We start from the raw sequence: 175,284 nt of genomic DNA, 5'->3' as shown, positions 1-175,284 counted from the left end.
CGAGGAGGGACGGGGGCCTTTGGAGCGGCAAAGAGGGATTTGTCCGGAGGGGGACGGGCCCGCACCGGTACCGGTGCGGGCCCGTCACCGTTCCACCGCTTCCCGTACAACCATTCGACATCTCCGGCTGTCCCACCCCATGATCAACAAGATGAGGGGGACTGCTTCATGGGCGTACACGCCCGCACACGCGGCCGACTGGCCGCGGCCATCACCACCGCTCTGATCGTCTCGGGGGGCCTCGCCGTCCCCCTGCTCACCGCGGGAACCGCCGCCGCGGCCACGCTGCCGCCGTGGAACTTTTCCACGCGGGTCAGCGGCGACGAGGAACTCATCGACGCCCAGGACATGGTGATCGCCTCCGACGGCTCGGCGGTCATCCTGTGGAACGGGTTCGGCCCCGGCTCGCGCCGGCTCTACGCGGCGGTCCGTCCCGCGCACAGCAACACCTTCGGGCCCGCCCGTACGCTCGCGACGACGCCGACCCCACGGGGCGACTTCAAGCTCGCCGCCGGGGCCGGCGGTCAGGTCACCGCGCTGTGGGTCGAACTGCCCCAGGACGGCGGCCCCGACGCGCCCGCTTCGGCGGCCCGGCTGGTCTCCGCCACGGTGACCGCGGGGGTCTGGTCCGAGCCGAAGGAGATCCTCGGCACGGACGCCGGCATGTCCGTGGCGAACCTCCGCCTGGCCGCCGGGCCCCAGGGCACCGTCACGGCGGCCTGGTCCGCGCACCCGACGGGCTCCGGCACCGCCTCCGTCGCCGCGGCGAGCCGCTCCGCCGACGGCACCTGGACCGCACCCGCTCCGGTGGCCACCCCCGCCGCCGCCGGAAAGGAGTCGGTCGACGGCCCCGACGTCGCCGTCGACACCCAGGGCACGGCCGTGATCGCCTACCGGCACACCACCCCCGACGGCCTGGCGGTCATCGAGACGGTCACCCGCCCGGGCGTCGCCGGCGCATGGGGCGCCCCGGTGCCGATGTCCGTACCCGACGCCGGGACCAACGAGCCCAACATCGGCGCGGGGCCTGACGGTTCGCTGGCCCTCACCTGGTCGCTGCAGGACGTGCGCGAGGGCGAGGAAGGCACCCAGAGCCTGCGCGCGTCCGTCCGCAGGAGCGCGGCGGCCGGCTGGGACGCGCCCAAGGCCGTGCCGATCTACGCGAACGAGACCACCGTCCCGTCACCGGAGCCGCTGATCGCGCCCGACGGTGACGTGACGCTCGTCTGGTGGGACTGGCGGGACGGCGGCGACAGCGCCCCGACCACCATCCGCAGCTCGACCCTGACCGCGGGCGCCGCTGCGTGGGGGCCCATGCAGGCCGTCTCGCAGAGTGGCGAGGCCTACGCCCGGTACGAGGTGTCGATCGGCCCCGACGGCACCGCCCGGGTGGTGTGGACGGATCGGGTCTTCTCCAACGGGTCCTATCACCAGACCCTGAGGCAGGCCGCGCGGACCTCCTCCGACGACACATGGACCAAGGCCGCCGGACTGCCCGACACCGAAGGCTACGGAATGGATCCCGTGGCGGACATCGCCGCGGGACCCGCCGGACAGGCCGCCATCGTGTGGCACGACAACCAGCCCGACCGGACGGTGAGTCTGCACTCCGCCCGGACCTTCGGCGGGACCCCGGTCGCCGTGACGGGGTCCACGGTCCCCTCGACCGTCGCCCTCGCCGGGACCACCACCGCCAGCCGGGCGTGGACCCCGTCCTGGACGCTGGACCAGACGGCAGACTGGACCCTGACCCTCAACGACCGGTCGGGCCGGCCCTTCAAGACCTTCAGCGGCATGGGGACCAAGGTCGCGCCGAAGTGGAACGGCCGGGGCGACAAGGACACCGCCGCCACCGCCCCCAACGGCCGGATGACATGGACCCTGAAGGGGCAGCAGCCCTACGTGCCGACCAGCACCGTCCTCGCCTCGGGCAGCATCACCGTGACCGGTGGCACCGCCGTGCCGCGGGACTTCGGCGGCAGTGCCAGGACGCCGGACGGGATCGGTGACCTCTTCTCGGTCACCTCCAGCGGCGGCCTGCGGATCTCCTACGGCGATCCCGCCACCGGAAAGCCCGCCGGCACCGTCACCGGCGCCGGCTGGCCGGCCGGCGTCCGGCCCGTCCCCATGGGGGACATGAACGGCGACCGCTGCAACGACGTCCTCGTACGCATGCCCAACGGCGAGATGCGGCGCTACACCCCGGCCTGCGGGGCCACCGTCACGCCGGCCACCGCGCACAAGGTCCTCGGCACGGGCTGGAACGCCTTCGACGTCCTCACCTCGCCCGGCGACGTCAACCGCGACGGCCGGCCCGACCTGATCACCCGCAACCCCTCGACCGGCGCGCTGTACCTCTACGCGACCAACAGCACCGGGTACCTCGCCCCCGCCGTGAAGCTGAGCACCGCCTTCAAGGGCTACAAGAAGATCGTCGGCGTGGGCGACATCAACGGGGACGGCAACGGCGACCTGCTCCTGCACGACAACTCGAATGAGCTGTGGGGCGTGTACGGCACCGGCACCGGCACGTTCGGCGCACGCGTCCTGCGCGCCACCGACTGGGGGAGCTCGTACAACGCCCTCGTCGGTACGGGCGACATCACCGGAGACGGCCGCAGCGACCTCCTCGCCCGGGACACCTCGGGCGCCCTGTGGCGTCACAACGGCACGGGCACGGGCACCTTCGGCCCGGGTACGAAGGTCTCCACCGGCTGGCAGGGCTACACCCTCCACTGACCCGGGTCGGGCCGGTCCGCTCCCACACGCGGAAGGGGCCCGGGATCCACTTCGGATCCCGGGCCCCTTCGGCTGTACTCCTGGTGTTACCGGGCGGCGTCCGGGTGGACGGCCTCGGTGACCGGGCGGCTGTCGGCCGGCTTCTTCTCGACCGGCTTGCGCAGCTGGAGGTTGAGCTCCCGCAGACGGCTCTCGTCGAGCTCCGTCGGGGCGCCCATCAGCAGGTCCTGGGCGTTGCCGTTGAGCGGGAAGGCGATCGTCTCGCGGATGTTCGGCTCGTCGGCGAGCAGCATCACGATGCGGTCGACACCCGGCGCGATGCCACCGTGCGGCGGGGCGCCGTACTCGAAGGCACGGAGCATTCCGGCGAACTCGTGCTCGACGGTCTCGCGGGAGTAGCCCGCGATCTCGAAGGCCTTGAACATGATCTCGGGCTCGTGGTTCCGGATCGCGCCGGAGGACAGCTCGATGCCGTTGCAGACGATGTCGTACTGCCAGCCGAGGATGTCCAGCGGGTCCTGGGTCTCCAGGGCCTCCAGGCCGCCCTGCGGCATGGAGAACGGGTTGTGCGAGAAGTCGATCTTGCCGGTGTCCTCGTCCTTCTCGTACATCGGGAAGTCGACGATCCAGCAGAAGCGGAAGACGCCCTCCTCGAAGTGGCCGGCGCGCTTGGCGGCCTCGACGCGGACCGCGCCCATGATCTTCGAGACCTCGTCGAACTCGCCCGCGCCGAAGAAGACGGCGTGGCCTGCATCCAGGCCGAGGCGCTCGGTGAGGACCTTGACGTTCTCCTCGGTGAGGAACTTGGCGATCGGGCCGGTGAGCGAGCCGTCCTCGGCCACGCGCACCCAGGCCAGGCCCTTCGCGCCCTGCTCGACGGCGTAGTCGCCGAGGCCGTCGAAGAACTTCCGCGTCTGGTCGGCGGTGTTCGGCACGGCGAGCGCGCGGACGTGCTTGCCGGCGAACGCCTTGAACTCCGAGCCCTCGAAGACGTCGGTGATGTCGACGAGCTCCAGCTGGGCGCGCAGGTCCGGCTTGTCGGAGCCGTACTTCAGCATCGCCTCGCGGAACGGGATCCGCGGGAACGGCGAGGTGACGTGACGGCCGCCGCCGAACTCCTCGAAGAGCTCGGTCATCAGCTTCTCGACGGGCTGGAAGACGTCCTCCTGCTCGACGAAGCTCATCTCGATGTCGAGCTGGTAGAACTCGCCCGGCGAACGGTCGGCACGGGCGTCCTCGTCGCGGAAGCAGGGCGCGATCTGGAAGTAGCGGTCGAAGCCGGAGATCATCAGCAGCTGCTTGAACTGCTGCGGGGCCTGCGGCAGCGCGTAGAACTTGCCGGGGTTCAGCCGGGACGGGACCACGAAGTCACGGGCGCCCTCGGGGGAGGTCGCGGCGAGGATCGGGGTCGCCATCTCGTTGAAGCCGAGCGCCGTCATCTTCTGCCGCATGGCGGAGATGACCGCGGTGCGCAGCATGATGTTGCGGTGCATGCGCTCGCGGCGCAGGTCGAGGAAGCGGTACTCCAGGCGCCGCTCCTCGTTGACGCCGTCGTCGGCGTTGATGGTGAACGGGATCTGCTTGGCCGCGCCCAGGACCTCGACGTCGGCGGCCTCGATCTCGATCTCGCCGGTGGGGAGCTCCGGGTTGACGTTCTCGGCGCCGCGGGAGACGACCTTGCCGTCGACCCGGACGACCGTCTCCTTGGTCAGCTTGTCGAGGACCTCGGCGGCCTTGGTGCCGGGCCGGGCGACGAGCTGCGTGATGCCGTAGTGGTCGCGCAGATCGATGAAGAGGATGCCGCCCAGGTCACGCCGATTGTGCAGCCAGCCGCTCAGCCGGACGTCCGTGCCGACGTCTGAGGCGCGGAGCTCGCCGCAGGTGTGGGACCTGTACCGATGCATCGTCGTTCATCCAGTCTTCAGGATTGGGATAGGGCTCGACTGGTCAAGGTTACCGTCCACCCCAAGATCCCTTTTCGAATACTCTCAGTGGCGATTTCCCCCACGATCTTCTTATGGTGGGGCAATGCGTACCGAGGACGTCCTGGCCGCGATCGCGACCGGTCTGTGGCGCTGGGACAACGCCTCCGGGATCGTCACCCTCGACGCGGAGGCCGCCCGGCTGCTCGGGCTGCCCGCCCGGCCCGCCGAGCTCACCGAGGCGGCGGTGCGTTCGCGTTTTCATCCGGTCGACTGGAACGAGATCGACGGAGTCGTCCATCTCGCCGTCGCCGAGGGAACGCTCGCCGAGGCCCGTTTGCGGATCATGGACGAGAGCGGCCGGGTCATCCGTACCGTACGCAGCCGCTCGAAGCCGATGATCGAGGGGAACGACTACCAGCTCGTCGGCACGCTCCAGGAAGTGGCCGAGCCGCAGCCCGGCACCGCCGCGGCCACACCCGTGACCGGCGACTGGCGGCGCTCGCGCGAGGCGTTCCTGCTGGACGCGGGTCGGGCGCTGGCCGAGGCGCGGTCGACGGCGGAGGTGCTGCGGGTCGCCGCCTCGCTCTCGATGCCGGGGTTCTCACCGGACGGGCTGGCCGTGTTCGGGGTGCGCGGCGACCGGCTGACGATCATCGGGCACCACGGGCACAGCTCCGGCGACGAGGGCCCGTTCACGGACATGGCGCTGGACACGGACTACCCGGCGGCGGAGGTCGTACGGACGGGGCGGGCGATCTATCTGCCGACTCCGGAGGAGTACCGGCGCCGCTTTCCCGCGACCTGGCCCCTGGCGAAACGATTCGGCCGGGAGTCGTGGAGCTTTCTGCCGCTGATCGTCGCGGGCAGCACGATAGGCGCCTGGATGGCCGCCTTCAAACACCCCGTCGCCTTCACCCCCGACGAGCGTTCCGTGCTGACGACGGTGGCCCGGATGCTCGCCCAGGCCCTCGCCCGGGCCGGGGTCGCCGAGTCGGAGCGCGAGCTGTCGCTGGGGCTGCAGCGCTCGATGATGCCGGTCCTCGGCCCCGGCATCCCCGGGCTCTCCGTCGCCGCTCGGTACGTACCGACCGGCGGCGGCCTCCAGGTCGGCGGGGACTGGTACGACATGATCCAGCTCCCCGGCGGGCGCATCGCCCTGGTCATCGGTGACGTCCAGGGCCATGACGTACGGGCCGCCGGGCTGATGGGCCAGCTGCGGATCGCGCTGCGCGCCTACGCCTCCGAGGGCCACCGGCCGGACGCGGTGCTCTCCCGCGCCTCCCGCTTCCTCTACGGCATCACCGACGGGGCCGAGGAGGACCATTCGCCCCGCTTCGCGACCTGCCTCTACCTGGAGGTCGACCCGGCCACCGGCACCCTCGACATCGCCCGGGCCGGGCATCCCGACCCGGCCGTCCGGATGACCGACGGAACGGTCCTGCTGCGGCCCACGGCCGGCGGGCTGCCGCTGGGCATCGTGCCGGACACGGACTATCCGACGACCCGGCTGACGCTGGAACCGGGCGAGACCCTGATGATCTGCACCGACGGTCTCCTGGAGACCGGCGGGCACGACCTCGACTCCGGCTGGGCCCGGATCCGCAAGCTGCTGGAGGCCCACGACGGCGCTTCGCTCGAGGAGCTCGCCGACACCCTGGTGGAGGCCGTCCACGGGCCCGGCTCCCACTACACGACCGGCCCCCTCGCCGACCGCCGCGAGGACGACATCGCGATCCTGCTGCTGTCGCGCCTCGGCAGCGCCGCCCCCGAGGCCCCCCGGCGCACCGCCATGACCATCGCCCAGGCCGAGCCGGAGCGGATCGCGGCGGCCCGGCAGCAGATCCGCCAGCTCCTGCACGACTGGACCGACGAGGAACAGCTCGACTCGGCGGTTCTGATGGTCTCCGAGATGATCACCAACGTCCTCGTCCACACGGACGGCGACGCGCTGCTCGTCGCGGAGGCGACGGGCGCCCACGGGATGCGCCGGCTGCGGGTGGAGGTCGCGGACGCCAGCGACGAACTGCCGCACCGGCGGCGGCCGGGCGAGATGGCGTCCTCGGGGCGGGGTCTCGTGCTGATGGAGATGCTGGCGCACGCGTGGGGCGTGGACCCGAGGGGCGAGGGCAAGTCCATCTGGTTCGAGCTGTACGAGGACATGGCCGCGCCCGAGTAGCCCTGCCCTCGCCGACCGGCGGCCGACGGGCGTCCGGTACCCCCCAGGAGGAGACTGGATCCTGTACGGCCGCAAGGGGGGGACCACCGGAGCCCGCCATGAGTACTCAGAAGGTCGGAAGTGACACCACGGTCCTGCGGGACTTCCTGGAAGTACCCGGAATCGGCTTCCTCCCGGTCAACGCGTTCGTCCTGTTCTCCGAGCAGCCCGTCGTCATCGACACCGGACTCTCCCTGCCCGACCGGGACTTCGTGGCCACGCTCGGCTCGGTCATGGATCCCGCCGACGTCCGCTGGATCTGGCTGACCCACCCCGACCGGGACCACACCGGTGGTCTGTTCGCTCTGCTCGACGTGGCACCCGAGGCGCGGATCGTGACGACGTTCCTCGGCGCCGGGATCATGTCCACCGAGCGCCCGCTGCCGATGGACCGCGTCTATCTGCTCAATCCCGGACAGTCGCTCGACGTCGGCGACCGCACGCTGCACGCCTTCCGGCCGCCGCTCTACGACAGCCCCGCCACGGTCGGCTTCTACGACGACCGCTCCAGCACCTGCTTCAGCTCCGACTGCTTCGGCGGCCCCATGCCCAGCGCCGAGATCGCCGACCAGGGGCAGGCCGCCGACGTCCCCACCGACGATCTGCGCGACGCGCAGTTGCTGTGGGCGACCATCGACAGTCCGTGGATCCACGTCGTCAATCCGGACCAGTACCTCGCGACCGTGGAACCGCTGCGGACCATGGACCCGGAGACGGTCCTCTGCACGCATCTGCCGCCCGCGGTCGGCCTCGCCCCGCGGATGATCGCCACGATCGCCGCCGCGACCTCGGCGGATCCCTTCATCGGGCCCGACCAGAAGGCGCTGGAGCAGATGCTGGCCGGATTCGAGCCGGGCAGCGCCGCGGCCTGAGCCCGCGTCGGCCCGCTCCGCCGCACGTCACTCGGCCTGTTCGGGCGTCACCGCGTCCGGGGGCGGTCCACCGTGTGATCCGTAGTGCGTGCGCAGCACCCCGATCACGCCGAAGGCGGCGGCGGTCGCCGGGACGGCGAGCAGCATGCCGAGGATCCCGGCGACGGACGCTCCGGCGGTGATCGCCAGCATGACCAGGGCGGGGTGCATCTGCACCGTCCGGCTCTGGATCATCGGCTGCAGCACATGGCCCTCGAGGACCTGCACCGCGAGCACCACGCCGAGCGCCCAGAGCGCGATGACGAATCCGCGGTCGGCGAGGGCGACGAGGACGGCGACCGCGCCGGAGATGACGGCGCCGAGATAGGGGATGTACGCGCCGACGAAGACCAGCGCGCCGAGCCCCACCGCGCCGGGCACCCGGAGGATCAGCAGGCCGACGGTGATGCAGAGGGCGTCGATGAGGGCGATGAACGTCGTCCCGCGCATGAACCCCTCGACGGCCTCGAAGGCGCGGCGGCCCATCGCCTCGAGGGTGTCGCCGGTGGAGCGGGGCGCGAGGGACTTGAGCGTGTCGGCGGCCTTGTCCGAGTCGCGCAGGAAGAAGAAGACCAGCAGCAGTGCGAGGACCGCGATGGCGACCATCTCGCCGACCACGCTGAGGCCGCTGATGACCCCCGAGGCCGCCGTGCCGCCGAACTTGGAGAGCAGTTCCCTGGCGTTCTTGGCGAGGTCGTCGAGGGAGGTGCCGGCCGCCCCGAAGTGTGCGGTCAGGTCCTTGGCCGCCTGCCGCAGCGAGTCGAGGATCTGGTCGCCCGTCTCGATCAGGGCGCTGACGACGATGTACGTGGCTCCGCCGACGACGGCGACGACGGCGACGCAGGTGAGCCCGGCGGCGAGCGAGCGGTTCATCCGGAGTCCGACGAGCCGCCGGTGCAGCGGGCCGAGGAGCGCGGTGCCGAGGATGGCGAGCAGGACCGGGGTGACGGCGGTCTGCAGGATGACGCAGAGCCGGATGGCGACGGCGGCGACCCCGGCGACCAGCAGCGCGACCACACACCAGGCGGCGAGACGGCGCACGGGCCGGGGGAGCAGCGGTGGGGGCGGCGGTGTCCTGGAGCGCGGCGTCTGCACGGCACCACCCGATCACGGCCGCGGGGCGCGGGCCCGCCGGACGGGTCCGCCCGGGTGACGGTGCGTCACCCGGGCCGAACGTACGGCGTACTTGGCGGTCTGCCGAGCCGGTTCTACTGGCCCGGGCCCTCCTGGTCCTGCATACCGTGCACGGCCGGGATCCTGCCGAGGCGGCCCTTCTGGAAGTCCTCGAAGGCCTGCTGGAGCTCCTCGCGGGTGTTCATCACGAACGGTCCGTAGTGCGCCATCGGCTCGCGGATCGGGCGGCCGCCGAGCAGCACGACGTCCAGGTCGGGGGCGTGCCCGTCCTGCTTCTCGTCGGCCCGGACGGTCAGCGAGCCGCCGTTGCCGAAGACCGCGGTCTGCCCCATGTGGACGGGCCGGCGCTCCGTGCCGACGGCGCCGCGTCCGGCCAGGACGTACGCCAGGCCGTTGAAGTCCTCGCGCCACGGCAGCGTGATCTGCGCGCCCGGCCGCAGCGTGGCGTGGATCATCGTGATGGGGGTGTGCGTGATGCCGGGCCCCTCGTTCCCGTCGAGCTCACCCGCGATGACCCGCAGCAGCGCACCGCCGTCGGGGGAGGTGAGGAGCTGGACCTGGCCGCCGCGGATGTCCTGGTAGCGCGGGTCCATCATCTTGTCGGCGGCGGGGAGGTTCACCCAGAGCTGGAGGCCGTGGAAGAGCCCGCCCGACATGACCAGACGCTCCGGCGGGGCCTCGATGTGCAGCAGGCCCGAACCGGCGGTCATCCACTGGGTGTCCCCGTTCTGGATGGTCCCTCCGCCGCCGTTGCTGTCCTGGTGGACGAAGGTTCCGTCGATCAGGTAGGTGACGGTCTCGAAGCCGCGGTGCGGGTGCCAGGGAGTACCCCTCGCCTCTCCGGGCCCGTACTCCACCTCGCCCATCTGATCCATCATGATGAACGGGTCGAGGTACTGGTAGTTGATCCCGGCGAACGCGCGGCGCACCGGGAAGCCCTCCCCCTCCAACCCCGTGGGCGCCGTGGTCACGGCGAGGACCGGACGCGCGACGGCGTCGGCGGGGGCGCTGACGCGCGGCAGGGTGAGCGGGTTCTCCACAGTCACAGCAGGCATGGCGGGACCTCCTTCTTGTCGACCAGTTTAGTTGAAGGATGAACTTCCTGCCACCGGGAACGCGGAACGCCCGGGAGGCATTCCCCCCGGGCGTTCCGGCTGACGGCGACGGCGGACTAGCCGTACATGCGGCGCATGGCGAAGTCGACCATCTGCTCCACGGCCTTGGCGTCGAAGACCATCCGGTGGTCGCCCTCCATGTCGAGGACGAACCCGTACCCGGTGGGCAGCAGGTCGATCACCTCGGCGCCGGTGATCACGAAGTACTTGGACTCCTTGCCCGCGTACCGGCGCAGCTCCTTGAGGGAGGTGAACATCGGGATGACGGGCTGCTGGGTGTTGTGCAGCGCGAGGAATCCGGGGTTGTCGCCGCGCGGGCAGTAGACCTTGGAGGTCGCGAAGATCTGCTGGAAGTCCTCGGCGGCCATCGACCCGGTGGTGAAGGCCCGCACGGCGTCGGCGAGCGACGGCGGGGACGGCTCCGGGTACAGCGGCGGCTGCTGCCCGTATCCACCCTGCATCTGCTGCTGCGGCGGCGGGGCGTACTGCTGCTGGGCACCCTGATTCTGCTCGTAGCCGTACATGGTCCAGAGCCTACTGCGTCACAGATATGGGGATAGGGGTTGCTCTTATTACCGACGGGTAGCATCATCGTAGCTACTTGTTGGTATGTGTACGAGAACCCTCTCCCGATCCTTACGGAGCCGTCGCCATGGGGCACTACAAGTCGAATCTCCGCGACATCGAGTTCAACCTCTTCGAGGTGCTCGGGCGTGACAAGGTGTACGGCACCGGTCCGTTCGCGGAGATGGACGTCGAGACCGCCAAGAGCGTGCTCGAGGAGATCGCCCGCCTCGCGGAGAACGACCTCGCCGAGTCCTTCGCCGACGCGGACCGCAACCCGCCGGTCTTCGACCCCGAGACCAACACCGCCCCCGTCCCGGCCTCCTTCAAGAAGAGCTACCAGGCCTTCATGGACTCCGAGTACTGGCGCCTGGGCCTGCCCGAGGAGATCGGCGGCACCACCTCCCCGCGCTCCCTGATCTGGAGCTACGCGGAGCTGCTGCTCGGCTCGAACCCGGCCGTGTGGATGTACTCCTCCGGCCCCGCCTTCGCGGGCGTCCTCTTCGAGGAGGGCAACGAGGCGCAGAAGAAGATCGCCGAGATCGCCGTCGAGAAGCAGTGGGGCTCGACGATGGTCCTCACCGAGCCGGACGCCGGCTCCGACGTCGGCGCCGGCCGCACCAAGGCGATCCAGCAGGAGGACGGCTCCTGGCACATCGAGGGCGTGAAGCGCTTCATCACGTCCGGTGAGCACGACATGTCGGAGAACATCCTCCACTACGTGCTCGCGCGCCCCGAGGGTGCCGGTCCGGGCACCAAGGGCCTCTCGCTCTTCCTCGTGCCCAAGTACCACTTCGACTGGGAGACCGGCGAGCTGGGCGAGCGCAACGGCGTCTACGCGACGAACGTCGAGCACAAGATGGGCCTCAAGGCCTCCAACACCTGCGAGATGACCTTCGGCGACCAGCACCCCGCCAAGGGCTGGCTGATCGGCGACAAGCACGACGGCATCCGCCAGATGTTCATGATCATCGAGTTCGCCCGGATGATGGTCGGCACGAAGGCGATCGCCACCCTGTCGACGGGCTACCTGAACGCGCTCGAGTACGCCAAGGAGCGCGTCCAGGGCTCCGACCTGGCGAACTTCATGGACAAGACCGCCCCCAAGGTCACCATCACGCACCACCCCGACGTCCGCCGCTCGCTGATGACGCAGAAGGCGTACGCGGAGGGCATGCGCGCCCTCGTCCTCTACACCGCCACGATCCAGGACGAGATCCAGGCCAAGGAGGCCGCCGGTGAGGACTCCAAGGCGCTCAACGGCCTGAACGACCTGCTCCTGCCGATCGTCAAGGGCTACGGCTCCGAGCGGTCCTACGAGCAGCTGGCCCAGTCCCTGCAGACCTTCGGCGGCTCCGGCTACCTGCAGGAGTACCCGATCGAGCAGTACATCCGGGACGCCAAGATCGACACCCTCTACGAGGGCACCACGGCCATCCAGGGCCAGGACTTCTTCTTCCGGAAGATCGTCCGTGACCAGGGCCAGTCGCTGAACGCCCTCGCCGAGGAGATCAAGAAGTTCCTCGCGGTCGGCACCGGCGGCGAGGAGCTGGCCGGCGCCCGCGACGCGCTCGCCAAGGCCGCCGTGGACCTCGAGGCCATCGTCGGCACGATGCTCACCGACCTCACCGCCACCGGCGAGGACGTGAAGAACATCTACAAGGTCGGTCTCAACACCACCCGTCTGCTGATGGCCTCCGGCGATGTCGTCGTCGGCTACCTGCTGCTGCGCGGCGCCGCGGTGGCCGCCGAGAAGCTCGGAAGCGCTTCCGCCAAGGACCGCGCCTTCTACCAGGGCAAGATCGCGGCCGCGAAGTTCTTCGCCGCCAACATCCTGCCCGGCGTCTCGGCCGAGCGCGCGCTCGCCGAGGCGGTCGACGGCTCGCTGATGGACCTGGACGAGGCCGCGTTCTAGTACGCCCGCCCACGCACGGCCCGCACGGCCCGCTCCCGGTCACCGGGGGCGGGCCGTCGTCGTGTCATCGCCCCGGACAGACCGAGAAGTGGCTGACCCGGCAGGTGTCCGACGGCGCCGCCCCGCGCAGACGCACCGCCGTGCCGTCCCCCGCGATCTGCCACCGCTCACCGCGCGGCACACCCGCCGCCGGCCGCTCGCCCGGCTCCATCGCCACCCAGCCACCCGCGACCGTGCGGTGCCGCACCGCCCGCCGCCCGCAGGACCGGCAGACCACCGACGGCCCGTCACCCGGCCCGCCCGTCCGCGGCGCGGGCACACGGACCCGCAGCGCCGCCGCGGTCACCGGCAGGATGTCGCCGAGCAGCACCGGATCCCGCTCACCGGTGCCCGTCGCGGCAGCCGTGCAGGAAGCGCAGAGCGCCAGCCCGATCCGGCCGTTCCACTCGGCGCGGGGAGCGTCGCACGCGGCGCAGGCGGGAGCGGTCACTGTGGTCACAAGGCACCTCCGGGCACGATCACCGTCACGATCGGTGGACAGGACCGATACTGGCAGGCACCACTGACAACACCCCCTGCTCCGCCGGGCGATCGCCGCTGCCGCCCGCCCGTATGGTGAACCCATGAGCAGCGCAACCTCCCGCCCTTCACCCGCCGCCACCACGCCGGAGAGCGCCGCACGCGCACCTCTTCCGTTCGACCGCGGACACACTGACGACCTGATGGCCTTCCTCGCCGCCTGCCCCTCGCCGTACCACGCCGTGGCCAACACCGGCGAGCGGCTGGAGAAGGCCGGCTTCCGTCAACTCGCCGAGACCGACGCCTGGGACGGCTCCAGCGGCGGCAAGTTCGTCATCCGCGGCGGCGCGATCATCGCCTGGTACGTGCCGGAGGGCGCCACCGCCCACACCCCGTACCGGATCGTCGGCGCCCACACCGACTCCCCCAACCTCCGGGTCAAGCCGTTCCCCGACATGGGTGCCCATGGCTGGCGGCAAGTGGCCGTGGAGACGTACGGCGGGACGCTGCTCAACACCTGGCTCGACCGCGACCTCGGACTCGCCGGCCGGCTGACCCTGCGCGACGGCACCCACCGGCTGGTCAACATCGACCGGGCCGTGCTCCGCGTCCCCCAACTCGCCATCCACCTCGACCGTCAGGTCAACGACGGCCTCAAGCTGGACCGCCAGCGCCACATGCAGCCCATCTGGGGCCTCGGCGAGGTCCACGAGGGCGACCTGATCCGGTTCGTCGCCGACGAGGCGGGCGTGGACGACGAGGACGTGGCCGGCTGGGACCTCATGGTCCACTCCATCGAGGCGCCCGCCTACCTCGGCCGCGACCGCGAGCTCGTGGCCGGCCCCCGCATGGACAACCTGATCTCGGTGCACGCCGGCGTCGCCGCGCTCACCGCCGTGGCGGCGCGGCCCGACCTGGAGTACATCCCCGTCCTCGCCGCCTTCGACCACGAGGAGAACGGCTCCGAGTCGGACACCGGCGCCCAGGGCCCGCTGCTCGGTTCGATCCTGGAACGGTCGGTCTTCGCCCGCGGCGGCGCGTACGAGGACAAGGCGCGCGCCTTCGCCGGCACGGTCTGCCTCTCGTCCGACACCGGCCACGCCGTGCACCCCAACTACGCGGAGCGGCACGACCCGACGCACCACCCGCGCGCCAACGGCGGCCCGATCCTCAAGGTGAACGTCAACCAGCGGTACGCCACCGACGGCAGCGGCCGAGCCGTCTTCGCCGCGGCCTGCGAGAAGGCCGGCGTGCCGTGGCAGGCGTTCGTCTCCAACAACGACATGCCCTGCGGCACGACCATCGGCCCGATCACCGCCGCCCGCCACGGCATCACGACCGTGGACATCGGCGTCGCGATCCTGTCGATGCACAGCGCCCGCGAACTGTGCGGCGCCGACGACCCGTTCCTGCTGGCCAACGCGCTCGTGGCGTTCCTCGAAGGCTGACCCCGGTCCGCCCGCGCCGGGCGGCCCCGCCCAACGGTCCCCGGAGCGGGGCGTGTAGGTGCGGGCTGCCCGGGTACCCGAGAGGTCTACCCGAGAAGGAGGCGGGATCCATGGGCCTGGGCGGCTGCATCATCCTCATAGCGGTGGGGGCGATCCTCACCTTCGCCACCGACTGGGAGCTCGACGGCATCAACCTCGATCTGGTGGGGCTGATCCTGATGGCTGTCGGACTGATCGGCGTCGCGACGTTCACCAGCATCGCCAGGCGTCGGCGGGCCGTTGTGCCACCCGTCGCCCCGACGGTGGTCGACACCCCCGACGAGCGGCGCTACTGACACCCCGGTAGCGCTCGCCCGTCGGGCGAAACATCCGGGAAACCCCTGCGGCGGCACGCTGTTGACCATGGTTCTGTTGGGACAGCAGACAGCCCTGATCCATCACAGCGGGCCGTCACGGAAGAAGTTCTTCCTCTCGACCGCCGCCGCCGTCGCGCTCTGCACGGCCGTCGGCGGGATCGTGACCTGGAAGTACAACGAACGGCCCCCGTGGGGCACCGACATCGCCTACGAAGCCGGCTTCATCCACAGCACGCGCATCCGGCAGGCGGACGTCAGGGGCGACCGCGTCCGGGACATGCTCGACGGCGGCTGCGCGCGGATGGAGAGCGAAGGGGCGGGCGGCCAGAAGGCCACCCACAGCCCGTCGGCGTGGGTGGCCGGCTGTCTGGACGGGGCGGCCGCGCGGCCGCCCCGTCGTCAGGGCCTCGCGTACTGAACACCCCCGTGTGCCCCCTCCCGCGTCCCTGGTGCGTGCCGGCGCCTCAGGCGTCGAGGCCCGCCAGGATCAGCGGGAGTCGGGAGACCCCCTCGCCGGTGACCTTCACCGGCACCCCCCAGTCCTGCTGGTGCACATGGCAGGCCGGGTACTCGTTCGCCGGATCGTCGTCGCAGGACGCGGCCATCGCCGAGACGTGCAGCACGCCCTCGGTGACCTCCGGGTTCAGGACCAGGTCACGGAAGAGGTCCGTGCCCGTCCCCTCCCCCTCCGCCAGCAGCTCCGGCGGCGTGGAGGAGACGAGCAGCCGCGTGGAGGGTCCGTACCGCTCGTCCAGCTTCTGCCCGGTCGGCGCCTGGAAGACCACGTCGAGACGGAGCCGGCCCGGAGCCACCTGAGTCGCCTCGCGCTGCGTCCGGTGGGCGACCGCGTCCACCTGCACGGCCTCCTCGGGCAGCCGCAGGCGGGTCAGCCGGTGCCGGGCCGACTCGACGACCACGATGTCGTCGCCGACGAGCACCGCGTCGCTCGGCTCGCGCAGATCGGTGGCCAGCGTGGTCACCTCGCCCGTCGCCGGGTCGAACCGGCGCAGCGCGTGGTTGTACGTGTCCGAGACGGCGACCGACCCGTCCGGCAGCGCGGTGACGCCCAGCGGGTGCTGGAGGAGCGCCTGGCCCGCTTCGCCGTCCCGGTGCCCGAAGTCGAAGAGGCCGGTGCCCACTGCGGTGTGGACGGATCCGTCGGGCTCGATCCAGCGCAGCGCGCTCGTCTCGGAGTCGGCGACCCACAGCCGGTCGCCGGCGGCCGCGAGCCCGGACGGCTGCGCGAACCACGCCTCGCCGGCGGGCCCGTCGACCAGTCCCTCGTTGGTCGTGCCCGCTGCGACCTCGACCGTGCCGGTGCCGGGGTCGTACGTCCACAGCTGGTGGACACCGGCCATCGCGATCCACACCTTGCCCTGCCACCAGGCGACGTCCCACGGCGAGGACAGGTCGACCTCCAGGGCCGGCCCGGAGGTGGGGGATCCCTGCCACCACTGGCGGCCCGTGCCGGCGACGAGTTCGACGGCGCCGGTGGCCGGATCGAACATCCGCAGGGCGTGATGGACGGTGTCGGCGACCACCACCTTGCCGTCGGGCAGCAGCGCGAGCCCCTGCGGCTCCCGGAACTCCCCGTCGCCGATCCGCCGCACCACCGTCTCGCCGTCCGCCTCGAGCTCGACCAGCTGGTGACGGGTGGTGTCCGAGACGAGGAAGGTGCCCCCGGGCAGGAGGACGGCCTTCCCGGGGAAGCGCAGATCGGTCGCGACGGGCTCGGGCGCCACATACGGCCCGTCCCCCCGCCGCAGCGTCCCCTTGGCCTCGTGCGCGGCCTCCAGCTCCTCGACGAGTGTCGCGAGCGCGTTCGCGTGGCCCTCACCGGCGTGCTGGGCGACGACATACCCCTCGGGGTCGATGACGACGAGCGTCGGCCACGCCCGCACGGCGTACTGCTTCCAGGTGGCGAGCTCGGGGTCGTCGAGCACCGGGTGGTGCACCTCGTACCGCTCGACGGCATCGACGACGGCCCGATGCTCGGCCTCGTGCACGAACTTCGGCGAGTGGACCCCGATGATCACGAGGGTGTCGCGGTGCTTCTCCTCCAGCTCGCGGAGCTCATCGAGGACATGAAGGCAGTTAATGCAGCAAAATGTCCAGAAATCGAGCAGAACGATCTTCCCCCGGAGGGCCGAGAGCGTGAGCTCCTCCCCACCGGTGTTCAGCCAGCCGCCCTTGCCGATCAGCTCGGGGGCACGGACACGGGCACGTCGGGGTGCGGGCGCGGGGGTGGGCGCCGATGCGGAATCGTTCATGGTTCAAGGGTGCCATCCCTCTCGTACACACTCACGGGTGACACTGAGCCGGGGCGGCGACGGGGCGTGGGCCCGCGTGGGACCGTTGACGCACGTGCTGAGGGAAGGAGCGTCGCTGATGACCACCGCGCCCGAGTACAGCGAGGGCATCGAGCAGGAGCGTGCCCTGAAGTTCGCCGTTCAGAGGATCCGCGGCGACCACGCCGAGGTCATCGAAGGGGTCATCGACATCGTGCCGCCGACCTGGGACCACCAAAGCGCTGCAGAAGTGGTCCGCGACCAGATCAAACCGCGGGTCAAGGAGCTGGGATGCGTCACCGGCTCCGGAAACCTCGACCTGCCCAGCTCGCCCAACTGGTACGTCCCTGACATCGCCGTGGTTCCCAAGGATCTCGCCAAGGGCGCCCACGCCTTGGTGCCCAGCCAGACGCTCCTGGTCGTCGAGGTCACCTCGGAGTCGAACGCCGAGACGGACCGGGTCGTCAAGCGCAAGCGCTACGCCGAATACGGCGCGCCCCTCTACCTCCTGATCGACCGGTCCGAACAGAGCGTTTCCCTGTTCTCCGAACCCGGCCGCCTCGGCTACACCCGTGTCGACGGCCCCCATCCCTTCGGCACCCCGCTGCACCTCCCGACCCCCTTCGACCTCGATCTCGACACCAGCGATCTCTGACCCATGAAATACCTCGTACGGGACAAGATCTTCGCCGTCGGTGACGACTACTGGATCGAGGACGAGCAGGGGCACCAGGCGTTCCTCGTCGACGGGAAGGCGCTGCGGCTGCGCGACACCCTGGAGTTGAAGGACTCCTCCGGGCAGGTGCTGATCACCCTGCGGGAGAAGATGTTCAGCCTGCGCGACGCCATGACGGTCGAGCGCGAGGAGCGGACGCTTGCGACGATCCGCCGGAAGCGGCTCTCGCTGCTGCGCAATCACTACCGCGTCGACCTCGTCGACGGCACTGAGCTCGATGTCAGCGGGCGGATCCTGGACCGGGAGTTCACGGTCGAGTACGACGGGGAGCTGCTGGCGCACATCTCCCGGCAGTGGTTCCGGGTGCGGGAGACGTACGCCGTGAACGTCGTGCGGGAGGACGCCGACGCGGCGCTGATGATCGCCGTCGCCGTGTGCGTCATCCGCATGGCGGAGAAGGAGCGGGAGGACTGACCCGCCCGGGCGGGGCTCGGCGGCGCGGCTGAGCGGCGCGGCTCGGGGCGGGGTTCGGCGGCTGGGCTCAGTGGCGCGGGGGCTCCATGCCGAGGATCCGGTCCTTCAGGGCCGGGAACTGGTCCCTGGTCACGTCCACCTTGGCCCGGTCGAGTTCCACCCGCAGGATCTCCTCGCTCGATCCCGCCTCGGCCAGGACCTCGCCCCACGGGTCCACCACGATGCTGTGGCCCGCCTGCTCGACGTCCGCGTGCGTACCGGCCGTGCCGCAGGCCAGCATGTACGCCTGGTTCTCCACCGCGCGGGCGCGCGCCAGCAGTGTCCAGTGGTCGCGGCGGCGCTCGGGCCAGCCCGCCGGGAGGACGAAGGCCTGGGCGCCCGCGTCCACGAGGCCCCGGAAGAGTTCGGGGAAGCGCAGGTCGTAGCAGGTGCCGAGGCCGATGGTCAGTTCCGGGAGGGCCACCGTGACCAGCTCCGCACCGGCGGCCATCATCACGGCCTCGCCCTTGTCGAAGCCGAAGCGGTGGATCTTCCGGTAGGCGCGCACCAGTTCTCCCGCCGGGGAGAGGACCAGGGAGGTGTTGTAGAGACGGCCGTCGGTGGCGCGCTCGACGATCGAGCCGGCGTGCAGCCAGACACCGGCCTCGCTCGCCGCCTTCGCCATCACCTCGTACGTGGGGCCCTGGAGCGGCTCGGCCTCGGCCTCGAAGGACTGGTACGCGAACGCGCCGACGGGCCAGAGTTCGGGCAGCACGACGAGGTCGGAGCCGCGCTCCTCACGTACCAGCGCGGCGGCCCGCTGCCGACGCGCATGGACCGGTTCGTCCAGGTCTACAGCGATCTGGATCAACGAGGCGCGCACACTACCACCGTCCTGGCATTCGAGTCGTCAACACGGGCCTACGATCGTCACACGAAAGCACTGCCGGGGTGCCTTCGGGCAGCGTAACTTAGCGTCCGAGCCTCCCATGCAGTCAGTTTTCAGCCCGCGCACCGCAGAACCGCCGAGGGGTCCCGTGACCGTCCATCCCAGCCTTCAGACCTACGCCGATGCCTGGACCCACTCCATCGAAGCCATAGCCGAGTTGGTGCAGCCGCTCGTGGAGGGAGAGTGGAACCGTGCCACGCCGTGCCCGGGCTGGTCGGTGCGGGACATCGTGTCGCACGTCATCGGCATGGAGTGCGAGATGCTCGGCGACCCGCGGCCGATCCACACACTGCCCCGCGATCTTTACCATGTCCGCAGCGAGTTCGCCCGCTACATGGAGATGCAGGTCGATGTGCGGCGGCACCACACCGCGCCGGAGATGACGTCCGAGCTGGAATACGTGCTGATCCGGCGCGCCCGTCAGCTGCGCAACGAGAACCGCGCGCCCGACCATCTGATCCGGGCCCCGCTGGGCGCCGAGCAGACCCTCGAAGTCGCTTACCGGATGCGGGCCTTCGACGTCTGGGTGCACGAGCAGGATCTGCGCACCACGCTCGGGCAGCCGGGCAATCTCGACTCCCCCGGCGCCCATGTCGCCCGTGACAACTTCCTGGCCGTCCTGCCGAGGGTGGTCGCCAAGGACGCGGGCGCGCCGCCGAACTCCGCCGTCGTGTTCGACGTGCACGGGCCGGTCGAGTTCCTGCGGACGGTCCGGGTGGACGCGGACGGCCGGGGTTCGGTCGACGGCGCCCCTTCGCTGGGCCCGGCGGCGACGCTGACCCTGGACTGGGAGACGTACGTCCGGCTGGCGTGCGGGCGGGTCCGTCCGGGGGCGGTCGCGGACAAGATCAAGACCGAGGGCGACACCGCCCTGGCCGAGGCGATCCTGGACAACTTCGCCGTCACCCCCTGAGAGCCTCAGACGGGGACGTGGACCGCCTCCACCCGGCTGGCCACCAGGGTCTCCTGCTCCCGGCGTGCCGCGCGGGCCCGCAGGCGCAGGATCTGGGTGAGCCCCAGCGCCTCCAGGACGAACACCGACGCGAACGCGATCCGGTAGTTGTCGCCGGTCGCGTCGAGGAGCACACCCACCGCCAGCAGGGTGGTCATCGAGGCGACGAACCCGCCCATGTTCGTGATGCCGGAGGCGGTGCCCTGCCGTTCCGGGGGGTTGGCGGGCCGGGAGAAGTCGAACCCGATCATGGACGCGGGGCCGCACGCCCCGAGCACCGCGCAGAGGGTGACCAGCAGCCACATGGGGGCGTGGTCGCCGGGGTGGGCGAGAGTGGCCCCCCACAGCAGGGCCGTGGCGCCGATCGTGCCGAGCGTCAGCGGGAGCCGGGCACCGTGGTGGCGGGCGATGATCTGGCCGTACGCGAGCCCCACGACCATGTTGGACACGACCACAAGGGTCAGCAGCGCGCCGGCGGTCTCCCGGGAGAGCCCCTGGTCCTCGACGAGGAACGGCATCCCCCAAAGCAGCAGGAACACCATGGCGGGGAACTGGGTGGTGAAGTGCACCCACATACCGAGCCGGGTTCCCGGCTCGCGCCAGGACTCGGCGATCTGCCGGCGCACATAGGCGGTGCCTGCGTGTGTGGCCGGCGCGGGTTCGTGCCCCTCGGGATGGTCCTTGAGGAACAGCAGCAGGAGCACGAGGACGAGGACGCCGGCCAGGGAGCTGCCCACGAATGTCGCCGTCCAGCCCATGCCGTGCAGCATCCGGGCGATGACCAGCGTCGAGACCAGGTTTCCCGCCATGCCGAAGAGCGCGGCGACCTGGCCTATCAGCGGGCCGCGCCGGGCCGGGAACCAGCGGGCGCCGAGCCGCAGCACGCTGATGAAGGTCATCGCGTCGCCGCAGCCGAGCATCGCCCTGGAGGCGAGGGCGAGGCCGTACGAGGGGGAGAGCGCGAAGGCCAGCTGTCCGGCGGTGAACAGGACCACGCCGAGCGTCAGGACCTTCTTGGTGCCGAGCCGGTCGACCATCAGGCCGACGGGTATCTGCATGCCCGCGTAGACGAGCAGCTGGAGGATCGAGAAGGTCGAGAGCGCGGAGGCGTTGACGTCGAAGCGGTCGGCGGCGTCGAGCCCGGCGACGCCCAGGGACGTACGGAAGATGACGGCGACGAAGTAGACGGCGACGCCGACGCCCCAGACCAGGGCGGCGCGGCGGCCGCCGGGAGGGTCGCCCGGCAGGGAGACGGCGGATCCGCTCATCGGGCCTCCCCCCGGACCACGACCTTGACCCAGCTCAGGTGCTGCCGGACGCAGGCGGCGGCGCCTTCCGCGTCGCCCGCGCGGATCCGGTCCAGGATCTCGGCGTGCTCGGTGATGTTCTTGGCGATCCGGTCCGGCTGGGACTGCATCACGGCCACGCCCATCCGCAGCTGCCGGTCGCGGAGCTGGTCGTAGAGCCTGGCCAGGATCTGGTTGCCGGCGTGCTTGACGATCTCGGCGTGGAAGCAGCGGTCGGTCACGGCGACCTCGGCCAGATCCCCGGCCCCGGCCCGGCGCTTCTGCTCCTCCAGGAGCTCTTCGAGCCGCTCGATCAGCGCCGCGGGAGCGGGCACCGCCCGGCGGACGGCGAACTCCTCGACCAGCAGCCGGGTTTCGACGACGTCGGCGATCTCCTGCGCGGAGACGGCGAGGACCAGCGCGCCCTTCTTGGGGTAGAGCTTGAGCAGTCCTTCCATCTCCAGCTTGAGCAGCGCCTCGCGTACCGGCGTACGGGACACCCCGACGGCCTGGGCCAGCTCGCCCTCGGTGAGGAGGGTCCCGCCCTCGTACCGGCGATCGAGGACCGCCTGCTTGACGTGCATGTAGACGCGGTCGGCGGCGGGTGCCTGCTTCACCGGCGCGGGAACGACCGGGGAGGCAGCCGCGGGAACGACCGCGGAGCCGGGCGCCGAGGCGGGGGCGGGAACGGGAGCGACGGGCATGCGCACAGCTTAGATACAACAAAGCTACAAGTCGTGTCGGTATCACGATGCGGACACCGTCGCCCGCTCCTCACCCGGCCCGTACATCCATCCCGCCTCCACGAGTGTCTAGTTGTCGGGGGCCGCACCACAGGCGGTCCCTCCTCACGATCGAACTCGGGGACGAACTTGATATTCAGCCTTCCGCGCCTGCGCCGAGCAGCCGCCGTCGTCGTGGCCACCGGAGCCCTGGTGACGGCCTCCCCGGTGGCATCGCCGGCGGCCGCGGCCGCCGCGCCACCGGTGAGCGCCAGCGGCGCGTTCATGCTCAACAACGCCACCGGGGCCGCTCTCTACAGCAAGGGCGCCGACACCAAGCGGCAGATGGCGAGCACGACCAAGATCATGACGGCGCTCGTGGTGCTGACCACACCCAACGTCGACCTGAACCGCCGGATCACCGTCAAGCAGGCGTACCCGGACTACGTGAACTCCGTGGGCGCCAGCAGCGCGTACCTCTACGTCGGTGACAGGCTGACCGTCACGGGCATGCTCAACGCCATGCTGGCCCCGTCGGGCTGCGACGCGGCCTACGCGCTCGCCGACACCTTCGGCACCGGGACGACGACGGCGGCCCGCAAGGCCAGCTTCATCGCCAAGATGAACGCCAAGGCCGCCGCACTCGGCCTGACGAACACGAAGTTCGACTCCTTCGACGGCAACTCCCCGACGGGGAACAACTACACGACCCCGCGCGACCTGGCGAAGCTCGCCGCGTACACGCTGAAGAACTACACCTTCTCCACGATCGTCAAGTCGCCCTCGGGCAAGGCCTCGGCCATCGCCTCGAACGGCCGCACCCGCTCGTACACCTGGGACCAGTCGAACCTGCTGGTGCGCCCCAAGCCCGCGGGCTACGCCTACCCGGGCGCGATCGGCGTCAAGACGGGCACCAACACCCCCGCCGGCAAGTGCCTGGTCTTCGCCGCGACCCGTAACGGCAAGACCGTGGTCGGGGTCGTCCTCAACGACGAGAACCGCTACGTCGACTCGATGAAGATGCTCGACTACGCCTTCGGCACCACGGCCGCGCGGATGGCCGCCACCCAGCCGATCCCCGACGTGCTCGACTGACGGACCGCACCTCATGAAACGCCGATGGCCGGCCCGGGAAGGGCCGGCCATCGGTGTGTTCGGGCCACTCGGGGCCCTGTACTCAGGCCCAGGTGAGCAGACGCTTGGGCTGCTCCAGGATCGCGGCGACGTCCGCCAGGAACTTGGAGCCGAGTTCGCCGTCGACCAGCCTGTGGTCGAAGGAGAGCGCCAGCGTGGTGACCTGACGGGGCTTCACCTTGCCCTTGTGGACCCACGGCTGGAGCTTGATCGCGCCGATCGCGAGGATCGCGGACTCGCCCGGGTTCAGGATCGGCGTGCCGGTGTCGACGCCGAAGACGCCGACGTTGGTGAGCGTGATCGTGCCGCCCTGCATGGCCGCCGGGGTCGTCTTCCCCTCGCGGGCCGTGGCCACCAGCTCGGCCAGCGACTGGGCCAGCTCGGGCAGCGTCTTGGCGTGCGCGTCCTTGATGTTCGGCACGATCAGACCGCGCGGCGTGGCCGCCGCGATGCCCAGGTTGACGTAGTGCTTGAGCACGATCTCCTGGGCGGCCTCGTCCCAGGCGGCGTTGATCTCCGGGTTGCGCCGGATGGCGACCAGGACCGCCTTGGCGATGAGGAGCAGCGGGTTGACCCGCAGGCCCGCCATGTCCGTACCGGCCTTGAGCTCGTCGACCAGCTTCATCGTGCGGGTGATGTCGAAGGTGATGAACTCGGTGACGTGCGGCGCGGTGAACGCCGAGCCGACCATCGCCGAGGCCGTCGCCTTCCGGACGCCCTTGATGGGAACCCGGGTTTCCCGCGCCTCGCCCACGGCGGCCGGGGCGGGCGCCGGAGCGGCCGGCGTCTCGCTCACGGGCTCCGGTGCCTGGGCCGGCGCCTGGGTCCGCGCGGGCGCCGGGGCGGCCGCCGCGTGGACGTCCTCGCGGGTGATGATCCCGTCCGGGCCGGTCGGGGTGACCGACGCCAGGTCGACCCCCAGGTCCTTGGCGAGCTTGCGCACCGGCGGCTTGGCCAGCGGGCGGGCGCCCACCGGGGCACCGGAGTGCCCGTTGAGCTCGCCATGGACCGCGGCGGCGGCCGCGGCCTGCTCGGGCACCGGGGCACCCTTGCGCGCCCGCCGCTTGGTGGAGGAGGCGGCGACGCCGTAGCCCACCAGGACCGGCGTGCGGCCCTGCGGCTCGGCCTCCTCGGCCTCGGGCGCCGGGGCGGCCGGTGCCGCCGGGGCGGGCTCGGGCTCGGCGACCGTGGCCTGCGCGGCGGGCTCGCCCGGGCCCACGTTGACCGAGATGATCACCTCGCCGACGTCCACCGTCGTGCCCTCGGGGAAGCGCAGCTCGTGCACCACACCGTCGTACGGGATCGGCAGCTCCACCGCCGCCTTCGCCGTCTCGACCTCGCACACCACCTGGCCGTCGGTGACGGTGTCACCCGGCTGGACGTACCACTTGAGGATCTCGGCCTCGGTGAGCCCCTCGCCCACATCGGGCATCTTGAACTCACGAACGGACGCAGTCGTCGCAGTCGTCATTGTCGTCACGACCCTCTCTCAGTACGCCAGCGAGCGGTCGACGGCGTCGAGTACCCGGTCCAGGCCCGGCAGGTACTCCTCCTCCAGGCGCGCCGGCGGGTACGGGGCGTGGTAGCCGCCGACCCGCAGCACGGGCGCCTCCAGGTGGTAGAAGCACCGCTCGGTGATGCGCGCCGCGATCTCCGCGCCGGAGCCGTAGAAGACCGGCGCCTCGTGCACGACGACCAGCCGGCGGGTCTTCTCCACCGACTTCTGGATGGCGTCGAAGTCGATCGGGGACATCGAGCGCAGGTCGAGGACCTCCACCGACTTGCCCTCCTCCTGCGCGGCGGCCGCGGCCTCCAGGCAGACCTTCACCATCGGGCCGTAGGCGGCGAGCGTCAGGTCCGCGCCCTCCCGGGCGACCCGGGCCTTGTGCAGCTCACCGGGGATGGCCTCGGTGTCGACCTCGCTCTTGTCCCAGTAACGCCGCTTCGGCTCGAAGAAGATCACCGGGTCGTCGCTCTGGATGGCCTGCTGGAGCATCCAGTACGCGTCGGACGAGTTGGAGGGCGAGACCACCTTGAGGCCCGCGACGTGCGCGAACAGCGCCTCGGGGGACTCACTGTGGTGCTCGACCGCGCCGATGCCGCCGCCGTAGGGGATACGGATGACGACCGGCATCTTGATCTTGCCGAGCGCGCGTGCGTGCATCTTGGCGAGCTGCGTGACGATCTGGTCGTACGCGGGGAAGACGAAGCCGTCGAACTGGATCTCCACGACCGGGCGGTAGCCGCGCAGGGCCAGGCCGATCGCGGTGCCGACGATGCCCGACTCGGCGAGCGGGGTGTCGATCACCCTGTCCTCGCCGAAGTCCTTCTGCAGTCCGTCGGTGACCCGGAAGACACCGCCGAGCTTGCCGACGTCCTCGCCCATGATCAGGACCTTGGGGTCCGTCTCCAGGGCCGTGCGGAGCGACTCGTTGAGCGCCTTCGCGAGGGGAAGCTTCTGTACGCCCATGGTTACTTGACCTCGCCCTCGGCAGCGGAGTCCGCGAACGACGCCTGGTAGGCGGCGAACTGCGCGCGCTCCTCGTCGACGAGCGCGTGCCCGTCGGCGTAGACATTCTCGAAGATCGCCATGTGGTCCGGGTCGGGCATGGCACGGACGGCCTCGCGGACCCGCTTGCCGAGGGTCTCGCTCTCCGTCTCCAGCTCCTCGAAGAAGGCGGCGTCGGCGTGGCCGGCCTTCTCCAGGTACGCCTTGAGCCGCAGGATCGGGTCCTTGGCCTCCCAGGCCTCGCGCTCCTCGTCGGCCCGGTACTTCGTCGGGTCGTCGGAAGTGGTGTGCGCGCCCATGCGGTAGGTGAACGCCTCCACCAGGGTGGGGCCCTCGCCGCGACGGGCCCGCTCCAGCGCCGACCGGGTCACGGCCAGGCAGGCGAGCACGTCGTTGCCGTCGACGCGGACGCCGGGGAAGCCGTAGCCCTGCGCCCGCTGGTAGAGCGGGACGCGGGTCTGGCGCTCGGTGGGCTCGGAGATGGCCCACTGGTTGTTCTGGCAGAAGAAGACGACCGGGGCGTTGTAGACCGCGGAGAAGGTGAACGACTCGGCGACGTCACCCTGGCTGGACGCGCCGTCGCCGAAGTAGGCGATGACCGCGCTGTCCGCGCCGTCCTTGGCCACGCCCATGGCGTAGCCGGTGGCGTGCAGGGTCTGCGAGCCGATGACGATCGTGTAGAGGTGGAAATTGTTGCTGTTGGGGTCCCAGCCGCCGTGGTTCACACCACGGAACATCCCGAGCAGATTGGTCGGGTCGACCCCGCGGCACCAGGCGACACCGTGCTCACGGTAGGTCGGGAAGACGTAGTCGTCGTCCCGCAGCGCACGACCGGAGCCGATCTGCGCGGCCTCCTGGCCGAGCAGCGACGCCCACAGGCCGAGCTCGCCCTGCCGCTGGAGCGCGGTGGCCTCGGCGTCGAAGCGCCGGGTGAGGACCATGTCGCGGTAGAGCCCGCGCAGCTCCTCCGGCGTGAGGTCGATGTCGTACTCCGGGTGCGCGACGCGCTCGCCCTCGGGCGTCAGCAGCTGCACCAGCTGGGGCTCGGAACTCTGTGGCTTCCTCGCGCTAGTGGTGCGCTTGGTGCCGCTGCTGCGTCGCGGCTTGCGCGCGGCAGTGCTCTCCACGGTCACGTGCGTGCTCCTCCGTCGGTCCGGCCCCCGGGATCCGCCGGGAAGGCCTGGGGTCCCCCCTACCGCAGGTAAGGGGAGGCTCGCCTGTATCCGTACCCGTGCACGGGGTGGGTGCGACTCGGCCGGGACAGGCGTGACAGGTGCCCCGGCGAGCGCCCTGTCATAGGCACGTTACCCAGTGCTTCGCATTACTGCGAAACCCCATTTGACCTGCGATTTTGCTTGGATTTCCAAGTAAATCGAGAAACGCGGGAACAATCACTGGTCACAGCCTTGCAGGCCGCCGGAACACGGGCACGTTATCCCGGTGACCCCGGGCACGGGAAGAGTGAATATGTGAAACTGACCGCGTGCGCGAATCAGGCAAAATCACTGTTTTCCTCCTGGACGACCACGAAGTCGTCCGCCGGGGCGTCCACGATCTTCTCTCCGGAGAGGACGACATCGAGGTCGTCGGAGAGGCCGGTACCGCCGCGGACGCGCTGGTCAGGATCCCCGCGACCCGTCCCGACGTCGCCGTTCTGGACGTACGGCTGCCGGACGGAAGCGGCGTCGAGGTCTGCCGCGAAATCCGTTCGCGCGACGAGGGCATCACATGCCTGATGCTCACCTCCTACGCCGACGACGAGGCACTCTTCGACGCGATCATGGCCGGGGCCTCGGGTTATGTCCTCAAGGCCATCCGGGGCAGTGAGCTCCTGACGGCCGTACGGGACGTGGCGGCCGGCAAGTCGCTGCTCGACCCGGTCGCCACCGCGCGCGTACTGGAGCGGCTGCGCGACGGGAACAACGCGAAGAGCGACGACAAGCTCGCCGGACTCACCGAGCAGGAACGCAAGATCCTCGATCTGATCGGCGAGGGCCTGACCAACCGCGTCATCGGTGAGCGGCTCCACCTGGCCGAGAAGACGATCAAGAACTATGTCTCCAGCCTGCTCTCCAAGCTGGGCATGGAGCGCCGCTCCCAGGCCGCCGCGTATGTGGCGCGCCTCCAGGCCGAGCGCCGCTGACCGCCGGTGCGCGCCGGGACACGGACCCGGCGGCCGCCGCGCCCGCCGTGTCGCTTTCGGGACCTGGGTCCCGCCCAAACAGGGCAGGGGACCCGTTTTCGCAGGTCCGCCCGGGGACCCGGAGTGGAAGCCATGTCCCCCGAGCAGATCCGCGCGATGGAGCTACTCCGCCGTGTGTCGTACGGGCACGTGGCGACGAGTATGCGAGCGATGCCGTGCGTCGTACCGGCACGGCACATCGTGACCGACCGCTGCGTGATCGTCAGGCTGCACCGCGGCTTCGGCCACCACCGGGCGTGCGACGGCGGCGTGGTGGCGTACGGCTCGGACAATCTCCGCTCCCGCACCGAGAGCCGCACCGAGGGCCGTGAGCTGTGGTCCGTGCAGGTCACGGGCACCGCGCGGATCGTCGAGCCGACCGAGGACCAGCTGGAGCTCCTCGGGCCGGGGCCCGCGCTCGTCGACGGTCGGCCGTTCGATCCCGTTCATATGCGTATCGAGCCGCAGTTCGTCACCGTGCATACGCTCGACTACTCCGGGGAGCGACAACTTCACCACGTTGCGTGATCTACCATTTGGTGAGTGCCGCGCTCATATGCAACTACTGCCCCCTCCATCGGCCCACCCGTCGGTGCGCTGCTGCGCCGCTACGAGGGTGCCGGGGACCCGCTCTCCTGCGAGCCGGTCACCCTCGGCCTGCTGAACCGCGGTTACCGCCTCTCCACCACCCACGGCGCCTACTTCCTCAAGCACCACCTCGACGGCGACCCCGACGCCATCGCCCGCCAGCACCGCGCGACCCAGCGCCTCCAGTCCCTCGGCGTGCCCGTCGCGCCGCCCGTGGAGGACACCCACGGCGACACCGTCGCCGTGATCGGCGGCCGCTGCTACGCCCTGCACCCCTGGATCGAAGGACGGCACCGCGACGGCGCCCAGCTGACGACCGCGGAATCGCGGCGTCTCGGGGCGCTCCTCGGGCTCGTCCACACGTGTCTGGAGCAGGTGATGGAGCCCGGCCCGCGCCGGCGCTACGAGAGCGCCGACCCGGCTGACACCTTCGAGGTGATCGACGAACTGCTGCGCCACGCCCGCGCCCGCCGGCCCCGCACAGGCTTCGACGAGCTGGCCGAACACCGCCTCGCCGAACGGCGGTTGCTGATCGAGGAACACACTCATCGCCGCCCGCCGCCCGCGGACGCCGGCGGCTGGGTGCACGGCGACTTCCATCCCCTCAACCTGCTCTACCGGGTCGACCACCGGGGCGCGGAACCGGCCGCCATCGTCGACTGGGACCGGCTCGGCGTGCAGCCGCGGGCGGAGGAGGCCGTCAGGGCCGCCGCCATCTTCTTCGTACAGCCCGCGGGCGAACTGGAGTTGGCGAAGGTACGCGCCTACGCCCGCGCGTACCGGCGGGCCGCCCAGGCCGACGCGGCCGAACTGGCCGCCGCCGTCCACCGGGTGTGGTGGGAGCGGCTCAACGACTTCTGGATACTGCGCTGGCGCTACCAGCTGCACGACCACAGGGCCGACCCGCAGTTTCCCGCGGCGTCGGCCCTGGCGGTGTGGTGGACAAGGGAGTACGAGGCGGTGCGCGAGGCCTTCACGGGGTGAGGGCGACGGCGGGCGACCGGTGTTGGTGAAAGTCACCGACACCGGTCACCGCTGGACGTCAGTTTCCCCCGGTGTTTCCGCCCGGGGTGCCGTTCGCACCCACCGTGGCGCCCTCGGTCGTGCCCTGCGTCGTTCCCTGCGTGGTCCCCTGGGTCGTGCCCTGGGTGGTGCCCTCGGTCGTGCCCTCCGTGGACCCCTCGGTGGTGCCCTCCGTGGACCCGTCCGTCGAACCTTCCGTCGACCCCTCGGTCGTGCCCTCCGTGGTGCCGTCGGTGGTCGTACCACCCTCCGTCGTACCGGGCGAGGAGGAGGAACTGCCCGACGGGGACGGGTCGTCGCTCTTGGTGTGCGAGGGCTTCTCCGGCGGCGGGTTGTTCGGCCATTGGTCGCCGCCCGTGGAGGTGTCCGGTTCGTCGGTCTCCTCGGACTGCTCGTCCGACGGCGTCGGCGTGGTACCGGACTTCGACGGCGTGTTGGAGACCGACGGCTTGTCGGTCTTCCCGTTGTCGGTGTCGGCCGGCCGGTCCAGCGCGTACACGACTCCGGCGGTGATCGCGATCAGCGCGAGCGCCAGGAACAGCCAGAGCTTGCCGCGGCCACTGCCGCCGCCCTGCCCGCCGCCGTTGTATCCGCCGTCGTACCCGCCGTCATGCGGGTTCACCGGCGGCAGGATCGCGCCCTTGGACGTGTCACCGTGCCCCGGGTGCCCCATCACCGCGGTCGCGGCGGTGCCGTGGCCCGGAGTCTGGTGGGCGAGCTCGTGCGCCTGCACCGGGCCCGTGTTCCACCCGCCCGAGTGACCGCCCTGCTGCTGGAGCATCTGCAGCCCGTACTGCACCAGCCCGCGCATCTCCTCGGCGCTCTGGAACCGGTCGTCCGGGTCCTTCGCGAGCGACCGCATGACCAGCCCGTCGAGCTCGGGCGGACACACGTCCGCCACCTCCGACGGCGGCACCGGCGCGTCCTGGACGTGCTGGTACACCACCGAGAGCGGGGTCTCACCCGTGAACGGAGGCCGCAGCGCCAGCAGTTCGTACAGCAGGCAACCCGTGGCGTAGAGGTCGGAGCGGTGGTCGACGGCCTTGCCCAGCGCCTGCTCCGGCGAGAGGTACTGCGGGGTGCCCATGACCATGCCGGTCTGGGTCATCGTCGACTGCGCGCCGTGCAGGGCGCGCGCGATGCCGAAGTCCATCACCTTCACCGCGCCGCCGTGCGTGATGATGACGTTCGCCGGCTTGATGTCGCGGTGCACGATGCCGTGCTGGTGCGAGTACGCCAGCGCTTCCAGCACGCCCGAGACGATGATGAGCGCCTGCTCCGGCGGCGGAGCCTCCGCGCTGATCAGCAGATCGCGGATCGTGCGTCCCTCGACGAGCTCCATCACGATGTACGGGACGGAGTGTCCGGCGACGACGTCCTCACCGGAGTCGTAGACCGCCACGATCGCATGGTGGTTGAGGCCGGCGACCGACTGAGCCTCACGCGTGAAGCGGGCCTTGGAGACGGGGTCCTCGGCGAGATCCGAGCGGAGCAGCTTGACGGCGACCGTACGGCCGAGCCGTACGTCCTCCGCCGCGAACACCTCGGCCATGCCGCCGCGTCCGAGACGGTGCGTCAGCCGGTAACGCCCGTCGCCGACCAGGCCACCGACGCCCCATGACTCCGCATCCGACACTCCGCCGCCGCCTGCTTCGGGTTCGGGTGCCATCAGTCCTCGCCGTCGTTTCTGTCCGCGTGCTGGGTGCGCGGTCTTCCGCCGTGTCTTTGGGGGTCCTACGCCATGTCACGCTACAGGCTTCCTGCGACACCCCGGTCCGAGACGGACGGGCCATCCAACCGGTTCCCCGTACGCCCATGCAAATTCGGTCCTGTTCCGGTAACGCTTGCGAGACGCTTCTTGTGCGTACGGTCACGGAACGGGCACCCGGCTTGACGTGTCACTGCCCTGGGGCAGACTTGGCCAGTAAATTCCGGATCATCGCTCGCCACGCGCGCGTAGGGGGAAGCACGAAATGAGCCAGGACGGCGCACAGGGCCGCTATGCCGGCGGTTCCGTAGCGGGCGGCCGGTACCAGCTTCGCGACCTGCTCGGCGAAGGCGGCATGGCGTCCGTGTATCTGGCGTACGACAGCGCGCTGGACCGTCAGGTCGCCATCAAGACGCTGCACACCGAGCTCGGGCGCGAGCAGTCGTTCCGGGAGCGGTTCCGGCGCGAGGCGCAGGCGGTGGCGAAGCTGTCGCACACCAACATCGTGTCGGTCTTCGACACCGGCGAGGACGAGCTGGACGGCTCGCTCATGCCGTACATCGTCATGGAGTACGTGGAGGGCCGGCCCCTCGGATCGGTGCTCGCCGCCGACATCCAGCAGTACGGCGCAATGCCCGCCGACAAGGCCCTGAAGGTCACCGGCGATGTGCTGGCGGCGCTGGAGACCAGCCACGAGATGGGCCTGGTCCACCGCGACATCAAGCCCGGCAACGTGATGATGACCAAGCGCGGCGTCGTCAAGGTGATGGACTTCGGCATCGCCCGTGCGATGCAGTCGGGCGTCACCTCGATGACGCAGACCGGCATGGTCGTCGGAACGCCGCAGTACCTGTCGCCCGAACAGGCCCTCGGCCGGGGCGTGGACGCCCGTTCCGACCTGTACTCGGTCGGCATCATGCTCTTCCAGCTCCTGACGGGCCGTCTGCCGTTCGACGCGGACTCGCCGCTGGCGATCGCGTACGCACACGTGCAGGAGGAACCGGTCGCTCCGTCGTCCATCAACCGGTCCGTGACCCCGGCCATGGACGCGCTCGTCGCCCGCGCTCTGAAGAAGAACCCGAACGAGCGCTTCCCGAGCGCCGCGGCCATGCGCGACGAGTGCCTGCGCGTCCTGTCGGCGGGCCAGTCGGGCGCGCCGGTCATCGTCGCGGGCGGTCCCGTCAGCAGCGGCTCGGGCGTGGGCTCGGCGGTCTTCCCGCCGGTCGGCCAGGGCACTCCGGCGCCCGGCCCGCAGAGCGTGCACACGCCGTACCAGCCGCACACCCCGCAGCCGGGTCCGTACGGCCCTCCGACCCCGGCTCCGACGCCGGCGGCCGGCTATGGCTACCCGCAGCACACGCCGGCGCCCGCTGCCGCGTACCAGACCCCGACGCCGGGCCCCGCGCCGTACACCATGGCGCCCCAGCACTCCGGCCCGGTGGCCGCCGGCGTCGGCGGCTCCGGAAAGCGGAACATGCCGGTGATCGTGGGCGCGATCGTCGTCGCACTGATCGCCATCGGCGGTGTGATCACGGCCATCTCCCTGCAGGACGACGACCCGGGCACCGAAGCCGGGGGCGGCGGTGCGAGCGAGTCGGCGGCGGCCGGGCACAAGGGCCCCGACCTCAGCAAGACCATCGACAAGAAGGAATGCCTCGAGCCGACCGAGTCCAGCGAGGACCCGGAGAAGTTCGAGCTGCCGGACTTCCGCTACAAGAACATCCAGTCGGTGAAGGCCTGCGTGCAGGCCGCCGGCTGGAAGATCATGAAGCAGACGCCGGTGGACGAGGCCACCTACGGCGAGGGCACGATCCTCAACCAGTTCCCGCCCGCGGACGCGGACGTGAAGAAGGAAGAGGTCGAGCTGACCCTGGAGATCTCCACGGGCAACCCGCCGGAGTAGTCGACCCAGGACTGGTCGCCCCCACGCGATCCCGGAGTGGCCGGTCCCGAACTGGTCGCCTCTGAGCAGTCGCCTCCGAGTGGTCGCCCCAGGAGTGGGCGCGGCCGGTTCTCGCCCGGGGAGCGCCCGGCTTTCGTCGCGGGAGCGCCCGGCTTGTGGCCGCGGGAGCGCCCGGGCGGCCGGCGACTGCGGATCAGTCGGTCACCGCCCGGCCGCCCGGTCGGCGGACGGCCACCTCTCGGCATGGGAACGGCCCGGCGCACCGGAAGGTGCGTGCCGGGCCGTTCGGCATGTCGGAGACGGGACGCGCCTCGACGCGCGTCCGAGATGCTGGATATGTGGCGTCATGTGACGCTGAGTTCGACACCTCGGCGGCTCGGCACGGGAGGGGGTCACCCGGTGACTCCAGAACTCCGCAGGCGGTGGGCGCTCGCCCCGGCGCTCGCGTCACTGCTGTTGGCCACGCCCGGCGTCGCGTACGGGGAGCCGGGTGTCCGGGCCGACGGTCCGGTGGCCGGAGCGCCCGGCTTCCCCTCTTCCGCACGTCCGGCCGATGGCCCGGCTCCGACGCGGCCCACGACCACCCCTTCGCGTCCTGCGGCGGCGCCCGGGAGCGCCGCCGGGGCCGGCGCGGCTCCCGCGGTCACACCAGCCGGGGGCCCCGATGGCCAGTCCGGTGCCGACGAGCCGTCCGGTACGGAGCAGCTCTCCGGTCCGCAGGAGCTCTCCGGTACGGACGAGGCGTACGAGCCCGAGGAGGCGTCCGGGCCGGAGGACGAGTCCGGCCCCGACGGGCCCGCCGGTCCGGCGAAGCCTTCCCCCTCGGCGACGCTCGCCGGGCGCCAGGCCGGCGAGGGACGTGTACGGCCGGGGCGCCGGCCCGCGTCCCTCCAGAGCGCCGTTCCGGTCCGTCCGGACACCCCGGCCGGCCTCTCACGTACCAAAACCGCAACACCCCTGCCCCCGGAGGAGGAGGCGGAGGGGGATGCGGAGATGGTCCCCGAGACGGAGGAGCCGTTGGCCGCGACTCCGCCCCCGAGCGCGTCCGCCGCTTCCCGGGCGAACGCCACGCAGTCCGCCGGGAACGCCGTTGACCGGCAGATTCCCGTCCTGACGATGGGCGCCGGGCTCGCCATGATGGGCCTCGGTATCGGCTTCCTCGGGGTCCGGCTGCGGCGGCGCTGAGCGGCCCGCCGATCCTGCCGTCCCCCTTCAGACGGACCCTTCAGGTCCCTCTCAGGGCGCTTGTCTCCGTCGGCATACTCGGTATACATACTGAGTATGTCGATCCGCCACGGGCTTCTCGCCCTCCTCGAACGCGGCCCTCGCTACGGCTCACAACTCCGTACGGAGTTCGAGTCCCGCACCGGCTCCACCTGGCCTCTGAACGTCGGCCAGGTCTACACGACCCTCAGTCGGCTGGAGCGCGACGGCATGGTCGCGCAGAGCGGCGAGGACGACGCGGGCCACGCGCTGTACACGATCACGGACGGCGGCCGCACCGAGCTCAGGACGTGGTTCGAGCGGCCCGTGGACCGCACCAGCCCGGCGCGCGACGAACTGGCCATCAAGCTCGCGATGGCCGTCGGAGCCCCCGGGGTCGACATCCGCGCCGTCATCCAGTCCCAGCGCCACCACACCGTGAAGGCGATGCAGGACTACACCCGGCTCAAGGCCCAGGCGATCACCGCCATCGAGAGCGGCGCCCAACAGGGGCGTGACGACGTGGCCTGGCTGCTCGTACTGGAGCAGTTGATCTTCCAGACGGAGGCCGAGGCCCGTTGGCTCGACCACTGTGAGGCCCGGCTCATCCGGCTCTCCGCGACGGCCGCCGGGCAGAGCCCGCCGACGGCACCCGGACACGTGACCGTGCCGGCGGCCGAGGCGAGCCAGGCACCGCCGCGCTGACACCGCGCCCCGCTCTCCGGGCTTCGGCCCTCCCGACCTTCCCGATCTTCCCGCCCTTCCCGCAGTTCATCCGCTCCGTACGTGCGCGTACGCCCAAGGGGGACCCCTCTCCATGACCGACCGACCGCAGCCCGTGCTGCAGCTCCAGCAGTTGACCCGCGTCCATGGCTCCGGCGCCACCGAGGTGCACGCCCTGCGCGGGATCGACCTCGACGTCTTTCCCGGTGAACTCGTCGCCGTCATGGGCCCCTCCGGCTCCGGCAAGTCCACCCTCCTCACCATCGCGGGTGGTCTCGACACCCCCACCTCGGGCCGCGTGATCGTCGAGAACACCGACATCACCACCGGCGACCGCAAGACCCTCGCCGCCCTGCGCCGCCGCAGCATCGGTTACGTCTTCCAGGACTACAACCTCATCCCGGCCCTCACGGCCGCCGAGAACGTGGCCCTTCCCCGGGAGCTCGACGGCATCTCCGCCCGCAAGGCGCGCGGCGAAGCGCTCGCCGCGCTGGAGGAGATGGAACTCGGCCACCTCGCCGACCGGTTCCCCGACGAGATGTCCGGCGGCCAGCAGCAGCGCGTCGCCATCGCCCGCGCCCTGGTCGGTGACCGTCGCCTGGTCCTCGCGGACGAGCCGACCGGCGCGCTCGACTCCGAGACCGGCGAGTCCGTCCTTGCCCTGCTGCGCTCCCGCTGCGACGCGGGCGCGGCCGGCGTGCTGGTCACCCACGAGCCGCGGTTCGCCGCCTGGGCCGATCGCGTGGTCTTCCTGCGCGACGGAGCCGTCGTCGACCAGACCATCCGCAGCGAGGCCGACTCGCTCCTCACGGGCCAGGCGGCCGAGCGGTGACGAACTGGTTCCACTCCTGGCGCGCCGCGGTGCGTATCGCCCGCCGTGACGCCTGGCGCTTCAAGGGACGCAGCTTCCTCGTTCTCGCGATGATCGCCCTTCCCATTCTTGGCGTCAGCGCCTTCGACCTGACCATGCGCAGCTCCGAACTCTCCGTCGAGGAGAAGGCGGAGCGCGCCCTCGGCGCCGCCGACGCGCGGCTCAGCGACCCCGGCTTCGCCGGTGTGGCGATCTACCAGTCGCCGGACGCCGAGAACCACACCCCGGCCCAGGACTTCGAGGGCAAGCCGTGGCCGAACGGCCCCGCCGATGTCTCCAAGGTCCTCCCCGCCGGTGCCACGGCCCTCATCGACTCCACCGGCAACGGCAAGCTGCGGACCACCCACGGCCTGCTCCAGACCGAGATCCGTGAGCTCAAGGCCTCAGACCCGATGGCCAAGGGCATCATGTCCCTCCAGGAGGGCCGGTTCCCCGAGAAGCCCGACGAGGTCTCCGCGACCACGCACTTCCTGGAGAACAGCGGGCTGAAGGTGGGCTCGACACTCACGGCCCGCGGCTTCGACCGCGAGTACAAGATCGTCGGCTCCTACGAGCTCCCGAACGATCTCAAGACCGACCAGGTCAACGCACTGCCGGGCGCCTTCCTCGCCCCGTACGGCAAGGCACTGGAGGCATCGGGGCTGCGTGCCCAGGACATCAGCAGCACCTATCTGCTGAAGGTCTCCGGTGGTTTCACGTGGAACATGGTCAAGGAGACCAACACCAAGGGCATCGTTGTCATGTCTCGCGCGGTGCTCCTCGACCCGCCGGCCGACTCCGACGTACCGCTCTACCAGCACAAGGACTGGAACTCGTTCGGGCGGAGCGGGGCCGCCGACGCCGCGGCCCTCGCCGCCCTGGGCACGATCGTCGGTCTCGCCATGCTGGAGATCTGCCTGCTGGCCGGCCCCGCGTTCGCCGTGGGCGCGCGCCGCTCGCGCCGCCAGCTCGGCCTCGTCGGCGCCAACGGCGGCGACCGCCGTCACATCCGCGCCATCGTCCTTGCCGGCGGGCTGGTGATCGGATTCGCGGCGGCGGTGATCGGCACGGTCCTCGGACTCATTCTCACCTTCGCGCTCCAGCCTCTCCTCGAGACGTACATGGGCCAGCGGTTCGGCGCCTTCGACGTCCGTCCGCTGGAGCTGCTGGGGATTGCCCTGCTGGCGGTGGTGACCGGCCTGCTGGCCGCGATCGTCCCTGCGATCACCGCCTCCCGCCAGTCGGTCCTCGCCTCGCTCACCGGCCGCCGGGGCGTGCGCCGCAGCAATCGGGTGCTCCCCGTCGTCGGACTCGTCGCGGTGCTCCTCGGCGGGGCCATCGCGCTGTACGGGTCGCTGTTCTCCGCCGGGTTCCTGATCGTCGCGGGCGGCAGCGCCCTCGCCGAACTCGGCGTCGTCGCCCTGACCCCCGCCCTGGTCGGCCTCTTCGGCCGTACGGGCCGCTGGCTGCCCCTGTCGCCCCGGCTGGCCCTGCGCGACGCCGTACGCAACCGGGGCCGCACGGCGCCCGCCGTGGCCGCCGTGCTGGCCGCCGTCGCGGGCACGGTCGCCGTCGCCACCTACGCGGCGAGCAGCGATGCCCAGGCCCGCGCCGCCTATGAGCCGCGGCTGCCCTACGGCGCCGTGTCGGTCATGCTCGACGAGGACGGCGGCCGGGACGTGCCCGGGGTGCGCGAGGCGGTGCAGAAGTACCTGCCCACCGACGTGCGGGCCGATGTGGACCGGATCTCGGTCGGCAAGCCCGGCTGCTCGACCTACGGCGGCGGCAAGGAATGCGGCCGTCTCGAGGTCGTCATACCGAAGGCGAACGAGTGCCCGCTGTGGGGCCCTGCCGTGGACGGCAAGGACCCGGCGGAGAGGTTCTCTCAGGAGGAGCGCCGCAAGCTCGCCAAGGACTGGCGCTGCACTTCGGTGGGCGGCGGTGGCTTCGGCGACGGCGTGCTCGTCGGCGACGAGAAGGTTCTCCAGGTGCTCGGGATCACCGACGCCGGAGCCAGGAAGGCACTGGCCGAGGGCAAGCTCGTCACCTTCTCGAAGACCCCGGTCGACAAGACCGGGAAGGTGGGCCTGCGGCTGATCACCGACACCGAGAAGGCCGATCTGGCCGCGCAGAACGGCAAGGACCCGGAGGGCGAGATCAAGACCTTCCCCGCCTACCAGGTGCCGAGCGGCCAGGAGTCGTACGGAATCGGTTCGCTCCTCTCTCCGGCCGTGGCCAAGGCCGCCGGCCTCACCACGGTGCCGCTGGGCGCGTTCTACTCCACCGACCACATGCCCAGCTCCGAGCAGCGGCAGAAGCTCGACGGAGAGCTCGCCAAGACCGGCGGCAGCATCGACCTCCACCTGGAGGAAGGTTTCGTCAGCGAGAACAGCATCGTGCTGCTCTCCCTGACCGTCTTCGCCGGACTCATCACCATCGGCGCCGCCGGTATCGCCACCGGCCTCGCCCAGGCCGACGCCGAGGCCGACCTGAAGACGCTGGCCGCGGTCGGGGCGCCGCCGCGGGTCCGCAGGACGCTCAGCGGATTCCAGTGCGGGGTGGTGGCCGCGATGGGTGTGGTGCTCGGCTCGGCGGCCGGGGTGCTCCCGGCGGTCGGACTGCGCCTCACCGAGGAACGCGAGCAGCTCGCCTGGTACGAGGAGGCCCTCAACCAGGGCTACGGACCCGACGCCCCGCCCCAGGTACCGATCGTCGTCCCGTGGGAGACCCTGGGGGCCCTGCTGGTCCTCGTCCCGCTGGGGGCCGCCGTGCTGGCCGCGCTGGTCACCCGCTCCCGCGGGGCGCTGGCCCGCCGCGCCGCGACCTGACGGGCCCGGGCCGACGGACGACCGTCGTGCCGCGAATGTGCCCCCGTACGAGGGTGGATCACCCTCGTACGGGGGCACACCGTGTCTGGAGGCGCGTGTGCGAGAGAATGACGGCATGGAGATGCCGAGGAGTGAACGGTCGCAGGAGAGCCCCCATGTCCTGGTGGTGGGGCAGGACGGGACGGCTGTCGGCGGCGCCGACGACGAGTCGCGCGAGGTGCCCGTGACGGACATGGTCGAACAGCCCGCGAAGGTCATGCGCATCGGCAGCATGATCAAGCAACTCCTCGAGGAAGTCCGCGCGGCTCCTCTGGACGAAGCGAGCCGGGTCAGGCTCAAGGACATCCACGCGAGTTCGGTCAAGGAGCTCGAGGACGGGCTGGCGCCCGAGCTGGTCGAGGAACTGGAGCGCCTGTCCTTGCCTTTCACCGACGAGGCCATCCCCTCCGAGGCGGAACTGCGCATCGCGCAGGCCCAGTTGGTGGGCTGGCTGGAGGGGCTCTTCCACGGTATCCAGACGGCGCTGTTCGCCCAGCAGATGGCGGCCCGCGCCCAACTGGAGCAGATGCGCCGCGCGCTGCCGCCGGGCTCCTCGCACGAGGACGACGACGACAGCGGGCACGGGGCGGTTCGTTCGGGCCCGTATCTGTAGCGGTGACGACGGTACGGGTGAGGGGCCGGCGCGCATGGTGCGCACCGGCCCCTCACCCGTGAGTCGGACCTGTGTGGTCAGGCCTGGTGGTGCGGACCAGGCCTTGTCGGGGGTCAGGCCTTGTCGGGGGTCACCAGCAGTACCTTGCCCACATGGGAGCTGGACTCCAGCGCCCGGTGGCCGTCCGCCGCGTGGGACATCAGCAGGGTGCGGTCGACCACGGGGCGGACCGTCCCGGCGCCGATGAGCGGCCAGACATGCTCCCGCACCGCCGCGATGATCGCCGCCTTCTCCTGTACCGGACGACTCCTCAACGTGGTCGCCGTGACGGCCGCGCGCTTGCCCATCAGGGCGCCCAGGTTCAATTCGCCCTTCACACCGCCCTGCAGACCGATGATGGCCAGGCGTCCGTTGACCGCGAGCGCCTTCACGTTCCGGTCCAGGTATTTCGCTCCGACGATGTCGAGGATGACGTCCGCGCCGGCCCCGTCGGTCTCCTTTCGCAGCTCCTCGACGAAGTCCTGTTCGCGGTAGTCGATGAGGATGTCCGCGCCGAGTTCGGCGCACCGCGCCAGCTTGTCCGGGCCACCCGCGGTGACCGCGACCCGCGCGCCGACGGCCTTGGCGAGCTGGATCGCCATCGTGCCGATCCCGCTCGCGCCGCCGTGCACCAGCAGCGTCTCGCCCGGCCGCAGATGCGCGATCATGAAGACGTTGGACCAGACCGTGGCGGTCACCTCCGGCAGCGCGGCCGCCGTGACCAGATCGATCCCCTCGGGTACGGGCAGCAGCTGGCCCGCCGGTACGGCGACCTTCTCCGCGTAGCCGCCGCCGGTGAGCAGGGCGCACACTTCGTCGCCGACCGACCAGCCGGAGACCCCCGGACCGAGGGCCGCGATCCGGCCGGAGCATTCGAGGCCGGGGTACGGACTGGTGCCGGGCGGCGGGTCGTAACGGCCCTGACGCTGGAGGAGGTCCGCGCGGTTGACGGCGCTCGCCACCACCTCGACGAGGACCTCGCCCTCGCCGGGCACGGGATCGGGCACCTCGGCCCAGACGAGCGCCTCGGGACCACCGGGTTCCGGAATCGTGATCGCATGCATGGCGGCGAGGCTACTCCGGCGGGGTGGACAGGGACGGAACGGACCGGGCGCGCACGATCGTGATCAGGCGGTCCGTCAACTGGAGCGGACTGGCCGCCGGATCGTCGTATCCGAGCAGCCGGTGGCCGCGCAGCACGCTGACCACCAGATCGTCGGTCTCCCGCACGCTCTTGCCCACCTCGGCCTTTATGACGGGCCGTTCGACGAGATCGAGGCCGCTGCCCTGCTGGATCAGGTCCTCCATCACCGTGCCGGCGCTGGGGCTGAGGACGGAGAGGCCCAGCAGCCGGCCGGCCGCGCTGGCGCTGGTGATGACAGCGTCCGCGCCGGACTGTCGCAGCAGCGGCGCGTTCTCCTCCTCCCGCACAGCGGCGAGGATCTTCGCGCCCCGGTTGAGCTGACGGGCGGTCAGGGTGACCAGCACGGCGGTGTCGTCGCGCTGGGTGGCGACGACGATCTGACGCGCCCTCTGCAGTTCGGCACGGAGCAGGACGTCGCTACGGGTCGCGTCGCCGACCACACCGACGAATCCGTCCGCGTTCGCCGCCTCGATCACCTTGGTGCTGGGATCGACGATGACGATCTGGTCCTTCCGCAGCCCGGTGGCGCAGAGGGTCTGGATGGCGGAACGGCCCTTGGTGCCGAATCCGACGATGACGGTGTGGTCGCGCAAGGTGGACCTCCAGCGGTTCAGCCGCCACTCCTCCCGGGTCCGTTCGGTGAGGACCTCAAGAGTGGTGCCGACCAGAATGATCAGGAAAAGCACGCGCAGCGGAGTCACCAGCAGCACATTGACGAGCCGCGCGCTGTCGCTGTGGGGGACGATGTCGCCGTACCCCGTCGTGGAGAGGGTCACCGTCGCGTAGTACACCGAGTCCAGCAGGTCCACGGAGCCGTCGGCATTGTCGTGGTAGCCGCTGCGGTCCAGGTAGACGATCAGCACGGTCAGTACCAGCACGAGCAGCGCCATCAGCAGACGCTTGGTCACCTGCCGCATCGGGCGTTCCACGATGCGGCGCGGGAGCCTGATCCGCGCGGTCTCGAGATGTTCGTCGGCGTTGCGGGCGATGGCGTCGTGGCCGGGAAGTTTCACGTGAAACACACCCCTTCGGCCGGTCCCGCCGTCCCCGCCGGCGCTGGCGACCAGGGAAGTTCGAGAATCGCCAACTCGTCGCCGGGCAGCGCGCCGCCGGGCGGCACCACGGCCAGTGCGTCGGCCGCGGCAATCCCGCGGAGCATGGCCGGGCCGTTGTAGTGCAGCGGTACGACGGTGTCCTGGCGGTGCACGACCGGCACGAGCCGCGTGTCGTGGGGATGGCCGTGGACCTTGTCCCGTACGGGCATCCGGTACGGCTCCGAGGCCGGGCGCCCGGCAAGGGCTCGCAGCAGCGGCTCGGCGAGCGTGAGCAGGCCGGAGACGGCCGCGAGGGGATTGCCCGGCAGCCCGACGAGGTGCTTGACCTGCTGCTGGTCACCGGTGAGGCGGGCGAGCAGCATCGGGTGCCCGGGGCGCACCTTCACGCCGTCGACCAGGAGCCGGGCCCCGGCCTTGTGCAGCACCGGGTGGACGTGGTCCACGGGCCCCGACGCCGTACCGCCCGTGGTGATCACGAGATCCGCCGCGGACCCGGTGACGGCCTCGTGCAGGGCGTCGGCGGTGTCGCCGATCCGGCGGGTACCGAGGACCTCGGCGCCCATCGCGCGCAGCCAGGGCGCGAGCATCGGGCCGAGGGCGTCGCGGATGAGTCCGTTGTGGGGGAGTCCGGTGGTGAGCAGCTCGTCGCCGAGCACCAGGATCTCGACCCGGGGGCGGGCGACGGTGACCAGTTCGTCGTACCCGGCGGCGGCCGCCAGACCGAGCACGGCCGGGGTGACCAGGGTGGCCGCGGGAAGCAGCTGGTCACCCACATGGCATTCCTGGCCGCGCGGGCGGATGTCCTGCCCGGGGGAGACGGCGCGCTGGGCGTGGAGCCGGCCTGCGGCGTCCCTGCGGGAGTGCTCGCTGCGGATGACGGCGGTGGCGTCCTGGGGGATCCGGGCGCCGGTCGCGATCCGTACCGCCGTACCGTCCGCCAGTGGCTCCGTGGAGGCGTGACCGGCGAGGACCGAATCGCCTTCGCGCACCTCCCAGGGGCCGGGGCCCGCGACCGCCCAGCCGTCCATCGCCGAGGTGTCGAAGGACGGGAGGTCGGTGAGGGCGGCGAGCGGCTCGGCGAGGACCCGGCCCAGAGCCTGGTCCAGCGGAACGCGCACTGAGGCCCGGGCGGGGCCACGGGCCGCACCGGCCGCGACGGCCCGGGCGTCGGGCCAGGGGGTGGCCCGGTGGGCGGGGTGCTCGGAGTGCGGACCGCCGGGGGTGGGGGCGGTGGTGGCTGTGGGCGGTGGGGTGGCCGCGCCCGGTGTGGTGGGGGCTTCCGGCGTCCGGCGCGGGGCCGCGCCGGGGTCCGGGAAAGCCGGGTCCGGGAAAGCCGGGTCCGGGATCGCGGCCGGCACGGGTGCCGGCGGCGGGTTGGGCCGCGCGGGGTCCTCGCCGGTTCCGCCCGTACGGGTCTGGGGCGGGGCGGGCGCCGGGGCACGGGGGTCGACGCGGCCGGGCAGGTCGCCCTCGGCGGGGACAGCGGCCAGGGCGGAACCGCCGGGGGCGGGGCGCGCTGCCGCCCTCTCCTGCGCCTGGCGGCCCACCAGGGCCAGGGCGTCGTCCACGCCGTCGGCGTCGCGCTCCTCGGGGATCATCCGGCGTCGGCGCCCTTGCCGTCGCCCTGGGCGGCCTTGCCCGGGTCCTGTTCCGCCTCGGCGGCCCAGCGGTTGGCGAGCGCGGCGGCCTTGCGCGCCGCTTCGGCGACGGCCTGCGGGCCACCTGCCGCACCCGCCTGCGCCGCCGCGTAGCCGACCAGGAAGGTCGTCAGCGGCGCCGCCGGCCGGGCGACCCCGTGCGCGGCGTCGCGGGCCAGGTCGAGCAGGACGCCGGTGTCGACGTCGATCTCGATGCCCAGCTCGTCCTTGACTGCGGTGATCCATTCGTCCAGCACGTTCCCATGCTCCCTGATCCGCGCCCGGGCCGAGGCAATGTCCTCCCAGGTGTCGCAGTCGAAGGAGGCGAGGGGCTCCGCGGCGACCCGGGCGAAGCGGAGTTCCTGGGTGAGAAGACGCAACGGCAGCCCTGAAAGGCTGCCGTGTTCGGTCGCGATGAGAGCCAGCTCACGGCGGAGCGGCTCGGTGCGGTACGCGGCGACGAGTGGCTGGTCCCGGCCGTCCGGGTCCACCGTCAGCGCGGCCTCCGCGTCGCCCTGCCGCGCGGCGGCCAGCAGTTCCCGCACGGTCTCCTCCCCCAAGAAGGGCAGGTCGGCCGAGAGGACGAGGACGGTCTCCGCCTCGGCCTGCCGGAGCCCGGCGCCGAGCGCGGCGAGGGGCCCGCCGCCGGGCGGCTCCTCGCGCGCCCAGAGGACGGGTCGCGCGGTGGGCCGCCGTCCGCCGACGACGACGGTGCGCCCGGCCTCCCGGCACACCCCCAGGACCCGGTCGAGCAGGGCGCGGCCGCCCACGCTCAGGCCGGGCTTGTCCACCCCGCCGAGCCGCTTGGCAGCGCCCCCGGCGAGCACGATGGCGTCATACGCGGTCACCCCAGCAGTATGATCCGCCGCCCGCCGAAGGGGACCGCCCGGGTGGCACCGGATCCCTCCGGCACCAACAACCACCGGTCGCCCCAGTCGCCGCCCGGTGGGCACCGGGTCCCGCAGGCCCGGGTGGCTCCGGGTCCCACAGGCACTGACTTCCCCGGGGGGGGCGCCCGCCCCACCGGCACCGGAAAGTGCCGTCCTACAGCGTGCGCAGGAGCACCGCCGGCTGTTCCACGCAGTCGGCGACATGGCGAAGGAAGCCGCCCGCCGTGCCGCCGTCACAGACCCGGTGGTCGAAGGTGAGCGACAGCTGCACCACCTTGCGGACCGCCAGCTCGCCGTTGTGCACCCACGGCTTCGGAATGATCCGCCCCACTCCGAGCATCGCCGCCTCGGGGTGGTTGATGATCGGCGTGGACCCGTCGACCCCGAACACCCCGTAGTTGTTCAGGGTGAAGGTGCCTCCGGTGAGATCCGCAGGGGTCAGCGTCCCCTGGCGAGCCGACTCGGTCAGCCGGGCGAACTCCTCCGTGAGCGACTCGGCCGACCGCGTGTGCGCGTCCCGGACGACCGGAACGACCAGGCCGCGCGGCGTCTGGGCCGCGAACCCGAGGTGCACACCCGGCAGCCGGACGATCTCCCGGGCGGCCATGTCCACCGTGGAGTTCAGCTCCGGGTAGCGGGCCAGGGCCGCCGTGCAGATGCGGGCCAGCAGGGCGAGGAGCGAGACCTTCGGGCCGCCGACGGCGTTCATCGCGGCGCGGGCCGCCATGAGTTCGGTCGCGTCGGCGTCCACCCAGCAGGTCGCGTCCGGGATTTCGGTGCGGCTGCGGGAGAGCTTGTCGGCGACCGCGCCGCGTACGCCCTTCAGCGGGATCCGCTCGCCGGCGGCGCTGGGCACGGCGGCCGGGGCCGCCTGCACCCGCGCCGGCGCCGGGGCCGCCGTCTCGGAGGCCCGCGCCTCAAGGATCGCCCGCTCCACGTCCGCCCGCAGGATCAGCCCGTCGGGACCGGATCCCTGGATCTCCCGCAGTTCGAGGCCCTTCTCCCGGGCCAGTCGGCGTACGAGGGGGGAGATGACCGGGACCGGCCCGGACTCGTCGCGTACCACTGCGGCCCTGGCCGTGACCGGAGCAGGAGCGGCGGGGACAGGCGCGGGGGCGGAGGCCGGGACGGCCGGGTTCGCCGGGCGGACCCGGCGGCGTCGCGCGGCCGGCGCGCCCGTCCCGTAGCCGACGAGGACATTGCCGGAGCCCTCACCGTCCGAGGTCGCCGCACGTCCCGCACTCGCCGTGCCGGAGGCCTCCCCGGCGCTCGGCGCACCGGAGGAACCCGACCCGTTCGACCCGACGGCGACCGTCAACAGCGGTGCACCGACGGGCAGTTCAGTGCCCTCCTCGCCGAAGCGGGCGGTCACCACACCCCCGTACGGGCACGGGACCTCCACCATCGCCTTGGCCGTCTCGACCTCCACGACGGGCTGGTCGATCGCGACGACATCTCCGACGGCGACCAGCCAGCGGACGATCTCCGCCTCGGTCAGCCCCTCACCGAGGTCGGGCAGCTTGAATTCGAGCACCTGGGCCATCAGCTCCCCGCCTCCCACTGAAGCCGCGCCACCGCGTCGAGGACCCGGTCCACGCCGGGCAGATGGTGCCGCTCCAGCATCGGCGGCGGGTAGGGGATGTCGAATCCGGCCACCCGCAGCACGGGCGCCTCCAGGTGGTGGAAGCAGCGCTCGGTGATTCTCGCGGCGATCTCCCCGCCGGGGCCGCCGAAACCGGTCGACTCGTGCACGACGACCGCCCGGCCGGTGCGGCGCACCGAGGCGCAGACCGTCTCGTCGTCGAAGGGCACCAGGGAGCGCAGGTCGACGACTTCGAGGTCCCAGCCCTCCGCCTGGGCCGCCTCCGCCGCTTCCATGCACACCTGCACGGAGGGGCCGTAGGTGACGAGCGTGGCGCTGCGGCCCGTGCGCCGCACGACCGCGCGCCCAATGGGTTCGACGGCCGGCGGCGCGTCCGGCGACCACGTCGCCTTGGACCAGTACAGCCGCTTCGGTTCCAGGAAGACCACCGGGTCGTCGGAGGCGATCGCCGCCCGCAGCAGCCCGTAGGCGTCCTCGACCGTGGCCGGCGTGACGACATGGAGCCCCGGAGTCGCCATGTAGTACGCCTCGGAGGAGTCGCTGTGGTGCTCGACACCGCCGATGCCGCCGCCGTACGGAACCCGGATCACCATCGGCATCGGCATCGCGCCGCGCGTGCGGTTGCGCATCCGGGCCACATGGCTGATCAGCTGCTCGAAGGCGGGGTAGGCGAAGGCGTCGAACTGCATCTCGACGACCGGCCGCAGCCCGTACATGGCCATGCCGACGGCGGTTCCCAGGATGCCCGCCTCGGCGAGCGGGGTGTCCGTACACCGGTCCTCACCGAACTCCTTGGCGAGCCCGTCCGTGACGCGGAAGACCCCGCCCAGTGTGCCGACGTCCTCTCCCATCACATGGACGGTCGGGTCCTCGGCCATGGCGTCCCGCATGGCCCGCTGCAAGGCCTGCGCCATGGTGGCGGGCTTGACCGCCGGCTTCACTGCCGCGGTGGTCATGACCCCTCACCTTCGACGCCTTCGGCGTCCAGTTCCGCGCGCAGCTGCGCCGCCTGCTCCCGCAGCTGCGCCGTCTGCTCGGCGTAGACGTGCGCGAACAGGTCCATCGGGTCCAGCACAGGGTCGGCGTTCATCCGCTCGCGCAGCGCCGCCGCCATCGTCTCGGCGGCCTCGGCGGCCTGCCGTATCCCGTCCTCGTCGAGCACTCCGCGCTCCGTCAGCTCCCGCTCCAGCAGCTTGACCGGGTCGTGCGCCCGCCAGGCCTCGACCTCGGCGTCGCCGCGGTAGCGGGTGGCGTCGTCGGCGTTGGTGTGGGCGTCGATCCGGTACGTCACGGCCTCGACCAGCGTCGGCCCGCCGCCGCGCCGCGCGCGGGCGACCGCCTCGGACAGCACCTGGTGCACCGCGACCGCGTCGTTTCCGTCGACGAGCCGGCCCGGCATTCCGTAGCCGACGGCCTTGTGGGCCAGTGAGGGGGCCGCGGTCTGCTTGGCGAGCGGTACGGAGATCGCGAAGCCGTTGTTCTGCACGAAGAAGACGACGGGGGCCTTCCAGACGGCCGCGAAGTTCAGCGCCTCGTGGAAGTCGCCCTCGCTGGTGCCGCCGTCCCCGACCATGGCCAGCGCGACGACGTCGTCGCCCTTCAGCCGGGCCGCGTGCGCGAGGCCCACGGCGTGCGGCAGCTGAGTGGCCAGGGGCGTGCAGAGCGGCGCGATGCGGTGTTCGCGCGGGTCGTACCCGGTGTGCCAGTCGCCGCGCAGCAGCGTCAGCGCCTGGACGGGGTCCAGGCCGCGCACGACCGCCGCGAGGGTGTCGCGGTAGGACGGGAAGAGCCAGTCGCGGTCCTCGAGGGCCAGCGCTGCGGCGACCTCGCACGCCTCCTGGCCGGTCGTCGACGGATAGACGGCGAGCCTGCCCTGCTTGGTGAGGGCGGTGGCCTGCGCGTTGTACCGGCGGCCGCGCACCAGCTCGGCGTAGAGCCGCTTCAGCAGCTCGGGGTCTGCCGCGGACGCGGCTTCGGTGCCGAGGACCCGGAAGGGCTCGGCGTCCGGAAGCAGGGGCGCGGGGTCGGTGCGCGGCTTCCACGCCGGGGGCGGGGTCGGCCGGTAGGCGCTTGCGGCACCGGGCAGCTCTTGGACTGTCGAACTGCTCTGTTTCAACGAGTCCACCTCCTCATGGGAGCGGGCATAAGACCCGAAGGCGGTGGGCGCGAGTGTGGCGCGCCTCACCTACCGATTGTTCGGTCGTGGAGGCATTTTGGCTACAGGCACCTTCAGCCTGTGGACAAACGGTTCTCCACAGCCTGGGATAGAGGCAGGTCGTCCATCGAAGAGAGGCGGGGGGACATGGCGGATGAACAAATGGCCGACAGCTGGGCGCAGGGGTCGTCCGCGCGGCCGCTGGACCCCATCGACAAGGACATCCTGCGCATCCTCCAGACCGACGGGCGCGCGTCGATACGCTCGGTGGCCGAACGGGTCCATGTCTCCCGAGCCAATGCCTACGCCCGGATCAACCGGCTGATCGACGACGGTGTGATCCGCGGTTTCAGTGCCCGGCTGAATCACGAGCGCGCGGGGCAGGGCGCCTCCGCCTACATCACCCTCAAGATCGTCCAGAACTCCTGGCGCACGGTTCGCGAGCAGCTCCAGGCGCTTCCGGGAGCCGCCCACATCGCTCTGGTCAGCGGCGATTTCGATGTCCTGCTGCTGGTGCACACGCCGGACAACCGCACCCTGCGGGAGCTGGTACTCACCAAGATCCAGTCGATTCCCGAGGTGCTGTCCACGCGGACGCTGCTGGTCTTCGAAGAGACCGACCTGGACCCCGACCAGAGCTGACCGGTCGCTTCTCCGCGCTCTGCGCCGTACGGGTGCCCTTCAGCCCCCCAGGGCGCTCCGAGGACGCCCTGGACGCCCTGGAAGGGCCCGGAATGGCCCCGTGAGCCTCGGCGGTCAGCGGGCGGTCCGCAGCCCGTCGAAGGCGAGGTGCGCCACGGTGTCCGCGAGCTGTTCGCGGTCCGCGTCGCCGCCCGGGTGCGGCCGGTACCACTCCACCAGCGAATTGATCATGCCGAAGAGCAGCCTGGTGGCGAGCCTGATGTCCACGTCGGCCCGCAGGTCACCGTCGGCGACGGCCGCCTTCAGCAGATCGGCGACGCGCTGGTCGAACTCGCGCCTGCGCTCCATGGCCCACCGCTCCGTCGTCGTGTTGCCGCGCACCCGCAGCAGCAGGGTGACGTACGGCAGCTCCGCGGTCAGCACCTCGACGGTGCGCCGGGTCACGTACTCGACCCGTTCGATGGCCCGGCCGCGCTGCGCCGCCGGCTCGTCGAGGATCCCGAAGAGGCCGTCGAGCGCCCGGCTGACGGCGCGGCGCAGCAGCTCCTCCTTGCCCGACACATGGTGGTAGATCGAGGACTTGGAGATTCCGGCGGCCTTGGAGAGGTGCTCCATGGACGTGCCGTCGTAGCCGCGCTCGTTGAAGACCCGGACGGCGACGGACAGCAGCGTCTCCGGGGTGTACGTGTCGCGCTTGGGAGTGGTCATGAGGTGGCCTCGCAGGCTTCGGCGTAGGCCCGGCGGACGAGCCCGAGGGAGGGGGCGTAACGGCCGCCGGGACAGCGGTCGTTCAGCTCCTCCAGTACGTCGCGCACCCATCCGAAGCCGACCTTGGCTCCCCATTCGAGGGGTCCGACGGGGTAGTTGACGCCGAGCCGCATCGCCGTGTCGATGTCCTCGGGCGAGGCGACGCCCCGCGCGGCGGCGTCGGCCGCGAGGTCGACCAGCATCGCGACCGTCCGGGCGACGATCATCCCCGGTACGTCCTCGATGAGGGTGACCTCCTTGCCGAGCGCCTGGAAGAGGCCGGCCGCACCCGCGAGGAAGTCCGGCGGGGTCTTGGGCCCGGCGCACAGCGCGATCCTGGTGGCGGTGGCGTAGTCGAGGGCGAGGTCGAAGTAGATCATCGAGTCGTCGTCGAACTCGCAGGCCGTCCCGCCGTACGCCAGCCCCAGCTGACCGCCGCTCGGGAGGTTGATGAAGCCGCCATGCCGGTTGCGCCTGCGGCGGACCTTGATGCCCGCCTGCTCGATCAGGCCGACCAGCGGCTCCGCGGGGCCCATATTGCCGTCGACCGTCACCGACCGGGGCGCGGGCGCCGGCGCGTGCGCACGCGCGCGTGGCCGCTCGGCTCCCTCCTCGTACGAGAACCAGCCCTGGCCCGACTTGCGGCCCAGGCGCCCCGACTCGACGAGCCTGCGCTGCGCCAGGGACGGGGTGAACTTGGGGTCCTGGTAGTAGGCCTCCCAGACCGAGCGGGTGACCGCCTCGTTGACGTCCTGGCCGATCAGGTCGGTCAGCTCGAAGGGGCCCATCCGGAACCCGCCGGAGTCCCGCAGGACCGCGTCGATCGTCGCCGGGTCGGCCCCCCGCTCCTCGTACACCCGCAGCGCCTCGGCGTAGAAGGGGCGGGCGATGCGGTTGACGATGAAACCGGGTGTGTCCGCGCAGCGCACCGGCGTCTTGCCCCACGCCTTCGCGGTCTCGTACGCGCGCGTGGCGGCGGTCTCGTCGGTGGCGAAACCGCTGACGACCTCGACCAGGGGCAGCAGCGGCGCCGGGTTGAAGAAGTGCAGGCCGACGAAGCGGCCCGGGACGCGCAGGGTGCCACCGATGGCGGTGACCGACAGGGAGGAGGTGTTGGTGGCGAGCAGACAGTCGTCCGCGACGGTCCGCTCCAGCGCGCCGAACAGTTCCTGCTTCACGTCCAGCCGCTCGACGATGGCCTCGACGACCAGCGCGCTGTCCGCGAGCTCGGCGAGGTCCGCGGCGGGGAGCAGGCGCCCGACGGCGGCGGACCGTTCCTCCGCGTCCAGCCTGCCCTTCTCGACCAGCCGGTCCAGACGCGCGGCGATGGCCTCGGCGGCCTGCTTCGCACGATCGGGGACGGTGTCGTAGAGACGCACGGGGTGACCGGCGACCAGCGCGACCTGGGCGATCCCCTGGCCCATGGTGCCGGTGCCGACGACGGCGACGGTGCGGCTCTGCTCGATGGCGGTCATATCGGTGATCCTCCCCTACGAGTTATCCACAGCTTCTGCGGACCCCCTTGTCCCGACCGATCGTTCGGTTACTCTAGCTCTGTCCGCCCCTCCCTGCCCAGCTCAACGAGGAGTTGGTCCTCAATGGCCGCCGCTCAGCTGACCACCGACCGCCTGGCCGAGACGCACCGTCCCACGCTCGATCAGGCGCTCGACACGATCCGTACGCGCGCGTACTGGTCGCCCCACCCGGAGCACCCCAAGGCGTACGGCGAGAACGGCTCCCTGAGCGCCGCCGACGGCCTCGCCGCCTACGAATCCCTGCTCAACAGCCGCTTCGAGCTGGACCAGCCCGGCACGGACGGCTGGACGGGCGGCGAGATCTCGCCCTACGGCCCGGGCCTGGGGATCGAGTACCCGCATGCCGACATCGACGTGCTGCTGCCCGCCATGCGGGCCGGAATGGGCGCCTGGCGCGACGCGGGCCCCGAAACCAGGGCCCTGGTCTGCCTGGAGATCCTGGCGCGCATCAGCGCCCGCACCCACGAGTTCGCGCACGCGGTGATGCACACCAGCGGGCAGGCGTTCATGATGGCGTTCCAGGCGGGCGGCCCCCACGCCCAGGACCGCGGCCTGGAGGCCGTGGCGTACGCGTACGCGGAGCAGACCCGCACCCCGCAGGACGCGGGCTGGTCCAAGCCGCAGGGCAAGCGCGACCCGCTGGAGCTGTCCAAGGCCTTCACCCCCGTCGCGCGCGGTATCGCCCTGATGGTCGGCTGCAACACCTTCCCGACGTGGAACGGCTACCCGGGCCTGTTCGCCTCCCTCGCCACCGGCAACCCGGTCCTGGTCAAGCCCCACCCGCGCGCCGTTCTCCCCCTGGCGCTCACCGTCCGCGTCGCCCGGGAGGTCCTCGCCGAGGCCGGCTTCGACCCGAACCTGGTGGCGCTGGCCGCCGAGCGGCCCGGCGAGGGCATCGCGAAGACCCTGGCCGTGCGCCCCGAGATCCGGATCATCGACTACACCGGGTCGACCGCCTTCGGCGACTGGCTGGAGGCCAACGCCCGCCAGGCTCAGGTCTACACGGAGAAGGCCGGCGTCAACACGGTCGTCGTCGACTCCACCGACGACTACAAGGGCATGCTGTCCAACCTGGCCTTCTCGCTCTCGCTGTACAGCGGCCAGATGTGCACCACCCCGCAGAACCTGCTCATCCCGAGGGACGGCATCTCCACCGACGCGGGCCCCAAGACGTACGACGAGGTCGTGGCGGATCTCTCCGCCTCCGTCGCCGGGCTCCTCGGCGACGACGCCCGGGCGAACGCCCTGCTGGGCGCGCTGGTCAATCCGGATGTGAAGGCCCGCCTGGAGGCGGCCGCGGAGCTCGGCGAGGTGGCTCTGGAGTCGCGGGAGGTGGCCAACCCGGAATTCCCGGACGCCGTCGTCCGTACGCCGGTCATCGTCAAGCTCGACGGCGCCCGTAAGTACTGGGAGGGCGGGGACACGGAAGCGGCGTTCATGTCCGAGTGCTTCGGGCCGGTCGCCTTCGCCGTCTCCGTCGACTCGACGGCCGACGCTCTGGAGCTGCTGCGGCGCACGGTCCGCGAGAAGGGCGCGATGACGGTCGGCGCGTACACGACGTCGCCCGACACGGAGCGCGCGGTCGAGGAGGTCTGTCTGGAGGAGTCGGCCCAGCTCTCCTTGAACCTGACGGGCGGGGTGTATGTGAACCAGACGGCGGCGTTCTCCGACTTCCACGGCTCCGGCGGCAACCCCGCGGCCAACGCGGCGCTGTGCGACGGCGCGTTCGTCGCGAACCGCTTCCGGGTGGTGGAGGTCCGCCGCCAGGCCTGACGGCCTGCCTCACGACCGCCCGGCCCGGCCCCACGGGGCGGCCGGGCCGGGCGGATCGGTGCAGGGGAGGGCGCGGGGCCCCTACGAGGGCTCCGCGATCTCCGCGTATCGCTGCACCCACGCGTGCATGGCGATCGCCGCCGCCGCGCCCGCGTTGATGGAGCGGGTCGATCCGAACTGGGCGATCGAGCAGACCATCGTGGCGTGCTCGCGGGCCTCCTCCGTGAGGCCCGGTCCTTCCTGACCGAAGAGCAGCACGCACCGCCGCGGCAGCTCTGTCCGCTCCAGCGGCACGGCTCCGGGAAGATTGTCGATCCCGATGATCGGCAGGCCCTCGGCCGCCGCCCAGGCCGTCAGCGAGTCGGTGTCCGGGTGGTGGCGGACGTGCTGGTAGCGGTCGGTGACCATCGCGCCCCGGCGGTTCCAGCGCCGCCGGCCGACGATGTGGATCTCCTTCGCCAGAAAGGCGTTCGCGGTCCGCACGACCGACCCGATGTTGAAGTCATGACCCCAGTTCTCCACGGCCACATGGAAGTCGTGGCGCCGGGTGTCGAGATCGGCGACGATCGCCTCACGCGACCAGTACCGGTACTGGTCGATCACATTGCGCCGGTCGCCGGCGGCGAGCAGCTCGGGGTCGTACCGCTCGCCGGACGGCCACGGCCCGGGATGCGGGCCGACGCCGATCTCGGTGCCGAAGCCGTCGTCGTACTGAAGCGGCTCTTCGGAGCCGGCACGGCTCGGCGCGTCCGAAAGGCCCCCCGCGGGGATCGCGGGGTCGAGGGGGGCGCCGGCGGGGATCGCGGGGTCGAGGGGGGTCTCGCTGCTCACCCCACGAGAGTACGGGTGGCCTGCCCCTCGGGCGTACGCCGCTGATCGGGCGCCTTCCCGCCGCGCACGCGCGCCAGCAGCCGGTCCTTGCCACCGCCCACCCGTACGCCCAGCCAGACCAGGAAGACCGTCGGGAGGAAGACCGCGTCCGCGGCGATCATCGCGAGCGAGAAGAAGGGCAGTCCGAGCAGCACGGCGATCCCGGCGTGCTCCATCATCATCAGCACCAGCAGCACGTTCTTCACCCGCCTGTTGAAGAGGGTGAAGGGGAACGCGACCTGGACGATGACCGTGCCGTAGGTCAGCGCCATCACCAGCACACCACTGGACGCCAGCAGGTCCGACAGCGCGGGCCACGGCGTGAAGTAGTCGAGCTTGAGCGGGTAGAAGAGCGCGGTGCCGTCCTGCCAGCGAGAGCCCTGGATCTTGTACCAGCCGGCCGTCGCGTAGATCAGGCACACCTCGGCCATGATCACGGCGAGGGTCGCGTTGTGCGCGAGGTTGGCGAAGACGTCCAGCAGGGTCCGCGGCTCGCCGGGCGCGTACCGGCACGCCACCCACCACAGGGCCTGCGCCACCCACAGCCCCCACAGCAGCACCAGCAGCCACACCTCGCCGGTCAGGTCCAGGGAGAGCGTGGTCCGGACGAGGAAGACGCCCAGGACCGCCCACAGCAGGGGCCCCACCCAGTCGCGGGAGGGCGACGCCGGGTCCTCACGGCGCGAGGCGCGGCGGGCGTCCAGCGACCAGACCTGCGCGCAGCGCGTGAGGACGAGATACACGGCCACCAGGTGGATGACGTTGTCGCCGCCGTCCCCCATGAAGATGGACCGGTTCTGCAGCGACAGCACGCCCACCATGAAGACCACCGACATGGCGCGTGTCCGCCAGCCGAGCATCAGCAGCACGCTGGAGAGCACGGCGAACGCGTAGACACACTCGAACCAGACGGTGGAGTCCGACCACATGAGGATGGTGAACGCGTCGTTGTCGGCGATCAGCTCACGGGCCATGTCCCAGCCCCAGGGGCCGTCGGGGCCGTAGAGCTCCCGGCGGTGGGGCAGCTCCCGCAGAAGGAAGAACAGCCACGCCGCGGAGAAGCCGATGCGGACGATGGCGCTCTGGTACGGGCCCATGGCCGTGCCGGTGACACGCTGCGCGGCGCGGGCGAGCCGGCGGTCGAGGGGCTCGCGCGGCTCGGGGGCCGAGGCGGGGGTGGTGGTCGCGATGTGGCTCACTTGCCCGCCTCCGTGGCCGTACGGTCGTTGCGGACACCGCCGGGCAGGTCCGCGGCGGTCACCGACCACCAGGGCGCGACCCGGTAGAAGGGGCGGTTGTCGCTCTTGTCCTGGCTCCACGGGGGCGCCTCGACCGAGCGGGTCGCGGAGCGCAGCTGGATCCGCTCCACCTTGCCGCCCAGGGCGCGCTCGTCGAGCCGCAGCATCACGATGCGGCGGACGTAGCGCTCGGAGAGCCGGCCACGCAGGCCGTTGGGCTGGTTCTTGTCGTTGTGCGTGTTGACGTAGAAGTCCCATCCCCTGCGCAGCTCGTTCTGCTCCACATGGCTGGGCAGAAGGCTCCCGCGGATGGCCTCGGCGTCCTCGGCCGACAGATCGATCCACCCTGTCGTCCGGCGGCCGCCGTCGGACCCGGCGATCTCGGCGCGGGCCTCGACGGAGATGTTCTGCTGGAGGGGGTTGGGAGCGAAGAGCTTCCAGTTCTGCTCGAACTCGGGGTAGACCCAGCTGTCGATCGCGGCGCCGTTCTGCTTGGTCAGCGTGTTCGACGGCGCGACATGCAGAAAGATCATCGCCACATGCGCGCAGGCCAGAACGCCGATGACGGCGAGGGCGACGGCGGCGACCACCTGGTACGGAAGCGAGAGCGCGGCTATGCCCGCGCCCGGGTTTCTCGCGCCGGCCGGGCCTTCACCCGTGTCCTCGCCGGTGCTTTCGCCCGCGCGGGCTACTCCGGGCTGACCGCCGAAGGCGCCCGGCGAGCCGGCCACTCGGGGTGATCCGGTTGATTCCTCGGAGCCTGCGGGCTGATCACCCGCCGTATAAGCCGTGGTCAGGGGCCCTGGGCCGCGCTCACCGCGCCCGACGCGCCCGCTCTCGTCGTCGTACGAGTCCATCCCGCCCCGATCCCCGTCGGTCCACAGCAGTTATCCACAGGGTTGACACCTTACGGGCCGCCGACTCACCATTGAAGTCGTTCAACCGAACGATCGGTCGGTAGGGGGTTCGATGACGGCAGTGACGGCGGTGACAGCAGTGACTACGGACACGCGAGACGCGGCCGAGGCGCAGGCGACCTATGAAGCGGACTTCGACGCCGCCGTAGCAGCCGACGAGCGCATCGAGCCGCGCGACTGGATGCCCGACGCGTACCGCGCGTCACTCGTCCGGCAGATAGCCCAGCACGCCCACTCCGAAATCATCGGCATGCAGCCCGAGGCGAACTGGATCACCCGGGCGCCCTCCCTGCGCCGCAAGGCGATCCTCATGGCCAAGGTGCAGGACGAGGCCGGACACGGCCTCTACCTGTACAGCGCCGCGGAGACCCTCGGCACCGGCCGCGACGAGCTGCTCGACAAGCTCCACTCCGGCCGCCAGAAGTACTCCTCGATCTTCAACTACCCCACGCTGACCTGGGCCGACGTCGGCGCCATCGGCTGGCTCGTGGACGGCGCCGCGATCACCAACCAGGTGCCGCTGTGCCGCTGCTCCTACGGCCCGTACGCACGCGCCATGGTGCGGATCTGCAAGGAGGAGTCCTTCCACCAGCGCCAGGGATACGAATCGCTCCTCGCCCTCTCCCAGGGCACCGAGGCCCAGCACGCCATGGCTCAGGACGCGGTGAACCGGTGGTGGTGGCCCTCACTGATGATGTTCGGCCCGCCGGACGACGAGTCCGCGCACTCGGCCCAGTCGATGGCCTGGAAGATCAAGCGGCACTCCAACGACGAACTGCGCCAGCGTTTCGTCGACATAGCCGTCCCCCAGGCCGAGGCACTGGGACTGACGCTCCCCGACCCCGACCTGCGGTGGAACGAGGAGCGCGGGCACTACGACTTCGGACCCATCGACTGGACCGAATTCTGGGACGTCCTCAAGGGCAACGGCCCCTGCAACGAACAGCGGATCAGCAGGCGACGCCAGGCACACGAAGACGGAGCCTGGGTCAGAGAAGCAGCGGCGGCATACGCCGCGAAGCACGGGGAGGCACGGGCATGACGACCGACGGCTGGCCACTGTGGGAGGTCTTCGTGCGCTCACGCCGCGGCCTGTCCCACACTCACGCGGGCAGTCTCCACGCACCCGACGCGGAGATGGCCCTGCGCAACGCGCGCGACCTCTACACCCGCAGGAACGAAGGCGTCTCCCTCTGGGTGGTGCCCTCCGTGGCGATCACCGCCTCCTCCCCCGACGAGAAGGACCCCTTCTTCGAACCGTCGGCCGACAAGCCCTACCGGCACCCGACGTTCTACGAGATCCCCGAGGGGGTGAAGCACCTGTGACCCCGACCGACGGCGCGCCCGCGCCCACGGCGCTCCAGGCGGCCACGCCGGCGACGGACCACCCGCTGAACGCTGCGGCCCTCGCCCTCGGTGACGACGCCCTCGTGCTCTCCCACCGGCTCGGGGAATGGGCGGGCAACGCCCCCGTACTGGAAGAGGAAGTCGCCCTCGCCAACATCGCGCTCGACCTCCTCGGCCAGGCGCGCATCCTGCTCGGCCTCGTCGGCGACGAGGACGAACTGGCGTATCTGCGCGAGGAGCGGGCCTTCCGCAACGTCCAGCTCGTCGAGCAGCCCAACGGCGACTTCGCCCACACCATCGCCCGCCAGCTCTACTTCTCCACCTACCAGCGGCTCCTGTACGGGCGGCTGGCCGCCGGCGACAGCCCCCTCGCCGGACTCGCGGCGAAGGCCGTCAAGGAAGTCACCTACCACCAGGACCACGCCGAACACTGGACCCTGCGGCTCGGCGACGGCACAGCCGACAGCCACGAGCGCATGCGGCAGGCGTGCGAAGCACTGTGGCGCTTCACCGGCGAGATGTTCCAGCCACTGGACGGCCTCGACGTGAACTGGCAGGAGTTGGAAGCCCAGTGGCTCGCCTCGATCACCAAGGTGCTCGAACAGGCCACCCTGACCGTCCCCGAAGGACCCCGGACCGGGGCCTGGACGGCCGGAGCCGGACGACAGGGACTGCACACCGAGCCGTTCGGACGGATGCTCGCCGAAATGCAGCACCTGCACCGCAGCCACCCGGGGGCGACATGGTGACCATGACGCCGCTCGAGGAGGAGCTGAGCCGACTCGCCGGCTCCGTTCCCGACCCCGAGCTGCCCGTACTGACCCTGGAAGAGCTCGGGGTGCTGCGCGGCGTCCAGGTCCTCGGGCCCGGCAAGGTGGAGGTCGAGCTGACCCCGACCTACACCGGCTGCCCGGCGATCGAGGCGATGTCCTCCGACATCGAGCGGGTCCTGCACGAACACGGCATCCCCGAGGTGTCGGTGGTCACCGTCCTCTCCCCGGCCTGGTCCACGGACGACATCAGCGAGGAGGGGCGGCGCAAGCTCTCCGAGTTCGGAATAGCCCCGCCCCGCCACCAGGGGAACGCCGGTCCCGTGGCACTGACCCTCGCCATCAGATGCCCGCACTGCGGGTCGACCGAGACCGAGCTGCTGAGCAGGTTCTCCTCCACCGCCTGCAAGGCCCTGCGCCGCTGCAAGGCCTGCCTCGAACCGTTCGACCACTTCAAGGAGTTGTAGATGTTCCATTCGCTCCGTGTGAGCGAGGTCGAGCGGCTGACGGACGACTCGGTCGCCGTGACCTTCGCCGTGCCGCCCGAGCTGCGCGAGACCTTCCGCCACACCCCCGGCCAGCATCTCGCCCTGCGCCGGACCACCGGTGACGAGGAGATCCGGCGCACGTACTCGATCTGCACCGCCGCGGCTCCCGCCGGCGAGAACCCGGTGCTGCGCGTGGGCATCCGGCTGGTCGAGGGAGGAGAGTTCTCGACCTTCGCGCTCAAGGAACTCGCCGTGGGGCACACGGTCGAGGTCATGGAACCCATGGGCCGCTTCGTACTGGAACCGCGGCCCGGCCACTTCGCTGCCATCGTCGGCGGCAGCGGCATCACCCCCGTACTGTCCATCGCCTCCACGCTGCTGATGCGCGAGCCCGAAGCTCGGTTCTGCCTGATCCGCAGCGACCGCACCGTGGCCTCGACGATGTTCCTGGACGAGGTCGCCGACCTGAAGGACCGCTTCCCCGACCGCTTCCAGCTGGTCACCGTGCTGTCCCGGGAGGAGCAGCAGTCCGGGCTGCCGTCCGGACGGCTGGACCAGGAGCGGCTGACCGGGCTCCTGCCCGCGCTGCTGCCGGTCGCCGAGGTGGACGGCTGGTTCCTGTGCGGGCCCTTCGGCCTCGTCCAGGGGGCCGAGCGGACCCTGCGCGGACTCGGTGTGGAGCGGAGCCGTATCCACCAGGAGATCTTCCATGTCGACGGCAGCCCGGCGCCCACGCCGGCCGCCTCGTCCGGCACACCCGCGCACGCGCAGCTGACCGCGACCCTGCACGGCCGCTCGGGCAACTGGCCCGTGAAGGAAGGCGATTCACTGCTGGAGACGGTGCTGCGGGCCCGCCCGGACGCCCCGTACGCCTGCAAGGGCGGCGTGTGCGGCACCTGCCGGGCCTTCCTGGTCCGCGGCGAGGTGCGCATGGACCGCAACTTCGCCCTGGAGGCGGAGGAGACGGACGCGGGCTATGTGCTGGCCTGCCAGTCCCACCCGGTCACCCCCGAGGTCGAGCTGGACTTCGACCGCTGACCCGAAGGCGCCCCGACGGTCGCCGCCCCATTCCTTTCCGCTAGAACCTGTTCTATCTTGACGGTCCGTCAGATAACGGTGCACCGCGGGAGGACAGGCTGTGGACTTCACCTTCACCGAAGAACAGCAGGCGGCCGTCGAGGCGGCGAAAGCAGTCTTCTCAAGCGTCACACCCGACGCGGTACCAAGCCCCGCACTCACCCCGGGCGCCGTCTCCGACACCTATGACCGGCCACTCTGGGCCCGGCTCGCCACAGCCGACCTGCTCAGCCTGGTCCTCACGCCCGAGCACGGCGGCGCGGGCCTCGATCCCATCGCCCTCTGCCTGGTCCTGCGCGAATCGGCCAAAGCCCTCGCGCGCATCCCCCTGCTCGAAACCAGCGCCGTCGCCATGACCCTCCAGCGATACGCCGACCCCGCGCTGAAGAGCGAAATCCTCCCCCACGTCGGCCGAGGCGAACTCGTCCTCACCGTCGCCGCCAACGGCCGCACCGGACACGATCCCGCCGAACTCGCCGTCACCGCACACCACCACGACGGCACCTGGACCCTCGACGGCACCCAGACCAGCGTGCCCTGGGCCCACTCCGCCGACCACCTCGCCATCCCCGCACACACCACGGACGGCAGGGCCGTCATCGCCCTCGTCCCCCGCGACCACGACGGAATCACCCTCGCCGAGCAGTACTCCACCAACGGCGAACTATTCGCCGAGGTCCACCTCGACTCCGTACGCATCGACAGCCGACAGCTCATCGACACCGACGGCGCCTGGGAATGGCTCCGCGCACTGCTCGCCACCGGAACCTGCGCACTCGCACTCGGCCTGGGCGAAGGCGCCCTCGCCCTGACCAGCGCCTACACCGGAAAACGCGAGCAGTTCGGCCACCCCGTCGCCACCTTCCAAGCCGTCGCCGTCCAAGCCGCCGACCGCTACATCGACCTCCGCGCCATGGAAGTCACCCTCTGGCAGGCCGCCTGGCGCATCAGCACCGGCACCGGCACCGGCACCGGCACCGGCGGGCCCCTGCCCGCCACCGGCGACATCGCCGTCGCCAAAATCTGGGCCTCGGAAGGCGTACGCCGCGTCGTCCAGACCGCCCAACACCTGCACGGCGGCTTCGGCGCGGACACCGACTACCCCCTGCACCGCTACCACGCCTGGGCCAAACACCTGGAGCTCTCACTCGGCCCGGCAGCCGCCCACGAAGAGGAGCTCGGCGATCTCCTCGCCGAACACCCCCTCGGCTGACCCCCAAGGCCGGCGCAGGACCAGAAGCCGAAGCTGCCGAGAAGCCGAAGCTGAGGAAACCAGAGCTACAGAACGAAAGCCGGGCTGCCGTTGTCGGTCACCATCGGACGCCCCGCACCCTCCCACGCGAGCATCCCGCCATCGATGTTCACCGCGTCGATGCCCTGCTGCACCAGGTACTGGGTGACCTGCGCGGACCGACCCCCCACCCGGCACATCACATGGGCACGACGCCCCTCGGCAACCGCCTCGGTCACCTCACCGAAGCGCGCCACGAAGTCACTCATCGGAACGTGCAGCGCACCCTCGACATGACCGGCCGCCCACTCGTCATCCTCACGGACATCCAGCACCAGCCCATCGGCCGGCACCGACGCTGCATCCACCGAGGGCAAGGACGCGAAGTTCATGGGTCAGGCCTTCTCTCGTCTGTACGGCGTGTACGTCTCCCAGTCTGCGCGCACCCGCACAAACCCAGGAAAACCTACTGCACCAGCGCGGACAGCTCCGCCTCACGCTCGGAGACCTGCGCCAGCAACTGCTCGGCGATCTCCTCCAGCAAGCGGTCCGGATCATCAGGCGCCATCCGCAGCATCGCGCCGATCGCACTCTCCTCCAGCCCACGAGCGACCAGCGTCAGCAGCTCCTTGCGCTGCGCCAGCCACTCCAGCCGGGCGTAGAGCTCCTCACTCTCACTGAGCCGGTCAGGCACCGGAACCGGCCCCGCCGCCCACTCGTCGGACAGCTCCCGCAGCAGCCCGGCATCCCCACGCCCGTACGCGGCGTTCACCCGCGTGATGAACTCCTCACGCCGGCCACGCTCCTCGTCGTCCCGCGCCAGATCCGGATGCGCCTTACGAACCAGTTCCCGGTAGAGCTTGCGCGCCTCATCACTGGGCCGTACCCGCTTCGGCGGCTGTACCGGCTGATCGGTCAGCATCGCGGCGGCCTCCGGCGACAGCCCCTCCGAGTCCATCCACTCGTGGAAGAGCTCGTCGACCCCCGGCATCGGCATGACCATCGCCCGGGCCTCCTGCGCCTTGCGCAGATCCTCGGGATCGCCGGTCCGCGCCGCACGGGCCTCGGCGATCAGCGCGTCCAACTCGTCCAGCCTCGAATACATCGGGCCGAGGCGCTGGTGATGCAGCCGGGAAAAGTTCTCCACCTCGACCCGGAAGGTCTCCACGGCGATCTCGAACTCGATCAACGCCTGCTCCGCCACCCGCACAGCCCGCTCGAGCCGCGCCTCGGGCCGCTCGTCATCCCCTGAGCCGCCACCGGCTTCAGGCGCGGTCCCACCATCGACCTGCGGACCGCCGGCCTCGGAGGCCGCAGGGGTCTCGGGGGCCACAGGGGCGTGGGCCTGGCCGTCGTTGTTCAGGGCGTCGTTCATGTCGTCGCTCCGGGTCGTCACTGAACCAGCCTACGGGCCTCGGAGGGGGGCCACCCCCGCCCCCTCCCTCCCCCGCCCCCTACCGCTTGTCCCCGTCCCCGTCGTCCGTCGTCGCGCTCACGACCGGGTCATACGCCCAGCTCCGCAGGCACGCGACCGCTTCTCACCGCTTCGAGCAGGTCGGCGTGGTCTGCTTCGGTGCGGTCCGCGTAGGCGACGGCGAAGCCGGCGATCGCCTCGTCGAGCTCTTCGTTCTTGCCGCAGTACCCGGCTATGAGCCGGGGGTCGGCGCTGTGGGCATGGGCTCTGGCCAGGAGCGCGCCCGTCATGCGTCCGTAGTCGTCGACCTGGTCCGCCGCGAGTGCCGCGGGGTCCACGCTCCCCTTTCGGTTCCGGAACTGCCGGACCTGGAAGGGTCTGCCGTCGACCGTGGTCCAGCCGAGCAGGCAAACGGCTACACGACATAGGTGGGTCTGAGCTAGGATCATGCCCATGCGGACAGACACGTTGGCGACAGCGACCGAAGTTGCTGCCGGAAGGAAACCCATGCGACGAGCCGTGATCTACGCACGGCAGTCGGAAGCCCGAGAAGACAAGAGTCAAGGAAGCACGATCACTCAGGTTCGTGAGACGACGGACCTGATCAACCGAACCGAAGACCTCAAGCTTACTGAGGTATACGAGGATATCGACTTTTCGGCGTTCAACGGCGAAGAGCGACCCGCGTTTGAGCGCATGTTGAAAGACGCGCGTGCCGGTCTCATTGACGTGATCGTAGTCAACTACCTCAGCAGGCTTTCGCGCGAAGAACCAAAAGACGCACTGCCCGTAATCCTTGAGTTGCAGCGCCTAGGGGTGCAATTCATCAGCGTTTACGAAGGTGCGGTGACAGACGACCTTATCGGTCTCGTCACCCTTCTCATGCGGCTGAACTCGTCATGGGAGGAAAGCCGGAACAAGAGCCTTGCGGTAAGCGGCACGAAGAAAACTCTCAAGGCAGCCGGCGGGTTTGTCGGGGGCGTTCCGCCGTTCGGCTTCCGCACCGAAGTGAAGCAACTCGAAAACCTCACGATTCGGGTGCTCGTCCCTGAGCCGGACGAAGTCAAAGTGATTCAGGACGTGGTGGACCGCATCCTTAAGTACAAGGACGTTCCATACGTTCCCGGAAAGCCTCACCCCGGATCGCTCACGGGCGTGTGCGCGTGGCTCAACGAAACCGGTGTGCCTACGCGGGGAATCGCGTCACACGCGAAGCGCGGGATTGCCGCCCCTTCGTGGAAGGTGACCACTCTCCGCCGCGTGCTCACTGATCCGCGTCTCATGGGACACCAAACGGAACCCATGTACGAGACCGTTCCCAAGAAGGACGGTAAGGGGACGTGGAAAAAGCGGATCGGGTACCGCAGCGTTCGGGACGAGAAGGGTCGTCCCGTGATCTCTCACAAGCCGATCGTTGACCCGATCCGGTACCACGAGCTACAGAAGTGCCTTGCCATTGCCAAGGAGACGAGCGCGCCAAAGGGAACGTCCCTGACGCGCGGTGACTCGCTTCTGTCCGCGCTGGGGGTGCTCTTCTGCGAAGGCGCGCACACCATGTGCAAACAGGCCGGCAAGACCGCTGCCATGACGACCTATACGTGTCAGCGCAAGAAGGGGGTCACGAGCACGCACGAAGGCACCGTTGCCGTACTCCGTGACCGGCTGGACAAGTACGTTGCCGAACGGGTCTTGAAGCGGCTCAACGCGCTGGACTACGAAGACCCTGACGACATTGCCCTTCTCGTGGAAGCCACGCAACGCTTCACCGCGAAGCACGCTGCCCCCGACGTGGCTGCCGACAAGCAATCCGTCACGATCGAACGGGCCGACTACAAGGCCGCGCTTGCTGAGCTGTGGGACGACTTTGACGCGGGTGTCTACAAGGGCACCATGGGGCGTGACCGGTTCATCAAGAAGCGCGACGACCTTGAGGCAGCCATACAGCGCTGTGACGAGCGTCTGACGGAGCTTGAGGGCAAGGTTCCGACGCTCGTGAGCCCGAAGGTCTGGACGGAGACGAAGGAACCCGGCGGGGACATGACCGGGGAAGGCTCGTGGTGGTACAGCGCGTCCATGACCGAACGGCGCGACTTCGTAACGCTCTTCGTGGACAAGATCGTTGTTGCGAAGGCTCCGAACTTCGGCACCGGGTACGAGCCCGTTCCGATTGAAGACCGCGTCAAGATCACATGGGCGAAGCCGAAGGAAGGCAGCGCGAAGTAACGAGCACAGCGGGAAGGGGGCCGATCCTTCGGGGTCGGTCCTCTTTTTGTGCCTTCAACTCGTTAGTTAGCCTAACTAGTATACCGTTCCGTGACACACCCTACACGAGCCCCCTTGAGGAATCCCCTGCCTGACCTGGGCTTGTGCACTAGTGCAGCTTTGTACTTGATCTTGATAACACCTTAGAAAAGCTATAGAGAAACCGGAGGAGCTTGCAAACCTGCAAACCTGCACCCTGCCCGCTGTCAGCCGGCGGACCACAGCAACCCCCCGCGCGGGAATCCCCTCCGCTCTAGGGAATCCCTTTAGCTCTAGTAAGGGTGAGCCGGAAGAGGTAACGCGCACCCTTCCACACCGAACACGGCGGTCAGAACCCACCGGCTCAACGGTGCCTTGAGTGCTCCCCGGTCTCTCTCCGGGTTGCAGCCCAGGGCTCCGGGTCGGTAGCTCAATTGGCAGAGCAACGGGCTCTTAACCCGTGCGTTGTAGGTTCAAGTCCTACCCGACCCACTCACGTTCAGCCCACTCTCAAGAGTAGGCAGGGGGGTGCTTCCCATAGGGGGGTGCCCACGAAGAGGGGGGAGGGTAGCCCATGCGTACACGGTGTCTTGAGTGTCGAGAGTGGGCTACCCATAGCGGCAGGTGTGCACTGCACCACAGCCACTACACAGCGCGTAGGTCAGTGCAGTCACACGTGAAGCGGCGTGAGGCTATAGCCCGTGGCAACAATGCTGCGGCTCGTCTCCGTAAGGCTGTGCGTAAGGCCGTGGCTGGACAGTGCGCCATGTGCCTTCGCGTGTACCTGCCTTCTCAGGTGGACATTGACCACGTGCTTCCCCTTGCTCGTGGTGGTGAGGACATAGACAGCAATGTTCAAGTGCTGTGCAAGTCATGCCACAAGACGAAGACGGCAATGGACTTCGGCAAGCGCCCCTTCTAGGTAGGGGGAGAGTGGTCCGAAAGTTCGCCGCATTACCTCTCAGCGATCCCGGCCCCAGCTCGGAAAACGCGCGCTAGGTGTACGGCCGTTTTTGGACGGAGCGTCACCGCGCTCACCTGGGGTCACGTTGAGAATGACCCACTTTGTACCCGCCACGAAGGCACCCGCTAAGGGGGATGAACGCTCCGTTAGGGGGTGCCATGAGCCACGCTAAGAGCCCTGAGCTACGCACCGGGAACGCCAACTACGCCGCTGAGGCTGAGGCACCGATTGTGTACGAAGGTCGTGCTCCCCGTGCTCCGGGTCACCTGGGTTCCACGGGCAAGGAGATTTGGCGCGCTGTCTGGCAAGCCGGCTCCGGTGCCTACTCCCCCGACACTGACCGCAACCTGATTCTCCGGTACGCGGAACTGTACGACCGACGCTCCCAGCTCCTTGACGCTGTGGACGCTGACGGTCTCATGACGATTGGCAGCACGGGTCAGCCTGTTGTGCACCCGGCAATGCGGTACGTCGAGAGCACGGAGAAGGAACTTCGCGCTATCGAGACCGTCATTGGATTCACGCCCGAAGCTCGTATGCGTCTAGGGATCGTGGCTGCCGAAGCCCGCAAGGTTCAAGCGGGACCCGAAGACTTCTGAGGCGGTGACCGGTGAGCAAGATTGACCCGGTCATCTCTCGGCACATTCCCGCTGACGCTCCCTTCCCTTCGGAGGGGTACCGCGTGGCGAAGTGGATTGAGGAGTTCTGTTACCTGACCGGCTCGTTCGCCGGCCAACGGTTCAAGCTCCTGCCGTGGCAGAAGGAACTACTCGTTGACGCGTACCGCCTTGAGCAAGACGCGTTTGGTCAGTGGAAGCGCAAGCACAGAATGGCAGTCGTGTGCATTGCCCGTAAGAACGGCAAGAGCACCATTGCGGCAGCCATCATGCTTTACCACTTGATCGCTGATCGCGCCGACGCACAACGGCAGGTGATCGCTGCGGCGAATGACCGCAATCAGGCGCGCATGGTTTTCGACGCGGCGAAGCAAATGGTCAACGCGTCCCCGAAGCTCAGCGCCGTGTGCGACGTGCAGCGCGACATTATCCGGTACAAGGACAACACGTACCGGGTCGTGAGCGCGGACGCTGGACGGCAACAGGGCTTGAACCCGTGCGCGGTCTCGTTGGATGAGTACGCGTTCAGCAAGAACGCCGACTTGTTCGACGCGCTGACGCTGGGTTCCGCCGCTCGTAACCAACCCATGACGTGGGTTGTCTCGACAGCCGGCCCGGACCCTGACGGACCGTTCGCCGCGCTGTGCGAGACCGGTGAGCGCGTGAACTCCGGTGAGGTCAACGACCCCACCTTGTTCTATCGCTCGTGGGGTCCGCGTATCGGTGACACGGTTGACCACCTTGACCCCGAAGTGTGGAAGGCGTGTAACCCCTCTTACGAGATCCTGAACGAAGACGACTTCAAGGCAGCCGCTCAGCGGTCAACAGAAGCGTCGTTCCGGATCTACCGCTTGAGTCAGTTCGTCCGTGGCGCGTCCACGTGGCTGCCTCACGGGCTGTGGGACAGCCTTGCGGGTGAGGACAACCTTCTACCTGGGCAAGCCGTTGTGTTGGGCTTTGACGGCTCATGGAAGGGTGACAGCACAGCGCTCGTTGCCTGCCGCGTGGAAGACCTTCGGGTGTTCGTCGTAGGCCACTGGGAAGCCCCCCAGGGTGACGCACATTGGCGCGTGCCCATGCCCGACGTGCGTGAGGCACTGCGGGAAGCGTTGGCAACGTACCGGGTCGTGAACCTTGTCGCTGACCCGTACCGCTGGGAAGAGACCCTTGAGAATCTTGAGGCTGAGGGTTACCCGGTAGAAGCCTTCCCGACGAACTCACTTGCCCGCATGGTGCCTGCCACTCAGGCCGTGTACGACGCGGCTCGTGACGGTCGGATGAGCCACGACGGTAACCCGTCCCTTGCCCGGCACATCGGAAACGCAGTGATCCGTGAAGACGCACGTGGTGCGCGAATCACGAAAGAGCACGCGTCCAGCCGGCGAAAGATTGACCTTGCCGTTGCCATGATCCTTGCCGTTCACGGCGCTGTGATGTGGCGCGAAGACAACGGAGCTTTCGTCAACACGGCGATTCTCGCCACGTACGAAGACGACGAAGGCGTTCACATCATCGGTGGTGAAGCCGGGATGTTTGACGACTAGCCCACTCTCAAGAGTAGGCAGTAAGGGGGACCCGGTGGGTTTCTGGTCTGACCTACTCCGCCGGGGGGAGTCTCCAGCGCTAGCCACTGCCACGGAGTCCCGCGAATGGGTGCCGTACGACCCAAGCTTGTACGGCACCCTTACCGCTGCTTCCGGTGAGCGTGTGACCGCTTCTGACGCGCTTCAAGTGAGCGCGGTCTTCGGTTGCGTCCGTCTTCTCTCGGAGACGATTGCCACGCTGCCCGTTGCCACGTACACGAAGCGTGGTGGGGCTCAGCGTGCGATCACGTCCCCCGATTGGCTGGACTACCCGAACGCGGAGCCGGGGGGCATGGGGCGGATTGACATTCTGTCTCAGACCGTTCTCAGTCTTCTGCTTGACGGGAACGCGTACCTTGCCGTTCGTTGGCAGGGGCCGAACATCGTTGGGCTTGACGTGCTTGACCCCACGTCGATTATCCCGCACATGGTCATGGTGGACGGTCAGCGTCGCAAGGTCTTTGAGGCGTTCGACGTTGACGACGACGGTAACGAAGTCGCTCTTGGATGGTTCACCCCTAGGGACATTCTTCATATCCCAGGGATGATGCTTCCCGGTGAGTTCGCCGGCTGTTCCCCGATCACGTACGCGCGTGAGTCCATCGGTCTTGCTCTCGCTGCACAGAAGTACGGGAGCAAGTTCTTTGCGAACGGGGCTGTCCCCGGTGCCGTAGTTGAAGTGCCGGGCACCATGTCCGAAGACGGGTTGAAGCGTGCGCGCGAAGCGTGGCGCACAGCGAACACGGGCGTTGACAACGCACACCGGGTTGCGCTTCTCACCGAAGGTGCGAAGTTCAGCAAGGTTGCCATGAGCCCGGACGAAGCTCAGTTCTTGCAGACGCGACAGTTTCAGGTTCCTGAGATTGCGCGGATCTTCGGCGTTCCCCCTCACCTGATCAGCGACGCTACGAACTCCACTTCGTGGGGCTCCGGTCTCGCTGAACAGAACATCGCATTCAGCATGTTCTCTCTGCGCCCGTGGCTTGAGCGCATTGAGGCAGGGTTCACGCGCCTTCTGTACGCGGAGACTGCCGACCGCTTCCGGTTCGTCAAGTTCGACCTTGACGAGATCAAGCGCGGGGCTCCGAAGGAACGCATGGAGCTGTACTCACTCGGCTTGCAGAACGGCATTTACAGCATTGACGAAGTGCGTGCAGCCGAAGACCTTCCCCCGCTGCCTGACGGGTTGGGCGAGAGCTACCGCGTTCCCATGAACCTTGCCGAAGTTGGCGCGGAGCCGGAGCCGGAGCCTGAGCCCGTTGTTGAGCCCCCTGCCATCGAACCACCGGCCGGAGACGAGCCGGACGAAGAGAAGCCGGACGAAGAGCCGGCTGACGAAGGGGGCACGGATGACTGACCTTGAACGTAGGTTCGCGGTTAGCCCACCGGAAGAGCGCAAGGCGGACAACGGCGAGATCGTCATGCGCGGGTACGCCTACCGCTTCAACGAGCTGAGTCACGACCTGGGCGGGTTCCGAGAGCGGATCGTTCCCGGTGCCGGGGCTCCGTCGCTGCGACAGAACGACGTTCTTGCCACGTTCAACCACAACGTCAATGCCCTGCTTGGGCGGACGGGTGCGGGGACGCTCCGGGTTGGCGAAGACCGCGAAGGCGGTTGGTACGAGATTGATCTTCCCGACACCACGACCGGCCGTGACGTTGCCACTCTCCTCAAGCGCGGTGACCTTCGCGGTAGCTCCTTCACCTTCCGTGTGCTGGACGGTGGGCAGCGTCGGGCAGACGACGACGACCCTGAGACCGGTCTTCCGGTTCGGGAGATTACGGCCATGGACGTTGCCGAAGTCGGACCGGTGGTGAACCCGGCTTACCCGACCACTCAGGCAGCGCTTCGGTCTGTCGAACAGGCGCTAGGCATTGGGGACTTCGCTCCCCCTCCGCCCGAACCCGAAGAGCGAAACGACCCACCGGCTTCCGACACGGAGCCGGTTTCTTATTTCAACGAGCGTGCACTTCTCCGCGCGCTCAGTAAGGACGGTGTCTGAACATGGACGCTAAGACCCTGAGCGCCAACTTTGAGGCGCGTGAGCGTGCGACCCACGAGCTTCGGGCGCTGACCGACGAGTTCGCCGGCAAGGACATGACCGCTGAGGCGCGCGAGAAGGAGACGAACCTTCTCACTGCCATTGCGGACTTTGACGGTCGGATCAAGCGCGGCGTTGACGCTCTCGCTGCGACTGAGAACGTCACCTCTCTCATGCAGGGACTCAAGGGCACCGGTAGCAAGAAGGGCACTCAGGACAAGCTTGCTGACGCTTCGGCTCAGCTTCGGTCCCTGGGTGGCGCTGACGGGTTCGGCAAGTCCCTTGAGTTCCGTGCTGAGGCGGGGGACGTTGAGGCTCGTACCGTTGACCGTCCGTCCAACCCGAACGTTCTGACCCGTACCCTGTACGGTCAGCTTCTCGCTCAGGCCGTTGAGCGCAGCACGATCATGCGCAACGGTGCGAGCATCGTGACCACGTCCAGCGGTGAGCCGATTGACTTCACCGTTGTCACCGGTCGCGCGTCCGCTTCCATCGTGGGCGAGAACGGGAACATTCCCGAGTCTGAGCCGACCACGATTCAGGTTTCCGTGGGCGCTTACAAGTACGCATACGCGTCCACCGTGTCCAGTGAGTTCATTGCCGATCAGGCGCTTGACCTTGTCGGCTTCCTTGTCGGTGACGCGGGTCCGGCCATTGGTGACGGTATGGGTCGTCACTTCCTGACCGGCACCGGTACGGGTCAGCCGAAGGGCATTTTCACTTCTGCCCCCGCTGCCACTGCCGGGTTCACCCTCACGTCCCCGGACGGTGAGGTTGCCGACGCGCTCATTGACCTGAGCTACGAGCTGACTCAGTCCTACCGTCGTGACGCGAAGTACGTTGTGGCCGACAAGACTGCCGCGCTCATGCGCAAGCTCAAGGACGCGAACGGTCAGTACCTGTGGGCTTCCGGTCTCGTGGCCGGCGCTCCCGACACCTTCAACGGCAAGCCGGTCCTGACCGATGACGGTGTTCCGGCGACGAAGGTTCTGTTCGGTGACCTGAGCAAGTACCGTGTCCGCCTTGCCGGTCCCCTCCGCGTTGAGCGGTCGGTTGATTACAAGTTCCTGAACGATCAGGTCGTGTACCGGTTCATTCAGCGTGCGGACGGTCTCCTTGTGGACGAGCGTTCCGCGAAGGTTCTGACCATCGGTGCGGGTGCCTGATCCCGCTTGACGGGAAGGGGGTCAGCCCACTCTCAAGAGTAGGTTGCCCCCTTCCCCGCTGAGGGGTGCACATGGCATACGCCGACATTGCAGAGCTTCGCGCGCTGGACGGGTTGGAAGACTCCGCCCTGTTCAGTGACGCGCTTCTGTCCGAAGCAATTGACTTCGCGGTTGAAACCGTTGAGGTCTACTGCGGGCAGAAGTGGGACACCGTGGACAACCCGACTCCGGAAATTATTCGGTGGTGCGTGCGCACGATCGCGCGTCAGTACGTCCTTGACACGGTGTCCCGCATTCCTGATCGCGCGCTTCAACTTCAATCCGAATTCGGCAGCATTCAGCTTGCTCAAGCCGGGGGCTCGTTCCGTCCGACTTCACTGCCGGAAGTGAACGCGAAGCTGAATCTGTACCGCGCGCGATTGCCGTTCATTTTCATGTAGGGGGACAGCGTGGCGTTCATGTTTGACACGAAGTCCGCGCTGTTCGACCGGCTCAAGGCTTCGGTTCCGGCCGGAGTCCAGTGCACCTATGCCGAGACCGGTGACAACTCCCGGCGGCAACAGGTGTGGCTAGGCGCGACCACTGACGACGACCTTGCGTCAGCCGGCATGAGAGAAGGCCGGAAGCCTACGAACGTCACGGGTTACGTGGAAGTTCACGCGGTAGTGATCTCCCCCGGCAATCCCATTGACGCTGAGCGCGGCGTGTACGTGCTGCGGGACAGCATCACGGATGCGTGCGCCACGGTGGACAGAACGACCGTCACGGGGCTCGTAGACCTTCGGCCGGAGTCAGCCTCAGTCGAGACTTCCGAGACGACTGACGGAGCGTTCAGCGCTCTCACAGTCCGCGTCCGCGTTCGTGGTCGCGTCTATCAGTAGAAGGGGGCGCAAGCATGGCGCTTGACGCAAGCATTGGCATTGGGCAGGAAGCCACGTACGGCACGCTGTCCACCACCGTTGAGGGTTACGAAGGCCACGCGGACTCGTGGAAGACGACCCGTGAGTTCGTTGAGTCGGTGGGCTTCCGCGCCGGTATGCAGACTGCACGAGCCGACCGCCGGAACATCGTGAACATGGGTGGCGAAGGCGAGATTGAGATTGACGTTCTGGACGCTGGGGCGGGTTCTCTCTTCGCTGCCGCGTTCGACAAGGCCACCGTGACGAGCAACGGTGACGGTACGCGCACGTGGGTCTTTGAGACTTCGTCCGACATGCTGTCCCCTTCGTTCTCGGCTCAGATGGTCCGTCCCACCGTGGACGGTACGAAGGTTGCGTATAAGCACCTGGGCTGTGTCGCCACTGAGTGGGAACTGACCGCTGAGACCGAAGAGGCGTGCGTTCTCACGGTCGGCTTTGACTTCCGGGACGTGACTCACTCCAAGCTTCCGGGTGACATTGTCGCGCCCGTGTATCCCGCTGAGGCGTACGCGTACGACTGGACGCGCACGAGCATTGCCCTGAGCCGGAACGGCAGCGCGGTACCACTCAACGCGACGAAGCTTGAGCTGTCCGGGGACCGTGGCCTGAACGTGGACCGTCGCTTTCTGCGGGGGAACGCGCTCAAGGAGAAGCCCGTTCGCAACGCCATGCCGACTTACGAAGGCAGCCTTGAGGGTGAGTTCTCGGTTGACTCGCTGGGGCTGTACGAAGCCTTCGTTGCGGGTGAGCTGTGCGGGCTCACGGTCAACATGACCGGTCTGATTCCGAGCACTTCACTCAAGGTGGAAGCGCCGGCCGTTCAGTTCACCGGGGAGTCCCCCGAAGCGTCCGTTGACGAGCTGACCGTTCACAACCTGCCGTTCCGAATCCTTGACCCCGGTAACGGCACTGCCGCAATCAAGGTCACGTACACGGAGCCGGAGCCGGCCACGCCGTAAGGGAGTCCGCTCGTGTCCCGTAGCAAGTTCACCGTTCAGGTTGACGGTCTCCGTGAGTTTCAGCGGAACGTGCGACAGCTACGGGACAAGGAGCTGAACAAGACGATCCGGGGAGCGAACAAGAAGGCCGGTGACCTTGTCCTTCCCGCTGCTGTGCGTGAGTCCCCGGACGGGCACCGGGACGCTAAGTCGTCCAAGAAGTACCGTCCGGGGAAACTCGACAAGTCCATTAAGGTCGTGGCTTCTCAGAAGTCGGTGGCCATTAAAGCGGGCTCAGCGTCCCGTGTTCCCTACGCTGCCGCAATTCACTTCGGTTACCGGAAGCGACACATTCGCCCGAACCGATTCCTTTACCGCGCTATGGCTCGTAAGTCTCAGGCCGTAAGCGCGACGTACGAGCGGCTGATATCGCAGATCGTTCGTGACTACTTGGAGAGTGACTGACCATGCCCGCTCAGAAGCCGAAGCCTGCCGCTGACGACGTTCTGTCTCTCAAGATGGACAGCCTTACCGTTGGCGAGATTTGCGAGATTGAAGAGATCATTGACGGTCCGCTTGACGGTATGGCGAAGGCCGGAGCCCGCAAGGGCAAGCTGATTCTTGCCATGGCGTACGTCGTCAAGAAGCGCACGAACCCTGACTTCACCCTTGAGGACGCGAAGAACCTTCGCATTGAGTTCAAGGGCAAGGCGAAGGCGGACCCTACCGCGCCCAACGCGTAGTTGTTTGCGCGCGTCTCGTTGGCCACTTCAAGGGGCTTACGTGGCGTGACGTGCAGTCCCTTGAGCTGAGGGACTTCCGCGCGTTGGTGGATCAGATGAACGAAGACCTTGAGGCACAAGAGCGTGAGCACAACAGGGCTCAGCGCGGGGGACGTGGCCGGCCTTCCGGCAGCAATGGGGAGCGCCGTACTCCCGTCATGACGTAGGGGGTGCGCTGTGGCTGATCCCATTCGGATCACACTCATTGGCGACGCGGAAGAGCTGTCTCAGACGCTTGACGAAGCCGGGCAGGAAGTCAGCAAGTTCGGTGAGATAGCGTCCGGTCTCGCTCTCGCTGCCGGTGGTGCCATTGCCGCCGGTATCGGCATGGGCATTATGGACGCGCTAGAACAGGGGGCCGGCGCTGACCTGCTTGCCGCTCAGTTGGGCGCGTCCCCCGACGAAGCTAAGCGGTTGGGTGAGGCTGCCGGAGCCGTGTACGCGGACGGGTACGGGGAGTCCGTAGCTGACGCGAACGAAGCGCTCAAGTCCCTTTGGCAGCAAGGTCTAGTACCTGCCGGGGCTACTGCTGATGAGATGAGCCAAATCAGCAAGCAAGCCATGAACGTTGCAACGGTCCTGGGTGACGAAGTCGGTCCCACGTCCAATGCGGTCGGGCAGATGCTCAAGACCGGGTTGGCGAAGAACGCAACGGAAGCGTTCGACATTCTGACGAAGGGTGCTCAGGAAGGCGCGAACAAGTCGGAAGACTTGCTTGACACCTTCAACGAGTACGGCGTTCAGTTCAAGGGTTTGGGGCTTGACGGCAAGACGGCAATGGGGCTTCTGTCTCAGGGGCTCAAGGGTGGCGCGCGTGACGCTGACCTTGTCGCTGACAGCCTCAAGGAGTTCGGTCTTATCGTCCGGGCCGGTGGTGACACGGTCGATCAGGCGTACGCGAAAATGGGTCTCTCCGGCAAGGAGATGACGAAGGCCATTGCCGAAGGCGGACCGGCCGCTAAGAAGGCGCTTGACCAGACTCTTGACGGGCTCCGAAACGTCAAAGACCCTGCCGAACGTTCGGCTCTTGCCGTTCAACTTTTTGGTACTCAGGCTGAGGATATGCAAGACGCGCTTCTCAGTCTTGACCCTTCTAAGGCCGTTGACGACCTGGGCAAAGTTGACGGTGCTGCCAAGAAGGCCGGCGACACCATGCACGACAACGCGGCAACGAAGCTCAAGGCATTCAGCCGTGGGCTACAGCAAGACCTTGTTGACTTCCTGGGCGGAACGGTCATCCCGGCGGTATCGGCGTTTGCCGACAAGCTCAGTTGGGTTGGCACAGCCATTCAGACAACCGCGTCTTTCATCTCGCAGCACAGCACGACCTTCGGGATTATCGCCGGATTGATCACAACCCTGATCCTTCCCGCGCTGATCTCGTGGCTTGTGCAGCAAGGCATTACCGCTGCGGGTGTGGTCACGGGTTGGGTCACAACGGCAGCCGCGTCGGTCACGAGCGCAGCAACTCAGGTGGCAGCGTCATGGTCAACGATCGGGGGATGGATAGCAGCGGCAGCACGAGCCGTTGTCTCCGGTGCCGTGATCGTCGGTCAGTGGGTTCTCATGGGCGTTCAGGCCATGCTTCAAGCGGCTCGTATGGCAGCGGCATGGGTAATCGCCATGGGTCCGATTGCATGGGTCATTGCCGGGATCGTTGCCCTTGCCGCGCTGATTTGGGCCAACTGGGACACGATCAAGGAGTACACCCTTGAGGCTTTCGAATGGGTGTGGGAGAAGATCAAGGGTGTCTTCAACTTCATCAAGAACCTGTTCCTGAACTTCACCGGTCCCGGCCTGATCATCAAGCATTGGGACACGATCGTCACCGCTACAACGAACGCTTTCAAGTGGGTCAGGGATAAGGCGAAGGCTGGACTTGACGCCGTTGTTGGCTTCGTGAAGGGGCTACCGGGACGGCTCTTGTCGTCGCTGTCTTCGCTCGTGAGCGCGGGCAAGTCGATCGGTGGCAGCGTGATCGACGGAATCAAGAACGGGCTCAGCCGGCTAGGTGGCTTCGCGTCGTCGCTTGCGTCCGCTGTGGCTCGTGCCGCTAAGGGTGCGATCAACGGCGTGATTGATCTTCTCAACTACGCGATCCCGAACAAGCTGGGTTGGGGCAAGCTCAGCATTGATCTGCCTGCCAACCCGATTCCGAAGATTCGCGCCATGGGTGGACCGGCTTCCGGCGTGGTCCGGGTCGGTGAGCGTGGACCGGAAGAGGTTTACCTTCCCAACGGTTCGCGCGTCGTTCCGAACCACTCGCTTTCCGGCGGTAGTGGGGTCGTGGTCAACGTGCAGACCAACGCGGACCCGTTCGCTATTGGGCGTGAGGTCGCATGGGCGCTGCGTACGTCGCCGGCATAGGTCAGCCCACTCTCAAGAGTAGGCATAAGAGGGGGATGGAATGGCGGAGTTGAACGACTGGACGTGTGAATATAACGGGCTCGTCATGGGGGAACCCGACTCCGCCGTTTCCATCGTTGCCGTTGACGGGTTGCTGACGCTGCCGGAGATCCGGTCATCTGACCTGACTCTTGTGCAGCGCCACGGCTTGTACGCGGGTGACGACTACATGAACGGTCGAACGGTGACCGTGACCCTTGAGGTCTACGGCAGCACGCGTGAGGAGTTCACTCAGGCGCTCGTGGACTTGCAAGCGGCGTTCATGCCGGGGGACGTTGAGAAACCGTTGCGCTTCCGGTTCCCCGGTGTGGCTGCCGATCAGACCGGTTACGTCATGGCGCGTCCACGGAAGCGGAGCGCCCCTCTTGACCTGAACTTCGCAAACATGGTGTGCAACGTCGTCGTTGAGTTGTACGCCACGAGCCCTTACGTGTATGGCGACGCTCCCCGTGAGTCGGTGGTGCGGAGCTACGAGCGCGAACAGGATGCTAGCGGGCTCACCTTCCCGGACGCTGTGCCGTGGGTCGTGAGTGGTTCGGGCGCTCCCCCGCCGGACCCGATTACGTGGCTGACTCAGTACGGGTCGGTTACCGCTCGTCCCCAGGTCGTCATAACCGGTGGGGCTTCTCCCACGCTGTGGGACGACACAACGGGACAGTTCTTCTCCGTGGATCACGACGGAGACCTAGTCATTGACAGCGCCGGAATGACCGTGACGACGGTTGCCGGTCAGGACATTACGGGGCTCGTGAAGGTTGGTTCCGTGTGGCCGGAGTACGGTCCGGGACTTCACCGGCTGAGGCTGACGAGCCGTGACGAATTCACTTCCGCACGAGCGGTCATTACGTGGGTAGATAGGTGGGTCTGACATGGCGGGTTTTGCATGGTTTCAGGACGGTGTTTCGTACGGCGGTAACGACCTTGCGAACTTCAATAGCCTGAGCGTCCCACGTCAGGGCATGACCCATCTGTTCGCGTCCACTACTGACTTTCTCCTGAACAGTGACCAGACTGCCCGCACGGTGTCTGTGGGTTCCGGGAACGTGTTCTTGGGGCTGACGGCCGGTGGTGCAACGTGGGCATGGTCCCCCGGTGCGACCGTGGCTGTCCCGACTGCCTCAAACGTGAACCCGCGTAGGGACCTGATCGTTGCCCGGCTCACGACGCTCGCTGACGACGGTACGAACGGCGTGGCAATCGAGATCGTTCCCGGCACTCCGGCGGCAACTCCGGTGGCTCCGGCTCGTCCCGCGAACGCCGTTGCGCTGGGTTGGGTGGACGTACCGAAGGCCACGACCACGTTCACGCTTACCGTCACGCGGTATCAGGGACAGTACCGGGATCAGGCAGCGTTGGCCGGCCGAAGCACTATCGCCATTGATTGGGCGGGACAGCTTCCGACCGCTTCCACTGTCGGTGTCGGTGCCACCGTGTACGACATTGGCACTAATCAGCGTTGGAGACGGAAGGCTGACGGTACGTGGTTCACGACCGACCCCGGACCGTGGCAGGCAGTCACGCTGTCCAACTATCAGGCTTCTGACGGAACGAACGTGGCGGTCTCCGGGACGCTGTACGTGCGCGAGTCTTCCACCATGTGGGAGTTCTCCGGGCGCGTGGATCTCTCCCCCAGCAAGGCACCGGGACAGCTCGTGTCCATCGGTTCCGTACCGGCGGCAATCAGCCGGCCGAAGGTCAACACGTACGGCACGATCGGTCAGACCTTTTTCTCTGCCACGGGGGCTGACGCACGTCTTGGGTTGATGACGAGCGGTGGGCTTGAGCTGGGAGCGGTCGGCGCGATCAACGCGCTGTATATCAACTTGCAGCTCAGCAAGAGCCCTTACAACACGTAACCTGCCTACTCTCAAGAGTGGGCTAGCTAGGGGGGAACCCATGCCCGCTGCCCGCTATGAAGTCTTGCAGACCGTTGCGAAGACCGGCGAAGTTGTCGGCTCACTTCCGGTCACCGGGATTCAGTACGGCGAGACGCTGAACGCAGCGGGTACCGCAACGGTTGGGATGCCGCTCAAGGCTGCCGACCCGGACACGTTGGAGCCGGGCAAGAGCGCGCTCGTCATCACGCGAGACGACGAGCCCGTTTGGGGCGGAATGCTGTGGACGGCAACGGCTGACCTTGAAGCGGGCACGCTGTCAATGAACGCGTCCGGGTGGCACTCGTATTACTCGACGTGCTACCTGGGCGGGTTCCGTGAGGGCTTGAGCGACAACGGCAGGCTTCCCGGCAGGTGGTTGGGCTACAAGGGCAACAAGGATCAAGCCCTTCTGTTGCGCGACTGGATTGAGGTTGCCAACGACGAAGGCGGTATTGGAACTGACACGTCGTGGCTCAACACGACCGGCCGTATTCGTTCCCGTAGCTGGGGCTTCTCGGAGTTCAAGAACACAGCGGAAGCGATCAACGAGCTTGCCGACGAAGACGGGGGCTTTGACTTCCGGTACGAGACCTATTGGCGCGCTGACGGGACCGTTGGAAACCGCTTCTTGATGAGTGGGCGGGGGCGGAACGTAATCCCTTCCGCTCTAGTACACAGAGAGAATTGCAACGTCACTCAGGTTTCGTACGACGGAAGCAAGCTAGCAACGCGCTCGTTCGCGTTCGGGGCTGACCTGGGTACAGGCGTGAAGCCCTACGCGTGGAAGTCGAACGACCTTGACACGCCGGCACTGACCCACGTTGCCACGTACAGCGACTTGAAGGCTACGGGGGACCTGATCCCGAAGGCCAACGCGATTGCCGCTGTGGGTCGTCAGGTCATTGCGATTCCGACGCTGACCCTGTATCCGGGCATGTTTGATCCGCTGCCCTTCCTGCCCGGTGCGATCGGCACTGTTCAGGTGGACTCAGGGTACGTCCGCTTGCTCGAAGACTTCGTACTGACTGAGCGACGCGTTGACGTTGACGTGAACGGCACTGAGACCGTCGCGCTTTCCCTTGCGAGTAAGGACGTTTTCCAAAATGGCGATTCAAGCTAACGCGCTTCCGCCTTCGCTCATAACTGAGCTGAACGAAATGAAGCGGCGCATTACCGCGCTTGAGCGTAAGCCGAAGCTGGGCAGCGTGAATGAGCGGCTGCCCTTTAGCTCGTATCAGTCCCCTTCGCTTGAGGGGACTCAAGGAGCGGAGTACACGCACTCTCTTGGAGCGATTAACTCAACGGGTCTGAATCAGCCGGTACTCATCCTTGGGATTCCGTTTCATCTGCCCCAGGGTGCGAGCGGACCTCTTGACGTATCTGTGACCGTGTGGATTAGGGACATGGTGACCGGCGCGAAGACGAAGGAAACGACCATTGACAAGGCTGATGACTGGCCGGCTCCGGACAACGGCTTTACGCGCACGATCACGTGGGCATGGAAGCACCCTCAGCCGATCGGCTTTGACGACGGTCAGGATTGGAAGGGCTTTGCCATTGACTACCGCGTGAACAAGCGCGTGACGGTGGACGGCGAGTCTCTGACGGTCGGCATGGGTAACCCGTTTCTGGTCACCGGTGTGCCGCTGGGCACGTTCATTGAGGAGTCCAGCGACGGCAACCCGCGCATTGGCGGAGCCCTGACCCCGACTGACGGAAGCCCGGTGACATGGACGGGATGACGGACCTTGCCGGAGTCGCTGAGATCGTCGGGGGCGCTGCCCTTTTCCTAATGCTCGTGTACCGGCAGGTGAAGACCGGTGCGCGGGACGCATGGCGCGACGAAGCCGAAGCACAGACCGCACGAGCCGACCGGCTGACCGAAGAGGTTGCCACGCTCGTAACCGAAGTCCGCGCATTGCGGGACGAGAACGCTGGACTCCGTCACGAAGTGGCTGAGCTTCGCGCTGAGAACCGTGAGCTTCGGCAGCACATTGACCGACTTCTGAACAGGGGGACAGATGACACAGCCCGTTGAGACCTACCCGCTGCCCCCCAGCATCGTGACCGTCAAGGTCAAGGGGCAGTACCGGGGTCCGGACGGAAGGGGGCTACAGGGAACGGTTACCTTCACGGGTCCGGGTCTCCTGACGTTCCCTGACGCTGACCTGTTCGTTGCCGGTCCGGTCGTCGCGCGTCTGGACGAGTTCGGCGCGTTTGAGGTGACGCTTCCCGCTACGGACAACGAAGGTATGAACCCTTCGGATTGGTCGTACACGGTGAAGGAGAACCTGACCGGTGTGACCGGGGCTCGTACCTTCGCTCTCCTTCTCCCGAAGGACACAGCGGAGATTGACCTTGCGGACGTTGCGCCGGCTGACCCCACGACCCCGACTTACGTTCCCGTTCCGGGTCCCCAGGGCGCGAAGGGTGACACGGGCGCTCCGGGTTCCCAGGTGTACACGGGTAGCACCGTTCCTGCTAGCACGCTGGGTGTGGACGGTGACGTTTACAACCAATACGAGACGACGACGATCCTGGGTGTCACGAGCACGACCGTGACGACGTACAGCAAGTCCGCCGGTACGTGGGTTCAGGCCGGTAACGTTCGTGGCGCAGCGTGGTACGTCAACTCAGGGACCACGTCCGCCGTAGGGACGAAGCCGGGTGACATGCTGCTTCGTACTGACTCCGGTGACCTCTTCCAGCGCACTGCCACCGGTTGGGGCAGCGTGGTCGGGAACATCAAGGGTCCGAAGGGTGACACGGGCTCAACGGGTGCCACGGGGGCTCAGGGTGCGCCCGGTGTGGTGCAGTCGGTCAACGGCACGAGCGCTGCCGCTGTCACGGTTGATCTCGCGTCTGTCCTTGCGGCCGGCGCTACTGCTTCCGGTGCGGTGACCCTGACGAACCCTTCCGGCGTGGCGCTGACCATGCAGGGGAACGGGACGACCAACCTTGCGGAGTGGAAGAACGCTTCCGGCACACTCGCTACGCGTATCGGTTCCAACGGCAACTTCGTCGCTCAGGGTGTGGCGTACTACGTGGGCGGGCTTCAACTGGGTTCCACGAGCGCTGACTTCGGTGGTGGTGCGGGTGCCATCCTGGGCGTTGACGACGCTGTCACGGTGCCGACCACGAACCCAACCGGTGGTGTCGTTGTCTACTCGCAAGGTGGCGTTCTCAAGGTCCGGCAGGCTGACGGAACGGTTGTGTCGGTCGGCTCCGGCGGTACGGGTGCGGTCAGCTCCGTCAACACGAAGACCGGTGACGTTGTCCTGAGCGCAGCGGACGTGAGCGCTGTACCCACGAGTGAGAAGGGTGCTGCGAACGGCGTTGCGACACTGGACGCGTCCAGCAAGATTCCGACCGCTCAGGTTCCGTCGCTCACGAGCACGTACGTTGCTGTGTCAACGCGTGGCGTGGCGAACGGTGTTGCGACACTGGACGCGAACGCTGACGTTCCCATTGCGCAGATTCCCGACGTGGCGCGGAACTCGTGGACTCCTCAAGCCCTGGGCTTCAAGGCGTGGTCCCTTGATCCGGGCGGAGTGGCGAACCCGGCAGCGAAGTACCTTGTCCCTCAGCGGCTGTACCTCACGGGCTTCAACATCACGGAGAGCACCACCGTGACGAAGGCTGTGCTGTTCGCTCGTGGGTACGGCGGAGTTTCGACCAACCGCTACATGGCCGGTATCTACAGGGAAGACGGAACGCGCGTCGTCGCGTCGTCTGCTGTGGCGCTGACCATGGCCGGTCAGGAATCGGGCGTACTTCCTGCCATGGCAAGCAACCACATTGGCGCTGTACCGCTCACGCTCACGTCAACGACGCTGACCCCTGGGCGCTACTGGGTTGCGTGGCTCATGACGACCGGCGGAACGGCTGACTTCTCGTTCTACCACGTGCAGAACGAAGCGCCTGTTGCCACGGCCAACTTCTTTATGACGACCACGCCGTTCGCGCGTGCATGGTATTTGGCCGCTCAGTCCACGCTTCCGACGACCGTGAGTCAGACGAACACGGCTGCCCTTGCCGACCACGACATTCCGATTGTGGCGCTTGCCTAACCGCTTGCGCCGAACTCGTGAGCCCCTGCCCTGGGAATGGGCGGGGGCTCTTTTCATGGAAGGGGAACGCTCTTGTCTGCTGTAGACAAGGTCATATCCGTTGCGAAGGCCGAAGTGGGTTACCGAGAAGGTTTCTCGAACGGCCACTACAACAACAAGAACAAGTTCAGCCCTGCTGTCCCCGGTCTTGAGTGGTCGAACTATCAGCCATGGTGCGCGACTTTCGTGAGCTGGGCTGCACTCGTGGCCGGCGTGGCTGATCTGTACCCGCGTACCGCGTCGTGTGCAACCGCTGTGTCGTGGTTCAAGAACAAGGGGCGCTTCTCGGAGTACCCGGCGGTTGGGGCTCAGATTTTCTTTGGCTCCGGTGGTGGGTCGCACACGGGCATTGTGTACGCCTATGACGCGGATTACGCGTACACGATTGAGGGCAACACGAACGATTCCGGCTCCGCTGAGGGGAACGGCGTGTACCTCAAGAAGCGTGCGCGACGAGACGCGTACGTGTACGGGTACGGATACCCGGAGTTCCCGGAGGGGATCAAGTCGGCTGACCCGAAGTTCGCGGGTGAGGCTCCGAAGCCTTCCGTTCCGGCGAAGCCGACCACGCCCCCGAAGCCGAAGTACGAGCCCTTCCCCGGTGCGGCGTGGTTCAAGAAGAACCCGAAGAGCCCGATTGTGACTGCCATGGGGAAGCGGCTCGTGGCCGTTGGGTGCTCCGCGTACAAGGACGGTCCGGGTCCCCAGTGGACTGACGCGGACAAGGCTTCGTACGCGAAGTGGCAGCGGAAGCAGGGTTACACGGGTGCCGACGCGAACGGTTGGCCCGGTAAGACCACGTGGGACGCGCTCAAGGTCCCGAACGTCTAGGAGGTACAAGCATGGGTGAGCACAGCAAGGCCGGCGGAGTGTCGGCAGTCAGCGCGGTCTTCTCGTGGGTCGGCAAGCACAAGGTCAAGATCCTTGCCTTCTCTGCGGGTGTCGTCGCTGCGGTCACTGCGGTCAAGCCTGACTTCCCCGGTGCCGCTGTCATGGGCGCGCTGCACGTCCTGTTGGGCGCGTAAGGGAATCCCCTCCGCTCTCCTTCCGGTGGATAGATCATCTGCCGGAAGGGGCACGGAGTGCGTTTCAAGCACGTCGGTTTGATCGGCAAGGCGCGGAGCGGCAAGGACAGCGTGGCCACGCGGCTCGTGCAGTCTCGTGCGTACACGCGGGTTGCCTTCGCTGATCCGCTTAAGGCCATGGTCATGCAGACGAACCCGCTCGTTGAGACGAGTCCCGGTGTGGTGGTCCGGCTTGCTGCCCTGATCAACGACGTTGGTTGGGAGTACGCGAAGGACCGGTACCCGGAAGTTCGTCGGCTCTTGCAGTCCACGGGCGAGACCGTACGGCTGCACGACGAAGAGTTTTGGGTTCGCCTTGCACTGCGGAAGGTGGACGCTGCGGACTCGTGGAACCTGCCGGTCATCATCACGGACGTTCGGTACGAGAACGAAGCCTTCGCGCTGCGGCAACGTGGCTTCGCGCTGATCCGGGTCACACGACCGGGGGCCGGCGCTGGGGAGAACGCGGAGCACAAGAGTGAGACCGCGCTTGACTACGTGAAGACTGACCTGACGATTGGAAACACGGGCACGCTGGACGACCTGAACAGGATCGTTGACAGCCTGCTTCTCCCCCGGAGCTGACGAGACAGCCCCTCACTGACTGACCTTCGGGTTGGTCGGTGGGGGGCTTTTTCGTGTCCCTGACTTGTCAGTGCCTACTCTTAAGAGTAGTCTCTTCCTTGTCGGAACAACACGGAGGGGGCAGCAATGATCAAGCGCGCGAAGGACGTAACCCTTGGGGATGTGCTCGTGACTGAGTCGGGGCTGACGGACGTGAAGACGGTCAGCACGGACATGATCACGGGTACCACGATGATCGGTTGGGGCAAGGATGCGCTGATCTTCCTTCCTAACGAACAGGTCGAAACGCTGACCGACTGAGTTCGTACAAGCGGTAAAGCTTTGGTAACACGGTCAGCCTACTCTCAAGAGTGGGTTGGCCGTTCCGATAGGGTGAGCACGCAAGCATGACAGGGGCAGACAGCATGACCGCCGTAACCGCACCGACCGGGTACCGCACCTTCTACTTGGGCAAGGGTAAGTACGTCCACGCGGCTCAGGACAGCGACACGGTCACGCTGTGCAAGAAGCCGATTACAACTGTCCGGCTTGCCCACACGCCTTATGTCTCGTGCACTCAGTGCGCGAAGGTTGCGCTTAAGATGATCACTGACGAGCCGTCAGGCACCGAAGGGGAACAGGACATGCCGAAGGCCGGCGCAAAGCTTCCGTGGCGACTGACTTTCCAGTACTCCACTCAGGACAAAGCTTCCACGAACGCGTACTACGACGCGGAGAGCGCGGAGCGTGCCGCTGACGAGATGCTTGCCGCTGCCGACACACACGGCTCGTCCGTCACGCTCACGATCAGCAACCGGGAAACCGGCGAAAGCTACACATACCCGAAGGAAGACACCATGCCCGCGAAGAACTCCAACCCTTCCGACGCTACGAACACGGACGTTGACGCGCTGATGAGCGAAGTTCACGCCACCGTGGATCAGATCAAGGCCATTGAGCCGGGCAGCGAAGGCGCGACCACTCAGGCCAACGAACTCAAGGCTGAGGCGGAAGAGAAGATTCGTCAGCTTCCCCAGGGCAAGCGCACTGCGCTACGGAAGTCGGTCAACGAAGCGCACAAGGCAGCGACCACGAAGCCGGAGCCGGCGGAAGCCCCCGCACCTGCCCCCGCGTCCACCACTGTCGTTGTTCGGCAGGCTGAGAACCCTCTTGAGATTGAGGGCATTCCGGATCTCGTCTCTCAGTCCATCAAGGCTTTCAAGGACGGAGTCAAGTACGGGCTCAAGCTCTCCGAAGTCGGTGAGACCGTCGCGCGCACCATGCTTGAGATGCGTCTTAAGATGACGCACAACGCTTCGGGTCTGCCTGACCTGACGTCAATCGAAAAGAAGACGAAGAACGCTGCCGGTCTCGTGTACGACGGAGCGCGCAAGGGTGTCAGCGCGGAAGACACGAAGACGAACGACGCGCACGACGCGTTGCAGAAGGCCACACAGAACAAGATGGCTGACATTCTCGTTGGGTGGCTCCGTGACTTCGACTCGTCCCCGAACCCGGACGAAGCCCTTGAGACCGCGCGTCTGTACTTCCCGGAAGCGGCGAAGCTCGTTGAAGACGGGCGAAAGATGATCGCTGAGGGTGAGGCGGAAGAGGGGGACGAAGACGTTTACACGTCCCTGACCGAAGCGATTTACGCCGTGTACGAGCACGCGGGCATTGAGCTTCCGCGCTACGGCCGTACCGAGATCCAGCGCTTCAACTACCGCGTGAAGCAACTCGACGCGGCTCGTAAGGAGCTTGACGCGGCTCGTGACTCGCTGGACGACGACGAGCTTCCGAAGGACGAGAAGGAGAAGCTGACCGCGAAGGTCACGGAGCTTGAGGAGAAGGCGAAGGGGATCACGGAGGAGATTCCCGCTGAGTGGCTTGAGAAGGCCACGCCGGAGAAGACCGCGAAGCAGCGTGCGGCGGACAAGGTTGCCCGCGCTACGAAGCTGACGGAGAGCGTCACGAAGGCTGTCAAGAAGCTTGAGGGTGCGGAGCGGCAGGAAGTCAGCACGTCGCTCGTCTCGCTGGGGCGGAACCTGATCACGAACGTCACGGCGGACACGAGCAAGCTGACCGACGACGAGAAGGCGGATCTCAAGTCTCAGCTTGAATCGCTCGTCACGGTCCTTGCGGGTGAGGCTGCCAAGCTGTGAGCTGACCCCAGCGCGACCACGAGCCCCCGGCTCTTCCACAGCGGAAGGGACCGGGGGCTTCGTCGTGTAGAAGTGCAGATTTGTAGGTCTCCCAGGAACAACAATAGAGATCCATAAGAGAAACCGGGTCGGAGTGCAAACGTGCACTTCTGCACCTGCCGCTGAAAAGCCCTTCCGCTCAAGGACTAGTGCAAACGAATCCCTGAGCCCGGAAGGGGCACCCATGGGCAAGATCCGAACTCTCTACAGGGGCGGAAGTCGCTTCTACCTGAACACTGCCTTCCCGGACAACGTGTATCCGGGCGTGACGAGCGTGATCGGGATGCTTCCCAAGCAGAACTTCTTGGGTCCGTGGAACGCGCGCATGACCGCTGAGCTTGCGGTTGACTCCATTGACTTCGTGGCGCAGATGGCTGCACGCGACCGGGACGGAGCCGTTGACTATCTCCGGGGCGCTGCCCGGCGGTACACGAAGGTTCGCGCTGACGTGGGCAGCATGGCTCACGACCTGTTTGAGCGCATGATTCGCGGTGAGGGTGGCTTCACCGATCGGGACTCGTTCGGCAGGTTCACCACGCCTGTTCACCCGGACATGACCCCGTACCGCAAGCACTTCGCTGAGTTCCTTGAGGCGGTGAACCCGGAACTCGTCCGCGCGGAAGACGTGGCTTGGAGCGACACGCACGAGTACGCCGGCTCTTTCGACGTGGTCATGTACGTGTGGCTTGACGACAACGGCAACCCGACCCCGGACCGCTCCGGCAAGCGTCACCTGATCATGGGTGACTGGAAGACCAGCAAGGCCACTTACCCGGACGTGGCGCTTCAGATGAGCGCATACGCCAACGCGGACTTCATCATTGACGCGGACGGCAACCGGGAACCCATGCCTGAGTTTGACGGTGCTGCCGTTCTGCACATCACTGACGAACAGTGGGCGTTCAAGCCGGTCGTCATTGACGACGAAGTCTTTGAGGAGTTCCTTCGTCTCCGTGGCACGTTCAATTGGGACCGTGACCTGAGCCGGCGGGTTGTCCTCAAGCCGATCGCGTCCAGCAAGAGCCGACTCGTCACCGGTACGCAGCGGAGGGGCTGACTCATGCTCGCTACGCACACGAGCCGAATGCACGAGTTCAGTCTTCACATGAAGTCTGACGAAGTCGTTGACGTGATCAACGAGTGTGCCGACGCGGTCAACACGGCGCGTGAGCTGGGGCTTGATCTCCCGAAGCTTGCCGCTGTCCACACGAAGCTGAATGCCCTCTTGGGAGATAAGGAGCAAACCCGCGCGTGAGCGGTCCGAACTGTCTTTGCAACCCTCAGAAGTCGGGGCTGTGTGGCTCGTGCGGAGGGTGAGGGAATCCCCTTCGCTCAAGTCCCACTGACCCCAACGGAAGGAACCAAGACAATGGCGAAGCGGAACACTGCGGCGGACGCTGCCGGTCTCGTGGGCGCGCTCGTGCTTCTCGTGGCGCTCATCATGTTCGTGCCGTGGCTCGTCATGCTCCTCTTCGGCGTGTGGCACAGCGTGCGGCCGGCTGTCCCGGCAATCGGCTTCGGTGAGGCGTGGCTTCTCGTGGCTATCACGGGGCTTCTGACGGCTCCGGTCCGCTCGAACAAGTCCAACTAGCCTCACCCCAGCGTTAGCCCCTCAGCGACCCACTCACGGGCGTTGGGGGGCTTTCGTGCGTCCGGGGTCGGAATCCCCTCCGCTCCGGTAAGAGCATGACCAACCACACGTTCACGGCATGGCCGAAGACCCCCCGACTCCTCCGCACGATCGTCGTTACGGAGAAGCTTGACGGGACCAACGCGGCAATCCACATCAGCACCGTTCCGCACGTCCCCGCGTGGACCGACTTCCCGCCCGGCTCGTACTCCGTCGTGGTGGACGGTACCCGCTACGTCCTCACCGCTCAGTCCCGGTCCCGCGTCATCACTCCGGGCAAGGGCAAGGACAACTTCGGCTTTGCCGGTTGGGTGTACGAGAACGCCGAAGGTCTCGTTCGTGCGCTGGGCACCGGTGTGCACTTCGGTGAGTGGTGGGGCTTCGGCATTCAGCGCGGATACGGGCTGCCTGACCGTCGCTTCTCGCTCTTCAACACGGACCGACACAAGGACGTGAACGTTCGTCTCGGCAGCGCGATTGTTGAGCCGGCTCCGGTGCTCTATCAGGGCATGTTCAGTCAAGCGGAGATTGAGAACGCGCTTGTTGCGCTTGCTTCGCGCGGCTCCGTCGCTGCCCCCGGCTTCATGAACCCGGAAGGCGTGTGCGTGTGGCACTCACAGACGCGGCAGGTGTTCAAGGTGACCCTTGACAACAACGACGCGGGGAAGTGGGAGACCGCGTGAAGCTTCCCGAAGGGCTCTTCTACCGCGTGCAGTCGGCAAGCTTCGGCCGTGCGCTTGAAGTCCAGTTGAGGCAGCGTCGCCGGATCGGGTCGCGTCTCCTTGAGGAAACCTACGTCTACCCGGAAGAGCACCCGACACCCGAACAGGCCGTTGAGACCGCGAAGGCGCGCGTCTTCCTTCGGCACGTTGAGAACGAAGAGGCACGAGCGGCGTACCGCGCTGCCCTCAAGCTCACCGGGGATCATCCCGCGTGAGTCCCCTGAGCCCCCTTGTCTGGCCTTCGTGGTCGGGCAGGGGGGCTTTCTCGTGCCCTGGGAATCCCTTCGGCTCTAGCGCCCATGCAGAGAGCAACGGAGCGGCGGAAGGCCGGAACGGTCGGCAGACACCTTCGGGTGCGTGGACACGACCTGACCCCTTCCGCCGTTCCCTCAATCCCATGGGGAGCACGCAGCATGGCGAAGCAGAGCATTTGGGCCGGAGACGAAGACAACAAGCCGAAGGAGCGGAAGACCTACGCTGACGACTCCGTTGGCCGGCTGCACTCCGGTACGTCGGAGGTGAACGAACAGGGCAAGACCGTTGGCGTAGCGCTCTCGGAGTGGCGTTTCAGCACCGGTGAGAAGCACGTTGCCGAAGCCGTGGCTCAGCTCTTCGGGGGCACTCCCGTTGAGAACGAAGAGAGCACGTCGGAGAACTTCATTGACGTGTTCACGAGCGCGACGAAGATTCCCGTCATCCTTGAGGCGGACGGTATCCACTGGGACATGAAGCAGTGGATCAACGGCAAGCTCAAGCACCACTGCGACGGTTTCAACTTCGTCAGCCACCCGAAGGACGAGAAGCTTGTTGGGTCTCCGTGCGGGTGCCCTTCCCTGTTCGCTGAGCGGAAGCAGGCAGCGAAGGACGACGACGGACCCGGTCCGTCCATCACGATCACCTTCAAGCTTGCCGACGACCCGGAGCTTGGGGAGTTCAAGTTTCAGACAGGCGCGTGGACGCTCCTTGCCGTTCTGCACGAGTCGGAAGACGCGCTTGCCCGGATCGGTCAGGGTGGCCCGGTGCTCGCTGAGCTTGAGCTTGAGCCGGTTGACTTCGTGATCAAGAAGGGTCCGAAGCGCGGAACTCCGGTCTCGTACATCAAGCCCGTGATCCGGGTCAAGAAGTCGTACAACGACGCGATTGCCGACGAGCGGTGAGCGTCGTCCCGCAGCATCCGACGGAGCTTCCCGCAGCAAGTGACGAGACGATCCGTCTTCCGCTGTGGGACTTCTCGCCGGCCATGCGCAACGCCGTGATCCACGAGCGACGCGTTCGCTTCGGCGTGTACGAAGAGACCGGAGATCCTGAGTATGGGTAAGCGCGGCATTGTCGCTGACTATGCCGGTGAGCCCCTATATCCGGGTGATCTCGTCAACTACCCCTCACGTCAAGGGAACGGGGTGCGTGCGTCGGACGCGATTGTTCGCCGCACGTACTTCGTCCGCGTTGAGGGGCGCAAGTTCCCCATGCTCAAGGTGCAGCCGACCGGCACAGACAGCCGTTCGGAGAAACCGCGCAAGACACTACGGGCTGAACACGTAGCGGCAACTCATGTGCGCCTTCTGCGGAGCAACGTCACCGGGGAACAGGACGAAGGCAAGTAGGCGCGACACGGGCCGGACGGTACTCACACGGGTGCTGTCCGGCCCGTTGTCGTTTCAACCCACTCTTGAGAGTAGGCAACATGCAAACCGGCATGTTCATTGGTCCCGACGCGGCTCCGGCCATGGGGGACGTACGCGCGCTGAGCCACGGGGACACCGTGTATCTCAGGGCAGGCGTAACCGACCGGAAGGATTGGGCGCGCTACGCCGACGCGCTCAGCACTGCTATCACTCGTGGCGCGTCCGTTGTGTGGTGGGACTAGTGAAGGTGTGTCGGCACTGCGGACGAGCGAAGCCCGCTGAACAGTTCCTTGCCGGGAAGGCGAAGCGTCCGTCAAGCTCGTGCGCCACGTGTCGCCGGAAGCGGGCAGCGGACCACCGGAAGCAGTATTACGCGAAGTTGCCGCCGGACAAGCGCCACGAGCTGACGCACCGGAAGCGCGCGAAGGAGTACGGCGTTGAACACGAGTCGTACAGCCGTACAGAGATCATGCGGCGTTGGGGCTACCGCTGTGCGTACTGCGACAAGCGCGCCACGCACCTTGACCACGTCCACCCGCTGAGCAAGGGGGGTGCCGACAAGGCTTCCAACATGCTCCCCGCGTGTGCCGGCTGCAACTTGAGCAAGGGTGCGAAGACGCTTGCGGAGTGGGCGGAGACCTTCGGACCGGTCGTGTAGGAATCCCCTCCGATCAAGCACGGGCAACCGGAAGAAAGAGGGTGGCCCGTGGACTTCAAGGACGTACTTGCACGGTTCGGGACCGTGACCGAAGAGGCGGACGGTGGGTATCTCGCTAAGTGCCCGGCACACGGGGACTCCCGTCCGTCGCTTCGGATTTGGCGCGGTGACGATCTCAAGGTTCGGCTCACCTGCCGTGCGGGATGCGACACCAACAAGGTTCGTCTTGCTGCCCGGCTCAACTGGAATGACCTTTTCAACGCGACCGGCGACGGTCTCACGGTGCCGAAGGAGAAGCCCGCGCTCGTGGGTACCGCTCTCACTGCTCAGCTTGCAATGTACGTGGACAAGACCGTTGCCGCGTTCGTCGGTACTTCGGAGTGGGGTCAGCGGGCTCGTGGCTACGCGCTTGACCGCTTCGGTCTCGACAGTGCCACGGCTGCCGAACTTCTCGTTGGTGTGGACGACGGACGCGTTCCGGGTCTTGACTACACGGACAGCGAAGGACGAGCCCGCAACTACCGTTCCCGTGGCTTCCGTCAGTTCCCCCGGCTCACGGTCCCGCTGCACGACTTCAACGGCGTAGCCCGTGGCTTGCAGGGGCGAGACCTGACCGGACACTGTCCCGGACGGTGGCTGTCCCTCAGCAACCCGGAGGGGCTTCGGTGGGGTCAGTACGGCGTGTTCAGGGGCTCCGGCGGGTACGCGGTCACGATCGTGTCTGAGGGACCCGGAGACGGTCTCACGTCGGTTGCGGTCGGGTACGACGCGGTATGTATCCGTGGCGCGTCCCTTGCCGGAAGCCCTGACCTTCTCGCTGAGCTTGCAGCCGGCCTTGCCGGGACTCAGGTCATTGCCGCCGGAGACAACGACGAAGCCGGGCAGCGCTTCAACCGTGCGCTTGCCGAAGGTCTCAAGCCGTACGGCATTGAGGTTTACGCGCTCCCCATTCCCAACCTGGGGCCGAAGACTGACCTGACGAAGTGGCGCGAGACGACCGGCGACGACTTCCCAGGGCTCATGCACGGCGCGGTGAAGTCGGCTCGTCCGGTGGTGGACCGTGCCGTTGCTGAGGCTGCCCAGCGCAAGGCCACGGTGGCGAAGCGGACCGGTGCTGTCACGGTGTCCGACGATCAGGGACGTGACGCGGCTGACATTCTCGCTGATCTCGTGCGCACGTACGGGGAGAGCGACGCTATGAACGCTCATGCGCTCGTTGCGTGGTCTGACGGAAGGATCAAGTACGCGCCCGGTCTCGGCTTCCACACGTGGAACGGCGTTACCTGGGAGCGGTCGGAGCACAAGGTTCGTCAGGAGATCCACCGCATGGGCGCTGCGCTCGTGTTGGCCGGCAACGCTCAGGAAGCACGCGGGTTCACCATGACGACGCGCATTGACGCTCTCATGACGGAGCTTCGCAGCGTGCCCAGCGTGTACGTCAACGCGGACGAGTTCGACGCGGCTCCGCACCTTCTGAGCTTCCGCAACGGTGTCGTTGACCTTCGGACCGGCACGCTCCGGGACCACGACAAGAACGACATGCTCACGGTCTCGCTGCCGATTGAGTACGACCCTGACGCGCTGTGCCCCCGGTGGGAACAGTTCCTTACGGAGATTTTTCCGGGGAACCCTGACCTTGTCGGCTACATGCAGCGGCTCACGGGCTACGGGATCACGGGCAACACGTCGGAACAGTGTTTCGGGGTTTTGTGGGGGAAGGGTGCCAACGGCAAGAGCGTCTTCACGGACACCCTGACGAGCGTCTTCGGGAACATCACGAAGACCACGCCGTTCGCCACCTTTGAGGACAAGGGCAGCGGCGGAATCCCGAACGACATTGCCGCGCTTCGTGGTGCCCGGCTCGTCATGGCTTCGGAAGGCGAGAGCGGCAAGCCCATGTCGGAAGCCGTGTTGAAGCGCGTCACGGGCAAGGACAAGGTCACCGCGCGCTTCTTGCGTCAGGAGTTTTTCACCTTCGCGCCCACGTTTCTCATTCTTCTCGCCACGAACCACAAGCCCCGCTTCAAGGGTGCTGACGAAGGTCTGTGGCGACGCGTCAAGCTCATCCCCTTCAACCGGTACTTCGCTCCGCACGAGCGGGATTACGACCTTGACAAGAAGCTTCTTGCTGAGGCTGCCGGGATCGTGGCATGGGCTGTGCGTGGTGCTGTCGAGTGGTACGCGTCCGGCCTTCGTGACCCGGATTCCATCACGTCCGCTACGCGCGATTACCGCGCCACGTCCGACGCGTTGGCCGGCTTCTACTCCGAAGACCCTTCGGTTCCCGCTGTGCTCGTGAAGTCTGAGGGTGCCGTGATGCTGGGCGGGGACGCGTTCAATCACTACTTGGATTGGTGCGAAGCCGAGAACCTTCCCAGCAAGGAGCGTTGGACGCGACGAGCGTTCTTCTCCGCCATGGAAGAGCGCGGCGTGTCCCGTAAGCGGGTGGCGAAGGGCAACGCGTTGGTCGGTGTGCGCCTTGCTGACGAGCCGGACAAGTCCACGGGACCCGGAATCTTCGGTCAGGGCTAGGTGGGAATCCCCTCCGCTCTCAGACAGGTAACAGCAACCCAATGAGAGCGGAGGGGCACCCGGTGCCAATCCTTGAGCTATGCGCGGGTTACGGCGGTCTCGGTATCGCAGTAGAAGCGCTCACCGGAGACAAGGTCACGGTCGTTGCGGAAGTCCACAAGGCAGCGTGCGAAGTCATGGCGTACCGCTTCCCGGACGCGCCGAACATCGGTGACGTGAGGTACGCCCCGTGGCACGAGTTCACGGGCGAAGTGGACACCATCACTGCGGGCTTCCCGTGTCAGGACATCAGCAATGCCGGAAGGCGTGAGGGGATCAAGGGTGAGCGCAGTGGAATTTGGTTCAACATCGCTGACGCAATACGGGTCATTCGACCGCGACACGTGTTCTTGGAGAACGTCGGAGCTATCCGAAATAGGGGGCTCGGATCGGTCCTCACGTCGCTTCACGAGATCGGGTATGACGCTGCGTGGACGTGTATACGAGCTTCCGATATCGGAGCCCCGCACATGCGTGACCGGTGGTTCTGCGTTGCCGCTCCTTCCGACCCCGACCGTAGCTGACGCTAACCGGGGTCCCGACTTCGCTAAGCGTGACCGGGCGGGGGCAGGTGGGGACGACCTTGTTACCGCCGTGGCTCGTCTCTTCCCGCGTGACCGCGCTGACAAGCTCTTCAAAACCCCTACCGCGAATCTCGGCAGCAACGGCAGCGCTCAGCACCCGGACAAACGTAAGGCCGGTGGCCACGGTCCGACCCTTGAAGACGAAGTTGTCTTCTTGCTGAACGTCACGCCCGAAGACGAGTTGCCCGACGACGGACCGCACTCCCCCGCTGAGTGGTGGGGAGAGTTCGCACCTGCCGTGTACCGGTGGGAAACAATCCGGCAGACAGCGGCACCGGTTCCGGTCATTCGTGGTCCACGCGGCGGAGTTAAGCTCTCGCCCGAATTCGCTGAGTGGCTGATGGGGCTAGAGCCCGGTTGGGTGACCAACGTTCCGGGGCTCAGCCACCGCGAGAAGCTTGAGCGAATCGGCAACGGCGTGGTCCCACATCAGGCGTTCGCCGCGTTCCGTGAGTTGAAAGCGACGTTGGACGCTCACCGCGCGGAGCGGTAAGGCACGCAACCGACAAGGGGTCAGCCTACTCTCAAGAGTGGGTTGACCCCTTTTGGCGTTAGGGGACACACCTTGAAAACTTACTTCCATGACGTGGCCGGCGAACACGTCCGGATCAACATTCCAGAGACGGACAACGACCTTCGTGAGTTCATGCAGTGGGCGCGCACTGCCGCTCACCGGGGACCGATCGCGCTGGACACTGAGACGACCGGCCTTGATATCTACAGCGCCACGTACCGACTTCGGACCGTTCAGTTCGGTGACGAGCACACGGCATGGGTGATCCACTGGGAGCGCGGGGGACGCTTCATTGAGGCTGCCCTTTTCGTGCTCCGCATGGCTCCGCGCTTCCTGATCCACAATGCGCCGTTCGATTGGCTCGTACTGGACGAGCACGCGGAGTTTGCCCTTGAGATCCTGGCACCGAAGACCGTTGACACGAAGATCAAGGCAACGCTCATTGACCCGCGTGAGCCTCACAAGGGGGGAATCGGGACCGGCCTCAAGCCCCTCAGCGCCCACTACACGGACCCCAGCGCGCCGGACACTGCCGGAGACCTGACCGAAGTCTTCAACGGTCTCGGCTTCACGAAGGCCACGGGTTGGGCGAACATCCCGTTGGATCACCCGACTTACAACTTGTACGCCGGCCTTGACGTGATCTACACGGCGCGTCTTGACCCGATCCTGACTCGTGAGCTTGCTCGTCTCGGCGTGCGTCAGGCACTCGTGGACTACGAGCACCAAATTGCCCGCATGTGCTCAGTGATGATGCGCGCCGGAATCGTGCTGGACAGTGAGTACGCGTCCACGCTGTCCGTGAAGCTTCATGAGGAAGAGGCGAAGTACAGCGCGGTTGCCGCCCGGTATGGCGTTGAGTCGGTCAACTCCGGTGCCCAGGTGGCGGAAGCCCTTCTTGCCATGGGCGAAGACATGATTCTTCCGGGCAACAGTGCGCCTGAGTACACGAAGGGGGGCGCGCTCAAGACAGACAAGGCCGTTCTTCAATTCCTCGCTGACCTTGACCGTGATTGGGAGCGCGTAGGGGGACGTGAGCCTAACCGGCTTGCTGACGCTGTCCTTCGCGCGAAGCGTGCGGGTAAGTGGGTCACCGCGTACGCGGACACCTTCCTGACGAACGTGGACGCGAACGGTCGCGTACACCCGAACATACAGACACTCGCTGCCCGCACGGGTCGTATGAGCATCACGAAGCCCGCGCTTCAAACGCTCCCGTCTTCTGACTTCATGATCCGGCGCGCACTCCTTGCGGACCCCGGTCACGTGATGATCAGTACCGACTTCGCTGCCGTTGAGATGCGCGTTCTTGCCGCTCTCGCCAACGTGAAGCGCATGAAGCAAGCGATCAACGCCGGTGAGGACTTGCACGACTTCACGGCGCGTCTCGTGTTCGGACCGAACTTCACGAAGGCTCACCGCAAGCTCTGTAAGGGAATCGGCTTCGGCAAGGTCTACGGCGGAGGGGCTGAGACGATCGCGCGTCAGACCGGTGCGCCTATCGCTCAGGTGCGCGCTGCCATTGCTGCGTACGACCGGGCGTATCCGGAGATCGTTCGAGCGTCCAAGAAGTGGCAGCGGGAAGCTCGTGCAACCGGGCTCGTCACCGTGTCCGTCACCGGTCGCCGGCTGCCGCTTGACCGGGACCGTATGTACGCCGTTGTGAACTATCAGTCACAGTCGGCAGCGCGTGACGTGCTGGGGCAAGCCATGCTGAACATGGAAGAGGCCGGCCTTCTCGACTACATGAAGTTGCCGATCCATGACGAAGTGCTTGCGTCGGTGCCCGCGAAGGAAGCCCAGGACTTTGCCCGTGAGTTCGAACGCTGCATGTCGTTCGATTTGTTCGGCGTTCCGATTGAGTCCGAAGCCGAAGTTGGCGGACGCTCGTGGGGCAGCCTTTACATGAAGGACAGTTCCGGTAAGTACCTGCCTGAACTCCTGATCGCGCAAGACGAGTGGTACGCGGAGCACCCGCAAGAGGCGTACGCGAAGGCCGCGTGAGTGAGCTAGGCCACCTTCCGCTTCTGTTCGACGTTCGATTAGATCACGGCGCGATCACGATTCACTGCCTACTCTCAAGAGTGGGCTGAGCCCCCGCAAAAGGCCGTTTCTTCGATTCGCAGGTAACCCCCCTGTCACGACCCCGGCTCACCCGTCATCCCGAAGGATGAGCCGGGGTCTCCCCTTAGAAACATGCCTTCCGACCGACCCCGTTGCATGGTCAACTAGATGTGCGGTGCCTACTCACAACGATTGTTTCTGAGTAGGCACTGACGTACGTTCGAACACGCAACGACGAACGGCCTTGATCAAGCCCCCGTCAGCAACCGTCCCACTGACGGGGCTTAGGCCGTGACACCCCTCTTCGCCATTCCGTGGCGGAGCCATGCCCAAACAGGGCTGTGACCTGGGCAAACGCCTGACTCCTTCGGTGGGAATCCCCTCCGCTCCATTCCGGAGCGAAGCCACCCCGAAGGAGATTCCCCAGTGATTGACCTCACCGCTCAGCAGATTGCCGCCGCTCAGAACAACGACCTTGAGGCCGTTACGGCAGTGATCGAAGCGACGGAAGAGCGCGTGTCTCAGCTTGCCCGGCGGTACGCGACGACCGGCGGACGCACGGACGCTGACCTGATGGACGATCTTGCCCAGGTGGGTCGTGTGGCCGTGTGGGAGGGACTGAGCCGCTTCACGGGCTCGTCTGTGGCGGAGTTCTTCACCTTCATGGACCGGACCGTTTCCGGGAAGCTCAGCGACGAGCGCAAGACCGTGACGCGGCAGGGTGTCAGCCGTTCGATTGCCGCTGAGTTTGAGAAGGCGCTGAGCATGGCTGCCGGAGACCCGTACGAAGCTGAGCGGCTGTGCGTCCTCACCGAAGTCATGGGCACGAAGCGCATGACCCCTGAGACCGCGTACGCCGCTCGTATCTCGTGGCAGGGGGCTGAGTACCTTGACGCTCCGGTTGGCGAGAACGAGAACGCCACGGTTGCCGACACGCTGACCAACTACGCGATTGCCCGCAATGAGGCGAACGACGAGCTGTCTGAGCGTCAGCGCGAGAACAAGCGTCGGGTTCACGAGACCCTTGACCTTCTCCCTGCCGAACAGGAAGCCGTTCTTTCCGCTGAGTACGGCATTGGCGACTTCCCGTGTGTCGGTGCCGACGACCACCGGGGACTTGCCGAAGTGGCCGGGGTCGCTTACACGTCCGTTGAGAGCGTGAGGGACGAAGCCCGGAAGAACTTCAAGACGCTGTACCTGGGCGGAAGCCCGGAAGCCCCGAAGGGCGAAACGCAGTGCTGCAAGGCGTGCGGCATTGAGAAGCCCGTTGACGAGTTCTACGTTCGGAACAAGGTCACCGGGGCGCGCATGTCTCAGTGCAAGTCGTGCAAGCGCGGAGCCACGAAGCGCTTCCGCAAGGACAACCCGGAGAAGCGCAACGCTCAGAAGCGCGCGTACAACGCCCGTAAGAAGGCCGCTACCGCGTGAAGTCCTGTTCTCGCTGCGGGGAGAAGAAACCTCTTGAGGACTTCTCCCCCATGCGTGGCAAGCCCCGCGCTAAGTGCCGGTCGTGTTGCTCGCTTGAGCGGACGTTGAGCCGGTACGGGATCACGGCCGAAACGCTCACGGAACTCATGCGCCGGCCGTGCGATATCTGCGGAGCCCCACCGGGGAGTTTCCAGCGCTCCCACGCTATCGACCACGAGCACTCATCAGGACGCGTCAGGGGCGTTCTCTGCCACTCCTGCAATCTCGCCCTAGGCCACTTCAAGGACGACCCCGAACGGCTGTCTCGTGCGGTCTCCTATCTCGCCCATGACGCGGACTACCGCGCGGGAATCCCCTCCGCTCCATAACGAGCAACAGACCGAAGGAGCAACACCGTGGCTACCTACAACCTGCCGACCGGCGGACACGTCGAGACCTTCCCGACCGCTTCGCGCATGGCCGTTGAGTTCGTGACGCACAACGCGGAAGGCGAAGTGATCAGCACCGTGCGGAAGAGCCGTACGAACGCGCTGCCCATGCTCGCATCCCTCCGGCGCGCTGACGCTCTCGCCTGCCGCTTCAAGTCGTCTGTCTGACGCAACGGGGCTCCGGCCCCATACGCCCCCGTAGCTCAACGGAAGAGCATCCCAATCCGGAGCCCGCAAGGGTGCACGGGACGACGCGGGTTCGAATCCCGCCGGGGGCACGCAAGACCACACCCAACGATCAGGAGAGAGCATCGTGAAGGTTTGGCGGGTTGCCCATGCCACGGCGCGTGACAAGGAATTCCCCTCCGGCCCGTACACATGCCGGAACGTCCCCATTGACGATTACGAGAAGCTGACCGGCATGGGTTGGCGACACAGCGACGAGCGCCACCCTTCCCCGCAAGCTGACCCGAACCTGAACACGATCTACGACGACGAAGTCTGTGGCTTCGCGTCGGTGGACGAGCTGAACAATTGGTTTGAGGACTTCGGGGACCGGTTGGCTTCCGCCGGCTTCCACGTGTGGGAGTACGAAGTTCCTGAGTTCTCGTACCGCGTTGGTCGTTTCGGTCAGGTCGTCTTCAAGAAGGATGCTGCCGTTCTGATCAGTCACGAGCCGTTCAAGCCCGTTCAGCTTTCCCTTTGGGCGGACGCGTGAGCGTTAACCCCTCTTCGGAGCTTTACCCGTGGACACAGTTCCGCAAGGAAGTACGCGCACAGATAGAAGCTGAGCGCCTTGCAAACGAGTTGAAGGAGACCGCACCCATGCTGAGCGTCACCCGCGAGACGAAGGCCGTACTCAAGACGAAGACCGGTGAGCGCGTCGTTGCGTTCACGAAGGACAGTGAGCCGGGCATTGCGTCTCTGGCCGTTCCGGGTGACCGCGCGAAGCTGTCCCCGCGCGAGATGCGTGAGCTTGCCGCGTGGCTGAACGAGACTGCCGCTGAACAGGAGAAGGTCACGCGCGAGACCGCGAAGACTTCGCTCACCTTCCGGGGGCAGACCTACGAGCGTCGCACCATGAGCCCCCAGGAACGCGCGTATCAGGATCTCATTGCGCGCGGTCTCCGTCCGTGACGATCCCGGAGTTCAAGCCCCCTGTACTCACGTCACGGGCACAGCGGGCAGCGGAAGACCTTGCTGAGCGCGTGGACACGTACCGGGTGGCTGTGCGGTTGATCCGTGAGGCCACCCTGACGAACGACGCGTACCCGGAAGACGTGCTTGCCCTTGCGCGCTTCCTTGCTCGTGACACCAACGACACCGAATGACCAACGAGCCGGTCAGCCTACTCTCAAGAGTGGGTTGGCCGGCTCTTCGCTTGAGGGGAATCCCCTCCGCTCCGGTACGGGTGTGAGCGACAAGAACCCGTTCCTTGAGCTTGACCCTGCCGCAATTGACGTGCTGGACGACATGGTTGCCGAATGGCTAGACCTTGAGCGCCACGGCCAACTGAACGGTTCGCACGGATACGGACCCAAGAAGACTGACGCACTGTCCCTGATCGCTGCCCAGGTGCGCGACGCATGGAAGCGCAAGGTCAATTACCGCGACGTTGAGGAGAGCAACGAATGAACTCGTACAGCAAGGACAAGATGAGCACCGGCACGAAGGTTGCCGCTGCCGCTTCGGCCGTTCTCGTGGGCGCGCTCATGGTGGCCGGCTGTGCCGCTGACGGGGACGACGACACCCGTTGCGACACGTACACGACGGTTGGTTTCAGCGTCCCGCGTCCGGCTCCGGCTCCGCGCATCGCACCTGCCCCCGCTCCGCGTCCGGCTCCGGCTCCGCGTCCCAACTTCAACAAGCCGACCACGCCGAAGAGCCCGCAGCGTTCCGGCGGTACCACTGTGGTTCCGGTCCCGAACAGCCCCACCACGCACACCGTTTGCCACGGAGACGAGCGCAATGATTCCTGAGATTCCGCTTCGCTTGACGGGAAGCCCGCTGGATGATGTGGGCGCTCAGCTCGTGCGGGACAAGCGGACCGGGGAACTTCGCGTACGGGCTCACGGTGTGCACACGAGCGCCGGAAGCTCGTACGGGAACGAACTCGTGATACGCGACCGGGCGCAACTCCGCAAGCTGATTGATGAGTTGCAAGGCGCGTACTACGGGTGGCCCGGAGACGAGCGCTGAGCTTGTGCCTACTCTTAAGAGTAGGCTATGATTCCCTTGTAAGCACGAAACGCCGAAGGGGAAACATGGACACCGTGAAGCTCACCAACGCCGATAGCAAGCAGACTGCCGAAGTCACCTTGAACGGCGAGACGCTGACCGTGCGCGTTCTCCTGAGCGGTGGCGACGAGCTGACCGGCTGGACGTTCGACTATGAAGCGGACGGGTTCGAGCCGGGTTACGCCGCTGACGCTGCGGCATACGAAGTCTCTCGGTTCGAGCGAATCGGGTACATACAGAGCTGAGCGCATACGAAGCCCCCTGATTCCTACGGGAGTTAGGGGGCTTCGTCGCGTCAGTGCCTACTCTTAAGAGTGGTTACGTGGTACGATTCTCTTGTAAGAACGACGGAGCGAAGGGGTAAGAAAATGGCTCAGGTACGGGAACTCAAGTGCGTCGCACACGGCGAGAAGTGCAACGGCAACCCGAAGCAAGCGCACCTTTTCCGGTGGGTCCGCGTCAACTGAGCCTGATAAGGGGTCAGCCTACTCTCAAGAGTGGGTTGACCCCTTTTCGCGCTTAGTCGTTTCACAAACGCACAAAGTGATCACACTCCGTTACTCTCTGGCATATGTCGGTGGCTGGGAGTATCCTCGTACGCATGTTCGATCAGCACGGAAAAGCAAGCTATGGCCAACACTCCGGAGCCGTCCGGTTGCCTTGTGTTACTTGTGTGGTGCACGGGGTACAAGGTCGGATGCCCCCCACACCATGGGAATCGGCCAAACGGCCGGTGACACAAAGTCCCAGGTGGTGACGCACGTATGCCATGGCGCGTAGCCCCGAAGGTGAAGCTCACCCTTGAGTTCTACGTCCCGACTCCGGAAGGTGGCTGGACATGGAAACCCGCACCCGAACACAGCGAAGCCGGTGAAGAGCATGTGATGACTGAGCAAGACGTGAGCCGCGTCCTTGAGACATACGGCGTGATCGTCGCTCAGATGCTCGTCAGGCACGGTCCACCACGCTTCCGTATAGTCGCGCACTCCAGCATCACGGGGCACGCAATCGGTGTGCACCCGTGGAAGTGGAACGCTGACCTAGGCAGATACGCCCCGGACGGAGACCCGTGGACCGTGTGGGACGAAGAGGCAGCGGCACGGTACCGGGCTGAGTGCGACGCGTAGGAATCCCCTTCGCTCAAGAGCGCCTGACAGAACGTCAAGCCACTTGAGGGGCAAGCGACATGGGGAAGAGCAAGGCTGAGAAGCCAACGGTCACGCCGGCTCAGCGCACGATCCGGAGAACCCGGCGGGTGCTGACCGGTGGCCGTTGGTTCCTGATCACTGGACTCGTCTTCTACTCACTGATGACGACCACGCCGTTCGTGTCGGCACACAGTGAGTGGGAGTGGTCCGGCTTCGTGCTGGGCTTGATCGTTGACGCGGCGTTCATCATGGCGTTGAGCGCGGAGAGCACCCTTGCCCGGCATGGCGTGACGAAGCTGGGGAAGTGGCCGGTTGCCTTCCGGTGGCTCACCGGTCTCAGTAGCGTGTTCTTGAACGTGTGGCTCAGCGTCTCGGATCGTGACGCGGTCGGTGTGGCCGTTCACTTGATCGCTCCGGCGCTCGTCATGCTCCTTGCCGAAGTCGGCCCGGTCTACATGGCTGCCCTTGCCGACGCGGAGCACAAGGCCACGAAGGCGGACGCGTTCAAGGAGCTGTACGACGAAGGGCTTGCCCCCTGGGAGCGCGCCATTCTGGACGAGCCCGTTGCTGCCCGCATGGTGGTGCACAACCCGCCGGAGACTGTCCTGTTCGAGCGGTACGAGCCGGAAGACGCTCCGGAGTTCAACGCCCCGGACGAGCCCGTTCAGGACGAGCTTCCGGAGCCGGAGCCCCAGGACGAGCCGGCTGAGCCCGTTGCCGACCGGCTGAGCAACAAGGAAGCCGACGAGATCATTGAGAAGGGTTGGCGACACCGACTGAGCCCCGAAGAGGTGGGCAAGGCCGCTACCCGTCACCCTGCCACCGTCCGACGCAAGTACAAGGAGCTTGACGCTGCCCTGAGCGTCTGACGACGACCTGAGCCCCGTGCTGACTGCCACTCCGGCGGTTGGTACGGGGCTTTGTCGTACCCATGGGCTACCCTTCACGATTCCTGTACATGACACACACATGGGGGGAACCATGCGCTACACCCTGCCCGCTCTCGCTGCCGTTGCCGTCTTCGCTCTTGCCGGATGCGGGGGCAGTGACGACGACACAGCTACCGCGCCCAGCTCCGCGCCGGTGAAGACTTCGGCTGCCCCGGTGGCTGACCCGATTCCGTCGCCGGATGCCGCACAGACGAAGGCGCTCGTGACCGCGCTGGGCAACATCAAGCCGGAGCTTGCGGCAGACGAAGAACGAGCTGTCAGACGAGCCCGGAACGTCTGTCAGGACCTCAAGGCCGGCAAGGACGCTGCGACCATGGCGAGTAACGCCAACTACCGGTACAGCGGGGGAACGGCCGGACAGCTCACGGACGCTCAGGGAGCGAAGATCGTGGAAGCGGTCAAGTCGTCGTTCTGCAAGTAACCCGCTGAGCCCCCGTACTGACTGCCTTCCCGGTAGTTGGTGCGGGGGCTTCTGCGTACCCTCAAGTCATGGACATTGACGACGACTTCAACACGGGCATTGTCGGACCGAAGACGAAGAGCTTCACGAGCGTCGGTGAGATTCTGGCCAAACTTGAGGGCAAGGCCGCTATGTGGGAACGGGTGGCGCGAGACAACAAGGAACGGGCGGAAGACTTCGAGCGTGCAGCGCAAGCAATCCGGGAAGGCTCAGTTTCGGTGACCGTGGGGCGCACGACCTACACCCTGACGGATGACGAGCCAACTACCCGTGACGAAACGGCTGACGAGACAGTTTCGTAGGCGTAGCCTGAAACGGCACCACTCCTGACGGATGATCAACTCACCCCGGAGTGAGGACAACAAAACATGACCACAGCGGACCGCGTGAAAACGCGGGGAAGGTCGCTGTACGGATCGGGGAGCGCCATTCCCCCGACCGTCCGCCACCCTTCCCCGTTCCACGAGCGAGAGAGGGTGGCGAACTTGTCTGAGGCACCACGAGAGATCGTGTCCCACCGTCAGCCGGAGATCCGTGCAACCGTGCGCACCGGGTGCGACGTGTGCCACGCGTTGGCGAAACAGTGGGACACGTCGTGGGACCGTGACCTTCTCATTGAGATCAACAATCACCCGCACGAAGAACCGAAGCTCTCGCGCGTCAAGGCGTGGATCAACGATGGGGCGAAGGTCGGGTGACCGCCCCGGCAAAACGGCTGAGCGCCCGTACAAGCGCCTTACCTGAGCCGGAGCTAATAACGCTCCTTGACGACCCCACCGGCCCGTACGCGAACTCTCCGGCCGGTTGGTGGACACCGTACGGCGGAGCGCTGGACGTGACTTCCGGGGTCGTGTACTTCCCGCCCGGATCTACTCCGCCACCGTGCGCACTGCCCGACTGCAAGTCACGGGGGGAACGCCGGTGCTAATGCTGAATCTGCGTACTCCGCGCCGTGGCCTTGCGGACCCTGCCACATGCCCCGTGTGCCGCTTCCTGCGGAATTGCATCAGGCACGTGATCACGTCCGGAAGCGTCTCCGGTGCGCGCCCCGTTGTTCTCGCCATGCGCACACACATGGTTCACGGACACCCGCACGATCCCCGGACGATCAGGAAGAGCAACGAGTGACCATGACTGAGCATGAGCGATCGGTTCGGGTAACCGGCACCGTTGGTGACGACGTGCTGACCGTTCACGCGCTGACCGAAGACGGCAAGCCGGCGTGCGGAGCAACCGGCAAGGTGGACGAGTGGCAGCGCGCTGTATCGTGCCCGAAGTGCATCACTGACGAATGAAGCCACCGGCTCAGGCCGGTCTCACTGCCCCGTCCGTGCGTCCATCCCCCGTGGCGCATGGGCGGGGCTTCGTCATACCCTGGGAGCGCCCCGGTCGGCTGTCTGTCCGCAAACACACTGCCGACCGGGGTTTTCGCAGGTCAGACAACCTATGTCGTGTAGTCGAAGAGAGGATGTCGCTGACGACCTGCATCCGCTTCTGTCCGTGCACGACGCGTTGCCCTTCGTGCCCCGCGTCCGGGGCCTCGAAGCCGGCTCCGGGCAGGTAGGGCAGCAGCACGGACGGTCTGGCTTCCTTGACCTGAAGGACGAGTGGCTCACCCCGGTGGTCGAGGAGCAGGACCACATACGACCGGGTGCCCACGCTTCCGGTGCCGACGACCCGGAAGGCGACGTCGTGTATCGCGTACCGCGCGAGCAGCGGCAGCCGGTCGTCGGGAAGTGTCTCCAGATAGGGGCCGAGCGCGGCCGCGACGGTTGCCGCTTCCTGGTCGGGGACGCGTCGCAGTACGGGTGGTGCGTCGACGAAGCGTCGTCCCCCTGTGCCCTCGGCGTCGGTCACAGCCTCGGTCGACTTGGCGGCGAACCGGGCGCTGGTGTTCTGTCTGGCCTTCTCGGAGACCCTTTCCAGCGTGCCGAGCAGGTCGCGGGCGTCGGTGTGGGAGACGAGTTCCTCGTCGGCGATGGCGTTCCAGGCGTCGAGTACCGGCAGTCTGGCAAGCAGGCGCATGGTCCGGCGGTAGGCGCCGACGGTGTCGAAGGCGGCTGCCCGGCAGGTGACCTCGTCGGCGCCTGCCTCGCGCCCGGCCAGGACGAGCGAGGTGGCGAGGCGCTTGAGGTCCCACTCCCAGGGGCCGACGACGGTCTCGTCGAAGTCGTTGAGGTCGATGACGAGCCGGCCGCGCGCGTCGCCGTAGAGGCCGAAGTTCGCCGCGTGGGCGTCGCCACAGATCTGGGCGCCTACGCCGGTGACCGGTGTCGTCATGAGGTCGTGGGCCATCAGGCCGGCGGAACCTCGGAGAAAGGCGAAGGGGGTGGCGGCCATGCGGCCCACGCGTATGGGCGTCAGTTCCGGCACCCGTCCCCGGCTGGACTCCTCGACGGCCCGGACGGCGTCGGGCCGGTCGGAGGTGAGGGTCAGCGCGCTGTGCCCGGCGCGCGGTACACGGTCGCGCAGTGCCTTTCCCCGTGTTTTGGGGGAGTCGGCCGCCTTCTGAGCGGTTGCGGTGGTCGTGGTGGCGCGCGGGGCGAAGCCGGGGACCGGTGGGATGCGTTCTCCGTCCGTTCCTCGCTGTGCCGGCACCGCTGCCCGGGTCTCGCCCATGACACCGCCTCCCCCGTGACCTGGTGGTCGTGGGCGTGTGCGCCACGACGTGGATCAACATCAACTGCCCAGACCGTACCGTCGGTGGCTGGAAGCCGTCTGCCCCTGTGGACAACCCGAGGATTGTGGAAAACCCGGCCGCTCTTCCAGGGGACAGGCCGCGGGGCCGGATGTCTTCTGGCCAGGGCCCGGCCGGGGCCCTGCCATCCCACCGCACTCACACGGACAAGGCCGCGGAGCTGCGGCACCCGCCGCGCCTACAGGCCGGCGTCCCGCGCCAGGAGTGCGGCCTGGACGCGGTTGTCGCAACCCAGCTTGGCGAGGATGCGGCTCACGTACGTCTTCACCGTCGCCTCGCTCATGTGCAGCCGTTTTCCGGCGTCGGCGTTGGACAGTCCCTCACCGAGCAGGGCCAGGACATCGCGTTCCCGTTCGCTCAGCGCGGCGACGCGTTCCCGTGCTGCTTCGTTGCGCGCCGCCGCCCGACCGGAGGCCAGCTGCTCCACGACATGCCTGGTCGCTGCCGGTGAGAGGTAGGCGTCCCCGGCGGCCGCTGCCCGCACGGCCATGATCAGCTCGGCCGGGGCGGTGTCCTTCAGCAGGAATCCGGCGCCACCGTGTTCCAGCGCCCGCAGGACGTTGTCCCGCTCGCCGAAGGTGGTCAGGATGATCACTCTGGCCGCCGGGGCGGCTCGGCGCAGCTCGGGGAGTGCGGCGAGGCCGTCGAGGACCGGCATCTGGATGTCGAGGAGCACCACGTCGACGGCGTGGGCGCGGGCGAGGTCGACGGCTTCGCGGCCGTTCGCCGCCTCGGCGACCACTTCGATGTCCGGGTCGGAGGTGAGGATCATCCGGATCCCGGCCCTGATGAGGGGTTCGTCATCGGCTATGACGACCCTGATGCGTGGCCCTGCCACTCCCCACCCCCACAGCTACCGGTCGGCGTCGTCGACGTCGGCGACAGCTTGCCCGCTGTCGCCACCGACGCGGCTAGCGCTTGACGTTGTACGACTTTTTCTCGATCAGCTTGCCGTCCTTGAAGCAGAACCGGAAAACCGGCTCGGTCTCCAGGTCGTCCCCCGGCTCGGAGGACATCAGGACCAGGCATTTGGATCCCTCGGGCTCTTTGGGGCCCTTTCCGTGGAGGCCTGTCGTCGCGAACGTGTCGCCGCTGGGCAGCTGGTCGCGGACCTCGGTCTCTGCGGCGCCGACACGGACCGCTTCGTACTGGCCGGGGCCGATCATCGCCTTGTCGAGCGACCCCACGAGGAAGTAGAGCCCGAAGCCGCCGGCCACCATCAGCAGGACGAGCGCCGCGAACGCGATGCCGCATCCCAGTGCTATGCCGCCGCCCTTGCTCCTGCCCCCGTTTACCGCCATCGCCAACTCCCGCTCTGTGATCGTCCAGTCCATGACCGGACCACCGTCGCGGAAGGGGTGTGCGGGCGACTGCTGTCGGAAGTCGTCGGCGGCGTCAACCAAAGGCGCGGCTTCCACGACTCCGTAGGGCAGAACTCCGGCGACGCGGAACCCGCCGCTGTCGGCGGGGCCGGCGTGCACCATTCCGCCGACGAGCCGGGCCCGCTCGTGGAGGCCGGTGAGTCCTTGTCCGCCGCTGACGACCTCGTCGGGAAGGTCGGTGGCCGGTTCGTTGACGATCTCGACGACGAAGGAGTCGGGCTCGTAGCGCAGCTCGATGGTGATGGGGGCGCCGGGTGCGTGTTTGTAGGCGTTGGTCAGTGCCTCCTGCACGATGCGGTAGGCCGCGTGGTCGGGGGCCGCGGCGAGTGGTCGGGCGTCGCCGCGGCGCCTGAGTTCGACGGCGTTGCCCGCGACTCGCGCGGCGTGCGCGAGGCCTTCGATGCCGGCGATGCCTCGGGCCGCCCGTCCTGTCTCGTCCAGGGCTACGGCGGCGGCTTCGACGGATGTGGGCGCCTCGACTCCGTCTCGGAGGATGCCGACGACTTCGCGCAGCTCGTGCATGGCGGTCACGGAGGCGTTGCGCAGTACGGAGACGGCGCCGCGCTGGCGGTCGGTCAGTTCCCGGTCGACTTCGAGGGCGCCGGTGTGCACGGCGATGAGCGCCAGCTGGTGGCCGAGGCTGTCGTGCATGTCCTGTGCGATGCGCTGCCGTTCGCGCAGGCGTGCCTGTCCGGCGATCATGGCCCGTTCGCGCAGGAGTTGTGCGTTGCGCTCCTGCAGGGTGTGCAGGAGGGTCCGCCGCTGGGTCCAGTAGCGGCTGCCCAGTCCTGGTACGACCGTCGTCGCGAGGAAGTACAGCGTGGTCATGAACGCCAGACTGAGGGCGCGCTGCTGGTCCCAGGTGTCGAGGACGGTGACGCTGGTGAAGAGGGCGTAGGAGGCGGTGAAGGCGGTGAGTGCGCGGCCGGCTCCGGCGACGTACCGTCCGGCGGACCAGCCGACGAGCATGAGGAGCGGGCCGAATCCGGCGATGAGCGGGGCGAGGGCTCCGGTGATGACGAGGACGGTGGCGGGAAGCCGGCGTCGCAGCAGGGACAGGACGACGGTGGCGAGCGCCACCCAGGCCAGGCGCCATCCCTCGCCGCCCAGCAGTTCCTCGGTGCCGGCGGCGAGCAGTGCCATGACGACCGCGAGCACGACCTCGCCGGCTGTCCGTCGCCGCGACCACAGCTCGGGCGCCGCGAGCCACTGCAGGCCCGCTCTGATCTTCGATGACACGTCCACGCTCGCACCCTAGGCAGCCGGGCGTCGCGCTCGCGGTCCTCTTTCGTCTCCTCCGCGTGCGACGAAGGTCGCGACCCCAGTCGGGACGTGTGGTCCGGGCAACGTCCCCGTCCACGTGCCGGGTCAACGTGCCGGCCAAGGCGCCGGAGCCTATCCGGAACGTGTCCGGAAAACGCGGAAGCCCCGTAGGTCGATGACCTACGGGGCTTCCGTCTGGTGCGCGAGGGGGGAGTTGAACCCCCACGCCCTTTCGGGCACTGGAACCTGAATCCAGCGCGTCTGCCTATTCCGCCACCCGCGCATTGGGTGTGTCTCCTTGCTCCCTCACCTGTTCGGTGCGAGCGCCTGGCGACATCAGAAGATTAGCACGGTGCCGACGGTGGATTCACATCCGTTGTTTCGGGGTCCGTGCGGGCGAACAGCAGCGGGGGGAGAGCCGCGCGACGAGCCGGGGCGTGAGCCGGGGGAGGGTGGGAAGACAGGGATCTGGGCTCGGAACCGCGGCCCGACGCCCGCCACCACCGTCCACCGCACACCGGCCATCAGCCACGTGGATGGGCCGAGAACCGGAGTGGAAAGAAGGAGAGGTGCGCCACCCGCTCCTCCGTCCCGCACTCCGGGTGCGGGACACTGTCGGGAGGCCGCCTCTACGATCCGTGTGAGAGGTGACACTCGTCCACAGGGCAGAGAAGGGGAACCAGCCGATTTCCCGACGCGTGGATACGATCAGTAAGCAGTACCAGGACGGTTACGACGGAGGAGGTGCCCCATGGGAGTCATGAAGCGTTTCGAGCAGCGTCTCGAAGGTCTGGTCAACGGCACCTTCGCCAAGGTCTTCAAGTCCGAGGTCCAGCCGGTCGAGATCGCGGGCGCCCTCCAGCGGGAGTGCGACAACAACGCGACGATCTGGAATCGTGAGCGGACCGTCGTCCCCAATGACTTCATCGTGGAGCTGAGCGCGCCGGACTACGAGCGCCTCAGCCCGTACTCGGGCCAGCTCGGCGACGAGCTGTCCGGCCTGGTGCGCGACTACGCGAAGCAGCAGCGCTACACCTTCATGGGCCCGATCAAGGTCCATCTGGAGAAGGCCGACGACCTCGACACCGGTCTGTACCGGGTGCGCAGTCGTACGCTCGCGTCGAGTACGTCACAGCCGCAGGCCCCCGAGCGTGGCCCCGGCGGCCCGGTGGCGCACGGCCAGCAGCCCGGTCGCGGTCCTGCCGCGGCCGCAGGTGGCTACGGCTACCCGCCGGCCGCCGCGCCTCCCATGCCCGCGGCGCCGCCGCCGGGCGCACCCCGCCCCGGTCAGGCGCCGCACGGCGCCGGCCGTCCCGGTGCGGCGGCACCCATGCCCGGCGCGCAGATGCGCCGCTGGATCGAGATCAATGGCACGCGCCACCAGATCTCCCGCCCGACGCTGGTGCTGGGACGCAGCACCGACGCCGATGTGCGGATCGACGACCCCGGCGTCTCGCGTCGGCACTGTGAGATCCGGACCGGAACGCCCTCGACGATCCAGGATCTCGGGTCTACCAACGGCATCGTGGTAGACGGGCAGCACACCACCCGCGCTACGCTCCGCGACGGCTCGCGGATCGTCGTGGGCAGCACCACCATCGTTTACCGGCAAGCCGAAGGGTGAAGCGGGGGCAATGTCAGAGCTGACCCTGACGGTCATGCGGCTAGGTTTCCTAGCCGTTCTGTGGCTGTTCGTGATCGTGGCCGTCCAGGTCATTCGCAGTGACCTGTTCGGCACACGTGTCACGCAGCGCGGCTCGCGCCGCGAGAACGCGCGTCCGCAGCAGGCCGCGCGCCAGGCCGCCGCGCCTCCGCAGCAGCGGGGGCAGCAGGGCGGCGGCAGTCGCCAGCGCCGTGGCGCGCCGACCAAGCTGGTCGTGTCCGAGGGCACGCTGACCGGCACGACGGTCGCCCTTCAGGGGCAGACCATCACGCTGGGCCGCGCCCACGACTCGACGATCGTGTTGGACGACGACTACGCGTCCAGTCGTCATGCCAGGATCTACCCGGACCGTGACGGCCAGTGGATCGTCGAGGATCTCGGGTCCACCAATGGCACGTATCTCGACCGGACCCGGCTCACCACCCCGACACCGATTCCGCTGGGCGCGCCGATCCGCATCGGCAAGACCGTCATCGAGCTGCGGAAGTAGTACGACAATGAGCGAGCGGAGCGAGCGAACCGTGGCGGTCCGGGGAGCGGACCGCCACGAGTTCCCGACCGGAGGGTGGGCAGTGTGGCTCGAGACCGGTTGTACCCGGATCCGACTGGCGAGGTGCGCATGAGTCTCTCCCTGCGCTTTGCCGCCGGATCGCACAAGGGCATGATCCGCGAGGGCAATGAGGACTCCGGATACGCCGGTCCCCGACTGCTGGCCATCGCCGATGGCATGGGCGGCCAGGCCGCCGGTGAGGTCGCCTCGTCGGAGGTGATCTCGACGCTCGTCACGCTCGACGACGACGTTCCGGGCTCGGACATCCTGACGTCGCTCGGTATGGCGGTGCAGCGCGCCAACGACCAGCTTCGGATGATGGTCGAGGAGGATCCGCAGCTCGAGGGCATGGGAACCACCCTGACGGCTCTTCTGTGGACGGGTCAGCGTCTCGGTCTGGTCCATGTCGGCGACTCGCGCGCGTACCTCCTGCGGGACGGTGTGCTGACGCAGATCACGCAGGACCACACGTGGGTGCAGCGGCTGGTCGACGAGGGCCGGATCACCGAGGAGGAGGCCACCACCCATCCGCAGCGGTCGCTGTTGATGCGGGCGCTGGGCAGTGGTGACCATGTCGAGCCGGACCTGTCGATCCGGGAGGTCCGGGCCGGTGACCGGTATCTGATCTGTTCCGACGGGCTGTCGGGTGTGGTGTCCCATCAGACGATGGAGGACACCCTCGCCAGCTATCAGGGTCCGCAGGAGACCGTGCAGGAGCTGATCCAGCTCGCGCTGCGCGGCGGCGGCCCGGACAACATCACGTGCATCGTCGCGGATGTGCTGGACACCGACTCGGGCGACACTCTCGCGGGGCAGCTGAACGACACCCCGGTGATCGTCGGCGCGGTCGCGGAGAACCAGGCGCAGCTGAACGACGGCGGGGCCATGCAGACTCCGGCCGGGCGTGCGTCGGGGCTGGGCCGTCAGTCGGCGCCGCAGCCGCCGGCTGGTGGTTTCGGTCCTCCGGGCAGTGGTGACGACGTCGGCTATGGCGGTATGCCCCCCGGGGGGGCGTTCGGCGCGTACACCGAGGACGATTTCAGCAAGCCGCGCTCGGGCCGCAAGTGGCTGAAGCGTTCGTTCTTCATCGTTCTCGCGCTGGCCGTGGTCGGCGGTGGTGTGTACGGCGGGTTCCGCTGGACGCAGACGCAGTACTACGTAGGCGCCAAGGACGAGCACGTGGCGCTGTACCGGGGCATCAGCCAGGATCTGGCCTGGGTTTCGCTGTCGGAGGTCGAGAAGGACCATCCCGAGATCGAACTCAAGTACCTGCCGCCGTATCAGCGCAAGCAGGTCGAGGACACCATCACCGGCGGCAGCCTCGGCAAGGCGCAGGCCAAGATTCAGGAGCTTGCGACGCAGGCTTCGGCCTGCAAGAAGGACGAGCAGCGCCGCGCGGCCAGGGAAAAGGCGGCCGACAAGGCGACGCCGCCGCCCGCCGGTACCGCCACTGACACCAAGCCCACCGCAGCGACTCCCTCTCCGGGCCCCAGCCTCTCGGAGGAGGAGAAGAAGCTGGCCTCGAACTGCGGCAAGCAGTAAGCACCCGTAGGGGGGCCTTTCACCACCATGAGCGTTGTCACCAACACGACCACCATCGGCGCGATCGAATTGCCGAGCCGCCGCAACACCGAATTGGCGCTGCTCGGGTTCGCCGTCGTCATTCCGGTGTTCGCGTACTTGAATGTGGGCCTGGCCCTGGACGGCAAGGTCCCCACGGGCATGCTCGGCTACGGTCTGGGGCTCGGCCTGCTGGCGGGCGTGGCGCATCTGGTGGTGCGCAAGTTCGCCAAGTACGCGGATCCGCTGCTGCTGCCGCTGGCGACGCTGCTGAACGGGCTCGGTCTGGTGTTGATCTGGCGGCTCGACCAGTCGCCCCGGCTGATCGCCCAGTCGATGCGGCTGTACAAGAGCTTCAGTCCGGACGCGCCGAACCAGCTGATGTACTCCGCGATCGGCATCGCGATGTTCTTGGGTGTGCTGGTGGTGCTCAAGGACCACCGCGTGCTGCAGCGGTACACGTACATCTCGATGGCGGCGGCGCTGGTGCTGTTGCTGCTGCCGCTCGTTCCGGGTCTCGGGTCCGACGTGTTCGGCGCGAAGATCTGGATCAATGTGGGTGGTTTCTCCATCCAGCCCGGTGAGTTCGCCAAGATCGTCCTGGCGATCTTCTTCTCCGGCTATCTGATGGTGAAGCGTGACGCGCTGGCTCTGGCCAGCCGGCGTTTCATGGGTCTCTATCTGCCGCGTGGCCGCGACCTCGGCCCGATCCTCACGATCTGGGCGATCAGCCTGCTGATCCTGGTCTTCGAGAACGACCTCGGCACCTCGCTGCTGTTCTTCGGCATGTTCGTGATCATGCTGTACGTGGCGACGGAGCGGACCAGCTGGATCGTCATGGGTCTGCTGATGTCCGCCGGCGGCGCTGTCGGTGTGGCGTCGTTCGCCGGCCATGTGCAGGCCCGTGTGACGGCCTGGCGCGACCCCTTCGCCTGCTGGGAGACGTCGGCGGCCTGTGACCAGATGACTCAGGTCCTGATGTCCTTCGGGTCCGGCGGCATCCTCGGTACCGGGCTCGGCCAGGGCAATTCCGACCTGATCGGCTTCGCCGCCAACTCCGACTTCATCTTCGCCACGGTCGGCGAGGAGCTCGGTCTGGCCGGTGTGATGGCGTTCCTGCTGCTGTACGGCCTGATCATCGAGCGCGGTGTCCGTACCGCGCTGGCTGCCCGGGACCCGTTCGGCAAGCTGCTCGCGATGGGCCTGTCCGGGGCTTTCGCTCTGCAGGTCTTCGTCGTCGCCGGCGGTGTCATGGGTCTCATTCCGCTGACCGGTATGACGATGCCGTTCCTCGCGTACGGCGGTTCCTCCGTCATCGCCAACTGGGCGCTGATCGGCATCCTGATCCGTATCAGTGACACCGCCCGTCGCCCCGCGCCGGCTCCCGCCCCGTCCCCCGACGCCGAGATGACCCAGGTGGTCCGTCCGTGAACAAGCCCCTGCGCCGGGTCGCGATCTTCTGCGGCCTCCTGGTCCTCGCGCTGCTGATGCGGGACAACTGGCTCCAGTACGTCCGCGCCGACGAGCTGAACACCCATGGCCGGAACAAGCGCGTGCAGATCGAGCGGTACGCCAACGAGCGCGGCAACATCATCGTCGACGGCAACCCGATCACCGGATCCGTCGATTCGAAGGACACGTACTACAAGTTCAAGCGGACCTACATCAACGGTCCGATGTGGGCTCCTGTCACGGGTTACGCCTCGCAGGCCTATGACGCGAGTCAGATCGAGAAGATCGAGGACGGCATCCTCACCGGCAACGACGACCGGCTCTTCTTCGACCGGACCATGTCGATGTTCACCGGCGAGAAGAAGACCGGCGGCAATGTCGTCACCACCCTCAGCGGCGCCGCGCAGAAGGCCGCCTTCGAGGGGCTCGGGGACAAGAAGGGCGCCGTCGCCGCCATAGACCCGCAGACCGGGAAGATCCTCGCGCTCGCCTCGACGCCTTCGTACGACCCTTCGTCCTTCGCCGGCTACTCGGCCAAGGACGAGAAGGCCTGGGTGGCGCTGGAGAAGGACAAGGACAAGCCGAAGCTGAACCGGGCGCTGCGGGAGATCTACCCGCCCGGGTCGGTCTTCAAGGTGGTCACGGCGGCCGCGGCCCTGGAGCACGGCAAGATAAGGGACATCGACGCGGCGACGGACACCCCTGAGCCGTACAACATCCCGCTGTCGACGACGCCGATGAAGAACCACGCGCAGGGCTGCCAGAACGCGAGCCTGAACAAGGCGCTGGAGGTCTCCTGCAACTCCGTCTTCGCCAAGCTCGGTGACGAGGTCGGCCGTGAGGACATGCTGGAGACGGCGGAGAAGTTCGGTTTCAACGCGGAGCAGTTCGTGCCGGTCCGCTCGGCCGCCTCGGTGTACGACAAGAAGATGGACCGCGGTGGCAACGCGCTGTCGGCCATCGGGCAGTTCAACACCGCGACCACGCCGCTGCAGATGGCCATGGTCACGGCGGCGATCGCCAATGACGGCAAGCTGATGAAGCCGTACATGATCGACAAGCTGGTGGCGCCGAACCTCGACGTGCTCAAGCAGAACGATCCCGAGGAGATGAGCCGCCCGCTGTCGCCGGAGAACGCGCAGCTGGTGCAGCGGATGATGGAGAACGTCGTCGAGAACGGCACCGGCAAGAAGGCGGCGATCGACGGTTTCAAGATCGGCGGCAAGACCGGTACCGCTCAGCACGGCGAGGGGAACAAGAAGCGCCCCTACGCGTGGTTCATCTCGTACGCCAAGACGGACAGCGGCTCCCCGGTCGCCGTCGCGGTCGTGGTCGAGGACTCCGCGGGCACCGCGCGTGACGACATCAGCGGTGGTGGCCTGGCAGCCCCGATCGCCAGGGCCGTGATGAAGGCGGTACTCGACGGCAAGAAGTGACGTCCGCGCCCCGGTACCGGTCGGGTATCAGGTGCCGGTCGCGGGCGGAACGGCTTGCCGTGCCCGGTAGCGTATGCGCGAACAGCACACCGCCGGACCACACAGTCGGGTGCGGTCGGGACTGACGGAGAGGGCTGGAACAGTTATGGAAGAGCCGCGTCGCCTCGGCGGCCGGTACGAGCTGGGCTCGGTGCTCGGCCGTGGTGGCATGGCTGAGGTCTACCTCGCCCACGACACCCGGCTCGGCCGCACCGTCGCCGTGAAGACGCTGCGGGCCGACCTCGCCCGCGACCCGTCCTTCCAGGCCCGGTTCCGCCGTGAGGCCCAGTCGGCCGCCTCGCTCAACCACCCGGCGATCGTCGCTGTCTATGACACCGGCGAGGACTACGTCGACAACATCTCCATCCCGTACATCGTGATGGAGTACGTCGACGGCTCGACCCTCAGAGAGCTGCTGCACTCCGGGCGCAAGCTGCTGCCCGAGCGGACGCTGGAGATGACGGTCGGCATCCTGCAGGCGCTGGAGTACTCGCACCGCGCCGGCATCGTGCACCGTGACATCAAGCCGGCGAACGTCATGCTGACGCGCACCGGCCAGGTCAAGGTCATGGACTTCGGCATCGCCCGCGCCATGGGCGACTCCGGTATGACCATGACGCAGACCGCGGCGGTCATCGGCACGGCCCAGTACCTCTCCCCCGAGCAGGCCAAGGGCGAGCAGGTCGACGCCCGGTCCGACCTGTACTCCACCGGCTGCCTGCTCTACGAGCTGCTGACCGTGCGCCCGCCGTTCATCGGGGACTCCCCGGTCGCGGTCGCGTACCAGCATGTACGGGAGGAGCCGCAGCCGCCCAGCAACTTCGACCCCGAGATCACGCCCGAGATGGACGCGATCGTGCTGAAGGCGCTGGTCAAGGACCCCGACTACCGCTACCAGTCGGCCGACGAGATGCGCGCGGACATCGAGGCGTGCCTCGACGGCCAGCCCGTCGCGGCGACGGCGGCGATGGGTGTGGCCGGATACGGCGGCTATGCGCCGGACGACCAGCCGACGACGGCACTGCGCCAGGCCGACCCGGCGGGGCAGACGTCGATGATGCCGCCCATGAGCCCGGACGACGGCGGCTACGGCTATGACGACCGCCCGGACCGCAGACGCCAGAAGAAGTCGAACACGTCGACGATCCTGCTGGTGCTGGCGGGCATCCTGGTGCTGGTGGGCGCGATCCTGATCGGCCGCTCGATCTTCGACAACGACAACGGCACGGCCAAGGTCCCGGTGCCCCAGCTGGTCGGCAAGAAGCTCGACGAGGCCGAGAGGCTCGCGGGCAACGCGAGCGTCAAGGTCGCCCAGTCCGGCAGTCAGCGCTGCGACCAGCCCAAGGGCTTCATCTGCAGCCAGACGCCGTCGGCCGACAACGGCGCCAAGATGGACAGCGGCGAGACGATCCAGGTCGTCGTCTCCGAGGGCGCGCCGACGGTCGAGGTGCCGGACGTCACCGAGAAGTCCGAGGAGAGCGCCAAGGAGCTGCTCAAGTCGAAGGGCTTCTCGCAGATCGAGGTCAAGCAGGAGGAGTCCGACGAGGAGCCCGGCACGGTCCTCGACCAGGACCCCAAGGGCGGTACGCAGGCCGAGAAGAACACCCCGGTCACCATCACGGTCGCGAAGAAGGCGCTGAAGACGGTTCCGCCGGTGGTCGGCACGCAGTTCGACTCCGCCAAGTCGCAGCTGGAGACGCTGAAGTTCCAGGTGGCGAGGGTCGACGTCGACTCGGACAAGCCCGCGGGCGAGGTCACCGAGCAGAACCCGCCGGCCGACTCCAAGGCCGCCGAGGGCACGCTGGTGACGCTGAAGGTCTCCAAGGGCCCGCAGCAGCCGCAGCAGGTCCAGGTCCCGGCGGACATCCGGGGCAAGAAGTACCGGGATGTGAAGAAGCAGCTCGAGGACCTCGGTCTGGTCGTCACGCTCGCGCCCAACTCGGTGGACAAGGGCGGCGCGACGGTCGTGGCCAGCAACCCGCCGCCCGGCTCCACGGTGAACAGGGGTGACACCATCACCCTGCTCACCGTCGGAGGGGACGACGGGGGCGGCGGCACGATCTTCGGCCAGTCCGGCTTGACCGGACGCGGCGACTGATCCCTGGTTCCGGTTCACGAGACCGCCGGCGACGAAAGAGAGAGCCCCGGCATCCGAAGGATGGATGCCGGGGCTCTCTCCTGTCCGCGTGTGCTCCGTGTCCGCGGCTGCTGCCGCTCTCCTCAGCGCAGCTCCGCCGGCGGCGTACGGTCGCGGTCGACCTTCTCCGTACGCTCCAGCTCGCCCCAGACGATGTAGCGGTAGTCGGAGGTGTACATCGGGGTGCAGGTCGTCAGCGTGATGTAGCGGCCCGGCTTGGTCTTCCCCGACTGCTTCGGGACCGGGTCCAGGACGTCCACGTTGTACTTCGACGTCTGCGAGAGGGTCCTGTAGACCTTGTAGACGTACCAGACGTCCTTGGTCTCGAAGACGATCGAGTCGCCGTTCCTCACCCGGTGGATGTTGTGGAACTTCGCACCGTGGCCGTCGCGATGCGCCGCCAGCGTGAAGTTCCCCTGCTTCGCCGTCGGAAGGGCGGACGTGACCGGGTCCGTGTAGAAGCCGGCGACACCGTTGTTGAGGACCTTGGAGTCGGTGCCCTGCTTGACGAGCACCTCGCCGTTCTTCATGGCCGGGACGTGCAGGAAGCCGATGCCGTCCTTGGTGTCGAGCGCCCCTGGGCCGCCGGCCCAGCGGTCACGGACCTGGCTGATCTCCTCGTCCGCCACGCGGTCGGCGAGGACGTTCGTCCACCACAGCGAGTAGACGACGAAGAGTCCGAGCAGCACGCCCGCGGTGATCAGCAGTTCGCCGAAGACACTGATAGCTGCGGCGATCCGGTTGCGCGCACGTACCACTGGGCATCTGTCCCGTCTGGAGGCATGGGGTCTGGGGGTCTCAGCCTACGAGCGCGTCCGGTTTCCCCTTGCTGCGCGGGCGTTCCTCGACCATCTTGCCCCACACGATCATTCGATACGTACTGGTGAACTCGGGCGTGCAGGTCGTCAGCGTGATGTACCGGCCCGGTCCGGTGAAGCCCGACCCGGTCGGAACGGGGGTGATCACGCTGATGTTGGAGGGTGAGGTCTGCGGCAGGATGCTGGTCATCCTGTACGTGTAGTACGCGTCCTGCGTCTCGACGACGATCGGGTCGCCGGGCTTCAACTGATTGATGTAGCGGAAGGGTTCGCCGTGTGTGTTGCGGTGGCCTGCCACCGCGAAGTTGCCCTGCTTGTCCGCGGGCATCGCCGTCTTGAGCTTGCCCTCGCCGTAGTGGCCCACCATGCCCCGGTCCAGGACCTGCGACTTGCTGATGCCCTCGGCGATCGGCACCACGACGTCGAGCTTGGGGATGTGCATGATGGCGAAGCCCTGGCCCGGTTCGAAGGCGCCCGGCGTGCGGCCCTTCGCCCACTCGTCCTCGATCTGGTGCTTGGCCTGGTCGGTCTGCAGCCCGGCGCGGACGTTGGTCCACCACAGCTGGTAGGTGACGAACAGCAGCATCACGACGCCGAAGGTGATGAACAGCTCGCCCACGACCCGGCTGGCGACGACACCGACGCTGTCCTTGCGGGCACGGGCCGCACGCCGGGCCTCGACCCGGGACAGGGGCTGTCCCGCTGCGGCTCCTGTGGGGCCGGTGGGGGCCGTGGGGGTGGCGGGGGCGCCTCTGCCGCCTCCCCGGCCCTTGGCGGCCCTGCGGCGCTCCGCCCGGCCCGGCCCGCGCGTCTGTGGCTCGGGCTCGGGTTGTGGGTCGTGGCCCAGGTCCGCCTCCGGCTCGTACGCCCCCGCTGACGCGTCGTACGGCTCCGATATGGGCTCCTGGGGTCCGGGATGCGGGTGGTATCCCCCGGGCGCCGGCTCGTACTGCTCGGGCACGGGGGCGTACTGCCCGGCGCCCGGCGCGTACGGCCCCGGCGCCGCTCCGTAGGGATCGGCCCCCGGTGCGTACCGCTCCGGCTCCGGATACGCCCCGGCCGACCGCGCGTAGGGATCCGCATAGGGGTCGGCATACGCCTGGGCGTACGGCTGCGCGTAGGGCGCCGGATCAGGGACGTACGGCATGGGCCCGGGGTCGTACGGCGCGGGCACCGGATCAGGGACGTACGGCGTGGGCCCGGGGTCGTACGGCGCGGGCGCCGGCTCGTACGGACGCTCGTGCTCCTGTGGTGGGTCTGTCGCCCGGAACCACGGCGACCCCTCGGTCACGCGACAGCCTTGCCCACCACCGGCGCGAGCCCCGCCGACCGGCCGACCGCTCCCTTGTCGCCGCACTGCTCCAGCCAGTTCGCGAGCATCAGGTGACCGTGCTCGGTGAGGACGGACTCGGGGTGGAACTGCACGCCCTCGACCGCCAGTTCACGGTGGCGCAGCCCCATGATGATGCCGTCGGCCGTGCGTGCGGTGACTTCGAGGTCGTCCGGCAACTCGGACGGTTCGGCGGCCAGCGAGTGGTACCGGGTCGCGGTGAACGGCGACGGCAACCCGGCGAAGACGCCCTTGCCCTCGTGGGTGACCAGGGAGGTCTTGCCGTGCAGCAGCTCGGGCGCCCGGCCGACGACACCGCCGTACGCCACCGCCATCGACTGCATGCCGAGGCAGACGCCGAAGACCGGCACGCCGGTGGACGCGCAGTGCCGCACCATCTCGACGCAGACGCCGGCCTGCTCGGGGGTGCCGGGGCCGGGCGAGAGGAGTACGCCGTCGAAGCCGTCCTGGGCGTGTTCCAGGGCCACCTCGTCGTTGCGCCGGACCTCGCACTCGGCACCGAGCTGGTACAGGTACTGGACGAGGTTGAAGACGAAGCTGTCGTAGTTGTCGACGACGAGAATGCGCGTGGTCACTGGCCGTCCACCGTCACATCGTTGAACGGAAGCAGCGGCTCCGCCCAGGGGAACACGTACTGGAACAGCACGTAGACGACCGCGAGGATCAGCACGAGCGAGATGACGCTCCGCGCCCATGCGTTGCCCGGCAGATGCCGCCAGATCCAGCCGTACATGACGTCTGCCGGTCCTTCCTCGTGGTGCCCTTCGGTACGGCACCAGAGTAAGGGGCGACGCCGTCCGCATGGGTCAGCTGTCCAAAGCTTCGGGCTTGCCCAGGGTCACAGGTCTGGTGGCGTCCAGATGCGCCCAGACGATCAGCCGGTGGCTGCTGCCCCATTCCGGGTCGCAGGTCGTCAGGGTCAGATAGCGCCCGGGTCCGTCGAACCCGGATTTCACCGGAACGGGGTCGATCACGCCGGTGTCGGTGGGAACGGTCCGGTAGGGCTTCTTGTCGACGCGGTACGTGAACCAGGTCGTCCCGTCGTTGAGGACCACCGCGTCGCCGGGGCGGAGCTTCGAGACGTCCTTGAACGGGTCCCCGTAGGTGCGCCGGTGGCCGGCCACGGAGAAGTTCCCGGTCTCGCCGAGCCGGGTGGTGCCGGTGTAGTGGCCGAGGCCCTTCTTGAGGGTGGCCGCCCCGGTGCCCTCGAGCACCGGCCACTGCCAGCTCCTCCCGAAGCGGGGGACGTACATGACGGCCAGGCCCTTGCCGTCCTCGTACGCCGGGCGCGCGGGAGGCGGCGGTCCCGCGGCGGGCGCGACCGGCCGGCTCGCCCACTGCTCCTGGAGGGTGTCGATCTGCCCGTCCGTGGCGCTGCCGGCCTTGACCCCGGTCCAGAAGAGCACGTACACGACGAAGAGGATGATCAGGGTGCCGACGGTGATGCACAGTTCGCTGAAGGTTCGGACGATCAGTCGTACCGCCACCGGACGGCCCCTCCCGCAGCTAGCTCACAGGCTTCGCGTAGTGGAGATCCACTGTGCCCGAGTAGCCGGGGAGAGTCACCTTCTCGCGCTCGTCCACTTTCCAGCCGAGGCCGTACGCCTTCACGTACAGCTGGTAGTTCTGGATCGCGGGGGAGGCGGTGAGCGCCTTGTTGAGCGCGCCGATGTCACCGACAGCGGTGATCTTGTACGGCGGGGAGTAGACGCGGCCCTGGAGGATCAGGGTGTTGCCGACGCAGCGCACGGCGCTGGTGGAGATCAGCCGCTGGTCCATGACCTGGATGCCGGTGGCGCCGCCCTTCCACAGGGCGTTGACGACCGCCTGGAGGTCCTGCTGGTGGATGACGAGGTCGTTGGCCTGCGGCTCGGGGTAGCCGGGGGCGGCCTGGGCGTTCGGCGGGGCGTCGTTGAGGGTGACGGTCATGCCCGGGCCGGTGACCCTGGTGGTTCCGGCGGCCTTCTCCAGTGCGCCGAGCTTCTCGTCCTCGGTCCTGGTGGAGCCGTCGTTGCGCCGGGCGAGCTCGGCGGCCCGGTCGACCTCGGCACGCAGGGCCGCGGTGGACTCGTCGAGCCCGGCGTTCTTGTGGCTGCGTTCCTGGATCAGGTCGGAGAGCCGCAGCAGGGAGGCGTCCGTGCGGATGTTGGTGCCCTTGGCGGTGTTGAAACTGGTGACGAAGATCAGACCGGCGAGGGCGAAGACGGCGGCCGTGAGCACCCGGACCGGCCGCCAGGCGGTGCGCCGGACCGGGCCTTGGGGGGAGTCGGCAGAATTGCTCAACGTACCCTTCTCCTACTCGGCGCCGCGGAAGCACTACGCTAACGGACGCCCGGGGGAGGCAGTGGTCCCCCTTGCCCCGTCCCGGCGCCAGCCACAGTTACCTGCGCGGTCACGCAGCGCATCGACAGGAGAGTCCCTCGTGCCGAAGTCACGTATCCGCAAGAAGGCCGACTTCACGCCGCCGCCGGCAGCGAAGCAGGCGACCAGCATCAAGCTGACCAGCCGTAGCTGGGTGGCGCCGGTGATGCTGGCACTCTTCCTGATCGGGCTTGCCTGGATCGTCGTCTTCTACGTCACCGACGGATCGCTTCCGATCAAGTCGCTCGAGAACTGGAACATCGTCGTGGGCTTCGGCTTCATCGCCGGCGGCTTCGGCGTCTCCACTCAGTGGAAGTAGCGGCGGAAGCAGCCGTGAAATAGCGGCTGGGTAGCGGCCGTGGCGGCCGCTCGTCAAGTTCTGCCCTGAGGTTATCCACAGGTTGTCCACACTGGGGAAAAGGTCAGACGATCTGTGGATAACTCACATGACGTTGACGCCGGTGTGACTGCGGCAGCCGCACGGGTGAATCTTCCGGCCCCTTGCCCCTCCTGGGAAAACCCAGGTCAGGGGCGAGGGGCACAGCTGTTCCCGGCGCAGTGCGCACAACTCGCCACACGCTGTGGACAACTTTGGGGAAAGCTGCCGCTCAGCTGAGCGCGGAGGTTCTCAGGATCACGGTCAGCACGTTGGCCAGCAGGACCAGTGCACAGGCTGCGTACTGGACCGGCTTCCGGCGCTCGCGGGGGGCGTGGACCAGGCCGATGGCCACCAGGGCGCCTCCGACAAGGCCTCCGATGTGGGCCTCCCAGGAGATACCGGGCCTGGTGAAAGTGAGCAGCAGGGCGAGCGCGATGAAGAGAGCGACCGGCCGCATGTCGTGGGCACGGCGCCGAGCGACGACGGCGAACGCGCCGATCAGGCCGAAGACGATGCCCGACGCGCCCAGCGAGGGCTGGTTCGGCGCGGCGATCAGATAGACGAGGGCGCTGCCCGACAGGCCGGACAGCAGACACAGGACCGCGTAGCGCGCCCGCCCGAGCTCCGGCTCCACCATGCCGCCGATGACCCACAGGCCCAGCATGTTGAAGACGAAGTGCATGACTTCCTGGTGCAGGAACGCCGAGGTCAGAAGTCGGTACCACTCGCCGTCGGCGACCCCGACGACCTCACCGAGCACCGGGCTGAAGGCATAACCGATCAGTTCCGTCTCGGCGACGAACCGTTCCCCCAGCGCGAGCACGGTCACGAAGACCGCCAGATTGATCCCGATGAGGATCTTGGTGACGAAGCGGGGGTCGCCGGCGACCCTGCCGCCGGCGATGGTCCGGGGCTGGTTCGCGGTCGGCGTGTGGCCCGTGCCCGAGCCGCCGCGCACACAGTCCGGGCACTGGAAGCCGACCGAGGCGGAGACCATGCAGTCGGGGCAGATCGGCCGCTCGCAGCGGGTGCAGCGGATGCCGGTCTCCACGCCCGGGTGGCGGTAGCAGCTCGGCAGGGAGTGCGCGTCCTGCGGCTCCTGCGGACTGCCTGGCGCCTGCTCCATCGCGCTCTCCTCTTTCCTCTCCGTGCCGGCGGCGGGCCGCACGCTTCGGTGTGCGCGCACGGCGGCGCTCAGCGCACACCGCCCCGCCCATCCTTACGGACGGGCGGGGCGAAAAGGTTCCCCTTCGTCGACCGGGACCGGTCCGCTCCGTCAACGGCAGCGGTCCTCCGGATCAGCTCTTGCGGGTCAGCTCTTGCGGGTCAACTCTTGCGGGTCTCGATCACGACCGACTGGATGATGACGTCTTCGAGCGGGCGGTCGGTACGCGGGTTGGTCGTGCAGCCGGCGATGGCGTCCACGACCTTCTTGCCGGCCTCGCTGCTCACCTCGCCGAAGATGGTGTGCTTGCGCGTCAGCCAGGCGGTCGGCGAGACGGTGATGAAGAACTGCGAGCCGTTGGTGCCCGGGCCGGCGTTGGCCATGGCCAGCAGGTACGGCTTGTCGAACGAGAGCTCGGGGTGGAACTCGTCGGCGAACTCGTACCCCGGACCACCCGTGCCGTTGCCCAGCGGGTCGCCGCCCTGGATCATGAAACCGCTGATCACGCGGTGGAAGACGGTGCCGTCGTAGAGGGGGGCGGTGGACTTCTCGCCGGTCGCGGGATTCGTCCACTCGCGCTCGCCCCGGGCGAGCTCGACGAAGTTCTTCACCGTCTTGGGGGCGTGGTTCGGCAGAAGCCGAATCTCGATGTCGCCCTGGTTGGTCTTCAGGGTGGCGTAAAGCTGCTCGGCCACGAGGTGCCTTCCGTAAGTCTTCTCCGACGTCGACCGATCCTCGCACGGAAGCACCGGCGCATGAGGAAGCCTTGTCGCCGCCGCGGGGCGTCTCGTTGCCCCGGATGCCCGCCCCGCATGCCGGACCTTGAGTCAACGGGCATGATTTCGAAGTGGGTGGAAAGGCGAAATACCGACACCGCCACCGAGGAGGAGGATCCCGTGACCCGCATCGATAGCGTGCGCGCCGCGACTGATTCGGCGAAGGGTAGCGTGCTGCACGCCGCGGAAGTGGTGGCGCCCTACGCCGATACGGCCAAGGACCAGGCCGCGCACTATGCGCACCAGGCACGCGTGAAGATCTCGCCGAAGGTTTCCAGGGCCGCCAAGCAGGCCCGGGTGCAGTACGGCGCCTATGTGGCGCCGCATGTTCCGGAGCGGATCGACGAAGCCGCGCATCGTGCGGCGGTTCGGACCCGCAAGGCCGCGCGTCAGGCGGCCGATTACACCGTTCCTCGTGTTGAACAGGTCGTCGCCACGGCTCAGCCCGTACTGGCGGAGACCGGAGCGCGTTCCACCGCCGCTCTGGCCGCGCTGCGCGGGCAGGTGACGGCAAAGGACATTCGGAAGATCGTCAAGAAGCACGAGCGCCGGGCCAAGGCCGGACGTCTCGCCAAGGGCCTCGCGGTCCTGGGTGTTCTCGCGGGCGGCGCCTTCGCCGCCTGGAAGTGGTGGGACAAGCAGGCCAACCCCGACTGGCTGGTCGAGCCGCCGGCTCCTACCGATGTCTCCGAACGGACCACTCTGTCGTCCGTCGACGGCACCGACCGGACTTCTCTCGATCCGGAGGTGGAGGCCAAGGAAGCCGAATCCGGGTCCGAGACCGGGTCCAAGGACCGCGACGACCGTCGCTGACCTTCGCCTGACCCCGACCGTTCACAGCCGGCCTTCCGCGGAGCTCTGTGGCGGAGCTTTGGGCGCTGGGAGTTTTGGGCGCTGGGAGTCATGAGTGCTCCCGGCGCCTTACGCCGCGGCGAGCGCCAGGTCGTACAGGTCGGTCTCGAGCGGCGCTGCGGCGGACATGTGGCGTACGGAGGGCGAGGAGCCGTGCGCCTCGGCGCTGATGCGCTGCTTGATCGTCGGCGGCAGGGACCGGTTTCGCGCACTCGGCCCCCCATACACCGGCTGGGCGGGTACGGACGCGGTGCGCACCCCCGCCGCGTCGGCGGCCGGCTCCTTCGGCTGCTGGACGGCGGGCTGCTGCGCGGCGTTCGCGGTGCTCGCGAGGCCGACGGAGGCGAGCAGGGCGAAGAGAAGTGAGATGAAGGCGGTCCAGAACTGCTTGACCTTGACGGCGGCCATGGCCCCTCGCTTTCGGTGGTGTGCGGTCGTGGGCGAACTATGGTGTGTGTTGCGATTTGCGCGCTTCCCAATGGTTCATTTCGAGTTGCGCGATCTACATACCTTTCTCATGATGTGTACGCACGGGCGAATAGCGGGGAGCGACGCCACCCGTGCGCAGATCTTCAGATGAACACCACCCGTACGGCGCAGCCGAGCACGGACAAGAGGCGTTCCTGCCTGTCGTACGCCCCCTTCCGGCCCGTCCGCGAGAGCTTGTGTCTTTCGCGGACGGGCCGCTGCCGATCCGGCGGCGAGGCTGTGCGGCCGTGTGGTGAGAGGGCAGAGCGATGAACATTTCGACGGGTGATGTGTTCGGTGCGCCGTGCTGGGTGAGCCTGATGACGCGGGACCTGGAGGCGACCCAACGCTTCTACAGCGCTGTGCTGGGCTGGCAGTTCCGGCCCGCCGGTCTGGGTGAGGCGTTTCGCACGGCCGAGCTGGACGGTCTTCCGGTGGCGGGCATCGGAGCGCTGGCGGGGGACTTGGCGGTGCCGGTCGCCTGGACTCCGTACTTCGCCGTCGACGACGCCGATGTGGCCGTGTCCCGGATCCGCGAGCGGACGGGCACAGTGGCGGTGGGCCCGGTCTCCTTCGCGTCCCGTGGGCGGGCGGCGCTGGCGGCCGACCGCGAGGGCGCCGTCTTCGGCATCTGGGAGGGCCGGGTGCACTCGGCCTGGCGGGTCGGGGAAGGACGGGCACCGGCCTGGCTGGAGCTGCGCACGAGGAACGCCTTCGACGCCGCGATCTTCTATGGAGAGATCCTGGAGTGGGCGACCGGCCGGCCCGGATCCTGCGAGGTGTCGTACGAAGAGGACCAGGTCGTCCTGCGCCAGGGCGGGGAGCCGGTGGCCCGGCTGAACAGCGAGGCCGTCGAGGAGGCCGCGTACGAACCCCGGCTGCGGCCCCGCTGGCACGTCCACTTCCGGGTCCCCGAGCTGGAGCCGGCCATGGAGGCGGCGGCGTCCCTCGGCGGGAGCGTGGTCTCGGCCGTGGAGTCCCACGAGGCCGAGCGCTGGGTGACCCTTCGCGATCCCGACGGGGGCCTGTTCGACATCACTCAGGCGCACGGCAGCACACGGGCACGGGGCGGCCGGCCCTGATCCGAGCAAACGCCCAGGCCCCCGCATGAGAAAGGCCCTCCGGTCCGCGTCGTGCGCGGGCCGGAGGGCCTTTCGTCCGGTGGAGCCTAGGGGAGTCGAACCCCTGACATCTGCCATGCAAAGACAGCGCTCTACCAACTGAGCTAAGGCCCCGGAACGAGACCAGAGTACCGGGTCACCCCCCGAATCCCGCAAAAGGATTGGGACTCCCGGTCGGAGACCACGCTCCGTAAGATGCACGTCGAGGTTCGCAGTGGCGAACCGCAGGGATGGGGAGACGTCATGGATGCAGCGCAGCAGGAAGCCACGGCCAGAGCCAGAGAGCTTCAGCGGAGTTGGTACGGCGAGCCGTTGGGGGCGCTCTTCCGTAGGCTCATCGACGACCTGGGCCTGAACCAGGCGCGGCTGGCGGCGGTGCTCGGGCTGTCCGCCCCCATGCTCTCCCAGCTGATGAGCGGCCAGCGGGCCAAGATCGGCAACCCTGCCGTGGTCCAGCGTGTCCAGGCCCTGCAGGAGCTGTCGAGTCAGGTCGCCGACGGCAGTGTCAGCGCCGCCGAGGCCACGGACCGGATGGACGAGATCAAGAAGTCGCAGGGCGGTTCGGTCCTCACCGGCACCAGCCAGACCACCAACAGTTCGGGGGCGCCGACCGTGCGCCGGGTGGTCCGGGAGATTCAGTCGCTGCTGCGCTCGGTCTCGGCGGCCGGCGACATCATCGACGCGGCGGACACCCTCGCCCCGAGCCACCCGGAACTGGCAGAGTTCCTCCGGGTGTACGGCGCCGGACGCACCGCGGACGCGGTCGCGCACTACGAGTCGCACCAGAACTGACAGTCCGCCGGGCCGAACGGCACGGGGCACAACAAGACCGGAACAGGGAACGACTCCGGAACAGGGAACTGGGAGCGGGCGCAGCGCAATGGGTGAGGTCTTCGCTGGTCGGTACGAGCTGATCGACCCGATCGGCCGGGGTGGGGTCGGTGCCGTGTGGCGCGCCTGGGACCACCGCCGCCGCCGGTACGTCGCGGCCAAGGTGCTGCAGCAGAGCGACGCGCACACGCTGTTGCGCTTCGTCCGCGAGCAGGCCCTGCGGATCGACCACCCGCATGTCCTCGCCCCGGCCAGCTGGGCCGCGGACGACGACAAGGTGCTGTTCACCATGGATCTGGTGAGCGGCGGTTCGCTGGCGCACGTCATCGGCGACTACGGCCCCCTGCCTCCGCGTTTCGTCTGCACCCTGCTGGACCAGTTGCTCGCCGGGCTCGCCGCGGTGCACGCCGAGGGGGTCGTGCACCGCGACATCAAGCCGGCCAACATCCTGTTGGAGGCCACCGGGACCGGGCGGCCGCATCTGCGGCTGTCCGACTTCGGCATCTCGATGCGCAAGGGCGAGCCCCGGCTCACCGAGACGAACTACGTGGTGGGAACGCCCGGTTACTTCGCTCCCGAGCAGATGATGGGCGCCGAGCCGGACTTCACGGCCGACCTGTTCGCCGTCGGCCTGGTCGCCCTCTATCTGCTCCAGGGCCAGAAGCCGGACGCCCAGGCGCTGATCGAACACTTCGCGGCGCATGGAACGCCCGGTGCCCCCCAGGGCATCCCCGAGCCCCTGTGGCAGGTCCTGGCGGGCCTGCTCCAGCCCGATCCGGCAGCGCGCTTCCGTACGGCCACGGGCGCGCGCAAGGCGCTCACGAGCGCCGTCGACGTGCTGCCCGAGCCGGCTGCCGACGAGGAGCCGGTCGAGGTCTTCGACCAGATCGGGCCCCTGCCGGCGGGATTCGGCCCGAACGGCCCTGTGGCCCCGGGGCCGAGCCCCGCCGCGCCCGCGAGCGACCAGCCCTCGTTCTCCCCGTCCGAGACGGGCAGCTTCCATCTGCCGCCCCCGCCGCAGCCCCGGTCCGCGCGGCCGGAGCAGCAGTCCCACCCACATCCCGATCCCCAGCCGGATCCACAGCCCCATCCACAGCCCCACCAGGCCGCACCTGCCCCGCCGCCTCCCGCCCCCGTCGCCGCTCACCCGGCCTCCCCCCTTCCGGCCCCGGCGCCGGACTTCGCGCAGGCCCCCACGTCCGCGGTGCCGTATGAGCAGCCTCCTACGCGTCAATACACCGCTCACGGCGTTCAGGTTCCCGCCCAGACCCCGACGGTTTCCCCGGCGGCCGTGGCGCCCGCGTTTCCGGCACCGGCCCCCGCGGCCGTCCCCGGTGGCGACAAGCGTCCGGGACCGCCCCCGAAGGTGGCGATCCCGGTACTGATCGTGGCGCTCATCTGCTTCGCGGTCGGCATCTGGGCCCTCACCCAGTCCTGACCTCCGCGGCCGTCGCGGCCGCCTGCCTCACCAGGAGGCAGGCGGCCCGTACTGCGGCGGCCCTCCCTGTCCCGAGGCCGAGGACGAGCCCGAGAACGAGGCCGCGGCCCCCCGCCGCCGGGCGACGACCATCCACACCGCCAGTCCCAGCAGAAGCACGGTCCCGGCGCCGATCCCGGCGGCCGCGACCAGACGCATCGTGTCGCTCCGCTCCGCCTCCGGTCCGCTCTGCCCGCTCGCGGCCGCCTCCCGGTCCTCGTCGGTGACCGTGAAGATCCCGGGGGACCCGTCGTACGCGGGCGCCGTCCGTGCCTGTCCGGTGACGTTCACCCGCAGCGTCAGCGGCAGGGCCTTGTCGCCGTAGGCCCCGGCCAGCTCGGGGTTGAGCGTGGCCGACAGGTAGTACCAGCCGGCGAACCGCATGGCGTTCGTCTCCTCGCTGGAGGCGTAACGGTTCTCGTACGCCACGGGCCGCTGCGGCTCCAGCGCCACCTGGTTCTGCTTGCCGTCGTACGCGACCGTGTTCTGGTCGACGTGACCGCGCGCCGGGTTGTCCAGGGAGAGGACGAGCGCGTTGCCGATGTAGTCGCTGCCCGTCGAGCTGCTGCCCAGGGAGGCGGTGGCGAAGATCTGCTGCCCCCAGTCGACCGGCACCCGGTAGTAGAGCGTCTGCCCGGGCTTGATGTCGTCCCGCCACTCGCCCTGCTTGAGACCGGTGGCGTCGACATAGCTGGTCCCACCCGCGCGCTTCTGCGGACCGCCGGTGGGCGGCGGCGGCGACGCCGAGGGCCAGCTGTCCGGCACCGACGTCGGCCCCGCCGCCTTCAGCGTGGGCTCGCAGTCGTAGCGGATCTCCAGTTGCCAGTCTTCGGGCGTGGAAGTGCTCTTGCCCGTGCGCTCGACCAGGACGTAGTAGGCGCCCTGCTCCTGGCAGTTGGTGCTCCCGGCCTTGATGGTCCGCGAGGCGTACGCGGCCAGGGGCCGGGTGAACCCGGCGGACTCGAAGCGGGTGTCGCGCGAGCTGCACTGCGTGCTGGAGCCGTCCTGCAGGCTCACTCTGATGCCGTCGCCGTATTCGGCCTTGTTCCCGGGCTTCGGCACGGCGACGACCGAGACGTACGCGTTGGTCTTCGCGTCGAGGTCGACCCGGTAGTAGAGCTTGCCGTCCTTCTTGATGGAGTCCCGGTACACCGATCCCGCGTCCAGGCGCTGTGCGTCGCTGTTGGACACGGCGCCCTTGACGGTCTTCGCGCCGCTGTCGAAGACGTACGGGCTCTCGCCGGCCGCCCACGCCTGGCCGGGCAGCGCCGCCACGCACATCGCCGCCACCACGGCGGCCGTCGTCCGGCCGCTGCCGCGCTGCCTCTTCACGCGTCTCTCCTCGTCGTCTCCGTGGCCGCCCTGCGCCGTACCAGCACGAGCACCGCTTCCGCGATCAGGACGACCGCACAGCCCGCCACGGCGGCGGCCACGGTGCCGGTCCATCCTGCCCCGCCCGTACCACCGCTGTCTGCGCGCGCGGCCGGATCGCGCCCCTTGTCCGCCTTGCCCGACCCCAAGGACCATGCATTTACTGTTGCAACCCAATGATTTGCTTAAGTGAACTCACGGGCGGCGCCGTCACGGTCCCGCAACGGCACGAAGCCCCGGCCGTATGCACGGCCAGGGCTTCGTCAGCAGACTTTGCGCGTCTCACACACCCGAACCTGCGGGCACGGAGTCGGTCGCCTCCGTCCACAGATCCTGCTCGGCGCGATCCGCCTGGATCTGGCGGTACACGAGGAGCCCGCCGATGGCGGCCAGTGCGACCAGGAGGAGCTTCTTCACCGCGCGACCTCGTCTTTCCTTGACGTAGGAGACTTCTGGCGCCCCACAATACACACCGACCGATATCGATCGGTGACCTACCGGGGGGTCAACTGCCTTCTCCGCCGCCCGTGTCGCCTCGCGCGGCGAACGGCGATCGGCCCGCCCCCGAGTCGGCGCCGTACCGCGCGGGCGGCGGAACCGGTCGGGAGATGCAGAAGGGCCCCCGGTCTGATCGACTGGGGGCCCTTCGCACTGTGGGGCTAACAGGATTTGAACCTGTGGCCTCATCCTTATCAGGGATGCGCTCTAACCAACTGAGCTATAGCCCCTCCGCGCTGCGCGCTGACCTCTGAAGATTAGCGCACGGAGGCGGTAGCTCCAAAATCGGTTGGTTCGCAGGTCACTCGTCCTCGGCGAGCGTCAGCTCCACGCCGCCCACGAAGCCCGCCGACAGGTTGTAGATGAAGGCGCCCAGCGTGGCCAGCGCCGTGGCCAGCACCACATCGATGACCGCGATCACCGAGGTGAAGATCAGCACGCGCGGCAGCGACAGGAACGACTGGAGGTCGAAGCCATTGCTCTCGTTGGAACCGGTGGCCTCGCTGATCGTGCCGCCGACCGTGGAGAAGACGCCCATGGCGTCCATGACCATCCACAGGACCGCGGCCGCCACGACCGTGCAGATGCCCAGCGCGATGGAGAGCAGGAAGCTGACCTTCATCACCGACCACGGGTCGGCCTTGGCCACCCGCAGCCGCGCCTTGCGTGTCCGGGGCGTCGTCTTGGCGCCGGTGCGCGGTCGGCGCACCGCGGGGCCGCCCTGGCCGGCGTAGGCCTGCGGCGGCTGGTAGGGCCGGCCCGGCTGCGCGGGCTCGCGCTCGCCGGGCAGAGGCCCGTTCGGATAGGCCTCGTACGAGGGGTTCGACCCCCGAGTGTCCGTCACCACAACCCCCTGGGAGTCCGTGGCAGGGCCACGGGCACCGTTCGCTCCAGCAGCGGCCGATCCGGCGCCCGTGGCTCCACTCACGCTCTACTCCTCGTGCTCCGCGGTCGAGGGCTCGGTGCCCTCGACGGCCTCGGTCTCGACGCCTTCGGCGTCCTCGACACCTTCGGCGTCCTCGGTCCCGACGGCCTCTTCGGCTTCGGCACCGGCCTCGGCATTGCGAGCGATACCGACGACGGCATCGCGCTTGCCCAGGTTGATCAGTTGGACGCCCATGGTGTCACGCCCGGTCTCCCTGACTTCGTTGACTCGCGTGCGAATCACACCACCGGACAGCGTGATGGCGAGGATCTCGTCGGTCTCCTCGACCACCAGCGCGCCGACCAGGGAACCACGGTCCTCCACGATCTTGGCGGCCTTGATGCCCAGGCCACCGCGGCCCTGGACGCGGTACTCGTCGACGTTGGTGCGCTTGGCGTACCCACCGTCGGTGGCGGTGAAGACGAACGTACCGGGCCGGACGACATTCATCGAGAGCAGCTCGTCGCCCTCGCGGAAACTCATCCCCTTGACGCCGGACGTGGCTCGTCCCATCGGACGCAGCGCGTCGTCAGTGGCGGTGAAGCGGATGGACTGCGCCTTCTTGCTGATGAGCAGCAGATCGTCCTCGGCCGACACCAGCTCGGCGCCGATCAGCTCGTCGTCGCTGCCGTCCTCGGTCTCCCTGAGGTTGATCGCGATGACACCACCCGAACGCGGCGAGTCGTAGTCCTTCAGCGCGGTCTTCTTGACCAGACCGCCCTTGGTGGCGAGCACCAGGTACGGAGCGGCCTCGTAGTCGCGGACCGCCAGGATCTCGGCGATCTGCTCGTCCGGCTGGAAGGCCAGCAGGTTGGCCACGTGCTGGCCGCGCGCGTCCCTGCCGGCGTCCGGGAGCTCGTACGCCTTCGCGCGGTAGACCCGGCCCTTGTTCGTGAAGAACAGCAGCCAGTGGTGGGTCGTCGACACGAAGAAGTGGTCGACGATGTCGTCCTGCTTCAGCTTTGTGCCGCGAACGCCCTTGCCGCCGCGCTTCTGCGAGCGGTAGTCCTCGGTCTTCGTACGCTTCACATAGCCGCCACGCGTGATGGTGACGACGATGTCCTCCTCGGCGATCAGGTCCTCGATGGACATGTCACCGTCGAAGGGCACCAGCTTGGAGCGGCGGTCGTCGCCGAACTTCTCGACGATCGTCGCCAGTTCCTCGCTGACGATGCGGCGCTGGCGCTCCTCGGAGGCGAGGATCGCGTTGTACTCGTTGATCTTCGCCTGGAGCTCGTCGTGCTCGGCGACGATCTTCTGGCGCTCCAGGGCGGCGAGCCGGCGCAGCTGCATCTCGAGGATGGCGTTGGCCTGGATCTCGTCGATCGACAGCAGACCCATCAGGCCCTCGCGGGCGACCTCGACGGTGTCGCTGCGCCGGATGAGGGCGATGACCTCGTCGATCGCGTCCAGCGCCTTGAGCAGACCGCGCAGGATGTGGGCCCGCTCCTCGGCCTTGCGCAGCCGGAACCTGGTCCGGCGGACGATGACCTCGATCTGGTGCGTCACCCAGTGGCGGATGAACGCGTCGAGCGAGAGCGTGCGCGGCACACCGTCGACGAGCGCCAGCATGTTGGCGCCGAAGTTCGTCTGGAGGTCGGTGTGCTTGTAGAGGTTGTTCAGGACGACCTTGGCGACCGCGTCGCGCTTGAGCACGATCACCAGGCGCTGGCCGGTCCGGGAGGACGTCTCGTCGCGGACGTCGGCGATGCCGCCGATCTTGCCGTCCTTCACGAGGTCGGCGATCTTCTGCGCGAGGTTGTCCGGGTTGGTCTGGTACGGCAGCTCCGTGACCACCAGGCACTGGCGGTTCTGGATCTCCTCGACCTCGACGACCGCGCGCATCGTGATCGAGCCGCGGCCGGTGCGGTACGCCTCCTCGATGCCCTTGCGGCCCACGACCAGCGCGCCGGTGGGGAAGTCGGGGCCCTTGATCCGCTCGATGAGCGCGTCCAGGAGCTCCTCGTGCGTGGCCTCCGGGTGCTCCAGCGCCCACTGGGCACCGGCCGCGACCTCGCGCAGGTTGTGCGGCGGGATGTTGGTGGCCATACCGACGGCGATACCGGCACTGCCGTTGATCAGCAGGTTCGGGAAGCGCGCCGGCAGGACCGTCGGCTCCTGGTTGCGGCCGTCGTAGTTGTCCTGGAAGTTGACGGTCTCCTCGTCGATGTCCCGGAGCATCTCCATCGACTGCGGCATCATCTTGCACTCGGTGTACCGCATGGCGGCGGCCGGGTCGTTGCCCGGGGAACCGAAGTTGCCGTTGGAGTCGACGAGCGGCATGCGCATCGACCAGGGCTGGGCGAGGCGCACGAGGGCGTCGTAGATCGAGGTGTCGCCGTGCGGGTGGTACGTACCCATGACGTCACCGACGACACGGGCGCACTTGTAGAAGCCCTTCTCGGGCCGGTATCCGCCGTCGTACATCGCGTACAGCACCCGGCGGTGGACGGGCTTGAGGCCGTCCCTCACGTCCGGGAGGGCACGCGACACGATGACGGACATCGCGTAGTCGAGGTACGACCGCTGCATCTCGGTCTCGAGCCCGACGGGCTCGACCCGCAGAGCGACGGGCTCCTCTTCGGGGGTGACAGGAGTGTTCTCGTCGGCCATTGCTGGTCTTCAGTCCTTTCGTGCGGTCAGCTGAGACCGACTCAGATGTCGAGGAAGCGGACGTCCTTGGCGTTGCGCTGGATGAACGAGCGCCGCGCCTCCACGTCCTCACCCATCAGCACCGAGAACAGGTCGTCGGCCTGTGCCGCGTCGTCCAGCGTGACCTGGCCGAGCACACGGTGGTCCTGGTCCATGGTGGTGATGCGCAGTTCCTCGGCGTTCATCTCGCCCAGACCCTTGAAGCGCTGGATCGAGTCCTCGCGGATGCGCTTGCCGTTCTGCTTGCCGAGCTCGACGAGCGCGTCGCGCTCGCGGTCCGAGTACGCGTACTCGAAGTCGTCCCGGCCCCACTTGATCTTGTACAGCGGCGGGCGGGAGAGGTAGACGTGCCCCGCCTCGACCAGCGGCCGCATGAAGCGGAACAGGAAGGTGAGCAGCAGCGTGTTGATGTGCTGACCGTCGACGTCGGCGTCCGCCATCAGAATGATCTTGTGATAGCGGAGCTTCTCGATGTCGAAGTCCTCGTGGACTCCGGTGCCGAAGGCCGAGATCAGCGCCTGGACCTCGGTGTTCTGCAGGATCTTGTCGATCCGTGCCTTCTCGACGTTCAGGATCTTGCCCCGGATGGGCAGGATGGCCTGGTACATCGGGTTGCGGCCGGACTTGGCCGAGCCGCCGGCGGAGTCACCCTCGACGATGAAGATCTCGCACTTGGTGGGGTCGTTCGACTGGCAGTCGGACAGCTTGCCCGGCAGCGAGGCGCTCTCCAGGAGCCCCTTGCGGCGGGTCAGGTCGCGGGCCTTGCGGGCGGCCACGCGGGCCGTCTGGGCCTGGATCGCCTTGCGGATGATGTCCGCGGCCTCGTTGGGGTTGCGGTCGAACCAGTCCGTGAGGTGCTCGTGGACGACCTTCTGCACGAAGGTCTTGGCCTCCGTGTTGCCCAGCTTGGTCTTGGTCTGGCCCTCGAACTGCGGCTCGCCGAGCTTGACGGAGATGATCGCCGTCAGGCCCTCGCGGATGTCCTCGCCTGAGAGGTTGTCGTCCTTCTCGCGCAGCAGCTTCTTGTCGCGCGCGTACCGGTTGACGAGACCCGTCATGGCGGCGCGGAAGCCCTCTTCGTGCGTACCGCCCTCATGCGTGTGGATCGTGTTCGCGAAGGAGTAGACACCCTCCGTGTACTGCGAGTTCCACTGCATCGCGATCTCGGCGGAGAGCAGCCGCTCCTTGTCCTCGGCCTCGATGTCGATGACCGTGGGGTGGATCAGCTCGCCCTTGCGCGAGTTCAGGTACTTCACGAAGTCGACGATGCCGCCCTCGTAGTGGTACGTGACCGTGCGGACCTTCTCCGCCTCGCTCGCGCTCTCGGCGGCCTCGGGGTCGTCCGCGTCCAGGACGGCCTTCGCCGACTCCCGCTCGTCCGTCAGGCGGATGGTCAGCCCCTTGTTCAGGAACGCCATCTCCTGGAAACGCCGCGACAGCGTCTCGAACGAGTACTCGGTCGTCTCGAAGATGTCACCGTCGGCCCAGAAGGTCACCGAGGTGCCCGTCTCGTCGGTCTCCTCGTGGCGCTCCAGCGGCGCCATCGGCACGCCGAGCTTGTACTCCTGCGTCCAGCGGTGGCCGTCGGTCCGGATCTCCACGGCGACCCGCGTCGACAGCGCGTTCACCACGGACACGCCCACGCCGTGCAGACCGCCGGAGACCGCGTAACCGCCGCCGCCGAACTTGCCACCCGCGTGCAGGACGGTCAGCACGACCTCGACGGCCGGCTTCCCTTCCGACGGGACGATGCCGACCGGGATGCCACGGCCGTTGTCGACGACGCGCACACCGCCGTCGGCCAGGATCGTGACGTCGATCATGTCCGCGTGACCGGCCAGGGCCTCGTCGACGGAGTTGTCGACGACTTCCTGGACCATGTGGTGCAGACCACGCTCGCCGGTCGACCCGATGTACATGCCCGGGCGCTTGCGAACCGCGTCGAGGCCCTCGAGGACGGTGATCGCGCTGGCGTCGTACGAGGCAGTCACCTCGCCGTGCGAGGTGACGACCTCGGCCGCCTCTACGTTCTCTTCCGGCACGCCTTCGCCGGAGGTGGACGGAATGTTCTCGTTGGGGTTGCCGGAATCGGCCACGAAGCGCCCTTTCTGGCACAGCACGAGCCGTTCTCCGGGCAGGCGGGAGCGGCTGCGTCGTTCGACATGTTCCGCAGTAAGGCGGGATTGTCCTCCAGTCTACCGGTAGCGCTGACATGAATGGGGGTTTGCCGGTACCTGAGTCCGCATGTGCCGCCCTGAACCGGCGCGGCCCGACTCCCCATATCCGGGAAGGGGCTCCAAGAGGCTCTGACGGGCACCCAGCGCTTCGGGCTGTCACGGGTTGTGTGGGCGGGCGCACCGGAGCCGTTTTCCGCTCGCTCCTGGGTGCGGTTCGGCCGTCCGCTCCGCTATCCGTACGTGTCCCCGGGCCCTACCGAGCCCGGCGCACGAAGCGGTCCGTACCCCCGGCGCGGGCCGCCGGGGCCCAGCACCTTGATCAGCCGTACCGTCCCCTGACCGAGGTCCTCGTTCAGACGTGCCACCAGCCGGGGCGCCAGCAGGCGCAGCTGCGTCGCCCAGGCCGTCGAGTCGCACTGCACGGTGAGTACGCGCTCGTCCGGGTCCTCGTCGTACCGCAGAGGGACACAGTGCTTCGCGAGGTCGTCGCCGACGATCTGCGGCCAGCGGCCCATCACACCGCCCACCGCGGCCGGCGTCTCCCAGCCGCGCTCGGTGATCAGCCGGTTGATCGCGGCGCCGAGGGGCAGGGGGTCGCGCCCGTCCGCGCGGGCACCCGACCGCAGCCCGCCGCCGCGCTTGGCCTGCTTCTTCTGCTGCGCCGCCGCGCCGCGCGCCCGCGCCTGCTCCTTGGCGGCACGCAGGGCCACCCGCGCCAGGTCGACGCCCGACGCCTCTGGAACGCCGGGGGCCACGGGACCGCCAGGGCTCGCCGGCGAGCCCGGTGCGTGCGTCCCGGCGCCGGGCAGGCCGGAGCCCCCGGTGAGGTCCGGAAGCTCGGGGGAGTTGTTCATACGCGCTCGACCGCACCTTCCGCGACCGCGTACCGCGCGCCCGCCAGCACACCCGGCACATCGTCGTCGACCGCCGCCGTCACGAGCACCTGCTCGCCCGTCGCGACCAGCTCCGCGAGCCGTTCCCGGCGCCGCGCGTCCAGCTCGGCGAAGACGTCGTCCAGGACGAGCACCGGCTCGTTGCCCTCCGCCCGGAGCAGGTCGTACGACGCCAGCCGCAGCGCCAGCGCGTACGACCAGGACTCGCCATGGCTCGCGTAGCCCTTGGCCGGCATCTCGCCCAGCTTGAGCAACAGCTCGTCGCGGTGCGGTCCGACCAGGGTCACGCCCCGTTCGATCTCCTGCTTGCGGACATCGGCGAGCGCGGCGATCAGCTGCTCGTACAGCTCCTCGCGGGTGTGCGCGTCGCCCGCCGCGGAGCCCCGGTACTCCAGCGAGACCGGCCCGCCGCCCGGCGCCAGCTGCTCGTACGCCTTGTCCGCCAGCGGCTGGAGCGTCGCGATCAGGTCGAGCCGCTGGGCGAGCAGCTCGGCGCCCACCCGCGCCAGATGCTGGTCCCACACGTCGAGCGTGGACAGGTCCATCGACCGTCCGCCGTGGCGCCGCGCCATCGCGGCACTCTTCAGCAGCGTGTTGCGCTGCTTGAGCACCCGTTCGTAGTCGGACCGCACGCCCGCCATGCGCGGCGCGCGCGCCGTCAGCAGCTCGTCCAGGAAGCGCCGGCGCTCCCCGGGGTCGCCCTTGACGAGCGACAGGTCCTCGGGCGCGAAGAGGACTGTGCGGACGATCCCGAGTACGTCCCGGGGCCTTACCTGCGAGGACCTGTTGATCCGGGCCCGGTTGGCGCGGCCCGGGTTGAGTTCGAGCTCGACCAGCTGGGAGCGCTCGCCCTGGGTGACGGCGGCCCGGATGACGGCGCGCTCGGCGCCCATGCGGACGAGCGGCGCGTCCGAGGAGACCCGGTGGCTGCCGAGCGTGGCCAGATAGCCGACCGCTTCCACGAGGTTCGTCTTGCCCTGGCCGTTCGCCCCCACGAACGCGGTGACGCCCGGGTCGAGCGGAACCTCGACCCGGGCGTAGGACCGGAAGTCGGCCAGCGACAGATGCGTGACATGCATGATGTGCGCCGACCTTCCCCCGGCGTGGCCGTGCGCCGGAGCACACAGCCTGTGGATTACTTCTTCGACTCGACCGCGTGGCCACCGAACTGATTGCGCAGTGCGGCGATCATCTTCATCTGCGGCGAGTCGTCCTGGCGGGACGCGAAGCGCGCGAACAGCGAGGCGGTGATCGCGGGCAGCGGCACGGCGTTGTCGATCGCGGCCTCCACGGTCCACCGGCCCTCGCCGGAGTCCGCGGCGTAACCGCGCAGCTTGTCGAGGTGCTCGTCCTCGTCCAGCGCGTTGACAGCCAGGTCGAGCAGCCAGGAGCGGATGACCGTGCCCTCCTGCCAGGAGCGGAAGACCTCACGCACGTCGGTGACGGAGTCGACCTTCTCCAGCAGCTCCCAGCCCTCGGCGTAGGCCTGCATCATGGCGTACTCGATGCCGTTGTGGACCATCTTCGCGAAGTGGCCCGCGCCGACCTTGCCGGCGTGCACGGCGCCGAACTCGCCCTCGGGCTTCAGCGCGTCGAAGATCGGCTGGACCCGGGCGACATGCTCGGCGTCGCCGCCGTACATCAGCGCGTAGCCGTTCTCGAGGCCCCAGACACCGCCGGAGACACCGCAGTCGACGAAGCCGATGCCCTTGGCGGCGAGCTCCTCCGCGTGCTTCTCGTCGTCCGTCCAGCGGGAGTTCCCGCCGTCCACGACGATGTCGCCGGGGGAGAGCAGCTCGGCCAGCTCGTCGACGGTGGACTGGGTCGCGGCACCGGCCGGGACCATCACCCACACGACGCGGGGGCCCTTGAGCTTGCCCACAAGCTCCTCGAGGCTGTGGACATCCGCGAGGTCCGGGTTGCGGTCGTATCCGATGACGGTGTGGCCTGCGCGGCGGATGCGCTCACGCATGTTGCCGCCCATCTTGCCAAGACCGACGAGACCGAGCTCCATCAGAGATTCCTTAAGCGTCGTGTGCGGTTCGTACCCGCGTCCGAGCCTACGCCGGGGTGCGGGCGCACACCTGTGGGGTCAGCCGCTCAGTCGACCGCTCGGCCGACCCGCGCGAAACGCGGTCGGCCGGGCGGAGGAGCGGTCTCAGCCGCTGAGGCGGACCGGCATGATCAGGTACTTGTACGCCTCGTCGGCCTCGGCGTCCACGGCCGGCTTGCCGCTCAGCAGCGCGGGCTTGGTGGAGGTCGTGAAGGACAGCTGGGCGACCGGGGAGTCGATGGCGCTCAGACCGTCCAGCAGGAACGTCGGGTTGAAGGCGATCGAGATGTCGTCGCCCTCCAGGTTGGCGTCGACCCGCTCCACAGCCTGTGCGTCGTCGCTGGAACCGGCTTCCAGGATCAGCACGCCCTGCTCGAAGCTGAGCCGCACCGGGGTGTTCCGCTCGGCCACCAGGGCCACGCGCTTGACGGCCTCGACGAACGGGGCGGTCTCGATCACGGCGACCGAGTTGAACTCGGTGGGGAAGAGCGTCCGGTACTTCGGCAGGTCGCCTTCGAGCAGACGCGTCGTCGTGCGGCGTCCCGCGCCCTCGAAACCGATCAGACCCTCGCCCTTGCCGGAGCCCGAGAGCGCCAGGGTCACCGTGTCACCGCTGGTCAGCGCCTTGGCGGTGTCCAGCAGGGTCTTCGCGGGCACCAAGGCGACCGCGGACGCGTCCGGGGACTCCGGCTTCCACAGGAACTCGCGGACCGCGAAGCGGTAGCGGTCGGTGGAGGCCAGGGTGACGGTGTCGCCCTCGATCTCGATCCGCACACCGGTGAGCACCGGCAGCGTGTCGTCACGGCCGGCGGCGATGGCCACCTGCGCGGCGGCGGAGGCGAAGACCTCACCGGGGACGGTGCCGGTCGCGGTGGGCATCTCCGGCAGGGCCGGGTACTCCTCCACAGGCAGGGTGTGGAGTGTGAATCGCGACGAGCCGCAGACCACGGTCGCCCGTACACCGTCTGTGGAAATCTCCACCGGCCGGTTGGGAAGAGCGCGGCAGATGTCGGCGAGCAGTCGGCCGGAGACCAGGACGGTGCCGTCCTCCTCGACCTCGGCCTCCACCGAGACGCGGGCCGAGACCTCGTAGTCGAAGCTGGAGAAGCTGAGCGCGCCGTCCTCGACCTTCAGAAGAAGGCCCGCGAGTACGGGCGCCGGCGGACGGGCCGGGAGGCTGCGGGCCACCCAGGCCACCGCCTCCGCGAGTACATCGCGCTCCACCCGGATCTTCACCGGAACCGCCTCCTGCTGTTGCTGGCTCGCCCTGCTGGCTTTCGTCGTCTGGCTCGGTGTCTCCCCACCGGAGGCAGGGGACGTTGCCGGGGACCAGTCTGACGCACGCCGCCGACAGTCGGTGCGGCTCGGGGTCAAGTCGCTGCGAGGGGCCTCGGTGGCTCCGGGGCCGAGTTGTGCACAGGGCCTTCTTCGAAGCGAATTTCCCGGTAACTCTAAGTGGGAGTAGTAGTAGGGCCTGTGGAAACGGTGGATAACGTCGTTTTCGCTGGTCACTGCCCGTTTTTTGTCCACCGTGCCTGTGGGTGGGACCGGTGGACAACCGGCCCTTTCTGTGGACGCCGGAAAGTTCTGCACACCCGATGCACAGGCGACGGGGAGTTCTCCCCAGCCTCGTCCCCAGCTTTACCCACCTTCCCCACAGGCCAACCGACCACCTTGGTGTGACGGCTTTCACTCGAGCCGGTGAGGCCGGGCGTTTCGTTGCCGAACAGTGGACAGCGGTGTGGAGAAGCTGTGGGCAAGAGGGCTCTGCCTGTGGGCCGCCGGTGGACAACGCCGGTGCGCCCCTGTGGACAGATCATCTGTCCACAGACTGTGGAGCACGGTTGGTCACAAATCCACAAGGGTCTGACCTGGAATGATGATCTCTCGAGCGGGCTGCCTGTGGACACGATCTGGACAACCCACCGGTCCCCAGGCTGTGGACGGAGGATTCTCCCCACATCTGTGGAGAACGGCTCCCCGCGCCTCGGTATTCGAACAGGCCGGCGGCGCGCGTCCCCGCCCGGGCGCCCCCTCAACGCCGCCGGGGCGCCCCCCGTAACGAGGAGGGACGCCCCTTTCAACGACGAAAGACGCCCCGGAACGGTGTCCCGGGGCGTCCTCGGAGAGCTGTCTCAGCCGGCGTGTCAGCCGTTCTTGATGCGGTTGGTGAGCTCCGTGACCTGGTTGTAGATGGAGCGCCGCTCGGCCATAAGGGCGCGGATCTTGCGGTCCGCGTGCATCACCGTCGTGTGGTCCCGGCCGCCGAACTGCGCGCCGATCTTCGGCAGCGACAGATCGGTGAGCTCCCGGCAGAGGTACATGGCGATCTGGCGGGCCGTCACCAGCACCCGGCTGCGCGAGGATCCACAGAGGTCCTCCACCGTCAGCCCGAAGTAGTCGGCGGTCGCCGCCATGATGGCGCTCGCGGTGATCTCGGGGGCCGAGTCCTCGCCGCCGGGGATCAGGTCCTTCAGCACGATCTCGGTGAGCCCGAGGTCCACCGGCTGGCGGTTCAGGCTCGCGAAGGCCGTCACCCGGATCAGGGCGCCCTCCAGCTCGCGGATGTTGCGCGAGATCCGCGAGGCGATGAACTCCAGCACCTCCGGCGGGGCGTTGAGCTGCTCCTGCACGGCCTTCTTCCGGAGGATCGCGATCCGCGTCTCCAGTTCCGGCGGCTGCACATCGGTGGTGAGACCCCACTCGAAGCGGTTGCGCAACCGGTCCTCCAGCGTCACCAGCTGCTTGGGCGGCCGGTCGGAGGACAGCACGATCTGCTTGTTGGCGTTGTGGAGCGTATTGAAGGTGTGGAAGAACTCCTCCTGCGTCGACTCCTTGCTCGCGAGGAACTGGATGTCGTCGACCAGCAGGATGTCCACATCGCGGTAGCGCTTGCGGAAGGTGTCGCCCTTGCCGTCACGGATCGAGTTGATGAACTCGTTGGTGAACTCCTCGGAGCTCACATAGCGCACCCGCGTGCCCGGGTAGAGGCTGCGCGCGTAGTGCCCGATCGCGTGCAGCAGGTGCGTCTTGCCCAGCCCCGACTCGCCATAGATGAAGAGGGGGTTGTACGCCTTCGCGGGCGCCTCGGCCACCGCGACGGCGGCCGCGTGGGCGAAACGGTTCGACGACCCGATGACGAAGGTGTCGAAGAGGTACTTGGGGTTGAGACGGGCGTGCGGCTCGCCGGGGCCCGGCGCCTTGCCGGAGGGCGAACCCATGGACCCGGGGCCACCGCCCGGACCTCCTTGGGGGCCTCCGTGGCGCGGGGCCTGGGGGTCGGGCAGCTCGGCACGCTCCGGGCGCTGCTGCTCGTACTGCGGGCGGTCCTGGCTCTGCGGGCCGCGGTAGTCGTGCTGCGGCTGCTGGGCGCGCGGTCCTGTGTACGGGTCCCGCTCCTGGAACCCGCCCAGGCGCTGCTGCTGCCACAGGTCCTCCTGGACGCGCGGCCAGGAGCCGGGGTCGGGGCGCTGCTGCTGGTACTCCGGATAGGCGGGGCGCGCGGTCGGCAGCCCGTCGTCGGGCATCTGCTGACGGTGCCCGTAGCCGTCGTACGAGTCCTGGTGCGGGCGCTCGTCGTAGCGCGGCTGCTGCACGGGAGGCGCGGACTGCTCGCCGACCGACTCGTCGACGGTGATCGCGATACGGATCGGGCGACCGCACTCACGGCTCAGGGTGTCGCTGATCAGTGGCGCCAGCCGGCCCTCGAGGACGCGCTTGCCCCACTCGTTGGGGACGGCGAGCAGAGCGGTGTCCGCCACCAGCGCGAGGGGCTGGCAGCGCTCGATCCACTGCTTGTCCTTGGGCTCGATGCCCTGCTGGCCCTCCCCGAGGAGCTGATCCAGCACCCGTGGCCACACTGCGGCAAGATCGGCAGGTACGTCAGCCACAGGGCACGCTCTCTCGCAGGTCCCACGAATGTGTGGTTCTCGGGACGGTCTGTAAGGACAGGTAAGGACACAAGGGGAAAAGATTCGGAGTTCAGCCACGGTAGTCGCGGCGGCTGACGTGGTTCAAGTTGTTGTCCACAGCCTGTGCACAGTGTGCGGCACCCAGCGGTTGGTTTGACCGGATGGCGTAGCCGCGCGTACCGTAACGTGGTCGAGTTGTCGATGGCTGCTGCCGCCTGCCTCCGATGGGCAAAGATCACGGTCTGTGATCGTGAAGCGGTGCACTCGGGCGTATTGCGAGCTACTCGTGGGCGCACGGTGACAGCCAGGCGATGTCCCGCCACCAACGAATCATTTCTGGAGCCCCCGAGTGAGCAAGCGCACCTTCCAGCCGAACAACCGCCGTCGTGCCAAGACCCACGGCTTCCGTCTGCGCATGCGTACCCGCGCCGGCCGCGCCATCCTGGCGAACCGCCGTGGCAAGGGTCGCGCGAGCCTGTCCGCCTGACCGCTACAGGTCATGACGTGCTGCCTACCGAGAATCGGCTGAGGCGGCGCGAGGACTTCGCAACCGCGGTACGCCGAGGACGCAGGGCCGGTCGCCCGCTACTCGTCGTCCATCTACGCAGCGGTGCCACGGACCCGCACGCGCCTGGGGAGAGCGCTCCCCCGACGCGTGCGGGTTTCGTCGTGAGCAAGGCCGTGGGCGGAGCGGTCGTCCGTAACCAGGTCAAGCGGAGACTGCGCCACCTCGTTCGCGATCGGCTGCCCGGGCTGCCCCCCGGTAGCCTGGTTGTCGTACGGGCGCTGCCCGGAGCGGGCGACGCCGAGTACCCACAGCTGGCCCGAGACCTGGATGCCGCTCTTCAGCGGTTGCTGTGAGGGGGCATGCGATGAAGTACCCGTTGCTGGCTCTGATCAAGCTGTACCAGTGGACGATTAGCCCGCTTCTCGGACCTGTCTGCCGGTATTACCCGTCGTGTTCCCACTACGGATTTACGGCTATCGACCGGCATGGCGCGGTGAAGGGCACGGCCCTGACCGCCTGGCGCATCCTGCGGTGCAACCCGTGGTCGCCCGGTGGTGTGGACCACGTCCCGCCGCGCAAGCGCCCTCGTTGGCACGAAATGCTGCGCAACGCACTGCGTGGCGGCAAGGGCGGGCACTCAGCCGAGACGAGCCCGGCCGCAGAGACCTCGCCCAATGCTCAAGGAGCCTGATTAGTGGACACGATTGCCAGTTTTTTCAGCTTCATCACCACGCCTGTCTCATGGGTGATCGTCCAGTTCCACAAGCTGTACGGGGCGATCTTCGGGCCTGACACGGGCTGGGCCTGGGGTCTGTCCATCGTGTCCCTGGTGGTGCTGATCCGGATCTGTCTGATCCCGCTTTTCGTGAAGCAGATCAAGTCGACCCGGAACATGCAGGCGCTCCAGCCGAAGATGAAGGCGATCCAGGAGCGCTACAAGAGCGACAAGCAGCGTCAGTCCGAAGAGATGATGAAGCTGTACAAGGAGACGGGCACCAACCCGCTCTCCTCGTGCCTTCCCATCCTGGCGCAGTCGCCGTTCTTCTTCGCTCTGTACCACGTCCTGTCCTCGATCGCCGAGGGGAAGACGATCGGTGTCATCAACGAGCCGCTGCTCGACAGCGCTCGTGAGGCACACATCTTCGGGGCGCCGCTGGCGGCCACCTTCACGGACAGCGCCGCGAAGGTCGCTTCCCTCGACGCTTCGATCACGTCGGTCCGCATCGTTACGGCGATCATGATCATCATGATGTCGGCGTCGCAGTTCTACACGCAGCGCCAGCTGATGATGAAGAACGTCGACCTCTCGGTGAAGACCCCGTACATGCAGCAGCAGAAGATGCTCATGTACATCTTCCCGCTGATCTTCGCCGGCATGGGCATCAACTTCCCTGTCGGTGTCCTCGTCTACTGGCTGACCACCAACGTGTGGACCATGGGCCAGCAGATGTACGTGATCAACCAGAACCCCACCCCGGGCAGCAAGGCCCAGGACGCCTACCTGCAGCGGCTGCTGAAGAGCGTCACCGTGCACGGTGAGGTGCGCGGCCGTCGCCGGCGGAACATCGTCCAGGCCATCGTCGCCAAGGGCAGCGACCGCAACGAGAACGAGCGCCGCTTCTTCGTCGGCCTCTCCAAGGCCGGCTTCGCCGCACAGCCCGACGGGACGGTCGCCAGGAGCGAGACCGTCGCGACCGAGTCCGAGGCCGCCGGTGCCGCGAGGCGTCAGCAGCCCAAGCGCCAGACCAAGGCCCAGCGCCAGTCCGCCGCTGCCCAGAGCGCGGCCAAGGCCGCCGAGGACTCCGCGGCCTCCACCGAGGAGCCCAAGACCTCGCTGGAGAAGAAGGACGAGCCGCAGGACGCCAAGCCGAAGCAGGCGGGCAAGTCGCCCTCCGGCTCCTCACGCCAAGCCAAGTCCGGACAGCGCAAGGGCCAGCAGCGGCCCAAGCACCCGTCCTCCAAGAAGTAGAAGGAGTCCATCCGTGACGGAAGGCACCACCTCCGCGGCCGCCGCCGAGGGTGGCGACACCCTGACTCGCCTGGAGCAGGAGGGCGAGATCGCGGCCGACTACCTCGAGGGTCTGCTCGACATCGCCGACCTTGACGGCGACATCGACATGGACGTCGAGGCCGACCGGGCCGCGGTCTCGATCATCAGCGACTCGTCCGGCCGTGACCTGCAGAAGCTTGTGGGCCGCGACGGCGAGGTTCTCGAGGCGCTCCAGGAGCTGACGCGTCTGGCCGTGCACCGGGAGACCGGTGACCGCAGCCGCCTGATGCTGGACATCGCGGGCTTCCGGGCCAAGAAGCGTGCGGAGCTCGCCGAGCTGGGCGCCAAGGCCGCGAACGATGTGAAGCAGAGCGGTGAGCCGGTGAAGCTGGCTCCGATGACGCCTTTCGAGCGCAAGGTCGTGCACGACGCGGTCGCGGCCGCCGGACTGCGCAGCGAGTCGGAGGGCGAAGAGCCGCAGCGCTTCGTCGTCGTGCTCCCCGCCTGACGCCCCTTGTGTTGTCGGCCCCGTCTGTTCGCAGGCGGGGCCGATCTTTGTCAGCCTGATAGTCAGCCACCCCAGTGCGGTACGGAAGGATGGTTCCCGTGACGGAGGCAGCGGAGCTCCCCCAGGCGCCCGAACAGGCGCGGACGGTATTCGGTGAGTACTTCCCGGAGGCCGTTCGGTACGCGGAGCTCCTCGCGGACGCCGGGGTCAAGCGTGGCCTCATCGGCCCCCGCGAAGTACCGCGCCTGTGGGAGCGGCATCTGCTGAACTGCGCTGTGCTCTCCGAGGTCGTGCCTGAGGGCGTCACGGTCTGCGACGTCGGTTCGGGGGCCGGCCTGCCCGGGATCCCGCTGGCGCTGGTCCGGCCGGATCTGAAGATCACGCTTCTTGAGCCGTTGCTGCGGCGCACGAATTTCCTTCAGGAGGTCGTCGAACTCCTGGGCCTCGACCATGTGACGGTGGTACGCGGGCGTGCCGAGGAAGTGCTCGGCACGCTGGCCCCCGTCCATGTGGTGACGGCGCGCGCGGTGGCTCCGCTGGACCGTCTGGCCGGCTGGGGAGTGCCGCTGCTGCGCCCGTACGGCGAGATGCTGGCGCTCAAGGGCGACACCGCCGAGGAGGAGATCAACGGAGCACGGGCAGCCCTGAGCAAGCTCGGTGTGGTGGAAGCCTCAGTCCTGCACGTCGGTGAGGGCATCGTGGATCCCATGACGACCGTAGTGCGCGTAGAGGTCGGAGAGAGCCCCGGCGGAGTCCGCTTCGCCGCGAAGCGGGCCAAGGCCGCCCGTCCGAGCCGTCCCCGTCGCCGTCGCTGAAACCCTGAGTCCCTCGCTGTCCCGCCGGTCGGTACTGCCTATCAGCGATGCTCCATACAAGCTGCCATACGTATCCGCTGCGGAGTGTCGAGGCGGTCTCGTCGCGCTGCGCGTGCATCGTGTTTCACGTGAAACGTCGCTCACTGCTGCAGGGAATCATCAGCCGCGGCCGTGCGGCTGCCACGCCGCGCGACCGCAAGCCCCCCGTGAGGGTTACGGAATTGTCCACAGAGGGGGATTCATCCACAGATCCACGGGCCTCGCTGGTTCACGACCCCGAAAGCATGGCAGGCTCTGCTCATCGAGAGCCTGCAGCCGAGGAGAGTGAATCCTTGCGGTCCAACGCCAACATCGCGGGACCGATGACCGACCCGGTCCCCGGTCCCCGCACCGAAACGGCGGGGGAGGATGTTTCACGTGAAACACCGCCCCCGATGGATGACACCCCCATCGGCCGCGCTGCCCAGCTGGCAGTAGAGGCGCTGGGCCGTGCCGGCGAGGGCCTCCCAAGGCCTGAGCAGACGCGTGTGATGGTGGTCGCCAACCAGAAGGGCGGAGTGGGGAAGACGACCACCACGGTCAACCTCGCTGCATCGCTCGCACTGCACGGCGCCCGGGTCCTGGTCATCGACCTCGATCCGCAGGGAAACGCCTCCACCGCACTGGGCATCGACCATCACGCCGATGTCCCCTCGATCTACGACGTCCTGGTGGAGAGCAAGCCGCTCTCCGAAGTGGTGCAGCCCGTCACCGACGTCGAAGGTCTCTTCTGCGCCCCAGCCACCATCGATCTCGCCGGTGCGGAGATTGAACTGGTGTCGCTGGTGGCGCGGGAGAGTCGACTGCAGCGAGCGATCCAGGCCTACGAGCAGCCGCTGGACTACATCCTCATCGACTGCCCGCCGTCGCTCGGCCTGCTCACGGTCAACGCCCTGGTGGCGGGGGCCGAGGTGCTGATCCCCATCCAGTGCGAGTACTACGCCCTGGAGGGCCTGGGACAGCTCCTCAGGAACGTCGATCTGGTCCGGGGGCACCTCAACCCCACGCTCCATGTGTCGACGATTCTTCTCACCATGTACGACGGTCGGACCCGGCTCGCTTCACAGGTCGCGGACGAGGTGCGCACCCACTTCGGTGACGAGGTGCTGCGGACCAGCATTCCGAGATCGGTGCGTATCTCGGAGGCGCCGAGCTACGGCCAGACCGTCCTCACGTACGATCCGGGCTCCAGCGGCGCGCTGTCGTACCTTGAAGCGGCCCGGGAGATCGCGCTCAGGGGTGTCGGTGTGCACTACGACCCCCAGCATGCGCATGTGGGTCAGAACAATCAGCGAAGCATGTCGGAGGGGATCCAGTGAGTGATCGACGTAGAGGGCTGGGGCGTGGGCTCGGTGCGCTGATCCCCGCTGCGCCCCAGGAGCGGACGGTGCCTGCTGCCGGGGCGGGGGCAACCTCCCCCGGCGCGATTCCGTCGCTGAACCCGGAGCGCGGTGTGGCGGCCGCGAAGCTGGCGACGCTGGCGCAGACACTCCAGGCGCCGGAGATCACCGAGGTGGCACCGGAGCCGGAGATCGTGTCCGAGCCGGAGCCGGGAGCGCACTTCGCCGAGCTGCCGCTGGACTTCATTACGCCCAACCCACGCCAGCCTCGTGAGGTCTTCGACGAGGACGCGCTCGCCGAGTTGGTCACCTCGATCCGGGAGGTGGGCCTTCTTCAGCCCGTCGTCGTCCGCCAGCTCGGGGCCGAACGCTATGAGCTCATCATGGGTGAGCGCCGGTGGAGGGCCTGCCGAGAGGCCGGCCTGGAGCGCATTCCCTCTATCGTCCGCGCGACGGATGACGAGAAGCTTCTGCTGGACGCTCTCCTGGAGAACCTTCACCGGGCGCAGCTGAACCCGCTGGAAGAGGCGGCCGCCTATGACCAGCTGCTCAAGGACTTCAACTGCACCCATGACCAGCTGGCGGACCGGATCGGCCGCTCGCGACCGCAGGTCTCCAACACGCTTCGCCTGCTGCGTCTCTCCCCGCCGGTCCAGCGCAGGGTCGCGGCGGGGGTGCTGTCGGCCGGTCACGCCAGGGCGCTGCTCGCGGTGGAGGACCCGGAGGCGCAGGACAAGCTCGCGTATCGCATTGTCGCCGAGGGTCTGTCGGTGCGGGCGGTCGAAGAGATCGTGACGCTGATGAGCTCGGAAACCACCGCTGCGCCGAAGTCGAAGGGGCCGCGTGCTGGTGCCCGCGTGTCGCCTGCTCTCACCGATCTCGCTACCCGGCTCTCGGATCGCTTCGAGACACGCGTGAAGGTCGACCTCGGTCAGAAGAAGGGAAAGATCGTCGTCGAGTTCGCTTCGATAGAGGATCTGGACCGGATCCTCGGCACCCTCGCTCCCGGTGAGGGTCGGGTCCTGGAGCAGGGTCTCTCCGAGCAGGACACGGAGGACGACGGCAAGGGTTGAGCCGTCGCCATGGGTTGAGGGGGCGGGTTGTGGCCGGTGTTACCGGAACACGGCCCGCCCTTTGCTCTTGGACGGTATCCGCGTCATGGCCCGGTGGATACGATGCGTTCTGGTAGGCGCATCCACCGTGATCCATCGCAGAGGGAGGCGCGGGCATGCCAGAGGTGAGCCGAAGCCAACTGGTGACCGTCGGACTGGGACTGGGGGCGGTCGGTGGCTTCATCGGCAGCCTGCTCCGAGAACGGAGCGTTCTGACAGCCGCTCGTGATGCGGCCGGTATGGGAAGCGAGGATCAGCCTTGGGGCGTCGGCTTGTACCGCTCACGCTGGACAACCTTCCGGACCTTCCCAAGCGTTGCCGTGCGTGTGTCTTCTGGGAACTTGATCAGGTCAGCGGGGAAGCCGCGGTAAAGGCGGGCAGACCCGAACTGGAGAAGGAAGCCTGGATCTCGGCCGTACTGCTGGAGTGGGGCTCCTGTGGCCGGGTCGTCTATGTCGATGAGGTGCCGGTCGGCTTCGTGCTCTATGCGCCTCCCGCCTATGTGCCGAGATCCATGGCGTTCCCGACCAGTCCCGTGGCCCCCGACGCCGTGCAGCTGATGACCGGTTGGATCACGCCGGGGTATCAGGGACAGGGCCTGGGACGGGTGATGGTGCAGACCGTCGCCAAGGATCTGCTCCGCCGGGGTTTCAAAGCCATCGAGGCGTTCGGTGATGCCCGTTGGAAGGAGCCCGCGTGCGTGCTGCCCGCGGATCATCTGCTGGCTGTCGGGTTCAAGACCGTACGTCCGCATCCCACTTATCCGCGGTTGAGGCTGGACCTGAGGACAACGCTCTCCTGGAAGGAAGACGTCGAACTGGCGCTGGACCGGCTCCTGGGGGCTGTCCAGAAGGAGCCGGCACTGAGGCCGCTGTAGCGTCCGGGTAAGACGACGGCCCACCCCCGAGTGCGGGGGTGGGCCGTTCGTGTTTCACGTGAAACACGGAGGCGGTCAGGCCTTGGTGGCCTCGTCGCCGATGAAGCCCTCGAGGTCGCGGATGATCGCGGCCTTCGGCTTGGCGCCGACGATGGTCTTGGCGACCTCGCCGTTCTGGTAGACGTTCAGCGTCGGAATCGACATCACGCCGTACTTGGCAGCCGTGGCAGGGTTCTCGTCGATGTTCAGCTTGACGATCTCGATCTGGTCGCCGTGCTCAGCGGCGATGGCCTCCAGCGACGGGGCGATCTGGCGGCACGGGCCGCACCAGGCAGCCCAGAAGTCCACCAGGACGGGCTTGTCGCTCTTGAGGACGTCCTCTTCGAAGGAGTCGTCGGTCACAATCTTCAGGGCCACGGCGGCCTCCTTGATTTCGCGGGGTGTGGGGTGAGGAGAAGAGATCAGACCGCGGGGGTCTTCTCGGGCTCGGCCACCTTCTCGCCGTCGGCGAGGGCGGCCAGGTAGCGCTCGGCGTCGAGGGCCGCGGAGCAACCGGTGCCCGCGGCGGTGATCGCCTGGCGGTAGGTGTGGTCGACGACATCGCCGGCGCCGAAGACACCGGTCAGGTTCGTCCGCGTCGACGGGGCGTCCACCTGCAGGTAACCCTCGTCGTCCAGGTCCAGCTGACCCTTGAACAGCTCCGTGCGCGGGTCGTGCCCGACCGCGATGAACAGACCGGTCACCGGCAGCTCGGAGGTCTCACCGGTCTTGGTGTTCCGCAGCGTGAGGCCGGAGAGCTTCTGCTCGCCGTGGACCGTGGCGACCTCGCTGTCCCAGGCGAACTTGATCTTCGGGTCGGCGAAGGCGCGGTCCTGCATGGCCTTGGAGGCGCGCAGGGTGTCCCGGCGGTGGACGATGGTGACGGACTTGGCGAACCGGGAGAGGAAGGTGGCCTCCTCCATCGCGGTGTCGCCGCCACCCACCACGGCGATGTCCTGGTCCTTGAAGAAGAACCCGTCGCAGGTGGCGCACCAGGAGACACCGCGACCGGACAGGGCGTCCTCGTTCGGCAGGCCGAGCTTGCGGTGCTGGGAGCCGGTTGTCACGATGACGGCCTTGGCGCGGTGGACGGTGCCGACGGTGTCCGTGACGGTCTTGATGTCGCCCGTGAGATCCACGGCCACCACGTCGTCCGGGACGAGCTCGGCGCCGAAGCGCTCTGCCTGGGCCCTCATGTTGTCCATCAGGTCCGGACCCATGATGCCGTCACGGAAGCCGGGGAAGTTCTCCACGTCGGTCGTGTTCATCAGGGCCCCACCGGCGGTGACGGCACCTTCGAAGACCAGCGGCTTCAGCGACGCGCGCGCCGTGTAGAGCGCGGCGGTGTAACCCGCGGGCCCGGAGCCGATGATGATCACGTTACGGACGTCGCTCACGGGTTTCTTCCTCGTCTCTGCAGACTGCCTACTGCCACGGGGTCGGGTCAATGACTCTCACCCCACCCAACGGATCCTACGGGGCATGCATTCCCTCGGGAGCCAGTGGCGGGCAGTGTGTATTCAGGAGCGAGGATAAGAGGTGGTCAGCAAGATCTCTGCCGCACCGTTCCCGCCGGAGTCGACGCAGGTGGCAGCCATCACATAGGCCTGGACCTTGGCGCTGTCCGTGGGATGCGGGAGAACGACGAGGTAGGCCTGCTCGCCGCGGTAGACGCCCCTCTCGACACCCAGAGCAGCGTCGGGGCGGCCCGTACCTGCCTGGACGCATTCCGGCACCGTCGTGTCCGTGCTGAGCATCGTCTTGGGAGGACCGGATTCGCTGGAGAGCGAGTCGCCCCGCTTCTGGCCGGACTCGCTGGGCGTCTTCCCGCCCTCCGTAGCCAGAAGACCATGAACCCGGTCCCGAAGCACCTCGCCAGAGAATCGCGCGTTGTCGGGTGCGCTGACGGCGGTATCTGCCTTCTTGCTCCCCGCGCTGTCGCCGGAGTCCTGGATGGACTGGAGGAAGAACACGCTCATCCCCACCGCAGCGATGCCGAAGGCCGCGCCCAGGGCGGCTACCCGGCGGCGCCGGGTCCGGTGGCCGCGACCGGGGCCCGTGGCGGCGCGAGGGTGTCCCGCGGGGCGGGGCGCCGATGCCACTTCGTGCGGGATCTCCGGGCGGGCGATCGATGTTTCACGTGAAACATGAGTCGAGGACTCTGGAGCCGTGGCACTGAGGAGAGCTTCCGCTGCCAGGGCGGCGTCAATGCGGCCGGCGATATCGGCGGGCATCCGCGGGGGCCCGGGCAGAGTGCCCAGAAGCCCTCGGATCTCTTCCAGGGAGGTGCGGACATCGGCGCAGAGCGGACAGACCTCGAGATGCTGGCGTACATCCGCCGTGCGGGACGGCGAGAGCAGCCCCTCGGTGAGATCGGAGATCTCCGAGACGTCCGGGTGCTGAGTCGTATCGGTCGTCGATGTCACGCGCGGCCACCTCCGCCCTTCACAGCAGCAGGACCGCTTGGTCCTGATTCCCTTGGCCCCGACACCGGTGGGACGGATGTCCCTGGCGTCCGGTTCCTTCCCCCGTCGGGACGGTCGCTACCCATGGAGTCGGCGCGCAGATGAGTGAGCATCGGGAGAAGGCGGGCCCGGCCGCGTGCGCAGCGGCTTTTCACTGTTCCGGTGGGGACGTCGAGGACTCGGGCGGCCTCCGCCACGGGGTAGCCCTGCATGTCGACCAGGACGAGCGCCGCCCGCTGGTCGGGGGGAAGCTTCGACAGGGCCGCCAGTAGCTCGCGGTGGAGGTCATGGCGTTCCGCAGGGGCCTCGGCCGACTCGTGCGGTTCGAGAAGCTGCTCCAGGCGCTCGGTGTCCTCGACGGGCGAGGTCTTGCGGGAGGCCGCCTTGCGAGCCCGGTCGAGACAGGCGTTGACGGTGATCCGGTGCAGCCAGGTCGTGACGGCCGACTGACCGCGGAAGGTGTGGGCGGCCCGGAAGGCGGAGACAAGAGCGTCCTGGACCGCGTCAGCGGCCTCCTCGCGGTCCCCCAGGGTGCGCAGGGCGACGGCCCAGAGCCGGTCGCGATGGCGGCGTACGAGCTCACCGAAGGCGTCCGGATCGCCAGCGACATGAAGCGCCAGGAGATCCTGGTCGCTCGTGTCGCCGTGTATGGCGTCGTCCAACGGTGAGCCCCCTCCCTGCGCCGTCAGCTGGTGATCTTGATGTTCGAGATCTTGCCGCGGAAGCCACCGTCGTCCGAGGGCAGCTCCGTCAGCCAGATCAGAACGTACCGCGTCGTCGCCGGGGCGCCCGGCTTGAGCGTCACGTTGGTTCCGGAACCGGTCGCGAGCTTGGTGAAGGAGCCGGGAGCCGACGGCTGCTGGTCCTTGGCGTCGGCCGGGGCGGCCCGCAGCTCGACGGAGGTCGAACCCTGGAAGGTGACCTCGACGGATCCGACCCGCTGGACCTTTCCGAGGTCCAGGACGATCCCGACGCCCTCCTTGAGCCGGCCGAAGTCCGCGCTGAAGTAGTTCGCCGTCTGCCAGAACGACCCGGGGTCACCGTCGTACGCGTTCTCTATGCTCCGGGAGTTCTCGCTCTGGTCTCCCAGCGGGTCGAAGTCATGGGCGGCGACAATGGCGACCGGCCTTCCGCCCTCGGTCTGCTTCTTGTCCTCGCCCTGCTCCGGCTGGGTGGTCTGCGCCGGCTCCACCTTCTTCTCGCGGTCCAGCAGAGCATCGGCCACCTGCCAGCTGCCGAGTCCCAGGGCGGCGATGAGCAGTGCGGACACGGCCCATTTGAGCGCCTTGCCGGTCCGGCTCTGCAGCGGGGGTGGCGGGGTGGGCACCGGCTGGGTGACAGAGGTGCCGGGACGCGGCTGAGGACGGCCGTAAGTGCCCTGCTGATAGGTGGTGCGCTGGTACTCGGGCGGAGAGGTGAACTCGGGCTCGGGCGGCCGGATCCGCGGCATCGAGGCGACTGCCTTGGCCAGCTCGTCCGGCGTAGTGCACGGAGGCTCCTGCCGGGACGCCGTGGCACCGTCGTTGACCAGCGCGCGCATGGCGATCTCGGACAGGCCGCGGTGGACGCCCGCGCGTACCTGGTCGGGAGGGAGCAGCCCGACTCCCTTGGGGAGCCCGGTGAGACCGTAGGCATCACTGTCGTACGGCCAGCGCTGGGTCAGCGCCGCGTACAGCAAGGCGCCGATCGCCTCGGTGTCGGTGCGCTGTGGCCCCTCGGAACTGATGCCCCGCAGGGCTGCGTTCACGGCGAGGCCGCGGATGCGGTACTGCCCCGAGGAACTGCGCAGCACGGCACTGGGCGTCAAACGGAGATGCGCCAGGCCCTCGCGGTGCGCGGCGGCCATGGCCTGCGACACCTGCGTGACCAGTTGGTAGGCGTCATGCGCCTCCAGCGGCCCGGCGGCGAGGAGCGCGGTGAGCTCCGTGGCGTCGGGAAGCCACTCATGGACGACGTAGACGAGATCGTCCTCCTCGACGGCGTCCAGGACTTGCACAAAGCGGGGGTCGCCGAGAAGCGCGGACGAGCGGGCAGCGGCGAGTACCGAGCGGGCCCTCGGGTGGTCCGCGGGCAGCAGATGAACGCCGACGGCGCGGCGAAGTTTCTCGTCCACGGCACGCCAACTGCTGAAACCGTCCAGACGGGTGACGCACTCCTCGAGCCGGTAGCGTCTGGCGAGTTTGTGGCCGCTGTGCAGCTCGGGTGTCGTGATCGCGGGCTGCTCGCCGCCCTGGTCCTGTGCGGACTCGTCCGCCGTGTCCTGCGCTTCCGCCGCCCCGTCGGTCGTGGCCTTGTCCGCCTTGGCGGCCAGCGGGTCATCCCCGCTGTTGTCGGCCACGTCGACGGCAGCCGTGCTACGTTCCGCCACCGTCGTTCCTGCCTCCCCATCCGTTGCGCATATCCAACAGCCATGCCAATTGTGCCCACAGTCTGCTGCAGTGCACGACACACGGCAGCCGACGATGGTTGTGCGGGACGGTGAACGCCTCAGCGTCCGAGGCGGCCGCGCACCATGCCGACCAGCGCGTTCAGCTCCGCGATGCGCATCCTCTTCGCCGCGACGAAGAAGACCCCCAGCAGGACCACCCCGCCGGCGACCAGCGCCGCGAGCGAACCGAGAGCCCCTTCACCGAGCGCCTTGAGAACCGCGAAGCCCGCGGCGCCACCCACCACGGCGGCGGGCAGTGAGGCCATGCACAGACGTGCGTAGGTCCGCATGATGTGGGCGCCGTCGAGGTCGCCGCCGAGCCGGTTGCGCAGCCTGCGCCAAGCGACGCCCACGCCGACCGCGTAGGCGAGGCCATAGGAGCCGGCCATGCCCACGACCGCCCACTGGGCCGGAAGAACGACGTAGCAGGCCGCGGAGGCCGCCGCGTTGACGGCTGCCACGATCACCGTGTTGTAGAACGGCGTCCTGGTGTCCTCGTAGGCGTAGAAGCCGCGCAGAACGACGTACTGCACGGAGTAGGGAATCAGGCCGAGACCGAACGCCATGAGGATGAAGCCCATGCTCTGGGCGGCCTGCACGCCGCTGGACGCGTAGAGCAGGGTGCACATCGGCACGCCGAGGGCGAGGAACGCGAAGGCGACGGGAACGATGGCGACGGCCGAGTTCCGCAGGCCCTGCGAGATGTCGTCGCGGACCGCGCCCGGGTCGTCGTCATGGGCGGCACGGGAGATCCTGGGCAGCAGGGCCGCCATCACCGAGACGGTGATGATGGCTTGTGGCATGCCCCAGATGAGCTGGGCATTGGAGTACGCGAGGAAGCCCGCGCCGTTCTTGCCGGATGCCTCACCGGCGGCGGTGGCGAGCTGGGTGACGACCAGGACACCGGCCTGGTTGGCGAGGACGAACAGTACGGTCCACTTGGCCAGCTTGACCGTCTTGCCGAGGCCGTGGCCCTTCCAGTCGAAACGGGGGCGGAAGCGGAATCCCGTTTCGCGGAGGTAGGGGATCATCGCCAGCGCCTGGACGGCCAGACCGAGGAGGGTACCGACGCCGAGGAGGCGGATGCCCTCGTCCGGGATCGTCTGCACGCCCATGTGCGACTCGGCCGAGGTGCCGTAGACCCAGATGAACAGCCCGAACGTGACGATCATGACGATGTTGTTGAGGACCGGGGTCCACATCATCGCGCCGAACTTGCCACGTGCGTTGAGGATCTGACCCATCACCACATGCACACCCATGAAGAAGATGGTGGGCAGGCAGTAGCGCGCGAAGGTGACGGCGACGCTGTTGGCCGCCTGGTTGTCGGCGATGGTGCTCGACATCAGACGGATCAGCAGCGGTGCGGCGAAGACGGCGAGGGCCACGATGGCGCCAAGGGCCACCATGACGAGGGTCAGCAGCCGGTTGGCATACGCCTCGCCGCCGTCCTCGTCGTTCTTCATCGAACGAACCAGCTGCGGGACGAAGACCGAGTTGAGCCCTCCGCCGACGGTCAGGATGTAGATCATCGTCGGGAGGGTGTACGCCACGGTGAAGGTGTCACCCAGCAGCGCGGCACCCAGCGCGCCGGTGATCACCAGACTCCGGACGAAGCCCGTGAGGCGGGAGACGAGCGTGCCGGCCGCCATCACGGCGCTGGACTTCAGCAGGCCGGAGGCGCGGCCGCCGGACTTCTTCGGTGCGGGCGCGGGAAGGGGCTCCGGCGTCGGCTCCGGAGAGGGCGAGGAGGGCTGCCCGGGGGTCTGCTGGTCGCGGTAGAGATGCGCGAACGCGTCCGGCTCGGGCTCCTCGTCGCCGGCCCGGGTGACCAGGTCGTCCACACCGGTGAACTGGACGGTCCTGGCGTCGTCACCGTAGGGAAGGTGACGGGAGGGCCCGTCGGGCTCGGGCGCCGGGGTCTGCGCCCACACTCGGGGATCCGGGCCGTACTGCGGGGCGGGAGGCTGCTGGTAGAGCGGCTGCGGCTCCTGGTAGGTGCCCGGCGGCGGCGGCGGGTGCGCGGCGCGGTCGTAGAGAGCCTCTTCCACCGGGTCCTGAGCAGCCAGATCTCGAGCCTGATAGGGATCGTGGTCGTAGGCGTCCTGGACGTACGGGTCCGGAGCCTGCGGAGGCGAAGGAATGGGGAGCGGGCCTCCCGCGAGAGGTGTCTCGGGCGTTCCCGCGGAAGGCGCGCTGCCGCCGCCCGCGCCCTGCCCGCGGTCACCGTCGTACGGCGCGTTCATGGTTTACCCCACCTCATCGTCCCCGGCCGGCCGGCCACGACATCGCTCAACGGTCCACTTTCTCACCCGTGCCCGACGGGTCACCGCTTTCCGGACCGGTGTCCGGCGCAGGGTCACTCGGCTGCTCGGGATCGTCGCTCTCCGTGGCATCCACAGTGGCGTTCCGGGCTGCGGCTCGCTTGCGCTGGGTGTACATCCTGATGCCCGCGAGAACGAGCAGGAGCACACCGCCCGCGATGACAAGCATCACCGTCGGCGTGATCTCCGAGACCTTGACGGTGAAGGTCATGGGCTGACCGTACGGCTTGCCGTCCGCCGTGAACAGCTGCGCCGTCATCGGTACCGGACCATTGGCGTTGGCCGAGGCTGTGAATTTCACCGATTGGCTGTGGCCGCCGTTGATTTTGACCGGCTGTTCGGCGACGGCCTCTCCGCCGTTGAGCTTGAGGCGGGTCGGCTTTGTGGACGTCAGGCGCAGCACGAGGTGGTCGACGCCCTGGACCAGCTTGTTCTGGACTGTCACGGGGATCGTGGCGCTGCGGCCCGACAGGGTCAGGTCCGACTTCTCGATGAGCTGCACCTCTGCGGTGAGGCTCTTCAGATAGGCGAGGACATCGCTGCGGTACTGGGCGGCCGCAGGCGCGTGGCCTCGCCAGGACGTCGACATCTCACGGCTGATCGCATTGCCGAAGGGCGTCACCACCCGGTAGGCGGCGGTGAGGATGACCTTGAAGTTGTCCAGGGTCTCCTGCGTGCTCTTCATGTCCCGGAACGCCTGGACCGGCAGTTCCCGCTTGCGCAGCCGCTCGGGGTACTGAGAGGCGCGGGGCACGCGGGTCTCGGCGTCCGTGTCGGGCTTCACCGCGGCCGCGGCGATGAGGTCCAGGGGCTGTGTCCAGCGTTGCGCGGACAGCCCCCGCAGGGCGGCGGCCATGCTCTGGGCCTGCGTGGCGGTAGGCAGCCGCTGCGGGGCCACGACCACATTGCGCTGGTTCTCGGGCTCCTGGTGGGTCACAGCCAGCGTCTGGGCGAGGAACCTCTGGACCGCGAGGGTGGTGTTGCCCGACTGGCTCATGTCGCCCTCGAAGGCGGTGGAGAGCGAGGCGTCCGAGACGACAGCGGTCCGGCCGCCGCCGATCGGGCGCGCGGCGGTGGGGGTGTACGGCAGGTCGTCCCGGAGGCTGTCGCTGCGCGCGATCACCTTGTGCGCGCCGGCGGAGGTGGCGACATCCACGATGGACGGGTCGATGGCGCCCTCCACCGGCCAGGCGAAGTCGACGGACGGCGTCACATGGAGGATGGTCTCCACCGTCGTCTCGGCCACCGCGGTGGCCGGCTGCAGGTGCCGCAGGGAGCCGGACACGTCCTTGCCCCGGTGTGCCAGGGACGCCAGATCCGGGTCGGCGAAGGGAAGGGCGACAACCTTGCGGCCGGCCACCGCCTTCTCCAGGGCGCTGAGCCACTGCTCCGCGACGGCCTGGTTCTTGCCCGGAACGTCGGTCGTCCCTTCCTTGACGCGATAAGTCCTGGTCATCGCGTCGACGGTGGCGAGCAGATCCGGGTCGATGACCCAGGTGACCGGAAGATCCTTGCCGAGCGCGACCATCTGCTCCAGTCGCCCGCCCGGGGCCAGCTCGGCGGCCAGGTCGTCGTTCTCGAAGACCGGGGTCTGCTGATCGTCCGAGCCCGTCTGCGCCGACAGATGGGTCGCCGCGATCAGTGGCCACATATAGGTGAGCTGGGTCTTCTTCTCGGTGGCTTCCGGCTGCCACGGCAGGAAGGTCCGCTCGATGCCGAGCACTCTGTTGCCCGACTGGCCCGGGGCCTGGCCCGTGAGGGAGACACCGACCTGATAGACGCCCTCGTCGTCGAGACCGAGTTCTTCGACCGGAACGCTGATGCTGAAGTCCTGGCTGATCCCGGCGGCGAGCGGCGGGACGGCGACGGTGTATTCGTCATCGAGCACCGCGGGGTCGGTGCCTGGGCTGAAGCCGGTGCGCCCCGCGGCCTCGTCGATGGAGCTGCGGCTCGAGAGGCGCGGCCCGACCCGAAGGTCCACATGACCGCCCGTGACCGTCTGCTTACTCTGATTCGTCACCGTGCCGGTGATCGTGAGCGTGTCGCCCTTCAACGGGGCACTCGGCGAGAAAGTGTCGAGGGACACATCGACGGTCCGTGAGCCCGTGGGGTCATCGACGGCAGGCGCGGCGGCCACGGTAGGACCGTTCAGCAGACCGGCCAGCAGGGGGGCTCCGGCGGCAAGTGACGCCGCCCGCAGTAGCCACCGTCGGGCAGGAGAGGGACCGGTGCCCTGGATGTCTGCCGCCTCGGCCACGCGTTCGCCCATCCCTCGTCATTGTCAGTGGTGCCGGTGGTTGTCGGTTGCTGTGTCCACGCATGGTAACGAGGCACGCTGTGGCTAAGTGCCGCGGACTGCTCCACGTGATCGGAAAGGGAGGTCCGGGGCCGCCATGAAACGGGGACGCCCCGGCGGGCCGGGGCACGTACCCTTTTCTGTTGTGCCGAACGCCAACGAAGACAACCTCACCGCACTGAGCCAGGTGCAACGCCGCGCGGTCAGTGAGCTGCTGCGTGTGTCCCCTGTCGCCGACGACCTCGCCCGCCGCTTTCAGGAGGCGGGGTTCAGCCTTGCCCTGGTCGGTGGCTCGGTACGGGACGCCCTTCTCGGACGGCTCGGCAACGACCTCGACTTCACTACCGACGCCCGTCCCGAGGACGTACTCAAGATCGTCCGCCCATGGGCCGACGCGGTGTGGGAAGTCGGAATCGCCTTCGGCACTGTGGGCTGCCAGAAGAACGCCCTCGTCGACGGCGTCGAGCAGCGCTTCGAGATCGAGGTCACGACGTACCGCTCGGAGGCGTACGACCGGACGTCGCGGAAGCCCGAGGTGTCCTACGGCGACTCCATCGAGCAGGACCTGGTCCGGCGTGACTTCACCGTCAATGCGATGGCCGTCGCGCTCCCGGAGAAGGAGTTCATCGATCCGCACGGTGGTCTCGAGGACCTGGCCGCGCGAGTGCTGCGTACCCCGGGCACCCCGGAGGAGTCCTTTTCCGACGACCCGCTGCGCATGATGCGTGCGGCGCGATTCGCCGCTCAGCTCGACTTCACGGTGGCCCCCGAGGTCGTCGCCGCCATGAAGGCCATGTCCGAGCGGATCGACATTGTTTCCGCCGAGCGCGTGCGCGATGAGTTCAACAAGCTGATCCTCTCCGCCCACCCACGGGAGGGGCTGGCGCTGTTCGTGGACAGCGGTCTGGCCGAGCGCGTTCTTCCCGAGCTGCCGGCCCTGCGGCTGGAGAGCGATGAGCACCACCGGCACAAGGATGTGTACGAGCACTCGCTGATCGTCCTGGAACAGGCCATCGACCTCGAAGAGGACGGTCCCGACCTGGTGCTGCGGCTTGCCGCCCTCTTCCACGACATCGGCAAGCCCCGCACGCGGCGGTTCGAGAGTGATGGCAGGGTCTCCTTCCACCACCACGAGGTGGTGGGCGCCAAGATGACCAAGAAGCGCATGACCGCTCTCAAGTACTCCAACGAGATGGTCAAGGACGTCTCGCGGCTGGTGGAGCTGCATTTGCGCTTCCACGGCTACGGGACCGGGGAATGGACCGACTCCGCCGTGCGCCGCTATGTGCGGGACGCCGGGCCGCTGCTGTCGCGGCTGCACAAGCTGACCCGCTCGGACTGCACCACGCGGAACAAGCGCAAGGCCAACGCTCTCTCCCGTGCCTACGACGGGCTGGAGGAGCGCATCGCGCAGCTCCAGGAGCAGGAGGAGCTGGACGCGATCCGACCCGACCTGGACGGCAACCAGATTCAGGAGATCCTCGGAATCGGACCTGGGCCGGCCATCGGCAAGGCGTACAAGTTCCTGCTGGAACTGCGTCTGGAGCATGGCCCGATGGGACACGATGCCGCTGTCGCCGCGCTGAAGGAGTGGTGGGCGGCGCAGAGCTGATCCCGGCGGTCATGTTTCACGTGAAACATGACCGCGAGGGAACGCGGGGCGTTGTTTCACGTGAAACAACGCCCCGCGGCATGTCACTCACGGCCGTCGAGCCGCGCCGTCCTGCCGCTTCCAGCGCGCGAGCAGGACGGCGACGGCGGCATAGAGCACGGCCACCATGACGAGGAGGGGGGCCGACCGGCCGTCCCCCGGCAGCATCACTGCCGCTACCCCGGCCGCGCCGACAAAGGCGACGTTGAACAGCACGTCGTAGAGCGAAAAGACACGTCCCCGATAGGCGTCGTCCACCGATCTCTGCACCACCGTGTCCGTGGCGATCTTCGTTCCCTGGGTAGCGAGCGCCAGGGCGAAGGCGGCGATCAGCATGGGCACAGGAGCGAACGGCAACCCCAGCGCCGGCGCCAGAACAGCGGCGGTGGTGGCGCAGACGGAGATCCAGCCGAAGGGCCCGAGTCGTCCCACGGACCAGGGCGAGAGCACCGCCGCCATGAAGAAGCCGGCTCCCGAGACTCCGACGGCCAGCCCGAGCAGGGCCAGCCCGTCCGACTCCGTGGATGCCCAGAAGTACCGGCAGAGCATCAGGACCATCACCGAGAGCGCGCCGTAGCAGAACCGCATCAGCGTCATCGCCGCCAGCACACGGGCCGCCGACTGCCTCTTCCTCAGGTGACGCAGACCGGCGACCAGCCCGCGAGCAGTGGAGGCCAGCGCGTCCTTGACGCGGGCCTGCACCAATTCTGGCTCCGGCCCCAGCAGTTCACGGGGAATGCGCAGGGATGAGAGTGCCGCGCCGAGATAGAGCAGGGCGCCCAGCAGAACCACCACGGCGTTCGAGTCCGAGGCCGCCAGCCGTACCGCGAAGGCGAGCCCACCACCCGCTGTCGCGGCGATCGTCCCTGCCGTGGGTGAGAGGGAGTTGGCCATCACCAGACGTTCCGCGTCGACCACACGCGGCAGCGCGGCCGACAGGCCTGCCAGGACGAACCGATTGACCGCTGTGACGGAGAGCGCGGAGGCATAGAAGAGCCAGTCGGGCACGGAGGCGAGGACCAGCACGGCCGTGCCGCAGGCGAGCAGGGCGCGCAGCAGGTTCCCGTAGAGAAAGACCTGCCGTCGCTGCCAACGGTCCAGCAGCACACCGGCGAAGGGGCCGACCAGGGAGTAGGGAAGCAGCAGGACGGCCATCGCCGAGGCGATGGCCGCGGGCGAAGTCTGCTTCTCGGGGGAGAAGACGACGTACGTGGCGAGCGCGACCTGGTAGACACCGTCGGCGCACTGCGACAGCAGGCGTACGGCGAGCAGGCGGCGGAAATTCGTCAGGCGCAGGAGTACGCGCAGATCACGTACGACGGGCATGTGGGCAAGCGTCACACACGGAGAGGGCCCCCGGGAGCATTTGTCCCGGGGGCCCTCTCGGAGCAGGAAGGCTGCGGGTGGAGTCTCACCACGCGCGCCGTCGCTGTCTTGTGCTCAGCGCTCGACCTCGCCCTTGATGAACTTCTCGACGTTCTCGTAGGCCTCGTCGTCGAAGTACTGCACCGGCGGGGACTTCATGAAGTACGAGGAAGCGGAGAGGATCGGGCCGCCGATGCCCCGGTCCTTGGCGATCTTCGCGGCACGCAGGGCGTCGATGATGACACCCGCGGAGTTCGGGGAGTCCCAGACCTCGAGCTTGTACTCCAGGTTCAGCGGGACGTCGCCGAACGCACGGCCCTCGAGCCGGACGTACGCCCACTTGCGGTCGTCCAGCCAGGCCACGTAGTCCGACGGGCCGATGTGGACGTTCTTGGCGCCCATGTCGCGGTCCGGGATCTGCGAGGTGACGGCCTGCGTCTTGGAGATCTTCTTGGACTCCAGGCGCTCGCGCTCGAGCATGTTCTTGAAGTCCATGTTGCCGCCGACGTTCAGCTGCATGGTGCGCTCCAGGCGGACACCACGGTCCTCGAAGAGCTTCGCCATGACGCGGTGCGTGATGGTGGCGCCGACCTGGGACTTGATGTCATCGCCGACGATCGGGACGCCCGCCTCGGTGAACTTGTCCGCCCACTCCTTGGTGCCGGCGATGAAGACCGGGAGGGCGTTGACGAACGCGACCTTGGCGTCGATGGCGCACTGCGCGTAGAACTTCGCAGCGTCCTCGGAACCGACGGGCAGGTAGCAGATCAGAACGTCGACCTGCTTGTCCTTGAGGACCTTGACGACGTCGACCGGGGCCTCGGGGGACTCCTCGATCGTCTCCTGGTAGTACTTGCCCAGGCCGTCGAGGGTGTGGCCGCGCTGAACGGTCACGCCCGAGTTGGGCACGTCGCAGATCTTGATGGTGTTGTTCTCGCTGGCGCCGATGGCGTCCGCGAGGTCGAGGCCGACCTTCTTCGCGTCGACATCGAAGGCGGCGACGAACTCGATGTCCCGGACGTGGTAGTCGCCGAACTGGACGTGCATCAGACCCGGCACCTTGCTCGCCGGGTCGGCGTCCTTGTAGTACTCGACGCCCTGCACCAGCGAGGCGGCGCAGTTGCCCACGCCTACGATGGCTACGCGAACCGAACCCATTCCGGTTGCTCCCTGTGTGATCTCGTCGAAGCCCTGCACGTCGCAGGGCCTCACTTGGCGGTGTCGTCGGACGGATCCGGCCGGGTACTGCCCCCGTGCCGGGGCAGGCCGCCCGTTTCTCCAGATGTGCTGTCCTGCTGAGCGGCGCTCTCGGGACCGGATCGCTGATCCCGCCCCGCCCGCTCGCTCTCGATGAGCTCGTTCAGCCAGCGCACTTCGCGCTCCACGGACTCCATACCGTGGCGCTGCAGCTCAAGCGTGTAGTCGTCCAGCCGCTCGCGCGTACGGGCGAGAGAAGCGCGCATCTTCTCCAGGCGCTCCTCCAGCCGGCTACGGCGGCCTTCCAGCACGCGCATCCGCACTTCGCGCTCCGTCTGCCCGAAGAAGGCGAAACGTGCCGCGAAGTGCTCGTCCTCCCAGGCGTCCGGGCCGGCGTGGGTGAGGAGCTCCTCGAAATGCTCCTTACCTTCCGCCGTCAACCGGTAGACGATCTTCGCTCGCCGTCCTGCGAGTGAAGCGGCGAGGGCCTCCTCCGGTGCGCTGCCCGGTTCCTCGATCAACCAGCCGTTTGCGACCAGCGTCTTGAGGCAGGGGTACAGGGTCCCGTAACTGAAGGCCCTGAAGATCCCGAGCGAGGTGTTGAGCCTTTTCCGCAGCTCGTACCCGTGCATCGGGGCCTCGCGGAGCAGCCCGAGGACGGCGAACTCAAGGATCCCTGAGCGCCTGCTCATGCCTCGCCTCCTCTGCCGTCCTGGGCTCTTATGCCGTGCTGATGTATCGACTCGATACATCCCGACGATAGAACGACCGTCCTGCTGCGACAAGAGGGGCAGTAGTGACCGGCGTCACATCGCCAATTCGGAGCAATCGACTTGCCTGATTTGGGTTGAACTTCGGCCCTAGGAGGGTTTTGACCGTGCGTAGTCTGTGCGGCATGCAGTCCACCGGGAACCATGCGACGGCAGGGGACGTCAGTGCTCTCGGTGCCATGGCTGCACCGCGGATGAGCCCGTCCCAGGGCTGGTCCGTATGTATTTCGGGGGGACCGGAACTCAACTGCCGTTTCCAGGCGTACGCGCCTGCCCGAGGAGTAGTCGTTCGATGAGCGAGCACCGTCGCAAACAGCCGCCGCAGCCGCAGGGCGGCGGACGTGCCGCGGCCAGGCGCGCCGCCCAGCAGCCCCAGGGCCGCAGGTCGGCGCAGGCCCAGGGAGCCGGTACCGGATCCCCCTCCGAGCCGTACGGTGAGGACCGTCTTTACCAAGGCCGTGCCGAGGCGCGGCGTGCCGCCCAGCGCGGTGGGCGCAGGCGTGCGCCCGAAGGGGGCGGCGCGGGCGGCGGCCCGGGCGGCGGACGGCGCGGCGGCGGTGGGTACGACGGTGGTCCCGGACGGGGCCGCGGTGGCCGGCCTCCGGGCCGCAAGCGGATGATCGACTATCCGCGCTACGGCAAGTACGGCTGGCGCCGCTGGGTGCCCTCGTGGAAGCTCACCACGGGCCTGTTCCTCGCCTTCTGCGGCAGCCTCATGGGCGCCGCGACGATCGCGTACGCCATGGTCGGAATCCCCAACGAGGACGATGCCGCCAAGGCGCAGAACAACGTGTACTACTGGGCTGACGGTAAGGAGATGGCCGCCACCGGCGGTGAGGTCAACCGGCAGATCATTCCGATCGAGAAGATCCCGCTCGCCATGCAGGAAGCGGTGATCTCGGCCGAGAACAAGACGTTCCGCGATGACTCGGGCATCGACCCGATGGGTATCGGTCGCGCGCTGTTCAACATGGCCCGCGGTCAGGAGACCCAGGGCGGCTCGACGATCACCCAGCAGTACGTGAAGAACAACCGGCTCGCCGACCAGTCGCAGACCCTGAGCCGAAAGTTCAAAGAGCTCTTCATCTCCATCAAGGTCGGCACCGAACTGGACAAGCCCGAGATCATGGCGGGCTATCTGAACACCGCCTACTACGGGCGGGGCGCCTACGGTATCCAGGCCGCGGCCCGCACCTACTACGGCAAGGACGCGGAGGCGCTGTCGCCGAGCCAGTGCGCGTTCCTCGCAGCGCTGCTCAAGGGCGCCACGTACTACGACCCGGCCGGCGCGCCGGAGATCGACCCCAAGGCCAACAAGACGGACAACACGATCCGCGCGACGAAGCGCTGGAAGTGGATCCTCGACGAGATGGTCAAGGACGGGCACCTCCCCGCCGCCGAGCGCGCGGCCATCACGACGTTCCCCATGCCCAAGAAGCCGGAGAAGAACGCGAAGCTCGGCGGGCAGGTCGGCTATCTGGTGAGCCTGGCCAAGGCCTACTTCATCAACAACAACGACAAGGGCATCGACGAGAAGGCGCTGGCCCAGGGCGGCTTCGAGATCCACACGACCTTCAAGAAGGACAAGGTCGACGCCCTCCAGAAGGCCGTCAACAAGGTCTACCACGCCCACATCGACCCCAAGAAGCGCCCGGACGTGGACACCCATGTCCAGTTCGGCGGCGCCTCGGTGGACCCGAGGACAGGCGCGATCGTCGCCATCTACGGCGGCACCGACGCGACCAAGCACTTCACCAACAACGCGGACCAGACCGGTGCCCAGGTGGGGTCGACGTTCAAGCCGTTCGTCCTGGCCGCGGCGATGCGGGACGGCGTCCGCGACCCCCAGGGACCTCGCGTGCAAAGCCGGGAAGAGCGGACCATCCTCGACCCGGACAAGAGCCGGTACAGCGGCAAGAACAAGCTCAAGATCAAGAACTATGACGGCTCGACCTGGCAGAACGAGAAGGGAGAGGAGTGGCTGCAGACCAACGACGACAACGCGAGCTACAAGGACATGAACCTGCGCGAAGCGATGATCCGTTCCGCCAACTCCCCCTTCGTGCAGCTCGGCATGGACGTCGGCATCGACAAGGTGCGTCAAGCGGCCGTGGACGCCGGGTTGCTCAAGGACTCGCTGGTCAAGTCCGACGTGCCGTCCTTCTCGATCGGTATCTCCGACCCCAGCGCCATCCGCATGGCCGGCTCCTACGCGACCTTCGCCGCCAACGGGGAGCAGCGCGACCCGTACTCCGTGAAGGAGGTCAAGGAGGGCGGGAAGACGGTCTACAAGCACGAGGACAAGACCGAGCAGGCCTTCACCTCCGCTGTCGCGAGCAATGTGACGGACGTGCTGAGGGACGTCGTGGAGAACCCCAAGGGCACCGGCCGCAAGGCAGCCATCCCCGGCCGTGACGTCGCCGGCAAGACCGGTACCACCGACGGCAACAAGTCCGCCTGGTTCGTCGGCTACACCCCGCAGCTGTCGACCGCCATCGACATGTACCGGTTCGACGACGACGCCGACAGCAAGAACCGCGGGTTCCTGGAGATGTTCGGCACGGGTGCCCAGCCCAAGATCCACGGTTCGTCGTTCCCGTCCCAGATCTGGCACGACTACATGACGGACGCGCTCGCGAGCGAGAAGATCATCAGGTTCCCCGAGCCGGAGGACCTGGAGGACGCCAAGGCCATCTTCCGCGGAGTACCCAGCCCGAAGCCGACACCGTCCATCACCCCGTCGCAGACGCCCTCGCAGACGCCGTCGACCAAGCCGTCGACGACCCCGTCCACCACGCCCGACCCGGACAACTCCTGTGGCGTGTGGGACTGGGACTGCAACAACAAGGGTGGCAATGACAATGGCGGCAACGACACCGGAGGCAACGACACCGGAGGGACCGCCGACGGCGGCACCACCGGAGGCGTGACCACCAGCCCCTCACCGCCGACCGGTGGCAGTACCGGCGGTAACGGCAACGGCGGTAAGAGCCAGGGCACCACCACGGGGTGGCTCGGCGGAACCGGCAGCCAATAGCGCTCCCCCGCGCCCCCCAGGGCCGCCGCATCCGGTACGTACGCTCCGTACGTACTCCGGAGCGGCGGCCCTCGCCGTTTCCACAGCGCCGTACGGCAGGATGTCTCCCATGCCGAGCCCACAGAAGACGAGCCCGCCCCAGGACAGGCCGGTCGTGCGTCCCACCCGGCGGGACGACGTGGCCACCGCGGGCAGCGAACTCATCGGTGGCCCCATCGGCCGCTGGGCGCGGCTGGGCGGCAGCGCACTCACACCCGTGCGCGTCATCGCGCTCGTGGCGATCGGGATGTTCGCGCTCGGCATGGTGCAGAAGATCCCCTGCTACGACTGGGCCTGGTTCCGCGGCACCAGCTCGCAGTACACACACGCCTGTTACTCGGACATCCCGCACCTCTTCATCGGCCGCGGCTTCGCCGATGGGCTGGTCCCCTACTTCGACCGGCTCTCCGGTGACATGGAGTACCTCGAGTACCCCGTCCTCACGGGTCTCTTCATGGAGGTCGCCTCCTGGCTGACCCCCGGCGGCGGCGACCTCCAGCACCGCGAGCAGCTGTACTGGATGGTCAACGCGGGCATGTTGCTGATCTGCACGGCCGTCATGGCGGTCTGTGTCGCCCGTACGCACCGGAACCGGCCCTGGGACGCGCTGCTGGTCGCCCTCGCGCCGGCCCTCGCACTCACCGCCACGATCAACTGGGACCTGCTGGCCGTGGGCCTGACGGCCGCCGCCATGCTGATGTGGTCCCGCGGCCGGTCGCTGGCCTTCGGCATCCTCATCGGGCTCGCCACCGCCGCCAAGCTCTATCCGGTGCTGCTTCTCGGGCCACTGCTGCTGCTGTGCTGGCGGGCCTGGAAGTGGCGCGAGTTCGGGGCCGCGCTGCTGGGCACGGCCGGTGCCTGGCTGGTCGTCAATGTGCCCGTGATGCTGCTCGCGCCCGAGGGCTGGAAGAAGTTCTACACCTTCAGCCAGGAACGCAATGTGGACTTCGGCTCGTTCTGGCTGATCATCACTCAGCGCACCGGGCAGCCCATCGCACCCGAGACCGCGAACACGTACGCCATCGTCCTGATGATCCTCGCCTGCGCGGGGATCGCCGCCCTGGCCCTCACCGCCCCGCGGCGGCCGCGCTTCGCCCAGCTCGCGTTCCTCGTCGTGGCGGCGTTCATCCTCACCAACAAGGTCTATTCGCCGCAGTACGTACTGTGGCTCATCCCGCTCGCGGCCCTCGCCAGGCCGCGCTGGCGGGACTTCCTGATCTGGCAGGCGTGCGAGGTCATGTACTTCCTGGGCATCTGGATGTACCTCGCCTTCACGACCAGCGGGAACAAGCAGGGGCTGCCGACCGACGGCTACCAGTTCGCGATCGTCCTGCATCTGGTCGGCACGCTGTACGTGTGCGCGGTGGTCGTACGCGACATCCTCATGCCCGAACGGGACGGCGTACGCCAGGACGGGTCCGACGACCCGTCCGGAGGCGCCCTGGACGGCGCGGAGGACGTCTTCGTACTCGGACAGGCCGCGCACCCGCCGCGGCACGCCGTACACGCCGTGGAAGGGCCCCGTGTGGAGGGGGCGTCGTACGCGAATAGGGGTTAGCGCTCCACGAGCCGGTCGAACTGCGTCGTGGTGTGCCGCAGATAGGCCACCAACTCGTCCCCGACCTTGGGCTCCTGCGCGTCCGAGGGAACGAACAGGATCGACACCTGCATGTGCGGGGGCTCGGCGAACCAGCGCTGCTTGCCCGCCCAGACGAACGGGGAAAGGTTCCTGTTGACCGTCGCCAGTCCGGCGCGGGCCACACCCTTGGCGCGGGGCATCACCCCGTGCAGGGCCTTCGGAGCCTCCAGCCCCACGCCGTGGGACGTACCGCCGGCGACGACCACCAGCCAGCCGTCCGAGGCGGTCTTCTGCTGGCGGTAGCCGAAGCGGTCCCCCTTGGCGACGCGGGTCACGTCCAGGACGGCCCCCCGGTACTCGGTCGCCTCGTGGTCGCCCAGCCACAGGCGGGTGCCGATCCGGGCCCGGAAGCGGGTCTGCGGGAACTGCTGCTGGAGCCGTGCCTGCTCGTCGGCGCGCAGGTGGCTCACGAACATGGTGTGCAGCGGAAGCCGTGCGGCCCGCAGCCGGTCCATCCAGCCGATGACCTCCTCCACCGCGTCGGAACCGTCCGTGCGGTCCAGCGGCAGATGCAGGGCGAAGCCCTCGAGCCGGACGTCCTCGATGGCCGCCTGGAGCTGCCCCAGATCCTGCTCGCTGACGCCGTGGCGTTTCATCGAGCTCATGCACTCGATGACGACGCGCGCGCCGACCAGGGCGTGCACGCCGTCGACCGACGACACGGAACGGATCACCCGGTCCGGCAGCGGCACCGGCTCCTCGCCCCGCCGGAAGGGGGTCAGGACCAGCAGATCACCGCTGAACCAGTCCTTGATCCGGGCCGCCTCGTAGGTGGTGCCGACGGCGAGCATGTCCGAACCGAAGCGCGCCGCCTCCTCCGCGAGCCGCTCGTGACCGAACCCGTAGCCGTTGCCCTTGCAGACCGGCACCAGGCCGGGGAACTGGTCGATCACGGTCTTCTGGTGCGCCCGCCAGCGAGCGGTGTCGACGTAAAGGGAGAGCGCCATGGCCGGCCCGGAACCTTTCTGGTGGCTGCGGTGTATCAGAGGTATGGACGAAACCTATGCGAGCGGAGCGGTCAGCGCCGCGACATGTAGATGTCGAGGGCCTTGTGCAGCAGCTTGTTCAGCGGGAAGTCCCACTCGCCGACGTATTCGACGGCCTCGCCGCCCGTACCGACCTTGAACTGGATCAGACCGAAGAGGTGGTCCGTCTCGTCCAGGGAGTCCGAGATGCCGCGCAGGTCGTAGACGGTCGCGCCCATCGCATAGGCATCGCGCAGCATCCGCCACTGCATCGCGTTCGAGGGCCGGACCTCGCGCCCGATGTTGTCCGACGCGCCGTAGGAGTACCAGACGTGGCCGCCGACGACGAGCATCGTGGCCGCGGACAGGTTCACGCCGTTGTGCCGTGCGAAGTACAACCGCATGCGGTTGGGGTCCTCGCTGTTGAGGACCGTCCACATGCGCTGGAAGTACGAGAGAGGGCGGGGCCGGAAGTGGTCGCGCACCGCGGTGATCTCGTACAGCCGCTGCCATTCGGCGAGGTCCTCGTAGCCACCCTGCACGACCTCGACACCGGCCTTCTCGGCCTTCTTGATGTTCCGGCGCCACAGCTGGTTGAAGCCCTTGAGGACATCGTCCAGGGAGCGGTTGGCCAGCGGCACCTGGAAGACGTAGCGGGGTTGCACGTCGCCGAAGCCGGCGCCGCCGTCCTCGCCCTGCTGCCAGCCCATCTTCCGGAGCCGGTCGGCCACTTCGAAGGCACGCGGCTCGATGTGCGTCGCCTCGACGTCGCGCAGGCGCTTCACATCCGGGTCCTGGATACCCGACTTGATCGCCCCGGAGTCCCAGCGCCGGATCACCACCGGCGGGCCCATCTTCACCGAGAAGGCGCCCTGCTGCTTGAGGTGGGCGAGCATCGGCTGAAGCCAGTCCTCCAGGTTGGGCGCGTACCAGTTGATGACCGGGCCCTCGGGGAGATAGGCCAGGTAGCGCTTGATCTTCGGCAGCTGGCGGTAGAGCACCAGGCCCGCGCCCACCAGTTCACCGCTCTTGTCGAACCAGCCCAGGCTCTCCGAACGCCACTCGGTCTTCACATCAGCCCATGCCGGGACCTGGCAATGGCTCGCCGCGGGCAGAGTCTGGATGTACGCCAGATGCTGCTCACGGCTGATGGTCCTCAGGGTCAGGCTCATGCGGGGCGCTCCTCGGCAGGTGTGTCCCCATGGATACAGGGGCTCCGGCTCTCGCGCCGAAGCCTACTGCGAACCGAGGAGCGCCCCGATGGGCCGCTTGCGAGCCTCTCGCTCCGGGCCTAGCCCAGAACGCCGCCGAACAGACCGCCGTGCGCCATCCCGAGGAAGAACCCGATGGCGGAGGCGCCCAGCCCGACGATCAGCGCGAACCGCTCTCGCGTGGTCACCGAGATGAACTGCCCGTACGCGCCGGCGATGATGCCGAGGAGTCCCGCCCAGGAGCTGAGCAGGTGGAGGTGGTGGAACATCGCCGAGACGAAGGCGACGGCACCCAACACCAGCGCGACACCGACCAGGGTGTCCTGGAGCGGATGGGGCTTGCCGTCGGTGGCGAGGAGGGAGACGGAGGAGCGAGATCGCATTGCCTGTGCCATGGGGCACCTCCTGGCTTTGCCGGAGGGCGGCGCATCGTAGCGCCACCCGCATCCGATGTGTACAGATTGCGGCCCCCGGCCACCGGATTTCAACCGGAAGCCTGTGTGCAGGTAGTCTGTACGGTCTGCACCGGTGTCTGCCCATGCCCAGAACGGAAGCCCTCACTCGCTGAGGGGGACTGTCAGTGGTGGCGGATACCGTTGCTTACGCATCACGACCCTCCTGCCACGGAACGACCGTGGCCGCTGAGTCCAAAGGAGGTGGGTTCCACATGCGTCACTACGAGGTGATGGTCATCCTCGACCCCGATCTCGAGGAGCGCGCAGTCTCCCCGCTGATCGAGAACTTCCTCTCCGTCGTCCGTGAGGGCAACGGAAAGGTTGAGAAGGTCGACACCTGGGGCCGTCGTCGTCTCGCTTACGAGATCAAGAAGAAGCCCGAGGGCATCTACTCGGTCATCGACCTGCAGGCCGAGCCTGCGGTCGTCAAGGAGCTCGACCGCCAGATGAACCTGAACGAGTCGGTCCTCCGGACCAAGGTCCTCCGCCCCGAGACCCACTGAGCGCCTAGCTCAGAGGTCATCGGGTTCGAGTAGCAGCAAGCAGCCAGAAGCAATCCCGCCGAGAGGTTCACCCAATGGCAGGCGAGACCGTCATCACGGTCGTCGGCAATCTTGTCGACGACCCCGAGCTGCGCTTCACCCCGTCCGGTGCGGCGGTCGCGAAGTTCCGTATCGCGTCCACTCCCCGCACCTTCGACCGCCAGACCAATGAGTGGAAGGACGGCGAGAGCCTCTTCCTCACCTGCTCGGTCTGGCGTCAGGCGGCGGAGAACGTCGCCGAGTCGCTTCAGCGAGGCATGCGCGTCGTCGTGCAGGGCCGGCTGAAGCAGCGGTCCTACGAGGACCGCGAGGGCGTCAAGCGCACGGTCTACGAGCTGGACGTCGAGGAAGTCGGCCCCAGCCTCAAGAACGCCACGGCCAAGGTCACCAAGACCACCGGTCGCGGCGGCCAGGGTGGCTACGGCGGCGGTCAGCAGCAGGGCGGCGGCAACTGGGGTGGAAGCCCCAGTGGTGGTCAGCAGGCCGGCGGCGGTGCACCCGCCGACGACCCGTGGGCGACCAGCGCGCCGGCCGGCGGCGGCCAGCCGCAGAGCGGCGGGGGCAACTGGGGCGGAAGCTCCAGTGGCGGCGGCTACTCGGACGAGCCCCCCTTCTAGGGGAGCTCGTACCCCCACTTCTTGATCACACAGGAGATACACCATGGCGAAGCCGCCTGTGCGCAAGCCGAAGAAGAAGGTCTGCGCATTCTGCAAGGACAAGACCGCGTACGTGGACTACAAGGACACGAACATGCTGCGGAAGTTCATTTCCGACCGCGGCAAGATCCGTGCCCGCCGCGTGACCGGCAACTGCACGCAGCACCAGCGTGACGTCGCCACGGCCGTCAAGAACAGCCGTGAGATGGCGCTGCTGCCCTACACGTCCACCGCGCGATAAGGGAAGGGTGACCGAAAAATGAAGATCATCCTCACCCACGAGGTCTCCGGCCTCGGTGCCGCTGGCGACGTTGTCGACGTCAAGGACGGCTACGCTCGCAACTACCTGGTCCCGCGTGGTTTCGCGATCCGCTGGACCAAGGGTGGCGAGAAGGACGTGGCGCAGATCCGCCGCGCCCGCAAGATCCACGAGATCGCGACCATCGAGCAGGCCAACGAGATCAAGGCCCAGCTCGAGGGCGTCAAGGTGCGTCTGGCCGTTCGCTCCGGCGACGCCGGCCGTCTCTTCGGCTCCGTGACCCCGGCCGACATCGCCACGGCGATCAAGTCCGCGGGTGGCCCCGACGTCGACAAGCGTCGCGTCGAGCTCGGTTCGCCGATCAAGACCCTGGGCTCGCACCAGGTGTCCGTGCGTCTGCACCCCGAGGTTGCCGCGAAGCTCGGCGTCGAGGTCGTCGCCGCGTAACGCTGTCCTCAGCAGAGGAGTAAGAAGGGCCGTACCCACGGGTGCGGCCCTTCTCGCATGTTCACAAGCTGTCTGTTTCACGTGAAACCGCCTGTTTCACGTGAAACCTCGCTCAGCGTGTGGCGCCCGTGACGATCCAGCGGCCCGAGCGGGAGCGCAGCCAGAGCGTCAGCAGGCGGACGGTCATCATCAGCGTCATGGCCCACCAGAGCGCGGTAAGTCCGCCGCCCAGCGGGGGGATGAGCAGCGCCACCGGGGCGAAGACGGCCAGGGTCAGCAGCATGGCCCATGCCAGGTAGCGTCCGTCGCCCGCGCCCATTAGGACACCGTCCAGCACGAATACCACGCCGGCGATCGGCTGGGAGAGGGCGACCACAAGCAGCGCGGGGAGGAGAGTGTCCTGCACCGTCCCGTCGCTGGTGAACAGCGGGATGAAGAGTGGTCGGGCGACGACGATCAGGACCCCGAGCACCACACCGGAGGCCACGCCCCACTGCACCATGCGGCGGCAGACCTGCTTGGCTCCGTCTGCGTCCTCCGCGCCGAGATAGCGGCCGATGATGGCCTGCCCGGCGATGGCGATCGCGTCGAGGGCGAACGCCATCAGACTCCACAGAGACAGGATGATCTGGTGAGCCGCGACTTCGGCATCTCCGAGACGTGCCGCGACCGCAGTGGCGATCAGCAAGACCGCGCGGAGCGACAGCGTACGAACCAGAAGGGGGACGCCCGCCTGGGCACTGGCGCGTATGCCGGCCGCGTCGGGGCGCAGGGACGCCTGGTGGCGTCGGGCGCCGCGGATGACGACCACGAGATAGGCGACGGCCATGCCGCACTGGGCGATCACCGTGCCCCAGGCCGAGCCGGCTATGCCGAGGCCCGCTCCGTAAACCAGTCCGACGTTGAGCGCTCCGTTGGCGGCGAAGCCGGCGACGGCGACGTACAGCGGTGTACGGGTGTCCTGGAGGCCCCGTAGAACACCGGTCGCTGCGAGGACGATCAGCATCGCGGGGATGCCGAGACTGGATATCCGTAGATAGGTCACGGCGTACGGAGCGGCGGTGTCGGAGGCGCCGAAGAGGCCGATCAGCCAGGGGGCGGTGGGGAGAGTGACGGCGACGACCGCGGCGCCGAGCAGAAGAGCCAGCCAGATGCCATCCATTCCCTGTCTGATGGCCGCCGCGAGGTCACCGGCTCCCACGCGACGCGCGACGGCGGCCGTCGTGGCATAGGCGAGAAAGACGAAGACGCTCACCGCGGTGGACAGCAGCGCGGCCGCAACCGCAAGACCGGCAAGCTGAGGAGTGCCGAGATGGCCGACGATGGCGCTGTCGACCATGAGGAAGAGAGGCTCGGCGACGAGCGCACCGAAGGCCGGCAGGGCGAGCGAGATGATCTCGCGGTCGTGTCGGCGGCGGGCGGCCTTGGGCGTCGGGGGAGCCTGTGTCATGCGCTCAATCTAATCTTCCACAGGTAAGAGATGCAATGGCGAAGTGGTCCTTACGCCCGGTGTGT

Annotated in this window: 166 protein-coding genes, 4 tRNA genes and 1 pseudogene; 104 read left to right on the top strand and 67 right to left on the bottom strand. The window is 68.0% G+C overall.

Going from position 1 to position 175,284, the window contains the following annotated elements; all coding sequences use genetic code 11:
- Window positions 1–168: 168 nt before the first annotated feature.
- Window positions 169–2,739, top strand: coding sequence for an FG-GAP-like repeat-containing protein (locus tag ACZ5VC_RS15280; protein WP_469120517.1), 2,571 nt, complete (start codon window positions 169–171; stop codon window positions 2,737–2,739).
- Between the two features lie 86 nt (window positions 2,740–2,825).
- Here ACZ5VC_RS15280 and aspS read toward each other — a convergent pair whose 3' ends face one another.
- A complete protein-coding gene (gene aspS, locus ACZ5VC_RS15275) occupies window positions 2,826–4,643 on the bottom strand; it encodes an aspartate--tRNA ligase (RefSeq protein ID WP_469120516.1) in 1,818 nt (605 codons plus the stop codon).
- Window positions 4,644–4,767: 124 nt separating this feature from the next.
- On the opposite strand from aspS, the gene ACZ5VC_RS15270 reads away from it, so the two are divergent.
- Together ACZ5VC_RS15270 and ACZ5VC_RS15265 are read left to right on the top strand one after the other, a co-directional pair.
- Window positions 4,768–6,840 carry an ATP-binding SpoIIE family protein phosphatase gene (locus ACZ5VC_RS15270; protein ID WP_469120515.1) on the top strand — a complete coding sequence of 691 codons (2,073 nt, stop codon included), beginning with the start codon at window positions 4,768–4,770 and terminating at the stop codon, window positions 6,838–6,840.
- Between the two features lie 98 nt (window positions 6,841–6,938).
- Window positions 6,939–7,751 carry an oxygen-binding di-iron domain-containing protein gene (locus tag ACZ5VC_RS15265; protein WP_469120514.1) on the top strand — a complete coding sequence of 271 codons (813 nt, stop codon included), beginning with the start codon at window positions 6,939–6,941 and terminating at the stop codon, window positions 7,749–7,751.
- A 27-nt stretch (window positions 7,752–7,778) separates the two neighbouring features.
- Here the strand turns inward: ACZ5VC_RS15265 and ACZ5VC_RS15260 are convergent, their stop codons facing one another.
- From ACZ5VC_RS15260 to ACZ5VC_RS15250, 3 genes are all read right to left on the bottom strand, one after another.
- On the bottom strand, window positions 7,779–8,885 hold the full coding sequence (locus tag ACZ5VC_RS15260) for an AI-2E family transporter (protein ID WP_469120513.1): 1,107 nt from the start codon (window positions 8,883–8,885) through the stop codon (window positions 7,779–7,781).
- Window positions 8,886–8,998: 113 nt separating this feature from the next.
- A complete protein-coding gene (locus tag ACZ5VC_RS15255; protein WP_469120512.1) occupies window positions 8,999–9,979 on the bottom strand; it encodes a pirin family protein in 981 nt (326 codons plus the stop codon).
- 116 nt (window positions 9,980–10,095) lie between these two features.
- Window positions 10,096–10,563, bottom strand: coding sequence for an SseB family protein (locus ACZ5VC_RS15250; RefSeq protein ID WP_468709113.1), 468 nt, complete (start codon window positions 10,561–10,563; stop codon window positions 10,096–10,098).
- A gap of 128 nt (window positions 10,564–10,691) precedes the next feature.
- Here ACZ5VC_RS15250 and ACZ5VC_RS15245 point away from each other — a divergent pair, with 128 nt between their 5' ends.
- Entirely contained in the window at window positions 10,692–12,518 is a 1,827-nt protein-coding gene (locus ACZ5VC_RS15245) for an acyl-CoA dehydrogenase (protein WP_469120511.1), read from the top strand.
- Between the two features lie 64 nt (window positions 12,519–12,582).
- On the opposite strand, the gene ACZ5VC_RS15240 is transcribed toward ACZ5VC_RS15245, so the two are convergent.
- Window positions 12,583–13,017 carry a DUF6083 domain-containing protein gene (locus ACZ5VC_RS15240; RefSeq protein WP_469120510.1) on the bottom strand — a complete coding sequence of 145 codons (435 nt, stop codon included), beginning with the start codon at window positions 13,015–13,017 and terminating at the stop codon, window positions 12,583–12,585.
- Window positions 13,018–13,141: 124 nt separating this feature from the next.
- Between ACZ5VC_RS15240 and ACZ5VC_RS15235 the strand changes: the two genes are divergently transcribed.
- The 3 genes from ACZ5VC_RS15235 (at window position 13,142) to ACZ5VC_RS15225 (ending at window position 15,259) form a co-directional block, all read left to right on the top strand.
- Window positions 13,142–14,485, top strand: a complete 1,344-nt coding sequence (locus ACZ5VC_RS15235) for a M18 family aminopeptidase (RefSeq protein ID WP_469120509.1) — start codon at window positions 13,142–13,144, stop codon at window positions 14,483–14,485.
- A gap of 110 nt (window positions 14,486–14,595) precedes the next feature.
- Window positions 14,596–14,820, top strand: a complete 225-nt coding sequence (locus ACZ5VC_RS15230; protein ID WP_468709107.1) for a DUF6458 family protein — start codon at window positions 14,596–14,598, stop codon at window positions 14,818–14,820.
- A gap of 67 nt (window positions 14,821–14,887) precedes the next feature.
- Window positions 14,888–15,259, top strand: a complete 372-nt coding sequence (locus ACZ5VC_RS15225; protein ID WP_469120508.1) for a hypothetical protein — start codon at window positions 14,888–14,890, stop codon at window positions 15,257–15,259.
- Between the two features lie 46 nt (window positions 15,260–15,305).
- Here the strand turns inward: ACZ5VC_RS15225 and ACZ5VC_RS15220 are convergent, their stop codons facing one another.
- Entirely contained in the window at window positions 15,306–17,111 is a 1,806-nt protein-coding gene (locus ACZ5VC_RS15220; RefSeq protein ID WP_469120507.1) for an NHL domain-containing thioredoxin family protein, read from the bottom strand.
- Between the two features lie 118 nt (window positions 17,112–17,229).
- On the opposite strand from ACZ5VC_RS15220, the gene ACZ5VC_RS15215 reads away from it, so the two are divergent.
- Window positions 17,230–17,784 (top strand): Uma2 family endonuclease, encoded by a 555-nt coding sequence (locus tag ACZ5VC_RS15215; RefSeq protein WP_469120506.1) that lies wholly within the window; start codon window positions 17,230–17,232, stop codon window positions 17,782–17,784.
- Window positions 17,785–17,787: 3 nt separating this feature from the next.
- Window positions 17,788–18,279 (top strand): LURP-one-related/scramblase family protein, encoded by a 492-nt coding sequence (locus ACZ5VC_RS15210; protein ID WP_469120505.1) that lies wholly within the window; start codon window positions 17,788–17,790, stop codon window positions 18,277–18,279.
- 67 nt (window positions 18,280–18,346) lie between these two features.
- Here the strand turns inward: ACZ5VC_RS15210 and ACZ5VC_RS15205 are convergent, their stop codons facing one another.
- Entirely contained in the window at window positions 18,347–19,141 is a 795-nt protein-coding gene (locus ACZ5VC_RS15205) for a carbon-nitrogen family hydrolase (protein ID WP_469120504.1), read from the bottom strand.
- Window positions 19,142–19,295: 154 nt separating this feature from the next.
- Between ACZ5VC_RS15205 and ACZ5VC_RS15200 the strand changes: the two genes are divergently transcribed.
- Window positions 19,296–20,120: a maleylpyruvate isomerase family mycothiol-dependent enzyme gene (locus tag ACZ5VC_RS15200; RefSeq protein WP_469120503.1), complete on the top strand. Its 825-nt coding sequence runs from the start codon at window positions 19,296–19,298 to the stop codon at window positions 20,118–20,120.
- 5 nt (window positions 20,121–20,125) lie between these two features.
- Here ACZ5VC_RS15200 and ACZ5VC_RS15195 read toward each other — a convergent pair whose 3' ends face one another.
- A complete protein-coding gene (locus tag ACZ5VC_RS15195; RefSeq protein WP_469120502.1) occupies window positions 20,126–21,427 on the bottom strand; it encodes an MFS transporter in 1,302 nt (433 codons plus the stop codon).
- A complete protein-coding gene (locus ACZ5VC_RS15190; protein WP_469120501.1) occupies window positions 21,424–22,149 on the bottom strand; it encodes a GntR family transcriptional regulator in 726 nt (241 codons plus the stop codon). The genes ACZ5VC_RS15195 and ACZ5VC_RS15190 overlap by 4 nt, the downstream gene beginning before the upstream one ends.
- Window positions 22,150–22,317: 168 nt before the next feature.
- Here ACZ5VC_RS15190 and ACZ5VC_RS15185 point away from each other — a divergent pair, with 168 nt between their 5' ends.
- Window positions 22,318–23,262 (top strand): D-alanyl-D-alanine carboxypeptidase family protein, encoded by a 945-nt coding sequence (locus ACZ5VC_RS15185; protein ID WP_469120500.1) that lies wholly within the window; start codon window positions 22,318–22,320, stop codon window positions 23,260–23,262.
- 82 nt (window positions 23,263–23,344) lie between these two features.
- Here ACZ5VC_RS15185 and ACZ5VC_RS15180 read toward each other — a convergent pair whose 3' ends face one another.
- From ACZ5VC_RS15180 to pdhA (ACZ5VC_RS15170), 3 genes are read right to left on the bottom strand one after another with little or no spacing between them, the layout of a single operon-like run.
- Entirely contained in the window at window positions 23,345–24,772 is a 1,428-nt protein-coding gene (locus ACZ5VC_RS15180) for a dihydrolipoamide acetyltransferase family protein (RefSeq protein ID WP_469120499.1), read from the bottom strand.
- Between the two features lie 18 nt (window positions 24,773–24,790).
- The gene (locus tag ACZ5VC_RS15175) at window positions 24,791–25,771 is read right to left on the bottom strand and encodes an alpha-ketoacid dehydrogenase subunit beta (protein WP_469120498.1); all 981 of its coding nucleotides are present in this window, start codon (window positions 25,769–25,771) and stop codon (window positions 24,791–24,793) included.
- Window positions 25,772–25,773: 2 nt separating this feature from the next.
- Window positions 25,774–26,943, bottom strand: coding sequence for a pyruvate dehydrogenase (acetyl-transferring) E1 component subunit alpha (gene pdhA / locus ACZ5VC_RS15170; protein WP_469120497.1), 1,170 nt, complete (start codon window positions 26,941–26,943; stop codon window positions 25,774–25,776).
- 350 nt (window positions 26,944–27,293) lie between these two features.
- On the opposite strand from pdhA (ACZ5VC_RS15170), the gene ACZ5VC_RS15165 reads away from it, so the two are divergent.
- The 3 genes from ACZ5VC_RS15165 (at window position 27,294) to ACZ5VC_RS15155 (ending at window position 29,564) form a co-directional block, all read left to right on the top strand.
- The gene (locus tag ACZ5VC_RS15165) at window positions 27,294–27,953 is read left to right on the top strand and encodes a response regulator (RefSeq protein ID WP_469120496.1); all 660 of its coding nucleotides are present in this window, start codon (window positions 27,294–27,296) and stop codon (window positions 27,951–27,953) included.
- Between the two features lie 132 nt (window positions 27,954–28,085).
- The gene (locus ACZ5VC_RS15160; protein ID WP_469120495.1) at window positions 28,086–28,520 is read left to right on the top strand and encodes a pyridoxamine 5'-phosphate oxidase family protein; all 435 of its coding nucleotides are present in this window, start codon (window positions 28,086–28,088) and stop codon (window positions 28,518–28,520) included.
- Between the two features lie 15 nt (window positions 28,521–28,535).
- Complete coding sequence (locus tag ACZ5VC_RS15155) at window positions 28,536–29,564, top strand: phosphotransferase (RefSeq protein WP_469120494.1); 1,029 nt, start codon at window positions 28,536–28,538, stop codon at window positions 29,562–29,564.
- A 58-nt stretch (window positions 29,565–29,622) separates the two neighbouring features.
- Here ACZ5VC_RS15155 and ACZ5VC_RS15150 read toward each other — a convergent pair whose 3' ends face one another.
- The gene (locus ACZ5VC_RS15150; RefSeq protein ID WP_469120493.1) at window positions 29,623–31,272 is read right to left on the bottom strand and encodes a protein kinase domain-containing protein; all 1,650 of its coding nucleotides are present in this window, start codon (window positions 31,270–31,272) and stop codon (window positions 29,623–29,625) included.
- 304 nt (window positions 31,273–31,576) lie between these two features.
- Here ACZ5VC_RS15150 and ACZ5VC_RS15145 point away from each other — a divergent pair, with 304 nt between their 5' ends.
- The 6 genes from ACZ5VC_RS15145 (at window position 31,577) to ACZ5VC_RS15120 (ending at window position 39,470) form a co-directional block, all read left to right on the top strand.
- On the top strand, window positions 31,577–33,214 hold the full coding sequence (locus ACZ5VC_RS15145) for a protein kinase domain-containing protein (protein ID WP_469120492.1): 1,638 nt from the start codon (window positions 31,577–31,579) through the stop codon (window positions 33,212–33,214).
- A gap of 399 nt (window positions 33,215–33,613) precedes the next feature.
- The gene (locus ACZ5VC_RS15140) at window positions 33,614–34,399 is read left to right on the top strand and encodes a hypothetical protein (RefSeq protein WP_469120491.1); all 786 of its coding nucleotides are present in this window, start codon (window positions 33,614–33,616) and stop codon (window positions 34,397–34,399) included.
- A 96-nt stretch (window positions 34,400–34,495) separates the two neighbouring features.
- Entirely contained in the window at window positions 34,496–35,122 is a 627-nt protein-coding gene (locus ACZ5VC_RS15135; RefSeq protein WP_469120490.1) for a PadR family transcriptional regulator, read from the top strand.
- 112 nt (window positions 35,123–35,234) lie between these two features.
- Complete coding sequence (locus tag ACZ5VC_RS15130) at window positions 35,235–35,972, top strand: ABC transporter ATP-binding protein (RefSeq protein ID WP_469120489.1); 738 nt, start codon at window positions 35,235–35,237, stop codon at window positions 35,970–35,972.
- On the top strand, window positions 35,969–38,818 hold the full coding sequence (locus tag ACZ5VC_RS15125; protein ID WP_469120488.1) for an ABC transporter permease: 2,850 nt from the start codon (window positions 35,969–35,971) through the stop codon (window positions 38,816–38,818). The genes ACZ5VC_RS15130 and ACZ5VC_RS15125 overlap by 4 nt, the downstream gene beginning before the upstream one ends.
- Before the next feature lie 115 nt (window positions 38,819–38,933).
- Window positions 38,934–39,470, top strand: a complete 537-nt coding sequence (locus tag ACZ5VC_RS15120; protein ID WP_468709257.1) for a bacterial proteasome activator family protein — start codon at window positions 38,934–38,936, stop codon at window positions 39,468–39,470.
- Between the two features lie 113 nt (window positions 39,471–39,583).
- Here the strand turns inward: ACZ5VC_RS15120 and ACZ5VC_RS15115 are convergent, their stop codons facing one another.
- The 7 genes from ACZ5VC_RS15115 to pdhA (ACZ5VC_RS15085) all read right to left on the bottom strand — a co-directional run bounded on the left by ACZ5VC_RS15115 (window position 39,584) and on the right by pdhA (ACZ5VC_RS15085) (window position 47,963).
- Window positions 39,584–40,573 (bottom strand): NAD(P)H-quinone oxidoreductase, encoded by a 990-nt coding sequence (locus ACZ5VC_RS15115; RefSeq protein WP_469120487.1) that lies wholly within the window; start codon window positions 40,571–40,573, stop codon window positions 39,584–39,586.
- A gap of 10 nt (window positions 40,574–40,583) precedes the next feature.
- Entirely contained in the window at window positions 40,584–41,666 is a 1,083-nt protein-coding gene (locus ACZ5VC_RS15110) for a potassium channel family protein (RefSeq protein ID WP_469120486.1), read from the bottom strand.
- A complete protein-coding gene (locus ACZ5VC_RS15105; protein ID WP_469120485.1) occupies window positions 41,663–43,306 on the bottom strand; it encodes a molybdopterin molybdotransferase MoeA in 1,644 nt (547 codons plus the stop codon). The genes ACZ5VC_RS15110 and ACZ5VC_RS15105 overlap by 4 nt, the downstream gene beginning before the upstream one ends.
- Entirely contained in the window at window positions 43,303–44,193 is an 891-nt protein-coding gene (locus ACZ5VC_RS15100) for an NTP transferase domain-containing protein (protein ID WP_469120484.1), read from the bottom strand. Before ACZ5VC_RS15100 ends, ACZ5VC_RS15105 begins: the two co-directional genes overlap by 4 nt.
- A 196-nt stretch (window positions 44,194–44,389) precedes the next feature.
- On the bottom strand, window positions 44,390–45,778 hold the full coding sequence (locus ACZ5VC_RS15095) for a dihydrolipoamide acetyltransferase family protein (RefSeq protein ID WP_469120483.1): 1,389 nt from the start codon (window positions 45,776–45,778) through the stop codon (window positions 44,390–44,392).
- Window positions 45,778–46,794 carry an alpha-ketoacid dehydrogenase subunit beta gene (locus ACZ5VC_RS15090; RefSeq protein ID WP_469120482.1) on the bottom strand — a complete coding sequence of 339 codons (1,017 nt, stop codon included), beginning with the start codon at window positions 46,792–46,794 and terminating at the stop codon, window positions 45,778–45,780. The genes ACZ5VC_RS15095 and ACZ5VC_RS15090 overlap by 1 nt, the downstream gene beginning before the upstream one ends.
- Entirely contained in the window at window positions 46,791–47,963 is a 1,173-nt protein-coding gene (gene pdhA / locus ACZ5VC_RS15085) for a pyruvate dehydrogenase (acetyl-transferring) E1 component subunit alpha (RefSeq protein ID WP_469120481.1), read from the bottom strand. The genes ACZ5VC_RS15090 and pdhA (ACZ5VC_RS15085) overlap by 4 nt, the downstream gene beginning before the upstream one ends.
- 177 nt (window positions 47,964–48,140) lie before the next feature.
- Here pdhA (ACZ5VC_RS15085) and ACZ5VC_RS15080 point away from each other — a divergent pair, with 177 nt between their 5' ends.
- Window positions 48,141–48,635: an Lrp/AsnC family transcriptional regulator gene (locus tag ACZ5VC_RS15080; RefSeq protein ID WP_469120480.1), complete on the top strand. Its 495-nt coding sequence runs from the start codon at window positions 48,141–48,143 to the stop codon at window positions 48,633–48,635.
- 114 nt (window positions 48,636–48,749) lie between these two features.
- On the opposite strand, the gene ACZ5VC_RS15075 is transcribed toward ACZ5VC_RS15080, so the two are convergent.
- Both ACZ5VC_RS15075 and ACZ5VC_RS15070 read right to left on the bottom strand, forming a co-directional pair.
- A complete protein-coding gene (locus ACZ5VC_RS15075) occupies window positions 48,750–49,343 on the bottom strand; it encodes a TetR/AcrR family transcriptional regulator (RefSeq protein ID WP_469120479.1) in 594 nt (197 codons plus the stop codon).
- Window positions 49,340–50,857, bottom strand: coding sequence for a 3-hydroxyacyl-CoA dehydrogenase (locus ACZ5VC_RS15070; RefSeq protein ID WP_469120478.1), 1,518 nt, complete (start codon window positions 50,855–50,857; stop codon window positions 49,340–49,342). Before ACZ5VC_RS15070 ends, ACZ5VC_RS15075 begins: the two co-directional genes overlap by 4 nt.
- Window positions 50,858–50,980: 123 nt before the next feature.
- On the opposite strand from ACZ5VC_RS15070, the gene paaN reads away from it, so the two are divergent.
- Complete coding sequence (paaN, locus tag ACZ5VC_RS15065) at window positions 50,981–52,690, top strand: phenylacetic acid degradation protein PaaN (RefSeq protein WP_469120477.1); 1,710 nt, start codon at window positions 50,981–50,983, stop codon at window positions 52,688–52,690.
- Between the two features lie 81 nt (window positions 52,691–52,771).
- Here the strand turns inward: paaN and ACZ5VC_RS15060 are convergent, their stop codons facing one another.
- The 3 genes from ACZ5VC_RS15060 to ACZ5VC_RS15050 all read right to left on the bottom strand — a co-directional run bounded on the left by ACZ5VC_RS15060 (window position 52,772) and on the right by ACZ5VC_RS15050 (window position 55,655).
- Entirely contained in the window at window positions 52,772–53,521 is a 750-nt protein-coding gene (locus tag ACZ5VC_RS15060; RefSeq protein ID WP_469120476.1) for a TrmH family RNA methyltransferase, read from the bottom strand.
- Window positions 53,518–54,657, bottom strand: coding sequence for an HTTM domain-containing protein (locus ACZ5VC_RS15055; protein WP_469120808.1), 1,140 nt, complete (start codon window positions 54,655–54,657; stop codon window positions 53,518–53,520). Before ACZ5VC_RS15055 ends, ACZ5VC_RS15060 begins: the two co-directional genes overlap by 4 nt.
- Before the next feature lie 98 nt (window positions 54,658–54,755).
- Window positions 54,756–55,655, bottom strand: coding sequence for a DUF5819 family protein (locus ACZ5VC_RS15050; RefSeq protein WP_469120475.1), 900 nt, complete (start codon window positions 55,653–55,655; stop codon window positions 54,756–54,758).
- 112 nt (window positions 55,656–55,767) lie between these two features.
- Between ACZ5VC_RS15050 and paaA the strand changes: the two genes are divergently transcribed.
- The 6 genes from paaA to ACZ5VC_RS15020 all read left to right on the top strand — a co-directional run bounded on the left by paaA (window position 55,768) and on the right by ACZ5VC_RS15020 (window position 60,610).
- Window positions 55,768–56,757 (top strand): 1,2-phenylacetyl-CoA epoxidase subunit PaaA, encoded by a 990-nt coding sequence (gene paaA, locus ACZ5VC_RS15045; RefSeq protein WP_469120474.1) that lies wholly within the window; start codon window positions 55,768–55,770, stop codon window positions 56,755–56,757.
- Window positions 56,754–57,041, top strand: a complete 288-nt coding sequence (gene paaB / locus ACZ5VC_RS15040) for a 1,2-phenylacetyl-CoA epoxidase subunit PaaB (RefSeq protein ID WP_469120473.1) — start codon at window positions 56,754–56,756, stop codon at window positions 57,039–57,041. Before paaA ends, paaB begins: the two co-directional genes overlap by 4 nt.
- A complete protein-coding gene (gene paaC / locus ACZ5VC_RS15035) occupies window positions 57,038–57,811 on the top strand; it encodes a 1,2-phenylacetyl-CoA epoxidase subunit PaaC (protein WP_469120472.1) in 774 nt (257 codons plus the stop codon). The genes paaB and paaC overlap by 4 nt, the downstream gene beginning before the upstream one ends.
- The gene (paaD, locus tag ACZ5VC_RS15030; protein ID WP_469120471.1) at window positions 57,805–58,299 is read left to right on the top strand and encodes a 1,2-phenylacetyl-CoA epoxidase subunit PaaD; all 495 of its coding nucleotides are present in this window, start codon (window positions 57,805–57,807) and stop codon (window positions 58,297–58,299) included. The genes paaC and paaD overlap by 7 nt, the downstream gene beginning before the upstream one ends.
- Window positions 58,300–59,358, top strand: coding sequence for a 2Fe-2S iron-sulfur cluster-binding protein (locus ACZ5VC_RS15025; protein WP_469120470.1), 1,059 nt, complete (start codon window positions 58,300–58,302; stop codon window positions 59,356–59,358).
- A gap of 100 nt (window positions 59,359–59,458) precedes the next feature.
- Window positions 59,459–60,610: an acyl-CoA dehydrogenase family protein gene (locus tag ACZ5VC_RS15020; RefSeq protein ID WP_469120469.1), complete on the top strand. Its 1,152-nt coding sequence runs from the start codon at window positions 59,459–59,461 to the stop codon at window positions 60,608–60,610.
- 65 nt (window positions 60,611–60,675) lie between these two features.
- Here the strand turns inward: ACZ5VC_RS15020 and ACZ5VC_RS15015 are convergent, their stop codons facing one another.
- The 3 genes from ACZ5VC_RS15015 to ACZ5VC_RS15005 form a co-directional block, all read right to left on the bottom strand.
- Window positions 60,676–61,020 carry a rhodanese-like domain-containing protein gene (locus tag ACZ5VC_RS15015; protein WP_469120468.1) on the bottom strand — a complete coding sequence of 115 codons (345 nt, stop codon included), beginning with the start codon at window positions 61,018–61,020 and terminating at the stop codon, window positions 60,676–60,678.
- A 74-nt stretch (window positions 61,021–61,094) separates the two neighbouring features.
- Window positions 61,095–62,003, bottom strand: a complete 909-nt coding sequence (locus tag ACZ5VC_RS15010; protein WP_469120467.1) for a J domain-containing protein — start codon at window positions 62,001–62,003, stop codon at window positions 61,095–61,097.
- 128 nt (window positions 62,004–62,131) lie between these two features.
- Entirely contained in the window at window positions 62,132–62,551 is a 420-nt protein-coding gene (locus ACZ5VC_RS15005) for a DUF2252 family protein (RefSeq protein ID WP_469120466.1), read from the bottom strand.
- Between ACZ5VC_RS15005 and ACZ5VC_RS15000 the strand changes: the two genes are divergently transcribed.
- The 49 genes and pseudogenes from ACZ5VC_RS15000 to ACZ5VC_RS14760 all read left to right on the top strand — a co-directional run bounded on the left by ACZ5VC_RS15000 (window position 62,496) and on the right by ACZ5VC_RS14760 (window position 103,831).
- Complete coding sequence (locus ACZ5VC_RS15000) at window positions 62,496–64,265, top strand: recombinase family protein (protein ID WP_469120465.1); 1,770 nt, start codon at window positions 62,496–62,498, stop codon at window positions 64,263–64,265. The genes ACZ5VC_RS15005 and ACZ5VC_RS15000 overlap by 56 nt on opposite strands.
- Window positions 64,266–64,702: 437 nt before the next feature.
- Window positions 64,703–64,775: transfer RNA gene (locus ACZ5VC_RS14995), tRNA-Lys, on the top strand.
- A gap of 82 nt (window positions 64,776–64,857) precedes the next feature.
- Complete coding sequence (locus ACZ5VC_RS14990; RefSeq protein WP_469120464.1) at window positions 64,858–65,205, top strand: HNH endonuclease; 348 nt, start codon at window positions 64,858–64,860, stop codon at window positions 65,203–65,205.
- Window positions 65,206–65,477: 272 nt separating this feature from the next.
- Complete coding sequence (locus tag ACZ5VC_RS14985; RefSeq protein WP_469120807.1) at window positions 65,478–65,846, top strand: phage terminase small subunit P27 family; 369 nt, start codon at window positions 65,478–65,480, stop codon at window positions 65,844–65,846.
- 11 nt (window positions 65,847–65,857) lie between these two features.
- Window positions 65,858–67,408 (top strand): terminase large subunit domain-containing protein, encoded by a 1,551-nt coding sequence (locus ACZ5VC_RS14980; protein ID WP_469120463.1) that lies wholly within the window; start codon window positions 65,858–65,860, stop codon window positions 67,406–67,408.
- 163 nt (window positions 67,409–67,571) lie between these two features.
- A complete protein-coding gene (locus ACZ5VC_RS14975) occupies window positions 67,572–68,804 on the top strand; it encodes a phage portal protein (RefSeq protein ID WP_469120462.1) in 1,233 nt (410 codons plus the stop codon).
- Window positions 68,797–69,450, top strand: coding sequence for an HK97 family phage prohead protease (locus tag ACZ5VC_RS14970; protein WP_469120461.1), 654 nt, complete (start codon window positions 68,797–68,799; stop codon window positions 69,448–69,450). The genes ACZ5VC_RS14975 and ACZ5VC_RS14970 overlap by 8 nt, the downstream gene beginning before the upstream one ends.
- Window positions 69,451–69,452: 2 nt before the next feature.
- A complete protein-coding gene (locus ACZ5VC_RS14965) occupies window positions 69,453–70,655 on the top strand; it encodes a phage major capsid protein (protein WP_469120460.1) in 1,203 nt (400 codons plus the stop codon).
- Window positions 70,656–70,726: 71 nt separating this feature from the next.
- Window positions 70,727–71,095 (top strand): hypothetical protein, encoded by a 369-nt coding sequence (locus ACZ5VC_RS14960; protein WP_469120459.1) that lies wholly within the window; start codon window positions 70,727–70,729, stop codon window positions 71,093–71,095.
- An 18-nt stretch (window positions 71,096–71,113) separates the two neighbouring features.
- The gene (locus tag ACZ5VC_RS14955) at window positions 71,114–71,536 is read left to right on the top strand and encodes a hypothetical protein (protein WP_469120458.1); all 423 of its coding nucleotides are present in this window, start codon (window positions 71,114–71,116) and stop codon (window positions 71,534–71,536) included.
- Window positions 71,537–71,550: 14 nt separating this feature from the next.
- Window positions 71,551–72,534, top strand: coding sequence for a phage tail tube protein (locus ACZ5VC_RS14950; RefSeq protein ID WP_469120457.1), 984 nt, complete (start codon window positions 71,551–71,553; stop codon window positions 72,532–72,534).
- A 12-nt stretch (window positions 72,535–72,546) separates the two neighbouring features.
- On the top strand, window positions 72,547–72,978 hold the full coding sequence (locus tag ACZ5VC_RS14945; RefSeq protein ID WP_469120456.1) for a phage virion morphogenesis protein: 432 nt from the start codon (window positions 72,547–72,549) through the stop codon (window positions 72,976–72,978).
- A 2-nt stretch (window positions 72,979–72,980) separates the two neighbouring features.
- Window positions 72,981–73,256 (top strand): hypothetical protein, encoded by a 276-nt coding sequence (locus tag ACZ5VC_RS14940; RefSeq protein ID WP_469120455.1) that lies wholly within the window; start codon window positions 72,981–72,983, stop codon window positions 73,254–73,256.
- 216 nt (window positions 73,257–73,472) lie between these two features.
- A complete protein-coding gene (locus tag ACZ5VC_RS14935; protein ID WP_469120454.1) occupies window positions 73,473–75,662 on the top strand; it encodes a phage tail tape measure protein in 2,190 nt (729 codons plus the stop codon).
- Window positions 75,663–75,702: 40 nt separating this feature from the next.
- A complete protein-coding gene (locus ACZ5VC_RS14930; RefSeq protein WP_469120453.1) occupies window positions 75,703–76,569 on the top strand; it encodes a phage tail family protein in 867 nt (288 codons plus the stop codon).
- Window position 76,570: 1 nt separating this feature from the next.
- The gene (locus ACZ5VC_RS14925; protein ID WP_469120452.1) at window positions 76,571–77,557 is read left to right on the top strand and encodes a hypothetical protein; all 987 of its coding nucleotides are present in this window, start codon (window positions 76,571–76,573) and stop codon (window positions 77,555–77,557) included.
- 40 nt (window positions 77,558–77,597) lie between these two features.
- Window positions 77,598–78,698, top strand: coding sequence for a hypothetical protein (locus tag ACZ5VC_RS14920; protein WP_469120451.1), 1,101 nt, complete (start codon window positions 77,598–77,600; stop codon window positions 78,696–78,698).
- Window positions 78,682–79,320, top strand: coding sequence for a hypothetical protein (locus ACZ5VC_RS14915; RefSeq protein ID WP_469120450.1), 639 nt, complete (start codon window positions 78,682–78,684; stop codon window positions 79,318–79,320). Before ACZ5VC_RS14920 ends, ACZ5VC_RS14915 begins: the two co-directional genes overlap by 17 nt.
- The gene (locus ACZ5VC_RS14910) at window positions 79,308–79,616 is read left to right on the top strand and encodes a coiled-coil domain-containing protein (RefSeq protein WP_469120449.1); all 309 of its coding nucleotides are present in this window, start codon (window positions 79,308–79,310) and stop codon (window positions 79,614–79,616) included. Before ACZ5VC_RS14915 ends, ACZ5VC_RS14910 begins: the two co-directional genes overlap by 13 nt.
- Window positions 79,600–81,648: an autotransporter outer membrane beta-barrel domain-containing protein gene (locus tag ACZ5VC_RS14905; protein WP_469120448.1), complete on the top strand. Its 2,049-nt coding sequence runs from the start codon at window positions 79,600–79,602 to the stop codon at window positions 81,646–81,648. Before ACZ5VC_RS14910 ends, ACZ5VC_RS14905 begins: the two co-directional genes overlap by 17 nt.
- A gap of 72 nt (window positions 81,649–81,720) precedes the next feature.
- Entirely contained in the window at window positions 81,721–82,518 is a 798-nt protein-coding gene (locus ACZ5VC_RS14900; protein WP_469120447.1) for a peptidoglycan-binding protein, read from the top strand.
- A gap of 11 nt (window positions 82,519–82,529) precedes the next feature.
- On the top strand, window positions 82,530–82,712 hold the full coding sequence (locus ACZ5VC_RS14895; protein ID WP_469120446.1) for a hypothetical protein: 183 nt from the start codon (window positions 82,530–82,532) through the stop codon (window positions 82,710–82,712).
- A 57-nt stretch (window positions 82,713–82,769) separates the two neighbouring features.
- Entirely contained in the window at window positions 82,770–83,336 is a 567-nt protein-coding gene (locus ACZ5VC_RS14890) for a deoxynucleotide monophosphate kinase family protein (protein ID WP_469120445.1), read from the top strand.
- Window positions 83,337–83,462: 126 nt separating this feature from the next.
- The gene (locus ACZ5VC_RS14885; protein WP_469120444.1) at window positions 83,463–83,636 is read left to right on the top strand and encodes a hypothetical protein; all 174 of its coding nucleotides are present in this window, start codon (window positions 83,463–83,465) and stop codon (window positions 83,634–83,636) included.
- A gap of 104 nt (window positions 83,637–83,740) precedes the next feature.
- Complete coding sequence (locus ACZ5VC_RS14880; RefSeq protein ID WP_469120443.1) at window positions 83,741–85,477, top strand: hypothetical protein; 1,737 nt, start codon at window positions 83,741–83,743, stop codon at window positions 85,475–85,477.
- A gap of 223 nt (window positions 85,478–85,700) precedes the next feature.
- Window positions 85,701–86,573 carry a hypothetical protein gene (locus ACZ5VC_RS14875; protein ID WP_469120442.1) on the top strand — a complete coding sequence of 291 codons (873 nt, stop codon included), beginning with the start codon at window positions 85,701–85,703 and terminating at the stop codon, window positions 86,571–86,573.
- A gap of 48 nt (window positions 86,574–86,621) precedes the next feature.
- A complete protein-coding gene (locus tag ACZ5VC_RS14870; RefSeq protein ID WP_469120441.1) occupies window positions 86,622–86,771 on the top strand; it encodes a hypothetical protein in 150 nt (49 codons plus the stop codon).
- A gap of 114 nt (window positions 86,772–86,885) precedes the next feature.
- Entirely contained in the window at window positions 86,886–87,107 is a 222-nt protein-coding gene (locus tag ACZ5VC_RS14865; RefSeq protein ID WP_469120440.1) for a hypothetical protein, read from the top strand.
- A 95-nt stretch (window positions 87,108–87,202) separates the two neighbouring features.
- Window positions 87,203–87,829: an RNA ligase family protein gene (locus ACZ5VC_RS14860; protein ID WP_469120439.1), complete on the top strand. Its 627-nt coding sequence runs from the start codon at window positions 87,203–87,205 to the stop codon at window positions 87,827–87,829.
- Window positions 87,826–88,083, top strand: coding sequence for a hypothetical protein (locus ACZ5VC_RS14855; RefSeq protein WP_469120438.1), 258 nt, complete (start codon window positions 87,826–87,828; stop codon window positions 88,081–88,083). Before ACZ5VC_RS14860 ends, ACZ5VC_RS14855 begins: the two co-directional genes overlap by 4 nt.
- A 198-nt stretch (window positions 88,084–88,281) precedes the next feature.
- Window positions 88,282–89,025 carry a recombination directionality factor gene (locus ACZ5VC_RS14850; protein ID WP_469120437.1) on the top strand — a complete coding sequence of 248 codons (744 nt, stop codon included), beginning with the start codon at window positions 88,282–88,284 and terminating at the stop codon, window positions 89,023–89,025.
- 394 nt (window positions 89,026–89,419) lie between these two features.
- Window positions 89,420–90,151: an HNH endonuclease gene (locus ACZ5VC_RS14845; RefSeq protein ID WP_469120436.1), complete on the top strand. Its 732-nt coding sequence runs from the start codon at window positions 89,420–89,422 to the stop codon at window positions 90,149–90,151.
- 48 nt (window positions 90,152–90,199) lie between these two features.
- Window positions 90,200–92,683: a phage/plasmid primase, P4 family gene (locus tag ACZ5VC_RS14840; protein WP_469120435.1), complete on the top strand. Its 2,484-nt coding sequence runs from the start codon at window positions 90,200–90,202 to the stop codon at window positions 92,681–92,683.
- 62 nt (window positions 92,684–92,745) lie between these two features.
- Window positions 92,746–93,246 carry a DNA cytosine methyltransferase gene (locus tag ACZ5VC_RS14835; RefSeq protein ID WP_469120434.1) on the top strand — a complete coding sequence of 167 codons (501 nt, stop codon included), beginning with the start codon at window positions 92,746–92,748 and terminating at the stop codon, window positions 93,244–93,246.
- 70 nt (window positions 93,247–93,316) lie between these two features.
- Window positions 93,317–93,799: a DNA (cytosine-5-)-methyltransferase gene (locus ACZ5VC_RS14830; protein ID WP_469120433.1), complete on the top strand. Its 483-nt coding sequence runs from the start codon at window positions 93,317–93,319 to the stop codon at window positions 93,797–93,799.
- A 72-nt stretch (window positions 93,800–93,871) separates the two neighbouring features.
- Window positions 93,872–95,824 (top strand): DNA polymerase, encoded by a 1,953-nt coding sequence (locus ACZ5VC_RS14825; protein WP_469120432.1) that lies wholly within the window; start codon window positions 93,872–93,874, stop codon window positions 95,822–95,824.
- A gap of 486 nt (window positions 95,825–96,310) precedes the next feature.
- Complete coding sequence (locus ACZ5VC_RS14820) at window positions 96,311–97,312, top strand: sigma-70 family RNA polymerase sigma factor (protein WP_469120431.1); 1,002 nt, start codon at window positions 96,311–96,313, stop codon at window positions 97,310–97,312.
- Between the two features lie 50 nt (window positions 97,313–97,362).
- Entirely contained in the window at window positions 97,363–97,680 is a 318-nt protein-coding gene (locus tag ACZ5VC_RS14815; RefSeq protein ID WP_469120806.1) for an endonuclease VII domain-containing protein, read from the top strand.
- Window positions 97,681–97,707: 27 nt separating this feature from the next.
- Window positions 97,708–97,908 carry a hypothetical protein gene (locus ACZ5VC_RS14810; RefSeq protein ID WP_469120430.1) on the top strand — a complete coding sequence of 67 codons (201 nt, stop codon included), beginning with the start codon at window positions 97,708–97,710 and terminating at the stop codon, window positions 97,906–97,908.
- A 24-nt stretch (window positions 97,909–97,932) separates the two neighbouring features.
- A pseudogene (locus ACZ5VC_RS14805) lies at window positions 97,933–98,018 on the top strand.
- A 35-nt stretch (window positions 98,019–98,053) separates the two neighbouring features.
- On the top strand, window positions 98,054–98,458 hold the full coding sequence (locus ACZ5VC_RS14800; RefSeq protein ID WP_469120429.1) for a hypothetical protein: 405 nt from the start codon (window positions 98,054–98,056) through the stop codon (window positions 98,456–98,458).
- 107 nt (window positions 98,459–98,565) lie between these two features.
- The gene (locus ACZ5VC_RS14795; protein WP_469120428.1) at window positions 98,566–98,877 is read left to right on the top strand and encodes a hypothetical protein; all 312 of its coding nucleotides are present in this window, start codon (window positions 98,566–98,568) and stop codon (window positions 98,875–98,877) included.
- Complete coding sequence (locus tag ACZ5VC_RS14790; protein ID WP_469120427.1) at window positions 98,874–99,071, top strand: hypothetical protein; 198 nt, start codon at window positions 98,874–98,876, stop codon at window positions 99,069–99,071. Before ACZ5VC_RS14795 ends, ACZ5VC_RS14790 begins: the two co-directional genes overlap by 4 nt.
- An 82-nt stretch (window positions 99,072–99,153) precedes the next feature.
- A complete protein-coding gene (locus ACZ5VC_RS14785; protein WP_469120426.1) occupies window positions 99,154–99,375 on the top strand; it encodes a hypothetical protein in 222 nt (73 codons plus the stop codon).
- 629 nt (window positions 99,376–100,004) lie between these two features.
- Window positions 100,005–100,223, top strand: coding sequence for a hypothetical protein (locus tag ACZ5VC_RS14780; RefSeq protein WP_469120425.1), 219 nt, complete (start codon window positions 100,005–100,007; stop codon window positions 100,221–100,223).
- Between the two features lie 941 nt (window positions 100,224–101,164).
- Window positions 101,165–101,995 carry a hypothetical protein gene (locus tag ACZ5VC_RS14775; protein ID WP_469120424.1) on the top strand — a complete coding sequence of 277 codons (831 nt, stop codon included), beginning with the start codon at window positions 101,165–101,167 and terminating at the stop codon, window positions 101,993–101,995.
- A gap of 112 nt (window positions 101,996–102,107) precedes the next feature.
- Entirely contained in the window at window positions 102,108–102,497 is a 390-nt protein-coding gene (locus ACZ5VC_RS14770) for a DUF732 domain-containing protein (protein ID WP_469120423.1), read from the top strand.
- A gap of 68 nt (window positions 102,498–102,565) precedes the next feature.
- Window positions 102,566–102,838 (top strand): hypothetical protein, encoded by a 273-nt coding sequence (locus ACZ5VC_RS14765; RefSeq protein WP_469120422.1) that lies wholly within the window; start codon window positions 102,566–102,568, stop codon window positions 102,836–102,838.
- A gap of 828 nt (window positions 102,839–103,666) precedes the next feature.
- Window positions 103,667–103,831: a hypothetical protein gene (locus ACZ5VC_RS14760; protein WP_469120421.1), complete on the top strand. Its 165-nt coding sequence runs from the start codon at window positions 103,667–103,669 to the stop codon at window positions 103,829–103,831.
- A 10-nt stretch (window positions 103,832–103,841) separates the two neighbouring features.
- Here ACZ5VC_RS14760 and ACZ5VC_RS14755 read toward each other — a convergent pair whose 3' ends face one another.
- From ACZ5VC_RS14755 to ACZ5VC_RS14740, 4 genes are all read right to left on the bottom strand, one after another.
- A complete protein-coding gene (locus tag ACZ5VC_RS14755) occupies window positions 103,842–105,155 on the bottom strand; it encodes a DUF2252 domain-containing protein (RefSeq protein ID WP_469120420.1) in 1,314 nt (437 codons plus the stop codon).
- Window positions 105,156–105,412: 257 nt separating this feature from the next.
- On the bottom strand, window positions 105,413–106,072 hold the full coding sequence (locus tag ACZ5VC_RS14750) for a response regulator transcription factor (RefSeq protein WP_469120419.1): 660 nt from the start codon (window positions 106,070–106,072) through the stop codon (window positions 105,413–105,415).
- A gap of 73 nt (window positions 106,073–106,145) precedes the next feature.
- On the bottom strand, window positions 106,146–107,861 hold the full coding sequence (locus ACZ5VC_RS14745; RefSeq protein WP_469120418.1) for a sensor histidine kinase: 1,716 nt from the start codon (window positions 107,859–107,861) through the stop codon (window positions 106,146–106,148).
- Window positions 107,862–108,075: 214 nt separating this feature from the next.
- Window positions 108,076–108,162 (bottom strand) — tRNA-Leu (locus ACZ5VC_RS14740).
- 468 nt (window positions 108,163–108,630) lie between these two features.
- On the opposite strand from ACZ5VC_RS14740, the gene ACZ5VC_RS14735 reads away from it, so the two are divergent.
- From ACZ5VC_RS14735 to pknB, 6 genes are all read left to right on the top strand, one after another.
- Window positions 108,631–109,503 carry an FhaA domain-containing protein gene (locus ACZ5VC_RS14735; RefSeq protein WP_469120417.1) on the top strand — a complete coding sequence of 291 codons (873 nt, stop codon included), beginning with the start codon at window positions 108,631–108,633 and terminating at the stop codon, window positions 109,501–109,503.
- Window positions 109,504–109,513: 10 nt separating this feature from the next.
- The gene (locus ACZ5VC_RS14730; protein WP_469120416.1) at window positions 109,514–110,032 is read left to right on the top strand and encodes an FHA domain-containing protein FhaB/FipA; all 519 of its coding nucleotides are present in this window, start codon (window positions 109,514–109,516) and stop codon (window positions 110,030–110,032) included.
- A gap of 129 nt (window positions 110,033–110,161) precedes the next feature.
- Window positions 110,162–111,634, top strand: a complete 1,473-nt coding sequence (locus tag ACZ5VC_RS14725; RefSeq protein ID WP_469120415.1) for a Stp1/IreP family PP2C-type Ser/Thr phosphatase — start codon at window positions 110,162–110,164, stop codon at window positions 111,632–111,634.
- A 27-nt stretch (window positions 111,635–111,661) separates the two neighbouring features.
- A complete protein-coding gene (locus ACZ5VC_RS14720) occupies window positions 111,662–113,083 on the top strand; it encodes an FtsW/RodA/SpoVE family cell cycle protein (RefSeq protein WP_469120414.1) in 1,422 nt (473 codons plus the stop codon).
- A complete protein-coding gene (locus tag ACZ5VC_RS14715) occupies window positions 113,080–114,540 on the top strand; it encodes a peptidoglycan D,D-transpeptidase FtsI family protein (protein ID WP_469120413.1) in 1,461 nt (486 codons plus the stop codon). The genes ACZ5VC_RS14720 and ACZ5VC_RS14715 overlap by 4 nt, the downstream gene beginning before the upstream one ends.
- Before the next feature lie 145 nt (window positions 114,541–114,685).
- On the top strand, window positions 114,686–116,677 hold the full coding sequence (pknB, locus tag ACZ5VC_RS14710; protein ID WP_469120412.1) for a Stk1 family PASTA domain-containing Ser/Thr kinase: 1,992 nt from the start codon (window positions 114,686–114,688) through the stop codon (window positions 116,675–116,677).
- 122 nt (window positions 116,678–116,799) lie between these two features.
- On the opposite strand, the gene ACZ5VC_RS14705 is transcribed toward pknB, so the two are convergent.
- The 6 genes from ACZ5VC_RS14705 to ACZ5VC_RS14680 all read right to left on the bottom strand — a co-directional run bounded on the left by ACZ5VC_RS14705 (window position 116,800) and on the right by ACZ5VC_RS14680 (window position 121,168).
- A complete protein-coding gene (locus tag ACZ5VC_RS14705; RefSeq protein WP_469120411.1) occupies window positions 116,800–117,474 on the bottom strand; it encodes a class E sortase in 675 nt (224 codons plus the stop codon).
- Window positions 117,475–117,514: 40 nt separating this feature from the next.
- The gene (locus ACZ5VC_RS14700) at window positions 117,515–118,825 is read right to left on the bottom strand and encodes a class E sortase (RefSeq protein ID WP_469120410.1); all 1,311 of its coding nucleotides are present in this window, start codon (window positions 118,823–118,825) and stop codon (window positions 117,515–117,517) included.
- Window positions 118,822–119,460, bottom strand: a complete 639-nt coding sequence (locus ACZ5VC_RS14695) for an aminodeoxychorismate/anthranilate synthase component II (protein WP_469120409.1) — start codon at window positions 119,458–119,460, stop codon at window positions 118,822–118,824. The genes ACZ5VC_RS14700 and ACZ5VC_RS14695 overlap by 4 nt, the downstream gene beginning before the upstream one ends.
- On the bottom strand, window positions 119,457–119,618 hold the full coding sequence (locus ACZ5VC_RS14690; RefSeq protein ID WP_468708977.1) for a hypothetical protein: 162 nt from the start codon (window positions 119,616–119,618) through the stop codon (window positions 119,457–119,459). The genes ACZ5VC_RS14695 and ACZ5VC_RS14690 overlap by 4 nt, the downstream gene beginning before the upstream one ends.
- Window positions 119,619–119,691: 73 nt before the next feature.
- Window positions 119,692–120,372: a class E sortase gene (locus ACZ5VC_RS14685; RefSeq protein WP_469120408.1), complete on the bottom strand. Its 681-nt coding sequence runs from the start codon at window positions 120,370–120,372 to the stop codon at window positions 119,692–119,694.
- 19 nt (window positions 120,373–120,391) lie between these two features.
- A complete protein-coding gene (locus ACZ5VC_RS14680; protein WP_469120407.1) occupies window positions 120,392–121,168 on the bottom strand; it encodes a DUF881 domain-containing protein in 777 nt (258 codons plus the stop codon).
- A gap of 139 nt (window positions 121,169–121,307) precedes the next feature.
- On the opposite strand from ACZ5VC_RS14680, the gene crgA reads away from it, so the two are divergent.
- Window positions 121,308–121,565 (top strand): cell division protein CrgA, encoded by a 258-nt coding sequence (gene crgA / locus ACZ5VC_RS14675; protein ID WP_468708973.1) that lies wholly within the window; start codon window positions 121,308–121,310, stop codon window positions 121,563–121,565.
- A gap of 289 nt (window positions 121,566–121,854) precedes the next feature.
- Here crgA and ACZ5VC_RS14670 read toward each other — a convergent pair whose 3' ends face one another.
- Both ACZ5VC_RS14670 and ACZ5VC_RS14665 read right to left on the bottom strand, forming a co-directional pair.
- Window positions 121,855–122,751 (bottom strand): rhomboid family intramembrane serine protease, encoded by an 897-nt coding sequence (locus tag ACZ5VC_RS14670; protein ID WP_469120406.1) that lies wholly within the window; start codon window positions 122,749–122,751, stop codon window positions 121,855–121,857.
- A gap of 200 nt (window positions 122,752–122,951) precedes the next feature.
- Window positions 122,952–123,485, bottom strand: coding sequence for a peptidylprolyl isomerase (locus tag ACZ5VC_RS14665; protein ID WP_469120405.1), 534 nt, complete (start codon window positions 123,483–123,485; stop codon window positions 122,952–122,954).
- Between the two features lie 141 nt (window positions 123,486–123,626).
- Here ACZ5VC_RS14665 and ACZ5VC_RS14660 point away from each other — a divergent pair, with 141 nt between their 5' ends.
- Window positions 123,627–124,379: a DUF5324 family protein gene (locus tag ACZ5VC_RS14660; protein WP_469120404.1), complete on the top strand. Its 753-nt coding sequence runs from the start codon at window positions 123,627–123,629 to the stop codon at window positions 124,377–124,379.
- A gap of 108 nt (window positions 124,380–124,487) precedes the next feature.
- Here the strand turns inward: ACZ5VC_RS14660 and ACZ5VC_RS14655 are convergent, their stop codons facing one another.
- A complete protein-coding gene (locus ACZ5VC_RS14655; RefSeq protein ID WP_469120403.1) occupies window positions 124,488–124,826 on the bottom strand; it encodes a DUF6344 domain-containing protein in 339 nt (112 codons plus the stop codon).
- A gap of 329 nt (window positions 124,827–125,155) precedes the next feature.
- On the opposite strand from ACZ5VC_RS14655, the gene ACZ5VC_RS14650 reads away from it, so the two are divergent.
- The gene (locus ACZ5VC_RS14650) at window positions 125,156–125,968 is read left to right on the top strand and encodes a VOC family protein (RefSeq protein WP_469120402.1); all 813 of its coding nucleotides are present in this window, start codon (window positions 125,156–125,158) and stop codon (window positions 125,966–125,968) included.
- Window positions 125,969–126,048: 80 nt separating this feature from the next.
- Here ACZ5VC_RS14650 and ACZ5VC_RS14645 read toward each other — a convergent pair.
- Window positions 126,049–126,121: transfer RNA gene (locus tag ACZ5VC_RS14645), tRNA-Ala, on the bottom strand.
- A 129-nt stretch (window positions 126,122–126,250) separates the two neighbouring features.
- On the opposite strand from ACZ5VC_RS14645, the gene ACZ5VC_RS14640 reads away from it, so the two are divergent.
- Window positions 126,251–126,799: a helix-turn-helix domain-containing protein gene (locus ACZ5VC_RS14640; protein WP_468708965.1), complete on the top strand. Its 549-nt coding sequence runs from the start codon at window positions 126,251–126,253 to the stop codon at window positions 126,797–126,799.
- An 88-nt stretch (window positions 126,800–126,887) separates the two neighbouring features.
- The gene (locus ACZ5VC_RS14635) at window positions 126,888–128,276 is read left to right on the top strand and encodes a serine/threonine-protein kinase (protein ID WP_469120401.1); all 1,389 of its coding nucleotides are present in this window, start codon (window positions 126,888–126,890) and stop codon (window positions 128,274–128,276) included.
- A gap of 27 nt (window positions 128,277–128,303) precedes the next feature.
- On the opposite strand, the gene ACZ5VC_RS14630 is transcribed toward ACZ5VC_RS14635, so the two are convergent.
- The 11 genes from ACZ5VC_RS14630 to dnaA form a co-directional block, all read right to left on the bottom strand.
- Entirely contained in the window at window positions 128,304–129,647 is a 1,344-nt protein-coding gene (locus ACZ5VC_RS14630; protein ID WP_469120400.1) for a hypothetical protein, read from the bottom strand.
- A gap of 321 nt (window positions 129,648–129,968) precedes the next feature.
- Entirely contained in the window at window positions 129,969–130,103 is a 135-nt protein-coding gene (locus tag ACZ5VC_RS14625; RefSeq protein ID WP_003958712.1) for a DLW-39 family protein, read from the bottom strand.
- Window positions 130,104–130,340: 237 nt separating this feature from the next.
- Window positions 130,341–130,414 (bottom strand) — tRNA-Ile (locus ACZ5VC_RS14620).
- 71 nt (window positions 130,415–130,485) lie between these two features.
- Window positions 130,486–131,028, bottom strand: a complete 543-nt coding sequence (locus ACZ5VC_RS14615; protein WP_469120399.1) for a DUF3566 domain-containing protein — start codon at window positions 131,026–131,028, stop codon at window positions 130,486–130,488.
- 87 nt (window positions 131,029–131,115) lie between these two features.
- Window positions 131,116–133,722: a DNA gyrase subunit A gene (gyrA, locus tag ACZ5VC_RS14610; RefSeq protein WP_469120398.1), complete on the bottom strand. Its 2,607-nt coding sequence runs from the start codon at window positions 133,720–133,722 to the stop codon at window positions 131,116–131,118.
- A 41-nt stretch (window positions 133,723–133,763) separates the two neighbouring features.
- Complete coding sequence (gene gyrB / locus ACZ5VC_RS14605) at window positions 133,764–135,881, bottom strand: DNA topoisomerase (ATP-hydrolyzing) subunit B (RefSeq protein WP_469120397.1); 2,118 nt, start codon at window positions 135,879–135,881, stop codon at window positions 133,764–133,766.
- Between the two features lie 287 nt (window positions 135,882–136,168).
- Window positions 136,169–136,792, bottom strand: a complete 624-nt coding sequence (locus tag ACZ5VC_RS14600) for a DciA family protein (protein ID WP_469120396.1) — start codon at window positions 136,790–136,792, stop codon at window positions 136,169–136,171.
- A complete protein-coding gene (recF, locus tag ACZ5VC_RS14595) occupies window positions 136,789–137,910 on the bottom strand; it encodes a DNA replication/repair protein RecF (protein ID WP_468708957.1) in 1,122 nt (373 codons plus the stop codon). The genes ACZ5VC_RS14600 and recF overlap by 4 nt, the downstream gene beginning before the upstream one ends.
- Window positions 137,911–137,966: 56 nt before the next feature.
- The gene (gene gnd, locus ACZ5VC_RS14590; protein ID WP_469120395.1) at window positions 137,967–138,845 is read right to left on the bottom strand and encodes a phosphogluconate dehydrogenase (NAD(+)-dependent, decarboxylating); all 879 of its coding nucleotides are present in this window, start codon (window positions 138,843–138,845) and stop codon (window positions 137,967–137,969) included.
- Between the two features lie 144 nt (window positions 138,846–138,989).
- On the bottom strand, window positions 138,990–140,120 hold the full coding sequence (gene dnaN, locus ACZ5VC_RS14585; RefSeq protein WP_469120394.1) for a DNA polymerase III subunit beta: 1,131 nt from the start codon (window positions 140,118–140,120) through the stop codon (window positions 138,990–138,992).
- A 911-nt stretch (window positions 140,121–141,031) separates the two neighbouring features.
- Window positions 141,032–142,774 (bottom strand): chromosomal replication initiator protein DnaA, encoded by a 1,743-nt coding sequence (dnaA, locus tag ACZ5VC_RS14580; protein ID WP_469120393.1) that lies wholly within the window; start codon window positions 142,772–142,774, stop codon window positions 141,032–141,034.
- 370 nt (window positions 142,775–143,144) lie between these two features.
- On the opposite strand from dnaA, the gene rpmH reads away from it, so the two are divergent.
- The 9 genes from rpmH (at window position 143,145) to ACZ5VC_RS14535 (ending at window position 149,984) form a co-directional block, all read left to right on the top strand.
- Window positions 143,145–143,282, top strand: a complete 138-nt coding sequence (gene rpmH / locus ACZ5VC_RS14575) for a 50S ribosomal protein L34 (protein WP_006381191.1) — start codon at window positions 143,145–143,147, stop codon at window positions 143,280–143,282.
- A 17-nt stretch (window positions 143,283–143,299) separates the two neighbouring features.
- The gene (gene rnpA, locus ACZ5VC_RS14570) at window positions 143,300–143,656 is read left to right on the top strand and encodes a ribonuclease P protein component (protein WP_469120392.1); all 357 of its coding nucleotides are present in this window, start codon (window positions 143,300–143,302) and stop codon (window positions 143,654–143,656) included.
- Window positions 143,657–143,667: 11 nt separating this feature from the next.
- Entirely contained in the window at window positions 143,668–143,994 is a 327-nt protein-coding gene (gene yidD, locus ACZ5VC_RS14565) for a membrane protein insertion efficiency factor YidD (protein ID WP_468708951.1), read from the top strand.
- A gap of 3 nt (window positions 143,995–143,997) precedes the next feature.
- Window positions 143,998–145,272: a membrane protein insertase YidC gene (yidC, locus tag ACZ5VC_RS14560; protein WP_469120391.1), complete on the top strand. Its 1,275-nt coding sequence runs from the start codon at window positions 143,998–144,000 to the stop codon at window positions 145,270–145,272.
- A 13-nt stretch (window positions 145,273–145,285) separates the two neighbouring features.
- Window positions 145,286–145,801 carry a Jag family protein gene (locus tag ACZ5VC_RS14555; protein ID WP_468708948.1) on the top strand — a complete coding sequence of 172 codons (516 nt, stop codon included), beginning with the start codon at window positions 145,286–145,288 and terminating at the stop codon, window positions 145,799–145,801.
- Between the two features lie 98 nt (window positions 145,802–145,899).
- Complete coding sequence (gene rsmG, locus ACZ5VC_RS14550; protein ID WP_469120390.1) at window positions 145,900–146,616, top strand: 16S rRNA (guanine(527)-N(7))-methyltransferase RsmG; 717 nt, start codon at window positions 145,900–145,902, stop codon at window positions 146,614–146,616.
- 284 nt (window positions 146,617–146,900) lie between these two features.
- Window positions 146,901–147,974 (top strand): ParA family protein, encoded by a 1,074-nt coding sequence (locus ACZ5VC_RS14545; protein ID WP_469120805.1) that lies wholly within the window; start codon window positions 146,901–146,903, stop codon window positions 147,972–147,974.
- On the top strand, window positions 147,971–149,068 hold the full coding sequence (locus ACZ5VC_RS14540) for a ParB/RepB/Spo0J family partition protein (RefSeq protein ID WP_469120389.1): 1,098 nt from the start codon (window positions 147,971–147,973) through the stop codon (window positions 149,066–149,068). Before ACZ5VC_RS14545 ends, ACZ5VC_RS14540 begins: the two co-directional genes overlap by 4 nt.
- Window positions 149,069–149,366: 298 nt before the next feature.
- Window positions 149,367–149,984: a GNAT family N-acetyltransferase gene (locus ACZ5VC_RS14535; RefSeq protein WP_468708944.1), complete on the top strand. Its 618-nt coding sequence runs from the start codon at window positions 149,367–149,369 to the stop codon at window positions 149,982–149,984.
- A gap of 75 nt (window positions 149,985–150,059) precedes the next feature.
- Here the strand turns inward: ACZ5VC_RS14535 and trxA are convergent, their stop codons facing one another.
- The 7 genes from trxA to ACZ5VC_RS14500 all read right to left on the bottom strand — a co-directional run bounded on the left by trxA (window position 150,060) and on the right by ACZ5VC_RS14500 (window position 159,497).
- Window positions 150,060–150,416, bottom strand: coding sequence for a thioredoxin (gene trxA / locus ACZ5VC_RS14530; RefSeq protein WP_468709251.1), 357 nt, complete (start codon window positions 150,414–150,416; stop codon window positions 150,060–150,062).
- Between the two features lie 29 nt (window positions 150,417–150,445).
- Window positions 150,446–151,420 (bottom strand): thioredoxin-disulfide reductase, encoded by a 975-nt coding sequence (trxB, locus tag ACZ5VC_RS14525; RefSeq protein WP_469120388.1) that lies wholly within the window; start codon window positions 151,418–151,420, stop codon window positions 150,446–150,448.
- Between the two features lie 123 nt (window positions 151,421–151,543).
- A complete protein-coding gene (locus tag ACZ5VC_RS14520; protein ID WP_469120387.1) occupies window positions 151,544–152,449 on the bottom strand; it encodes an anti-sigma factor in 906 nt (301 codons plus the stop codon).
- A complete protein-coding gene (gene sigM / locus ACZ5VC_RS14515; protein WP_469120386.1) occupies window positions 152,446–153,150 on the bottom strand; it encodes an RNA polymerase sigma factor SigM in 705 nt (234 codons plus the stop codon). Before sigM ends, ACZ5VC_RS14520 begins: the two co-directional genes overlap by 4 nt.
- Window positions 153,151–153,173: 23 nt before the next feature.
- A complete protein-coding gene (locus tag ACZ5VC_RS14510) occupies window positions 153,174–154,856 on the bottom strand; it encodes a protein kinase family protein (RefSeq protein WP_469120385.1) in 1,683 nt (560 codons plus the stop codon).
- Between the two features lie 119 nt (window positions 154,857–154,975).
- Window positions 154,976–157,162 (bottom strand): murein biosynthesis integral membrane protein MurJ, encoded by a 2,187-nt coding sequence (murJ, locus tag ACZ5VC_RS14505; RefSeq protein WP_469120384.1) that lies wholly within the window; start codon window positions 157,160–157,162, stop codon window positions 154,976–154,978.
- Between the two features lie 46 nt (window positions 157,163–157,208).
- The gene (locus ACZ5VC_RS14500) at window positions 157,209–159,497 is read right to left on the bottom strand and encodes a DUF6049 family protein (protein WP_469120804.1); all 2,289 of its coding nucleotides are present in this window, start codon (window positions 159,495–159,497) and stop codon (window positions 157,209–157,211) included.
- Between the two features lie 184 nt (window positions 159,498–159,681).
- Here ACZ5VC_RS14500 and ACZ5VC_RS14495 point away from each other — a divergent pair, with 184 nt between their 5' ends.
- On the top strand, window positions 159,682–161,148 hold the full coding sequence (locus ACZ5VC_RS14495) for a CCA tRNA nucleotidyltransferase (protein ID WP_469120383.1): 1,467 nt from the start codon (window positions 159,682–159,684) through the stop codon (window positions 161,146–161,148).
- Window positions 161,149–161,235: 87 nt separating this feature from the next.
- Here the strand turns inward: ACZ5VC_RS14495 and ACZ5VC_RS14490 are convergent, their stop codons facing one another.
- The 3 genes from ACZ5VC_RS14490 to ACZ5VC_RS14480 all read right to left on the bottom strand — a co-directional run bounded on the left by ACZ5VC_RS14490 (window position 161,236) and on the right by ACZ5VC_RS14480 (window position 164,441).
- Window positions 161,236–162,513: an MFS transporter gene (locus tag ACZ5VC_RS14490; protein WP_469120382.1), complete on the bottom strand. Its 1,278-nt coding sequence runs from the start codon at window positions 162,511–162,513 to the stop codon at window positions 161,236–161,238.
- Window positions 162,514–162,627: 114 nt separating this feature from the next.
- Entirely contained in the window at window positions 162,628–163,710 is a 1,083-nt protein-coding gene (locus ACZ5VC_RS14485) for an inositol-3-phosphate synthase (protein WP_468708931.1), read from the bottom strand.
- A gap of 50 nt (window positions 163,711–163,760) precedes the next feature.
- On the bottom strand, window positions 163,761–164,441 hold the full coding sequence (locus ACZ5VC_RS14480) for a PadR family transcriptional regulator (protein WP_468708930.1): 681 nt from the start codon (window positions 164,439–164,441) through the stop codon (window positions 163,761–163,763).
- A 370-nt stretch (window positions 164,442–164,811) separates the two neighbouring features.
- Between ACZ5VC_RS14480 and ACZ5VC_RS14475 the strand changes: the two genes are divergently transcribed.
- Window positions 164,812–167,556, top strand: coding sequence for a transglycosylase domain-containing protein (locus ACZ5VC_RS14475; protein ID WP_469120381.1), 2,745 nt, complete (start codon window positions 164,812–164,814; stop codon window positions 167,554–167,556).
- A 109-nt stretch (window positions 167,557–167,665) separates the two neighbouring features.
- A complete protein-coding gene (locus tag ACZ5VC_RS14470; RefSeq protein WP_469120380.1) occupies window positions 167,666–169,153 on the top strand; it encodes a glycosyltransferase family 87 protein in 1,488 nt (495 codons plus the stop codon).
- Here the strand turns inward: ACZ5VC_RS14470 and ACZ5VC_RS14465 are convergent.
- From ACZ5VC_RS14465 to ACZ5VC_RS14455, 3 genes are all read right to left on the bottom strand, one after another.
- Window positions 169,150–170,181, bottom strand: coding sequence for an alanine racemase (locus ACZ5VC_RS14465; RefSeq protein ID WP_469120379.1), 1,032 nt, complete (start codon window positions 170,179–170,181; stop codon window positions 169,150–169,152). The two genes, ACZ5VC_RS14470 and ACZ5VC_RS14465, sit on opposite strands and share 4 nt — an antisense overlap.
- 71 nt (window positions 170,182–170,252) lie before the next feature.
- The gene (locus tag ACZ5VC_RS14460; RefSeq protein ID WP_469120378.1) at window positions 170,253–171,371 is read right to left on the bottom strand and encodes a lipid II:glycine glycyltransferase FemX; all 1,119 of its coding nucleotides are present in this window, start codon (window positions 171,369–171,371) and stop codon (window positions 170,253–170,255) included.
- A gap of 119 nt (window positions 171,372–171,490) precedes the next feature.
- Window positions 171,491–171,805 carry a hypothetical protein gene (locus ACZ5VC_RS14455; protein WP_469120377.1) on the bottom strand — a complete coding sequence of 105 codons (315 nt, stop codon included), beginning with the start codon at window positions 171,803–171,805 and terminating at the stop codon, window positions 171,491–171,493.
- Between the two features lie 272 nt (window positions 171,806–172,077).
- On the opposite strand from ACZ5VC_RS14455, the gene rpsF reads away from it, so the two are divergent.
- The 4 genes from rpsF to rplI all read left to right on the top strand — a co-directional run bounded on the left by rpsF (window position 172,078) and on the right by rplI (window position 173,769).
- Complete coding sequence (gene rpsF / locus ACZ5VC_RS14450) at window positions 172,078–172,368, top strand: 30S ribosomal protein S6 (protein WP_004950685.1); 291 nt, start codon at window positions 172,078–172,080, stop codon at window positions 172,366–172,368.
- A 74-nt stretch (window positions 172,369–172,442) separates the two neighbouring features.
- Window positions 172,443–173,024 (top strand): single-stranded DNA-binding protein, encoded by a 582-nt coding sequence (locus tag ACZ5VC_RS14445; RefSeq protein WP_469120376.1) that lies wholly within the window; start codon window positions 172,443–172,445, stop codon window positions 173,022–173,024.
- Between the two features lie 43 nt (window positions 173,025–173,067).
- Window positions 173,068–173,304: a 30S ribosomal protein S18 gene (gene rpsR, locus ACZ5VC_RS14440; protein ID WP_005315025.1), complete on the top strand. Its 237-nt coding sequence runs from the start codon at window positions 173,068–173,070 to the stop codon at window positions 173,302–173,304.
- 18 nt (window positions 173,305–173,322) lie between these two features.
- Complete coding sequence (gene rplI, locus ACZ5VC_RS14435) at window positions 173,323–173,769, top strand: 50S ribosomal protein L9 (RefSeq protein WP_315894947.1); 447 nt, start codon at window positions 173,323–173,325, stop codon at window positions 173,767–173,769.
- A gap of 112 nt (window positions 173,770–173,881) precedes the next feature.
- Here the strand turns inward: rplI and ACZ5VC_RS14430 are convergent, their stop codons facing one another.
- Entirely contained in the window at window positions 173,882–175,219 is a 1,338-nt protein-coding gene (locus ACZ5VC_RS14430; protein WP_469120375.1) for an MATE family efflux transporter, read from the bottom strand.
- Between the last annotated feature and the right edge of the window lie 65 nt (window positions 175,220–175,284).

Source organism: Streptomyces sp. NPDC033174 (genome assembly GCF_055577795.1).
This window is presented reverse-complemented; position numbering and strand designations above follow the sequence as displayed.

What these genes read in the sequence shown, in the direction of transcription:
- ACZ5VC_RS14730 (WP_469120416.1), top strand. Translation starts at nt 109,514, where the DNA reads ATGTCAGAGCTGACCCTGACGGTCATGCGGCTAGGTTTCCTAGCCGTT.
- ACZ5VC_RS14940 (WP_469120455.1), top strand. Translation starts at nt 72,981, where the DNA reads ATGCCCGCTCAGAAGCCGAAGCCTGCCGCTGACGACGTTCTGTCTCTC.
- ACZ5VC_RS15025 (WP_469120470.1), top strand. Translation starts at nt 58,300, where the DNA reads ATGTTCCATTCGCTCCGTGTGAGCGAGGTCGAGCGGCTGACGGACGAC.
- ACZ5VC_RS14655 (WP_469120403.1), bottom strand. Translation starts at nt 124,826, where the DNA reads ATGGCCGCCGTCAAGGTCAAGCAGTTCTGGACCGCCTTCATCTCACTT.
- ACZ5VC_RS15215 (WP_469120506.1), top strand. Translation starts at nt 17,230, where the DNA reads ATGACCACCGCGCCCGAGTACAGCGAGGGCATCGAGCAGGAGCGTGCC.
- ACZ5VC_RS14850 (WP_469120437.1), top strand. Translation starts at nt 88,282, where the DNA reads ATGGCGAAGCAGAGCATTTGGGCCGGAGACGAAGACAACAAGCCGAAG.
- recF (WP_468708957.1), bottom strand. Translation starts at nt 137,910, where the DNA reads ATGCATGTCACGCATCTGTCGCTGGCCGACTTCCGGTCCTACGCCCGG.
- ACZ5VC_RS14960 (WP_469120459.1), top strand. Translation starts at nt 70,727, where the DNA reads ATGGCATACGCCGACATTGCAGAGCTTCGCGCGCTGGACGGGTTGGAA.
- ACZ5VC_RS14760 (WP_469120421.1), top strand. Translation starts at nt 103,667, where the DNA reads ATGACTGAGCATGAGCGATCGGTTCGGGTAACCGGCACCGTTGGTGAC.
- ACZ5VC_RS15235 (WP_469120509.1), top strand. Translation starts at nt 13,142, where the DNA reads ATGAGCAGCGCAACCTCCCGCCCTTCACCCGCCGCCACCACGCCGGAG.
- ACZ5VC_RS14660 (WP_469120404.1), top strand. Translation starts at nt 123,627, where the DNA reads ATGATTTCGAAGTGGGTGGAAAGGCGAAATACCGACACCGCCACCGAG.
- pknB (WP_469120412.1), top strand. Translation starts at nt 114,686, where the DNA reads ATGGAAGAGCCGCGTCGCCTCGGCGGCCGGTACGAGCTGGGCTCGGTG.
- ACZ5VC_RS14870 (WP_469120441.1), top strand. Translation starts at nt 86,622, where the DNA reads ATGAAGTCTGACGAAGTCGTTGACGTGATCAACGAGTGTGCCGACGCG.
- ACZ5VC_RS14545 (WP_469120805.1), top strand. Translation starts at nt 146,901, where the DNA reads ATGGCAGGCTCTGCTCATCGAGAGCCTGCAGCCGAGGAGAGTGAATCC.
- ACZ5VC_RS15075 (WP_469120479.1), bottom strand. Translation starts at nt 49,343, where the DNA reads ATGACCACTCCCAAGCGCGACACGTACACCCCGGAGACGCTGCTGTCC.
- ACZ5VC_RS14690 (WP_468708977.1), bottom strand. Translation starts at nt 119,618, where the DNA reads ATGTACGGCTGGATCTGGCGGCATCTGCCGGGCAACGCATGGGCGCGG.
- murJ (WP_469120384.1), bottom strand. Translation starts at nt 157,162, where the DNA reads ATGAACGCGCCGTACGACGGTGACCGCGGGCAGGGCGCGGGCGGCGGC.
- ACZ5VC_RS14490 (WP_469120382.1), bottom strand. Translation starts at nt 162,513, where the DNA reads ATGCCCGTCGTACGTGATCTGCGCGTACTCCTGCGCCTGACGAATTTC.
- gnd (WP_469120395.1), bottom strand. Translation starts at nt 138,845, where the DNA reads ATGGAGCTCGGTCTCGTCGGTCTTGGCAAGATGGGCGGCAACATGCGT.
- ACZ5VC_RS15055 (WP_469120808.1), bottom strand. Translation starts at nt 54,657, where the DNA reads ATGGGCCCGTACCAGAGCGCCATCGTCCGCATCGGCTTCTCCGCGGCG.
- ACZ5VC_RS14990 (WP_469120464.1), top strand. Translation starts at nt 64,858, where the DNA reads ATGCGTACACGGTGTCTTGAGTGTCGAGAGTGGGCTACCCATAGCGGC.
- ACZ5VC_RS15195 (WP_469120502.1), bottom strand. Translation starts at nt 21,427, where the DNA reads ATGAGCGGATCCGCCGTCTCCCTGCCGGGCGACCCTCCCGGCGGCCGC.
- ACZ5VC_RS15115 (WP_469120487.1), bottom strand. Translation starts at nt 40,573, where the DNA reads ATGCATGCGATCACGATTCCGGAACCCGGTGGTCCCGAGGCGCTCGTC.
- ACZ5VC_RS14430 (WP_469120375.1), bottom strand. Translation starts at nt 175,219, where the DNA reads ATGACACAGGCTCCCCCGACGCCCAAGGCCGCCCGCCGCCGACACGAC.
- rplI (WP_315894947.1), top strand. Translation starts at nt 173,323, where the DNA reads ATGAAGATCATCCTCACCCACGAGGTCTCCGGCCTCGGTGCCGCTGGC.
- ACZ5VC_RS14860 (WP_469120439.1), top strand. Translation starts at nt 87,203, where the DNA reads ATGACCAACCACACGTTCACGGCATGGCCGAAGACCCCCCGACTCCTC.
- ACZ5VC_RS14635 (WP_469120401.1), top strand. Translation starts at nt 126,888, where the DNA reads ATGGGTGAGGTCTTCGCTGGTCGGTACGAGCTGATCGACCCGATCGGC.
- ACZ5VC_RS15150 (WP_469120493.1), bottom strand. Translation starts at nt 31,272, where the DNA reads ATGGCACCCGAACCCGAAGCAGGCGGCGGCGGAGTGTCGGATGCGGAG.
- ACZ5VC_RS15070 (WP_469120478.1), bottom strand. Translation starts at nt 50,857, where the DNA reads ATGACCGCCATCGAGCAGAGCCGCACCGTCGCCGTCGTCGGCACCGGC.
- ACZ5VC_RS15210 (WP_469120505.1), top strand. Translation starts at nt 17,788, where the DNA reads ATGAAATACCTCGTACGGGACAAGATCTTCGCCGTCGGTGACGACTAC.
- ACZ5VC_RS14770 (WP_469120423.1), top strand. Translation starts at nt 102,108, where the DNA reads ATGCGCTACACCCTGCCCGCTCTCGCTGCCGTTGCCGTCTTCGCTCTT.
- ACZ5VC_RS14470 (WP_469120380.1), top strand. Translation starts at nt 167,666, where the DNA reads ATGCCGAGCCCACAGAAGACGAGCCCGCCCCAGGACAGGCCGGTCGTG.
- ACZ5VC_RS15220 (WP_469120507.1), bottom strand. Translation starts at nt 17,111, where the DNA reads ATGAACGATTCCGCATCGGCGCCCACCCCCGCGCCCGCACCCCGACGT.
- ACZ5VC_RS15160 (WP_469120495.1), top strand. Translation starts at nt 28,086, where the DNA reads ATGTCCCCCGAGCAGATCCGCGCGATGGAGCTACTCCGCCGTGTGTCG.
- ACZ5VC_RS15180 (WP_469120499.1), bottom strand. Translation starts at nt 24,772, where the DNA reads ATGACGACTGCGACGACTGCGTCCGTTCGTGAGTTCAAGATGCCCGAT.
- ACZ5VC_RS15175 (WP_469120498.1), bottom strand. Translation starts at nt 25,771, where the DNA reads ATGGGCGTACAGAAGCTTCCCCTCGCGAAGGCGCTCAACGAGTCGCTC.
- ACZ5VC_RS15130 (WP_469120489.1), top strand. Translation starts at nt 35,235, where the DNA reads ATGACCGACCGACCGCAGCCCGTGCTGCAGCTCCAGCAGTTGACCCGC.
- ACZ5VC_RS15255 (WP_469120512.1), bottom strand. Translation starts at nt 9,979, where the DNA reads ATGCCTGCTGTGACTGTGGAGAACCCGCTCACCCTGCCGCGCGTCAGC.
- ACZ5VC_RS15225 (WP_469120508.1), top strand. Translation starts at nt 14,888, where the DNA reads ATGGTTCTGTTGGGACAGCAGACAGCCCTGATCCATCACAGCGGGCCG.
- ACZ5VC_RS15050 (WP_469120475.1), bottom strand. Translation starts at nt 55,655, where the DNA reads ATGGACTCGTACGACGACGAGAGCGGGCGCGTCGGGCGCGGTGAGCGC.
- ACZ5VC_RS14875 (WP_469120442.1), top strand. Translation starts at nt 85,701, where the DNA reads ATGGGCAAGATCCGAACTCTCTACAGGGGCGGAAGTCGCTTCTACCTG.
- ACZ5VC_RS14930 (WP_469120453.1), top strand. Translation starts at nt 75,703, where the DNA reads ATGGCGGAGTTGAACGACTGGACGTGTGAATATAACGGGCTCGTCATG.
- paaB (WP_469120473.1), top strand. Translation starts at nt 56,754, where the DNA reads ATGACGACCGACGGCTGGCCACTGTGGGAGGTCTTCGTGCGCTCACGC.
- ACZ5VC_RS14720 (WP_469120414.1), top strand. Translation starts at nt 111,662, where the DNA reads ATGAGCGTTGTCACCAACACGACCACCATCGGCGCGATCGAATTGCCG.
- gyrA (WP_469120398.1), bottom strand. Translation starts at nt 133,722, where the DNA reads ATGGCCGACGAGAACACTCCTGTCACCCCCGAAGAGGAGCCCGTCGCT.
- aspS (WP_469120516.1), bottom strand. Translation starts at nt 4,643, where the DNA reads ATGCATCGGTACAGGTCCCACACCTGCGGCGAGCTCCGCGCCTCAGAC.
- ACZ5VC_RS15190 (WP_469120501.1), bottom strand. Translation starts at nt 22,149, where the DNA reads ATGCCCGTCGCTCCCGTTCCCGCCCCCGCCTCGGCGCCCGGCTCCGCG.
- ACZ5VC_RS15090 (WP_469120482.1), bottom strand. Translation starts at nt 46,794, where the DNA reads ATGACCACCGCGGCAGTGAAGCCGGCGGTCAAGCCCGCCACCATGGCG.
- ACZ5VC_RS14725 (WP_469120415.1), top strand. Translation starts at nt 110,162, where the DNA reads ATGAGTCTCTCCCTGCGCTTTGCCGCCGGATCGCACAAGGGCATGATC.
- ACZ5VC_RS14920 (WP_469120451.1), top strand. Translation starts at nt 77,598, where the DNA reads ATGCCCGCTGCCCGCTATGAAGTCTTGCAGACCGTTGCGAAGACCGGC.
- ACZ5VC_RS15015 (WP_469120468.1), bottom strand. Translation starts at nt 61,020, where the DNA reads ATGAACTTCGCGTCCTTGCCCTCGGTGGATGCAGCGTCGGTGCCGGCC.
- ACZ5VC_RS14815 (WP_469120806.1), top strand. Translation starts at nt 97,363, where the DNA reads ATGCGTGGCAAGCCCCGCGCTAAGTGCCGGTCGTGTTGCTCGCTTGAG.
- ACZ5VC_RS14845 (WP_469120436.1), top strand. Translation starts at nt 89,420, where the DNA reads ATGTGCGCCTTCTGCGGAGCAACGTCACCGGGGAACAGGACGAAGGCA.
- ACZ5VC_RS15105 (WP_469120485.1), bottom strand. Translation starts at nt 43,306, where the DNA reads ATGATCCCCGAGGAGCGCGACGCCGACGGCGTGGACGACGCCCTGGCC.
- ACZ5VC_RS14970 (WP_469120461.1), top strand. Translation starts at nt 68,797, where the DNA reads ATGACTGACCTTGAACGTAGGTTCGCGGTTAGCCCACCGGAAGAGCGC.
- ACZ5VC_RS15245 (WP_469120511.1), top strand. Translation starts at nt 10,692, where the DNA reads ATGGGGCACTACAAGTCGAATCTCCGCGACATCGAGTTCAACCTCTTC.
- ACZ5VC_RS14895 (WP_469120446.1), top strand. Translation starts at nt 82,530, where the DNA reads ATGGGTGAGCACAGCAAGGCCGGCGGAGTGTCGGCAGTCAGCGCGGTC.
- paaN (WP_469120477.1), top strand. Translation starts at nt 50,981, where the DNA reads ATGGCCGCCGCTCAGCTGACCACCGACCGCCTGGCCGAGACGCACCGT.
- ACZ5VC_RS15120 (WP_468709257.1), top strand. Translation starts at nt 38,934, where the DNA reads ATGGAGATGCCGAGGAGTGAACGGTCGCAGGAGAGCCCCCATGTCCTG.
- ACZ5VC_RS14765 (WP_469120422.1), top strand. Translation starts at nt 102,566, where the DNA reads ATGGACATTGACGACGACTTCAACACGGGCATTGTCGGACCGAAGACG.
- ACZ5VC_RS15270 (WP_469120515.1), top strand. Translation starts at nt 4,768, where the DNA reads ATGCGTACCGAGGACGTCCTGGCCGCGATCGCGACCGGTCTGTGGCGC.
- ACZ5VC_RS15230 (WP_468709107.1), top strand. Translation starts at nt 14,596, where the DNA reads ATGGGCCTGGGCGGCTGCATCATCCTCATAGCGGTGGGGGCGATCCTC.
- ACZ5VC_RS14905 (WP_469120448.1), top strand. Translation starts at nt 79,600, where the DNA reads ATGACACAGCCCGTTGAGACCTACCCGCTGCCCCCCAGCATCGTGACC.
- ACZ5VC_RS15010 (WP_469120467.1), bottom strand. Translation starts at nt 62,003, where the DNA reads ATGAACGACGCCCTGAACAACGACGGCCAGGCCCACGCCCCTGTGGCC.
- ACZ5VC_RS14485 (WP_468708931.1), bottom strand. Translation starts at nt 163,710, where the DNA reads ATGGGTTCGGTTCGCGTAGCCATCGTAGGCGTGGGCAACTGCGCCGCC.
- ACZ5VC_RS15095 (WP_469120483.1), bottom strand. Translation starts at nt 45,778, where the DNA reads ATGGCCCAGGTGCTCGAATTCAAGCTGCCCGACCTCGGTGAGGGGCTG.
- ACZ5VC_RS14755 (WP_469120420.1), bottom strand. Translation starts at nt 105,155, where the DNA reads ATGGGCGAGACCCGGGCAGCGGTGCCGGCACAGCGAGGAACGGACGGA.
- ACZ5VC_RS14455 (WP_469120377.1), bottom strand. Translation starts at nt 171,805, where the DNA reads ATGGCACAGGCAATGCGATCTCGCTCCTCCGTCTCCCTCCTCGCCACC.
- paaA (WP_469120474.1), top strand. Translation starts at nt 55,768, where the DNA reads ATGACGGCAGTGACGGCGGTGACAGCAGTGACTACGGACACGCGAGAC.
- ACZ5VC_RS15265 (WP_469120514.1), top strand. Translation starts at nt 6,939, where the DNA reads ATGAGTACTCAGAAGGTCGGAAGTGACACCACGGTCCTGCGGGACTTC.
- ACZ5VC_RS14600 (WP_469120396.1), bottom strand. Translation starts at nt 136,792, where the DNA reads ATGAACAACTCCCCCGAGCTTCCGGACCTCACCGGGGGCTCCGGCCTG.
- ACZ5VC_RS15005 (WP_469120466.1), bottom strand. Translation starts at nt 62,551, where the DNA reads ATGGGTTTCCTTCCGGCAGCAACTTCGGTCGCTGTCGCCAACGTGTCT.
- ACZ5VC_RS14925 (WP_469120452.1), top strand. Translation starts at nt 76,571, where the DNA reads ATGGCGGGTTTTGCATGGTTTCAGGACGGTGTTTCGTACGGCGGTAAC.
- ACZ5VC_RS14880 (WP_469120443.1), top strand. Translation starts at nt 83,741, where the DNA reads ATGACCGCCGTAACCGCACCGACCGGGTACCGCACCTTCTACTTGGGC.
- ACZ5VC_RS14780 (WP_469120425.1), top strand. Translation starts at nt 100,005, where the DNA reads ATGGACACCGTGAAGCTCACCAACGCCGATAGCAAGCAGACTGCCGAA.
- ACZ5VC_RS14885 (WP_469120444.1), top strand. Translation starts at nt 83,463, where the DNA reads ATGATCAAGCGCGCGAAGGACGTAACCCTTGGGGATGTGCTCGTGACT.
- rpsR (WP_005315025.1), top strand. Translation starts at nt 173,068, where the DNA reads ATGGCGAAGCCGCCTGTGCGCAAGCCGAAGAAGAAGGTCTGCGCATTC.
- ACZ5VC_RS14955 (WP_469120458.1), top strand. Translation starts at nt 71,114, where the DNA reads ATGTTTGACACGAAGTCCGCGCTGTTCGACCGGCTCAAGGCTTCGGTT.
- ACZ5VC_RS14915 (WP_469120450.1), top strand. Translation starts at nt 78,682, where the DNA reads ATGGCGATTCAAGCTAACGCGCTTCCGCCTTCGCTCATAACTGAGCTG.
- ACZ5VC_RS15000 (WP_469120465.1), top strand. Translation starts at nt 62,496, where the DNA reads ATGCGGACAGACACGTTGGCGACAGCGACCGAAGTTGCTGCCGGAAGG.
- ACZ5VC_RS14795 (WP_469120428.1), top strand. Translation starts at nt 98,566, where the DNA reads ATGCTGAGCGTCACCCGCGAGACGAAGGCCGTACTCAAGACGAAGACC.
- ACZ5VC_RS14965 (WP_469120460.1), top strand. Translation starts at nt 69,453, where the DNA reads ATGGACGCTAAGACCCTGAGCGCCAACTTTGAGGCGCGTGAGCGTGCG.
- yidD (WP_468708951.1), top strand. Translation starts at nt 143,668, where the DNA reads ATGAAGTACCCGTTGCTGGCTCTGATCAAGCTGTACCAGTGGACGATT.
- ACZ5VC_RS14775 (WP_469120424.1), top strand. Translation starts at nt 101,165, where the DNA reads ATGGGGAAGAGCAAGGCTGAGAAGCCAACGGTCACGCCGGCTCAGCGC.
- ACZ5VC_RS14460 (WP_469120378.1), bottom strand. Translation starts at nt 171,371, where the DNA reads ATGAGCCTGACCCTGAGGACCATCAGCCGTGAGCAGCATCTGGCGTAC.
- ACZ5VC_RS14910 (WP_469120449.1), top strand. Translation starts at nt 79,308, where the DNA reads ATGGACGGGATGACGGACCTTGCCGGAGTCGCTGAGATCGTCGGGGGC.
- ACZ5VC_RS14735 (WP_469120417.1), top strand. Translation starts at nt 108,631, where the DNA reads ATGGGAGTCATGAAGCGTTTCGAGCAGCGTCTCGAAGGTCTGGTCAAC.
- ACZ5VC_RS14650 (WP_469120402.1), top strand. Translation starts at nt 125,156, where the DNA reads ATGAACATTTCGACGGGTGATGTGTTCGGTGCGCCGTGCTGGGTGAGC.
- ACZ5VC_RS14670 (WP_469120406.1), bottom strand. Translation starts at nt 122,751, where the DNA reads ATGGAGCAGGCGCCAGGCAGTCCGCAGGAGCCGCAGGACGCGCACTCC.
- ACZ5VC_RS14465 (WP_469120379.1), bottom strand. Translation starts at nt 170,181, where the DNA reads ATGGCGCTCTCCCTTTACGTCGACACCGCTCGCTGGCGGGCGCACCAG.
- ACZ5VC_RS15280 (WP_469120517.1), top strand. Translation starts at nt 169, where the DNA reads ATGGGCGTACACGCCCGCACACGCGGCCGACTGGCCGCGGCCATCACC.
- ACZ5VC_RS15135 (WP_469120490.1), top strand. Translation starts at nt 34,496, where the DNA reads ATGTCGATCCGCCACGGGCTTCTCGCCCTCCTCGAACGCGGCCCTCGC.
- ACZ5VC_RS15080 (WP_469120480.1), top strand. Translation starts at nt 48,141, where the DNA reads ATGGCGGATGAACAAATGGCCGACAGCTGGGCGCAGGGGTCGTCCGCG.
- ACZ5VC_RS14475 (WP_469120381.1), top strand. Translation starts at nt 164,812, where the DNA reads ATGAGCGAGCACCGTCGCAAACAGCCGCCGCAGCCGCAGGGCGGCGGA.
- rpsF (WP_004950685.1), top strand. Translation starts at nt 172,078, where the DNA reads ATGCGTCACTACGAGGTGATGGTCATCCTCGACCCCGATCTCGAGGAG.
- ACZ5VC_RS15250 (WP_468709113.1), bottom strand. Translation starts at nt 10,563, where the DNA reads ATGTACGGCTACGAGCAGAATCAGGGTGCCCAGCAGCAGTACGCCCCG.
- ACZ5VC_RS15145 (WP_469120492.1), top strand. Translation starts at nt 31,577, where the DNA reads ATGAGCCAGGACGGCGCACAGGGCCGCTATGCCGGCGGTTCCGTAGCG.
- paaD (WP_469120471.1), top strand. Translation starts at nt 57,805, where the DNA reads ATGGTGACCATGACGCCGCTCGAGGAGGAGCTGAGCCGACTCGCCGGC.
- ACZ5VC_RS14950 (WP_469120457.1), top strand. Translation starts at nt 71,551, where the DNA reads ATGGCGCTTGACGCAAGCATTGGCATTGGGCAGGAAGCCACGTACGGC.
- ACZ5VC_RS14445 (WP_469120376.1), top strand. Translation starts at nt 172,443, where the DNA reads ATGGCAGGCGAGACCGTCATCACGGTCGTCGGCAATCTTGTCGACGAC.
- ACZ5VC_RS14480 (WP_468708930.1), bottom strand. Translation starts at nt 164,441, where the DNA reads ATGAGCAGGCGCTCAGGGATCCTTGAGTTCGCCGTCCTCGGGCTGCTC.
- ACZ5VC_RS14640 (WP_468708965.1), top strand. Translation starts at nt 126,251, where the DNA reads ATGGATGCAGCGCAGCAGGAAGCCACGGCCAGAGCCAGAGAGCTTCAG.
- ACZ5VC_RS14865 (WP_469120440.1), top strand. Translation starts at nt 86,886, where the DNA reads ATGGCGAAGCGGAACACTGCGGCGGACGCTGCCGGTCTCGTGGGCGCG.